Origin of the sequence: Nonomuraea sp. NPDC046570 (assembly GCF_040645915.1) — a bacterium.
Classification (GTDB): domain Bacteria; phylum Actinomycetota; class Actinomycetes; order Streptosporangiales; family Streptosporangiaceae; genus Nonomuraea.
In genome coordinates, this window is sequence record NZ_JBEYZF010000001.1 from 287,410 (window position 1) to 515,844 (window position 228,435).

Below are 228,435 nucleotides of genomic sequence, written 5' to 3' on the forward strand. Positions count from 1 at the left end.
TTCGAGGCCCGCCTCGCGCGCCGCGATCGCCTCCAGGACAGTGGACATGCCGATCATGTCCCCGCCCAGCGTGCGCAGCATGCGGATCTCGGCGGGCGTCTCGTAGGTGGGGCCGCGGAAGGCGACGTAGACGCCTTCGGCGAGCGACGGGTCGATCTCCTTCACCAGCGCGCGCAGGCGCTTGGAGTAGACCTCGGTGAGGTCGAGGAAGGTGGTGCCGGTGATCGGGTTCGCGCCGGTCTTGTTGATGTGGTCGCTGATCAGCACCGGGTCGCCGACGTTCTGCGTCTCGGGGCGCAGCCCGCCGGCCGCGTTGGTCAGCACCACGCTCCGCACGCCCGCCTTGGCGGCCGTGCGGATGCCGTGGACGACCTCGTCGGGGCTGCGGCCCTCGTACAGGTGGGTGCGGCCCAGGAAGATCAGGGCCGCCCTGCCCGAACCCGTGCGAACCACCCGTACCTTGCCGCCGTGCCCGGCGACCGCGGGCGGCGCGAAGCCGGGCAGGTCGGTCAGCGGGACCTCGGCGACGGTCTCGCCGATGGCGTCGGCCGCGGGAACCCACCCCGAGCCCATGACCAGGGCGACATCGAAGGAGTCGAGACCGGTGGCGGCCTTCAGCGCGGCGGCGGCGTCTTCGGCAAGCGTGTACGGATTGGTCACCTCAGTAGTTTAGGAGCAGTTTGTCCAGCACCCGCACCCCGAACCGCAGGGCGTCGACCGGCACCCGCTCGTCCACGCCGTGGAACATCGCGGCGAAGTCCATCCCGGCCGGCAGCCGCAGCGGCACGAACCCGAACCCGCGCACCCCCAGGTCGGCGAAGAACGTCTTGTTGTCGGTGCCCCCCGACATGCAGTACGGCACCGCCCGCGCGGTCGGATCCTCCTCCTTGAGCGCCGCGATCATCGCCTCGACCAGCGCCCCGTCGAAGGTCGTCTCCAGCGCGATGTCCCGCTGCACGAACTCGCGCCGCACGTTCGGGCCGAGCAGCTCGTCGACGGTCTTGAAGAACTCCTCCTCGTACCCGGGCAGGAACCGCCCGTCCACCACCGCGCTCGCCTGGCCGGGGATCACATTCGCCTTGTACCCGGCCTCCAGCATGGTCGGGTTCGTGGTGTGGCTGAGCGTCGCGCCGACGAACCTGACCAGCGGGCCCAGCTTCTCCAGCACGGGGGCCGGGTCGTCCGGGTCGAACGGCAGGCCGAACGCGTCGGACACCTCGGCGAGGAAGCGCCGCACGGTGGGCGTGAGCTGGAGCGGCCACTCGTGCGCGCCGAGCCGGGCCACGGCCTTGGCCACCTCGGTGACGGCGTTGTCGGAGTTCAGCATGGAGCCGTGGCCGGCCGTACCGTCGGCGATGAGGCGCATCCAGGCGAGGCCCTTCTGCGCGGTCTCGATCAGGTAGAGGCGCAGCGACGGGTCCACCTCCAGGGAGTAGCCGCCCACCTCGCTGATCGACTCGGTGACGCCGTCGAACAGCTCGCGGTGGTGGGCGGTGAGGTACTTGGCGCCGTACACGCCGCCCGCCTCCTCGTCGGCCACCCAGGCGAAGACCAGGTCGCGCCGGGGCCTGCGGCCTTCGGTGACCATCTGACGCAGGACGGCCAGCATCATGGCGTCCATGTCCTTCATGTCCACGGCGCCGCGGCCCCAGATGTAGCCGTCGCGGATCTCCCCGGCGAACGGGTCCACCGTCCAGTCGGCCGCGTTGGCCGGGACGACGTCGAGGTGGCCGTGCACGAGCAGGGCGGGCAGCGACGGGTCGGTGCCCTCGATCCTGGTCACCACATTGCCCCGGCCGGGGGCGCTCTCCACGTAGGTGGCCTCGACGCCGACCTCGGCCAGCCTGGCCATGACGACCTCGGCCGCGGCGCGCTCGCCGGGGCCGCTGCCGTCGCCGTAGTTGCTGCTGTCGACCCGGATCAGCTCGACGCAGAGCTCGGCGACTTCCTTCTCAGCGGGGGTCATTCGTGTACTCCAGGGTGAGCAGGCCCGACTTGCGCAGGTGACCACGCTTGTAGGCACGGGTGATGAGGGTGACGTTGACGTCGGTGACATCGTCCAGCGGGCCGACGACGCCGGTGAGGAAACGGTAGAGGTCGGCTTCGTGGGCCGCGGCCACCTGGACAATCATGGTGTAGGTGCCGGAGGTGGCCGCGCAATAGCGGACGCCGGGGTGGGCGGCGAGCCGTTCGCCGACCAAATCCAGCCCGTGCGGGCGGACGCGCAGCCAGAGCTGGGCCTCCACTTCCAGGCCGAGCAGCGCGGGCTCGACCTCGGCCCGCAGGAGCACCAGGCGGCGCTCCAGCAGTGAGGCCACCCGGCGGCGGGCGGTCGGCAGTGAGACGTCGAGCTTCTCGGCGATCGAGGTGAAGCCGATGCGGCCGTCGGCGGCCAGCAGCTCGGCCACCTCCACCTCCAGCGGGGACAGCCCGTCCTGGTCGGGCAGCGGCTCGGCGGGGCCGGGCGGGCGCAGCTCGGCGACCTCGGCGTCGTCGAGGAACGGCGCATGCCACTCGGCGACCGTGCGGAAGGTGTGCAGCACGACCTGCGTCTGGGTCTGCGTCACCCCGTCGATGCCGGTGATCTCGGCGGTCAGGATGTCGTGCAGCGCGTCCCTGCTGGGGGCGACCAGCTCGCAGCCGAGGTCGGCGGCGCCGGTGACGGAGTAGACCGAGCGGGTGTCCTGCCGTACGGCGAGGGCCTGGGCCACCTCGTCGGCGCTGCCGGGCCGTACCAGGACGTGCAGGTGGACCGGGTGGCCGTGGCCGGACCTGAGGTCGTCGTAGATGGCGGTGACCTGGACGGCGCCGTCCGCGATCAGCCGCTGTAGCCGTCTGGCGACCGTGCGTTCGTGCTCGCCGACGGCCCTGCCGATCTCGCCCCACGAGGCGCGGGGACTGACTTGCAGGGCAGCGACGAGGCGCCGGTCGAGATCATCCATCGAGACCAGTTTCAATGTCGGGTTCGTAAATTATTTCCGAGATATTTGACTGTTTTGGTCGCCTGCATGCACAGTAAGCCATCACTGCACCTGAAGCAAAGGAGGCCCTAGTGGCCGCCCCTCCCCTTGCGCAGTCGCCACTCGGCATCCCCCGAAGCAGGGTGCGCCAGCTCTTGGCCGCCAGCGCCGGCAACGTGGTCGAATGGTACGACTGGTATGCCTACAGTTTCCTCGCGGTCTACTTCTCCAAGCAGATCTTCGCCGAGAGCGACAACCCGCTCGTCCCGGTCCTGAGCGCCTTCGCGATCTTCGCGGTCGGCTTCTTCATGCGCCCGCTCGGCGGCCTGCTGGTGGGCTCCTTCGCCGACCGGTACGGCCGCAAGGCCGCGATGACCTTCACCATCATCCTGATGGGCGCGGGCTCCCTGCTGCTGGCCGTCACGCCGACCTATGAGACCGCGGGCGTGCTCGCCCCCGTCATCCTCACCCTCGCCCGGCTGATCCAGGGCCTGTCGGTCGGCGGCGAGTTCGCCGCCGCGACCACCTTCCTGGTCGAGTCCGCCCCGCCCGGCCGCCGCGGCCTCTACTCCAGCTTCCAGTACATCAGCACCACCATCGGCCAGCTCCTGGCCTCCGGCCTGGCCGCCCTCCTGGCGGTCTCCCTCTCCAAGGCCGACATGTCGTCCTACGGCTGGCGCATCCCGTTCGTCATCGGCGCTGTGCTCAGCCTCGTCGGCCTGTGGATCCGCAAGGGCGCCGACGAGACTTCGGCCGTGGCGGGCGAGATCCAGCAGGGCAAGGTCGAGCGGCCCAAGATGTTCGAGTTCCTGGTCCGCTACCCGACCAAGGCCGCCATGATCGTCGGCATCACCATGGCCGGCACCGTCGCCTACTACACCTGGACGACCTTCCTGCCCACCTACGCCCAGCAGAACGTCGGCTTCGACGAGGCCCAGTCGCTCACCGTGGGCACGATCTCGCTGGTCTTCTTCATGATCCTGCAGCCGCTGCTCGGCATGCTGTCGGACCGGGTCGGCCGCAGGCCCATGCTGATCACCTTCGGCGTGGCCTTCGTCGTGCTGCCCGTCCCGCTGCTCGGCTCGCTGGAGAACACCTTCGCCAGCCTGCTGGTCATCCAGTGCGTCGGCATGGTCTTCCTCGGCTGCTTCACCTCGGTCTCGGCCGCGGTCAACTCCGAGCTCTTCCCGACCCGGGTCAGGGCGTCCGGGGCCGGGTTCCCGTACTCGCTGACCGTCGCGATCTTCGGTGGCACCGCCCCGCTGATCGGCACCTCGCTGAAGGACGCCGGGAACTCCGGGCTCTTCCCGTGGTACATGTCGGCGCTGGCGCTGATCTCCACCCTGGTGTACGTCTTCGCGCTGAAGGAGACCAAGGACCAGCCGCTCACCTGAGGCCGGGCGCCCCTCAGCTCCCCAGGGAGCGGCAGGGGCGTCCGCGCAACGCCTTCACGTAGTCGTCGGGCGCGCCGGCGTGCTCGGCCGCGTCGGCCAGGATGCCCAGGTAGCGGGCGGAGGGCAGACCGCCCTCGTAGCTGTCCAGGACGTAGAACCAGGCCACGACCTCGCCGTCGAGGGTGTGCACCCGCAGCCGGACCTTGTGGTGCAGGCCGCGGACGGCGCCCTCCCACTGGTCGAGCGAGGACTCGTCCCACTCGGGCACGTCGTACAGGACCACGAAGACGTGCTCGTCGGGATCCTCGACGATGGACGCCAGCGCGCCCTCCCAGCCGATGTCCTCCCCGCCGAAGGTCAGTCGCCAGCCCTGCAGCCAGCCCACTCCCCGCATCGGGGAATGAGGGGCTCGCATGGCCATCTGCTTCGGGTCCATGTTGCTGCCGTAGGCGGCGTAAACAGGCACAGCCACCAAGACTAGCGCGAGCCCGAGCCCCACGTTCGCTCCCACGTCCCCAGATGCGGGAGAATGGGACACGTGACAAGGATCGTGATCATTGGTGGCGGACCTGGCGGCTACGAGGCGGCGCTGGTGGCCGCCCAACTGGGCGCGCAGGTCACGCTCGTCGAGCAGGACGGTCCAGGCGGCGCCTGTGTGCTGACCGACTGCGTGCCGTCCAAGACGTTGATCGCGACCTCCGTTCGCAAGCAGGCGCTGCTCGACGCGCCGTCGCTGGGCGTGCACTACTCCGGCGGGGCCGACGGCGACGCCGGATCGGCCGAGGTCGACATGCCGCTGGTCAACCAGCGGGTCAAGGAGCTGGCCCAGGCGCAGTCGGCGGACATCGGGGCCAGGGTCGCCGCCGAGGGCGTCGAGATCGTCAAGGCCACCGGGCGGCTGGTCGACCCGCAGGTGGTCCGCGCCGGCGACCGGACGATCAGGGCCGACGTGGTGATCGTCGCCACCGGCGCCACCCCGCGCATCCTGCCCGGCGCCGAGCCCGACGGCGAGCGCATCCTCACCTGGCGGCAGCTCTACGACCTCGACGAGCTGCCCGAGCACCTGATCGTGATCGGCTCGGGCGTCACCGGCGCCGAGTTCGCCGGCGCCTACCGTTCACTGGGCTCCGAGATCACGCTGGTCTCCAGCCGCGACCGGATGATGCCCAACGAGGACGCCGACGGCGCCGAAGTGCTCGAAGAGGTCTACCGTCGCCGCGGCATGAACGTCATGGGCCGCTCGCGCGCCTCCTCCGTCAAGCGCACCGAGCACGGCGTCGTGGTCACCCTGGAGGACGGCCGCACGGCCGAGGGCACGCACGCGTTGATGACGGTCGGCATGGTGCCCAACACCTCCGGCCTCGGTCTCGAAGAGGCCGGGGTCACGCTCGACAAGGGCGGATTCATCCAAGTCGACAAGGTCTCGCGCACCTCCGCGCCCGGCGTCTACGCCGCCGGCGACTGCACCGGCGTGCTGATGCTCGCCTCCGTCGCCGCCATGCAGGGCCGCATCGCCGTATGGCACGCGCTCGGCGAGGCCGTACAGCCGCTGCGGCTGGCCACCGTCGCCTCCAACATCTTCACCGACCCGGAGATCGCCGCGGTCGGCGTGGCGCAGCGGCAGATCGAGGCCGGCGAGATCGAGGCCAACGTGGTCAAGCTGCCGCTGTCCACCAACGCCCGCGCCAAGATGCAGGGCTTCAACGACGGCTTCGTCAAGCTGTTCTGCCGCCCGCACACCGGCATCGTGCTCGGCGGCGTCGTGGTCGCACCGCGCGCCTCGGAGCTGATCCTGGCCGTCTCGGTGGCCGTGCAGCAGCGGCTCACGGTCGACCAGCTCGCCCACACCTTCGCCGTCTACCCGTCACTGTCCGGCTCGATCACCGAGGCCGCCCGCCGCCTCATGCAGCCGATGGCCGGCATCGGCATCTGACCCCCTCACCTCGGGTACGGCTGCCGCCGCGCCCGCTGGTGCGCGTTCGCCCACCGGGCCAGCGTCACCGCCAGCCCCAGCACCCCGGCGACCACCAGGCTCAGCCCGAACGGGAAGGACCTGGACGGCTCGAAGACGGCGTCGGAGGTGCTGACCCTGGTGGGCGTGTCGGCGGCACGGCTCCGGGTCGGGCCGGGCGTCGTGTACCCCTTGACGCCGTCGGGCAGGTTCTTCGGCGTGCCCTTGGCGCCGGTCAGGTCCAGGTCGTCGGCGAAGGTGAAGTTCGCGTCCTGGACGTTCGCCCCCCGCAGGTCCGCCCCGTCCAGGTCGGCCGAGCCGAAGTCGACCTCGCGCAGGTCGGCGTCGCGCAGCACCGCGTTGGGCAGGTCGACCGAGCCGAGTTTGGCCTCGTGCAGCTTCGCGCCGGTGAAGTCGGCCTTGCGCGCGTCGGCCTGGATCAGGGTGGCGTCCGTGAGGTCGGCCCTCACCAGCTTGGCCAGCGTGAACTTCGCCTGGCCGAACATCCCCCGGGTCAGCTTGGCGCCGCTGAGGTTCGCCCGGGAGAACTGGGCCTGCGTGCCGTCGGCGTCGATCAGCAGTGCGCCGCGCAGGTCGGCGTAGTCGGCGTGCATCTGGCCCAGCTCGGCCTCGCGCAGGTCGGCCTCGCGGAAGTCGGCGTACTCGGCGACCACCTGGCGCAGGTTGGCGCCCTTGAGCGAGGCGTCGCGCAGGATGGCCCCGGTCAGGTCCTTCTGCAGCAGCTTCACACCGTCGAGTTTGGCGCCGGTCAGGTCGGCGCAGCGCAGGCTGTAGGGGAGCTGGCGGCCGTTGGTGAAGTCCTTGCCGCGCAGGTTGACCCGGTCGCCGGGTCGGCACGGGTCGGCCTGGGCGTGCGCCTCGGCGGCAGGTGCCAGCAGGACGAGGGGCGCGGCCAGCGCGAGGGGGAGTAAACGGCGCAACGGGGAACCTCCTTGATGCGGGCCCCGAGCCGTGGAACGTGGCCTGGCCACACCCTACAAAGCCGGAGGGCCCCGGTGTGCACCGGAGCCCTCGTGTTCAGTCTGCGGCCGTCTACCAGTCGCCGCCGCCGAAGTCGCCCCCGCCGAAGTCTCCTCCGCCGAAGTCGCCCCAGCCGCCGCCACCGGCGTCGCCGCCGCCGAAGTCGCCGCCGCCCGCGTCGCCGTAGCCGGCGCCGTAGCCGCCCATGCCGAAGCCGCCGCCGAGCATGCTGCCCATCATGGTGCCGATGAACATGCCGGTCATGACGTCGCCGAAGCCGCCGTAGTAACCGGAGGCGTAGGGCTGGTAGGCCGGGCCCGCCTCGTAGTACGGGCGGTACTGGCCGTTGACCATGACCTGGCGGGTCTGCGGGTCGAAGCCGCGCTCGAGCGCGTCGGCGTCCATCGCGCAGGTGGGCACGTCGCGCACCGCGCCGCCGGGCGGGGCCCAGCGCACGTCACGGGCCGACGGGCCGTGCTGCGGGTTGAAGAAGCAGGGCGCCCTGCGCTCGGGCACCGGCTGGTTGTTGACCTTCGCCTTCACCACGGCCAGCGCGTAGCGGCCGTCCTCCAGGGTCTCGGTCACCTCGCGCACCTGGTCGGCCCGCTGCACCGTGTTGAGCTGCGTCTTGGCCTTCTCGTAGGAGTCGAGCGCCTGCTGCCATTCGGTGATGTGCTGGCCGCCCTCGCCGGCCAGGGTGACGTCGGTGTCCAGCGCGGTGATCTCCTCGCCGAACTTGGTGACGTCCTCCTCCACGGTCTGCTTGACCGCGGCCAGGTCCTTGGCGTCCTGCTCGGCCTTCTTCTTCTTCTGGTTCTTGGAGTAGAGGAAGTAGCCGCCACCGCCGACCAGCGCGATCGCGCCGAGCCCGATGAGCACGCCGGAGCCGGAGCCGCCGCCGCTGACCGTGCCGGAGTTGAAGGCCGAGCGCTTACGGTCGACCGCCAGGTCGACGCGCTTGACGAACTCCTCCATGACCTTGGTGCCGTCGCCGCCGGCGTTGTTGATCGACAGGCCGGTGATGCGGTTCAGGTTGGCCTGGCTGACCTGGCTGGAGTTGGCGTAGAGCGAGGTGCCGTCGATGACGGCGATGGTCGCGCTGGTCCGCCCGGCGCTCTCCAGTGCCGTGCCGAGGGACTTGAAGTAGGGACCGAGGTCGGCCTCGGACGCGAAGGTCCCGTCGGGCACCGCGACCGCGTAGATCTTGTTCTTGGCGCCTTCCAGCGCGTCGCGCATCCCGGTCTGTGTGTCCGAGGAGAGCGGGGAACCCGACTGGACGAAGAGCGGGTCCTTCTTGTCCTTCCAGAAGGACACCACTTCGGTGGCGTCCGGTGGGGCCGCGGCGTTCGCCGCCGGCGCGAATGCGAGCACAACGAAAAGACCGGCGAGCAGCGCGACGAGCGCGGCCCCAGCCCGGCGCAACGAATGGATCATTGGCAGCAAGCCTCCTTCGCCCTTCAGGACGAACGGGCGATCGGCAAAGTTCCTCAATTACGAACGCTACCCGCTACGCGTCCTTGATCTCACAGATCGTCGCGCCCGAGGTCACCGTCTGTCCGACGGCCGCCACGAGGCCGGTGATCGTGCCCGACTTGTGCGCGGTAAGCGGTTGTTCCATCTTCATGGCTTCCAGCACCACGACCGTGTCCCCTTCGGCGACGACGTCGCCGTCCTGGGCCACGACCTTGACGATGGTCCCCTGCATCGGGCTGACCAGGGTGTCTCCACCGGCCGCCACGGACTTGGCGCCGCCCCCGCCGCGCTTGGGCGGCTTGTTCGCGGAGGGCGTACGGCGGGCCGCGCCCATGCCCGCGGGCAGGACCACCTCCAGCCGCTTGCCGCCGACCTCGACCGTCACCGTCTCCCGGGTCGCGGGCTCGGCCTCGGCGTGCTCGCCCGCGTACGGCTCGATGGTGTTGACGAACTCCGTCTCGATCCACCGGGTGTGCACCGTGAACGGGTCGGCGGTGAAGGCGGGGTCGCGGACGATCGCGCGGTGGAAGGGGAGCACGGTGGGCATGCCGTCGATGACGTACTCGTCCAGGGCCCTGCGGGCGCGTTCGAGGGCCTCGCGGCGGGTCCTGCCGGTGACGATCAGTTTGGCCACCAGCGAGTCGAACGTCTGCGGCACCGTCATGCCCGCCTCGTAGCCCGAGTCCAGCCGGACGCCGGGGCCCGCGGGGGCGCGCATGGCGGTCAGCGTGCCGGGGGCGGGCAGGAAGCCGCGGCCCGCGTCCTCGGCGTTGATCCGGAACTCGATCGAGTGGCCGCGCAGCACCGGGTCGTCGTAGCCGAGCGGCTCGCCGTCGGCGACGCGGAACATCTCGCGCACCAGGTCGACGCCCGCCACCTCCTCGGTGACCGGGTGCTCGACCTGCAGGCGGGTGTTGACCTCCAGGAAGGAGATCATGCCGTCCTGGCCGACGAGGAACTCGCAGGTGCCCGCGCCCACGTAGCCGGCCTCCCGCAGGATCGCCTTCGAGCTGCGGTAGAGCAGGTCGACCTGCTCCTGCGACAGGAAGGGGGCGGGGGCCTCCTCCACCAGCTTCTGGTGGCGGCGCTGCAGCGAGCAGTCGCGGGTGCTGACCACCACGACGTTGCCGTGCGTGTCGGCCAGGCACTGCGTCTCGACGTGCCGGGGGCGGTCGAGGTAGCGCTCGACGAAGCACTCGCCCCGGCCGAACGCGGTCACCGCCTCGCGCACCGCCGACTCGTACAGGTCGGGGATCTCCTCCAGGGTGCGGGCGACCTTGAGGCCGCGCCCGCCGCCGCCGTACGCGGCCTTGATGGCGATCGGCAGGCCGTGCTCGGCGGCGAAGGCGACGACCTCGTCGGCGCCGGAGACCGGGTCCTTGGTGCCGGCGACCAGCGGCGCGCCGACCTTCTGCGCGATGTGCCTGGCCTGGACCTTGTCGCCGAGCGCGGCGATCGCGGCGGGCGGCGGGCCGATCCAGGTCAGGCCCGCGTCGATGACCGCCTGGGCGAAGTCCGCGTTCTCCGCGAGGAAGCCGTAGCCGGGGTGCACCGCGTCGGCGCCGGTCTCCGCGGCGATCCGCAGCAGCTTGGCGACGTCGAGGTAGGTCTCCGCGGGTGACTGCCCGCCCAGTGCTCTGGCCTCGTCGGCGACCCTGACGTGCAGGGCGTCGAGGTCCTGTTCGGCGTAGACGGCGACGCTGATGATGCCGGCGTCCTTACATGCGCGCGCGATGCGCACGGCGATCTCACCGCGGTTCGCGATCAGAACCTTCTGCACGGACGTAGTTCCCTTCCTGGCTGGCCCACAAGGGAGTGTAAGCGGGCAGGTATCAGCCGGACCTCACCGACCCGGATACGTCCGCTGTTCAGGTGGATGATCAGGTACCCGAGGGATGAGGTGTCATGCCGCTATTGATACGGATATTCCGCTGACCAGCCATAGCCACTCGGCATAATCCGGGGCGGGAACGGCGACGCGCGCCTATGGTGAGGGCGCTTGCCGGTCGATCCAGGAGGAACGCATGAGCCAGAACCTGCTTGGTGGCAATCCCGCGGAGATGCAGCAGATGGCCACCCAGTTCATCCAGCAGTCCGAGGCCGTGCGCGCCACGATGGCGGCACTGGACCGCGAGGCGGCCAAGGTCGGCACGGCCTGGACGGGCGCGGGGGCCGACCGCTTCAACGGGGCCTGGCAGAACTACCGGGTCGCCTTCCAGCGGATGGCCGAGGAGCTCCACGAGGCCTCGCGAGTGATCAACACCTACCGGACCAACATCGAGTCGGCCACCCGGTGACCATGACCGGCTAGTCTGTTCGGCCATGATCGGTCGGGGAGTCGCGTCGGTGGTGCTGGCCCTGCTGCTCGCCGGGGTGCCGGGGGTGGGGGTCGCCCACGCCGAGCCCGAGCAGTGCGATCCGCCCAAGGGCACGATGGAGGCGGCGGAGTCCTGGGCGCAGCGGCGTTTCGATGTCAAGAACACCGTGTGGCGCTTCACCCGGGGCGAGGGGGTCACGGTCGCGGTCGTCGACAGCGGCATCGACCTGACCCACCCGCAGATCAGGGTCGCCGGGAAGGGCGACTTCACCCGTACGGGCCACCGCGACTGCGTCGGCCACGGCACCGCGGTCGCCGGGATCATCGCCGCGCTGCACTACAAGGACGTGCTCTTCCACGGTGTCGCGCCCGGGGTGAAGCTGCTGTCGCTCAAGCAGACCAACAGCGAGCGGGGCGACGTCCGGTTGCTCGCCCGCGCCATCAGGGCCGCCGCCGAGCTGGACGCCGACGTGATCAACGTGTCCGCCAAGGCGAACGACCACCCCGATCTCAGGGCCGCCGTCGAGTTCGCGCTGAGCAAGGACGTCGTGATCGTGGCCGCGGCGGGCAACAAGACCGCCGAGGACGGCACGCCGGTCCGGGCGTATCCCGCCTCCTACGAGGGTGTGCTCTCGGTGGGGTCGGCCACGTCCGACGGCCGGGTCGCCGACTCCTCGAACCCGATCACCCCGGTCTCCGTGCTCGCCCCCGGGCAGAACCTCTCCAGCACCTGGACCGGCCGGGCCTACCAGGACGGCCTGGAGGGCACCAGCTACGCGGCGCCGTACGTGACCGGGGTGGTCGCGCTCGTCCGCTCCCGCTTCCCCCGCCTGAACCAGCAGCAGGTACGGCAGCGCGTCATCGCCACGGCCGAGGGCGCGGTGGGCAAGGGGTCCGGAGCGGGCATGGTCAACCCGTTGCAGGCGGTCACCGCGATCCTGCCGTTCGAGGCCGCGAACGCCCCGGTGATCGCCCCGCCGCTGCCCGAGCCGCTGCCCGCCGGGGTGGTGAGCAGGGTTCCGCCGGTGGACCGGCACGCGATCGACGTCGCCCTCATCGTGGGCGCCGCCGCGCTGGCCGCGGCCGGACTCGCGGTCGCGGCCAAGATGCTCGTCCCCATGGGCCGCCGGAGGGGCTGGCGCCCCGGCGGCGCGGACTGAACGGGCTCCGAAGAATTAACAGTGTCTTGACGGTTAATTGTCAGTACGGGCCTGAAACCCCTGATGTTACTGGGACAAGTTTGGTTCAATGTGGCGAGATCATGTTTGCGCCTGAAAGGACCGACAATGCACCCCTTACGGCAGGGTGATCCCGAGCAGATCGGCGATTACCTCATTGTCGGGCGGCTGGACGACGGGCCGCGTGGTGACGTCTTCCTGGGGCAGACGCCCGACGACGCCGCGCCACGAGTGATCAAGCTGCTGCCCGGTGAGCCCGACGCGGTCGAGCGGCTCAGGAGCGCGCGGCGGGTGTCGAGCTCGTACGTGGCGCGCACGATGGACGCGGGAACGCATGACGGCGTGCCGTACGTCGTCCGGGAGCATGTCGAAGGGCGCAGCCTCGCCGAGACCGTGGCGGCCGACGGGCCGCTGACCGGTGACGCGCTGGAGCGGGTGGCGGTGGGCGTGCTCACCGCGCTGACCGCCGTGCACCTGGCCGGGATGGCCCATCGTGGGCTGACCCCGCACAATGTGATCCTCGGCGCCGACGGGCCCAGGGTGACCGACATCGGCATGGGCGACCCGGCCGGCGAGATCGGGTACCGCGCGCCCGAACAGGTCAACGGGCTGCAGCACGGGCCGTACGCGGATGTGTTCGCGTGGGCCTCGACGATCGTGTTCGCCGCGACGGGCGAGCCGCCGTTCGGGCACGACCCCGAGGCGGTGCTGAACGAGAAGCCGGACGTGGGCGACCTGGAGCAGCCGCTGCGCCGGGTGGTGGTCTCCGCGCTGGCCAAGGACGTGGGCAGTCGCCCGACGACGTACACCGCGCTGCTGCAGCTCCTCGGCGACAAGAGCGCCGACAAGCTGGTGGCGAGCACCGGCCCGGACGCTGTGGCCGCCGCGGGTACGGTGAGCGGCACCGACGCCGACGAGACCACCCCCGAGCAGGCCGCCGCCGCGCCGGACGAGTCCGGTGACGAGGCGGGGCCCAAGGCCGACGAGGCCACGCTGCGGGTGGCGCAGCAAACCCCGTCGGCGGAGCTGGCGCTCGCGCACGAGGCCACGGCCGTCGACGGCATGCCCGCGCTCGAAGGCGTGGCGGTGCCCCCGCAGCAGAACTGGGGACCGCAGCAGCCCTGGGGGCCCGAGAACCAGCAGCAGCCGTGGGGACCCGAGGACGCCCAGCAGCCGTGGGGCCCGCCGGTCCCGCAGCAGGGCCAGCAGACTTGGGGGCCGGAGCGCGGCCAGCAGCCGTGGGCCCCGCAGGACGGCCGGCAGGAGTGGGGCCCGCAGCAGGGGAACCCGCAGGCGGACGGGCAGCCGGGCTGGGGCCCGCCGCCCGCGCAGCCGCCGCAGCAGGTGTGGAGCGCGCCGCAGAAGGCGCCGCGCAAGCCGTTCCCCGTCGGCCTGGTCGCCGCGCTGGCCGCGGTCGTGCTGCTGTCGGGCATCGGCCTGTGGGGTGCGGGCCGCTACGCGGACTCGCCCACGTTCCAGGCGGCGGCGTCGGCCGAGCAGAAGGGCAAGAGCGGGTCGGCCAGCCAGAGCAGCGGCAACGCCGCGATCCCCAACGACCCGGCGGCCCAGGGGCAGGGGCAAGGCCAGGGGCAAGGCCAGGGAGCGGGCCAGCAGCCGCAGGCCGATCCGCACGCGACGGTGCCGTGGGCGACCTCGCCCGGCGACACGAACGATTCGGGGGTCGGGCCGCTGGTCCTGCCGTCGGAGTGGACGTCGTCCACGCCGGACGTGCCCGAGATCACCTCGCTGCCGACGCCCGCCACGGTGCCGACGGCGCAGGTCCCGGAGCCGGTCCGGACGGTCACCACGCAGCCGACCGAGAAGCCGAGCGAGAAGCCGACCGAGAAGCCCACTCGCAAGCCGTCGGAGAAGCCGACCGAGAAGCCCACGGAGAAGCCGACTCCGACCCCGACGCCGGTGCCGACGCGGACGGTGACCGTCCAGCCGACACCGTCGGAGACGCCCACCGAGAAGCCGACCGAGAAGCCCACCGAGAAGCCGACTGCGACTCCGACCCCCAAGCCGAAGCCGACCGAGAAGCCGTCGGAGGTGCCGGCCGACCCGCCGTCGGAGAAGCCGTCGGAGAAGCCGACGGAGACGCAGAAGGCCAATCCGGAGCCCGCGCCCCAGGCGCCGCAGAAGAACCCGTACACGCCCACCGGGGTGTGCGGATCCGGGTTCGCGGTGCAGCGCCAGAGCCCCTTCAACGGCGGAGTCACCTACCAGCTCTACAACAACGGCACCGGCCAGAACTGCGCGGTCACCCTGAAGACCACCGATGTCGGCAAGGAGACGGCGGTCAGCGTGACGCTCGACGTGCAGAACGGCGGCAGCAAGACCGACAGCGGCAGCTTCAAGTGGTACGCGGGCCCCGTGATCCTCCCCGCGAAGGGCAAGTGCGTGAAGGTCTCGGGCAGCGCGGGCGGTGGCAGCACCTCCACCGACTGGGCCAACTGCGGCTGACACGAGGGCTATACAAGAACGCGACGCAACTGTAACGTCCCGGCGTCACTCTGATCACAACGATCACTGGCGCCGGGACTACGGGAGTGACGCACATGGCAGAGAATCCACCGACCCAGCGCATCGATCACGACTCGTTGAAGAAGCGAGCGGCCCCCGCCTTCGACGAGGCGGCCGGCGAGGTGCGGGCCGCGGTGACGCGGGCGTCCGACGCTCTGCGGGCCCTGGGCGGCTGGTCCACGGACGAAGAGGTCGACAAGGAATTCGTGAAGTGGTTCACGCCCAAGCGTGACCAGATGATCGAGATGATCGGCGAGTTCGCCATCGTGTACGAGGATCTCGGCGACGGGTTACGGGCCGTGCAGCACAACGTGGCCTCGGTGGACTGGGGCATCGCCGACGATCTGAAGATCGAGGACATCCCCGTGTACGCCCAGCCGCCGAAGGAGAAGCCCTGATGGCGGCGGTGGATCCGCGGGCCCTGATCACGGCCATGCTGGCGGGCGGCGTCGTCTCGCTCATCGGACTGAAGATCTACGCGGGTGTGACGGCGCCGGAGATCTCCCCCGACAAGCTCCGCAAGGCGGCCGAGATCTTCAAGAAGCTCGCCGACGAGCTCGACAACCCCAAGGACGGCGTCACGCTCAAGGCTGACAACGCCGCCGTCCTGGTGAAGGAGAACAACGCGGGTCCGGCGATCGACGTCTTCTACCGCATCTACAGCGAGCGCGTCGCGCTATTCCCGCTGGCCTTCGCCCAGGACTGCCGGGTGATCGCGGCCGGCTGCGAGGCCTACGCGAAGCTGGTCGAGGACGTGCGCAAGGGCTACTACGAGCTGGAGAACATGATCCTGCAGGTCCTCTGGCTGGTCGCCTTCCAGCCGATGACCACCGCCCTGTACGCCTTCGCCCAGGCGCGGGCGACGGCGCAGATCGCCTGGATCGTGAAGATGGCCCACGCGCTCAGGGCCTCCTTCGGCGCAGGCGCAGCGCGCATCTTTGGCCTGGCCGTCCCGAAGTACCTGATGACCACGATCAACTACGCGGTTGTCGACGGTGCGGCCTACGCGACGGGCGCCATCGGCCTCAACATGTCGGCGAAGGCCGCCAACGACCAGCCGATCGGCTCGGTGGGCGACAACGCCACCGACTTCGCCAACATCACCGCGGCGAACGCCGCCTACATCGGCGCCTACGACGCGGCCAAGCTACCGCTGCGCGGCCTTCCCCCCACCCGGTCCGCCGAGCTCTACGCCAGGCTGGTGGGCTCGGGCGGTGGCTTCACGCCCGCCTACACCGCGCTCAACGGCGACGCGGCCATGCCCACCTGGGAGGAGTGGTCGGAGAAGGTCACCGGGCACGGCCTGCGCGCGGTGATCTTCCCGCCTGGCTGGCGCTTCGCCCGCTGATCAGTAACCCCGATAGCCGCTGCCGGTCTTCATGCCGACCACGCCGGGCACGGCGGACACCGACCCGTAGCGCTCCACGGCGTAGCGGACGCCCGCGATGATGTTGTCCACCGGGTTCCAGATGTCCTTGTGCCCGGCCAGCGCCCACCGGCTGAAGGTCGGGTCGATGGTCTGCATGAGCCCCTTGGAGGGCGTTCCGGCGGCGGCGTTGGAGTCCCAGTTGTTGATGGCGTGCGGGTTCCCGCCGGACTCGTGCCGAATGATCATCCAGATGTCGCTGGCGTTCATCTTGGACATGTCGTAGCCCTGGCCTCTGAGGATCTGGAGGGCCTGCTCGATCCAGTCCTTGATCTGCCCGGTGGGCGCGGGCCCGCCGCCCGCCGCGGGAGGCGGGCCGCTGGGCCCGAACCCGCCGAAGGAGCCGTTCCCGGACGGGCGATAGGAGGCCAGGTTGACGCCGTCGCCGGGCTTGTAGCCGACCGTGCGCCGCCAGTCGACGGTGTGTTTGTCCCTGGGGACGAAATCCCGCGTCGTGGCGGCCTCGATCTTGGCGAAGGTCTGGGGCTTGGAGCGGTAGTCCTCGCCCAGCTTCACCACGAGACCCTGGGCCGCGGTCATCGCCGCGTCCACCTTCTCGACCTCCAGCTTCGCCGAGGTGATGTTCTGCTCGACGAGGTTCGACACGCCGAGATCGGTGGAAGGGGGCGAGGCGCCACCGTGGGCCTTCTGGTAGGCGGCCGTGTACTCGTCGGCCTGGGTGACCGCCTGGAGGCAGAGGCGGTCGACCTCCTGCTTGGCGTCGACCAGCGCGTCGGCCACCGTGGAGAGCGCGAGGGCGCACTCGTCCAGCAGGTCGTGCAGGCCGTCGGCGGCCTTGCCGTAGCCGAGCATGTAGGTGTTGAAGGCGTCGGCCGAGCGGCCCTGCCAGGCGGCGTCCACGCCGCGTACGGAGGCGCCCAGCTTGCCGGCGTGCTCGCTGGTGAGGTCCGCGGCCTCGCGCCAGTCGGTGACGATGTTGCGGATGTCCTGGGGTCTGCCGTCGACGGCCTTCGCCAGGGCGATGAGCCGGTCGCCGCCCGGCAGCGTGCTCAGCTCGGTCACGAGTCCGCCTGGTGGGCCTTGGCGACGTTGTCCTGGATGGTCTCCAGGGCCTGCTCGACGCCCTTGAGCTTGTCCCTGGCGTCCACCAGTTCGAGGCTCAGCGTGCTCCAGGCGGCGTTGAGGGCCGCGGCGAGCGCCGTGGCGCCGGCCACCTTGCCGAAGGCGGCGGCGTCGGTCGGCTTCTTGGCCGCCTTCGGGGTGCCCTCGTTGAGCGCTCCGAATCGGCCGGACGCCTTGTTGGCCGCGACCCTGCAGGCCTCAAGCGCCTCGTAGTGGATGTCCATGTCGGCCATCAGTCCTCCTGGGGGCTCTGGAAGGCGGTCTGGATGAGGCGGGCGCCGTACCTGCGGTCCACGTGGTAGCCGCGGCCCGGCGGCAGCGGTTGCGGGCGCACGTTGCCGAACAGGAAGCCCTCGTCCTTGCTGCCGGACAGGAGGACCGCGGGGCTGGCCATGTCCTTCATGCGCTGGATGACCGGGTCGAACATGGCCCGGCCCGCGCCGCCCATCTGCCGCGACATGACCACGTGCAGGCCGATGTCGCGGGCCTGCGGCATCAGTTCCACCAACAGGTGCAGCGGGTTGCCCGAGGTGGCGACCAGGTCGTAGTCGTCGACGACGATGTACAGGTCGGCGCCGTGCCACCAGCTCCGGTTGCGGAGCTGCTCGGAGGTCAGGTCGGCGGGCGGCAGCCGGTTGGTCAGCGCGTCCCTGGCGTCCTTGATGAGCTCGGTGGCGGCGGCGCTGGAGGCGGCGTAGCCGATGCGGTGGTCGGTCACCGCCGAGTCCAGCAGCGAACGCCGGTAGTCGATCACGATCATCATCGCCTCGGCCGGCGTCTGCCTGGCCACCAGGCCCTCCGTGATGAGCTTGAGCAGGTTCGACTTGCCGCTCTCGGTGTCGCCGAACACGATGAAGTGCGGGTCGGCGTCGAAGTCCAGCAGCACGGGCGACAGGCTCGCCTCGTCGATGCCGACCGGGATCAGGCGTGGCCCCGTCTGCGCGGGATCGGGCAGCACCGCGACGGGCAGCACGGCCGGCAGCAGCCTGATCGGCGGCGCGGGCGGCCCCTGCCAGGAGTCCCTGACCGCGTGCACCAGCCCGCGCACCCCCGCCGCGAGGTCCTCGGCCCCCTGCACGCCGTCGATCCTCGGCAGCGCCGTCAGGAAGTGCAGCCCGTCCTTGGTCAGGCCACGCCCCGGCGCCCCCTCCGGTACGGCCAGCGCCTTCTTCCGGTTCACCTCGGACTCATAGGCGTCGCCCAGCTTGAGCTCGACCCTGGTGGCGAACAGGTCGCGGATGCTGGGCCGGAACTCCGACCACTTGTTGGTGGCGGCGATGACGTGGATGCCGTAGCCGAGCCCGCGCGCGGCCAGGTCGGTGATGACCGGTTCGAGGGAGTCGAACTCCTGCCTGAGCGTCAGCCAGCCGTCCACGACCAGGAACACGTCGCCCCAGCCGTCGCCGTCGATGCCCTCGGCGAGCCGCCGCCGGTAGGCGACGATGGACTCGACGCCCTGCTCGGCGAAGTCGCGCTCGCGCTGCTCCAGCATCGCGGAGATCTCCGCGACCGTGCGCCGGACCCGGTCGCCGTCCAGGCGGGTGGCCACGCCGCCGACGTGCGGCAGCGCGTCCAGCGAGGCGAGCGAGCCGCCGCCGAAGTCGAGGCAGTAGAACTGCACCTCGCGCGGGGTGTGCATGAGCGCCATGCTGCAGATCAGCGTACGCAGCACGGTGCTCTTGCCGCTCTGCGTGCCGCCCGCGACGGCGACATGGCCGCCGCCGCCCGCCAGGTCCAGCCACAGCGGGTCGCGGCGCTGCTCGAAGGGCTTGTCGATGACGCCGACGACCGCGTGCAACCGGCCCCTGCCCGGCCAGTTCGTGGTGTTCAGGCCGAACGCGGGCGTGACCGAGAGCGGCGGCAGCAGGTGCGCCAGCGTCGGCGGCTCGGCCAGCGGCGGCAGCCAGATGCGGTGCGCGGGGGGGCCGTGCCCGGCCAGCCGGGACACCACCACGTCGAGCAGGCTGTGCTGGGCGCCTCCCGCCGGGGCCTGCTCCTCCTCCTCGTCCTCGGCGGTGGGCAGCACCTTGGGCTCGGGCGGTTCGGGCAGGGGGGAGTAGGCGGTGCCGTACTCGACGACCTGGCGGATCGGTGACTGGCCGTCGCCTGTGGCGGCCTGTACGGGGTCGGCGTAGAAGGTGCCGGAGACGTAGGCGGCCTTGAACCTGGTCATGCCGGTGGTGTCGAACTTGAGGTAGCCGTTGCCCGGCGCCGAGGGCAGCTCGTAGGCGTCGGCCACGCCCAGCACCACCCTGCTCTCCATCGCGGAGAAGGTGCGCAGGCCGACGCGGTAGGACAGGTGGGTGTCCAGGCCGCGCAGCCGGCCCTCCTCCAGCCGCTGGGAGGCCAGCAGCAGGTGCACGCCGAGCGAGCGGCCGAGCCGGCCGATCATCACGAACAGGTCGATGAACTCCGGCTTGGCCGTCAGCAGCTCGCTGAACTCGTCCAGCACGACGAACAGCGTCGGCATCGGCTGAAGCTCGGCGCCCTGCTCGCGCGCCCGCTCGTAGTCGCGCAGCGAGGCGAAGTTGCCGGAGGCGCGCAGCAGTTCCTGGCGGCGCACCATCTCGCCGTGCAGGGCGTCGTGCATGCGGTCGACCAGCGGGAGCTCGTCCTCCAGGTTGGTGATGACCGCCGAGACGTGGGTCAGCGTGTCCAGGCCGAGGAAGGTCGCGCCGCCCTTGAAGTCGACCAGGACGAAGTTCAGGATCTCCGAGGAGTGGGTGATCGCCAGGCCGAGCACGAGCGTGCGCAGCAACTCGCTCTTGCCGGAGCCGGTGGCGCCGATGACCAGGCCGTGCGGGCCCATGCCGCCCTGCGCGGACTCCTTGATGTCGAGTTCGACGAGCCGCCCGTCGGCGCCCAGGCCGATCGGCACCCGCATCCGGTTGCGGCCGGCTCTGGGCAGCCAGGTCAGCGCCGGGTCGAGCCTGGTCGGGTCGCCGACGCCGAGCAGGTCGGTCAGCGAGGTGTTCACCCCGAGCACGTCCTGGGCCTCCCCGCCGACGGTGGCCGAGGCGCGCAGCGGGGCGAGCTGCCTGGCCAGCCCTTCGGCGCGCAGGTAGTCGAGGGTGTCCGGGTCGCCCAGGCGGTTGGTGGAGCGCTTGCCCGCGTGGTCCAGCTTGACCATGTGGAAGCCGTCGGGCTGGATGTCCAGCCGCAGCGTGCTGCGCTCCTCGACCGGGCCGGTCGACTCCGACAGGTCGACGACCGTCACACCCTGGATGGCGTCCATGCCGAGCTGCGAGTCGTGCGGCACATGCCCGCCGTCCACGATCACCACGTGGTACGGCAACGCCTCCGCCGCCCCGCCCGGCCGGAACCGCGCCCGCTCCTTCAGCTCGTCGCCGACCAGCTGGTCGAGCTGGCCGAGGTTCTCGGCCATGAGCCTGACCTGCCCGGCCGCGTCGTTCTGCTCGGGGTGCAGGGCGTGCGGCAGCCACTTGACCCAGTCCCAGTGCCGCATCGGCTCCTTGCCCGCGCAGACCATGACCCGCATGTCGTCGGGGGAGTGGAACACGGTGAGCTGCGCGATCATCGCCCTGACCAGGTCGCGGACCGCGGCCGGGTCGCCGGTCAGGTGGATGCGGGCGAAGGAGTTCAGCGCCACCGCGACCGGCAGGCCGGACACGGTGGAGTGCGCTCTGACGAACCTGCGCAGGGCGCCGGCCGACAGCGCGTCCAGGTCCTCGACGGGCTTGGAGTCCGGCGGGACGAGCTGGACGGCGAGCTTCTGCACGCCGGTGCCGAGCCGTACGGTGCCGAAGTCCTCGTCGCGGGGTCTGCGTTCCCACAGGCGCGGGCCCATCGCCACCCACCACAGGGTGTCGGGGGCGGGGCCGCTCCACTCCAGGGCCTCGCGCTGCTGGACGGCCGCCTTGCGGACCTTCCTGCGGATCTGCGACAGGTAGCGGAAGTAGTCGCGGCGCAGGCCGTTCAGCCGGTTCTTGCGCTCGCCCGAGTTCCGCCCGACCTGGCCGAGGGTCATGCCGAGCATCGAGACGGCGAACAGGCCGCTGGCCACGTACATGATCGGGTTGGTGTTGCCGCCCGCGGTGAACATCAGGCCCATGGCGGCGGCCCCGGCCAGCATTGGCACATAAGTGAGCATTCCGGTTAAGCCGGCGGGCTGAACTTCGGGAATCTCCGGTGGCGCCTCCAGGAGAATCTCACCGCGCGGCGCTTTGGGGCTGGGGCGGCGTTCGGGGCGCCGTACGACAACGATGCTCACGGGTGAGACAACCCTCCTGTCACATAGATCACTGTATTACCAGATGGCTTGTCCCGATATGTTTCGTTCTTGACCGGAGGAGACAGGGGGTACGGCAATGACTTCTCTCGCGCACGAGCCGATCCAGCAGGGCGCGTTGCCGCAGATTCCGGCGCCGATGACGCCGCTGTGCCACATCACGATCGTCGCCCCGCGCCGGCGCGCCGACCTGGCGCTGCCCGCCGACATCCCGCTGCCGCACGTGCTTCCCGGGCTGTTGCGCGCGGTCGGGGAGGCGGGCGGGGACGCCGCCGCCGCGCCCGGCTGGGTGCTGCAGCGGCTCGGCGGCGCGCCGCTGGACCTGGGACTCAGCCTCGGCACGCTGGGCGTGCTCGACGGCGAGATCCTGTACCTGCGGCCGAGGGAGGCCGCGCTGCCGCCCGCGCTCTTCGACGACGTCGCCGACGTGGTCGCCACCGGCGTCAAGGACGGCGGCGGCAAGTGGGAGGCCAGGCACACCAGGTTGATGGGCTCCGGCGCGGCGGCGGCGCTGCTCGTGCTCGGCGCGTTCGCGCTGGCGCTGGCCGGAGCCTCGCTGCCGGTCATGGCCATCGTGGCGGGCGTGCTGGCCGTGCTGCTGGTCGCGGCCGGGGCCGCGCTGTCCAGGGCCGTGGGCGACTCCTCGGCGGGCGCGCTGATCGGCTACGCCGCGCTGCCGTACGCCTTCCTGGCGGGCCTGTTCGCGCCCGCGGGGGAGAACAGCATGGCCGGGCTCGGCTCGCCGCACCTGCTGTCCGCGCTGGCCTGCACCGCGCTGATCGCCACGATCGGCGGCACCGCGATCGCCGGGGGCGTGCCCGGCTTCCTCGGTACGGCCATCGCCTCGGTCGCCGGCGCGGTCGCCGCGGCGGTCGTGATGGTGTTCGGCGTGCCCGCCGCCGGGACGGCCGCGGTCACCGTCACGATCCTGATGGCCCTCAGCCCGCTGGTCCCGACGCTGTCGTTCCGGATGGCCAGGGTGCCGCTGCCCTCGCTGCCGGTCAACGCCGACGAACTGCGCAGGGACACCCAGCAGGTGGACAGCGCCGCCGTACTGGAGCGGACCGGCCAGGCGCGGCGGCTGTCCACGGGCATGGTCACCGGCATCGCGCTGACCGGCCTGGGCGCGCTGCTCTTCCTGGTGGCCGAGGAGGGCTGGACCGCCGTGGCGATGACCGTCACGCTGTCGCTGACGTTCATCCTGCGCGCCAGGGTCTTTCACGGGCTCGGCCAGCGGCTCTGGCTGCTCGTCACCGGCCTGGCCGGTCTGGTCGCGCTCGCCGTGGTGCACAGCGTCGGCGCGGGGATGGTGGCCGTGGTCGCCGTGGTGATCGGGCTGCTCTGGCTGGCCATGATCCTGCTGGGTCTGGGCATGTGGCTGCCGACGGGCCAGCCCTCCCCGTTCTGGGGGAGGGCCGGTGACATTCTGGACATCATGCTGGTCGTCGCGCTCTTCCCGCTGGCGCTGGGCGTGCTCGACGTCTACTCGTGGGTGCGCGGGCTGTCGGGCTGAGCCCAGCTCATCCGGGTCAGGTCGCCGACCCGCTCCGCGCTCTCCCGGGCATAGGAGTCCTGCAGCTCCTCCAGCGTGCGCTGGAAGTCCCGCAGCGCGATCTCCTCACCCGGCGGCAGCAGCTCCTGGCCGCGCCGCTCATGGTCGGCCTGGGCGGCCCGTACGGCCTGCACGACCTCGTCCGCCAGCTCCTCGGCGTCCAGCCGCATGCCCCTGACGCTGATCGTCACGGTGTCGAGCAGCCCGCCCGCGTCCACCCGCGCCGACACCCGCCCCGAACGGCTCTCGCCCTCGCCGCTGATCTCGCCGAGCCCGTCCATGGCCGTCAGAAGGTGGCGCATGGTGCGCTCGCCGTCCCGGACGAGGCGGTCGAGGTCGGCCAGGAGGTTCTCCGCATGTTCCATGCCCGCCACGCCATCCGGATCCGGTGAACCGGCGGCGAGCGGAACCCGTCGAGCCGCTTAAGTGATCATGAACCTTCCCGGGACCAGGGGATTCGCGGCCGCTCGTCGGTGAGAATCCATGAACGTGACCCAAGAGATCTACGTGACCTCCACGACCATCGCCCACGTGCGGGCCCGCCTCGACGACGAGCTGAAGGACGCCGTCTCCTTCGTCCGCGCCCTCACCGGCTCCTGCCAGGTGGAACCGCCGGGGTTCGGCCTGCTGGGCGGGATCATCATGGGCGGCTCCTACGACGCGATGTGCGGGCGGGCCGAGGCGGTGCTCGGCGAGGCGGAGGGCGTGGTGGACGGCTGGGTCAGCACGCTCGGCGTGGCGCAGCGCAACTGGCGCGAGGCCGAGAAGCACAGCATGGTCACCTACCGGTGAAGAAGGACCCGATCGCGGGGAAGCTGAACCCGCTTCCGCCCTCGACCACGACGAAGTACGGCAACGTCGCCCCGCCGCGCCACGGCGGGCCGTGGAAGCCGGCCTCGAACCCCATCGGGCCGCGCGTCCTGGACCTGCTGAAGGGCCTGGGCAGGCTGGCGGTCGGGCTGACCCCGGCGATCGCGCTCGCGGGCACGGCGATCGCCAACGAGCCCGGCATGGCGCAGGCGGCCAGCAACTGGAAGCACGGCATCTCCGCCCGCCTCGACGACGGCGTCAAACAGCTCCTGCCGCAGATCCTCAACACCGCCCGCGACGGCTGGATCGCCCGCGACCGGGACGAACTGGAACGCGCGATCTGGCTCTACCACCGCGAGATCGGCGCCCTGCGCGGGGTGTTCTCCGATCTGGCCGGCATGATCGACGAGGTGGCCGCCGGGTATCGCGGCTACTGGCTCAAACTCGCGGGCCTCGCCATCGCCGCGATGTCACTGCTGCTCCTGGCCAAGCGCATGCAGGCGATGCCGCACCCGCACGCCAAGCTCGTCGGCGGGCTGACCGAGCGCTTCGTCACCACCTCGGTCAACAGCTCCGCCGCCATCCTCACCCTCATCCTGACCTCGGCCCTGCGGGCCGCGGGCGAGGTGATGACGACCATGCTCAAGAAGCACCACCAGTTCGGCTACATCATGCCGAGCGGCGACGCCAAGGTGGACTTCATGCACGCGACCCTGGACACCTCCGCGTACCCCTCCTTCAAGGAGCCGCCCCCCGGCGCCACCGTGCCCCCGGGAACCTTCACCTGGGTCGAGCCCAAGGTCGATCCCAAGCCTTACGGGCAGTAGGTCTGGGATTGCGGTGATCCGTCCGCGCCAATAGGTTGCTTGTGGTGCCTAGGCGACGGATGGAGCTACTGGTGAGTGATGGCGAATACGGGTCCATCGACCTGGAGAAGCTCATGAAGGGCGCGACCGCCCAGATGGCCAGCATGCAGCGGGTCCAGGAGAGCATGGCCTCGCTGATCGGCCGGGCCGAGGACCGCGACGGCCTGGTCACCGTGGAGTTCTCCGCCGCGGGACTGCACGAGCTCAAGCTGAACCCCAAGGCGATGCGGCTGAGCTCCGGCGAACTCGCCGAGAAGATCAAGACCGCGATCGGGGACGCCTCCCAGGACCTCCAGCGGCAGGCGTCCGAGCTCATGGCCGACGTGTACGGCGACGACAACCCGATGAACTACGTCAACAACCCCGAGGCCGCCATGGAGAACATCCGGATGGCGCAGTCCTCCTTCGACCGGACCTTCGACGACGTCATCGGCGAACTCGACCGGATCAGCCGCAGACTGGACCTCTGAGCCGTCAGCCGATCCGCTCGGGGCTGGTGCCGTCCGCCCTGACCGAGAACACGTCCCCCTCGGGGTCGTAGATCTCCCGGGTGTTCTCGTCGCCGCCCTCGCCGAAGGCCCCGCCGCCGGGCATGAGCGGGAACATCGACCCCGACGAGCCGCCCGCGCCGCCGCGCAGCACGCCCGGCGCCTCGCCGCCGGAGGCGGAGGCTCTGCCGTACCCGAAGCTCGTGTCCCTGCCGATCACGCCGTCCGAGTTCATCGGGAACGGGGTGGTGACGAGGGGGGTGGTCTGGCGGTAGCCGGTGGTCTGGGGGAGGGCGTCGGGGGTGGTCGTGACGCCGGTCTGCGTGGGGGTCGTCCAGGGGTTGGCGTCGGCCAGCTCGGTTGTGGTGCCGGGCTGGGGCGGGTCGGTCGCGCCGATGACGGGCGGCGTCTCCTGGGGCTTGTCCGGGGTCTCGGTGTCCTTCGGCGGTTCGGTCCCCTTGTCAGGTGGCTGTTCGGTGCCGGGGGTCTCCGGGGTGGTGGAACCGGGCTTGTCTCCCGGCGTCTCCTGCCCGGTGCCGCCGTCCGCCGAGCCGCTCCCCGAGCCGCTCCCCGTGCCACCGCCCGATACCCCGCCAGAGTTGCTGCCTGAGGAACCGCCGGAAGATCCGCCGGAAGGCCCGCCCGAGGAGCCGGGGTTCCACGTGGAGCCCGTGCCCGTCTTCGGCGCCCCGGATTCGTCCACCGTGACCTGCTTGGCCGGGCGCTCGGGGGTGAAGTCCAGCGGCTCGATGTCCGGCAGGTTCCAGGACAGGCCCTCGGGCATGCCCATGTTGATCGTGCCGATCTCCTCGTTGAGCTTGCGCAGATGCTCCCTGGCCTGCTGGTCGGCCAGCAGACCGGTCGGGCTGTCAGCCGTGGTCACGCCCGAGAAGACGGGCGCGGTGTAGGTCGCGTCGCTGTTCAGGCCGGTCTGCTCCGACTGCGGCAGAATGCCGTTGGGCACGCTGTTCCGGTACCTGCCCAGCGCTTCGGCGTACTTCTTGAGCGTCTCGCCCGTCGCCTTCATCGCGTCGTGCAACTGGGCCGCGGTGGCGTGCAGCGCGCGCAGCACCGTCTGCGCCTCGGCCGCGTCCTTGCCGTGCCAGGCCGTCGACAGGTTCGAGGAGGTACGCCACAAGGCTCCCTGCAGCCCGTCCCGCTCGCCGCCGACCAGCTTGGCCGCCGACAGGAACGACTCGCCCGCCTGCCGCAGCTTCTCGGGGTCGGTCGCCTGCAGCATCTCCTTGATCTTGGCGTGGCTGTACTTGTCCTGCTCGTTGAGCCCGAGGAAGGTGCCGTAGATCTTGATGAGATCCCAGTTGGATTCCGCCATGGCGCGCTCCTCAGGCCCCGCTGGCGGTTTCGCCCTTGTCGGTGTTCCCGACGACCTTCTCCAGCGCGGTGCTCATCTTCTCGATTCGGTCGATCAGCTGGGTGTATCGCCCGTAAAGGACTTCGTAACCCTTGGCGACGTTCCGGCCGAAGTAGTCGGCCGTCTCCCAGGTGCCGGTCTGCGCCCCGCCCACGTTCGCGACGACCTGGACGTCGTTCGCGGTGCCGGTCCCCGTCTGGGCGGCGCTCACCCCGCCCGACGGCGTGTCGCCCTTCAGGAAGGTGAGCTCCTTCCTCAGGTCCCTCGCGGCCGTGCGGACGGCGTTGTGGTCCACGTAGAACTGGGCCTCGGGGTTGAGCCCAGGCCAGTCCTCCGTGAGCTTCAGCTCGGGCGGGGGCGAGCCGAAGTCGTCGTTCCTGCTCACGCCTTGCCTTTCGATGAGTCGTCGATGAGATGCTGGGTGACCTTGGCGTCGCTGGTGAACACGTCGTCGTCCTCCAGCAGCCAGGTGGTCCGCTCGGACTCCTCGTTTCCTGACCCGGCACCGCTCTGCGGCATGATCGGCAGCATCGAGGCACCGCCCAGGCCGCCCCGCCCGGACCCCCGGCCACTACCGGGTACGGATCCCCCCGCACTCCCGCCGTAGCCGCCGCCGGTTCCGGCACCGGTGCCGCCGTCCGTGGTGCCGAACCCCGTCTGCGTGTAGGGGGACGTGCCGGTGTTCCAGGGGTTGTGACCGGCCAGGGTCGTGGTGGTGTCGCCGTTGCCCCGGCCGTCGCCGGTACCGGCGCCCGTGCCGGATCCGATCGTGCCGTCGTCGCCCAGGCCGTTCCCGTCGGTGCTCGTCGATCCGTCGATGCTGCCGGGATCGGTGTTCCCGCTCAGATCGCCGGGGTCCACCGGGGTGATCCCGCCGGGCCCTTTCGGGCCGTTGAGGTTGAAGCCGCCGGTGTCGCCGTAGCCGCCGCCGGGCAGGTCGAGGCCGTCGATGCCCGGCGTTCCGGGGAGCCCGCCGATCGTCCTGTTCGGATCGTAGGCCGCGGTGAACGTGTCCGGCAGGTCTCCGCTCGGCATCGTGCCGCCCGGGGGTTTGGGATCACCGATCTTCGGCATCGGCACGTCGAATTCGGGAATGTCGGTATCGAGTTTGGGTGGGAAGCGACGGATGACCTCGTCTGAGGTCACCTGGTTCAGATTCTTCAGGTGCTTCTTGGCCGCCTTGCGGTCCTTCTCCTCCTTGGACTCGCCGAACATGTCCAGGAAGGGGACCTCGCTGAACAGGGAGGTGATGCCGCCGGCGACCGAACCGAGGACGCCGCCGATGACCGCGCCGGGCGGTCCGCCGACGAACAGCCCGATGCCCGCGCCGCCCATGCCCCACTCGAAGGCGCCTTCGGTGACCGAGACGTCCTGGCCGGCGTTGCCGGGAACGTGGTCGCCTCTGAAGAGGCTCAGCGTGTCGGAGTAGGCGGCGAGCGCGGGGGCGATGCCGTTGGTGGAAGGCTGGCCGTGACCGTCGTTGGCGATGACCTCCATGATCGCCGCGGTGGAGTCCCTGAGGCGGCGGAACTCACCCTTCACCTGCTGGGCGTCGGCGCCCGTGGGCCACGACTTGTCGAGCTCGACCAGATGCAGGTCGAGGACCTCGACCAGCTTGCCCAGCTTGAACCGGACCGACGCGAACTCCTCGGCCGCCTGGCGGATCAGGCCGGGCTTGGTGTTCGCCAGCGCGGTCCTGAGGAGGTCAAGCGGGAGTTCCTCGTCCTTCTCCGGGGTGTACGCATCCTGGATAGGCGCCGTGTACTTCGTCATGTCAGGCCTGGATCCCGCCGAGGTGCTCGGGGCCCTTGCCCTCGGAGATGTCGAGGTTCCCCAGCGCCACCGTGAGCAGCGTGATCGTGTCGGCGACAGCCTGGCCGACCATTGTGTAGGTGAGGCTCACGGCGCGGGCCGAGTTGCCGAAGCTGTCCCTCACGCTGTGCGCGGAACTCCACATCCCGAACGCCGTGAAGTCGCTCGTCAGCGAGTACACCGGCTTGTCCGCCGGGAAGGCGACCGCCTGCACCCTGGCCGGATCCGCGCCGGGGGCCAGCAGGTCCAGGGCTTTCTGGAGGTCAGCCCTGGCCCTCTCGATCGCACTGCGACTGACCTCGATCCCACCGTCGCTGGCCATCGACTTACTTACCGTCGAACATCGAGGCGTTGATCCTCTCGACGTCGCGCATGTTCATGTTGGTGATGTTGATGTTCTGTGCGAGGAGCTGCACGATGTCGGCCAGGCCCTTGGCCTCGTTCTGCCAGAGCAGACGGGTGTTCTCGTAGGCCTCCTTGGCGCCACCCTGCCAGATGGCGGTCTTGGAGTTGAGGTTCTTCTCCAGGTCGTTCAGCTCGATGACGAGCGCGTCGAACGCCTTCTTGAAGGCGATCTCGCCCTGGTCCAGGCCCGCGAAACCGATCTTTGTGACGTCGCCGTCGTACACCATGGTGATCTCCCCCTGCCTACTGCTTGACGAACTGCGACGGGTCGGCCGCGATCAACTGGGCGATCTTGTTGATCCGCTGCTCTTCCTCCTGGTTGAACAGGTCGTAGTTCTTGTTGTTGTCCTGGATCGTCTGGGCCAGGTTGGCGAGGCTGGTGAGGATGAGGTCCATCCGCTCGTGCCACAGCTTGTGCACGCCCTCGAACGCCTGGCGCGAGGCGCCTACCCAGTGGACCTTCAGGTCCAGGTTGGCCGTGTCCAGGTTGCGCTGGATGTTCAGGATGTTGGTCTGGGAGTTCAGAATCCAGCTGACCGCCTGCTCAAGGTCGGCGCGGCTTACTTGTGCCTGATCCGCCATGGTCACCTCCAAGTGATCCGGTCATCCGCGCCCGCTTCGGGACAGTCGGGCGATGACCCACTCAAGTCACAGTAATGATCAGACGTCCCACAGCCGACCTGACTCGAGGTTAAATTTTGGTTACATTTTTGTGGAAATTTTCTATATATGCAGCTCAAATGCGATGTTTGCGGATTCAACCAAATCTCCCGATGTGATTGTCCGCAATGCTGGGATATTTGAGTCTTTTGTGCCTTTTGTCCGTAAGTGCTCTGTACGGTTCGCAAGGAATCTTGTAACCTGCGTGCTTTGACGTGATCAGCTTTCGCGGGGTGCACCCCAGTGTGGAGGCCTAGGTGAGCGACGCGCCCAGCGGCGGCCAGTTCCCGATACCCAACATGGGGGGGATCCCGGGCATGGCGACGCCCGACCCCAAGAAGCTCGACCCCCAGCTCAAGATGGAGTACGACAAGGTCCGTAGCCTCGGCGACGGCTTCGCCCAGCGGGGCCAGTCCATGACCGCGCTCAGCTCGGCCACCCGCAGCATCGACATGTACTGGGACACCTTCGGGGTCGTCGGCTACGGGCTGGCCGCCGCCCATGACGAGGTCCGCGACAAGACCGCCGACGCGCTGGGCAAGGGCAAGGACGTCCTGGACTCGTGGAAGGTCGCGGTCACCGAGGCCGCGGACTTCGTGCAGGCCGCCGACGACGCCAGCAAGGCGCCCCCCGGCGACGAGACGCCTCCTCCTCCTGGCGGTGGCGGCCCAAACCCGCCCAAGGGCATCAAGGGCCCGAAGCTGGACGGACTGCCGACGGATGTGCCCGGCCCCGAGTTGGGCGGTCTCGGAGACCAGAGCAAGCTCTCGGGCCTGGACTCCAAGCTCCCGGACCCCTCCGATATCAAGAGTCCCGGTGACCTGAAGAACCCCGACCTGACCACTCCCAAGCCCAGAGATCTCGACCCCCTCAACCCCCGCGATCTCGACCCTCTCAATCCTCGCGATCTCGATCCCCTCAACCCTCGCGACCCTCGCGACCTCGACCGGCCCGACCTCGACACCGGCGCGCTCAGCAACCCCAAGCTGGACAACCCGATCGAGAGCAAGCTCGCCGGCTACGACCCCTCGCTGTCCGGTCAGGACCTGACCACCAGAACGCCGTCCCTCGGCGACCTCGGCAAGAGCCCGATGACCACCGTCGACCCCAGAGGCGTCACCAGCGGAGGCGGCGGCGTCGGAGGGGGCGGCATCGGGGGTGCGAACGGCGCCGGCGCCCCCGGCGGGCTCGGCGCGGGAATGCGCGGCCTGGGCGGCACGGGCATGCCGATGATGCCCTTCGCCCCCATGGCCGGGGGCGGCACCGGCGAGCACGACAGGGACCAGCAGGGCAACAACGGCCTGGCTGAGGACCCCGAGGTCTGGGAGGACGACATCGACATCGCCCCGCCCGTCATCGGTAAGGAGTAGCGGTGGAAATCCTTACCTGGAGACACGCCTTCATGCTCGCCGCCTCCACCGTGTCCGGGTCGGCGTTGATCCTGCGCGCGGCGGGCCCGCTGGCCCTGCTGTTCTGGTCGATGGTGGCCGACCCTGAGCAGATGCGTGCCGCCGCGGGGAAATGGGGCAATGCGCACCCTGCCGGCCTCACCGACAAGCAGCAGCCCGGGGACGCCCTCCCGACCGGCGACGACATCGAGTTCCTGCGCGCCGAGCTGGGCAAGCTGCTGAAGGACGCGCAGACGAACAAGGTCTGGGAGGGCCAGGCGTTCGAGTCGTTCAAGACACTCGTCACCGAGTTCGACGGCCAGCTTCTCAGGCTCAAGGACCTGCGCAACGGGGTCAAGGGCAGCCTTGAGTCGGCGGCCAGCCTCTTCCAGTCCGCCGCGATGGTGTGCCTGGCCATCTCCGCTTTCGTTTACGGCCTTGCGCAGTATGTGACCCTTGCCCGGTTCAACCCGTCGACCGCGCTGACAGCCGAAGGTCAGGCCACGATCGTGGTCGGCCGCCTCTACAAGGCCGCCAAGTCGATCGTGGACGTGGTGATCAAGGTCAAATTCCGGATCATGCTGATCCTGGCCGGTATCACCTACGCCGCCGGAGCGGTGAACGACAAGTTCCCCGGCATGCAGCCGATCACCGGCAAGGCGCCCAAGTTCACCCCGGCCAACGCGGTGTTCGACCCCACCAAGCTCAGAGTCACCAAGCCGCCGGAGTCGGGAGTCCCGGACATGGACGACCTTCCCAAGCAGGGCGGCCTGGGGGGCCTCATAGAGAAGATCATTTAGCTTGGCTCGTCCAGCGGGTAGCGCAGGATCGTCCCCGGCGGGATCTTCCTGGGGTCCGGGCCGATCTGGTCGCGGTTGGTGGCGTAGATCTCCTGCCAGCGGTCGCGGTCGCCGTACACCTTCTCGGCGATGTCCTTCAGGGAGCCGTTCGCGTACGGCCAGATGCCCATCTTCGCCGACGGGTTCTGGGGAGCGGGGGTGCCCGGGGGGACGGTCGCGGCGGGGGGCTTGTAGGGGTCGAGCCGGGGCTCTTCGGTGGTGTGCAGCGGGCGCCACACCCGGAAGACGGACGTGGGCGCGAAGCCGAGGATCTGCTTGGCGGCGTCCGGCCCGATGACCTTCCCGGTGGGGGCCCACTTGGACAGGCCGATCGTCCAGTTCCGCGCGCCGACGAACTGGGCGAAGGCCAGACCGCCCTCGCCGACGGCGAGGCCCGACTTGGTCATGGAGGCCGCCCACGAGGCGGCGGCCCCGCCCTGGGCGGTGCTCTTCCAGAACAGGCCCAGCGGGGCGAAGGTACCGACGAGCGTGGCGGCGGTGGTGATCCGCATGGACTGCACGAGGGTGGCGGGACTGATGTTGAAGAAGCTGTTGCCGCGGAAGACCTGCGCGGTCATCTGGGTGCCGAGCACGCCCGCGAACACCCAGCCGGAGGTCTTGGCGTAGGCGCCGAAGGAGGCCTTGGTGAGCCCGGTGAGGAAGGTGTGGTCGAACGGCTTGAGCGCGCCCGCCCTCATCGCGGGGCCGACGCGCCCGGCCAGCGCGGTGAGCTTGGGGCTGAACTTGAGCTTGCCGATCAGGGGGAGCGCCTTGAGCATCCGGCCGAAGAAGCGGAAGAGCCCGGCCAGCTTGGACAGCAACTGCGCGGCCATGACGACGAGCTGGGTGGCCCGCGCGTAGATGCCGAAGGCCGCGACGACCTGGGCCCAGTAGAGGGCGGCGAACCTGATCGCGTAGAACGCGCCGGCCCAGATCAGAGCCGTCTTGATGATCTCTACCAGGGCGTCCTTGGTGAGCTTGACGGAGTCGGCGACCGCGGTCAGGACCTTGGCGCACTCGGTGCAGTTGGTCCGGAGCGCGTGGCGGTTCTCCTTGTTGACGATCTGGCCCCAGACGTCGCGGAACTGGCCGGCGGCGGGCCCGGTCCAGGACTTGAGCACCTGCTCCATCGGGCCGTCGATGGCGTCCTCGAGGACCTGGAGGTCTTCGGCCAGCCGGTTGTGCGCCGCCGCGGCCTGCCTGAGCCGCCCTTCGCTCCCGTCGTCGCCGAACAGCGTGGGCAGGGCCCTGGCCAGGGCGAGGATGGTCTCGATGAGGGGCGTCGGGTCCAGCGCGCTGCCCAGGTTGATGTCCCAGCCCCAGGTGGTGGGCGACCAGTTCCAGTTGAGCGGGTTGAGACTGGGCTGCCGCTCGGCGGTGGCGCTCACGGTGTCGTCCGCAGCGTGCTGGCGTCGTGGCCCGCCTGGTAGTTGCGGGTGCTCTGCGCGATGGTCACGCCGACGAAGCCCAGGGCGGCCCGCAGTTCTTCGAGGTAGCCCATGATGGCGGTGTAGCGGCCCTGGTTGCCGCTGTCCTTGGTGCCGCTGACGTAGGCCGTGGCCACCTCGTCGCTTCCGGGTGCGAGGCTGAAGTCGCCTCTGGACAGTTGTGCCGGACCGAAACGGGCCGTCATGGCGGCCACATCGTCGGCGTACTCCGCGCATTTCTCCATCGCCGCCCGCAGGTCCTGGTGAATGGCCTGCACGTCTGGCTGGTCGTTGCCCACAGTGATCCCCCTCGCGCCGTTGACCGACCGAGTCAAGATCCTAATATTTACCTGTATTTACGGTCCAGTCCATTGACGGGAGAAGTTGGGGCTTATGGACCGATTTGTATGGGCTGGAGGGCGGTGGCGGAGTTCAGCGCGGGGCCTTCGGGGATCAGGCGTACCAGGCTCGCCGGGATCGGGGTGACGTCCGTGGCCTCGTAGCCCAGCTTGGCGAGTTCGGCGGCCGGCTGGATCGCGAAGCGCCGACCCTGGTCGCTGATCAGGAAATACGTGCTGATCGCGCCGAGCTGGTTCTCACCCGGGAGCTGTCCCGCGATCGCCGCGCCACCGGCCGGGAGGATCACCTGATCGAAGCGCTCCTGACTCGGCGCGCTCGCCGGAGGGGCCAGCCGTACGGCGCCGCCGGCCGTGACCTTCGCCTTGACCGACCCTTTCAGGGTGTCGGCGTAGACGGAGCAGAGGGGGGCCGAAACCGGCGGGTTGACAACCCTCGGCATGGTCGCGGGCAGCCCGCCGCCCATCACCGACTGCTTGGAGGGCGAGGCGTTGGCCGACGCCGCGTCGATCGGGATCGGCACGGCCGCGCGCCTGCCGTACGCCCGCTTGATGGCCGGGTCCTCCAGCAGCAGGGTCGCCTGCGTGAGGGTGATCTGGGCGAGTCCGTCGTTCATCAGGACATACCAGCGGGCCGCCCCGCCGGAGACCGGCGGCACGGTGAAGACCTGCCCGACGGTCGCGGCCACCTTGCCGTCGGGCCCGCGGACCTTGTGGCCGAGGCCCGGCACCTTGGGGCCGCGGAAGTCCTTCCCCTCCGGGATCGCGTTCAGCCAGGACGACGGCACCGTGCGCGGCTGGGCGCTCAGCCCGCGGGCGGCCTTCTCGCTCACCCGCATCCGCTGGTCGGCCCAGATCACCCACTTCTGCCGCCCGTCGTCGACGACCATCGCGTCCCTATCCACCGCCGCGCCACCGACGTCGATGCCGCCGACCAGCGTGGTGTACTGCCTGCGCCCGCCGGTCCTGTCCGGCCCCTCCACGACGCAGACCGACCAGGGCGCCTTGACCAGCTTCTCCCGCACCGGCAGCGAGTCCGGCGCGCCCTGGATGCCGATCAGCGGCCCGCGGTCGTAGTCGTCGAGGGAGTTGGCCGAGACGTTGCGCACCTTGACCTCGGGGCTGTCGAGCAGCAGGCGGGCGGAGACGTAGTTGGCCACCGGCAGCAGCTTGCGCTCCCGCTGGCTGTAGATGTACTTGGCGCCGCTCTCCTCCTCGACCAGCAACTGGCCGGGCTCCTCCAGCTTGGTCGCCCCGCCGGGCTTGAGCAGGCCCCAGATGCCGAAGGCGGCCATGATCAGCACGCCGATCAGGATCCCGCAGAAGAAGGCGACGTTCTGCCTGCGCATCGGCGTCTCGGGCACGTCGGGCTCGGCCTGGAGCAGGGCCATACCGAGCCGCTGCTGCATCAACCGGTGCGCCTGATAGAGATCCTTCTTGGTCTGCACGTCACCTCGCCCGCGTCAGGGAACGGGGATCAGCATAGAACGGTGGATCACGGACGAAGCCCGACCCGCCTGTCGTAGGCCCGCGCCAGCGGCGGCGTCGGGTCATGAGGTGTTCTTGATGCCGTTCTGGCGGGTGAAGTCCGGGAGGGCCGTCTGGATGGGGGTCACGGTGCCCAGCGTCACCAGCAGGCCGCGGCCAGGCGGGCCGCCGACCGCGCCGCGCGGGAGCCGTACGGTGAAGAGGTCGCCGTCGGCCGGGCTCTGTACTGACAGCAGCAGGCCGGTGCGCGCCTTGCGGGTCTCGGCCACGAAGCCGCGGTAGGAGGTGGCCAGGTCGCCGGTCGCGCCCGCGATGATCAGGCCGTGCTCGCCGTCCCTGCCGGACTTGAGCACCTCGTCGAGCAGCAGCCCGAGCGGCGCGTCCGGGTTGATCAGCTCGGCGTCGTCGACGATCACCACATACCGCTCGTGCTCGTCCAGCAGTTCGCGCAGGCCCGCGCCGTTGCCGTCGAGCACCGCCAGCGCCCCCTCCAGCTCACGCAGCGGGCTGCGGCGCGGCACCACCGCCACCACGGGCGTGCCGGCGGCGAGCAATGACCGGGCCGCGGTGAGCAGCGCCGACGACCGTCCCGACCTGGCCGGGCCCGCGATGACCGCGCCGGGCCCCTGGGCGAGCAGGTCCACTCCCAGCGGCTCCAGGGAGTCGCCGCCCGCGCCCAGCAGCGCCCACAGCGGGGAGGGCGCGCTGAAGCCGGGCACCAGATCCAGCGCCTGGCCCGCGGTGATCCGGGTGGGCAGCGCGTCGACCCGCATCGGCGGCTCGCCCTCCGGCCGGCGGCGGCGGGCGCGCGCCTGCAGCGCCGCGACTTGGGCGGGACCGGACGGATCGGCGTCGAGCAGCGCGATCTGGCTCTCCACCAGCCCGTGCTCACCCGCCGACACGGCCCGCCCCGGCGGCATCGAGGAGGGCAGATCCTTGAGGGACAGGCCCGCGAGCCCGTAGTCGGACGGGTCGGCCAGCCGCAGGATCAGCCGCTCGTCGAACACCGTCGACACCTGGCCGATCAGCGCCGAGCGGTCGCCGGTGACGATCGCCCGCAGTCCGACCGCGGGCCCCTCGCGCAGCAACTGCAGCAGCGCCTCGGTCAGCCGCCCGTAGTCGTAGCCCTCGAACGCGGCGACGTAGCCCTCCCAGCGGTCGAGCATCAGCACCAGCCACGGCAGCGCGTGCCCCGCCTGCCGGTACTCCGCCAGCGACGCGTGACCCGCCTCGGCCAGCAACTGCTGCCTGCGGCCCACCTCCTGGCGGAGCCTGGTCAGCAGCCGCTCCACCCGGTCGAGCTGGTCGCGGGTGACGACCGCGCCGCAGTGCGGCAGCGCGACGAGCGGCAGCAGCGCGCCCGAACCGCAGTCGATGGCGTGCAGGTGCACGTCGGCGGGGGAGGCCCCGGCCGCGATGGCGCCCGCGATCGTGCGCAGCGCCGTGGACCTGCCGCTGCGCGAAGCGCCCGCGATCAGCAGGTGCCCGCCGCGCTCCAGGTCGAGGGCCAGCGGGCGCCGGTCCTGCGCCCACGGCAGGTCCGTCACGCCGTACTCCAGTGAGTCGCCCGACTCGGGCGCGACCACCCGCGCGGGCAGCGGCGGCAGCCACGGGCTGGCCTGCTCGGGCACCCCGGCCAGGCGGGCGGCCTCGACGAGCGCGTCGGCCAGCACGGTCAGATCGGTGACCGCGGCCGCGCCCTCCGGCTCCGGCGCGGCGGGCAGCGGCCTGCCCAGCTCCGGCCAGCCCACCTCGACGACCCGTACCTGCCCCGGCGCGCCGCCCGCCGCCCGCCCGCCGACCCAGGCCGTCTGTACGGCCACGGCCGCGCCCGCCCCCGACTTGACGTAGCAGCGTCCGGGAGTGGCCTTGGAGATGTGCGCCGCGTCGGGCAGGTCGATCACGTCGGCCGACTCGCCCGCCTCGGTCACCCGCAGCGCGATCCGCAGCGACGTGTTCGCCTGGATGTCGGCGGTCACCACCCCGGCCGGCCGCTGGGTGGCCAGGATCAGGTGGATGCCCAGCGAGCGGCCCCGGCGCGCGATGTCCACCAGCCCGGCGACGAAGTCGGGCAGCTCGGCGACCAGCGCCGCGAACTCGTCGATGATCAGGACGAGGCGGGGGAGCGTGCCCTGGTAGTCCTCGATGTCCTTGGCGCCCGCGTCGAGCAGCAGCCGCTCCCGGCGCCTGATCTCGGCGGCCAGCGAGGCGAGGGCGCGCTGGGTGAGGTGGCCGTCCAGGTCGCTGACCATGCCGACAGTGTGCGGGAGCCGTACACACTCCTTGAACGCGGCGCCGCCCTTGTAGTCGATGAGCACGAAGGTGAGCTCGTCGGGGCGGTTGCGGACCGCCAGCGAGCAGATGAGCGCCTGCAGCAGCTCCGACTTGCCGGCGCCGGTGGTGCCGGCGACCAGCGCGTGCGGGCCGTCCAGGCGCAGGTCGACCGGGTACGGCCCGTCGGGGCCGACGCCGATCAGGGCCTCGGTCGAGCCGTGGCCGGTCCAGTGCCCGGCCAGCAGCTCGCCGGTCGGCTGCGGCAGGTTCAGCAGGTCGAGCAGGCGTACCGCGTCGGGCAACTGGGCGGCGGGGTCGTCGCGGCTGACGTCGCGCAGCGGGGCGAGCGCCCTGGCCAGCCGCTCGCACCACGAGGGCGACACGCCGTCGGCCAGGATCACGCCCAGCGCGTCGAGCCCGCCGCCGCGCAGCCGCAGCCCACCCTTGTCGTCGCAGGTGGCGACCGTCTCGCACTCCTCGGGCAGCAGCCGCTGGTCGTCGTCCACGGCCAGCGTGTACACCCCTGCCCTCGGCCCCTGGCGCAGCACCTGCGGCATGCCGGGCAGCCCGCGCAGCACCTGGGCACCGTCGAGCACCACGAGCACGTCGTACGGCCGGGCGTCGTAGCCGGTGAAGCCCGTCTCGTCGGGCCCGCCGAGGTCGTCCCAGCCGGAGGGGACCTTGCCGAGGTCGGGGATCGAGGTGTTCAGCCGCCCGTCGATCAGCGCGGTGAGCTCGGCCACCCGGCGGGCGGCCCCCTCGGGGTCGGACCCGACCAGGACGACGCACTCCTCGCCCGCGCGCGGCGTCACATGCGGCAGCCAGCGGACCCAGCCCCAGCGCTGGTGCCCGTCGGCGTGCGCGGAGATCACCACGATGGCCAGGTCGCGCGGGCTGTGCAGGGCGGCGGCCTGCCCGACCAGCCAGCCGGTCAGCGCCGTCGCCGTCTCGCGCGCGCCGGTCACACCCGCGACGCCGAGGCGGCGCAGCGGCAGCGCGACCGGCACGTTCCGGCACAGCGGCGGCTCCAGCGGCTCCGAGCCCGCCTTCAGCTCCAGGTCGGCGGGCAGGTCGGCGAGCCCGACGCGCAGCCGCAGCGCGTCCTGGTCGTGGATCCTGCGCTCCCACAGCCGCCTGCGCGGGCCGGTCGCGGTCAGCAGCACCTCGGCCGGGTCGGGGGTGGCGGCCCTGCGGGCCAGCTCGTCCTGCCGCCTGGCCCGCTCGACGTCCGCCTCGAACGCGGCGAGCCGCTCCTTGTACTCCTTCGCGGCCAGCCGGTGCTGCTTGCGCCCGTGACGGCGGTCGCTCCACCACTGGCCGACCATGATGAGCGGGGTCATGAACGCGATCAGCAGGAAATACCAGGACCCGGTGACCAGCACCATCGTGACGCCGAGCACGGCGGGCAGGAACGCGGCCAGCGCCTGCAGCCGCATGGTCTCGGCGCGCCTGGGCTCGACCGGCGCCTCGAACGCGCGCCCCGGCTCCGGCTGCCTGAGCCTGGGCGGCCGGTTGTAGGCGACGCCGCCGTCGGGCTGCGGCGCCAGGTGCGCGTCCGGCGGCTCGATCGCGGCCAGCGTGAACAGCGAGGAGCCGCAGGCCAGCAGCGCGTGCTCGGGCCAGTCGGCGGCCTCACCGAGCGTCCGGCCGTCGAGGGTGGCGTTGCGGACCTCCTCGGCGTTGCGCGCGGCCTGCCGCTCGGCCAGCTCGGCGACCTCGTCGTCGTAGCGTCCCTTGTGCTTGCGTTTGGGCGGCCGGACGACGTCCGGCCGCCGCGTGGGCGCGGGCTCGACGGTGATCGCCTCAGGGGTGACCCTGACCACGGCCGCCTCAGGCGGCAACGCCGGATCCGGTACGGCTATCGCGCAAGCCGCCGCCGACCCGATGACGTGCGTGCCGAGCCCGAGCCGATGCACCGACCCTGCCCGGGGGCCGCCCACGACGCGTACCTCGACCACCCCTTGGGGCTCCTCGATCACGGTGGCGCGGGCGAGTTCGGCGTCGAGGGTCACCCGGTCGCCGTCCCGCAGCACCGCCCTGGCCTGGGCGCGCGGGTCCAGCGGCCTGCCGTCCCGCCAGAGGTGCGGGTGCCCCTTGGGGCCGGTCTGCTGCGCGGGTGACAGGGAGCGGACGGAGTGCGGCTCCAGGCCGTAGGGGGCGCGGGTCCGCGAGAGCCGTACCACCTTGGCGAGTGGTTCGTCGGTGTCTCTGCTCAGTGCTTCGGCGAGGCGGGTGACGGTGGTGCCGGGCTCGCCCTCGACGACGACGTCACGGTCGCCGCGCTCGTCGAGCACGGTGAGCATGATCCTCATGTGTCGTCTCCTCGGGTCGCACCCGGCGCCAAGGTAGCGTTCCGCGCCCGATCAGGCGGGCGGGATGGCGTCACTGGCATGATTCTCTGGATTCATGTGACTGGTGAGAAAGGAGTTACTTCTGGGGTCGCTATCACGACAAATCATGATCATCAAGTCTCTTGAATGAATGGGTTTCATTCCGTTCCTGTTGACAGCCTCCCGTCTGCGAAACGAGCATGGGACTTCGGATTTGGGCACCAAAGCTTTCTCATTGGTGCACATAATGGCGTGAATTCCATAATTTCGTAATGGGAGCCCCCCACCCATGAGGACCAGCGAAAAGCCCGCCGCCAACGCGTCGGGCCTACCCGGCACGCTCTCCGGCGCGGCGTCGCGCAAACTGCCCGTGCCGCCCCGCGAGCGCAAACCCGCGCTGGCGGCGCTCGCCGTACTCCTCATTCTCGGCGGTGCGCTGGCCAGTACGCTGCTCGTGCTGCGCAGTGGTGATCGTATTTCCGCGATCAGGATTACCCAGCAGGTCGGAGCGGGTCAGCCGATCAGTGAACAGGCGATGGAAGAAGTGCAGATCGCCGACACCGGCATCGGCTACGTCGCCTGGAAGCACCGGGTCGCCGTCGCCGAGACCTACGCCGCCGTCACTCTGCTGCCGGGCACCCTGCTCACCGAGCAGATGACCACCACCGCCAGCCAGGAACTCGGGCCGGGCAAGGCCAAGGTCGGCCTGGCGCTCAAACCGGGACAGGCGCCCGCCGGACTGGCGAAGGGCGACCGGGTCCAGATCGTCTACGTGCCCGGACGCACCACCCAGTCGCAGAGCCGGGTGCTCGCGCAGAGCGCGCTCGTGCACAGCGTCGGCGCACCCGGCAGGACCGGCTCCACCGGCCTGATCACCGTCATCGTCGACTCCAGCGCGTCACCGGCGATCGTCGGCTACGCCTCCAGCGGCGAGATCGCGGTGGCCGAACTCCCGGGGGCACGCTGACGTGGCGCTGATCGTGCTGGCGGCCGACAAGGGCGCGCCGGGCGTCACCACCGCCGCGACCGCCCTGGCCGCGGTCTGGCCGCGTCCCGTCCTGCTGGCCGAATGCGACCCGGCGGGCGGCGACCTCGCCTACCGGCTGCCCGCCGCCGACGGCGGCATGCTCAACCCCGGCCGGGGCCTGCTCACGCTCGGTGCGACCGCCCGGCGCGGCATCTCCCCCGAGCAGGTGCACGAGCACACCCAGAAGATCATCGGCGGGCTGGACGTGCTGGCCGGGCTCACCCACGGCGAGCAGGCGGCCGGGCTGACCTGGATGTGGGGGCCGCTCGGCCGGGCACTGGCCGCCGTGCCCCGCGCGGACGTGATCGCCGACTGCGGGCGGCTCGGCGCGCACCCCCAACTCGGCGACCTGATCGGCGAGGCCGAACTGGTCGTGCTCTTCACCAGGGCGAGCCTCGACCACGTCGCCCACCTGCGCGAACGGCTGGCCATCATGCCCAAGGGCCCGGAGCTGGGGGTGGTGGTGATCGCCGACCCCCGGCAGTACCGCTCCTCCATCGACGACGTGCGCAGGATCGTCGGCGGGGAGACCGCCTTCGTCGCCGGGCTGGCCCACGACCCCAAGGGCGCCGAGCTGCTGCGCGGCCAGTGGGGCGGGCGGCTCGACCGATCCCTGCTCATCAGGACCGCCCGCGAGCTCGCGGGGAAGCTGTCGTCCCGGGTGAGGGTGCCATGATCGACCACTCGCTGGTGAAACGCTTCCGCCAGGAGGTCGGCGACCGGCTGGCCCATCAGCGCCGCCTCGACCAGGCCAACGGGCTGGCCGCGATGACCGGCGAGGACGAGCGGCAGTTCGCCAGGGCGCTCATCTCGCAGGTGCTGGAGGAGCACGCGCGGATCGAGATCGGCTCCGGCCGTACCCCCCCGACCGTCGAGGAGGAGGAGGCGCTGGCGGCCGGGATCCACGCCGCGCTGTTCGGCGTCGGCCGCCTGCAGCCGCTGCTCGACGACACCGAGGTCGAGAACATCGACATCAACGGCTGCGACCGCGTCTTCGTCGGCTACGCCGACGGCCAGGAGCTCACCCACGACCCCGTCGCCGAGTCCGACGAGGAGCTGATCGAGCTGATCCAGATCCTCGCCGCCTACTCGGGCCTGTCCAGCAGGCCGTTCGACACCGCCAACCCCACCCTCGACCTGCGCCTGCCCGACGGCTCCCGGCTCTCGGCCGTGATGGACGTGACGGTACGGCCGGTCGTCTCCATCCGCCGCGCCCGCCTCGGCAAGGTGTTCCTCAGCGACCTGGTCGGCAATGGCACGCTCGGCCCCGAACTGGGCCGCTTCCTGTCCGCCGCCGTCGCCGCCCGCAAGAACCTGATGATCGCCGGATCGACGAACGCCGGGAAGACCACCCTGCTGCGCGCCCTGGCCAACGAGATCCCCGCGAGCGAACGCCTGATCACCGTCGAACGCGCCCTGGAACTGGGCCTCGACCAGTTCCCCGAACTGCACCCCAACGTGGTCGCCTTCGAGCAGCGCCTGCCCAACTCCGAAGGCCAGGGCGAGATCACCATGGCCGAGCTGGTCCGCCGGTCGCTCCGGATGAACCCGTCCCGGGTCATCGTCGGCGAGGTCCTCGGCGACGAGATCGTCACCATGCTCAACGCGATGACCCAGGGCAACGACGGCTCCCTGTCCACCATCCACGCCAACTCCAGCATGGAGGTCTTCAACCGCATCGCCACCTACGCGCTGCAGGCCAACGAGCGCCTGCCGATCGAGGCCACCCACATGCTCATCGCCGGCGCGATCGACTTCGTCGTCTTCATCGAGAAGCGCAACGACTACGAGCAGGGCGGCACCCTGCGCCGATACGTCTCCAGCGTCCGCGAGGTCAACGGCTGCGACGGCCGGGTCCTGTCCAGCGAGGTGTTCGCGCCGGGCCCCGAAGGCGCCGCGCTGCCCCACGCGCCGGTCTCCTGCCTGGAAGAGCTCATCGCCCACGGCTACACCCCCGGAGGCTGGTGATGATCACACTCGACCCGCTCGTGCTGCTCTCCGGCGCCGCCACCGGCGGCGGCCTCTACCTCCTCTTCCTGTCCCTGTACGGCATGCGCCCCCGCCCCAGGCGGCCCAGCGACCGCCGCCGCGAACTCGTCAAGGTCCTGTCCACCAGAACCGCGATCGCCGCCATCCTCGCCACCCTCGTCCTGGTCGTCACCCAGTGGCCCGTCATGGCGGCCGGCTGCGTCCTGCTCGTGTTCGCCTGGCGCGGCCTGTCCGGCGGCGCCGCCGAGGAACGCGCCGCCATGCGCCGCCTCGAAGGGCTGGCCGCCTGGACCGAGTCCCTGCGCGACACCATCGCCGGCGCCGCCGGACTCGAACAGGCCATCCCCTCCTCCATCAGGGCCGCCGCCCCCACGCTCCGGCCGCACCTGCGCGCCCTCGTCGACCGCATGCACACCCGCATGGCGCTGCCCGACGCGCTCAGGCTCTTCGCCGACGAACTCGACGACCCGTCCGCCGACCTGGTCGTCGCCGCGCTCATCCTGAACTCCCGGCTGCGCGGCCCCGGCCTGCGCGACGTGCTCGGCGCGCTCGCCGTCTCGGCCCGCGAGGAACTCGACATGCGCCGCCGCGTCGAAGCCGAACGCCGCTCCACCCGGCGCAGCGTGCAGATCGTCGTGCTCACCGCGCTCGGGTTCGCCGCCGCCCTCGTCGTGTTCAACCCGTCGTACGTGGCCGAGTACCGCTCCTGGCTGGGGCAGGCCGTACTCGTCGTGGTGGCCGGGCTGTTCGGGGCCGGATTCGCCTGGATGCGGCGGCTGGCCCGGTTCGACAAACCCACCCGCCTGCTCTCGCTGTCCGGAGGCGACCATGGTTGAGGCCGTACTCGCCGGCGGGGTGCTCGGACTCGGCGTCTTCCTGCTGACCCGCGCGCTCTTCCCGGCCAGGCCCGGCCTCGTCGCCCGGCTCCTCGCGCTCGACGCGGCCAGGGACTCCGAGGTCCCACTCGTCCTGCCCGAGGAGGAGGTGAGCGCGTTCCGCCGGGGCCTCGGCTCACGGCTGGCCCGCTTCTACGCCGACCGAGGCTGGGAGGCCCGTTCCACCAAAGCCGACCTGGCGCTCGTCGGCCGCTCCTTCGAGGGCTTCCTGGCGACCAAGGCGCTGCTCGCCGCCTCCGGCCTGCTCGCCTTCCCACTGCTGTTCGGCTGGCTGGCGCTGATGGGGTGGGGCACGTCCCCGACCATCCCGCTGTGGGCCGCGCTGGCCGTCTCCGTGGTCTTCTTCCTGCTGCCCGACCTGCAGATCCGCCGGGACGCCGCCGCCAAACGGCGCGACTTCCGGCACGTCGTCGGCGCGTTCCTCGACCTCGTCTCGATGAACCTGGCCGGCGGGCGCGGCGTCCCCGAAGCGCTCATGATGGCCGTCTCGGTCAGCGGCGACGACCCCAACTGGGCCATGTCCCGCATCCGCGAAGCGCTCAGCGGCGCCCGGATCGTCGGCATCACCCCCTGGCAGGCGCTCGGACGGCTCGGCGAGGAGATCAACGTCGACGAGCTGCGCGACCTGTCGGCGGCGCTCGGCCTCGTCGCCGACGACGGCGCCAAGGTACGCGCCTCGCTCACCGCCCGCGCCGCCACCCTGCGGCGCCGCGAACTCGCCGAGATCGAAGGCCGCGCGGGCGAACGCTCCCAGTCGATGCTCGTCGCCCAGCTCCTGCTCTGCGCGGGTTTCGTGATCTTTCTCAGTTTTCCGGCCGCTATGAAGATGTTGGGGTCCTGATGAACCACCCGTGGATCGTCTACCTGAGCGCGTACCTGAGCATCCGCGTCCACCGCGCCCGCACCGCGCCGTCGCGCGGCGCGTCGGCGGTGGAGTGGGTGATCATCACCGCGATCATCGCCGGGGTCGCCCTGGGCCTCGCGACCCTCATCAAAACCCTGGTCGAACAGAAGCAGGGCGACATCGAGAACAGCTTCGGCGGCGGCGGCGGAGGCGGCACCAAACCCGGCGGCGACGAGTGACCCCCACTCCTCCGCCCGCCCTCGGTTCTGTCCCGTCCATACGGCACAGCCAACAAGGGCTCTCCTCACTGCGCCCGCTTCCCGTCCTCCGGTCGACGCCACTCGTGCGCGGGCCGTCCCGCCGTCACATCGCACGCTGGGGCGTCACCCGCCTGGCGCATTCCTCCATGCCTGGGAAGCGGGTGGAGCGGGGGGCGACCGTGATCGAGTTGGCGATGATCATGCCGGTGGTGCTGGCCGTGGTGTTGCTCATCGTGCAGATGGCGCTCTGGTTCCACGGTCGGCAGGTGGCTGATGCCGCGGCCAGGGAAGGGGCGCGGGTGGCGAGGGCGGCGTCGTTCGACTCGTCGGGATGGGAGGGGGAGGCGGAGGCCCGGGCCAAGGATGTGGTGCAGGCGATCGGGCCTCGGTTGCTGTCCGACGCCTCGGCCAAGGCGACATCGGAAGGGGTTGACGAGCGATGGGTCACCGTCACCGGCAGCGCCGTGCAGGTCATTCCGCTGCTGCCGGAGCTGACGTTCACGGTCACCGCGAAGTCCGGCGGTCCCGTCGAGTGCTTCCGCCCGGACAACGGAGGCGACGACTGCTCGTGACATCTTCTCCTCCCGCATGGCGGTCAATCCCGCTTCGTCACCTGTCGCCCGTCAGGAAGGACTTCCCTTGAGGTCTCACTCCACAGGTGCTTCATCTCTCGCCCAGCCAGTCCAGGTCGGCCAGGTCGGGCGTGAGGGCGTTTCCAGTGCTGCGTCGTGTTGGTCATTGGGGCCTGCCGGGAGTGTGACTGCTCGGCTGTACCCGAGGTCGGGTTCTTCGCGTGGTGGGGGGCGGAGGGAGCGGGGGTCAATGGCGGTGGAGGCGGTGATTCTGGCGCCCGTCTTTCTGTTGTTTCTCATGTTTCTTGTGGGGGCGGGGCGGGTGGTGGAGGCGCAGGGGGAGGTCAGTGGGGCGGCCAGGGACGCGGCGCGGGCGGCTTCGGTGCAGCGGACTCTCGACACCGCCGAGTCCGCGGCCAAAACGACCACCGAGAGTGCGCTCGACGGCCAGTGCCAAGGGGCGGCCGTGTCGCTGGCGGGGACGAAGTGGGAGGAAGGCGGTCAGGTGCGCGCTGAGGTGACCTGTGAGCTCGACCTGGAATTCCTCGGATTCAGTGGCTCGAAGCAGATGTCAGGCATTTCCGTCGTGCCGTTGGAACAGTTCCGGAGGGTGGAGTGAGCCGGGAGCGGGGGAGCATGTCGGTGTTCACCGTGCTGTTCTCCGTGGTGGTGTTCCTGCTGGCCGGGCTGCTGGTGGACGGTGGGGCGGCGATCAACGCCCGGTTGCGGGCGGCCGACATCGCCGAGCAGGGGGCCAGGGCGGGGGCCGATCGCATCGACGTCGAGTACCTGCGTACCAGCGGGCAGGCGCGGCTGCTCGGGCAGGACGAGGTGTGCGCGCGGGCCGTCGAGGTGATCCAGGCGCACGGCGACGACGGGGTGAAGGCGGGCGCCTGCGTGGTGGAGCAGGGGCAGACCGCGGTGTCGGTCGAGGTGAGCGTGCACTGGGACGCGTTCTTCCTGGGGGCGATCGGCTTCTCCGGCTCGGACATGACGGGCGAGGCCACCGCAGGGCCTGATGCCCGGTGATTCATCCGGTCCGAGGAGATGTGGGCGGGTTGTACGGGGCGAGAGTCAGACCGAAATCGCTGGGTCGGTGGATGAGGCGGCGACGGCGGAACACGCTTGGCTGAGGAGGGAGAGGCGATGCCCACGCGAGACCCTGCGCGCACGCCCGAACACGGACGACCGGAGCGACCCCCGCGCGCCCCGAACCCGGCACCCGAACGCCCGGGTGCACCTCCGCGCGCCCCGAACCCGGCACCTGAACGCCCGGGTGCACCTCCGCGTGTCCCGAACCCTGGGCGGGGGAGGGGGCCTGTGCGGATCTCCGGGAAGCGGACTGTGGGGGATGTGTTCGCCGGGCTCGGGGCGCTGGTGGTGCTGGTCCTGCTGGTGGGGGGTGTGCCGTACGGGCTGCTCAGTCTGGCGGGGCCGCCGGTCTCGGCCGAGCTGCTTGATCTTGATCTGCTGACCAGTCAGGTCGGGACGAGCACGATCGTCGCGATCCTCGTGCTGCTGGTGTGGCTGGCCTGGCTGCAACTGGTCGTGTGCGTGGCCGTGGAGGTGTACGGGGGGATTCGCCGGGTGGGGATGCCGGCGCGGGTGCCGTTCTCCGGGGGGACGCAGGCGCTGGCCAACCGGCTGGTGTCGGCGGTGCTGCTGCTGTTCACGGCGGGGGCGGTGGCCGTACCGATGGCCGCGTTCGGGTCCGCCCCGCAGGCGCGGCCCGCGATGACCGCGGTCGCCTACGCGACGCCGATCGTGGCCGAGCAGGAGGTCGAGACCTACAAGGCCAAGAAGGTGTACGTGGTGCAGCCGCCGCACGGCCGGCACCACGAGAGCCTGTGGGAGATCGCGGAGAAGTGCCTGGGGGAGGGGCGGCGGTACCCGGAGATCTACGAGCTGAACCGGCACAAGGAGCAGCCCGACGGCAGCCGGTTGCACATGGCCGACCTGATCAGGCCGGGGTGGGTGCTCGACATGCCGGACGACGCGAAGAACGTCCACGTCGTGCCTGCCGGGCAGGGGCGGGTCGAGACGCTGAAGGAGCACCCGGGACTCCCGGGCACCGACGCACACGACCGCGCGGGGGCCCATCAGGAGCGGAAGGGCACGGCGGACCACAAGACGGCGGGCAAGGACACGACCCGCGAAAACCCGGGCGAACGCCCCAGCACCGAACGCGCGACACCCCCGCAGGCAGAGAGCAGCGACAAGAAAGACCCGCAGAAGGGCACCCAGAAGGACGACGCCCAGAAGGACAAGGCCGCCCCGAGAGAGATGCCGAAGACCGAACTCCCGAAGGCCGAACTCCCGAAGGCCGAACTGCCCAAGGCCGAACTCCCGAAAAAGGAATCGCCCGGACAGGACGCATCGCAGCAAGCGGCTCCTGCCCAGCCGGAGGAGTCCGGGAGCGCGGAAGAGTCCGGGCTGGATCTGGTCGACTACCTGGGCGGGCTCGCGCTGGGTGCCGCGGGGCTGCTGGTGGTTCTGGGGCGGCGCAGGCGGGAGCAGCTCTGGCAGCGGGCCTTCGGCCACCGCGTGGTGCGCCCCCGCGACGACGCCGCCAACGCCGAAGTGGCACTGCGGCTGGGCGCCGACGCCCCGGGAGCCCGCATGCTCGACATCGGCCTCCGCCTCCTGGGCTCCGCCTTGGCCGCCCAGGACCGCACCCCGCCCACCGTGTACGCCGCCCACCTCTCCCCTCGCCACCTCGATCTGTGGATCCACCCCTCGGACCCCGACGCCCCGCTCCCGTGGACGGCCGCCGACGGCGGTCAGGTGTGGCGGCTGGCCGCGCACGAGGGACGGCTGTTGGAGGAGCAGCAGGGCGGCGCGCCGTACCCGGGGCTGGTGTCGTTGGGGGCGGACGCCTCCGGCAGGGTGCTGGTGGATCTGGAGGCGGCGCAGGGGCTGATCAACATTCGCGGCCCGCAGACCACGGCGGCGCTGGCCGCGCTGGCCGTCGAGCTGGCCACGAATCTGTGGTCGGACAAGATGCGCATCACGCTGGTCGGCTTCGGCGAGGAGCTGATCGCCATCGCCCCCGACCGGGTCAGGGCGGTCGGCAGCCTCGCCGAGGTGCTCCCCGAGCTGGAACGCAGGCAGGAACCCCGCGAGGAAGTCCTCACCGGCCGGATTCGCGGCAAGCCGTACGAACCGCACTATGTGCTGTCCGCTGTGGCTCCCACCCAGGAGGAGGCCCGCAGGCTGGCGCTGCTCGCGAGGGGCAGGGCGGCGGGGTTCGTGGTGACCGGCGAGGTTCCGCACGCCACCTGGACGCTGGAGATCACCGAAGACGGCAAGGCGCGGGTGGGCGAGCTGGGCTTCGAGGTGACCGCCCAGTTGCTGCCCCGCCGCCACTACCACGCGCTGATGGACCTGTTCGGCACGACGGAGCGGCACGAGGGCGAGGCGATGCCGGAGCCGGTGCCGCTCGCCGACCTGCGCCCCCCAGCGATCGAGATCAGGCTGCTCGGGCCGATCGAGCTCGTCTGGCACGAGGGCGAGGAGCAGGCGCACAAGCTGGAGGAGGGCCGCCTGACCCTGGCCACGGAGCTGCTGGTCTACCTGGCCACGCATCCCGGCGGCGTCCACCCGGTGGTGCTCGGCGGCGTGCTGTGGCCGCGCGGCGTGCAGGCGGTGGTGCGGGACGCGACGATCGCCAGGGTCGCCGAGTGGCTCGGCGCGAGCGCGGACGGCACGCCGCACCTGTCCGTCGACGAGGCCGGGCGGCTGCGGCTGGGGCCGGAGGTGCGGACGGACTGGACGCTCTTCCGCGAGCTGGTCCGCCGCTCCCACGACGATGTGACGGCGCGGGCCGTACTGCTGGAGAAGGCTCTCGGTCTGGTGCGGGGGCCGTTGCTGAGCGGGCGGCCGCGCGGGCGGTACTCGTGGCTGGCCGCCGACGAGCTGGAGTACGACGTGATGGCGAGCGTCGCGGACGCCGCGCACCGGTTGTGCGAGATCCGGTTGGCGCACGACGACGCGGACGGCGCGGTCGCCGCGGTGCGCGCGGGGTTGCTGCTGGCCGCCGACGACGAGGGCCTCTGGCGCGACCTGCTGCGCGCGACACACGCGACCGGCGATCTGGTACGGCTGCGCGCGGTGGTCGAGGGCCTGAGCCGCAGGTCGGCCTCGCACCCGTACGGCGGCGGCATGGCACCCGAGACCGAAGCCCTCATCGATGAGTTGCTCCCATCGTGGCGCATCCACGTGGTTAGGAAGACTTCCGCATGATTCATACCGAAAAGCGGCTATCGCTGGCTTCGGTGAGAGTGCGAGCCCTAGCGTGACCCGCATGCGAGGGCTGATCGCACCGGTGGCCGCGCTCGTGCTGGTCGCGGGGTGCGCGGCCACCGGCGCCGATCGGCCCTTCACCCCGCGCCAGGGGGCGTCGGCCGGGCCGAGCGCCCCGACGGCCGCGCCCTCGCCGGTCGTGGAGACCATCCGCGTGGGCTCACGGCTGAACGTGCTGGTCGAACGGCCGGTGGGGCAGGACGCCGAACTGCTGAAGGTCTTCACCGACCTGTACATCAAGTCGTGGAAGGCGGTCGTCACCAAGGGGGATGACGACGGCTACCTGGCCGGTGTGGAGGACCCGGCGGGCAGGCAGGCGTACACCTGGGTACGCGGGTTCGTGAGCCAGGGCCGTACGGTGCGCGGCTCGGCGAGGGTCTACGCGATGACGGTGAGCGCGGTCGTGGGTGATGGAGCCCAGGTGGACGCCTGTGTCGACGAGTCGGGGCTGGTGCTGGTCTCGACGCGGACGGGCGAGGCGGTGCCGAGCCAGCCGGTGTGGACGCGGGAGCCGTACCTCCAGGCCATGGTCGTCCGTCGTGGTGACGACGGCGTGTGGCGGGTCAAGGGTCTGCGCCACGCGACCCTGACAGACGAACGCGCGAAGGGATGCGCCCGATGAACCGCCTGATCTCGGTTGTGACCGCCGGCCTGCTGCTGCTCGACCCGGGCGGCCCGCGCGGCGAGGGCTTCCAGGACGGCCGTACGGCAGGCGTGCGACTGGAGAACTCCAAGATCGTGATCACCGGCAACGGGCTCAAGGGCGGCAAGACCGACGGCTACCGCCTCAAACGCCCCTGCTGGTACGAGCCGGGGCCCGAGGCCGCCGAGATGCTCAAGACGCAGGAGGACGTCAGGGCCTACTGGTTCCGGATGAACCCGAACGGCACCGAGGAGCAGTTCCAGGCGTTCCTCAAGCAGTTCAAGGACAAGGTGGGCAAGCCGGGCCGCTGGTGGACCCCGGCGTACAACGAGGCCGACCCGAACGGCACGGCCTGCTGGAGCGACCTGGACCTGTTCGTCTGGGTACCGCCGGGCACCACCCCCCCGGCCGGGATCACCCTGACCGAACTGGCCGAGATCGCCCGCGCCGCGCTGACCGTCCCGGAGCCCAGGATCAAGCTGAACCCCGACGCCAAGAGCTACGTCAACCTGCCCACCTGGGTCTGGCTCGACGGCACCGGGCAGACCAGGCGCTCGGTCACGGCCTCCATCCCTGGGGTGATGAGCGCCACGGTGACCGCGAGGCTCGACGAGATCAAGATCGACGCGGGTACCACCGCGGACCGGGCCGAGGTGCGCGAGCAGTGCGGCGCCGGCGGCAGGCCGTACACCAAGGGCGGGCAGTTCACCTGTGGTGTGCGGTACCTGCGGGCGTCCGCGGACCAGCCGCGCGAGGTGTACGTGCTGACCGTGACCACCGTCTGGCCGGTCGAGGTGGAGGACGACGTGGTGCCGTTCGCCTACGACCCGGTGGAGGTCGGCGCCACCAGGGACGTGCCCGTGGGCGAGGTGCAGAGCAACGTCAGACCCTAGCCTCGATCGTCGCCGCCAGCGGGGCCAGCTCGGGGATCTCGGCCGCCTCGGCCAGTGCCTCCTTCAGCGCGGTGTCGTGCACCGGCTTGGCCTGGTCGAGCAGGCCGCGCCCGGCCGGGGTGACCTCGGTGTAGATGCCCCTGCGGTCGTCCTCGCACAGGTAGCGCGACAGCAGCCCGCGTGACTCCAGCCTGGTGACCAGGCGGGTCGTGGCGCTCTGGCTGAGCACCACCGCGCGGGCGAGCTGCTGCATGCGCATGTGCCAGCCGTCCTGCCGGACCAGCACGTCGAGCACCGAGTACTCGCTCACGCTCAGGTCGTATCCGGACTGCAGGGCCTTCTCCAGCCTGTCCTCGATCTTCGAGTGCAGAGCCGCGAGCGTGCGCCAGCCCTGGGCGCGCGCCTCGACGGCGTCATCGGGCAGGGGCATGTGACACCTTCCTCGACATGCATGTATGGTCACATAGTCGGCGTGCGCAATTAATGCTTACGCTGTCTATCGGCTTCCTATCCTACTCGAGGAGACTTCCCATGCCTCTAGCCCTGTTCGCACTCGCGATCAGCGCCTTCGGCATCGGCACCACCGAGTTCATCATCAACGGTCTCCTACCCGAAATGGCGGGCGACCTCGGTGTCAGCATCCCCACCGCGGGCCTGCTCGTCTCCGGGTACGCCCTCGGCGTGTTCGTCGGCGCGCCCCTGCTGACCCTGCTCGGCGGGCGGCTGGAACGCAAGACCATGCTGCTGGGCCTGATGGTCCTGTTCATCGTGGGCAACCTGATGTCCGCGCTCGCGGCCGACTACGGCCTGCTCATGGGGGGCAGGATCATCGCCGCCTTCTCGCACGGCGCCTATTTCGGCGTCGGCGCCGTCGTCGCGGCCGGGCTGGTCGCCCCGCAGAAGCGGGCCAGCGCGATCGCGCTCATGTTCACCGGGCTGACCCTGGCCAACGTGCTCGGCGTGCCGTTCGGGACCGCGCTCGGGCAGGCGTTCGGGTGGCGGTCGGCGTTCTGGGCCGTCGTGGTGATCGGGGTCGTCGGGCTCGCCGGAGTGGCCTTCCTGGTGCCGCGCCAGCCGCGCCCCTCAGGGCAGAGCATGCTGCGCGAACTGGCCACCTTCAAGCAGGGCGTCGTATGGCTCGCGCTCGGCATGACCGTGCTCGGGTTCGCGCCTGTCTTCACCGTGATCACCTTCGTAGCGCCGATGATGACGCAGGTGGGCGGTTTCTCCGCCGGGGCGGTGCCGCTGGTTATGGGTCTGTTCGGCGTGGGCCTGGTGGCCGGGAACCTGCTCGGCGGCAAACTGGCCGACCGCGCGGTGATGCCCGCCATCTACGCTTCACTCGGCCTGCTCACCGTCTCCGCCGCCGTCCTGGCGCTGGTCGCCGCGCACCAGATCGCGTTCGTCATCACGATCTTCCTGTTCGGCCTGGCAGGGTTCGCCCTGGTGCCTCCCCTGCAGACCCGCGTCCTCGACGCCGCCGCCGGCGCCCCCACCCTGGCCTCGGCCGTCAACATCGGCGCCTTCAACCTGGGCAACGCCCTCGGCTCCTACCTCGCCGGCCTCGCCATCAACGCGGGCCTCGGCTTCACCGCCCCCGCCTGGACCGCCACCCTCCTCGGCCTGACCGCCCTCGCCTTCACCACCCTGACCACCCTCCACACCAAACACCACGCCCGGGTACGACAGGTCATGGCTTAGCACCGCAAACCCGCCTCCTCTTGACGGGTTCGCGGTGGTGTGACCGCCTGGGATCAGTGGAAGAGTTCTTCGGCCTTTTCCACGCAGGCGGACAGTTCGAGCCAGCACCTGAGCCGCTCGAGATCCCTGCACTCGAAGATCTCTCTCGCGGCCTCCGGCGGGACGCGAATGAGCCGGTCACGCAGGACGAGGAAGATGGCTTTCGACATGTTCTCGGCGTGCTGGATGGCGAGGATGGCGGCAAGTGCGGCGGCGTAGCCGTGATAGTAGTCGTTGCGAGCGAAATCGCTGCGAAAGTCGCCCATTGTCAGTCGAAGAGCTCGTCGGCGTTCGATACCTTGATCACCTTGTGCAGCCAGGCGTCGAGCTGATCGAGGTCCGTGCAGGTGACGATGCGCGCTCGCGCTTCTTCCGACACAGGGACAGAGCGATCCTCCAGGATCGTGAGAACTGCCTCAGCCTTCCCTGCGGCCTTCCCCTCGGCCTCACCTTCGGCCTTCCCTTCGCCGTAATACCTGCGGGCGAAGTCGCTCTGGTATTCGTAGGTCCCGGTGGCCATCAGTTCCTCCAAGAGCGTGCGGGCGGCAACCGTGCGTAGTTTCTTGAGTACGTAATCAGCGTACATTGGCACCTGGTCCTCGGGCAGGGCGGAGAGGGCGTTGTAGAACGCCTCCACCACCTTGGTTCCGGCCGGGGAGTCTCCGTGGGCGATCGCCGAGAGCATGGCGAGGCCCGGTTCCTGCTTGGCCTGGTCGCTGTCCAGCACCAGGGGCACCATGTCCGGCCCGACGACCATCGGCTTCAGCACCCAGTCGGGGTGTCCGAGGTCGATCGGTGTCGAGCACCAGTTGGCGGTCGGTGAGTCCAGGCAGAGCACCAGGAGCACGGCCGGGCACCTCTTGCGCGCGCGCAGCGTGCTCAGGTAGACCGGCCAGCTCCAGTGCTTGCCCGGGTCCCGCCCCAGTTGCACTTCCACGACGACGGCCAGCAAAGGATGGTCCGCCGCCAGCACCACCACCGCGTCCGCCCGGTACTCCGTCGGAATGCTGTCGGTGAACTCGCCCGACTCCAGGCGCGCCTCTTTGTACGGCGGCACCGGCAGACCGAGCACATCGCCCAGCAGGGCGGCAGCGAAGGACGGGGAGTCGCGGAACGCTTGAATCAATAGTTCGTGATCAACCGAAGGCATGTTCGGAACATTACCAACAGTTGCCAAGCGATGACGGAGAGTTTCACAAGGTCCCGGCTTCGTGGGCGAGCAGCCACTCCTTGACCGGTACGCCGTAGTAGTAGCCGCCGTACCCGCCCGTGCTCGGCAGCACGCGATGGCACGGGACGAACGGTGCGATCAGGTTCTGGGCGCAGGCCGAGCCCGCGGCCCGTGCCGCCGTTCGCGGCATTCCCGCGCGCTCCGCCAGTTCGGCGTACGACACCGTGGTGCCCGCCTTGACCTCGCGCAACGTCTGGTGCAGCCGCTTCCTGGTGGCCGTGCCCGGCTGTTCCACGGGTACGGCGTCCAGGGCGTCGAGGTCTCCGGCGAAGTAGGCGTTGACGGCCTTCGACACCAGGCCGAGGTCGTCCACCACGCTCAGGCCCTCGGCCTGCAGGTGCGGCGTGAGCCGTACGAACATCTCCTTGGGGTCGGCGGTGAAGCCGGCGGCGACCAGGACGCCCTCGCGGACGAGCACGGACAGGGGGCCGATCGGGGTCGGGATGATCTGGGCGTCGATCATGATGCACTCCAGAGGTGTAGGGCGGCGTAGGCCCGCCAGGGCCGCCACCGGTCGATGTGGTCGTGCGGGATGCCGAGGCCGGCCATGCGCTTGGTGAGCACGAGGTCGCCGTCCGGCCAGGCGTCCGGGTCCCGGAGCGCGCGCAGGGCGATGTAGCTGGCGGTCCACGGGCCGATCCCGGGGACCTCCAGCAGTCCCGCAACGGCTCCGGCGGGGTCCTGGCCGCCGTCGAGGTCGATGGTGCCCGCCACGATCCGCGCCGCCACGTCCTTCAGCGTCGCGATCCTGCGGGTGGTCAGTCCGAGCCCGTCGAGGTCGGCCTCGGCGAGTTCCTCGGGGGTGGGGAACAGGTGGGTGAGCGGCCCGCCGTCCGGTTGTACGAGGCGTCCGGCCCGCGTGGTGATCCGCCCGAGCAGGGTGCGCGCGCCCGCCACCGAGATCTGCTGCCCGACGACCGCGCGCACGGCCAGCTCGAACCCGTCGAACGTGCCCGGCACCCGCAGCCCCGGCCTGGCCGCGACCAGCGGGGCCAGCGACGTCTCGCCGAGCGCCTCGGCGATCGCCGACGGGTCGGCGTCGAGGTCGAGCAGCCGCCTGCAGCGGGCGACGATCCTGGCGAGCTGCCGGGTGTCGGCCACCGAGACGTCGAGCGCGATGTGGTCGCGCTGCGGCGTCAGCGTGATCGTCCCCCCGGGCACGGCCCTGCTGTACTGCTCAGGCCCGGCCTGCTCCAGCCCCGGGATGGCCCGCGCGGCGAGGAACGCGAGAACCCCGCCGACGTCGTACGGCTCCCGCCGGTGCAGCCGCAACCTGAGCGTCGCGGGGGCGCCCGGGAGGTCCGGGCCGGAACCCGAAACGGAACTCAGGGTGGAGCTGAGCGAGGACACGGTGGCGGAGACGCGGCCGTTCTTCCGTTCGAGCCGGAGCCCGCCCGCCGTGGCGCGAAGCTCGCTCGGCGTGAAGCCGTACGTCTCCCGCATGGTCGCGTTGAACTGCCGTACGCTCCCGAACCCGGCCGCGAACGCCACGTCCGTCACCGACAGCGCCGTCTCGGTCAGCAGTTGCTTGGCCAGCAGCAGCCGCTTGGTCCTGGCCACCGCCAGCGGCCCGACGCCCAGCTCGGTGACGAACAGCCGGTGCAGGTGCCGCTCGGTGATGTGCAGCCGCCGCGCCAGCCCCGCCACGCCCGTGTCGTCCGCCGCGCCGTCGTCGATCAGCCGCAGCGCCCGCCCGATGAGGTCGCCGCGCAGGTCCCAGCCGGGATCGCCGGGCGACAGCTCGGGGCGGCACCGCTTGCACGGCCGGAACCCGGCCGCCTCGGCGGAGGCGGCGAGCCGGTAGAAGCGGACATTGCGGGAGGCCGGGGTGCGGGCGGGACAGATGGGGCGGCAGTAGACTCCGGTGGAGGTCACCGCCGTGTAGAAACGCCCGTCGAACCTGGCGTCCCTGGCGGACACCGCGCGGTAGCAGGCGTCGAAGTCGAGATCACCGGTGGTCGTCATGGTTTCGAGCCTATGCGGGTCGCCGTACCCTCGACTGGCGGGAATCGGACCTTGCCGTGAAACCATAGGTCAGCAGGTCAAAGGTATCAAGTAGCGGGAATCAGACCTTGCGGGTGAGCGGGGAGAAGTACAGCGGGACGAGGCTCGCCACCGCGCAGGCCGCGCCCGCCCACATGGCCGCCCTGACCCCCCACGCCTCACCGAGCAGCCCGGCGAGCAGCCCGCCGATCCCGACCGCGCCCATCAGCAGCAGCCGCATGGTGGCCGTCATCCGCCCGAGCATCGCGTCGGGCGTGACCTCCTGCCGGAAGCTGACCAGCAGCACGTTGTTGATCCCCGTCCGGTACGTCAGGGCGAACCAGGCGAGTGCCGACACCCAGATCCACGGTCCCTCACCGAGCACCGGCACGATCAGCGCGGCGGGAGTGGTCGCCAGGCTGACGATCCAGACGCCCCGCCCTCTGCCGAGCCAGGTCCCGACGAGGTGCGCCGTCGCCGACCCGGCCAGCACCCCGGCGCCGCCCACGGCGAGGTAGAGGCCGAGCACCCAGGGCGGGAATCCGAGCTGCCCCACGACCAGCACCGGCAGCAGCGCCGAGAACAGCGGGAAGCCCAGGTTGGCCAGCGTCCCCATGATCAGGATCGGCCGCAGCACCTCGTGTCCGAAGACGAACCGGAGCCCTTCGGCGATCTTCCGCTCGCCGGCGGCGGGCGGCGTGGAGGCCGGGCGCAGTCTTCCGATCAGTGCGGCCGACCACAGGTAGGTGAGCGCGTCCAGCGCGATGGCCACCGGCGCTCCCACCGCGCTCACCAGCACGCCGGCGAAGCTGCGGCCCGAGATGTCCATGGCCGCGTTCGTGCTCACGAACAGGGAGTTGGCGGCGGTGAGCCGGTCCCTGCCGACCACCTGGGGCACGATGCTCTGCGCGGCCACGTCGAAGAGGAGCGTGCCGATCCCGGTGAGCATGGCGACCAGGTAGAGCTGGATCATGCTGAGCCCGCCGAGCCACCACATCAGCGGCACGGAGGCGAGTACGGCGGCGCGCGCCAGATCGGCGGCGACCATGAGGGGCCGCCGCTTGACCCGGTCCACCCAGGCTCCGGCGGGCAGGCCGACCACCAGCACGGCCAGGGTGCCGAGCCCGCTGAGCAGACCGACCTCTCCCGCTCCCGCGTTCAGGACGGTGACGGCGATCAGGGGGAGCGCCACGTAGCTGATCTGGCTGCCGAACGCGCTCACCGCCGCCGAGAGGTACAGGTTGCGGAAGTCCCCGTTCCGCAGCGTCACAGTTGTCATGCAGGCCACAATCCTGAAATATCGGGATCAGCCCGTATTGATTAAGTGAGGAGTGAATCCGATCGGCCTCGAACTCACCTTCACCGCCCAGGACGTCGCCAACACCAGGTTCGCGATCTCCCCGCTCGGCGAGGTCGTCGCCAGCGTCAGGGTGGTGAAGAACCCGGCGGCGCACGCCCTGCTCAGACCGTGGGCCGAGCAGGCGCGCGAACGGCTGGCCGGCGTCCACTGGGAGCTGCTGTCCGACCTCGTGCCGGTGCCCACGGTGTCGATCGTCGGCTTCGTCTGCCCGCCGCCGTCGATCGCCGTACCCGACCTGGAGGTGGAGCTGGCCACCATGCGCTCGCTGGCCCACCTGGTCAGGACCGACCTGGACGCGTGGGGCGTGCCGCGCTCCAAGCGCCTCGACGCCCTGTACGCCGATCCCGAGCGGGGGCTGGAACGCCTGGCCGAGGAGATCAGGCGCTACTGGGCGGCGGCGATCGAGCCGTACTGGCCGAGGATCGGCGGTCTGCTCGGCGGCGACGTGCTCTACCGCGCCAGGCGGCTGGTCGAGGGCGGCCTGCGCAGCATGCTCGCCGACCTGGACCCGCAGGTGACCTGGGAGGACCAGACGCTGCGGCTGCCGAACGCGTACTTCTCCGGCGTGCGCCCGCTGCGCGGGCTCGGGCTGCTGCTGGTGCCGTCGGTGTTCGCCTGGCCGCGGATCCTCTCCGTCACCGTGCCGCCCTGGCAGCCCACGGTCCGCTATCCGCCGCGCGGCATCGCGACGCTGTGGGAGCGCTCGGGCGCCGAACCGCCCGAGGCGCTGGCGGCGGTCCTCGGCCGGACGCGGGCGATACTGCTGGCCGAACTCGACCAGCCCGCCTCCACCCGCGACCTGGCGCTGCGCACCGGCCTGTCCGCGCCGGGCGCGAACCAGCACCTCACCGCGCTCCGCCGGGCGGGCCTGTGCACCGCGCACCGCACCGGCCGCCAGGTGCTCTACGCGCGTACGGCCATCGCCGAGGCGCTACTTGGACGAGACGCCGACACCTAGGTCGAACTCGCGGTACACCCGCGCCCAGAACCCGTCCCGCAGCCACACCCTGGCCTCGGGGTAGGGCCGCAGCGAGTGCCCCAGCTCCTTCTCGGCCTCGATGAGCAACTCGGTGTCGATGACCGTCGGCAGTATCGGCCCCGGCAGCAGGTCGCGGATGTTGTCCCGGCCACGGGTGAGGATCCACTTCTGCGCCACGTGCTCGCCCACGTCCTCCACCCGCGGCCTGCTTGGCCCGAGCTTGGCCACCTGGCCGGGCTTGACGTGCGGTTTCGGGGTGACCGCGGTACGCCCGGCGAAGACCTGCGCCGGAGAGGGCGCGACACTGCTCGGCGGGGTGACCGGAACGGGCTGCGGCGCCCGGCTGAAGTAGGGGCTGAGGAACTCGGCCTTGATCACCTCAACGGTGTCGGACTCCCATACGAGGCGCTCTGCCTGGTTCGTGCCATAAGGCGGCTCGACGCCCCACAGGTGGATCCGCACACCGTAGGCCTGCGCGGCCTCCACGGCGGGCACCATGTCCTCATCGCCCGCCAGCAGGATGGTGTCGGTCACCGCGTGATGCCTGGCCAGGGCCTCCAGGTCACTTCTGATCTGGGCGTCCACGCCCTTCTGCTGGCCGCGGGCGTTCAGGTTGCCCAGCCGCACCTTGACCCAGGGCAGTTGGGCGATGACGCGCTGGTCGACGGTGGGCACACGGTCACGGGCGGCGTCATACCAATAGATCCGCAGCAGCTCTCCAGAAATGCGTTGCTCCGCGTGTTTCTGCAGACTCTGGATCAGTTCGTCGGCGGCAACCCGGTATTCCTTGCGCTCCTTCGCACCCAGCAGCACTTCACCTGCGGCTGCGTAGAGATAACCGACGTCCACCAGGACGGCGTACTTCGCTGCCACAGGATGCGGCGTGAGGTCTGGGATGGCCATGTCGTCCTCCAGGCCGCGGCGCTAGTTGATCGGCTGACTATATAGCCCTACTTTTCTAAATCCTCCCAAGTCCCGGAGAAGTTGACACCCGTTTCCCGGGATCTATCTACGGCAGAGCACTGTTACGCCATCCAAGCTTCCCGGGAGCGAGGGGCTTACGCATGCCTCTCGCCGGGTTTCGCCACGATTCGACCTTTTGTACGGCAGGGCGCTCCGCTTCGGATTCCCGCGCGGCCAGCACGGCCACCAACGCGGCGATCTCCTCTGCGGTCGCCTCTCCACGCACCACTCGCAAGTATGACTTCACAGCGGGATGTTCCCATGCTTCTTCGGCGGGAGCGAGGCCCTCTTGTTTCGCAGTGCCCGCAGGGATCGGACCACTTGAGCTCGGGTTTCGGATGGCCGGATCACCGCGTCGACGTACCCGCGCTCGGCCGCGATGTACGGGTTGGCCAGCGTGTCCTCGTACTCGGTCACCAGCCGGGCCCGCTCGGCGTCCGGGTCCCCGGCCCCGGCCAGCTCGCGCCGGTAGAGGATATTCACCGCGCCCTGCGCCCCCATGACCGCGACCTGCGCGGTCGGCCAGGCCAGATTGATGTCGGCGCCCAGGTGCTTGGACCCCATGACGTCGTAGGCGCCGCCGTACGCCTTTCGGGTGATCACCGTGATCAGCGGCACCGTCGCCTCGGCGTAGGCGTACAGCAGCTTGGCGCCGCGGCGGATGATTCCGTTCCACTCCTGATCAGTTCCGGGCAGGAATCCCGGGACATCTACAAATGTCAGGATTGGGATATTGAAAGCATCACAAGTGCGGATAAATCGAGCTGCCTTCTCAGAAGCGTCGATATCAAGACATCCTGCGAAATGCATCGGCTGGTTGGCGACGACGCCCACCGGCTGTCCGTCGACCCGACCGAAACCCACCACGATGTTCGGCGCGAACAGCGCGTGCACCTCCAGGAACTCGCCCTCGTCCAGGACGTGCTCGATCACCCGGTGCATGTCGTACGGCTGGTTGGGGGAGTCGGGGATGAGCGTGTCGAGCCCGGCGTCCGGCTCCAGGTCGGTGGCGGCGTCGAAGAGCGGCGCCTCGTCGAGGTTGTTCGACGGCAGGTAGGACAGCAGCGCCTTGACGTACTCCAGCGCGTCGTCCTCGTCGCTCGCCAGGTAGTGGGCGACGCCCGACTTGGTGTTGTGCGTGCGCGCCCCGCCCAGCTCCTCGAAGGTCACCTCCTCCCCGGTGACCGTCTTGATCACGTCTGGGCCGGTGATGAACATCTGCGAGGTCTGGTCGACCATGACCACGAAGTCGGTCAGCGCGGGGGAGTAGACGTGCCCGCCCGCCGCCGCGCCCATGATGAGCGAGATCTGCGGGATCACGCCCGAGGCGCGCACGTTCCGCTTGAAGATCTCCGCGTACAGGCCGAGCGCCACCACGCCCTCCTGGATGCGCGCGCCGCCGCCCTCGTTGATCCCGATGATCGGGCAGCCGGTCTTCACCGCCAGGTCCAGGATCTTGACGATCTTCTCGCCGTACACCTCGCCGAGCGAGCCGCCGAACACGGTGACGTCCTGTGAGAAGACGCACACCTGGCGTCCGTCGATCGTGCCGTGGCCGGTGATCACGCCGTCGCCGTACGGCCGTCGCTCCTCCAGGCCGAACATGGTCGAGCGGTGCCGGGCGAACTCGTCGAACTCCACGAACGAGCCCTCGTCGAGCAGGGCCAGAACCCTTTCCCGCGCGGTCATCTTGCCCTTGGCGTGCTGCTTCTCCACCGCGCGCGCGGAGCCCGCGTGCATCGCCTCGTCCAGGCGGCGCTCCAGGTCGGCCAGCTTGCCCGCGGTGGTGTGGATGTCGATCTCGGGTTCGGAGGGCTGCGCACTCATGCCCCACAGAGTAACCGTCTGCTGACAGCCGATTCTCGTAGGGTGGACACATGGTTGAAGCGGTACGAACAGACGCCCTATACAAGAGATTCGGTCAGCAGGTAGCGGTCGCAGGGGTGGATCTGGTCGTCCCGGCAGGGAGCTTCGCGGGGCTGGTCGGCCCGAACGGAGCGGGCAAGACCACCACCCTCAGTATGATCACCGGTCTGCTCCGCCCCGACGGGGGTCTCGCCGAGATCGGCGGCTTCAACGTCTGGCGTGACCCGGTCCAGGTCAAGGCCCGGATCGGCGTGCTGCCCGAAGGGCTGCGGCTGTTCGAGCGGCTGTCCGGCCGCGAACTGCTGCACTACAACGGCCGCCTGCGCGGTATCCCCAAGGCCGACGTCGAGCAGCGCGCCGAGGAGCTGCTGCGGGTCATGGACCTGGTCAAGTCCGCCGACAAGCTGGTCGTCGACTACTCCACCGGCATGCGCAAGAAGATCGGCCTGGCCGCCGCGCTGCTGCACAACCCCGACGTGCTCTTTCTCGACGAGCCGTTCGAGGGGGTCGACCCGGTCAGCGCCAACACGCTCACCGAGGTGCTCAGGCGCTACACCGCCTCCGGCTCCACGGTGATCTTCTCCAGCCATGTCATGGACCTGGTCGAGCGGCTGTGCGACTGGGTGTCGGTGATGAGCGGCGGCCACATCGTCGCCCAAGGTGCGCTGGACGAGGTGCGCGCCGGCCGTACCCTCAACCAGGCGTTCCTGGAGTTGGTCGGTGGGTCGCGCGGCAGCGGTGACGAGGGGCTGAGCTGGCTCGGCGCCAAGGCCGAGGACGGCCGGTGAGCCTCGGCGCGGGCCAGACGGCGCGCCTGTTCGCCCAGCTCAAGATCCAGCTCATCGCCGGAAACCTACGCGGGGACGCCACCCGCAAGCTGGGCTTCGTCTTCACCCTGCTCGCCGCGTCCGTGATCGCGGCGGGCGGCTTCCTGCTGATGACGCTGATCCGGCTCGCCCCCGCCGACGTGGCCGCCGACATCGGCGTCGTCGCCTTCACCGTCCTGCTCGTCGGCTGGGCCGTGGTGCCGCTGCTCGCCTTCGGCCTCGACGACACGCTCGACCCGTCCAGGCTGTCGCTGTTCCCGCTGTCCACCCGCGAGCTGGCGATCGGCCTGTTCACCTCCTCGGCCACCGGCGTCTGGCCGCTGGCGACGCTGGTCGTCACCGCGGGCGCGATCGTCGGGCTGGCCGGCGGGGCGGGCGGGATCCTGCTCGGCGTGCTCGCCGTGCTCCTGCAGTTCGCCCTCTGCCTGGTCGTCTCCCGGCTCGTCACCACCTCGCTGTCGGGCGCCCTGCGCAGCAGGCGGGGCCGCGACCTGATGGCCGTGGCGGTCGTCTTCGTGGTGCTGCTCGCCCAGCTCCCCAACCTGATCGTCAACCGCGGCGTCGGCGACCTGCCCGCCATGCTGGCCGCCACCGCCGACGTGCTGCGCTGGACCCCGCCCGGCCTGGCCGCGCACGCCATCGCCGACGGCGGCCTGGCCGGACTCGCCGACCTCGCCGTGGTCGCGCTAGTCGTGCTGCTGGCGGGCTGGCTGTGGATCAAGGCGCTGGCGCGGGCCCTGGTCACCTCCGACGCCTCCACCCAGGCCGCCTCGGTCCGCAGGTCCTCCGGCCTGGCCGAGCGGTTCCTGCCGGACGGGCCGCTGGCCGCCGTGGTGGCCAAGGAGTTCAAGTACATCCGGCGCGACCCCCGCTTCCGGGTCGGCTGGTTCGCCGCGATCGTGGTCACCGTCGTCCTGGGGTTCTCCCTCAGCGGCACCGGGGACAGCGGGCTCAGCGGCCCGCCGCTGGTGATCGGCCTGACCGCGATGGGCGCGCTGATGATCTCCCTGCAGTCGGGCAACTCGTTCGGCATCGACGGCCGCTCGCTGTGGATGAACGCGGTCGTCTTCGGCTCCGAGCGCGACCTGCGCACCGACCTGGCCGGACGGCACCTGGCCACGGCCTCGCTGGCCGTCCCGCTGCTCGGGCTGCTGGCGATCGCCCTCGGCCTGTTCGCCGGCGACCTCGCCGCCGGCGTGCCCGCGATGCTGGCCGCCTGGGGCCTGCTCGGCGTGGGGCTCGGGGTGGGCGCGGTGACCAGCGTGGTGGTGCCCTACACGGTGCCCGAGCGGCTCAATGCCTTCACCGGCGCGGCCCCCGGGCAGGGCGGGCTGGCCTTCGCCGGGTCGTTCGGCGCGATGATCGGCACCGGGCTGCTCGGGGTGCCGCTGGTGCTGCCGGTGCTGCTCGGCCTCACCTGGGTGAGCGCGGTGGCGGTGCCGTACGGCCTGCTGGTGGCCTGGGGTGGGCGGCGGCTGGCCGGGAGCATCGGCTACCCGCGCCTGCCCGACCTGCTGGCCGCGGTGTCGAAGTCCACCTAATGGTCTAGTCCATTAGGTGAGACCGGTCGTCGCTCGCTCAAGGTGACTCTGTAACCTTCGACACATGATTGACCAGGCCGTTGAGCGTCACAGTGCCGTCATCGAGATGCCCGACGAACTCCGCCGTGACGTGCGGTTTCTCGGCGAGCTGCTAGGTCAGGTGATCGCCGAGCAGGGAGGTTCCGACCTGCTCGACGACGTCGAGAGACTGCGCAAGGCGGTCATCGGCGCGCGCCGCCGCGAGGTGTCGGCCGACGAGGTCGCCACCATGGTCGGCGAGTGGGAGATCGAGCGCGCGGTGCTGATCGCGCGCGCGTTCACCTGTTACTTCCATCTGGCCAACCTGGCCGAGGAGCACTACCGGATCAGGACGCTGCGCCGCCGCGACGCCGAGGACAAGACGCAGCGCGAGTCGCTCGCGCACGCCGTCGAGGAGCTCGGCCACGAGCGCGTCGCCGAGCTGGTCGAGGGCTTGGAGCTGCACCCCGTGCTGACCGCGCACCCCACCGAGGCGCGCCGCCGCGCGGTGGTCACCGCGATCCAGCGGATCAGCGGCCGGCTCACCGAGTACAACATGCCCGGCAGCGGCGCCTCCGACCGCGAGGAGAGCAGGCGCCGCCTGCTGGAGGAGATCGACCTGCTCTGGCGTACGGCCCAGCTCCGCAGCACCAAGCTCGACCCGCTCGACGAGGTGCGCACCGCGATGGCCGCCTTCGACGAGACCCTCTTCCGCGTCGTGCCCCAGGTCTACCGCTCGCTCGACGCCGCACTCGGCGAGGGCACCGGAACCCGCCCGCCGCTGGCCAGGTCGTTCATCCGCTACGGAAGCTGGATCGGCGGCGACCGCGACGGCAACCCGAACGTCACCGCCAAGGTCACCCGCGGCGCCGTGCTCATCCACTCCGAGCACGTGCTGGCCGCGCTGGAGGCGGCCTGCACCCGCATCGCCCGCACGCTCACCGCGGCCGCCCAGTTCACCCCCGCGACGCCCGAGCTCAGGACCGTGCTGGCCGCCGCCGAGGACGCCCACCCCGAGCTGGTCTCCGAGCTGGACACCCGCTCGCCGCAGGAGCCGCACCGCCAGTGGCTGCTCTTCGTCGCCGCCCGCATCACCGCCACCCACCGGCGCAACGTCGACCTGGCCTACCGCTCGCCCGACGACCTGCTGGCCGACCTGCGCCTGGCCCAGGACTCCCTGGTCGCCGCGGACGCCCACCGCCAGGCGTACGGTGAGCTGCAGCACCTCATCTGGCAGGTCGAGACGTTCGGCTTCCACCTGGCCGAGCTGGAGGTGCGCCAGCACTCCGAGGTGCACGCGGCGGCGCTGAAGGAGATCCGCGGGGGCGGCGCGCTGTCCGAGCGCACCGAGGAGGTGCTCTCCACGATCAGGGTGATCGGCTGGATCCAGGAACGTTTCGGGGTGCGCGCCTGCTCCCGCTATGTCGTCTCCTTCACCCGCACCGCCGACGACATCGCCGCCGTCTACGAACTGGCCGCGCACGCCCTCGGCGAGCGCGCGCCCGTCCTGGACGTGGTGCCGCTGTTCGAGTCCGGCGCGGACCTGGACAACTCGCCCGCCGTCCTGGCCGGCATGCTCGAACTGCCCCAGGTGCGCAGGCGCCTCGACGACAACGACCGCCGCGTCGAGGTCATGCTCGGCTACTCCGACTCGGCCAAGGAACTCGGCCCCGCCGCCGCGACCCTCAAGCTGTACGAGGCGCAGGAGCGGCTCACCGCCTGGGCCGCGGCCAACGACGTCAAGCTCCGCCTCTTCCACGGCCGGGGCGGCGCGCTCGGCCGGGGCGGCGGCCCCGCCAACCGGGCCGTGCTCGCCCAGGCCCCCGGCTCGGTCGCGGGCCGCTTCAAGGTGACCGAACAGGGCGAGGTCATCTTCGCCAGGTACGGCCACGCCGCCATCGCCCGCCGCCACATGGAACAGGTCACCAACGCCGTCCTGCTCGCCTCCTCGCCCACGATCGGCGAACGCACCGCCGCGGCCGCCGAACGCTTCCGCGGCCTGGCCGAGCAGGTGGCCTCCGCCTCCGAACGCGCCTACCGCGCGCTCACCGAGGCCCCCGGCTTCCCCGAGTGGTTCGCGCTGGTCAGCCCGCTGGAGGAGATCGGCTCGCTGCGCCTCGGCTCGCGCCCCGCGCGGCGCGGCCTCGGCGCGCCCCGCTCGCTCGACGACCTGCGGGCCATCCCCTGGGTGTTCGCCTGGGCCCAGACCAGGGTCAACCTCCCCGGCTGGTACGGCCTGGGCAGCGGCCTCGCCTCCGCCGACTCCCTCGACGAGCTGAAGGCCGCCTACGCGGAATGGCCGCTGTTCAACGCCCTGCTCGACAACGCGGAGATGTCGCTGGCCAAGACCGACCGGTCGATCGCCGAACGCTATCTCGCGCTCGGCGGGCGGGCCGACTTCGCCGGGCAGGTGCTGGCGGAGTACGACCGGACGCGCAGCCTGGTGCTGCAGGTGACCGGGCACACCAGGCTGCTGGAGAACCGCAAGGTGCTCTCCCGGGCCGTCCAGCTCCGCGATCCCTACGTGGACGCGCTCTCGCACCTGCAGTTGCGGGCGCTCACCGCGCTGCGCACCCAGGAGGTGTCCGAGCACGAGGCGGAACGGTTGTCCACGCTGCTGCTGCTGTCGGTGAACGGCGTCGCGGCCGGGCTGCAGAACACCGGGTGATCAGTTCCAGTTGGTGAGGCGGCGCAGGCCGTACTCGACGGGGCCGTAGCGGTGATTCCGCAGCCACCAGGCGCTGAGCAGGAGCAGCAGCGTGTAGATGGCGGCGGCCACGGCCAGCATGCCGAGTGGGGAGACCTGCCCGGCGAGGCCGAGGCCGTACCCGGTGAAGACCAGGGCGGCGAGCAAGGACTGGCCGACGTAGTTGGAGGCGGCGACGCGCCCCGCCGGGGTCAGCGCGCCGCCGATCACCGGGTAGCGCCTGACCAGCCTGAGCAGCGTCGCGACGTACGCGGCGGCGAGCGGCAGCGAGGTCACATTGTTCACCGCCGTCGCGACCACCGACATCGCCGAGCCTTGGGTGCTGGCCCAGGTGAAGAAGACCGCGGCGGGCAGCCCGACGCCGAAGCCGATCCACTGGATGCGGGGCAGCAGGTGCGCCCACCCGTCCGGCTTCTCCAGCAGCTTCGACTTGCCCGCGGCCAGCCCGAACAGGAACAGCGCCACCGCCGTCGGCCCCTGGACGATCCAGACGAAGTTCGCCATCGGCGGGTACAGCTCCGCCTGCAGGGTCAGGACGTCGAGCGGGCTGCCGGTGGCGAGCGCCAGCACTCTGGCGACCGCGTCCGGGTCCGTGGCGGGCGCGCCGCCGCGGCCGGGGAAGCGGGAGAGCAACCCGGCGAGCGCCAGCCAGATCAGCGACGTGACACCGATGATCGCCGTGCCGGTGATGAGGGCCTTCCTGGGGCTGAAGCCGCGCATGGCCAGCAGGAGTAGCCCGAGCACCGCGTACAGCGTGAGGATGTCACCGATCCACAGCAGGTACCCGTGGAGCACCCCGATCGCGAACAGCCCCAGGCACCGCCGCAGCGTCCTGGCCCGCACGCTCACTCCCGCCCGCTCGGCGGACCGCATCTGCAGCGTAAAGGAGTAGCCGAACAGGAACGAGAAGATGACATAGAACTTCGTCAGCACCAGCGTGCTGATCAGGAAGGTGACCGGATCATCCGGGACGGGCCCGTTGCCCCCGATCGAGCTCCCCGGGTCGGCGAAGTACCCGATGTTCGCGATGAGGATCCCGGCTAATGCCAGCCCCCGGATGGCATCGACCTCATGAACGCGCCCTCCCACTGCGGGCGCCTCGATCTGCGTCATGCCCCGAAGCTAGGGCCGTCGGGCTCCGGAAACATCGCCCGTTGGCCGCCTGCACCCCCAACCAAAGTCGGCTCCGGTAGGCAGGACGCGGAGCCTACAGGGGTGGGCGCGGGATGCGTTCCTCGCCCGCGTACACGTTGCAGCGCTCGCCCCGCAGGAAGCCGATCAGGGTCATGCCGAACTCCCGCGCCAGGTCGACCGCCAGGGACGACGGGGCGCTCACCGCGCACACCGCCGGGATCCCGGCGGTCAGGGCCTTCTGCATGATCTCGTAGCTGGCCCTGCCGCTCACCATCAGCACGTGCCCGGCCAGCGGCAGGTGGCCGGTCATGGAGGCCCAGCCGACCAGCTTGTCGACGGCGTTGTGCCTGCCCACGTCCTCTCGCAGGGCCAGCAGCTCGCCTTCGGCGGTGAACAGGCCCGCCGCGTGCAGGCCGCCGGTCTTGCCGAAGACGCCCTGCGCCTTTCTGAGGGTGTCCGGCAGGCCGTACAGGACGGCGGGGCTGATCGTGATGTCGTCCGGGAGGAGGGGGGAGCAGCGGTCGCGGAGGACTTCGAGGCTGGCCGAGCCGCAGACGCCGCACGCGCTGGAGGTGAGGAAGTGGCGTTCGAGGGCGGGCAGGTCGGGGATGGGGCCTTCGAGGCGGACGGTGACGGTGTTGTAGCGGGCCTCGGGCAGGACGTCGTCGTCGGTGCAGTAGCTGATCGCGGCGATGTCGTGCGGCCCGGCGATCCCCTCGCCGTGCAGGAAGCCCGCGGCCAGCTCGAAATCGTGGCCTGGGGTGCGCATGGTGATCGCCACCGTCCTGCGTCCCGAGTCGGCGCCGGTGAGGCGGACCTCCAGGGGCTCCTCGGTGGCGAGGTCGTCCCGCCGGTCGCGGACGGCCGAGCCGGAGATCTCCCGGATGCGCACCCGAGTCGTGGGCCCCGGGCGGGGGAGTACCCCGGAGCCGGGGTCGGGCGGGCTGGTCATGGGGTGAGCCTCCGGAGGGTGACCGCGGCGTTGAAGTCGGGCATGTGCGCGTCCGGGGAGCGGCGGGACTCGTCGAGCAGGATGTTGCCCTCGGGCCAGTGGATCTGCAGGTTGCCGGGCATGAGCGGCGCCCGCAGCACCTTCCCGTTGTAGGTGCGCTCGCCGGAGCGCAGCTCCACGGGCGTCCCGTCGGGCAGGCCGAGGCGGTCGGCGTCGAAGGCGCTGATCAGCACGGCCTCGCGCGGAGCGCCGTTGAACCGGTCGATGCGCTCGTGGACCATGCTGTTGAACTGCTTGCCCCGCCGGGTGGCGACCATGAACGACCCGTCCGGCCGCACCACGTCGGGCAGGGTCACGGCGGTGAACAGGCCGCGCCCGTCGGGGGTCTGGAAGCGCCCCTGGGCGAACAGGTGGGGCCCGCCGTACTGCACGTTGTCGCCGAACTTGTGGAGTGCGGCGATGCCCTCGTAGAACGGTACGGCCCGCTCGATCTCCGCGCGGATCTGCGGGGTCCCGGTGAAGTGGACGCCGGCCGCGATCTCCGGCCGGGTGCGGGCGGCCAGCTCGGTGAAGATCTTCCACTCGGGCCAGGCCTCGCCGATGCGCGGCCCCTCGACCTCGGGGGAGAAGATGATGCGCCGCTCGGTGGAGGTCTCGGTGATCCCGCCGACCATCTCGTAGCGGGTCTGCGCGGGCAGCAAGAGCACGTCGCCGTCCGTGGGTTCGACGAGCATCTGCGACGACAGCACGATGTCGATGTGCACCCGCAGCTTCAACCGGGCCAGTGCCTCCCGGCTGTAGCGGGGGTCGGGCAGCACTTCGAGGAAGTTGCCGCCGGAGGAGATGAGCACGTCGAGGTCGCCCGCGTGCGCCGCGTCGATCATGTCGGTGACGGTGAGTCCGGGCTCACCCGGCACCTTGAATCCCCACATGTCCGTAAATTTTGCGGCATTTTGTGGGGTGACCGGCAGGCCGCCGGGCAGGCCAGTGGCGTAGGCGCCCATCTCGGCGCCGCCCTGCACGCCGCTGTGCCCGCGAATGGGCATCAGCCCGCACTTGTCCCGCCCGACGAACCCCCTGGCCAGCCCCAGGTTGACGATCGCGCGGATGTTGTCCTCGCCGAAGGCGTGCTGGGTGACCCCCATGGACCAGACCAGCACCGCCGTGCGTGCCTGCCCGAGCATCTCGGCCAGGCGCAGCATCTCCGCGCGGGTGGAGCCGGACAGCGCCTCCAACTCCTCCCAGGTCTGCCCGGCCACCGTCTGCCGTACCTTCTCGAAGTCCTTGGTGTGCGCCTCGATGAACGCCTCGTCCAGCCAGTCGTTCTCGATGAGGTGCTTGAGCAGGCCGTTGAGGAAGCCGATGTCGCCGCCGATGTTCACACCGAAGAAATCATCGGTGATCTTCGTGCCGAACAGCGCGGACTCGGCGTTCGACGGCACCCAGTACTTGTCCATGCCAGGCTCGCGGTAGGCGTTCACCATCGCGATCCGGGTCCCGGCCTTCTTGGCGTGGTAGAGGTACTTCATCGCCACCGGCTGGTTGTTCGACGGGTTCGACCCGATGAACACGATCAGGTCCGACCCGATCCAGTCGGTGTAGGAGCAGGTCGTGGCCGCCGCCCCGATGGTCTGCTTCAGCGCGACCGTGGACGGCGAGTGGCAGATGCGCGCGGCGTTGTCGATGTTGTTCGAGCCGAGCGCCCGAATCGCCTTCTGCGCGGCGTAGTAGTTCTCGTTCGGCATCCCCCTGCTGGTCAGGTACGCCCCGAACCGGCTGCCGCGCACCGCGTCCGCCGCCACGCGCAACGCCTCGTCCCAGCTCACCCGGGTGAACCCGGGCTCCCCGGCCCGCCGGATCATCGGGTACGGCAGCCGCCCCAGCTCCCGCAGCTCCGCGCTCTTCTTCCGCTCCAGCTTCGACACGTCGTCCAGCACCGAGATGTCCAGGGCGGGCATCGTGTTCAGCGGCAGCAGCCGCAGCCGGATGTTGCACAGATGGATCTCGTCCATCGTCCAGTCACGCATGCCCTGCGTGCCGAGCGCACAGCCGTCACACGTGCCCTGATTGAGGATGCGCAGCGCGTATCGTCTGTTGCCTTTGACGGATTTGAATGCCTTCCACAACTCCAGGTAGTTGTTCGGCTTGCGCAGCCCGATGCCGAACGGCCGCAGGCTGGCCCAGTTGCGAGGATCGAGACGTCGGCTCATGCACCTATTTTCCCACTTCAGCGCCCCGAAGCGACAGTCGAGTTCCGCGATACGGAAGATCAGAGGTCGCGCGCCAGGAGCAGGACCCGGAAAGCCGCGCCACGCAGGCCGTGAGGCTCACAGGGAACTCCCGGTGAGCGGCTCGCCGGACCGGGCGAGGAAGATGGAGAGGTGCCCGACTCGCCTTTCACCAACCTCGACCGCCCGCCGCTGCAGCAGGCGGCGCTGACCCGCGCGCTGGTGCGCCCCGGCAGCCTGTGGTCGTCCGTCACCGTCGTCGACAGCACCGGATCCACGAACGCCGACCTGGCGGCCGCCGCCGGGCAGGGCGCTCCGGAGGGCGCGGTGCTGGTCGCCGAGGAGCAGGTCACCGGCCGCGGCAGGCTCGGCCGTAGCTGGTCGGCGCCCGCCAGGTCGGGGCTGACGTTCTCAGTGCTGCTGCGGCCCACCGTGCCGCCCGCCCGGCACGGCTGGCTGCCGCTGCTGTTCGGGGTCGCCGCCGCCTCGGCCGTGCGCCGGGTCGCCGAGGTCGACGTCCGGCTCAAGTGGCCGAACGACCTGCTGGCCGGGGAGCTCAAGCTGGCCGGCGTGCTGGCCGAGCGGGTCGAGGACGCGGTCATCATCGGCATGGGGCTGAACGTGACGCTGCGCGAGGCCGAACTGCCGGTGCCGACCGCCACCTCGCTGGCGATCGAACTGGCCCGCGCCGGACGGCCCGCCCAGGGCCACGATCTGGAACGCGTCGCGGGCACCGACCGCGACCCGCTGCTCAGGGCGATCCTGCGGGAGCTGGAACAGCACTACCGCGACTGGACGGCGGCGGACGGCGACGCCGACGCCAGCGGGCTGCGCGCGGCCTACCAGGCGGCCAGCGCGACGATCGGCCGCGAGGTGCGCGTCGAACTGCCCGGCGACCGGACGCTGACCGGCACCGCCACGGGCGTGGACGCCTCAGGGCAGCTCCAGGTGAGCGCGCCGGACGGCGAGCACACGCTGAGCGCCGGGGACGTGGTCCACGTTCGACCAAGTTCCTAGCGGCCGCAGGGGCGCCGTGCCACGATTTGCGCATGGCTCTCCCGGATCATCATCTGACTCAGGGCGAGCGGCGCATCCGCTCGTTCCAGCCCCACTGGAAGCGGCTCATCGTCCCCTTCCTCGCGCTCGTCCTCATCGTCGCCGCCTCCGGCGCCGGGCTGTTCCTCATCCCGGGCGACTGGGAGTTCGCGCTGTACGGCAGGATCGCCGTCATCGCCGTGGCGCTGATCCTGCTGACGGTGTGGGCGTTCGTGCCGTACCTGCAGTGGAAGAACACCGGCTACGTGCTGACCACGCACCGCTTCACCATCAGCACCGGCGTGCTGAACAAGTCCACCGACGAGATCCCGATGACCAAGGTCAACACGGTCAGCTCGGATCAGACGTTCGCGGAGCGGATGCTCGGCTGCGGCACGCTGACCGTCGAGTCCGCCGGGGAGAAGGGCCAGATCGAGCTCAAGGACATCCCGCACATCCAGGATGTCCGGGCCGAGTTGTTCCGGCTGGTGGAGGACGCCTCGGACGGAGAAGTAGACGGCCGGTGACGTGGCGTACCCTCCTGGGACGGGGGGATGACGTGGACGAGGAGCGACCGGTGAGCCGGCCGACGGCCGAGCAGGTCGAGCGGCTGTTCGTCGGACCGCCGGCCCGGTACACCAGGGCGCAGGTGGCCGAGAAAGCCGGAGTGTCGCAGGCGCTGGCCGAGCGGATCTGGCGGGCGCTGGGCTTCGCCACGCTCGGCGACGACGCGGTGGCCTTCACCGACGCCGACGTGGCCGCGCTCGGCCGGGTGCGCACGATGCTGGACGGCGGGGGGCTCGACGAGGCGACGATCATCCGGATGACCCGGGCGCTCGGCCAGACCACCGCGCGGCTCGCCCAGTGGCAGACCGAGATCATGATCGGCGCGATGCTCGGCTCGGACACCCCGTCCGACGCCGACCTGGCCCGCGTCCTCGCCCTCACCGAGCACCTGCTCCCCGACTTCGAACAGGTCCTCGTGCACGTCTGGCGCAAGCAACTGGCCGCTGCGGGCACCCGACTGCTGACCATGGCCGACGTCAACGACGAGACCGGCGCGGTCCGGGTGTCGATCGCGGTGGGCTTCGCCGACCTGGTCTCCTTCACCCGCCGGGCCCGCGAGCTGGACGAGGTGGCGCTGGCCGAGCTGGTCGAGGGCTTCGAGGCCAAGGCGTCGGACGTGGTGGCCGCGCACGGCGCCAGGCTGGTCAAGACGCTCGGCGACGAGGTGCTGTTCACCGCGCCCACGGCCCGGCAGGCCGCCGCGATCGCGCTCGACCTGACCGAGGTGTTCGACGGCGAGCGCGATGGCCCCGAGGTGCGCATCGGCATGGCCTTCGGCCCGGTCCTGCCGGTGCTGGGTGACGTCTTCGGGACCACGGTCAACCTGGCGGCCAGGCTCACCGCCATGGCCAGGCCCGGCACGGTCGTCGTCGACGAGGGGCTGGCCGAGGGGCTCGGCGACGTGTCCGGCGTCGAGGTGCAGCGGATCCGCCGCAGGCCGGCGCGCGGGCTGGGGCTGGTGCAGCCGTTCGTGCTGCGCAAGCCGTCCGGTTGACAGGTGTACGTTTCACGAAAGTTCTGGAAATGAGGTTCGCATGCCGTACGAAGTGCAAGGTGTGATCGCCAGGGGCAAGGGGCTGCCCGTTTCGCTGGAGACCGTGCTCGTGCCCGACCCCGGGCCCGGTGAGGCGGTGGTGGACGTGCAGGCCTGCGGGGTCTGCCACACCGACCTGCACTACCGCGAGGGGGGCATCAACGACGAATTCCCGTTCCTGCTGGGCCATGAGGCCGCCGGCGTGGTGGAGGCCGTGGGCGAGGGGGTGACGTCCGTCGCGCCGGGCGACTACGTGATCCTCAACTGGCGGGCGGTCTGCGGCGAGTGCCGGGCCTGCCTGCGCGGCCGTCCCTGGTACTGCTTCAACACCCACAACGCCACCCAGAAGATGACGCTGGCCGACGGCACCGAGCTGTCGCCCGCGCTCGGCATCGGCGCCTTCGCCGACAAGACGCTGGTCGCCGCCGGACAGTGCACCAAGGTCGACCCGGCCGCCGCGCCGCAGGTCGCCGGGCTGCTCGGCTGCGGCGTGATGGCGGGCATCGGCGCCGCGCTGAACACCGGCAACGTCATGCGCGGCGACACCGTGGCCGTCATCGGCTGCGGCGGCGTCGGCGACGCGGCGATCCTCGGCGCCTCGCTGGCCGGCGCGGCCCGGATCATCGCCGTCGACGTCGACGAGCGCAAGCTCACCTGGGCCAAGGACTTCGGCGCCACGCACACGGTGAACTCCCGCGAGAGCGACCCGGTCGACGCGATCCGCGAGCTGACCGGCGGCTTCGGCGCCGACGTGGTGATCGAGGCGGTCGGCCGCCCCGAGACGTACAAGCAGGCGTTCTACGCCCGCGACCTGGCCGGGACCGTCGTCCTGGTCGGCGTGCCGACCCCGGAGATGACGCTGGAGCTCCCGCTGCTCGACGTGTTCGGCCGCGGCGGCTCGCTCAAGTCCTCCTGGTACGGCGACTGCCTGCCCTCCCGCGACTTCCCGATGCTCATCGACCTGTTCCTGCAGGGCCGCCTGCCCCTGGACAGGTTCGTCACCGAGACGATCGCGCTGGACGAGGTCGAGGAGGCCTTCGCCAAGATGCACACCGGCGACGTGCTGCGCTCGGTGGTGGTCTGGTAATGGTGGGAGAGCGGACGACCATGATCGACAAGGTGGTGACGTCGGGCACGTTCTCGCTCGACGGCGGCACCTGGGAGGTCGACAACAACGTCTGGCTGGTCGGCTCCGCGCGCGAGGTCGTCGTCATCGACGCCGCGCACGACGCGGCGGCGATCGCCGAGCGGGTGGGCGACCGGATCGTGCGGGCGATCGTGTGCACGCACGCGCACAACGACCACATCAACGCCGCCGCCGAACTGTCGGAGCTGACCGGCGCGCCGATCATGCTGCACCCGGCCGACCAGGTGCTCTGGGAGGCGGTGTACGGCGAGGCGGTGCCGTACACGCCGCTGGCGGACGGCGACGAGCTGCGGGTCGGGGAGATCGGGCTGCGGGTGCTGCACACGCCCGGTCACGCGCCCGGCGCGGTCTGTTTGCACGCGCCCGACCTGGGCGTGCTGTTCAGTGGCGACACCCTGTTCAACGGCGGGCCGGGCGCGACCGGCCGGTCCTACTCGTCGTTCGACACGATCATCGAGTCGATCAGGACGCGACTGCTGCCGCTGCCGCCCGAGACGGTGGTGCACACCGGGCACGGCGCCTCGACGTCCATCGGCGCGGAGGCCCCCCACCTGGAGGAATGGCTGGCCCGCGGCCACTGACCAAGTTTTCGCACAGGAGCAAGGATGTGGCCTATCACACGTAGGCAAGCCTAACCATCATGGGTTATCTTAGGTGTGCCTAACCTAATGACCTTGCTCCTGTGAGAGGCTGTCCCCCAGATGTACGTCTGTGTCTGTCGTGCCGTGACCGAACACGAGGTGCACGACTGCATCGCGGCCGGCGCCAAGAGTGCGCGTCAGATCCGCGACACCACGGGCGCCGGTGGGGACTGCGCCTCTTGCGTGCGGAAGATCTGTGCGATCCTGAAAAGGTCCGAGGACCTGATTCCGACCGCATAGCACGAGGGGCCCGTACATGCAGGGCGACAAGCAGATCATCGAACTGCTCAACGAGCAGCTCACCGCGGAGCTCACCGCCATCAATCAGTACTTCCTGCACGCCAAGATGCAGGAGCACTGGGGATATACCAAGCTTGCGAAGTACACCCGCGAAGAGTCCATCGACGAGATGCGCCACGCGGAGCGACTCACCGACCGCATCCTCTTTCTTGAGGGCCTGCCCAACTACCAGCGTCTCGGCACGCTGCACATCGGCCAGACCGTCCCGGAGCAGCTCCGGGCCGACCTGGAGGTGGAGGTGGCGGTGGTCGAGCGACTCAGGCCCGGCATCACGCTGATGCGTGAGAAGGGCGACGTCACCTCGGCCCGGCTGTTCGAGGAGATCCTGGAGGACGAGGAGAAGCACATCGACTACCTCGAAACCGAGCTCGCGCTCATCCAGAGCCTCGGCGAGCAGCTCTACCTCGCTCGCTACGCCGAGCCGCCGTCCGCGGACTAAGCGCTGACTTCATGCGACACGCCCATCGGAATCCGTTCCGGCGGGCGTGTCCTCATTTACGCTTGATCTTGTTTCACGCCGCTTGCCCGTGGGCGCAGGGAAAACGCGGTCATTAAACCCCCACTAGCCGCCATTTATCAGCGTTTGCCCAGGTCAATGGATAGGTCAACGACGAGTCAAACCGCGCGCTGTGCCCGGGAAACGATCGCCTAAGGTCCTACGATCGCTTTATGACCTGCGTACTTCTCGCCGAGGATGACACCTCGATTTCCGAGCCACTCGCGCGCGCCCTGCGCCGAGAGGGCTATCAGGTTGAGGTGAGCCCCGACGGCCCGCAGGCCCTTGAGAGGGCTCTGTCGGGGGGCATCGACCTCATCGTTCTCGACCTAGGCCTGCCGGAGATGGACGGGCTCGAAGTAGCCCGCCGGATCCGCGCGGAGGGGCACGGCACACCGGTGCTGATCCTCACCGCCCGCGTCGACGAGGTCGACACCGTCGTCGGCCTCGACGCCGGGGCCGACGACTACGTCACCAAGCCGTTCAGGCTCGCCGAGCTGCTGGCCCGCGTGCGGGCGCTACTGCGGCGCGGCACCTCAGAGACCCCTGTCGTCCAGGGCGTGCGCATCGACGCCGACTCCCGGCGCGCCTGGATGGGGGAGAAGGAGCTGCACCTGACCACCAAGGAGTTCGACCTGCTGCGCGTGCTCGTGCGCGACGCCGGAAAGGTCGTCACCCGCGAGCAGATCATGCGCGAGGTGTGGGACACCAACTGGTGGGGCTCGACCAAGACGCTCGACATGCACATCTCCTGGCTCCGCCGAAAGCTCGGCGACGACGCCGCGAAGCCGCGCTACATCACCACCGTTCGCGGAGTCGGCTTCCGGTTCGAGCGAGAGTAGGCGATGCGCCGCCGCCTGCTCTCCTCCACCCTGGTCGTCGCGGTCATCGCGGTGCTGCTGCTCGGCGTCCCGCTGGGCATCGTGGTCAGCAGACTGATCTATGACGAAGCGGCCCAGGAGCTCAGAGGGGAGGCGACGCGTCTGGTGGGTGAGGTGGAATACGCCCGCATCCAGGAGACGCCGCTCGACCCGCAACAGCTGGAGCAGAAGTACCCGGACAGGTACATCCAGATCTACGAAGGCGGCAACCCGCCGAAGGCGACCATCGTCGGCACGCCGTCGCCGACCGGCCAGCGGATGGAGGAGAAGGCGCAGTCCGACAGCGGCATCTACGTCGTGGTGAGCCGCGACCGGGCCCAGGTCGAGCAGGACGTCCGCGCGCGGTTGCTGCTCATCGTGGCCCTCGCGGTCGCGGCTCTCGCCGTGGCGGTGGGACTGGCGATCGTGCAGTCCCGCCGGTTGACGCTGCCCCTGCAAGATCTGGCCAAGATCGCGGAACGGCTGGGCTCGGGAGACGCCCGGCCCAGCAAACACCGCTACGGGATCCCCGAGCTCGACCGCGTGGCGGAGGTGCTCGACCGCAGCGCCACCCGCATCTCCGACCTGCTCACCCGCGAACGCGAATTCGCCACCGACGCCTCCCACCAGCTCCGCACGCCGCTCACCGGGCTCACCATGCGCTTGGAGGAGATCGTCGCGGCCTCCCACGAGCCCGCCATCGTCAGGGAGGAGGGCGAGGCGGCGATCGTCCAGGCCGAACGACTCACCGCGGTGATCGACGAACTGCTGGCCGCCGCCCGCCGCCAGCGCCACGCCCAGGCCGAGCCGATCGCCCTCGACGAGGTGCTCATCCAACAGGTGACCGAGTGGGACCCCGCCTTCCGCAGGGCGGGCAGGGCGCTCGTCCTGGACGGCGCCAGGGGGCTGAAGGCCCTCGCCACCACCGGCGGCCTCGGCCAGGTGATCGCCTCGCTACTGGAGAACTCCCTACGCCACGGAGGAGGCCCCGTCACGGTCACCACCAGCCGCAGCGACAACTACATCGTCGTGGAGGTCGCCGACCAGGGTCCCGGTATCTCCGACGAGATAGCGCCCAAGATCTTCGAACGCAACGTGAGCGGAGGCGGCGGCACCGGCCTGGGGCTGACGCTCGCCCGCGCACTGGCCGCCGCCGACGGCGGCCGCCTGGAGCTGGTACGGCGCCGCCCCGCGGTCTTCGCCCTCTTCCTGCGCCCCGCGGACGACGACCAGGGCAGGACCCGGGTGGTCAGCGGACCCGCGTAGAGGAGCCGGGCAGCTCCTGCGGGATGTCCTCGGTCGCCGACAGGAACACCCACTTCTTGTAGGACCAGTAGCGGAACAGCGTGCCCAGGCCCACGCCCACGATGTTGGCGATGTTGTAGCTCAACGGGTCGTGCAGCTCCAGCGTGTACGTGGTGAAGCCGATCACCAGCAGGCCGATCAGCAGCGCGATACCGTTGAGCAGGAAGAACAGGAAGTACTCCCGGGCCAGGCCGCTCTGCTCGCGGTGCCGGAAGGTCCAGAAGCGGTTGCCGAGGTAGGCGAACGTCGTGGAGATGACCGTGGCCAGCACCTTGGAGGTCAGTGGGCCCTCCCCCACGACCAGCTTGAACAGGTTGAGCAGGCCGGTGTCGATGACGAACGCGATGCCGCCGATCGTGCCGAACTTCGCCAGCTCGTGAACCAGGTGGCCGACTCGCTGGTACGCACGTCTCAGCAACTGCACGATTCCTGCACGGTCCTCTCGGTTTCGGCACCCCGACCGAGCGGCACCCTTGCCCGGCCTTTCCAGGCTACCGGCGTCACCTCGGCCGCCGTGCGCAGGTCGGAACATTCCCTCATATCGCACTCTTCACCACCCGCTCCAGGTCAAGCCGAGTCCGAAGGTATGCTCAGCTCACGTGAGCAGCCCCACTTCCTTCAGTCCCATCGGGCCCGTCGTCGGCGTGGTCGGAGCGGGCCAGCTGGCCCGCATGATGCAGCAGCCGGCCATCGCGCTCGGCGTCGAGCTCAGGGTCCTGGCCAACGACCCCGGCGAGAGCGCCGCCCGGGTGATCGTCGACACCCGCCTCGGCGACTACCGCGACCTGGAGGTCCTGCGCGAGTTCGGCCAGGGCTGCGACGCGATCACCTTCGACCACGAGCACGTGCCCACCGAGCACATCAGGGCGCTGGCCGCCGACGGCCTGGCCGTACATCCCGGGGCCGGCGCGCTCGTGCACGCCCAGGACAAGGCGGTGATGCGCGAGCGGCTCACCGGGTTCGGCGCGCCGTGCCCCGCGTGGGCCCGCGTCGACGACCTCGCCGACGTCGAGCGGTTCGCCGCCGAGCACGGCTGGCCCGTGGTGCTCAAGGCGATCAGAGGCGGCTACGACGGGCGGGGCGTGTGGGTCTGCCGCGACGCCGCCGAGGCCGCCGAGGCGCTCGCCACCGGCGTGTCGCTCATGGCCGAGGTGTTCGTCCCCTTCAGGCGCGAGCTGGCCGTGCTGGTCGCCCGCTCCCCGCACGGGCAGGGCGTCAGCTACCCCGTGGTGGAGACCGTCCAGGAGAACGGCATCTGCGTCGAGGTGCTGGCCCCCGCCCCCGGCCTCGACCCCGAGGACGCCGCCGAGGCCCAGCGCATCGCCCTGAAGATCGCCGACGAGCTGGGCGTGACCGGGCTGCTCGCCGTGGAGATGTTCGAGACCGAGTACGGCCTCGTCGTCAACGAACTGGCCATGCGCCCGCACAACAGCGGCCACTGGACCATCGAGGGCGCCGCCACCTCCCAGTTCGAGCAGCACCTGCGAGCCGTCCTCGACCTGCCGCTCGGCTCCCCGGCCCCCACCGCGCCGTACGTCGTCATGGCCAACCTGCTTGGCGGCGCCGACCCCGACCTCTTCAAGCGGTACGAGCACGTGATGGCCCACGATCCGGGCATCAAGCTGCATTTCTATGGCAAGGAGGTGCGTCCCGGTCGCAAGATCGGGCATGTCACCGCCCTCGGCACCGACCTTGACACCGTGCGCGCCCGCGCCAGGCACGCCGCCGTCTACCTCACCACCGGGGAGTACACATGAGCGTCGGCATCGTCATGGGCAGCGACTCCGACTGGCCGGTCATGCGGCTGGCCGCCGAGGCGCTCGCCGAGTTCTCGGTCCCGTTCGAGGCCGACGTGGTCTCCGCGCACCGCATGCCGGTGGAAATGATCGAGTACGGCAGGCAGGCCGCCGGCCGCGGCCTCAAGGTCATCATCGCCGGGGCCGGCGGGGCCGCGCATCTGCCCGGCATGCTGGCCTCGGTGACGCCGCTGCCGGTGATCGGGGTGCCGGTGCCGCTGAAGTACCTCGACGGGATGGACTCGCTGTTGTCCATCGTGCAGATGCCCGCAGGGGTGCCGGTGGCCACCGTCGCAGTGGGCGGCGCGCGGAACGCCGGGCTGCTGGCGGTGCGCATCCTGGCGACCGCGGACGAGACGCTGCGGGCGAGGATGGAACGCTTCCAGGAACTGCTCAAGGAGCAGGCGTACGCCAAGGGCGAGCGGCTGCGGGCGGAAGCCGGGCAACTCCTGGACGAGACGACGTAACGGCGGCCCGCCGCGCGCGCACGAGTGGCGTCGAGCGGCGGGCGCGCGTGGGGGCGGCGAGGTGAGGGAGGTTGGGCTTGCCGTACGGGCGGGCCTGCCTCTAGGGGCGGCCGAGGGCGCGGTAGTGCCAGCCCGCTGAGCGCCAGGTTTCGGCGTTCAGGGCGTTGCGGCCGTCGACGATCTTGCGGGTGGCGACGACGCCGCCGAGCTCCTCCGGGTCGAGGTCGATGAACTCCTGCCACTCGGTCAGCAGCAGCACCACGTTCGCGCCGCGGGCCGCGTCCAGGGCGGAGATCGCGTAGGACAGGTGGGGGTGCGCCTTGCGGGCGTTGTCCAGGGCGATCGGGTCGTAGACCGTGACCTGGCCGCCCTGGTGGCCGATCGTCGCGGCCACGTCGAGCGCGGGGGAGTCGCGGATGTCGTCGGAGTTGGGCTTGAAGGCCGCGCCGAGGACCCCGACCGTACAGCCGTGGAAGGAACCGCCGGCCAGCTCGCGGGCCAGGTCGACCATGCGCGCGCGGCGGCGCTTGTTGATCGCGTCGACCTCGCGCAGGAAGGTCAGCGCCTGGTCGGCGCCCAGCTCGCCCGCGCGGGCCATGAACGCCCGGATGTCCTTCGGCAGGCAGCCGCCGCCGAACCCGAGGCCCGGGTTGAGATAACGACCGCCGATGCGGTCGTCGTAGGACAGGGCCTCTGAGAGCTGTTTGACGTCCGCGTGGGACGCCTCGCACACCTCGGCCATCGCGTTGATGAAGGAGATCTTGGTGGCCAGGAACGCGTTGGCGGCCGACTTGACCAGCTCGGCGGTCGGGAAGTCGGTCACCACCATCGGCACCTCGCCGAGCGGCTCGTACACGTCACGCAGGATCTTCTCCGCGCGCTCGGAGGTCACGCCGATCACGATGCGGTCCGGGTGCATGGTGTCCTTGACCGCGAAGCCCTCGCGCAGGAACTCCGGGTTCCAGGCCAGCTCGGCCCCCAACCCCACCGGGGCCAGAAGGGTGAGCTTCTCGGCCAGGCGGGCCGCCGTGCCGACGGGGACCGTGGACTTGCCGACCACCAGGCAGTCGCGCGTCAGGTGCGGGGCCAGCGACTCGACGGCGCGGTCGAGGTAGGAGACGTCGGCGGCGTACTCGCCGGCCTTCTGGGGCGTGCCCAGGCACAGGAAGTGCACGTCGCCGAATGCCGCGGCCTCCTCGTAGGAGGTGGTGAAGCGCAACCGGCCGGATTCGAGCCCGCGCCGCAGCACCGGTTCCAGCCCAGGCTCGTGGATGGGAAGCTCACCGGCTTGCAGGCGGCGGATCTTGTCGGCGTCGATGTCGAGGCCGAGGACGTCGAATCCCAGATCCGCCATGCACGCCGCGTGGGTGATGCCCAGGTATCCGGTTCCGATCACCGTAAGGCGATATGGCACGTGTGAGCTCCTTTCTCCGCCAAGGCATGTTACCGGCCCCCCATGTCTTCCACTGTGCCACCTGGGCAAACCGGGAAATGGTACCGACTGGTAACAAGATGCTTGGACGTCCTAGTATTCAGGTATGACCTACGCCCTCAGTGAGGAGCACGAGATGCTCCGCGAGACCGTCCGCGCGCTGGCGGAGGAGAAGATCGCGCCCCGAGCCGCCGAGGCCGACGAGCGCGAGGAGTTCCCGTGGGACGTGTACAAGGCGCTCGTGGCCTCTGACCTGCACGCCATCCACGTCCCTGAGGAGTACGGCGGCGCCGGAGGTGACGCTCTCGCCGCGGTCATCGTCATCGAGGAGGTCGCGCGCGCCTGCGCGTCGTCCTCCCTCATTCCGGCTGTGAACAAGCTGGGGACCGTACCTCTGCTGCTGTCCGCCTCCGCTGAAGTCAAGCAGCGGTACCTGCCGGCGGTGGCCTCTGGGGAGGCCATGTTCTCCTATGCACTCTCCGAGCCCGAAGCCGGGTCCGACGCGGCGGCCATGAAGACCCGGGCCGTGCTCGACGGAGACCACTACGTCCTCAACGGGACCAAGATGTGGATCACCAACGCGGGCCTGTCCGAGTACTACACCGTGATGGCCGTCACCGACCCGTCCGCCGGGGCGCGGGGAATCTCCGCATTTGTGGTGGAGAAGGGGGACGAAGGGGTCAGCTTCGGAGCCAAGGAGCGGAAGCTGGGCATCCGGGCCTCGCCTACTCGCCAGGTCATCCTGGAGAACGTGCGCATTCCGGTCAGCCGCCTGGTGGGAGAGCCTGGGACCGGGTTCAAGACTGCACTGGCCACCCTCGACCACACCCGGGTGACCATCGCGGCTCAGGCACTGGGGATCGCGCAGGGGGCGTTGGACTACGCGATCGGGTATGTGAAGGAGCGCAAGCAGTTCGGCAAGGCCATCGCCGAGTTCCAGGGGCTGCAGTTCATGATCGCCGACATGGCGATGAAGCTGGAGGCGGCCCGGCAGCTGACGTACGTGGCGGCGGCCAAGTCAGAACTCGCCATGCACGGCAAGCCGCAGAAGGACCTGACCTTCCTGTCCAGCGCGGCCAAGTGCGCGGCCTCGGACGCGGCTATGGAGATCACGACGGACGCGGTGCAACTCCTCGGCGGGTACGGCTACACGCGCGACTACCCGGTAGAACGCATGATGCGCGACGCCAAGATCACCCAGATCTACGAGGGGACGAACCAGATCCAGCGCATGGTGATGGCCAGGCAACTCCTCAAGTAGAGGGCTGCTCTTCCAGGCGGGCCAAGGCCCGCCTCTTAGTCGCCCATGACGACGGCGTTCTGCAGTGCCGTGGGTCCACTCGGCGGGCCCGTGTGCCGTGAGGAGTTCGCGCCTCTTCTGTGTGCAAGGTGATACCCGCCAGCTAGCGGCCGAGTATGATCCGGGTATGAGCGACAGTAAGAAGCGGATCACCATCACCGTGGACCCTCAACTGGCGGAATACGCGGAAAAGCTCGTGGCGACAGGGAAAGCCGAGTCGGTTTCTGCCGCCTTCAACGCGGCGATGGCCGCCAGGCGCCGCCAGGAGCGGCGCGGCTTGGCGCTCCTCCGGGAAAAGGCCGCCCAAGCCGACCCTGTCCGCGTCGCCCGGATGACTAAGCACGTCGAAGACCAGGCCCGCGCTCAAGGCTTCCAGGTGGACCCTGGTGAGTGATTTCACCCCCACCCCCTACGTTCTCGACACCGGAGTACTCATCGAGATCGCCCGCGGTGACTCCGATCTGATCGGCTTCATGCAGCACTACGACCAGACCGGCCAGCCTCTGGTCGTCCCTTCCCTCGCCGTCACCGGCGCCCTGTTGGACACGCGGAGCGAGGACGCGGAGGCGCTCATGGTCGGCCTGTCAGCATTCGAGGTCGTGGAGGTGGCTCCGCTGGGAGGCGTGGAACAGGCCAGCACACTGGCCGACGTGATCACCAGGACAGGACTGTCGCCCTGGGATGCCCACGTAGCCGCCATCGCGGGGGTGGCGGTGTGCCCGATCCTCACCCTCGACCAGAGGCGCTGGGCTGAGGCTTCTGACGCCCTGGACGGGCAGCTCTTCTTCATTGAGATCGCCGAACCCGAGTAGGGATTCCCCGTGGGCGGTACAGGCTCGGCGCCCCGGGCGCAGAGGTCGACAGCGGCGACTTATACCAGCGCATCGCGGGACGGATCAACTACCACGCAGGCGCTGATCAGCCCCGCCACCCCACTTCCCTCGGGCCGGTGGGAGCAGGCGTCGGGCCGTTGCCGTCACGTCGTCGCGGGTTAGGGAAGCGCCCATGGCGACCGCCTCCGCGTAGGTCTGCTCCGCCAGGGCGGAGCGTACGGCCGACACGTTGCGGGTGCCGTCCAGTGGGTCCATGGCCTCGGGGGAGTAGCCGATTCGGCCGCCGATGGCCTCCACCGCGCCGAGTAGTACCGCGCCCTCCATCGCCTGTCCCGCCATGCCGAGTGCCCCGGCCAGCACGTGTACGCCCGCGAGCCAGCTCGTGACGTCCAGTCTCCGGTCAAGCAGGATGACGGTGTGCGCCGCCTGGCGGATCGCCCGTTCCGCGTCGCCCAGGTCCATGGACACCTTGGCGCCGATCCACCACGCCGAGACGGACGCCCAGTCGTGGCCGCACAGGTCGGCGATGTCGGCGGCCTGGATGAGTTGCGCGGACGCGAGCTGGAAGTCTCCTGTCGCCCGGGTGATCTGGCCGCGGATCATCATCATCTCCGCCTCGATCCACGGCAGGCCGACGGTCGGGACCAGCCGGGCCGCCTCCCGGATCAGTTCCTGCGAGTGTCCCGGGTCGCCGGTGAGCTGCTGGAAGTAGGCCCGGTACGGCAGGGCGCGGGCGAGGACCTCGATCTCACCCGACCGCTCCGCTTCTTCCGAGGCGAGGATGACGTCGTCGTTGCCGCCTAAGGCGTCTCCCACGAGGTAGCGCAGCATCGCCCGGCCCACCAGGGCCTGCCCGCGTTCCGGATGGTCCGGCCCGGCGGCGTCGAGTGCCCTGGTCAGCCAGCCGATGCCCTCGTGCGCGTGCCCGGTGCGGAACCAGTACCACGACAGCGCCCAGGCGAGCCGCAGCGCGGAGTCGATGTCGCCCGTGGTCATGGCGTGGCCCAGCGCCGCGCGCATGTTGGCCTGCTCGTGCTGGAGCCGTCGCATCCAGATCTCGCCGTCGAACGATCTCAGCCGCCGGTTCGCGGTGTCGGCCAGTTCGATGGCCCAGGCGAGGTGCCGGTTCGCCCAGTGGTGGCGCTCATCGGCGGTCAGCAGGCGCTGCGCGTACTGTCTGATCGTCTCCAGCAGGCGGTAGCGGCGGGGTGTGCCCGTGACCTCGGTGGTGACCAGCGACTTGGAGACCAGCGCCGCCAGGTTCGGCAGCACCTTCGGCCGGTCGGTCAGCCATTGGGCCGCTTCCAGGTCGAAGCCTCCCTCGAACAGGGCGAGGCGGCCCAGGAGTTCCCGCTCTTCGCCGGTGAGGAGGCGGACGCTCGATTCGATCACCGCCTCCAGGTCGCGGTGCCGTGCGGGGGCCGTACGGGATCCTGAGGAGAGCAGGCCGAAGCGGTCGGTGAGGCCGTCGGAGATCTGTTCCAGCGACAGGATCCGTGTCTGGGCGGCGGCCAGTTCGATCGCCAGCGGAAGCCCGTCGAGGTCGCGGCAGATCCCGGCCATGAGTTCCTGTTCCGAGCGGCGGGGCCGCCAGCCGGGTCGCAGGGCGAGGGCGCGTTCGACGAACAGTTCGACGCCGGCGCCGTCCGGGGCCAGCGGCGGGATCTCCCAGGTGACCTCTCCCGTGATCGCGAGGGGCTCCCGGCTCGTGGCCAGCAGCCGCAGGCGAGGGCAGCGCGACAGGAGTTCCTCCGCCAGGGTGGCGATGTCGCCCACCAGGTGCTCGCAGTTGTCGAGGACGAGGAGGATCTCGCGGTCGCCGATCGCGGTGGCCAGCTCCGCGGCGCCCCTGACGTACGACGCGCCCATGGCCGCGCCGACCAGCTCGGGGAGCAGGCCGGGGTCGGTCACGTCGGCGAGGAGCGCGGCCCATGGGCCCTCACCCGCGCCGTACTCCCTGGCCACCTCGAACGCGGCGCGCGTCTTCCCGGAACCGCCGGGCCCGGTGATCGTCACGAGCCGATGGGAGGCCAGCAGGCGCCTGATCGCGGCCACGTCGTCGTCGCGGCCGATCAGCCTGGTCAGCGGGGCCGGGATCGACGAGGGGTCCGCGGATCCGGCGGGGAGCGGCGAGAGGTGATCCGCGGGGGCGGGAGAGGCGGTGGGGGCGGACGGCACGCCCGGCCGTGCGGCGGCTCCGTCCAGCTCCGGGTCCTGGTTGAGGACCGCCATCTCCATGGCCCGCAGCCCGGGGCCCGGGTCGACGCCCAGTTCCTCCCGCAGGCGCTCGCGGGCCGTGCGCAGCGCCTCCAGCGCGCTCCCCTGCCGCCCGCTCCGGTAGTGGGCGAGCGCGAGGAGCTCCCAGGCGCGTTCGGCCAGCGGGTGCTCGCGGACCAGCACCTCCAGGTCGCTGAGCACCGTGGCGTCCACGCCCATGGCGAGCCGGGCCGCCGCGTGAGCCTGGCGGGCGTCGAGGCGGGTGCTCTCCAGGCGGGCGATCTCGGCCGCCGCCACCTCGCTGTCCCGCAGGTCGGCGTACGCGGGGCCGCGCCACAGAGCGAGGGCGGCCGACAGGTGCTCCGCCGCCACCGCGGGATCGTCGTTCAGCAGGCGGGCACCGAGTTCGGCGAGCGCGGTGAACCGCTCCGCGTCCACCGACTCCGGCCGCACCCGCAGTGCGTAGCCGGGCCCCTGCCGGTCCAGAAGCCCGTGCGCGGCGCGCAACGGCCGGTCCGGCTCGATGGTACGGCGCAGCTTGGTGACGTAGGAGTGCAGAGTGCCGACCGCGGATCGGGGTGACCGCCCGTCCCAGATCGCCTCGACGATCCGATCGACGGTGACGACCCTTCCTTGCGCGATGAGCAGGGTCGCGAGTAACGCCTTGACCCGTGTCCCGCCGACCTCGAGCTCCGCCCCAGCTCGCCGCACCGTCAGCGGGCCGAGTACGGAAAAGTCAAGCCCAGCCCCCGTAGCGTCCACGGATGACCTTTCCCTTCGATCCTGGCCCTTCACCTATTTCCGCATTTATACCGTGACGAAGGCGTCCCTGATCGTGCTCAGCCGATGGGCGATGACGATCCTGGTCTGAGAGCCGGCACAGGTTGGCCTCGGTGAGGCTGTCAAGGCTGCTGGTGGTCTCGTCGAGCAGCACTCCTTCGGGTGTGTCAGGCCAGCTCCTCCTGGGCCAGATGCTGTACTTGACCCCACGAAGGGACTCTCAGGGGAGTTCGTCGAAGGTGGAGCGGCTCACGCGGCGTAGGAGGCGCTTCGACGCGGGGGCGATCAGGCGCCAGAGGCCGCGGACCGCGAGGAAGACGAGAGGGCCGAAGATCACGGGCACCAGGAAATGGGCCAGGGGCGGCAGGTTGTCACCGGCGGCGAAACTGAAGAAGTCGTCGAAGATCTTGGGGTTGGCGTACCAGAACAGGCCAAGGAAGAAGAATGTCTGCCCGACGAAAATGAGCTCCAGCGGAACAGCGGGACGGTTCGTCTTCTGCTCCGGAGCCTTTCGCGCGCCGGCCCCGTTGTCGCGTGCTCGTAGTTCGATCCTGCGCCGGGCCTGGTGGCCAGGGTGCTGCTTGTTGGGCTTTTCGCCGAGGCGCCAGAACTGGGATCGACGCCCTCCTCCTGGCCCGCACCCTCCGCTCCGACCTCGACCGCATGGAAGCAGAACTGATCGAGGAGGCCAGAGCCCACGGCGTGGTCAGTTCGCGGTGACCGTCACGTTTCCGGTGAAGCTTCTCGCGATGATCTTCTTGGTCGCGCCCGGCCCCGCGTCCTTGACGGTCGAGCGCGCCCGGCCGTCCTTGCTCTCCACCCTGACGGAGTACTCTCCCGCCGGCACCGTCGCCACCACCCGGCCGTCGTCGGAGGCCGCGTCCACCTTCGTGGGCGCGGTGTCGAACCCCAGCCTGATCGCCCCGGAGTTCGTCCGCGCCCGCACGTCCGCCGACCGGGTACGCACCGCGGTGATCGAGCCGTCGTCGCTGCGCAGGCGCAGGATGCCCGACAGGCCGTCCACCTTGATCGACCCGCCGGTCGTCACCAGCGTGACGTTCTGGGCGAGCCCGGAGACGATCACCCCATCGTCGCCCCCCTCGACGAGGACCGGTACGCCGGACGGCACCGCGACGGTGTAGCGCGCGCCGCAGTCGCCGAAGTTCAGGGTGCAGCGCGCCGTCAGCGCCAGGGTGCCGTCGCGCAGCGTCCAGGCGGAGTTGCCGTCCTTGGCCGCCTTGCCGCGCAGCCACCGGTCCACCACGACCTGCGGGCCCGTCCCCTGGGTGACGCGAAGGCCACCGAGCGGCACCTTGATCGTGAGCGCGCCGCCGGTGAAGGGGAAGGTCTGGTTCGAGTGCTGGGGAGTCGCTTCGAGTTCGATGCCGCAGGCCGTCAGGCTCAACAGCACCGCCGCCGCTACCGCTGTCCGCTTCATACCGCTGATCGTCGCCCGCGGCGCCGACCCGGCCATCGGCCATGTGGCCGAGCGCGCATCGGCCATTCGGCCAAACGGTGTTCAGAGGGCGCGCAGGACCTCGCGTACCTGGGTGAGCGGGCCGTCGCCGACCGGGCGCAGCACCACGGTCTCGGCCCCCGACTCCCACAGCGTCCTGATCGTGGCCGCGGCCTCGGCGGGCGAGCCCGTGGCCAGCGTCACCTCGGCGGGCGGCACCTTCAGGAAGGCGGCCGACTCGGCCCTGACGGGGTCGGTGACGGCGGCGGACTCGCCGACGAACAGCCAGGTGAAGACGATCAGCTCGTGTGACGAGGCTTCGCCGATGTGCTCCAGCGCCGCCGCGATCTGTACCGGCCCGTAGCCTTCGGGCACGATCGTCCCCTGCGCCACCCGCCCCGACAGCGCCAGCGACTTCGGGCTCACCACGCCGGTCACCACCGGCGGCACCTCGGCGGGCGGGTGCACCAGGCGCACGCCGTCCAGGTGCACGGCCTTGCCGTGCAGGGTCACGGTCTCGCCGCGCAGCAGCGCGCGCACCGCCGTGACGGTCTCCTCCAGCAGCGCCAGCGGCGAGGGTACGGCCGCGCCGACCTGCCGCATCCAGGCCTGGACACCGTGCCCGATCCCGGCGACCAGGCGGCCGGGATGAAGCCTGGCCAGGTTGCCGAGCTCCATTGCCAGCAGCATGGGATTGCGCAGCGGCGCGGGCGTGATGCCGATGCCGACGCGCAGCCGCGAGGTCACGGCGAGCGCGGTGGCGGCCGAGGAGATCCCGCCGGTCCAGCCCAGGTCCTCGATGACCCACAGGTCGTCGACCGTGCTCTGGTCGAGCTCGCGGGCGAAGGGCACGAGCTGCTCCGGCGGCAGGTCACGGTCGAACATCACGCCAAGCCTCATGCGCCTACCTTAGATCGCGCGAGGCTGATCACCGGCCCGGCGTCAGGCCGCCGCGCCGAGCAGGGCGCGGGCCTCATTCGCCGAGGAGCAGATCTCGAAGTGGCGGTCCAGGTTCGTGATGGTCAGCAGGTGGGCGATCATCCCGGGACCGAGCACCAGGATCAGCCGACCGTGCGCGCCGCGCACCCTGTTCAGCGCCGACACCAGCACGCCGAGCCCCACGGAGTCACAGAACGGCACCGCGGTCAGATCGATCACCAGCAGTGGCCTTCCGGCGATGGCCAGCGCCCGGTCGAGTTCGTCGCGGAGCCGTGGGGCCACCGCCATGTCGAGCTCGCCCGACGCCTCGACGATTGTGGAGCGCCCCTCCTGCCAGGACCTGACGACCATGTGGCTCACCTCCGCCTTGGCTGTCTACCTGCCCTGACACCGAGGCGTTATACCTATTTCTTACAGATGTTCTGGGTGGCCGTCCGGGTCGTCGGGGTCGCGCTGGGCGACGGCGAGGGGGTGGGCTTCGTGGCGTCCTTCGCCTTGCGGATCTTCGGCTGGTCGCTGCCGATGACCACCTCGATGCCCTTGATGTCGACCTCCCGGAGATCGGCGCCGGGGATGGCGGCGGCGACCGTCCTCGCCGAGTCCTTCAGGCCGGGGCCGTACCGGACGATGGTCTTGGTGTGGTCCTTGCGTGCGGTGTTGCCCGGCTCGTCCGGCACCTTGAAGCCGGCCTCGACCAGGGCGTTCTTGGTGCGCGCGCCGAGCCCGGTGATCAGCGTGCCGTTGAGCACCGTCAGCGTCACCCGCTCCGGCGGTACGGCGGTGGCGGTCGTCGTCGGAGTGGCCTTCACCGTGGGCGTCGGCTTGGCGCTCGGCTTGGCCAGGTCCTCGTCGGCGGAGATGCGGCGGAACAGGTCCTCGGCGCCCTTCTTGTCCCACAGCACCGCCGACTCGCCCGTCGGCGTCTTGAAGTCGACGTCGGCCAGCGGCACGGTGGCGAACCTGACGTCGTTCAGCGAGACGTCCTTGAGCTGCCCGGCCAGGCCGAGGAGGTCGCTCTTCAGCTCCTTGTCGACCGTGATGGTGCGCAGCGAGCTGTCGATGAGCCCGGACAGCCGCGCGGGGCTGGCCAGCGTGCCCGAGCTGAGCGCCTTGTCCAGCAGCGCGGAGATGACCTGCTGCTGCCGGTCGATCCGGTCGAGGTCGGAGCGCGCGGTGGCCCGGGTGCGGGCGTAGCCGAGCGCCTCGGGGCCCTTGAGCTCGTGGGTGCCGGCCGCCAGGGTGAGCGCGATCTTGGAGTCGTTGATCGGTACGGGCGTGCAGACCGTGATGCCGCCGAGGGAGTCGATCACGTCGATGAAACCGAGGACGTTGACCTCGATGTAGTGGTTGATGCGCAGGCCGGTCGCCTGCTCGACGGTCTTGACGGCCAGCTTGGCCTTGCCGAACTGGTAGGCTGAGTTGATCTTGTGCATGCCCTGGCCCGGGATGGTCGTCCAGGTGTCGCGGGGCAGGCTGACCACGGTCACCTTGCGGTGGTCCTCCGACAGGTGCACCACCATCATCGTGTCGGTGCGCTCGCCGACCTCGCGGCCCAGCTTGAGCTTGTTCTGCTCCTTGCGGGACAGGTCGTCGCGCTTGTCCACGCCGACCAGCAGGATGTTCATCGCACCGCGCGACGCGGAGCCGGCCACGCCCGCGTCGACCGCGGCGATCTTGCCGGTGGCGAAGGTGGTGCCCGCCCAGACCACGCCGGAGCCGGCCAGCACCAGGCTCGACAGCGTGCCCGCGACGACCAGGTTGCGCCGCCGGGTCCGCGCCCCGCGGCCGGGCCTGCGCGTGCGCCGTCCCTGGAGCTTGACGCCGCCGTAGGCGTCCCCGCCCACGTGCACTCCCGCGTCCTGCTCGTCCGGGTCGCGCATGCCGTGGCCCCCTCTGTGCAACCGGCGGATCAGGCTTTCGATTGCCTTCCTCCCCTGGTCGTACAGTAGCGTGAGGGCCGCCATGAAGCAGTTCCCCGACTCGCCCGCGCAGCCCGCGTCCGCAGAGACGCGCGCCTGGCCGCCGATCTCCGTCGTCATGCCGGTCCTCAACGAGGAACGGCACCTCCGCGAGGCCGTCGAGCAGGTCCTCGCCCAGCGCTATCCAGGCCCCATCGAGCTCGTCCTCGCCATCGGGCCCTCCCATGACCGGACCCAGGAGGTCGCCGACGCCATAGCGGCGTCCGATCCGCGGGTCACCGTCGTGCCCAATCCGACGGGCCGTACACCCAACGCGCTCAACGCCGCCATCGGCGCGTCGCGCAACAGCATCATCGCCAGGGTGGACGGCCATGCGATGCTCCCCGACGACTACCTCAAGGTCGCGGTGGAGACGCTGGAGGAGACGGGCGCCGACAACGTCGGCGGCGTCATGGCCGCCGAAGGGATCACCCCCTTCGAGCAGGCCGTCGCCCGCGCGATGACCTCCAAGATCGGCGTCGGCGCGGCCACGTTCCACGTGGGCGGCACCGCGGGCCCGGCCGACACCGTCTACCTGGGGGTCTTCCGCCGTGAGGCGCTGATCCGGGTCGGCGGCTACGACGAGCACTTCCAGCGTGCCCAGGACTGGGAGATGAACCACCGCATCCGCCAGTCCGGCGGCCTGGTGTGGTTCCAGCCGCGGATGCGCGTCTCCTACCGGCCGCGCCCCAACGTCAAGGCCCTGGCCAAGCAGTACTTCCACTACGGCCGCTGGCGCCGGGTCGTCGCCCGCACCCACGAGGGCACGATGAACTTCCGCTACCTGGCGCCGCCGGCGGCGGTGGCGGGCATCGTGGCCGGGCTGGTCGCCGCGCCGTTCTTCCCGCTCGCGCTGATCCTGCCGGGCGGCTACGCCGCCGCCATCCTGGCCGGCTCGGTGCTGACCGGCAGCGGCCTGCCGTCGGCCGCCAAGATCAGGCTGCCGCTCGTCTACGTCACCATGCACATGAGCTGGGGGCTGGGCTTCATCACGAGCCCGAGGCGGCTTTCGCGGCCGTGAAGGAGCCCTGCACGGCCGCCTCGAAGCGCGTGAGCGCGCCGGGGCGGCCGAGCCCGAGCGGGTGCTCTTGCAAACCCCACGTCACGCATCGCCGAGGCGCACGTCGACCACCTGGCCCGTCAGGTCGGAGATCAGCACGTCGAGCGAGGTCCTGGCGACCGCGTGCGGGGACGGCAGCGTGTGCGCGGGCTCCTCGCCGAACGCCCGCTCGGGCATCGGCGTGCCGGTCGGTTCGGGATTGACGCAGTTGACCCGTACCCCGTCGGCCGCCCACTCGTCGGCCAGTGCCTGCGTCAGGTTGACCACGGCCGCCTTGGTGGAGGAGTACAGGCTGTAGTCGGCGCGGCCCCTGGCATAGGAGCCGGAGGTGTGGAGCAGCAGGCCGCCGCGGCTCTCCCGGAGGTACGGGAAGGCGGCGCGGGCGACGTTGATCGGGCCCAGGTAGTTGACGCCGACGGTGTCGGCGACGGTCTCGTCGGTCACCTCCGCGAGCTTGCCCATGTGCAGCACGCCCGCGGTGTTGACCACGTAGTCGACCCGGCCGACCTGAGCCAGGGCCTTGCCGACGGTGTCGAAGTCCTCCACCCGCACGCCGTTCTGGGTGCGGGAGAAGGAGTGGACCTCGGCGCCGTGCGCGGCGGCCAGCTCCACGATGTCGGCGCCGACGCCGTAGCCGCCGCCGAAGACGACCACGCTCCGGCCCGCCAGAGCCTTGCGGAGCGCCATCGGCGACGGCGACGGCGGCGAGGACGCGGCGAGCTGGAAGAGCTTGTCGGCGATGGCGACGTCCACCGGATGGGTGACCTTCATGTTGTGCTCGCTGCCCGGCACGATCGCGATCGGCACCTCCGGCAGGTAGCGCAGCACGACGCCGCAGTCGTCGGTGGCCGGCCGCCGGTCGAAGCCGGGATCGGCGAACGCCCGCTCGTACGCCTCGCGGACGACCGACAGGCGGAAGCACTGCGGGGTCTGGCCCCGCCTCAGCATCGAGCGGTCGGGAATGTCGCGGACGATCTCGCCGCGCGGACCCGGCATCGCCACCAGAAGCGTGTCCGAGCTCGGGATGGCCACCTCGACCGCCGAGTAGACCTTCAGCGCCTCGAAACACTCCGTGATGATCCGGGGCTCCAGCAGCGGGCGCACGGCGTCGTGCAGGAGCACGTCGCACTCCTGCTGGCCCAGCGCCTTCAGCGCCCGCCAGGTGGTCTCCGGACGGCTCGCGCCGCCCTCCAGGATCTGGCTCACCTTGCCGTAGCCGCCCCTGGCGACGATCTCCTCGACGTCGCGGGTGAAGCCGGGCGTCATCATCACGATGATCTCGTCGATCTCGGGAGCGTTGTCGAACAGGGCCAGCGTGTGCTCCAGAATCGTCCGACCGGCGATCTTGATGAGCTGCTTGGGCGTGCTGTGACCGACCCGCTGGCCCACGCCCCCGGCGAGGAGCACCCCCACCGAACGCAGTCGAGATTCCATGAGCCGAGCGTAATGGTCTCGCGCGTCGCGGCCGCGCAGCCGTGATTTGCCGTCAACGGGTCGCTACGCTGTGCTCATGGTCGCGCTCGGGATCCGAGCGGTGTCCGCACTCCCTCGCGACCCGAAGGAGGTCTGCGCCCTTGACCGAGACCACGACGATGCGCGACGGCCTCACGACCGCGGCCGTGGTGCTGGCGACCACACCGGCCGCGAAACTGGCCTGCGCCGATGGCACCCTGCTGGACCGCATCACCGACCAACTCGTCACGCTGCCCGTACGCGACACGCACGTGGTCCCGCCCGGTCGCGGCCTGGGCGACGACCTGCGGAGCGTGGCCCATATCGCCCGCATCTCGCCGGGGGCGGTCGTGGTGCTGCCCGCCGACCTCGTCGCGCACACCGAGGCGCTGGCCGTCCTGCTGGAGCATCCCTCCTACGGCACCGGCGCGCTGGTCTGCGCGGACGGGGTCCTCGGGCCGCTGCGCCCGCCGGTCCAGGTGTCCGGCGGCAAGATCGTGACCGCGGGCAGCTCGTTCCACCAGGTGCCCGAGGCCAACGCCACCTTCCGCGGCGTGCTGCAGGTCGGCGCCGCCGACCTCGCCACGCTCGCCGACATCGCCGACGAGCTGGCCGAGCTGGCCGACGCGGGGCGGCTCGGCCCGGTGACCGCGATGGAGACCGTCGACCTGCTGCTGGTCGGGCTGGTGCGCTCGGGGGTCGGCGTGCGCGCGGCCAAGCTCGGGCCGCTGCACTGCGACCGGGTGACCGGGCAGAGCGCCGCCGACGCCGCCGTCACCAGGCTGGCCGACGTGGACGAGGTCAAGGTACGGCTGGACACGGCGGTGAAGAGCAACGACGGCTTCTTCGCCACGTTCTTCGTCAGCTCCTGGTCGACCCACCTGGTCCGCCTGGCGGCCAGGCTGCGGCTCACGCCGAACACCGTGACCGGCATCTCCATCGGCATGGCCGTCCTGTCCGCGGTGTGGTACTCGGAGGGGACCAGGAGCGCGCAGATCATCGGCTCGGTGCTGCTCCTGCTGTCGTTCGTGCTCGACTGCGTCGACGGGCAGCTCGCCCGCTACACCCGCGCCTTCTCCCCGCTGGGCGCCTGGGTGGACGCGATGGCCGACCGGCTCAAGGAGTACACCGTCTACGTGGGCCTGGCCTTCGGCTACAGCGCGAGCCTGGCGACGACCGACGGCGGCCCCGACGGCATCTGGCGGCTCGCCGTGGCCGCGATGATCGTCCAGGTGCTCAAGCACACGCTCGACTTCTCCTACGGCGGCGGCCTGGCCGACGCGCGCCGCGTCGGCGCCTCCTGGGCCAGGCCCTCGCGCTCCCTGCTCGAAGCCGCCGACGGCGCCCGGTACGCCCGCCCCCAGCGGGGCGTGCTCAGACTGGCGCGGCGGCTGGAACGCGAGACGTTCACCCGCTGGCTCAAGAGGATCATCCCGCTGCCCATCGGCGAGCGGATGGCGCTGATCGCCATCACCGCGGCGGTGTTCAACGCCAGGGTCACCTTCCTGGCGCTGATCGCCTGGGGCGGCGTCGCCCTGCTGTACCAGCTCATCGGCAGGATCGCGAGGTCGACCCAGTGACATCCACGCAGATGACGCCCATCCCACGCAGCAGGGTCGTCGCCTACCGCGACGACGGCACGCTCTCCCGCGGCATGGGCAGGCTCGTGGCCGGTCAGTTGCCGCCGCTGCCGCCCGCGATCGCCGGGGCGTTCGTCACCGGCATCCTGCTGATCGTGGGCGTGGGCGGCACCGACGGGCTCGCGGTCTTCGCCCCCGCCGTGGCGCTGCTGCTGGCCGGGCCGGGCAGCTCGCACCCGCATGACGGGCGCCTGGACTGGCTGGTCCCACCGATCCTGCGACTGACCGAGTACGGCTTCGTCGCCGCGGTCTGCTTCGGCCACGACGTGCACCCGGTGCTCATCTTCGTGCTGCTCGGCGCCATGGCCTTCCACCACTACGACGTCGTCTACCGCCTGCGCCAGCGCGTCTACCCGCCGCTGTGGCTGGCCACGGCGGGGCTCGGCTGGGACGGCCGGATGCTCGCGGTGTCGCTGGGCGTCATCATCGGGTGGCCCGACCTGGTGTGCCTGCTGCTGGCGGTGTACCTGTGGGGGCTGTTCGGCTGGGAGAGCAGCACCTGCTGGCTGGCCGCGCCCCGATCCGGCACGGAGATGGCCGCTCCGGGAACACGGGACTGACTACGGATTACACGATCAGGACCCAAAGGCAACTAACCTTTGGGTTCTACATAGTCATGCTCGACCTAGGAGTGCACGTTGCTGGGAATGGTGCTGGCCGCCGGGGCCGGACGACGTCTGCGGCCCTATACCGACACGTTGCCCAAGGCACTCGTGCCGGTCGACGGAGACACGACGATCATGGACATCTCGCTGCGCAACCTCGCCGCGGTCGACCTTCGTGACGTGGTGGTCATCGTCGGGTATGCCGAGCAGGCCGTACACGAGCGCAAGGACGAGCTGGAGCGCCGGCACGGTGTGAAGCTGACCCTGGTGCACAACGACAAGGCCGAGGAGTGGAACAACGCCTACTCCCTGTGGTGCGCGCGCGACTACTTCGCGCAGGGCGCGCTGCTGGTCAACGGCGACACCGTGCACCCGGTCTCGGTCGAGGAGACGCTGCTGTCGGCGCCCGCGACCAGCGACATCCTGCTCGCCGTCGACGACGTGAAGTCGCTGGCCGACGAGGAGATGAAGGTGACCCTGAACGGCGGCGACCTCAAGCGCATCACCAAGCTGATGGACCCGGCCGACGCCTACGGCGAGTACATCGGCGCCACGCTCATCCGTCCCGGCGCCGCCGAGCGGCTGGCCGACGCGCTCCAGGCGACCTTCGAGCGTGACCCCCAGCTCTACTACGAGGACGGCTACCAGGAGATGGTCGCCCGCGGCGAGAGGATCCATGTCGCGCCGATCGGCAAGGTCGAGTGGGTCGAAGTCGACAACCACGACGACCTGGCCAAGGCCCGCGACATCGCCGCCCGCTACTGAGGAGGGCGGATGCCGCTACTTGCGAGGATGCTGCCCGCCCCCCTGACCATGGAGGTACGCCGGGGCGCCGTCGCCCAGCTCGGCGTCCTCCTGGCCGACAGCAGGGTGGCGACCTCGGGTCGCGTGGCCGTGGCGGTGGGCCCCGGCCAGGGTGACCTCATCACCGACCTCATCGCGCCGACCCTGCGCGAGGCCGAGGTGTTCCGGGTCGCCGACGGCTCGGTCGACGCGGCCGTCGCCCTCGGCGGCCAGCTGCGCAAGGGCGCCTACGAGGTGGTCGTGGGGGTGGGCGGAGGCCGCACCATCGACGCCACCAAGTACGCCGCGTCGCTGGCCGGCATACCGATGGTGGCCGTGGCCACCAACCTGTCGCACGACGGGATCTGCTCGCCGACCGCGTCCCTGGTCTACGACGGCGGCAAGGGCACCTTCGGGGTGCCGATGCCGCTGGCGATCCTGGTCGACCTGGACTTCGTGCACGCCGCGCCGGAGTCGCTGGTGCGGGCCGGGGTGGGCGACGTGGTGAGCAATCTGTCGGCGATCGACGACTGGCAGCTCGGCAACATCGAGCGGGGCGAGCCGTTCGACGGGCTGGCCTGCTCGATGTCGCGGACCGCCGCCGAGGCGCTGATCGGCAGGAACGACTCCATCGAGTCCGACGCCTTCCTCACCGTGCTGGCCGAGTCGCTGATCCTGTCCGGAATGTCGATGGTGATCGCCGGCTCGTCTCGGCCCGCGAGCGGTGGAGACCATGAGATCCTTCATGCCGTGGATCAGCTCTTTCCCGGCACCTCCAACCACGGCGAGCTCGCCGGGATCGGTGCCGCCTTCTGTTTCTTCCTGAGGGAGGACTCCTCGAAGACGACCCGGATCGTCGACTGCCTGCGGCAGCACAAGCTGCCGGTCACTCCAGGTGACATCGGGCTGAGCAACGAGCAGTTCACCGAGGCCGTCGTCCTGGCGCCCTCCACCCGGCCAGGGCGCTTCACGATCCTCGAGCACCTGCGTCTTTCGGAGAACGAGGTTCGTGGGCGGGTGGCGGACTATGTCCGGGCCTTCGGTAGCTGAGCTGAGGGCGGTCGCTCAGCCCGAGGGGCACCTTGAGCGCCGCAACGGCGAGCACTGGGCCGGCGCGCTCTACATGCGCAGGGTCTCGATCTACGTCACCTGGGCGATGACCAAGACGCGGGTCACGCCCAACCAGCTCACCTGGCTGATGACGCTGGCCGGGATCGCGGCCGGTTTCGTGCTGGCCCTGCCCGGCCTGTGGGCCGTGCTGGGCGCCGTGCTGCTCATCCAGGTCTACCTCCTGCTCGACTGCTCCGACGGTGAGCTGGCTCGGTGGACGGGCAAGACCTCGCTGGCCGGGGTCTACCTCGACCGCGTGGGCGCCTACTTCACCGAGGCCGCGCTGCTGGCCGGGCTGGGCTGGCGGGCTTCCGCCGTCCTTCCCGACTGGTACACCGTGATGGGCTTCGCCGCCGCGCTCGGCGCGATCCTCATCAAGGCCGAGACCGACCTGGTCGACGTCGCGAGGGCCAAGGGGGGCCGGTTGGCCGCCACCGAGGAGTCGGCCGTGCAGTTCCGCTCCGGTCTCCTCGGGCTGGGGCGGCGGATCCTGGGCGCGACGAGGTTCCACCGGATCGTGCAGCCGATCGAGCTGTCCCTGCTCGCCCTCGTGACGGCCGTCATCGACCTGATCACCGGTGACCTGGTCGCCACCAGGGTGCTCGTGGTCGCCTGCCTGGTGGCCGCCGGGCTCCAGATGGTGCTGCACCTGGTGAGCATCCTGGCATCGAGGCGGCTTGCGTGATCTCATGTCGGAACCGGCAGGGCTCGGCTGTCGTCGTATTGGTGGGACGTCCGCCGTTCGGTGGGGGTTCACCATCGGTTCCGATACGCTTGGCTCACCCAATATCAGGAAATATGCAATCCAGCAGACTCGGTGATCATGAAAGAATGCTCCGCCCGTGCTCTCGACGCGTCAAGGCGATGACCCGTTGAAGATCTCGTGCGTCATCCTCACCATGGGGAACCGGGTCGCGGAGCTGAACCGGGCGGTCGAGTCCGCGCTTCACCAGATCGACGGCGACGTCGAGGTGGTGATCGTGGGCAATGGGGCCGACGTGCCCGGGGTGTCGGCGACGCCACCCGCAGGCTCGGCGGCGACCGTGAAGACGATACGCCTGGAGCACAATACCGGCATTCCCGCGGGGCGTAACCGCGGCGTCGAGGAGTGCTCGGGCGACGTCGTGCTGTTCCTCGACGACGACGGCTGGTACGCCAACCAGAAGGTGGTCGCGCACGTCCGCGACCGCTTCGCCACCGAGCCGGACCTCGCGGTGATCTCCTTCCGGGTGATGGACCCGGAGGGCGGCATCGGGCAGCGGCGGCACGTCCCGCGCCTGCGCGCCGGGGACCCGCAGCGGTCCTCGCCGGTGACGACGTTCCTGGGCGGCGCCAGCGCGATCAGGCGCTCGGCGTTCCTGCAGGTCGGCGGGCTCCCTGAGCAGTTCTTCTACGCTCATGAGGAGACCGACCTGGCCTGGCGGCTGCTCGGTGAGGGCTACCGGATCGAGTACGACGCCAACACCGTCATGTACCACCCGCAGGTGCCGCCGACCCGGCACGCGCAGTTCTACCGGCTCAACGCGCGTAACCGGGTGTGGCTGGCCCGCCGCAATCTGCCGTGGCCGCTGGCCGCCCTGTATCTGGTCAACTGGGTGGTGCTGACCTTGGTCAGGGAGCGGTCCGGGGTGGCGCTGAAGGCCTGGTTCCAGGGCTTCGTCGAGGGTCTGCGCAACCCCGCCGGAGAGCGCCGTCCCATGGCCTGGCGCACCGCCTGGCGCATGGTCAAGCTGGGCCGCCCGCCGATCGTCTGACGCCTGCTCAGAGCGCCGTCGCCGGACCGAAACTCATCGCCGCCTGGCAGGTGACGGTGAGCAGCGGCCGCTTGGGCAGGCCCAGCTCGCTGAGCTCCTTCGCGATCGGATGGTTGCCCAGGCGGATCATGCTCCCGCCCGGGCGGGCCCTCAGCGAGCGCGTGGTCATCGTCCAGGGGATCCGGCGGGTCACGCCGTCCCGGTGCGTGTACGCCTCGGCGGGGATGCGCGTGGCCCCGGGCAGGGGGACACCCGGCCGGGTCAGCAGGTCGATCACCAGACGGTCGTCCTTGCGCAGCAGACACCGCTTGTACGGCGAGCCGAGCCGCAGCTCGATGTCCGCCAGCTCCTTGGGAAACCCCCAGATCGCGCGCCCCGCCTCCATGGTGAACCCCTGGTCCACGGGCAGCCAGTGCACGAACACCCCCGCCCGCCACAGCTCCGACACCGAGGCGGGGCCGGACATCTCCGGCGGGCGGACCAGGAAGGCGACGCCGAACTCGTGGTAGGCGTCCAGGTCGCTGTCGGTGTAGTCGATGAACACCAGCGCGCAGACAGCCTTGCCGGGAATCGCCTCGGCCACGTCGAGACCCGAGTAGGCGATCACCGCGCGGGCCGCGTCGGCCCTGACGGCGTACATGGCGCCGCCGACGGTGGCCTGTCTCACCCGCACGGGCAGGATGATCTCCCGCCCCTGGATCAGATGCGCTGCCATGCCCCCCAGTACATCAACCCGTGACGCGAACGTCGATGTGACCTCCGGCATCCCCGCACCGTCTGGTGGGATATGACCGTTCGATATGCACGGAGGGGACCATCGCCGGCCGGATCGAGGACCTCTACCGCGAGCACTGGCGACTGGTGTGCGGATTCCTGCTCCGCCGGACCCGCGACCCGCATCTCGCCGAGGACCTCGCCCAGGAGACCTTCGTCAAGGCGACCCGGGCGCTGCTCGGCTGGCGCGGCGAGAACGCGGCCGCCTGGCTGCTCACCATCGCCCGCAACACCCTCATCGACCACGTCCGGCGCGGCCGAGCCGAACTGCCGCTGCCCGACCCCGACGAACTGGGCGTGCCCTCGCTGGACGTCGACGCGATCGCCGTACGCGAGACGCTGGAACGGCTGCCCGCGCAGCACCGCAAGCTGCTCAGGCTCGTCTACTTCGAGGGCTTCTCGCTGGTGGAGGTGTCCGCGATGACCGGACGCTCGCCCGCGTCGATCAAGACCGCCGTATGGCGGGCGCGCGCCGCGTTCGCCGACCTCTATGGAGCGCACCGATGACCGACGACCTGCCCGACCTGCCCGACTTCGACGAGCGCAGGACCCGCTGGGCGGTACGGCGCGGCCTCCTGCGCACCGCCACCCTGGTGATCGCGATCCTCGTCGCGGTGACCGTGCTCTCCACCCTGGGCTCCCGCTGGATCCAGCAGCGCGGCGACCGTGAGGACCGGATGCTCGACGTGCTCGGCCAGGCCCTGCAGATCGCCAACCCCGGCTACGTGATCGTCCAGGACGAGTGCTGCGACACCTCGCTGACCTCGATGGGGTTCAAGGTCGCGATCAGGCCGCTGCGGGCTCACGGCGGGTTCTTCGTCGGCGGCTCGTTCGCCGACCGGACCTTCGACGTCGAGCAGAGCCTGTTCGGCCGGGTGAAGTCGCCGCCGATGGGCTACGCGACCGAGACGAGCCTCACCTACGGCCTGTACAACGTGGGGACGGGCAACCAGCCCAAGGAGCAGAGCCGCAAGGTCCTGGCCCGGTTGCCCGAGGACATGAACGCGCTGGCGGTGGTGGAGTTCGCCAAGCCGCTGACGGTGGAGGAGGCCCAGGCGTTCCGCCTGCGCCACCAGGTCTCGCCCACCCGGGTGGTCTACGAGAACCGGCCCAGGGCGACGCCGATCACGTGGGGCGTGGGCGACTTCCCGACCCCGATGCCGAAGGATGAATCGGAGGTAGCCGCGGACTTCGCTCTTGAGCTGAAGGGGCTGCGCGGCTGGGTGGCGACGCTGCGGGACTACGACGAGGCGAACCTGCGGCCGTTCGGCCTGGACCTGGCCAGGTTGCGCAAGGTTGCGGCGGACGGGCTGGCCTACGCGTACGTCGACGAGCTGGTCACCGTCAAGAAGCTGCGCGAGCTGATCGAGGACCCGCTGGTGCGCACCGTGCGGGTGGCCGACCTCAGCTACGACCTGGAGCGTCCCTGACCACGTACTCCGGCCGCCGCCCGCGCTGCCCCCGGCCCTCGGGGGCGGCGGCCCACCCCTCCAGGAGCGCCACGAACCGGGGCGCGTGGTCGGGCCAGTGGTGGCTGAGCCGAGCCTCGGCGTGCCCCCGCCCGCCGAGAGCCGCCCGCCGTACCGGATCGTTCTTCAGGTCCAGGACGGCCCGCAGGGCCGCGTCCACGTCCCCGTACGGCACGACGACCCCGCAGCCCGCCTCCTCGACCAGCCCGGCCCCGCCGGGAGTGGTGACGACGGGCAGGCCGCGCCCCATGTAGTCGAGGATCTTGGCCGGCGGTCCCAGGCCGCCCGGATGACCGAGCGACAGACCGGCGAGCGCGCCTTCGGCCATCCGCACGGCGTGCCGGTGCGGCACGTACCCGTACCAGTCGAGCAACCCCACCCGCTGGGCGTCCCGCAGCAGCGTCCTGGCCTCCGCGTCGGCCTCACCGAGCAGATCGAGCCTGACCCCGTACGGCACCAGCCGCTGCGCCAGGTCGATCAGCTCGTTGACTCCGTGCTGGGCCGTCAGCCGCCCGAGGTGCACCACCCGCCCCTGCCCCGGCGCGACCGGGGCCCCGCTCACCAGCGTCCCGTCGGGCACCACCGCATGCGTCGCCGCCCCTGTCGCGTGGCGGCGGATCACATGGTGGTGGCAGAGGGCGCGGGATTCCAGGATGCGGCCGAGAGGGTCGGTCGACGGGGCGGGGAGGTCCAGCACGACCGGCGGATGCCGGAAGGGCAGCGCGAGCAGCAGACCGAGGTCGTGCAGCAGGAGCAGGTCGGAGTCACCGGAGGCGCGGCGCAGTGCCGTACGGGCCGCTCGGAGGGAGCGGCCGAGGCCGGCGGCGCGTGGCACGTCGATCGGGGTGATCGGCGGGGCCGGGGTGACGTTGCAGTGTGTGAACGGCGCGACGTAGGTCACCTCGTGGCCCGCGTCGAGCAGCGCCCGGATCTGCCGGTGCAGAATCCGGGCGTCCTCGGGGTGGTGGACGGTGGTGGCGACGCATACCCGCATGTCCTCGATGCTGCGCGGCGTGTCCGTCGGCGGCGTGAATGCGGGCGAAACTACCGCTTAACTTCCCGAAGGCCGCCGGTAGAGCCAGGTGAGGCGCGGTTCGAGGACCCACTTGAAGATCGTGCGGGTCTCGGGCAGGCACAGGACGATCGCCAGCGCGAAGCCGCCGGACGCGATCGCCAGCGCGCCGAGCGGGCCGTGCAGCCACGGGAAGTCGAGCCATCCCTGGTCCTTGGCGATCAGGACGGGGATGCCGTGCAGCAGGTAGGCGTACAGGGTGCGGGTGCCGAGGTCGGAGTACCAGGTCTCGCCGCGCGGGATCAGCGCCATCACCGCCGCGCACATCGCCAGCGAGGCGAGCAGCAGCGCCGTGCGCAGCCCCAGGCCCATCCACCAGGACAGGTCCATGTCGGCGTAGCTGGCCTTGAAGTAGAACGGGTCCAGCGGCGCCTTGGGCGCGATGAAGATGGCGACTCCGGCGGCGCCGACCAGCGTCAGGACCGCCAGGACCTTGACCCACACCCGGTTGAGCAGCTCGAAGTGCTCGGGCTGCAGGACCAGGCCGATGACGAAGAACGGGAGCAGGCCGAAGAAGCGGTCCATGCTGAAGTCGCCGGAGATCTGCGAGAACCCGGCGAACAGGTAGGCGGCGATCGCCACCGGCACCGGATACTTCATCCGCTTCCACACCGGCGCCGACAGCCGCCAGAACAGCAGCGCCAGCAGATACCAGTTGAGCCAGGACGGGTCGATGATCGTGAGGCTCCACTTCTGCCCCAGGGCGGAGCGGAGCGCGGCGTAACCCACCTCGACGATGATGTACGGCACGACGAACGTGTCGACGAGCTTGTTGGTCTTGGCGTTGGAGTTCCAGAAGTTCCTGGACAGGTAGCCGCTGATGACCACGAACAGCGGCATGTGGAAGGTGTAGATGAAGATGTAGAGCGCCCGGTTGGAGTCGGCGTTGAGCGTCGGCACCAGCGCGTGCCCGATCGGCACGAGCGCGATCAGCACGAACTTGACGTTGTCGAGATACGGCTCGCGCTTCTTCTTCGGCGGCGACGCAGGTGCCTTCTCCGCCTGTTCCACGGGCGGGACGGCGTCGGCGGCCGGGCTTCGCAGGCTCGGCTCGGTCCCGGTGCCCGTCTCGGGGCGGAGGGTCGGACGCGTCTGAGTGTCCGTCTGGGGGCGCAGGCTGGGATAGGTCTGCGCGTCGCCGGGCGGCTGCAGCGCCGGGTAGGTCTGGGCATCGCCGGGCGACCGCAGGTTCGGGTAGGTCTGTGAGTCCGTCTGCGCCGCGGGCGGGTGCTGCCCGTCCTCGGCCCCCGTCGTCCCGGCGGCCTGTCTGTCCGCGTCGGGGCTGAGTCCATCGCTGCCCGTCGAGGCCGATGCCGGGAAAGAAGATCGGGTGTCACTCACGATGGGAGACGCTCAGCTAACTCTCGGGGCTGGGGATCGTCGGACCCCGCGCGCGTGGCCAGCCGCGTCGCCGACGCGACAACCCTAGCCCCGATTGGGACCGATGTCGCGGCGGGGACGGGGGAAAGGGCGGTTTACACAGGGAATTCAGAGTTTGTCTAGGAGCAGATGTTCTTGGTGTCGGCGGTGACGGCCGAGTCCTTGATGGCCTCGGGAATCTCGGTCGAGGCCTTCACGCCCTTGAAGTCGTCGCCCACGATGAGCTGCAGCACCGGCGGCTGGCCGTCTCCTCCCTCGGCGGGCGGGGGCGTCGCGGAGGCGCCGGTCCAGGTGTAGACCTCGGTGCTGCTCGGCTTGAGCTTCCCGGCGCCCGGGGTGACCTTGGTCAGCAGCTTGCCGTTCACCACGTCGGTGTAGTCGAGGGCGTCGGTCGCCTTCTTGGCGTACAGCAGCTTGGTCTTGGCCGCGCCGGCGGCGGGTGGGGGCGCGTTGCCCACGCCGACCACCTGGAAGCCCTGCTCGCTCAGCGCGTCGGCGACCTGCTTGGCCTTGCCCTGCGTCGTGGTGCCGTTGAGCACCTGGACCTTCACCTGGTGGGGCTTGAGCGCCACCTTGGGCTTGGTGGAGGCCGAGGCGCTGGGGGACGGCGTGGGGATGTCGACGTCGCTCTTGATCGCCTGGAAGAGCTTGGGGGCGAGCGTCGGGTTCCAGACGACCCTGGCCTCGGGCTTCTCCGGGTCCGGGATCCACGGCACGGTGATGAACTTGACGCCGCTGGCGGTCAGCGACTTGGCGCTCTGCGCGATGTCCAGGAGCTTGCTCGAGTTGCCGGCCAGGTCCTTGTCCATGGTGACGGAGGCCGCCGCGGAGTTGATGAAGTCGACCAGCTTGATGGGGTTGCCGAGCAGGTCGCCGCTGGTGGCCTTCTTCACCACCTGACTGAGGAAGATCTGCTGGCGCTTGATCCGCTGGATGTCGCTGCCGTCGCCGTAGTGGCGCAGCCGTACGTAGCCGAGGGCCTTCTCGCCGTCGAGGGTCTGGCGGCCGCGGGGGAGCTGGAGCTTGGACGCCTTGTCGTTGACGGGGTTCTTGAGGCAGATCTGGATGCCGCCGAGCGCGTCGACGATGTTCTTGAACCCGCTGAAGTCGACCTCGACGAAGTGGTCGATGCGGATGTCGGTGAGTGTCTCGATGGTGGTCATCGTGCAGGCGATGCCGCCGGCGTTGTAGGCGGCGTTGATCATGTCCCGCCGGGGCGGCATGATCTGGGTCTTGTTCGTCTCGTTCTTGCACTGCGGGATGTCGACCATCGAGTCGCGCGGGAAGCTGATGAGCGTCGCCTTGTCGCGGGTCGGCGAGATGTGCATGAGGATGATGGTGTCGGTGCGCTTGCCGGCCTTCTGGCGGGCGAGCTCCTGGCCGTACTTCGCGTTGCCCTTGCCGTCGCGGGTGTCGGAGCCGACGATCAGCACGTTGAGCGCGCCGGTCAGGTTCGCGGGGCGGGCGTTGACGATGTCCTTGTTCGGATCCTCGGTGCGGACGTTGCTGAGCGCGCTGCGGAACAGCGTGTAGCCGGTGAGCGAGACGATCACGAAGACGCCGGTGACCGCGATGCTGACCCAGGCGAGGACCCTGGACTTCTTCTGGCCGTCGCCGCCCTTGGCGGCGCGGCGGCCATGCGAGGGCACACTGCGGTGCTCGCTCATTCGATACCCCCACCATGACGGCCCTGCGCATACATCATGGTCGGGCTCATCGCGGCCTCCTCGTCCGGAGATTCGGAGCCCGCCGCAGGCCGACTCTGACGATCGCTCATCGCGCCACGAGACTAAGTCACGTCAAGTGTGCTTGGCACCATGATCGGCGTTTTCTGCCGTGACCCGGGCGTGATGATCCAGCCTCAGAGCATACTCAGAACCGGACATTTCATGGAATATTCTCGTTCAAAACTTTACGTCCGGAACTCAGAGCCGCCGCGAGGCAGGCCAGCGGCACGGCCGGCAGCACGTACCGGTAGTCGAACTCGGCCACGGCCGGCGGCACGACGAGCAGCGTGACCGCCGTGGTCCAGGGCAGCAGCCAGTCCCCCCGCCAGGTGCGCCGCCGGATCGCCACCACCGGCGGGACCAGCAGCACGACCAGCAGCACCGTGCCCGGCAACCTGACCACGTCCTGGTAGCCGCGCATCACCCCGGCGAACGGCTCGACGATCTCGGTGCCGATCGCCCCCCGCTCGTACCGCACCGCGGACGCCGCGCCCGCCTGCGCCGGATAGCGCCCGGGAGGGCCCGGCGGGACCGAGGGGAACTGGTAGTAGGCGTAGACCTCGTGGTCGGGATAGACCGGACGGCCCCAGGTGAACGAGCGCACGAACTCCGACAGCGCCGAGCCCGCGAAGTCGAGCGGCTGGCTCCTGATGGCCAGCATCGCGAACCGCCCGGCCAGCTCGTCGTTCTGCCGGGAGAAGGTGATGCCGGGCAGCAGGACCAGCGGGGAGTCGCGGCTCCAGACGTACTCCTGCGAGGGGGGCCGCCGCTCCGGCGGCGTCGGGTCGCAGAGCACGGCCAGGTCAGGTGGTGGATCCATCTCGGCGCAGTCGGCGAAGGACATCGTGCGGGCGTAGAGGAAGACGCCGTTCGCGCCGACGATGCCGACCCGCTGGTACGTCGAGTAGAACCAGGCGCCGTAGGCGATCACCGGGACCAGCGCCGCCGCCGCCAGGATTCCGGCCAGGGCGATGCGCCCGCGCAGCAGCAGCCAGGCGCCGAGGATCACCAGCAGCGGCTGGCCGACGGTCCTGGTCAGGGTGGCCGCGGCGAGCAGCAGGCCGATCGCGACCGCCGTACGCCAGGTGAGATCCTTGCGCAGGCCCAGCACCACCGCCGCGACCACCAGGAACATGAACAGCGTGTCGGAGACCAGCAGGTGCTCCAGCTCGATCTGGTACGCGTCGAGCAGCACGGGCACGGTCGCCAGCGTCGCCGCCCACCTGGGGGCGCGTTGCGCGGCCAGGTAGACCAGGACGCCGGTCGCCAGCCCGAGCAGATGCTGGACCCCCACGATCAGCGCGAAGCTGTGGAACGGCTCGAACAGCTTCATGAACATCGAGTAGCCCGCCGGCCGCACCAGGTCGGGGCGCGGGTGCAGGACCGTGACGACATAGGTGTAGGAGTCGGGGAACCACAGCGCCGGCTGGTAGCCGAGCATCGTGACCAGCCGCAGCAGCGCTCCCGCGGCCAGCACCCCCAGGAACCAGCGATGCCTCCTGGCTCCTTCGCGTACCGCCGCCTTCACCCGTGCTCCATCCCTGTTGGACATCAGCGGGTACGCTACCGGGCTCCTTGGATACGCTCACGACCGTGCCGTGGCTCGATCGGACGCGCAGGCCCTCGGCGGGCATGGTGCTCGCCGTGCTCTCACTGCTGCCCGTGCTCCTGGTGGCGGGCTGGCTGCTGGCCGGGCTGCCGCTGCTGCTGTTCGGCGTCTACGCGCCGCTGCCGGCCGTGCTGCTCGGCGGGGCGGTGATCGCGCTGCTCTGCGTGGTCGCGCTGCGCCACCTGCCGGAGAGCCTCGACGCGAGCGGGTGGCAGGTGGGCGGGGTGGTCGCGGTCGCGGCCGGCTCGGGCGTCTTCAACGTGCTCTTCCACTCCGAGCAGCTCATCGTCCGCCGCGACCCCGCCACCTACGCGCAGTACGCCATCTGGATCGCCGAGCATGGCTCGCTGCCGATCCCCCGGCAGGAGGCGGCCTTCGGCGGCGCCGAAGCGGTGCTGCGGTTCGACAGCGTGGGAACCTTCGACTGGCAGGGCGCGGTCGTGCCGCAGTTCATGCCGGGGCCGCCGCTGCTGTTCGCGGCCGGGGACTGGCTGGGTGGGCTGCTGGTGGCCCCCGCCGTGCTCGGCGCGCTGGCCGTGCTGACCGTCGGCGGCGCGACCGCCCGCCTGGCCGGGGCGCGCTGGGCGACCGTCGCCGCGCTGGCGTTCGCGGTGAGCCTGCCGATCCTCTACACCTCGCGGACCACGTTCAGCGAGATTCCGTCGCTGATCCTGCTGTTCGGCGGCATCAGCCTGATCCACGACGCGCTGGCCAGGCTGCGTGACCCGCGCGCCCGCGTCGCCGCCGCCGGGCCGCTGGTGGCCGGGCTGGCCGGGCTCGTGTTCGGGCTGGCCGTCCTGGTCAGGATCGACGGCCTGCGCGACGTCCTGCCGGTGCTGGCCTTCGCGGGGGTGCTGGTCGCGCTGCGCCGATTCGGGCGGGTGGAGGGGCGCGCTGGGGTGCCGCTGCTGGCGGGGCTGGTCGTGGGCGGCGGGCTGGGCTTCGCCGCGGCGGGGCTGCTGGCCGCGCCGTACCTGAAGTATCTGTCCGGTTCGGTGCGCCCGCTGCTGCTGATCTGCGCCGCCGTGCTCGCACTCACCCTGGCCGGTACGGCTCTCGCCCCCCGCCTGGCCACGCTGCGCCTGCCCCGGCGGCTGCCCGAGATCGGCGCCGGGCTCGTGGTGCTGGTCATGGTGGGTCTCGCCGTACGGCCGTGGGTGCAGGACGTCACGCGTCAGCCGGTGACCCCGGATGACGTGCGCACCTACGAGTTCATCCGCCAGGTCGAACGCAGCAACGGCCTGCCCCTCGACGGCACCAGCCTGTACTTCGAGGACTCCCTGTACTGGGTGATCTGGTACGTCGGCCTGCCCGTCGTGATCTTCGCCACGGTCGCGGCGGCGCTGCTGGTCAGGAGGATGCTGCGGGGCGGCGAGCTCGGCTGGCTGCTGCCGCTGGCGATGATCGGCTGGACCACCGTCACCACCCTGCTGCGCCCCGAGATCACCCCCGACCAGCCCTGGGCCTCCCGCCGCCTGGTCCCCCTGGTCATCCCCGGCCTGATCATGCTCGCCGCCTGGTTCCTCGGCTGGCTCCACGACAAGACCCGCCGCCTCAGGTACGGCCCGCGCCTCCAGACCGCCCTCGCGGCCCTCGGCACCGTCCTGATCCTCATCCCCCCGGCCGTCACCTCCATCGGCACGGCCTTCACCCCGATCGAACGCGGCGAGAGCGCGGCGGTCGAGGCGATGTGCGAGAAGATCCCGCCGAACGCGTCGGTCCTGATCGTCGAGCGGGTCACCGGCGACCGCTTCACCCAGGTCGTCCGCGGCATGTGCGCCACCCCCACCGCCCAGGTCCGCCACGGCACCGGCACCGACACCCCGGCCGAGGTGGACGTCGACCGCCTGATCAGCAAGATCCGCGAAACCGGCCGCATCCCGGTCCTCCTGGCCGCCGAGTCCTCCCAGCTCACCCCCTACGGCACCCCCGACCACATCCTGGCCCTCGTCACCCGCCAGGACGAACGCTCCCTGACCACCCCCCCGGACGGCACCTGGACCCTCAAGGCGAACGTGTGGATGACGATCCCGGACTGAGCAGGCGAGTTGACCGGGTGAAGTGGTGATCGAGATAGTTTGCCCGTGAATTTAGGCGCGGGAATGCGGCGTGTGCTGTTGGTGGCGGGGATGGCCGTGGTGACGACCGTCGCGGCGGCCGGATCGGGGTTCGCCGGCGAACGGGGCGGGCCGCTTCCGCCGCCGAAAGCTCCGTGGCCGACGGAGGGGATCTTCTCGGTATACCTGTGCAAGGGCGACGGCTCTTCGAAGGCTTGCGGGAACAAGGGGATCACTCCCGCGCAGCGACGGGCGGCGGGAGCCAGGATGCGGGCCATGCCCGAGGTGAAGTCACTCAGATTCGTGTCCAGGGACGAGGCGCTGACGCGCTTGCACATCACACTCGACGACTCGGCCGCCGAGCAGGTCGTCAAGACGGAACTGCGCAAGATGCCCGGCGCGGACAGCGTCAGCGCCGGCAGCTCGAACTGATGGAACCGTCGGCGCTCGCAGTCGAGGAGAAGCGGCTGCGAAGGCGGAGGTGGTGGGTGCCCGCCCTCGTGGGCGTGGTTCTGCTCGCCGCCGCGGGGACCGGGGGATGGATTGTCTACGACCGTTTCCGCGGGCCGTTGCCGCCGCCGCCCGAGCCTTGGCCCAATGCCGGAGGCTTCACCGCGTTTCTGTGCGCCGCCGACAGTCCCTTCGAGCACTGTGACGGCAAGGGGATCACGGACGAGCAGCGGCGGGCCGTCGAAGCCGCGATCAGGGCGATGCCTGAGGTGACCTCGTTCGAGTTCGAGTCCAGGGCCGAGGCGTACGCGACCTTCCTCGAGCAGTTCAAGTCCGACCTCACGTTGGGGACCGTCGCGGAAGAGAGCGACATGCCGGAGTCCTTCCGAGGGGAGAGCCGGGAGGTGACCAAGGGCATGATCGAGCAGATGAAGGCACTGCCGGGAGTCAGTCAGGTCTTGACCTACCGCCGCAATTTCTGGAAGGGGAAGGCGGACTTGATGATCTTGCTGTGTGCGAGGAAGACGGAGGCCGAGGAGTCGAAGTGCCGAGGGCGTGGTGTGCCGAGCGAGTCGGAGAGGACTGCCGTGTACCAGCGGCTGCGTTCCATCGACGGCGTCGGCTCGATCTACTTTCAGGATGCCGCGCACTACGCGAAACACCAGGGCATTTTCTTCTCGTTCGAGGCAAGGCGGAGCCCGTCCGGCACAGGAGCCACAGCGTTCCATGTCGTCCTGGATGATCGCGCCGCCGCGCAGGTCGTCAAGGCTGGTCTGGCGCGGATGCCGGGGGTGGAGGATGTCGTCGATGAGCGGCAGTGGTAGCGGGATGCGCCACCGGCGGATCAGACCGGCCCATGGCGATGTGGGTTCAGGGTGTGGCGGGGCAGAGTACCCTCGACCGACGTGAGCATGCCTGAGCCCCCCGAGACTGGAAGCACTGTGGAAGCTACGCCGTACGTCACGATCGTCCTGCCCTGTTACAACGAGCAGGATCATGTGATCGACGAGGTCGAACGCATCTGCAAGGCGATGGATTCGAGCGGCTACAGCTACGAGCTCGTCGCGGTGGACGACTGTTCCGGCGACGAGACCCTCGCCCGCCTGGAGGAGGCCGCGCCGCGGTTCCCGCACATGCGGATCAGGGCGTTCCACCGCAACGGCGGCTCGGGCACGGTACGCAGGATCGGTACTCAGGAGGCGCGCGGCGAGATCGTCGTGTGGACCGACGCCGACATGACGTACCCGAACGAGCGCATCCCCGAGCTGGTCCAGATCCTGGAGAAGGACGCCACGATCGACCAGGTGGTGGGCGCTCGCACCACCGAGGAGGGGTCGCACAAGCTGCTCAGGGTGCCGGCCAAGTGGTTCATCCGGAAGGTGGCCGAGCGGCTGGCGGGGCAGAAGATCCCGGACCTGAACTCGGGGCTGCGCGCGTTCCGCAAGTCGGTGGCCAGGCCGTACCTGAGGCTGCTGCCGCCCGGGTTCTCCTGTGTGACGACGATCACGCTGTCGTTCCTGTCGAACCAGCACGACGTCTACTACCTGCCGATCGACTATGCCAAGCGGGCGGGCAAGTCGAAGTTCAGCTTCGTCTCCGACGCCTACCGGTACATCCTGCAGGTGCTGCGGATGGTGATGTACTTCAACCCGCTCAAGGTGCTGATGCCGCCGGCCATCTGGCTCGTGGTGATCGGCCTGGTCAAGGGCGTGGTGGACATCGTCCGGTACGGGTTCTACCTCACCAGCAACACCATCGTGATCTTCCTGTCCGGTCTGCTGATCGGCTCGGTCGCGCTGCTCGCCGACCTCATCGTCCGGTCGAGGGACTCCTGACGTGCGGATCGCCGTCGTCGGCCCGACCTTCCCGTACAAGGGTGGCGGCGCCCAGCACACCACGGAGCTGGCGCACCGCCTGAGCGCGGCCGGGCACGAGGTGGTGATCGAGTCGTGGAAGGCGCAGTACCCCTCGTTCCTGTACCCGGGCCAGCAGACGATCTCCGCCCCGGAAGGCGTCCCGTTCCCGGGCACGCGGCGCGTACTCGACTGGCGGCGGCCGGACGGGTGGCTCGCCTGCGGCCGCCGGCTCCGCTCGGCCGACCTGGTGATCCTGGCCGTGCTCAGCCCGGTGCAGGTCCCCGCCTATCTCGGCATCCTGTACGGCCTCGGCCGCAGAACCAGGACGATCGCCCTCTGCCACAACGTGCTGCCGCACGAACGCAAGCCGTACGACCGGCCGCTCATGAAGGCTCTGCTGAAGCGGGTCGACGAGGTGCTGACGCATTCGGCGCAGCAGGCCGAGTTGGCGCGCGGGCTGGCGGACCGGCCGGTGCGGGTGGCGGCGCTGCCGCCGCACCTGCCCTCGACCAACGGCTCCACGGGGTCGGCCGAGGTGCGCCGGAGGCTGCTGTTCTTCGGGATCGTGCGCCCGTACAAGGGGCTCGACCTGCTGTTGCGCGCTCTGCCCGACGGGGTTTCGCTGACCGTGGCGGGGGAGTTCTGGGGCGGGCTTGAGGCGACCGAGGCGCTGGTCGGGGAGCTCGGCATCGGCGATCGGGTGGAGCTCAGGCCGGGGTATGTCGCGGCGGAGGACGTGCCGGAGCTGTTCGCGGCGGCCGACGCGCTGGTGCTGCCCTACCGGAACGCCACCGCCAGCCAGAACGTCTGGCTCGGCCACGAGCACGGGGTGCCGGTGATCGCCACCCGGGTGGGCGCGCTGGCCGACCATGTGACCGACGGCGTCGACGGGCTGCTGGTCGAGCCGGGTGAGGTGGAGGCGCTGCGCGAGGCGCTGGTGAGGTTCTACGCGCCCGGTGAGCCCGAGCGGCTGCGCGCGGGAGTGAAGGCCGTGGACCCGGAGCCGCACTGGGCGGCCTACGCGGAGACGTTGCTCGGCGCCTGAGCGGGCGTGCGGCCGAAGGCGAACGCGGCGCCCGCCAGCGCCAGGTCGGCGAGGGTGAACGCCAGCCGGGACACGATCGCCGCGACCAGCGCCTGCGGGACGCCGACCAGCGGGCCGAGCACCAGCACGATCGCCCCCTCGCGGACTCCCACGCCGGCCGGGACCACGAAGGTGAGCAGGCCCGACGCCCAGGCGAAGGCGTAGGCGCCGGTCGCGACCAGGTACGGCGCGGGGTCCCCGGCGACGAGCCAGAGGTGCAGGCCGTACACCAGCCAGCCGAGCACGGACCAGGCGGCGGCGACCAGCACGGTCCTGCCGGGCAGCACGCCGTCCAGCGGGTCCTTGCGGGCGATCCGCAGGGCCAGGTTGAGGCCCCAGGTGAGCACCTTCGGGTGCAGGCAGACGATGATCACGGGGATGAGCAGCAGCAGGTACCAGGCCTGCCGGAGCACCTGCTGGCCCGCGAGCGTCGCGGCGGCGACGGACAGCGCCGCGCCCAGGTTGATCACCAGGGACAACGAGATGCAGGCGAAGGTACGGCGGGGCGGGCTGCCGTGGTCGCGGCCCAGCTCCATCATCGCCGCGTACGCCCAGACCGAACCCGGGATGTACTTGCCGAGCTGGCCGACGAACATCACCCGCCCGGCGGTCCTGAGCGGCAGCGGCGAGCCGAGCCCGGCCAGCACCCGGCGCCAGGCCAGCAGCATGCAGAGCTGCCCGGCCAGCACGGCCGCCAGCGCCCCAGCGATGGACCAGGGCGACAGCCGGGCCAGCGCGGCCGTGGTCTCCGTCCAGTTGCGGGCGAGGCCGTAGCCGAGGAAGCCGAGGGCGATGAGGGCGAGGAGTACACGCAGCGACCGGCGGAGCACTCGCTCAAAGTACGCCGAACACGACCTCGTGACCACCGGGACGTGCCAGGGGTGGGTACTGTTGTGGGCCATGGGCAGGCAGCGCGTCGCACAGCTGGAGTACTCCGAATTCCAGTCGGCGATGCTGGACGAGGCGAAGCGGCGGCGCAAGGCCGCGAAGATCATCGCGGTGCTGGAGCACTTCCACGGGCCGCTCGGCGGGAAGACCGTCGGCGACGTGGGCTGCTCGGCCGGGTTCATCGCCGACGAGCTGGCAGGGGCGGGCGCGGCCCGCACGCTGGGCATCGACATCGACGTGCCGGGGCTGCGCAAGGCGGCCGACCGGTTCGGCGAGCGGGTGGCGTTCGTCTGCGGCGACGGCACCGCGCTGCCCTTCCCCGACGGCTCGATCGACGTGCTGGTGTTCAACCACATCTACGAGCACGTCGTCGACCCTGATGCGGTGGTAGCCGAGATGCACCGGGTGCTGTCCGAGGACGGCGTGCTCTACCTGGGGCTCGGCAACCGGCTGGGCATCATGGAGCCGCACTACAAGCTGCCCTTCCTGTCCTACCTGACGCCCGTGCTCGCCGACCGCTACGTGCGCGCCTTCGGCAGGGCCGACCACTACTACGAGCGCTTCCGCACCCGGGGCGGGCTGCGCAGGATGACCCGCGCCTTCGAGGTGTGGGACTACACGCTGCCCGTGCTGGCCACCCCGGCCAGGTTCGCGGGCGGCGAGCTGTTCCCCGGCGCCCTGGGCAGGATCGCCCAGTCGGTGCTCGCCCGCACGCCGCGGGCCGTGCTCAAGCTCGTGCTGCCGCTGGTGCCCACCTACCTGTGGGTCGCCACCAAGCGCCCGCGCCGCCCGGCGGGCCCGTCCTTGCCGCAGCCGCCGGAACGCGTGTGAAGCGCGCCGTCAGGATCGTCTTCCTGCTGGTCGCGCTCGGCTTCGGAGCCTGGGCGGTGGCCAGGCAGTGGGACGCGGTGACGGCCGGTTTCGCCCGGCTGACCTGGCCGATGCTGGCCGGGTCGCTGGTCGCGGTGATCGCCGCGCTGCTGGGCGCCATGCTCACCTGGCGCACCCTGCTGGCCGACCTCGGCTCGCCGCTCCCGCTCCGCCCGGCCGCCAAGGTGTTCTTCGTCGGCCAGCTCGGCAAGTACATCCCCGGCGCGGTGTGGCCGCTGCTCGCGCAGATGGAGATGGGCAAGGACCTGGGCGTGCCGCGCTCGCGCAGCGCCGCCGCGTTCTTCCTGATGATGCCGATCCAACTGGCCAGCGGTCTGCTCGTCACGCTGGTCACCCTCGGCTGGGACAGGTACGGCTGGCTGCTGCTGGTCATCCCCGTGCTGGCCGTCCTGCTCGAACCCAAGGTGATCAACGGGCTGATCGGGTTCGGGCTGCGCAAGCTCAAGCGCGAGCCGCTGGAACGCCCGCTGACCAGGCGCGGCATGCTCACCGCCCTCGGCTGGGCCCTGGTCGGCTGGCTCGCCTACGGCGTGCACCTGTACTTCATCCTCGCCGACATGGGCACGAGCGCCGATCTGATGTTCGCCGTCGGCGCGTTCGCCCTGTCGTGGTGCCTGGGCATCATGACGTTCGTCGTCCCCGCCGGGGCGGGGGTGCGCGAGGCGGCCATGGTCGTCGTGCTCGCGCCCGTCCTCGACGCCGGTCCGGCCATCGCCGTGGCCCTCTGCTCCCGCATCGTCATCATCGCCGGCGACCTGATCTGCGCCGGAACCGCGGGCGCCGCCGCCCGTCGATCGGTCGATCGCCACTCCGTGTGATTCAGCCCACGTTTTCCGGAGCGTCTGGTCGTAAGGTGGACGACGGAGGGGGCCGCAAGGTCCCACGTCGATCTTGAGGGGAGAGATCTACGTGACACCTCGAGTGCTCATCGACGCCGCGGCGGTCCCTGCGGACCGTGGCGCGCAGATGAGATACGTGGACGGGCTGATCGCCGGCCTGCAGCGGGCGGGCGCCGACCTGGTGGTGGTCTGCCAGCGGGCGGACGCCGAGCGGTACTCCGCGCTGGCGCCCTCGGCGAGGATCATGGCGGGGCCGGTGTCGATCACCAACAGGGCCGCGCGGCTGGCCTGGGAGCAGAGCAGCCTGCCGCTGCTCGCCCGGCAGGCGGGCGCCCAGGTGATCCACGCCCCGCACTACTCGATGCCGCTCGGCTCCGGGCTGCCGACCGTCGTCACCGTCCACGACGTCACCTGGTTCACCGAGCCCGAGCAGCACGACGCGGTCAGGGCCGCCTTCTTCCGCTCGGCGACCCGCACCGCCGTACGGCACGCCAGGCGGGTGATCGTGCCGTCGAAGGCGACCAGGGACGAGCTGGTCAGGGTGCTGGCGGCGGACCCGACCCGGATCGACGTCGCCTACCACGGCGTCGACCTGGCGATCTTCCACCCGCCCAGCGACGCGGAGGTGGCCAGGGTGGCGGGGCGGTGCGGGCTGCACGGCCAGCCGTACGTGGCCTTCCTCGGGGCGCTGGAGCCGCGTAAGAACGTGCCGAATCTGATCAGGGGCTTCGCCAGGGCCGTCGAGGGGCTGCCCGAGCCGCCCGCGCTGGTGCTCGGCGGCGGCATCTACGAGGACGACGTGGACGCGGCGGTCAACGAGGTGGCGGCCACCGTCCGGGTGATCAGGCCGGGCTACCTGTCCTTCGCCGACCTGCCGGGCTTCCTCGGCGGGGCGCTCGTGGTGGCCTTCCCGTCCAGGGGCGAGGGCTTCGGCATGCCGGTGCTGGAGGCGATGGCCTGCGGCGCGCCGGTGCTGACCACGCACCGCACCTCGCTGCCGGAGGTGGGCGGCGACGCGGTGGCCTACACCGAGCCGGACGCCGACAGCATCGCCGCGGCGCTGGGCCGGCTGCTGGCCTCGGGCGAGCGGCGCAAGGAACTGGCGGGCGCCGGGCTGGCCAGGGCACGCGAGTTCACCTGGGACGCCTCGGCCGAGGCGCATTCGCTGTCCTATCAACGGGCGGTCGAATAGTTGGGTAGCCTCTCGGGGTGATGGAGAGCTCTTTGCCGGACCTCGAGGCGATCCTCCTGGTGGGGGGCCAGGGCACGCGCCTGCGTCCGCTGACACTGGGCACGCCCAAGCCGCTGCTGCCGACCGCGGGTGTGCCGTTCCTGGCCCACCAGCTCGCGCGCGCCCGCTCGTTCGGGGTGCGCAGGATCGTGTTCGCCACCTCCTACAAGGCCTCGATGTTCGAGCCCGTCTTCGGTGACGGGGCGGCGCTCGGGCTGGAGCTCGTCTACATGACCGAGGAGGAGCCGCTCGGCACCGGCGGGGCGATCCGCAACGCCGCGCAGGGGCTCACCGCCGGTCCCGCCGACCCGGTGCTCGTGCTCAACGGCGACATCCTGTCCGGGCACGACATCGGCGACCAGGTTCGCCGGCATGTCGCCCGCGAGGCCGCGGTGACGCTGCACCTGACCGAGGTGGACGACCCCACCCGTTTCGGCTGCGTGCCGACCGACGACGAGGACCGCGTCACCGCCTTCCTGGAGAAGACGCCCACTCCCGTCACCAACCGGATCAACGCCGGCTGCTACGTCTTCACCCGCTCGGTGATCGACACGATCCCGGCCGGTGAGGTGGTCTCGGTGGAGCGGCAGACGTTCCCCGGGCTGATCGCCTCGGGCGAGCTGGTGCTCGGCTACCCCGACCGCACCTACTGGCTGGACGTCGGGACCCCCGCCGCCTTCGTGCGCGGCTCGCGCGACCTGGTGCTCGGGCGCCTGGCCTCGCCCGCGCTGCCCGGACCGGCGGGCGAGTTCCTCACGCTGCCGGGCGCGCGGGTGTCGGCCGAGGCCAAGGTCACCGGCGGCACCGCGGTGGGCGCGCGGGCCGTGGTCGAGGCGGGCGCCTCGGTCGCGGGCAGCGTGCTCGGCGACGACTGCGTGATCGGCGAGGGCGCCTCGGTGACCGACTCCGTGGTGGGCCGCGGCGCGCACGTGCGCTCCGGCACCGTGCTGCGGGACGCCGTGATCGGCGACCGCGCGGTGGTCGGCCCTGGCAACGAACTGCTCGCGGGCTCGCGCGTGTGGCCCGGCGTGGAACTGCCCGAGTGCGCGGTGCGGTTCTCCAGCGACGTCTGAGTGGTGATGGAGCGCGCGTGGGTTCCGCCGGGACCGCTGGACGTGCGGCTCGTTCTCGGGCCGCACCAGCACGGCGGCCACGACCCCACGTGGCGCACCGGCACCGACGGCTCGGTCTGGCGCGCCTGCCGTACTCCTGACGGGCCCGGCACCCTCAGGGTCTCGGTGCGGCCGCCGGTCGTGCTCGGCGAGGCGTGGGGGCCCGGGGCGCGGTGGCTGCTCGACACGCTGCCCGCCCTGCTGGGCGTGGATGACGACCCGTCAGGCTTCGAGGTACGGCACGACGTGCTGAAGGACGTGGCCAGGCGGCATCCCGGGCTGCGCATCGGGCGGACCGGGCGGCTGTTGGAGGCGCTGGTGCCGGCCGTACTGGAGCAGAAGGTGGTGGGGCAGGAGGCCTGGCGGGCGTGGGGGTGGCTGCTGCGCCGCTACGGTGAACCGGCTCCCGGGCCCGCTCCGGAGGGGATGAGGGTGGTTCCCGAGCCCGCGGTCTGGCGTCAGATTCCGGCCTGGGACTGGCACCGGGCGGGGGCGGAGGCGGTCCGGGCGCGGACGATCGCGATTGCCGCCTGGCATGCCGGGAAGCTGGAGGCGGCCGTCACCAGCGCGGAGGCCGATCGGCTGCTGCGCGCGCTGCCGGGGATCGGGGTGTGGACGTCGGCCGAGGTCCGCCAGCGCGTCCACGGCGATCCCGACGCGGTGAGCGTGGGCGACTTCCACCTGGCCAAGATCGTCGGGTGGGCGCTGACGGGGGAGCGGGCCGACGACGCGGGGATGATGCAGCTGCTGGAGCCGTACCGGGGGCATCGGCACCGGGCCACGGTTCTCATCGGGCTCAGTGGGCTGAGGCCGCCCGCGCGCGGACCCCGTGTGCCCGCTCGCGACTACCGCTCCTTCTAGCGTTGCGCCTGCGGGCGCTCGCGCTGCTCCAGTCACGGCCGTCTCGGGTGTCGGCGCCGTACCTCGGGCCGAGGATCGCGAGGGCGGCGAGGAAGGCGAGGACGATGAGCCAGCTCATGGTGTGTGTCTCCTTGGTTCGTTGCTGTGCCTCCATTATTTGCCTGTGCATCTATTTATGTCTATCGAGACTTTCTATCGTCAACGCTTCAGCGTTGTTAAACCATGGGAGGCGGTGATGCGTATCCAGTATCCAAAGTCGTAGGGTTTCCGGTATGAGTCTCGTCAGCGATTCCGCCCTCCGCCGCGCCCTCGCCCGCGCCCGCGACGGCAAGGCCCTCGACCTCACCGAGGCCGTGGTCCTGCTGCAGGCCCGTGGCGACCACTTGGACGCCCTCCTCGCCCACGCCGCGAGGGTTCGCGACGCCGGACTGGAGGCGGCCGGCCGGCCCGGGGTGATCACCTACAGCAGGAAGGTCTTCATCCCGCTGACCAGGCTGTGCCGGGACCGCTGCGGCTACTGTACGTTCGCCACCGCGCCGCACAAACTGCCCGCCCCCTTCCTCGGCCCCGACGAGGTCCTGGAGATCGCCCGCCAGGGCGCCGCCATGGGGTGCAAGGAGGCTCTGTTCACGCTGGGCGACCGGCCCGAGGACCGCTGGCACCAGGCCCGCGAGTGGCTCGACGCGCACGGCTACGACGACACGCTCTCCTATGTGCGGGCCATGGCGATCCGGGTGCTGGAGGAGACCGGGCTGCTGCCGCACCTGAACCCCGGCGTGCTGAGCTGGCGAGACCTGCAGCGGCTCAAGCCCGTCGCGCCGTCGATGGGCATGATGCTGGAGACCACCTCGCGGCGGCTGTTCGAGGAGAAGGGCGCCGCCCACTACGGCTCGCCCGACAAGGACCCCGCCGTACGGCTGCGCGTGCTGGAGGACGCCGGGCGCTCCAACGTGCCGTTCACCACCGGCATCCTCATCGGCATCGGCGAGACCATCGAGGACCGGGCCGAGTCGATCTTCGCGATCCGGCGGGTGGCCAGGGAGTACGGCGGTGTCCAGGAGGTCATCGTGCAGAACTTCCGCGCCAAGCCGGACACCGCCATGCGCGGCCTGCCGGACGCCGACCTGCAGGAACTGGCCGCCACCATCGCGGTCACCCGGCTCCTGCTCGGCCCCCGGATCCGCGTCCAGGCCCCGCCCAACCTGGTCGACGCCGAGTACGCGCTGATGATCCGTGCCGGAATCGACGACTGGGGCGGGGTGTCGCCGCTGACGCCCGACCACGTCAACCCCGAACGCCCGTGGCCGCAGATCGACGACCTGGCCTCGCGTACGGCGGAGGCCGGATTCGCGCTGCGCGAGCGGCTGACGATCTACCCCGAGTACGTCAGGGCCGGTGAGCCCTGGCTCGACCCCCGCCTGTTCGCGCACGTCTCCGCACTGGCGGACCCGGCCACCGGGCTGGCACGGGAGGACGCGGTGCTCCAGGGGCGTCCCTGGCAGGAGCCCGACGGCGGGTTCGCGGCGTCGGGACGGGTGGACCTGCACGTCGAGGTGGACACCACGGGCAGGACCGGGGACCGCCGCGACGACTTCGACAACGTCTACGGCGACTGGGACGCCCTGCGCGAGCGCCTGGCCGCCCCGGCGGTCGGGGTGCTGGGGGATGTGGCCGAGGCGCTGCGGCAGGCGGAACGCGATCCCGGCGGGCTGAGCGACGAGCAGGCCGCCGCGCTGATGGGCGCCGAAGGCGACGCCCTTGAGGCGCTGGCCGGGCTCGCCGACGCGTTGCGGAAGGAGGCGGCCGGGGACGACGTCACCTACGTGGTCAACCGCAACATCAACTTCACCAACGTCTGCTACACCGGCTGCCGGTTCTGCGCCTTCGCCCAGCGGCGGACCGACGCCGACGCCTACACCCTCTCCCTCGACCAGGTGGCCGACCGTGCCGCCGAAGGGTGGGAGGCGGGGGCCACCGAGGTGTGCATGCAGGGGGGCATCCACCCCGACCTGCCCGGCACCGCCTACTTCGACATCGCCAAGGCCGTCAAGGCGCGTACGCCCGGCATGCATGTGCACGCGTTCTCGCCGATGGAGGTGGTGAACGGCGCCAGCCGTACCAACCTGTCCGTCGAGGACTGGCTGACGGCGGCCAAGGAGGCCGGGGTCGACTCGCTGCCGGGGACCGCCGCGGAGATCCTCGACGACGAGGTGCGGTGGGTGCTGACCAAAGGCAAGCTGCCCGCCGATGAGTGGATCGACGTGATCACCACCGCGCACCGGGTGGGCATCCCGACCACCTCGACCATGATGTACGGGCACGTCGACACGCATCTGCACTGGGTGCGGCACATCCGGCTGATCAGGAGCCTGCAGGAGCGGACGGGCGGGTTCTCGGAGTTCGTGCTGCTGCCGTTCGTGCACCACAGCGCGCCGATCTACCTGGCGGGCGTGGCCAGGCCGGGGCCGACCGCGCAGGAGAACCGCGCGGTGCACGCCATGGCCAGGATCCTGCTGCACGGCGCGATCGCGAACATCCAGTGCTCCTGGGTCAAGCTCAGGGATGACCTGTGCCGCCAGGTGCTGCGCGGCGGGGTCAACGACCTGGGCGGCACGCTGATGGAGGAGACGATCAGCCGCATGGCCGGCTCGGAGAACGGCTCCTACAAGACGATCAGCGAGATCGCCGAGATGGTCACCCCCACCGGCCGCCCGCTCCGCCAGCGCACCACCGAGTACGGCACGCCGTCCGCCGAGCGCCTGGCGGCCGCGCAGGCCAGTGACGGCGTCTGCGGCAGCGTGCGCCGAGTGCTGCCACTGGCCTGACCTTCGTTCCCAGCCCGATCGGGCGCCGTCGCTCCGGCACCCGATCGGGCGGTCGCGTGTCGGTCACGAACTCCGTGGAGTCCGTATCCGGCGATAGGCCCGGTTCACCACCGTGTCCAGGGCCCAGGGCCCGCTCCCGAACAGCACCACCACCAGGAACGACCAGCAGAACAACGCCGCCGCCTCGCCCCCGTTGATCAGCGGGAACAGTCCCTTGGGCAGGTGGACGGTGAAGTAGGCGTAGGCCATCGTGCCGGAGCAGACCAGCGCGGCGACTCTCGTGCCCAGGCCGATCATCACCAGCCCGCCGCCGCCCAGTTCGATGACCGCCGCCCACCACTCCGGCCAGGCGCCGAGCGCCGGAGGCGTGCCGCCGCGGGGACCGCCGAGGACGCCGAACAGGGCGGCGGCCCCATGGCAGGCGAACAGCAGCCCGACCACGATGCGGAACATCGACACCACCGCGTCACGGATGCGCTGCACAGGTCAGACCCGCTGCCAGAGCGCCGGGACGTTCGGCGGCTCCCAACCGGGGATGGCGGTGTGCGGCTGGACGCAGCGGTAGGACTGCCCGCCGTAGGTGACCACCGCGCCCACCGAGTAGGCGGTACCCGCGGACCAGGTGCCGCCGGGGACCGTCGGCGTCGGGGTGGGCGTGGGAGTCGAGGTGGGAGTGGGTGTGGGGGTGGGAGTCGGGGTGGGGTTCGGGTTGCCGCCGCCGACCTGGAGGTCGATGCAGGCGTAGAAGGCGTTCTGGGTGTCCGCGACGTTCCAGATGGCCAGGACCTTCTGCCTGCCGGTGTAGCCGGACAGGTTCACCTGGTGGGAGACCGTGGCCGGGGGCTGGCGGCCGTTGTCGTTGATCACCGCGACCCTGGTGCCGCCGATGTAGTACTCCCAGGTGCTGGTGGCGTGCCTGGCGGTCAGGGTCCAGGTGAAGTTGACGCTGGTGCCGACGCTGGTGACGGGCCAGGCCTTGCTCTCGTCGCTGAGCGGCGCCCAGCGGGAGTCACCGGCGTGGCAGTTGCGCTGGCCCTTGGGGCCCTCGACGCTCTGCGGCTCCCAGACGATGGGGCCGCAGTTGGCCACCCGTCCGGCCTTGCAGTGCGCCTGCCTGCTGGGTGGTTGCGAGACGTACCCGTGGGCCAGGGCCGGAGAGGCGACGAAGATCGTAGTGCTCATCGCGACGACTGTCGCGGCGAGTAACGTGAGCACCTTTCGCATGAAACTGCTCCTCTACGTGGGGGGATAGTCCAAACATAAAGGAAAGTTTCCTAACGGTAAATGGCCATCTGACAGGAAACGCCATAGGATGTCAGATCAGCGAACGAGGATGAAGTCCCCCGGATCCCGCGGAGCGCGATCCCGTGGCGGAGCGGCGCCGTGCCCGATCGCCACGGCGCCCATCGGGTCCCAGGACTCGGGCAGGCCGAGGAGCTCGCGGACGGCCGGGCGGCAGAACATCGTGGACGACACCCACGCCGACCCCAGCCCCTCGACCGCGAGCTGGATCAGGAAGTTCTCCACTCCGGCCCCCGTCGCCACCACGAACATCTCGCGCTCGGCGGCGTTGCGCCGCTCGTCGCGGTAGGTGTGCGAGCCCTCCATCACCAGGCACGGCACGGCCAGATAGGGCGCGTTGCGCAGTACTTCGCCGCGCCTGATCCGCTTGGCGATCGACTCCTCGGAGAAGCCGTCGCCGCGCAGGTCGGCGATCCAGGCGTCGCGCATGGCGTCCAGCAGCTTCACCCGCGTGGCCGCCGACTCCACCAGGACGAAGCGCCACGGCGTCGTGTGGTGCGGCGCGGGCGCCGCGATGCCCGCGGCGACCGCCTTCCGCACCGCCTCGGGGTCGACGGGCTCGGCGGAGAACTCCCTGATGGTACGGCGGGCGAAGACGACGTCGCGGGAGCCGTACCGGAAGAGGTCCTCGTCGGCGGGGCGGAGCAGGGCGCGCACGCCGGGGCCCGCCTCGTCGGTGACCAGGTGGGACAGGCCGCGGACGACGGCCACGGGGACGCCGGACAGCTTGCCCTTGACCAGTTCGGCGGCGGCGGCGATCTCGTCGATGAGGGCGGTGACGGTGGCGCTGAGCGGGTTGCCGTGGGTGTCCACGCCGCCCCGGAAGTCTTCGAGCGGCTGGACCCCGGCGGCGCCGATCGCCAGGTCGGTCAGCCCGTGACGCCACGGGCGGCCGAACGTGTCGGAGATGATCACCCCGACCTTGGCGGGGGCCAGGGCGGCGCGGACCCTGCGGGCCGTGGCGTCGGAGTCCTCGGGCAGCAGGAGCACGGTGCCCGGCTCGGTGTTGGAGGCGTCGACTCCGGCGGCGGCCATCACGAAACCGTGCCTGGTCTGCGAGATCACCGTGTCGCCGCGGCGGGCGACCACGCGCTCGGTCTCCGCGGCGATGGCGTCGGTGCGGTCGTCGGCCTGCCGGATCCGGCCCTCGGCCTTGCTGACGATCTTCGAGGTGATCACCAGGATGTCGCCGTCGCGCAGCCCGGCGCCGGCGAGCAGGGCGGCCAGGTCGTCACCGGGGCGGACCTCGGGCAGGCCGGTGACCGGAAGGATCTCGATCCGAGCGGGCGGCTCCTCGTGCGGGGTGGAGCGCGGGTCGGCGGTCATCGGGACAGCTCCTCGGCCAGGTCGAGCGCGGCGCGGGCGATCGCGGACGCCGCTTCGGTGTCGTGCATGATCAGCGGGCGCGGCTCGACGCGGACGCCCTCCAGGGCCACGCCGGAGTCCTCGGGGGCCACCAGCCAGCCGTTGACCAGGTCGCCGCCGTAGAGCTCCAGGACGGCCTGGGCGGAGGTCTCGACGCCGATCGCGGTCAGGCAGGCGTCGGCCATGCCGCGCACCGGGGCGCCGCCGATGATCGGGGAGACGCCCACGACGGTCTTGGCGACGAGCGCGTCCCGGATGCCCGGGATCTGGAGGATCGTGCCGATGCTGACCACCGGGTTGGACGGCGGCAGGATCACCGCGTCCGCCTCGGCGATCGCCTCCAGGACGCCGGGGGCCGGGGTGGCGCTGTCGGCGCCGATCAGGGCGATCGATTCGGCGGGGACGGCGGCGCGGAGCCGAACCCACCACTCCTGGAAGTGGATCGCGCGGCGGCCCTTCTCGTCGGTGATCACGACGTGGGTCTCGCAGCGGTCGTCGCTCATCGGCAGCAGGCGCACGCCCGGCTGCCAGCGGGCGCACAAAGCCTCGGTGACCTGGGAGAGCGGGTAGCCGGCCTCCAGCATCTGGGAGCGGACGATGTGCGTGGCGAAGTCGCGGTCGCCGAGGCCGAACCACTGCGGCTCGACGCCGTAGGCGGCCAGCTCCTCCTTGACGGTGTGCGACTCCTTCTCGCGCCCCCAGCCCTGCACCTCGTCGATGCCGCCGCCCAGCGTGTACATCACGGTGTCGAGGTCGGGGCAGACGCGCAGGCCGAACAGGGTGATGTCGTCACCGGTGTTGCCGATGACGGTGATCTCTGCTTCCGGGGCGGTGGCACGGAGTCCGCGCAGGAAGCGGGCGCCGCCGATTCCGCCGGCGAGGGACACGATTCGCATGTGGCCAGTCTGTCATTCCGCTCTGACAGCCCTGTCTGGGGAGCGAGCTTTCCATGACTTCAAGTAACGATATTTCCGGGTTTCTAGCAGGATGTAGGGCTATTGGGACAGATGATGTTGCTGGGACTCGGGGCAGCAAAGTCGGCTATGTGGCAAACTCCAGTCGGGCCAGAAGGACCCACCTGGGGGTAGCAGTGAGCAAAATTGACGTCAGCAGGCTTAGAGAGCCCGCTGCCTGGATCATGCTGGCCGTCGCGGCGATCGACGTTCTCGTCGCGCTCGGCGGGCTGCTGACCGGTGGCAGCCTCGGGGTCGGCTCGTTCCCCGCCCGCGCCGCGATCGCGCTGGGCAGCCTGACGAGCCCGGTCAACACCGCGCTGGTCATCGGGGCCGTCGTGCTGATGACCAAGCTCGGCCAGCCGTCGCCCAAGGCCAAGCAGGTCACCGTCCTCGCGGGGGCCACCCTGGCGGTCGCGACGCTCTTCGGCGCGATCTGCCTGCTGCTCGGCCTCTTCTCCGGCTTCGGCTTCGGCTCGCTGCTGGAGTTCCTGCTCTCCGGCCTGCCGAGGCTGGCGCTGACCGCGATCGCGCTGGTCTACCTGCTCCCGCAGGTGCTGCCCGAGCGCCCCGCGACCCCCGCCTACGGCGCGGCCCCCGGCTTCGGCCAGCAGCAGTACGGCCAGCCGCAGTACAACCAGCAGAGCTTCGGCCACCAGGACCAGTCCCCCCAGGGGTACGGCCAGCAGCAGGAGCACCAGGGCTACGCCCAGCAGCAGCAGCAGCAGCCCGAGCCCGCCCAGCAGAGCTACGGCCAGCAGGGCTACGCGCAGCAGCCGGACTCCGCCCAGCAGCCTTACGGCCAGCAGCCGGACTCCGCCCAGCACTCCTACGGCCAGCAGCCGGAGCAGGCCCAGCAGCCCTACTCCCAGCAGGGCTTCGGCCAGCAGGAGCAGGTCCAGCAGGGCTACCCGGCCCAGGACCAGGGCTTCGGCCAGCAGGACCAGGGATACGGCCAGCAGCCGCAGAGCTACGCGGGCCAGCCCGGCTACGCCCAGCAGCCGCAGAGCCAGGCCCAGCCGCCCCAGCAGCAGGCCTACCAGCCGCCGGTGCAGCACGAGATGCCCGCCCTGCCCGCGGGCCCCAGCGCCGCCGCCCCGGCCGAGCGCCAGGACTTCGGCTACACCGAGCCGTCCTACACGGACTCGAACTACGCGCCGTCGGGCACCCTGCCGAACGCCTACGCGCCGCCGCAGCAGGCTCCCCAGCAGGACTACCAGCCCGCGCCGTACGTCCCGGCCGACAGCCTTCCGAACGCCTACAACACCCCGGCCGACAGCCTCCCCAACGCCTACGCCCCCCCGGCGGAGAGCCAGCCGAGCGTCTACAACACTCCGGCGGACCAGCCGAGCGTCTACAACACCCCGGCGGAGAGCCAGCCGAGCATGTACGGCACCCCGGCCGACCAGCCGGGCGCCTACCTCCCGCAGACCGGCCAGAACTCCTACACCCCCCAGCCGGACCCGTACGCGCCTCCGGTGGAGAGCCAGCACTCCTACGCGCCGCCGCCCGCCGACAACCAGCCGGGCTACGGCAGGCAGGGCGAGCAGCCGCACCCCGCACCGGTCTACGACCAGCAGCCCTACCCCCAGGGCGAGACCGCGCCGAGCGTGCCGTACCCGCCGGTCGAGCAGCCGTACTACGAGCAGCCCCCTGCCTTCGACCAGCGCGGCGGCGGCCAGCCGTTCAGCGGGTACTCCGGCCAGGAGTACGGCCAGCAGCCCCTGTACCAGGAGCCCGACCCGCCGGTGGATCCCCGCTCCCAGCAGATCCACCACGCCTACCAGCAGGCGGAGAGCTACCAGCAGTCCACCGCGGGCACCCAGCCGCAGATGAACTACGAGCCCGACCTGCGCGTGCCCGACTACACGGGCCAGCCGACCACGGGCCAGCCCCACCAGGGCCAGCCGAGGCCGTACGACGACCCGTTCGGCCACCCGCAGGCTCCGGCTTACCAGCCGCAGGAGCCGCAGGGGGAGTCGACCATGAGGTTCGACGCGTCGATGTACCAGGGCGACGCTCTGGGCGGCCCGGCCCCCCGAGGCGACGAGCCGATCGACCCCACGGCCATATACACACCGAACGAACCCCGCAGGTAATGCTCTCTTAAAGGGCGACCAGAGAGAAGGTGGGCCTCGGGCGGGCGTCAAGTCTTGCCCTGGTACGGTTCCGACCGCTGACAGCGTTGAACAGGACAAGCCGAAACCATGGACACCGGTTCCGGCCCGTCTCGAACATCACATGGCAAGCACACCGGGGCGAGCAGGTCTTTCCCCGGATACCGGCATGCCGCTTGACGTCACCTACGGCACGCGCGTGTAATTACAGCCATGTTGTTACGCCTCTCAGAGGGTGGGTAAGAGGGAGGCGTCCATGGGGGGCTCCATTGCGGGCGGGCGGCAGGGAGGTGTGCAGTGACCGATCTGGTCATCGCACAGGATCAGCTTGACGCTGAAGAACTCGGCTGGCAGGAACGCGCACTCTGTGCGCAGACTGACCCGGAGGCGTTCTTCCCGGAGAAGGGTGGCTCCACCAGAGAGGCCAAGAAGGTATGCCGCTCGTGTGAGGTGCGTGCCGAGTGCCTGGAATACGCGCTCGAACACGATGAGCGGTTCGGCATCTGGGGTGGACTGTCCGAACGGGAACGCCGACGGATCAAGAAGCAGGCCGTGTAGGAGATAGCAACTAGACACAGGGTCACGCGGCGGCGAAGAGCCGACCGCGTGACCCTTTTTTCCTTATATGGTGTTGGCGCTGATCGTCCCCCCAGGAGCCGACACCGATGACCCGCCCCCCTGTCACCGCGATCGTGGTCACTCATGACGGCGCTCGCTGGCTGGGGGAGTCGCTGCAGGCCGTCCTCACGCAGACGCGTCCGGCCGACCGGGTGGTGGGGGTCGACAACGGCAGCAGGGACGGCTCGGCCGACGTGCTCAGGGACGCTCTCGGCGCGGGCAACGTGCTCGCCATGCCGCGCTCGACGGGGTTCGGCGCGGCGGTCGCCGAGGCGCTCGGCAAGCTGCCCGCCGTACCCGGTGAGTGGGTGTGGCTGGTGCACGACGACTGCGCGCCCGACCGGCACGCGCTGGCCGCGCTGCTGGCCGCCGCCAAGCGCGATCCCAGGGCCGCGGTGCTCGGCCCGAAGCTGCGCGACTGGCTGGACCGGCGGCTGCTGCTCGAAGTGGGCGTGACCGTCGACGGGACCGGCCGGCGCGACACCGGCCTGGAGGCCAGGGAGTTCGACCAGGGGCAGTACGACGGCGACCGGGACGTGCTGGCGGTCTCGACCGCGGGCATGCTGGTCCGCCGCGACGTCTGGGACGAGGTGGGCGGCCTCGACCCCACCCTCGCGCTCTTCCGCGACGACCTCGACCTGTGCTGGCGGGTGCGCAACGCCGGCCACCGGGTGGTGAACGTGCGGAGCGCGGTCGCCTGGCACGCGGAGGCGGCGGCCCGCAGGAGGCGGCGCATCACCGCCAGCGGCGACCACCCGCGCCGCCTCGACCGGCGCAACGCGATGTTCGTGATCATGGCGAACCTGCCGTTCCGCGCGCTGCCGTGGGCGCTGCTGCGCAACGTGGTCGCCTCGGTGCTGAGGACGCTGCTGCTCCTGCTGGCCAAGCAGCCGGCCAACGCCTACGACGAGGTGGCCGCGCTCGGCTCGATCCTGCTGCACCCCGGACGGCTGATCAGGGCCCGCAGGCGGCGAAGACCCGGGCGCAAGAAGGGGTACGCCGCGGTCAGGAAGCTGCTCGCGCCGCGCGGGATCGCCTACCGCCGACTGGCCGACCTGGTGCAGAGCTTCCTGTCGGGCGAGGGGCCGGTGGAGTCCGCGGGCCGCCACCACGCCGTGCTGGCTGGGCCCGGCGAGGCGGACGAGGTCCTGCTGGTCGACGAGTCCGGCTTCGTCAAGCGCTTCCTCAGCCGTCCCGGCGTGCTGCTGGTGCTCGCGCTGACGGTGGTCGCGCTGGTCGCCGAGCGTTCGCTGCTGGGCGGCGAGCGGCTCGGCGGCGGCGCGCTGGTGCCGGTCGAGGGCGGGGCCGCCGACCTGTGGCGCTTCTACACCGAGCCCTTCCACGACACCGGGCTCGGCTCGGCCGCCTGGGCGCCGCCGTACGTCGCGGTGCTGGCCGGGCTGTCCACGGTGTTCCTGGGGAAGACCTGGCTGGCGGTGTCGGTGCTGCTGCTCGGCGCGGTGCCGCTGGCGGGCATGTCCGCTTATCTGGCTACTCGGGCGATCATTCCGGCTGTTCCGCCGCGGATCTGGCTGGCCGCCACCTACGCGCTGCTGCCCGTCGCGACCGGGGCCGTCGCCTCGGGGCGGCTCGGCACGGCCGTGGTCTTCGTGCTGCTGCCGGTGTACGCGGCACTGGGCATCCGGGTGCTGTCCGGCGAGCGCCGCCGCGCCCGCCGCGCGGCCTGGGGGCTCGGGCTGCTGCTGGCCGTGGGCACGGCGTTCGTGCCGCTGGTCTACCCGCTGTTCGCGCTGCTCGGCGTGCTGGCCGTGGTGGCTTTCGGCGGGGTACGGCGGGGCGTGGTGGTGTCGATGGGGATCGCGCTTGCCGTACCTCTTGTGGTGTTGTTTCCCTGGTTGCAGGGGTTCGTCGCCGATCCGGGGCAGGTGCTGCTGGAGGCCGGGCTGCACCAGCCGTCGCTGGTCGACTCCGCGCTCGCCCCTGAGGCGCTGCTCACCTTCAGTCCCGGTGGACCGGGGCTGCCGCCGTTCTGGATCACCGCGGGGCTGATCGCGGCGGCGCTGGCCGCACTGCTGATGCGCCGCCAGCGGATGATCGTGGCGATCGGCTGGGGCGTCGCCCTGTACGGCGTGCTGGCCGCGATCCTGGTCAGCCGGGTCACCGTCACCCCGCTCGCGGGCGGCCAGGCGGCCCGTGCCTGGCCGGGGGTGCCGCTCGCGTTCGCCGCCACCGGCCTGCTGGTGCTGGCGGCGCTGACCGCGCACCGGCTGCCCGAGCTGCGGGCCGCGGGAGGGCTGCGCAAGGCGGGCGCCATGGGGGTGGCGGCGGTCGCCTTCACCACGCCGCTGCTGGCGGCCGGGCACTGGATGGCGTTCGGTGTGCAGGGGCCGTTGCGCGGTTCGGCGCCCGATCCGGTGCCCGCGCTGGCCGTGGTGGAGTCGAGGGCCGGGGAACGGACGGTGTTGCTGCGCCGTACCGCCGAGGGGATCGGGTTCACCGTGTTGCGGCGCCGTACCCCGTTGCTCGGGGAGTCCGAGCTGCCCGCGGCCGGCGGCGTGCGCGAGGTGGCGACGGCGGCGGCCGGGCTGGTCGCGGGGCGCGGCGGCGCGGACGCGGCCAAGCTCGCCGGGCTGGGCGTCGCCTATGTGGCGCTGGCCGGGCCCGTCGACCCCGAGCTCAGCAAGGCCCTGGTCGCCCAGCCCGACCTGGTGCAGGTCAGCCTGTCGGAGACGTCGGGGCTGTGGCGGCTGGCCATGCCTCCGGCCAGGATCCAGGCGCCGCCGGCGGACCCGCTGCACGCGCCGCTGCTGTGGGGGCAGGCCGCGCTGGTGCTGCTGGTGGCCCTGCTGGCCGCGCCGGGCAGCCGTACGGCCGACGCCGCCGACGCGCACGCCGACGTCCCGGTGATCGCCGGGCCGCAGCCGGCCGGTGCCCGATGAAGGCGTTCGTCGAGAGCAGGTTCGGCCTGGTCCTGCTGGTCCTCATCGCCCTGGGCGCGCTGTACGGCGTTGCCCACATGACCAGGCCCGCCCCCGCCCGGCCCCCGGTCGCGCAGCCGCGCAAGGTCGCCGTCGAGTCGGTCCGCACCGTGTGCCCGGCCCCGCGCGGCGACAAGGTCAGCGTGCTGGGCACAGGCCCGACGAAGGTCGGCTCGGCCACCGTGGACGGGCGGGGCACTCTCTGGCGCAAGACCGTCAAGGACACCGGGCCGCTGGTGGTCTCCGGCGCGGGCGGCCTCGAAGCCGGGCACGGCGCGCGGGTGACGAAGGGGGACGAACGCGGCCTGAGCGGGGTGCGCTGCACCGAGCCCGCCGCGACCACCTGGCTCGTCGGCCCCGGACCCTCGGCCGCGAAGGTCGTCCTGCACCTGGCCAACGCCGACAGCGCCCCCGCCGTCGCCGAGATCCTGCTGTACTCGGGCGAGGGAACCGTCGCCACCGACGCGGCCACCGGCATCGTGATCAAACCGGGCGAGCACCGCGACATCGACCTCAAGACGCTGGCCCCGTCGGCCACCGTCCTCGCCGTCGGCGTCACCACCACCGGCGGCAGGCTGGCCGTCGCCGCCCGAGCCTCGCTCGACGGCCGGGGCGTCGACTGGCTCCCGGCCTCCACCCCGCCCGCCACCCGCGTGGTGGTGCCGGGCATCCCGGCCGGCGGCGGACGCCGGGACCTGCTGGTGGCGGCTCCGGGCGAGACCGACGCCGTGGTCCGCGTCCAGGCGGTGACCGAGGACGGCGCCTACGCGATGAAGGGCCGCGAGACCGTCGAGGTCCCGGCGGGCAGCGTCGCCGTACTGGAGTTGACGAGCGGACTCGACGGCCAGGCGGCGGCGCTCGTCCTCACCTCGGAGGTCCCGGTGGTCGCCGGAGTGATCATCGCCGGCCCGGGGGAGCGGCAGGACGTCGCCTTCACCGCCGGAACCGCCCCCCTCGACCTGGGCAGCACCGTCGCCGACAACGGCAAGGGCTCCAAGCTCGTCCTCACCGCCCTGAACGGCCCAGGCTCGGTAAGGGTGCAGATCATGCCGGACAAGGGCAAACCCCCGGCCGCGTTCACCGTCGACCTGCCCGCCTCCCGCACCAGGAACGTCAAGCTCAAGGCCAAGGGCCCGTTCGCCGTGGTGGTCACACCGGTGTCCGGCCAGGTGTACGGCGGCCGCGTCACCGCGGAACGGCTGAAGAGCGGCCTGCTCATCACGGCCAGGCCGCTGGCCCCCGCCAGAACGTGGGCGATGCTCCCCACGCTGACCGGCTCCCCGGCGGTCGTGCTGCCCTGAGGGTCAGCCGCGCTCGTCGTAGCCGGGGTCGACGGTGTCCGGGGACACCCCCAGCAGGGTGGCGACCTGCTCGACCACGGCGTCGTGCACCAGGGCGCCCAGCGTGTCGCGGTCCCGGGCGCGGGCTTCGAGCGGGCGCCGGTAGATCACCACGGCCGCGGGGTCCTGGCCGGAGGCGGCGTCGGCACGGCCGAACGGAATGGGGTCGGAGCCGAGCCTGCCGGGACCGTCCCCCAGCTCACCGGCCGGAGGCACCTCCTCCACGGCGAACTCCACCGCGGCCAGTTGCTTGCCCCACTGCGGCTTGAGCCGGTCGACGGCGTCCAGCACGAGATCGTCGAAACGCTCGCTGCGCGAGCGGGCGATGGGCACGTGCGAGGGGGCCAGTGGGCCGCGCAGCCCGCGACCATGCCGGTCGCGGCGTCGAGGACCGCGCTTCGGATTCACCTGACCGAGTGTAGTCGGCCGGACATCGGTACAGGTGGGTGGAAACACTGTGACAGGTGTCCGAATTGTGGCGACACGCTCGTTAAGAGTGCTCAGATAGTGGCGCCCCGCACTCTTACCAGATACGGTCCCTCCGTGAGCCCCGTCCGCCGCTGTTCCCGCACTGCTTGCAGTCAGCCTGCCGTCTTCACGCTCACGTACGTTTACGCCGACTCGACCGCTGTTCTCGGCCCTCTGGCGACGTACGCCGAGCCACACTGTTACGACCTGTGCGCCGAACACGCCGAGCGACTGACCGCCCCCCGCGGGTGGGAGGTCGTCCGCCTGCCGACGGACGGCGGTTCTCCCAGTTCAGACGACCTGGAGGCGCTCGCCAACGCCGTGCGCGAGGCGGCCAGGCCGACCCCGTCCAGCGGCACCGAACCAGTCGGCCAAGGGGTCGAGGTCGGCCGCCGCGGGCATCTGCGTGTTCTGCGGTCCGCCCAACCCCGTGGCGATCGCTGAGGCTCCTGGGCACAGTAGGCTCGTTTCAGACGTAAGCGACCTAGGGGCGGAGCTGGAGTGGGCGACCTCGCCAAGATCTTCAAAGCGTACGATGTGCGCGGCGTCGTACCCGATGAGTTCGACGAGCGCACCGCCGAAGCCGTGGGCGCGGCCTTCGTGGAGGTGACCGGAGCCACCTCGGCCGTGGTCGCCCGCGACATGCGGCTGTCGTCCGAGCCGCTGTCCGACGCCTTCGTCCGCGGCGCGACCAGCCGGGGCGCCGACGTGATCGACGCCGGGCTCGGCTCCACCGACCTGCTCTACTACGCCAGCGGCAGCCTGGGGCTCCCGGGCGTGATGTTCACCGCCAGTCACAACCCCGCCCGCTACAACGGCATGAAGATGTGCCACGCGGGAGCCGTCCCCGTCGGCACCGACACCGGCCTGACCGCCATCCGCGACCGGGCGGCCGAGCTGCTCGCCGCCGGGCTCGGCGAGACCGGGCGCACGGGCTCTGTGATCGAGAAGGACCTGCTCCAGGGCTATGCCGAGCACCTGCGCACGCTCGTCGACCTGTCCGCGATCCGGCCGCTGAAGGTCGTCGTCGACGCCGGTAACGCGATGGCCGGTCACACCGTGCCCGCCGTGTTCGGGGGCCTGCCGATTGAGCTGACCCCGCTCTACTTCGAGCTCGACGGGTCCTTCCCCAACCACGAGGCCAACCCGATCGAGCCGGCGAACCTGCGCGACCTGCAGCGGGCCGTCCTGGCCACGAGGGCCGACCTCGGCCTGGCCTTCGACGGCGACGCCGACCGCTGCTGGGTGATCGACGAGCGCGGCGAGTCCGTCTCGCCCTCGACGATCACCGCCCTGGTCGCGACGCGGGAGCTGGCCAAGCACCCAGGCTCGACGATCATCCACAACCTGATCACCTCGCGGGGCGTGCCGGAGATCGTCACCGAGCACGGCGGCGTCCCCGTGCGCACCCGGGTCGGCCACTCCATCATCAAGGCGGAGATGGCCCGCACCGGCGCGGTCTTCGGCGGCGAGCACTCCGCCCACTACTACTTCCGCGACTTCTGGTACGCCGACTCCGGCATGCTGGCGGCGCTGCACGTGCTGGCCGCGCTGGGGGAGCAGGCCCGGCCGCTGTCGCAGGTGCTGGCCGCCTACGCGCGCTACCACGCCTCCGGCGAGATCAACAGCACCGTCCACGACCAGGCCGAGGCCGTCCGCCAGGTCCGCGAGACGTTCGAGGGGCGCGGCGCCTTCGACGAGCTCGACGGGCTGACCGTGGCCGGGCGGGACTGGTGGTTCAATCTCCGACCGTCCAACACCGAGCCGCTGCTCAGGCTCAACGCCGAAGCAGCCGACCCCAGCCAGATGGCAGCGATCAGGGACGAGGTCCTCGCTGTCGTAAGGAGCGAGAAGTGAAGATCGACGACTGGTTGCTGGAGATCCTCGCCTGCCCCGCGTGCAAGTCACCACTGCGCGCCGAGCTCGAGGCCGACGAACTGGCCTGCACCTCCTGCGGTCTCGTCTACCCGGTGCGGGACGACATCCCGGTGCTACTCGTGGACGAGGCGCGGAAACCGTGACCTGGGAGCCCGAGCGGCTCGACGACCAGGCCCTGCTCCGCGAGGGGGACCCGGGCGGCATGCTGCCCGCGGTCGCCTCGTCCGCGGCCCAGGTGCGCACCGCGCACAGGTCTGCCGTCGAGGCGGGCATCTCCCGGCTGGCCGGGTTCGGCCGCCCGCGCGCCATCGTGGTGGCGGGGATGGGCGCCTCGTCGGTCGCCGGCGACATCCTCAACGTCGTCTGCGGGCCCGGCTCGCCGCTGCCGATCGTGACCGTCAGGGGCTACCGGCTGCCCGGCTGGGTGGGGGCGGCCGACCTGGTGATCGCGGTGTCGCACTCCGGGGAGACCGAGGAGACGCTGGAGGTGGCGGCGCAGGCCGTACGGCGGGGGAGTTCGCTGCTCGCGGTCGGGACGGCCGGGTCGCCGCTGGAGGCGATCGCCCGGCAGGCCTCGGCGCTGTTCGTGCCCGTCACCTCCGGTGGGCAGCCGAGGGCCAACCTGTGGGCGCTGGCGATTCCGCTGGTCGCCGCCGCGGCCGAACTGGGGCTCACGCAGGCGGGGCCCGACCTGTACGAGAACGTGGCCAAGTCGCTGGAGGACATCGCGCACCGCTGCCGGCCGTCCAGCGAGTCGTTCATCAACCCCGGTAAGACGCTGGCCATGGAGCTGGCCGAGAGCGTGCCGATGATCTGGGGCTCCTCCCCGCTGGCGGCTGTCGCCGCGCACCGGCTGGCCGACCAGCTTCACGAGAACGCGAAGTACCCGGCGATCTGGGGCGAGCTGCCCGAGGCCGCCCACAACCAGGTGGTCGCCCTCGACGGGCCGCTGGCCGAGCGCGACATCTTCGCCGACACCGCCTCGCGTACGCTCAGACTGGTGATGATGCGCGACACCGAGGAGCATCCGCAGGTGGCGCGGCGGCGCGAGGTCTCGGCGCGGATGGCCGCCGACCGCGGGGTACCGGTCACCGAACTGGTCGCCGAGGGCGCGCAGCCGCTGGAACGGCTGGCCTCGCTGATCGTGCTGGGCGACTACGCCAGCGTCTATCTGGCCCTTGGTTACGGCATCGACCCGACCCCTGTGTCGGCGATCACAGAACTCAAGGCAAGGATTTCCCCCTAAGATCCCAGTCGGGATTTTGATTTCTATGAGTGGAGACGGCCTGTGAGCGCGGGTGGTGGAACTAAGGCGATCGTCGCGGCTTTGGTGGCGAACCTATCGATCGCGGTGGCGAAATTCGTCGCGGCCGCAGTTACCGGGTCGTCATCGATGCTCGCCGAGGGCATCCACTCGGTGGCGGACTCGGGCAACCAGGCCCTGCTGCTGCTCGGCGGCAAGCGGGCGCTGCGCGAGCGCGACAAGAAGCACCCCTTCGGCTATGGCCGCGAGCGCTACTTCTACGCGTTCGTGGTGGCCGTGGTGCTGTTCGCGATCGGCGCGCTGTTCTCCCTGTACGAGGGCTGGCACAAGCTGAGCTCCGACGAGGGGCTGCGGGATCCCTGGTGGGCGGTCGGCGTGCTGGTCTTCGCGATCATCGCCGAGTCGTTCTCCTTCCGTACCGCGATCAAGGAGTCGAACGCGGTCCGCGGGACGCAGTCGTGGTGGGCGTTCGTGCGCCACTCCAAGTCGCCCGAGCTGCCGGTCATCCTGCTGGAGGACCTCGGCGCGCTGTTCGGCCTGGTGTTCGCGCTGTTCGGCGTGTCCATGTCGATGGTCACCGGGGACCCGGTCTGGGACGCCATCGGCACCCTGATGATCGGTGTGCTGCTCGCCATCATCTCGATCATCCTGGCGATCGAGACGAAGTCGCTGCTGCTGGGCGAGAGCGCGGCGCCCGACGTGGAGGCCCAGATCGCGGCCGCGCTGGAGAGCTCGTCCGAGGTGAACCGGATCATCCACATGCGCACGCTGCACCTCGGGCCCGAGGAACTGCTGGTCGCGGCCAAGATCGCGGTGGAGCACAACGACACGGCGGCGGAGATCGCCAGGGGCATCGACGAGGCCGAGCAGCGCATCCGCGAGGCCGTACCGATGGCCCGGGTGATCTATCTCGAACCTGACCTCGACCGCTCCAGCGCCAACGCGGGCTAGGCGTACCCGGCCTCGTCATTCCCGCCCGCCGAGGCACACCCTCCCCGAGTTGGTCTGCTCGAACAGGCAGCGCCCGTCCTTGTCCAGCGAGATGACCTTGCGGACCGACGGGAACTGCCTGAGCGTGGTCTCGATCTGGTGCAGGACCGTCGCGTCGCCGCCGACCCCCGTTCCCCAGACGGTACGGCAGAAGCGCACCTTCGCCACGCCCTTCTTGATCTTGAGCTGGAAGTCGGCGCCGCAGTCGGACCTGCCGCGGATGCGCCGGCCGAGATCCGACGTGAGCCCCTTGCGCCGCTCCGCCTTGGTCGGCCCGAGAATGAGCTGCTGGAGCGCGAACTTCGCGACCCCGCTGTCCGGCGCCTTCCTGGAGACCGGGACGACCTTGGCCGGGATGCCGTCGTTGGGCGGGGGTGCGACGAAGTACACCTTCACGTTGTGCGCGGGAGCGGCCGGCGCGAGGAACAGCGACGCGGCGAGCAGGATTTCCTTCATGACCTGTTGGACGGCCGATCGGCGGCCCTGGTTTGCAGCAGCCGCAACGCCTTCTCCTTCTCGAAGTCAAGGGCCCGCCTCGGAGCCTGAATACGACCTATCCGCAACCCCAGATCTCGTACTGCCTGCGTCACCGCGGGCTCGCTGAGCGCCCGCAGCGCGAAAGCCAGCTCGGCGGGCGAGATGTCGAACCGCTTCTCCAACTCCACCCCCTGCGCCACCGCCGCCAGCTCCTCGGCGCCGAACCGGCGATGCGCGCCGTGGTCCCGGACGGGCGGCAGCAGGCCGAGAGCCTCGCGGTATCGGAGCATTCGCGGGGACATGCCCAGCCGCCTGGCGGCCTCAGTAATGCGCATCCTGACATTCTTGCGTCAATTTCACCGTCCTGGGTGTGCGTCAGGCCGTGACAGCGGCCTAAACTCGACGGCGACAACTTCGTTTTGCGAGGGGAAACAGATGGACTTCAAGGTCGCCGACCTTTCACTTGCCGACTTCGGCCGCAAGGAGATCCGGCTCGCCGAGCACGAGATGCCCGGCCTGATGGCGGTCCGTAAGGAGTACGCGGCCACCCAGCCCCTTCGCGGCGCGAAGATCATGGGCTCGCTGCACATGACCATCCAGACCGCCGTCCTCATCGAGACGCTCGTCGCCCTCGGCGCCGAGGTCCGCTGGGTCAGCTGCAACATCTTCTCCACCCAGGACCACGCCGCCGCGGCCGTCGCCGTCGGCCCCGAGGGCACCGTCGACAACCCGCAGGGCGTGCCGGTCTTCGCCTGGAAGGGCGAGACGCTGGAGGAGTACTGGTGGTGCACCGAGCAGGCGCTCACCTGGCCGGGCGGCGAGGGCCCCAACATGATCCTCGACGACGGCGGCGACGCCACCCTCCTGGTCCACAAGGGCAAGGAGTACGAGCAGGCCGGCGCCGTGCCGTCCGCCGGTGAGGACGACCCCGAGGAGTGGGGCATCATCCTCGACCTGCTGCGCCGTACCGTCGGCCCCGAGCAGAAGTGGACCAAGGTCGCCGACCAGATCAAGGGCGTCACCGAGGAGACCACGACGGGCGTGCACCGCCTGTACGAGATGTTCAAGGCCGGCACGCTGCTCTTCCCGGCGATCAACGTCAACGACTCGGTCACCAAGTCGAAGTTCGACAACAAGTACGGCTGCCGCCACTCCGTCATCGACGGCCTCAACCGCGCCACCGACGTGCTCATCGGCGGCAAGGTCGCGGTCATCTGCGGCTACGGCGACGTCGGCAAGGGCTGCGCCGACGCGCTGCGCGGCCAGGGCGCCCGCGTCATCGTCACCGAGATCGACCCGATCTGCGCGCTGCAGGCCGCCATGGACGGCTTCCAGGTGACCACGCTGGACGAGGTCGTCGGCATCGCGGACATCTTCGTGACCACGACCGGCAACTTCGACATCATCACCGCCGACCACATGGCGAAGATGAAGCACCAGGCGATCGTGTCCAACATCGGCCACTTCGACAACGAGATCGACATGGCCGGCCTGGGCCGCATCCCCGGCATCGTCAAGAACAACATCAAGCCGCAGGTCGACGAGTGGATCTTCCCTGACGGTCACTCCATCCTGGTGCTCGCCGAGGGCCGCCTGATGAACCTGGGCTGCGCCACCGGCCACCCGTCGTTCGTGATGTCGAACTCCTTCACCAACCAGGTGATCGCGCAGATCGAACTCTTCACGAAGACGGCGGAGTACCCGATCGGCGTGTACGTGCTGCCCAAGCACCTCGACGAGAAGGTCGCCCGCCTGCACCTCGACGCCCTGGGCGTCAAGCTCACCACCCTCACGAAGGCCCAGGCCGAGTACATCGGCGTGGACATCGAGGGCCCGTACAAGCCCGACCACTACCGCTACTGAGTCACCCCTTCTGTACGGCTGGCGCCCCTGCCCTCTCCGGTGGGCGCGGGGCCGGGGCCCGTCCGCCGACGCCACTCCGGCGCGGGGGCGGGCCGCCGTCACATCGGGATCGAGTGCAGGGTGGCGGCAGCCGTACAAGAGATGAGGTCAGAGGGTGGGGGAGCGGCGGATTGCGTGGGCCGGGCGGGCGATGCCCGTGCTGGCGGCGATCGGCGCGCGGTTCGCCGAGCAGCGTCCGCTGGACGGGTTGAAGATCGCCGCGTGCCTGCATGTCACCGCCGAGACCGCCGTGCTGATGGGCGCGCTGCGGGCCGGGGGCGCCGAGATCGCGCTGGCCGCGTCCAACCCGCTGTCCACGCAGGACGACGTCGCCGCGGCTCTGGAGACCTACGGCATCGCGGTGCACGCGCGGGCGGGCGTCGACCGGGCCACCTACTACCGGCACATCCACCAGGCGCTCGATCTCGGGCCCGACCTGGTGCTCGACGACGGGTGCGACCTGGTCAACATCCTGCACACCGAGCGCGTCGACCTGCTCGACGGTGTCAGCGGCGGTTGTGAGGAGACCACCACCGGGATCATCCGGCTGCGGCAGATGGCGGCCGAGAACGCGCTGCGCTTCCCCATGGTCGCGGTCAACGACACCCGAACCAAGCGCATGTTCGACAACCGGTACGGCACGGGCCAGTCGACGTTCGACGGCATCATGCGGGCCACCAACACCATGCTGGCCGGGCGTACCATCGTGGTCGCCGGGTTCGGCTACTGCGGGCGCGGTGTGGCCGAGCGGGCCAAGGGGCTGGGCGCGCGGGTGATCGTCACCGAGATCGACCCGGTCAAGGCGCTCGACGCGATGCTGCACGGCTACGAGGTGCGCCCCATGGAGCTGGCCGCGCCGGACGGGGACGTGTTCATCACCGTCACCGGCAACCGCGACGTCATCACGGGCGAGCACCTGGCCACCATGAAGGACGGCGCGATCCTCGCCAACGCCGGACATTTCGACGTGGAGATCGATGTGCGGGCGCTGGGCGAGCTGGCCGTCGAGACGCACGCCTCCGTCCGCCCGAACACCGATGAGTACGTCCTGGCCGACGGCCGCCGCCTGCTCCTGCTCGCCGAGGGCCGCCTGGTCAACCTGACCGCGGCCGAGGGGCATCCGGCCGCGGTGATGGACATGTCGTTCTCCGCGCAGGCGCTGGCGGTGGCCTGGCTGGCGCGGGAGCGGGCGGGGCTGGCGCCCGGGGTGTACGACGTGCCGCCGGAGATCGACGTGGAGGTGGCCAGGCTCAAACTGGCCGCGGCGGGTGTCGGCATCGACGCCCTGACCCCCGAGCAGGAGGACTACCTGCACTCCTGGCGGGTGGGTTCCTAGGCGGGCATCATCGCCTGCATGCGGCGGATCTCGGCCATCTGGGTGACGCTGACGTCCGCGGCCAGTTCCTCGATCCGCATGTGCGCGCCGTCCCTCAGCACCGTCTCCGACATCTGGATCGCGCCCTGGTGGTGGGCGATCATCAGGGTCAGGAACATCCGGTCGAAGTCCTTGCCCGAGGCCGCCTTGAGCCGCTCCATCTGCTCGGGCGTCGCCATCCCCGCCATGCCCTGGTGCGCGGCGTGATGCTCGGGCGCGCTCTGGCCCTGCTCGGTGAGCCAGTCGGTCATGAACTGGATCTCCGGCCCCTGGGCGTCCTTGATCCGTGAGGCGATGCCCTTGACCTGGGCGGATTCCGCTCGGGTGGGGGCCAGGACCGCCATGTCGAGTGCCTGCCGGTGGTGGACGATCATGTCCTTGACGTAGGTCACGTCGGCGGCGTTCGCGGTCTGCGTCGGCACCGCGACGGCGGCCTCGGAGGGGCTGAGCGTCTTGGCCGCCTCACCGGGGCGGCCCGGGGCGAGCACCGGCGCGGTGGAGTCCGCCCTGGGGGCGGGCGCGGGGCTGTCCGTGCACGCGGCCACGGTAAGGGCGAGGACACCTGCGACGACGATGAGCGCGACGCGCACCCGACCTCCTGACGTTTTCGGCCCTGAAAGTCGCACTTTATGGGCATTCGAATGGGTTGCGCCAGAGGGTCGCCGCTTCGCCGGGTGCCCGTGGGCGTGCGAGAAGGGCCGAAGGCGGGAATGTTACAGCCTTGGACCGTTACAGCTCAAGGTGTCATATGGCGATATTTCTTGACAACATGACCCCTAGTTGAGGGGGTTTCCAGCGTCGAAGATTTTCTCACTTATGTCGGCTTTATGGCGACATATGTGATCAAGGAGGTTCGTCGAGTGTTATCCCCCCGCAGAGCTCTTGTTTTCGTGGGAGCCGCTGCCGCGCTCCTGCTCACATCCACGCCGGTGCTCGCCGCGGACATCCCGCCGAACGACACCATCGTCACCAGCCCGAACGTCTCGCACGTGACGACCGTGCCCAAGCCTGCCCCGATCGCCGCCACGATCAACACCGACATCGCCTTCCAGGGCCACTACGCCTATGTCGGCAACTATGGCGGGTTCTCGATCTATGACATCAGGAACCCGAAGCAGGCGAAGGTCGTCAGCTCGGTCGTCTGCCCCGGTGCCCAGATGGACGTCTCCGTCTACGGTGACCTGCTCTTCGCCGCGGTCGACTCCTCGCGCAACAACGACTCGTGCAGCAGCACCGGACAGACTGCCACGAACAAGGACTCGTGGGAGGGCGTCAGGATCTTCGACATCCGCGACAAGTCCAACCCGCAGTACATCAAGTCGGTTGAGACCAACTGTGGCTCGCACACCCTGACGGTCGTGCCGGGCAAGGGCCGGGACAGGTCCAAGAACGTCTACGTGTACGTGTCGTCGTACTCGCCGTCGGCGAACTTCCCCGACTGCGCGCCGCCGCACGACAAGATCTCCATCATCAAGGTGCCGCTGCGCAGCCCCACCGAGGCGGCCGTCGCGGCGACGCCCGTCGTCTTCCCCGACGGCGGCAACGAGACCCAGCCCGGCCTGCTGCTGCCGACGAGCGGCTGCCACGACATCACCGCCTACGCCGAGAAGGACATCGCGGCCGGCGCGTGCATGGGTGACGGCGTGCTCTTCGACATCTCCGACCGGCTCGCCCCGAAGGTCACCGCGCGGGTCACCGACCCGAACTTCGCCTTCTGGCACTCGGCGACCTTCAGCAACAACGCCAAGAAGGTCATCTTCACCGACGAGCTCGGCGGCGGCGGCGCGCCCACCTGCAACGCCGTCATCGGCCCGAACCGTGGCGCCAACGCCTACTACGACGTCAAGCGCGGCCAGCTCGTCTTCAAGAGCTACTTCAAGATCCCGAGGCACCAGGCCGACAACGAGAACTGCGTCGCGCACAACGGCTCGCTGATCCCGGTCAAGGGCAAGGACATCATGGTCCAGGCCTGGTACCAGGGCGGCGTCTCGTTCATCGACTTCACCGACTCGGCCAACCCGCGCGAGTTCGGCTACTTCGAGCGCGGCCCCGAGAGCATCCCCGGCGGCGGCGGCATCTGGTCGGCGTACTACTACAACGGGTACGTCTACGCGGCCGACTTCCACAAGGGCCTCGACGTCATCAAGATCAACGACCGCCTGACGAACAGCGCCCGCGGCGTCCGGATGGACCACCTGAACGTCCAGACCCAGGAGTCCTACCGCGACCGGGGCGGCCACCACGACCACGACGACGACTGATTCCCCATCGTCAGCAGGTCACCGAGCGGGCCCGTCCCTTAGGCCCACTCCACCCCCCGACCTGCCTTGACAACCCCGCACGGTACGGCAGAGCCCACGCTCCGCCGTACCGTGCGGCTTTTCCAGGGATGCGCGAACACCTGGCATCAAAGGGGGCGAGATGCTCGTAGACGTCCGAACCCGGCCCTCGGACCTTCTCTTGGCTCGAACTCTCGGGCGTGCTCGAATCGGATCTCCCTGGAATGGGTCTCCTGGGGCGTCGAGGATGCTCGGCTGGAGCGCCGCTCGGAATGGGCGTGTTCGGTTGGAGGGTGGCGTTTTGGGGGTTCTGGGATGGCGTGGTGTGGTTGAGGTTGGGATGGGTATCGGGTCGGTATTCGGGAGGACGGAGTGGGATATCTGCTGACATAGTGGGGTCCGCTCTGATCTTTCGCCCTCAACAGGAGGTCCTCTGTGGCGTCCCGACTTGGCCGCGTGCTTGCGCTGGCGGGAGCGGCCCTGGCCCTGGTGGCCGCCGCGATGCCGGCTCAGGCGGAGTCCGCCGACAAGATAGTCACCAGCAAGAACATCACCCATCTCGCGAACGCGCCCAAGACGGGCCCCTTCGCCAACGGTGACGCCTACAACTCCGACCTGGCCTTCGAGGGGGACTACGTCTACCAGGGCAACTACAACGGGTTCTCGATCTACAACATCAAGAACCCCGCCAAGCCCGCCCTGGTCAGCCAGGTGACCTGCGTGGGAGCGCAGAACGACGTCTCCGTCTACGGTGACCTGCTGGTGCTGTCGGTGGACGAGCAGCGTGACAGCAGCTCCTGTAAGAGCGAGCCCGGCAACCCGACGAGCAAGAAGTCGTGGGAGGGCATCCGGATCTTCGACATCAAGGACAAGGCGAAGCCGAAGTACGTCAAGGCGGTGGAGACCGCCTGCGGTTCGCACACGCACACGCTGGTGCCCGACAAGAAGGGCAAGGCCGTCTATGTCTACGTGTCGTCGTACGGCCCGGCGGCGATGTTCCCCGAGTGCAAGCCGCCGCACGACCGGATCTCGATCGTCAAGGTGCCGCTGAACAAGCCCACCGCGGCGAAGGTCGTCTCCCGGCCCGTGCTCTTCCCCGAAGGCGGCAATGAGACCCAGCCGGGTCTGCTGGTCCCGACGAGCGGCTGCCACGACATCACCGTCTTCCCGTCGAAGGACCTCGCCGCGGGCGCCTGCATGGGCGACGGCGTGCTGATGGACATCTCCGACCGCGAGCACCCCAAGGTGACCACCACGGTCACGGACGAGAACTTCGCCTTCTGGCACTCGGCGACCTTCAACAACGCCGGAACCAAGGTCGTCTTCACCGACGAGCTCGGCGGCGGTGGGGCGGCCACCTGCAACGCGAGGGTCGGGGCCCAGCGCGGCGCGGACGCCATCTTCGACATCGAGGGTAGCGAGCTGGTGCACAAGGCGTACTACAAGATCAAGCGCCACCAGGACGACTCGGAGAACTGCGTCGCGCACAACGGCTCGCTGATCCCCGTCAAGGGCAAGGACATCATGGTCCAGGGGTGGTACCAGGGCGGTGTCTCGGTCTGGGACTTCACCGACTCGGCCGCTCCCCAGGAGATCGGCTACTTCGACCGTGGCGCCCTCAAGCCGCGCAACATCGGCGGCTCCTGGTCGGCCTACTACTACAACGGCCACATCTACAGCAGTGACATCCAGAAGGGCCTGGACGTCCTGAAGATCTCCGACAAGCGCACCGACCCCGCGTCGAGCGTGCGTCTGAGCAGGCTCAACACGCAGACCCAGCTGCCGTTCTGATCGGCGGCCGCGCCGCCGGCCTGAGCGATCAGGCCGGCGGCGCGAACCCGCCGGGAGTGATCTGCGGTTCATCCGGCTGAGAGTACGGCGGGCCGGACGGCGGCGGTGGCGGGTACGGCCCACCCTGTGGATAACCGGGCACCGCGGGATCGGCTTGTGGATAACCAGGCGCGTCCGGCCGCGGATGACTCCACGGCGCGGCCTGAGGCTGCCCCCAGGGGCCGTTCCCGCCGGTGGGGGCGGGGTTCTGGTGGGCCAGGCGGGCCTCGTCGCGTCTGCGGCGTTCGGCTAGGACCGCGCTCAGGTAGGCGTGCGGGGGAACCCCGGGAGGCGGAGGCGGGGTCACGTATGCGGCGACCTGAGTGGAGATGCGTACGCCCATCTCGTACTGCGTCTGGGGGGACAGGTCGTGCCAGCGGGAGAGGTACTGCCTGGCCGTGGTGGTTACCTCGGCCGGTAGCTGGGAGAGTTCCAGGCCGGTAGCCCAGCCCGCCAGTGCGGGGGGCATCATGATGGGCTGGGAGCGGTCCCGTGGCGGTCGTTCGGAGATCACGATGGTGCCGGCGAACATGTCGCCCAGTCGCTTGCCGTGCTGTGACCCCAGTGAGGCGATCAGCGCGGGCGCGCCGAACAGCATCCAGAACTCCACCAGCCCGGCCAGACCCCGGAACAGCGCCTGCCTGAAGCGTTCGGGGCCGCCGTCGTCGCTGACCACGCGCAGGCCGAGGGCGAGCTTGCCCAGGCTGCGGCCCCTGCTGAGGGTTTCGGAGAGCACCGGATAGCCGACGATCACGAGGACGTTGGCCAGGATCGCCATCGCGGCGATCAGGGCGGGGTCCGAGACGAAGGCGACCCAGAGGACCAGCCAGGTCGTCCCCATCATGAGCAGTAGTTGGACGACGACGTCGATGAGCAGTGCCACCGCGCGGATCAGTGGCTGGGCCACCCGTACCTCGACGACGACGGCGTCGCCCGTTACCACCTCGGACATAAGTGGAGCTTAGTCAACGCCGAGACGGGGCGCGGTCCGCGAGGGGCGGGGGTGGTTTGGGCGGCTGCGAGAATGGCGGGCGTGGACATAGACGCCTTTGTCGCCGTACACCGTCACTCGTGGGATCGATTGGAGTATCTGGTCAAGCACCGGAACTCGCTGAACGGTGCCGAGATCGACGAACTGGTCGATCTCTACCAGCGGGTGGCGACCCACCTGTCCATCGTCCGTTCGGGGTCCACCGACGCGATGCTCGTGGGCAGGCTGTCGGCGCTGGTGGCGAAGGCGAGGTCCGCGGTGACGGGGGCGCACGCGCCCGCCTGGCGGGAGTTCGTCAGGTTCTTCACCGTCGCCTTCCCCGTGGTGGCCTACCGGGCGCGTTGGTGGTGGCTGGGGACGACGCTCGCCTTCCTGGCGGTGTCGTGGGTCATCGGCGCCTGGGTGGCGGGCAATCCCGACGTACAGGCGACCATCGCCTCCCCCGAGGAGATCAGGCAACTCGTCGAGCACGATTTCGCGGACTACTACTCCGAGAATCCGGCGGCGTCGTTCGCGAGCCGGGTATGGATCAACAATGCCTGGGTCGCCATGCAAGTGATCATTTATGCCATTTTCCTGGGTTTGCCGATCCCGTGGGTGCTCTTCCAGAACGCCGCCAATGTCGCCGTCTCCGCCGGGCTGATGGCCTCGCGCGACAAGCTTGACGTCTTCTTCGGCCTGATCACCCCGCACGGCCTGCTGGAGCTGACCGCGATCTTCCTGGCCGCCGCCGTCGGCATGCGGCTCGGCTGGACGGTCATCGATCCGGGTCCGCGCAGGCGGCTGGACGTGCTGGCCGAGCAGGGCAGGGCCGTGATGAGCGTGGCACTCGGGCTGGTGGTGGTGCTGTTCGTGTCCGGGCTCATCGAGGCCCTGGTCACCCCGTCCGGCCTGCCCACGTGGGCGCGGGTCGGCATCGGCGTGGTCGCCGAGGCGGCCTTCCTGGCCTATGTGATCTTCTTCGGCCGCCGTGCCCTGCGCGCCCAGGAGACCGGCGACCTCGAACGAGCCCCCGACACGGCCCCGAGCGCCTGACGCCAAGGGTTAGAGGCGGCCCGCGGCCTTCAGGGCGAGGTAGGCGTCCGCCAAGGCGGGGGCGAGGTCCTCGGGAGGCGCGTCCACCACTTCCACCCCGTGCCGTCGCAGCCTGGCGGTGATCCGCTTCCGATCGGCCCGCGTCTGCTCGGCCGACGCCGCGTCGTACACCTGCTCCGTCGTGTCCCGAGCCGCCGCCATGGCCTCCACCAGCGGATCGGTCACGCCCGCGACCAGCACCAGGTGCCGCGCCGAAAGCTGCGGCAGCACCGGCATGAGTCCTTCCTCCAGGGCGGAGGAGTTCAGGTCGGTGAGCAGCACGACCAGGCAGCGCCGTTTGGCGCGGGAGAGCACGGCGGCGACCATCCCGGACGAGTCGGCCTCGATGAGCTCGGCCTCGATCGGCGCCATGACGTTGACCAGCGCCGACAGCAGCTCGGTCCGCGAGGCGCCGGCCACCCAGGCCCGTACGGCGCGGTCGTAGGCGAGGAAGTCCACCCGGTCACCGGCCCGAGCGGCCAGGGCGGCGAGCAGCAGGGCGGCGTCCATCGACCAGTCGAGCCGCGGCCACTCGGGCATCGCGGCGGAACCGGAGGCGGCCCCCACCCGCCCGGCGGAGGTACGCCCGGTGTCGAGCACGATCAGCACCCGGCGGTCCCGCTCGGGCCGCCAGGTGCGCACCACGACGTCATGGCGCCGCGCGGTGGCCCGCCAGTCGATGGACCGCACGTCGTCCCCGACCACGTACTCCCGCAGCGAGTCGAACTCGGTGCCCTGGCCGCGCACCAGCGCCGGATGTCGCCCCTCCAGCTCCCGCAGCCGCGCCAGCCGGGACGGCAGATGCTTGCGCGACAGGAACGGCGGCAGCACCCGCAGCGTCCACGGCACGCTGTGGCCCCCCTGCCGGGCGGCCAGCCCGAGCGGACCCACGGACCGCACGGTCACCCCCACGGACTCGCGATCGCCCCTCCGGCTGGGGCTGAGCGTCATCACGAGCCTGCGCCGCTCACCGGCGGGCACGTCCACGGGCTGCTCCCGGGGAGTGGCCCCGGCCGACGGCGCCCAGGCGTCCCGCAGCACCCCGCGCACCCGCCGGGACCCGGGGTTCTCGACCACGAGCTCGATGGTGGCCGCCTGGCCGAGCCGTACCAGCCGGTCGCCGGAACGCTGGAACGTGAGCGGCCGGACGGCCCCGGCCAGGAACAGGTCGAGCGCGATCGCGGCGGCCAGCAGCAGGCACACCCCGGCCACCGCGAGTCCGGGCTGCGGGGCGAGCAGCACGACCACGACGCCGAGCGCCGCGACCAGTCCGGCGCGTCCGGTGAGGGCCATCAGCGCGGGACCTGGACCGAGGCCAGGATGCCGTCGAGCAGGCCGTCGGAGGTCGCGCCCTCCAGCTCCGCCTCGGGCCTGAGCTGGACGCGGTGCCGCAGAGCGGGCCTGGCGAGCGCCTTGACGTCGTCGGGCGTGACATAGGTGCGGCCGGACAGCCAGGCCCACGCCCGCGCGGCGGCCAGCAGCGCGGTCGCGCCTCGCGGCGAGACGCCGAGCTGCAGGGACGGGGACTGGCGGGTGGCCCGGCACACGTCGACGATGTAGCCGAGCACTTCGGGCGCCACGTGCACCTGGGCGACGGCGGCGCGGCCCGAGGCCAGGTCCTCGGCGGTGGCGACCGGCTTGATCTCCGACAGGTCGCGCGGGTCGAAGCCGCGCGCGTGCCGTTCGAGGACCGCGACCTCCTGCTCGCGCGGCGGCAGCGGCACGGTCAGCTTGAGCAGGAACCGGTCGAGCTGGGCCTCGGGGAGCTGGTAGGTGCCCTCGTACTCCACCGGGTTCTGGGTGGCGCACACGATGAACGGGTCGGGCAGCGGGCGCGCGTCGCCGTCCACGCTGACCTGCCGCTCCTCCATCGCCTCCAGCAGGGCGGCCTGCGTCTTGGGCGGCGTCCTGTTGATCTCGTCGGCGAGCATCAGGTTGGTGAAGACGGGCCCCTGCCGGAACTCGAACTCGGCGGTCCTCGCGTCGTAGATCATGGACCCGGTCACATCGCCCGGCATCAGGTCGGGCGTGAACTGCACCCGCTTGAAGTCCAGCGCCAGCGCGGCCGACAGCGTGCGGACCATCAGGGTCTTGGCGACGCCCGGCACGCCTTCGAGCAGCACGTGCCCCCGGCAGAGCAGCGCGATGACCAGCCCGGTCACCACGGCGTCCTGGCCGACCACGGCCTTGGACACCTCGGCCCGCAGCGCGCCGAGCGCCTCACGCGCCGCGTCGCCCCGCCCGGCCACGCGTGTCGTCTCGTCAGTGTTCAATGACCTGCCCTTCCAGGTATCGCAAGTATCCGGCCAGGGCCACCAGCCCGGCGTCGTCGACCGGCGGCGGGCCGTACAGCGCGGCCCACACCTGCCCGGCATCCTGTCCAGTTCGTACGGCTATCGCCGCCACCACAGCCTGCCCCGCCGCCCCCGAGCCGAGCCCGAGACGCGGTGTCAGCCGTTCGAGCGTGCCCGTTCGCAACGCCCCCGCCGCCCGGTCGCGAGCCCGCCGGGCGCGGTAGAGGCGCCCCCTGCCCTCGACGGTCTCGGCGGCCCTGACGACCACGGGCAGCCGCTCGGTCACCACCGGCCCGAGCCGCCTGGCCCGCCACAGCGCCACCACCACGAGGGCGATGAACGCCATCAGCAGCGCCCAGGGGACACCGGGCGGGACGAGCTCGCCGAGCGTCCTGCCGCCCGAGCCCGCGACCTGGCCCTGCGCGTCCGGCGGTGCGGGCACCAGCCAGGTGATCGCGCGCTTGCCGCTCATCAGGTTCAGCGCGAGCGCGGCGTTGCCGTCCTCGTCCAGGCGCAGGTTCGTCATGAACTCGCCGCTGCCCACGACGGTGATCCGCTGGGCGTCGCCGCCGTAGCTGACCAGGGTCGGCCGGCCGGCGGCGAAGTAGCAGGAGGCGGCCTCGGTCGGCGCGTTGTAGGCGGTCTGGCCCAGGTAGGCGCTGCCGGCCGCGCGGGCGGCGGGCAGGTCGCAGCCGGGTTCGCGGGAGCGGGTGCGCAGTTCGCCGGGCTCGGCGCTCACGCCGGGCGCGAGCGTGGACAGCTCGCTCTGCGGGCCGACGACGAGTCGGTCGGCCTCGGTGAGGGCCAGCCGGTCGGCCGCTTCCTCGCCCAGCGGGACCTCGGAGGTGAGCACGAGGAGCCGGTCGGCACCGGCGCTCGCGGCGGCGGCCTCGACGGAGGTCACCCGCTCCACGGTGACGCCGCGCTCGCGCAGCAGCTCGGCCAGCGCCTTCGAGCCGCGCAGGGACGCGTCGGCGGGGTCGAGGGGGCGTCCGGGGCCGCCCGCGCCGCCGAGCACGACGCCGAAGACGGCGGTGGCCACGATCAGCAGCCCCACGAGCACGGCCACGCGGTTGCGCCGCCACATGGACGCCGCGGTGGGGGAGGTGGAGACGCTCACGCCCGCCCTCCCCGCAGCAGCACGGGCCTGGCCACGCGCACGCGTTCGTCGAGCTCGCTGAGCGTCTCGTAGGCCTCGGGGGTGCCGGGCACGTCGCCGTAGGTGACGTCGTCGAACACCCGCGCCGCGTGCGCCAGCTCGCCCGCGAAGGCGGGCATCGCCACCCCCGCCTCGGCGGCGAGCTCGTCGGCGGTACGGCCGGGCAGCGCGTCGACCAGCGCCCTTTCCTCCAGGTCACGTGCGATCGCCCGGAGCCGTTCCCTGATCGCCTCGCTCCAGCGGCCCTCCCCGGCCGCCCGCCGGGCCTCCTCGCGATGTTCGGCGGCGCTCATCGCCCGGTCGCCGAACAGCGCGCCCCTGGCCTGCGCGGCCGAGCGGGAGGTCCTGCGCAACTGCCACACCACCACGAGGACGAGACCGGCCAGGAGCAGCACGATCAGGATCGCCGCCAGGATGCCGCCGACCGAGCCGTCGCCGGAGGTCTCGAAGTCGAACAGGTCGCCGAGGAACTGCTGGAAGATCCGGTAGATCCAGTCGAGCAGTGATTCGTCGGCGTACTCCGGGCTGAGCAGTTCGTCGTCGGCCTCGCGCCGGGCCTCGTCCCTGCCTATAGGGGTCACGGCCTGGAGGCGTTCGACGGGTGCCAGAGCTCGTCGGCCGAGGCGTGCACCCACCCCTGCCGCTGCTGCTCGATGGCCGCGGTCTGCAGGACCAGGTCGAACGCCTCGCTGCGCATCCTGCGGTCGGTGTAGAGCAGGCCCGCCACGCCCGACTGGATCGGGTAGGCGATCATCGCGCCGATCGTGCTGCCGATCGCCATCAGCACCGCGCTGATGACGGCGGCGGCGAGCGAGCCGCCGCCCACGATGGCCACCACGAAGCCGATGATCATGAAGGGGATCAGCAGGAGCGAGCTGATCATGTTCGCCAGGACCGAGGTGAGCAGCAGGATGCCGAGCACCCGCCAGAAGTCGCCGGTCACCAGGTCCCAGGAGCGCCGCATCGCGGCCACCGGGCCGAGTCCCTCCAGGACCGCGGCGGCCGAGGCGAAGGAGAAGCGGCTGTTGATGAACAGGACGTAGGCGATGTAGAGGACGAAGACCAGCAGGACCATGCCGATGCCGATCGCCGCGCCTCCCGCGCCCTGGCCGGCCACCACCCCGGACATCAGGAGGAAGACCGGGATGATCAACACCAGCGGCGCCAGCAGCAGGGCCAGGGTCAGCCCCGCGACGCCGAACAGCGCGCCCATCCGGCCCTTGACGAGCTGCCACGCCTCACCCGCGGTGATCTTCCCGCCGAAGACCGCGCGCCCGAGGACGCGCATGATCATTCCGGTGAGCACGGTGACCGCCACCAGCCCGATGAAGACCGAGATGATCGACCCGCCGTACTGGCCGAGGAAGCCGCCGCCCATCCGGTCGATGTCGGCCTCGGTGGTCCCCGGGTTGGCGATCAGGCTGCCCATGTCGCGCAGCAGCACCGCCTGCCCGATCGCCACCGGTACGGCCGCGCACGCCGCGACGACGGCCGACAGCCCGAGCATGACCCTCGGGTTGGACCTGATCAGCTTGATCGTGCCGTCGAAGATGTCGCCGAGACCGAGCGGGCGCAGCGGGATGATGCCCGGCCGCAGCGCGGGAGGCGGCGCGTAGCCGTACCCGGGGCCGGGATGGTGCTGCTGTTGCTGGGGCGGTGGACCGTAGGCGGGGGGTGGCGGCGGCTGTTGTCCGGGGGCCTCGGAGCCGGGGGCGGTCCACGGGGAGGGGCCCTGGGCGCCATAGGGAGGGGGTTGTTCGGCAGCCCAGCCGGGCGGCGTCTCTGGCGTCTCAGGGATGGGGCCGTGACCTTCTGACATATCCCAATCCTGGCATGGTGGGCGACTCATTGGGGTGGTGCGGTCTCAGGGATGGCCGAAAGGGCGTCACTTACCGCAGACTGACTTTGCGGTCGAGGCGACGAGTCTAAAATTCGGCTTTCGATGTTCTGATCGTTGCGCCATGTCCCACCCATGAGGGGGGCAAGGGTAACCTTCAGCGATCGTGCGGGTAATGTCCCACAATGCGTAGAACGAATGAGGGGCCATGAAAGGTCGCGTGCTGGTCGTCGACGACGACGCCGCTCTCGCCGAGATGCTGGGCATCGTGTTGCGCGGGGAAGGCTTTGAACCATCCTTTGTCTCCGACGGTGACAAGGCCCTGGACGCGTTCCGGGACACTCGCCCGGATCTGGTCCTGCTCGACCTGATGCTGCCCGGCGCCGACGGCATCGACGTCGCCCGGCGGATCAGGGCCGAGTCGGGCGTCCCCATCGTGATGCTCACCGCCAAGAGCGACACGATCGACGTCGTCCTCGGGCTCGAGTCGGGCGCCGACGACTACATCGTCAAGCCGTTCAAGCCGAAGGAGCTCGTCGCCAGGGTGCGCGCGCGGCTGCGCCGTACCGATGAGCCGACGCCCGAGATCCTGCAGATCGGCGACATCACGATCGACGTGGCCGGGCACTCGGTGAAGCGCGGCGAGGAGACCATCAACCTCACCCCGCTCGAGTTCGACCTGCTCGTCGCGCTGGCCCGTAAGCCGCGCCAGGTGTTCACCCGCGAGGTGCTCCTGGAGCAGGTCTGGGGCTACCGGCACGCCGCCGACACGCGGCTGGTCAACGTGCACGTCCAGCGGCTCCGCGCCAAGATCGAGAAGGACCCCGAGCACCCCGAGATCGTGGTGACGGTCCGCGGCGTGGGCTACAAGGCCGGCCCGGCCTAGCAGCCGCCGCCCATGCCCCCGTCCGCGCCCAAGAAGCCCCGCCGCCGGACGCTCCGCCAGCTTCTCGGCGGGCTCCGCCGACGGGCTCGGCGTGCGGCCGGGCAGGTGCGCAGGACCTGGCGCCGCTCGCTCCAGCTCCAGGTGGTCACCAGCACCCTGGTCATCTCGGTGACCGTGGTGGCGGTGCTCGGCGCCTTCCTCACCGACCAGATCAACCAGTCGGTCGTGAACGAGCGGGTACGCGCGGCGGTCAACGACGCGATCGCCGACCGGGTGCAGATCGTGGACGCCCTCCAGCGGCAGGACGGCGAGCAGGTCAAGTCCGCGGACCCGGCGAAGGACGTCCGCGAGGGCCCGCTCGACGAGGCGATGAACGCGCTCGGCGGCACCGAGGACGGCGGCGTCGAGGCGCGCTATGACGTGCTGGTGCTGAACCCCACCGAGCCGGGCGAGTCGCGGGCCACCGGCAAGGCGGGCACGGCGAGCATCCCGGCCCCGCTCCGCCGTGACGTCGAGCGGGACATGAAACGGCAGGAGTACAACACCAAGCCGGAGGCGTACCGGGAGAACGTGACCTTCATCGGTGAGACCAAACCCCAGCTCACGCTGGTCACCGGTGTCGCGGTCGAGGGTGGCTACCAGATCTACCACTTCTTCCCGCTGAGCGCCGAGGAGGAGATGCTCTCCCGGGTCAGGCAGGTGCTGCTCGTCGTGGGCCTCGGCCTCGTACTGCTCCTGGTCGCGATCGCCTTCCTGGTCACCCGCCAGGTCGTCATCCCGGTACGGCTCGCCCGCCAGGCCGCCGAACGCCTGGCCGCGGGCCGCCTCGACGAACGCCTGAAGGTACGCGGCGAGGACGACCTGGCCCGCCTGGCCACCTCCTTCAACGAGATGGCCGCCAACCTCGCACTCAAGATCCACCAGTTGGAGGAGCTGTCGCAGGTGCAGCGGCAGTTCGTCTCCGACGTCTCGCACGAGCTGCGCACCCCGCTGACCACCGTGCGGATGGCCGCCGACCTGCTGTACGACAGCCGCGAGGACTTCGACCCGATGGCCTGCCGCTCGGCCGAGCTCATGCAGGCCCAGTTGGAGCGGTTCGAGTCGATGCTGGCCGACCTGCTGGAGATCAGCCGCTACGACGCCGGCGCCGCCACCCTCGACCTGGACCCGACCGACCTTCGGGACGTGGTGCTGCGCGCGGTGGCCGACTCCGAGGCGCTCGCCGAGCGGCACGGCACCCGGCTGGAGCTGCGGCTGCCGAACGAGCCCTGCATGGCCGAGATCGACAGCCGCCGGGTGGAGCGGATCCTGCGCAACCTGCTGTTCAACGCGATCGAGCACGGTGAGGGCAGGGAGATCGTGGTCTCGGTGGGGGCCGACAGGGACGCGGTGGCGGTCGCCGTACGGGACTACGGGGTGGGGTTGAAGCCCGGCGAGGAGCACATGGTCTTCGACCGGTTCTGGCGGGCCGACCCGTCCCGGGCGCGCACGATCGGCGGTACGGGGCTGGGCCTGGCGATCTCGCGTGAGGACGCGATGCTGCACGGCGGCTGGCTGCAGGCGTGGGGCTCGCCCGGCGACGGGTCGCAGTTCAGGCTCTCGCTGCCCAGGGAGGCGGGCGCCGAGCTGCGCGGGTCGCCGCTGCCGCTGGTCCCGCCCGAGGTGGAGATGCGGCGCACCTGGCGCGGGCACATCACGCCCGTGCTCTCGCCGGCGACCGGTGAGGGGGCGCTGTATGCGGAGTAGGTGGGCGGGCGCGGCGGCGTTCGCGGCGGTCGTCACGCTGGCCTGTACGGGTTCGGGGTGCGCGGTGATCTCGACGGGCGGGTCCCCGGCCTCGCTGCTGGAGGTGGGCGAGGGTGATCCGCTGAGCGTGCCGTTCCAGCGGATGGTGGCGATCGAGCCGCAGGCGAGCTGGACGCCCGAACAGGTGGCCAAGGGGTTGCAGGCCGCGATGGCCAGCTTCGACGATCCCCGGCGGGAGATCCTGCGCCGGTACCTCACGCCGGAGGCGCAGCGGACCTGGAAGCCCGGCGGGCCGGTGACCGTGCTGGAGGACGGCGTCCGCTTCGTCTCGCCGTCCAAGGGCGACGGCAAGACCGCCACGGTCGTCCTGGAGGGCACCGAGATCGCCGTCATCGACGACGACGGCCGCTACGTCCCCGCCAGGAAGAAGACGATCAGGTCGTTCGACCTGGTCAAGGGGGCTGACGGCGGCTACCTGGTGTCGCGCCTCGACAACGGGCTGGTGCTCACCGCGGCCGACGTGCGCCGCGCCTACCGCCCGGTCAACCTGTACTTCCTCAACGGCACGGCCGACACCGACGGCGTCGGCAGCCTGGTCGTCGACCCGGTACGGCTGCGCATCGACCCGCACAGGACCTTCGCCGAGACCATCGTCGAACGGCTCCTCGGCGGCCCGTCCACCGCCCTGAAGGGCGCGGTGAACACGGCCTTCCCCACCGGTACCAGAGTGGAGTCGATCAAGCCGCTCGAAGACGTCGTGGTGATCAACCTCGCCGGCGACTTCAGCGACCGCCCCGCCGACAGCGCGCTCGCCGCCCAGCTCCAGTGGTCGCTACGGGACGTGGCCAAGGGCAGGACCATCGAGGTCAAGCTCAACGGCGAGCCGTTCTACGACTCGGGCACCCTGCAGATCTCACCCAAGGAGTTCGACAACTGGGTGCCCGCCCCCGACGAGACGGTCTACTACGTCGCCGACGGCCGGGTGCACATGATGAACAAGGCGGGCACCGGCGCCACGGTCGCCGGCACCGCCGGCCAGAAGAAGAACGACACCTACACCGACCCCGCGCTCTCGGCGGGCGGCCGGTTCCTCGCGGTGAAGGCCGGCGAGAACGGCATCTGGGGCAGTCAGGTGGGCAGCGACGCCCCCTGGAAGGAATGGATCAAGGGCACCGACCTGACCAGCCCCACCTGGAACATGGACGGCTCCCTGTGGGTCGTCGACCGCACCGCCCCCAACGCCTCCCAGGTCATCAGGTACGACAAGGACGACCCGGTCCCGCAGACCCCGATCAAGGCCGCCGACCTGGAGTCGACCTGGGTGGACCGGTTCGAGGTCGCCAGGGACGGCGTCCGGGTGGCCGCGGTCGTCCGGCACGACGACGGCATGTCGGTGCAGGTCGGCGCGATCGTCGGCACGGGCGCCACGCAGCGGCTCGACCACTTCCAGACGCTGCTGACGACCGTGGAGAAGAAGCAGGAGCGCGTCCTGGACCTGGCCTGGCGCGATGCCGCGCACCTGCTCGTCCTGGTCGGCAGCAAGGCCGGGGCGACCGTGATGGAGGTCAGCATCGGCGACGGCAAGGTGACGCCGGTGACCTCCGACAAGCGCATCACCTCCATCACCGCGCTCGGCGAGCGGATGCTGGCGGGCACCGCGGACGACGAGGAGGCCGAGGTGCTGGAGTTCGACGGCACCAAGCGGGAGTGGGAGACCAAGGCCGAGGGCGGCAGGTGGCCCGCCTTCTCGCTGGGCTAGATCGACTGTCGGTGCGGTCCTGTTCGATGGGCCGCGTGCTCGACGTGTTCCTGCCCCAGCGCTGCGCGGGCTGCCAGACCCCTGGCCCGCCCCTCTGCCCCTCCTGTACGGCGGAGCTGACCTCCCGCCCCGCTCTCCGGATGCCCGTCCCCGCTCCCGCCGGCCTGCCGGAGTGCTGGTCGGCGGGTGACTACAGCGGGGCAGCGCGCCGGGCGGTCCTGGCCTACAAGGAGCAGGGCCGTACCTCGCTGGCGGGGCCGCTGGCCTTGGCGCTGGCCTTCACCATGACGCGCGCGCTCGGCCGCGAGGGCCCGGTTCTGGTAGTGCCCGTGCCCAGCGCGCGCGGGACGCTCAGGGCTCGCGGCCATGATCCGGTCGGCAGGCTGGCCGCGCTCGCCACCCGCCACCTCAGGGCGCTCGGCCGCCCCGCCGTCCTGTGCAGGGCCCTGACCCAGGTGCGCAAGGTCGGCGATCAGGCGGGCCTGAGCTCGACGGAGCGGGCCGCCAACCTCCACGCCTCCCTTGGACTCACGCGCGCGGGCAAATCCGCTCTGAATGGCCGCACAGGGCCGCCTGTGGTCATCGTGGACGACGTCGTCACCACGGGCGCGACGCTCGCGGAGGCGGCCAGGGCGCTGCGCGCGGCGGGAGCCTCGGTACGGCTCGCGGCGACCGTCACCGCGACACGCCGAAGATCTTGAAAGTCGTTTCGTCACGGAGGGTAAAGAACGCCCCAAGAGTCCTGTCTCACCCTGTGGCCACACCTGTCTATCCAGGCTGGACGGACCGGCCAGCTCAGCGCGCTGAAGCGGCGTGCACATAAGGGGTGTAGTGCACCCAAAACGGGCATGCTATGACTGTTGTCACCCTTCGGAAAATCACCCACAGTGATCCACTGGCCGATCGCTCGGCTGACATTCACGCGGGATACGGATAGCGTTCTGACATGGCACCCGTTCGGGTCCGTGGTTGCGCAGGACCGGCGTCCCCGGTTCTGCTAGCCGATGCCAGCCGCAGGCAAAACGGTCCACGTAAGGCGACTTTTTGTCGACCGATCACGGTGCGGCTTAGAGGTAAGTCCTGCCTTCCCGAGGGTCCAGATGTCCCTCGACCAGAAGAGAAGGGCAGTAGTGGCACAGAGCCGCGAACCCCTCAGCAGGCGGATGTGGGGTCGAAGACCAGGTCGGCCGAGCGGGTGCCATTGGAGTTCCTGGTGACTAAGCGCCGCAAGAGGGTAACGGTGACAGAGAGGCAGGCAGAGACCCCGCCCGGCGGGCCCGTCGCTGGGCGCTCTTTCTCAGTCGTTAGACGAAGGGGGGCTGTTGCATGGACATCATCGTCAAGGGCCGGCACACAGGAGTGAGTGACCGGTTCCGCGACCACGTGACGACCAAGCTGGCCAGGATCGAACGTCTGGACAACAAGCTCATTCGAGTGGATGTGGAGGTGTCGAAGGAGCGCAACCCGCGCCTCGCCGACCAGCGCGAACGCGTGGAGTTGACCATCCACTCACGGGGGCCCGCCGTGCGCGCGGAAGCCTCGGCCGACGACCGGTTCGCCGCCCTCGATCTCGCCCTCGACAAACTGGAAGGCCGGCTCAGGCGCATCGCCGACCGGCGCAAGGTACACCATGGCAACCACTCCACCCCGTCCGTGGCGGAGCTGACCGCGACGCTCGCCGACGTCTACGACGTGACGCCGGAGAAGGCCACGATCGTTTCCGAAGAGACCGCGTCCGAGGAGAGCCTGCCGGACGACAAGCAGTACGACGACATCGTCCCCATCGAGATGGACGGCGAAGGGCCGCTCATCGTCAGAGAGAAGTTCCACAACGCGGAGCCGATGACCATCGACCAGGCCCTCCTCGAGATGGAACTGGTCGGTCACGACTTCTACCTGTTCCGTGACAAGGAGAGCGGCCAGCCGAGCGTCGTGTACAGCCGGCGCGGCTACAACTACGGCGTGTTGCGGCTCGTAGAGCCCTGACATACGCCGACGAAGATCCTCTCGACCACCCCAGGACCGCAAAACCCTGGCATCATGGCGGTTCAACGGCTCTGGCCCCCCACGAGGAGGAGACGTGAGCGAGCGAAGCGAACGCGTCGCGGTTCCATGCCGCGACGCCGTGAGCGAGCGCGCCAGCGGTGCGGTCGCGCGGCCGGATGAGGAGGGCGCGTGACACAGTCCGGCGAGGCCCGCGTGTCAGGACGAGGCGAGCCGATCCGCGTGTTGATCGTGGACGATCACGAGCTGATCAGGCGCAGCCTGGCGTTAACGCTGGCCGCTGAGGCGGACATCGAGGTGGTCGGAGAGGCGAGCGACGGCCAGGAGGCGGTGGAACTGGCGGACCGCCTCCTGCCGGACGTCGTCCTGATGGACGTGCGCATGCCCAGGCAGGGCGGCATCGAGGCGACCCGGGGCATCAAGGCATCCGTGCCGAGCACCCGGATCATCATGCTGACGGTGAGCGACGAGGAGGAGGACCTCTTCGAGGCCATCAAGGCCGGCGCCACCGGCTACCTGCTCAAGGACGTGCAACTCGACGAGGTGCCCGACGCCGTGCGCGGGGTGCATGAGGGCCAGTCCCTCATCAACCCCGCCATGGCGGCGAAGCTGATCACCGAGTTCGCCAACATGAGCCGCAAGGAGGCCGAACGGCCGCCGCAACTGCCCGTCCCCCGGCTGACCGAGCGGGAGATGGAGGTCCTGCGGCTGGTCGCCAAGGGCATGAACAACCGCGAGATCGCCAAGCAGCTGTTCATCTCCGAGAACACCGTGAAGAACCACGTACGCAACATCCTGGACAAGCTGCAACTGCACTCCAGGATGGAGGCCGTGGTCTACGCGGTACGCGAACGCATGCTGGAGATCACCTAGCACCTACAGCGTGGATGCCCCGTCCTTCAGGGCGGGGAGGAAGCGCGGCGCTTCGGGTCGCTGTGTTGTTCTGATTCTGTCGGTAACGTTCGGTAGTTTGCTCAGCGTGTCCCGTTACCGGCTTCAACCGAAGCCTGCTCAGGAGACGGCGCTGCTGGAGCACTGCGGGCACGCCCGATACGTGTGGAATCTCGCCGTTGAGCAGCACGCGCACTGGCGTCCGGGCCTGAAGTCCGGGCCGGGTTTCGCTGAGCAGTGCCGTCAGCTCACCGAGGCGCGGGCGGAGTTCGGGTGGCTGCGCGGTGGGTCGGTCGTCGTGCAGCAGCAGGCGTTGAAGGATTTCGCGCAGGCGATGGCGAACTTCTTCGCCGGAACGCATCGCAGGCCGACGTGGCGTCGGCGCGGGCGGGGTGAGGGTAGTCGGTGAGGACAGGCGGCGTGAACCCGCAATCGAGCACCACCGAGAGCACATCACTCCACCGCGCCCCCGCTCCCACGGTCACCCACTGGGGGACTGCGGCGCCACTGCGGGGTGGGGGCGTTTCACCAGGCCTGGATGGGGTTGTTTCGCCTATATGGGACAGGGCCGTCATGTCCACCACGGCGCCGCCGGCCACCTGCGCTTGGCCGTAGGTCGAGTGGCCGCATCCCCGAGCACGCACGTCCAGGCCCCGTGCCGCCGCGTGCCGCACCGCATCGGCCACCTCCCCGGACGAGGACGGTCGCAGGACCATCTCCGGGACCTCGTGCACGATGTGCCCAAAGTCGTCAGCCGCCGCATTCACCTCGTCCGCACGGCCAGACGGCCACCCAGGCGCGCTCACCTCGGGTGAAGGGTCGGATGGCCGTACCGGCGCGCTACCACGCCTGCTCGGTCGGGTGGCCGCTCGGGCGTGCTTTCGTCATCAGCGCGGCCGGTGGTCACGTCAGGAGGGCCGTGAGGAGTGGCCGGCTGTGGGCGGTGGGGCTGACGCGTTCCACCTTGATGTCGGTGCAGCCCACCCATTCCGCCGCCGACCAGAGAGCCTCGCGCACCGCGGCCATGTCGGACGGCCGTACCCGTTCGGACTCGAACACCACGTGCCGGGCCACCAGCGTGGTGCCCTCGCGCGCCGGGTCGACCCGTGCGACCAGGCGCCCGCCCGCCAGCACCGGCATCGTGAAGTAGCCGTGCACCCGCTTCCCCTTGGGGACATAAGCCTCAAGCCGATGGTTGAAGTCGAAGACCCGCGCTGTGCGCGAGCGGTCCCAGATGAGCGAGTCGAACGGAGACAGCAGCGTGGTGCGATGCCGCCCCCTGGGCTCTGACGCCAGCGCCTCAGGATCGGCCCACGCGTTCGGCACCTTCCCACTCCCGGACCGACCTACGCGAATCGCCTGGACACCGCCTCCGACCACATCGGCCTCGCCCTCAGAAACACGGCTCCCGGTGTCGGCGGGCAGCGCCGTACGGCCTGGGCCGTTTCCTCCGCGGGCGACGGGCCAGCCTGTGACGTGGACGGGTAGCAGGCCGGCCGCGCCGCTCAGCAGGGCCTCGTCCAGGATCGCGGCGTGCTTGCCGCGCAGCCGGAGGAAGTCGACCAGGTCCGCCCGGGTGGCCACGCCGAGCGAGCGGCCCGCGATCCGCGCCAGCCGTACGATGCCCTCTTCGTCTGATATGTCCTCGGTTAGCAGGGCGGCCGGGATGGCGCGCTCGGCCAGGTCGTAGACGCGGCGCCAGCCGATGCGGCGTGTGCAGACGAGCTCGCCGATGTCGAGCAGCCACTCCAGTGCGATCTTGGAGTCGGACCAGTCCCACCATTCGGCGCTCTTCTTGGCGCCGCCGATGTCGGCGGTGGTCACGGGGCCGCTGTCGCGCACCTGGTGCAGGAGCTTCTCGTAGTCGGGCGGCACGTCGTGCCAGCGGTACTTCCGCTCGCGGTAGGCGCGGCGGCGGAACGAGTAGAGCGGCCAGTGCTCGATCGGGACGATGCACGCCGCGTGGCACCAGTACTCGAAGCTCTGCGCGGGCTCGTGCCAGTAGGCGCTCTCGATCCGCGCCCTGCCGACCGCGCCGAGCCGCGCGTACGCCACCAGCTCGTGGGAGCGGGCGAGCACCGAGATCGTGTCGAGCTGCACGGCCCCGAGCCTGCGCAGCATCCCCTCGACCCCGCCCCGCCTGCCGTCGGCCCCGAGGAAACCCTGCGCGCGCAGGATGACGCGGCGCGCCTCGTCGGCGGTCAGGTCGGTCATCTGAGGTCATCCGTACGGCAAAGCATGTCGCGCATGCTAGCGGCGGCCCCCGACAGAAACGCCGACGGCGGGCACCGGGATGGATCCGGTGCCCGCCGTCGGAGAGCTGCTAGCGATGGTCCTCTGCGGTCATGCCCGCGCGTGGAGCGTCGATGACGACGTCGGAGAAGATGTCGAACACGAGGGCGAGGATCCCGCCCACGACGAAGATCCCCACGCCCACCCAGACGAGCATCCAGTTGGCGAGTGTGATGGCGACGCCGCCCACGGTGAATCCCAGCAGCATGACGGTGACCGCGAGCCACGATGAAGCGCGTCCGGCGTGGCTGCCCAGGTGCTGCCCGTCTGCCATGGCCTGTCCCTCCTGAAGTCTTACTCGACCCATCAACGTCAATGGTGCGAGATCGGTGCTGATCGGCATACCCTTTGCCTTATACACATACTCTCAGAGTGGGGCGGTGGCCTCCTCACCGCAGTGGCTGTGTCAGGTGGCGGAACCGCCTACGATGGCAGCGGGGAAGTTTGTCTCGGCCTCTCCTCCTGGCGGCGCCGCCGGGGTAGACCTGCGAGGAGCTTTACATACAGTGGCAGCCATTCTCGACAAGATTCTGCGCGCCGGTGAAGGCAAGATCCTGCGCAAGCTTAAGCGGATTGCCGACCAGGTCAACTCCATCGAGGACGACTTCAAGAGCCTGTCCGACGCGGAGTTGCGCGCCCTGACGGACGAATTCAAGCAGCGGCACATCGACGGCGAATCGCTCGACGATCTGCTTCCCGAGGCGTTCGCCACAGTGCGTGAGGCCGCGCGCCGCGTGCTGGGCCAGCGGCCCTTCGACGTGCAGATCATGGGCGGGGCCAACCTGCACATGGGCAACATCTCGGAGATGAAGACCGGTGAGGGCAAGACCCTGACCTGTACGCTGCCGAGCTACCTCAACGCGCTGTCCGGCAAGGGCGTGCACGTCATCACGGTCAACGACTACCTGGTCAAGGTCGGCGCGGAGAACATGGGCCGCGTGCACCGCTTCCTCGGCCTCGAGGTCGGCATGATCCTGGCGGGGCAGTCGCCGGAAGAGCGCCGCAAGCAGTACAACGCGGACATCACGTACGGCACGAACAACGAGTTCGGCTTCGACTACCTGCGCGACAACATGGCCTGGTCGCTGGAGGAGTGCGTCCAGCGCGGCCACAACTTCGCGATCGTCGACGAGGTCGACTCGATCCTCATCGACGAGGCCCGCACGCCACTGATCATCTCCGGTCCCGGCGAGCAGTCCGGCAAGTGGTACCAGGAGTTCGCCAAGATCGTGCCGCGCCTGCGCAAGGGCGTCGAGGCCAAGGACCCGAGCGAGCAGAGCACCGGCGACTACGTCGTCGACGAGAAGAAGCGCACGGTCGGCATCCTGGAGGCCGGTGTCGAGAAGGTCGAGGACTGGCTCGGCGTCGACAACCTCTACAAGCCCGAGCACACCCACCTGGTCGGCTTCCTCAACAACGCGCTGAAGGCCAAGGAACTGTACAAGCGCGACAAGGACTACATCGTCTCCGACGGCGAGGTCCTGATCGTCGACGAGTTCACCGGCCGTATCCTGCACGGCCGTCGCTACAACGAGGGCATGCACCAGGCCATCGAGGCCAAGGAAGGCGTGAAGATCAAGGACGAGAACCAGACTCTCGCCACGATCACCCTGCAGAACTACTTCCGCCTCTACGAGCGGCTCTCCGGCATGACCGGCACCGCGACCACCGAGGCGAACGAGTTCCACCAGACCTACAAGCTCGGCGTCGTGCCGATCCCGACGAACCGGCCGATGGTCCGCAAGGACCAGGCCGACGTGGTCTACAAGACCGAGGACGCCAAGTTCAACGCGGTGGTCGAGGACATCAAGGAGCGCTTCGACACCGGCCAGCCGGTCCTGGTCGGCACCACCTCGGTCGAGAAGTCGGAGAAGCTGTCCAAGGCGCTCAAGCGCCGCGGCGTCCAGCACGAGGTCCTCAACGCGAAGAACCACGCGCGTGAGGCCGCGATCATCGCCGAGGCGGGCCGTAAGCACGCCGTCACCGTCGCCACCAACATGGCCGGTCGAGGCACCGACATCATGCTCGGCGGCAACTCCGAGTTCCGCGCCGACGTGGAGCTGCGCCAGCGCGGCCTCGACCCGGTCGAGACGCCGGAGGAGTACGAGAAGGCCTACCCCGAGGCGCTGGAGAAGGCCCGCCAGGCCGTCAAGACCGAGCACGACGAGGTCACCGAGCTCGGCGGCCTCTACGTGCTCGGCACCGAGCGCCACGAGTCGCGCCGTATCGACAACCAGCTCCGCGGTCGTTCCGGCCGTCAGGGCGACCCCGGCGAGTCGCGCTTCTACCTCTCCCTCGGCGACGACCTCATGCGCCTGTTCAACTCGGCCCGCGTCGAGATGATCATGACCCGCCTGAGCATCCCCGAGGACCAGCCGATCGAGTCGGGCATCGTCTCCAAGGCGATCGCCAGCGCCCAGCACCAGGTCGAGCAGCAGAACTTCGAGATCCGCAAGAACGTTCTGAAGTACGACGAGGTCATGAACCGCCAGCGCAAGGTGATCTACGCCGAGCGCCACCGCGTCCTCGAAGGCGCCGACCTGCACGAGCAGGTGCGCGGCTTCGTCAAGGACGTCATCGACGAGTACGTCACGGCCGCCACCGCCGAGGGCTTCGCCGAGGAGTGGGACCTCGACAAGCTGTGGAAGGCGTTCGGCGAGCTCTACCCGATCCGGCTCAAGCTGGACGACCTCATCGAGGAGGTCGGCAGCCGCGAGGAGCTCAGCGCCGACCTGCTGCGCGAGAAGATCACCGCCGACGCGCTGGACGCCTACGCCCGTCGCGAGGAGGAGCTCGGCTCCGAAGCCACCCGCGAGCTGGAGCGCCGGGTCATCCTGTCGGTCCTCGACCGCAAGTGGCGCGAGCACCTCTACGAGATGGACTACCTCCAGGAGGGCATCGGCCTGCGCGCCATGGCCCAGCGCGACCCGCTGATCGAGTACCAGCGCGAGGGCTTCGAGATGTTCACCGCGATGCTCGAGGGCATCAAGGAGGAGTCGGTCGGCTACCTGTTCAACCTTGAGGTCGAGGTGCAGGAGAACCCGATCGTCGAGGAGGAGGACGCGGCCCTCGCGGAGACCCGCTCCATCATCGCCCGCGGCCTGCGCGGCCCCGACCGTCCGTCCGAGCTGGAGTACACGGCTCCCGGCGAGGCGGGCGAGGTCGAGCACACCCGCGTCCGCACCACCTCCGCCGAACGCGCCGCGTACGGCAACGTGGAGCGCAACGCACCATGCCCGTGCGGCTCAGGCAAGAAGTACAAGCGCTGCCACGGCGACCCGAAGCACGTCGAAGCCTAAAAACCTTCACCGAAGCCCCCAGCCGCTCCCCAAGGAGCGGCTGGGGGCTTCACCTTTGATCCTGTACGGCCTGCGCCCTCACCCGCCGTCGCGCCCTCGGGTCGGCTTGCGCTCTCACCCGCTTCGGATCTGCTTGGCGCAGGCCTGGTTGCACGCACGCGCCCCTCGGGGCCCGGTTGCGTGCCGTAGGCTTCGCGGCCGGGCCTGAGGGCCGGTGTCTGGTCAGGCGGTCTCGAAGTCCGTGCAGAGCCATTGGACGCCGCGGCGTTCCAGGCGGAGGGCCAGGACGTGGCTGCGTTCGCCGCAGTGGACGAGGAGGCACATCTCGACCACGGCGTCGTTCGGCTGTGTGACGTGCGGTACTCCGACGAACGGTGGCCGGCGGGTGTCGATCATGCGTCCGGCTCGGACGAGTTCCTGGTAGGCGCGCTCGGTGAGCCGGTCCGAGACCGACTTCGGAGGCCGCCGCCCGGCGAGGACCTCGGCCATCGCCTGCCCGAGGTGCCGCAGCCGCCGCTCATCCGGAATCGCCCCAGGCGGCCCCCAGACCAGCGCCCGCCGCACCGCCCTGTCCGAGACCAGGGCCAGCGAGCCGTAGGTCCGCGCGGCGAGACCGACGGGAGGTAGGGCGTCGTCCGTGCACTCGGCCGAGGACTCCTGAGGCAGCGGGTCCCCTGCTTTCTCGGCCGAGGGGACCGCGGACAGCGCAGTCCCGTGCCGTACGGCCGAGAGGGCCTTGGCCATGGTCTTCTGGGGCGACGAGTCGTCTGTGTGCACGGACTGCGAGGGTGGCTCGTGGATCCAGGTCGGGGCCTGGGGGAGAGCGGTTCGGGAGGGCAGGGGCAGCAGGCTGCCTGGCACGCATGTGGGGAGAGCGGATGGCTCACTGGTCGGGTGAGTGGATGGCTCGGGCATTGTGGCTGGGGGCGGAGTGGTGTTGGTCAGGGGAAGCGCGCACAGGGCGGGGCGTGAGCAGTGGGCGGGCAGTTGGCCGATTTCGGGGGTGTGCTCGTCGTCGTAGGGCGGGTCGGGGATGGGGGCTGTGGCGAGGCGGGGGAGGGGGACGGAGCGCAGGGGGGATGACACGGAGCCTCCACGTTGATCAGGTGAACAACATCGCTATAAGGAGTTTCCGGTCCCCCTTCTAGATACATCGGCCGCCAACTTTCTCGAAAGTGCCGCCTGTATGAGGGGTTAAGCGAAGAAGATCGTTGGCGGTTGGATTGGTTGGTGCCCAACTTTTGGCGAGTTCCGGGCAGAGGGTGATGTCAGTCGACTCACCCGAATACGTTCCGGCTCTCCCGCCCTCACCCTTCGCTCCATACCGAAACCGCAGCTACGGAAAGGCGGAAACTGGCAGAAGGGGCTAATGCCCGCTGGCCAGATGTATGGCGTGAGTGGCCGGAAGGCGGAGGGATTTCGCATACGGCGAGGCCACGTGGCCGGCGCTGGATGAGGTGGTGAGACGTCTGAGGAGCACGAGAGGCAAGACCGAGAGTCGGTGAAGACGTGCTGGGTGAGGCGCGCGACACGCCGAGCGTGGCGGGTGAGGTATCCGCCGGTGGGGCCCGCGATGGATGGGGCGGCGATGGGTGGGTCGATGGGTGAGGTCAGGTGGGTGAGGTCAGGTGGGTGGGGGGTCGGGTTCGCGGCCGGGGGTGAGGATGTTGAGTTTGTGGATGAGGAAGGTGAAGAGGAAGTAATAGACGGCGAAATAGGCGATTCCTATGAGGATGAGGAGGAATAGGTCGTGGGTGTTGGATTTGGTGGCGTTGAGGAGCATGTCTATGCCGCCGGCTGAGAAGCTGAAGCCCAGGCGGGTGCCCAGTGCCGCCGTCAGTGCCATGGCGATCCCGGTCAGCAGGGCGTGCACCACGAACAGCATCGGCGCCACGAAGATGAACGCGAATTCCACCGGTTCGGTGATTCCGGTGACGAACGCGGTCAAAGCACCTCCGACCATGATGCTCCCCACCGCCGCCCGCCGAGGGCTGGGCGCGGCCCGCCAGATGGCCAGCGCCGCCGCCGGGATCCCGAACATCAGGGCGGGAAAGAACCCGGTCATGAAGATCCCGGCCCCTTGCTGGCCGATGGCGTAGCACTTGAGGTCGCCCGCCGCGTGCACTCCGTTCACCGTGCACTCGGGGATGACGGTCCACACGATCGAGTTGATGAAGTGGTGCAGCCCGAGCGGGATGAGCAGCCGGTTGGCCACGCCGTACACGCCGGCTCCGATGGTCGAGTGGGTGGCCAGCCAGTCGCCGAAGCTGGTCAGCGCCTGCCCGATGGGCGGCCAGATGATCCCGATGAGTACTCCGAGCGCCAGTGCCGCCACCGCCGTGACGATGGGGACGAACCGCCGACCGCCGAAGAACGCCAGCCAGGTGGGCAACTTGATCCGGTAGTACCGCTGCCACAGCGTCGCCGCCAGCAACCCGATCAGGATGCCGCCGAGCACGCCCGTCGGCTGGGCGGAGGCCGCCTGGTTGATCACCTCCCTGCCGTCCGCGAGCGTCTGGGTGACCTTGGTGTGGACGGCCTCGCTGGACGACTCGAAGAACATCCGCCGGGTGACCTGGTCGAACACGAGGTACCCGACCACGGCGGCGAGCGCGGTGGAGCCGTCGGCCTTGCGCGCGAAGCCGATGGCGACGCCGACCGCGAACAGCAGCGGCAGGTTGTCGAACAGCGCCCCTCCGGCGGCGGCGAAGATCGCGGCCACCCGGTCGAGGAAGGCGTTGTCGGTACGCCCGAGCAGGTCGTCCTGGCCGAAGCGGAGCAGCAGACCGGCGGCGGGCAGCACGGCGATCGGCATCATCAGCGACCGGCCGACGCGCTGGAGCACGGCCAGCGTCGATGACCAGACGGACGGCCCGCCGCCGACCGTGGCGTCGCTCATGCCGGACCCCCGAACCGTGATCAGTTCACGGGGGATGCTCGGTATCTACCACGGCCTCCTCCACCGAAACCGCTCAGGGCACGGCCTCGCCGGAGTCCGGGTCGGGCTCGGGCTCGCGTCCCGGCGTCATGATGTTCAGCCGTTTGATCAGGAAACTGAAGACGACGTAGTAGATCGCCCCGTAGACGACGCCGATGAGCAGGATGCCCAGCAGGTTGTGCGTGTTGGACTTGCTGGCGTTGAGCACGAGGTCGAGCAGCCCGGCCGAGAACCCGAACCCGAGCTGCCCCCCGACCAGCATGGTGACCGCCATCGCCAGCCCGGTGAGTACGGCGTGCACCACGAACAGCACCGGCGCCACGAAGATGAACGCGAACTCGATCGGCTCGGTGATCCCGGTGACGAACGAGGCCAGCGCCGCCGACAGCATGATGCCGCCCACGGTGGGCCGCCGGTGCTCGGGCGCGGCCCGCCACATGGCCAGCGCGGCGGCGGGCAGCGCGAACATCATCACCGGGAAGAACCCGGCCATGAACTCGCCCGCGTTGGGGTCGCCGCCGAAGTAGCAGTTCCAGTCGCCGCCGAGGGTGCGCCCGCCGACGGAGCATTCGGGCACCACGTACCAGACGATGGAGTTGACGAAGTGGTGCAGCCCGAACGGCACGAGCAGCCGGTTGAACAGGCCGTAGAGGCCGGTGCCGAGCGGACCGGCGCCGGCCAGGGCCTCCCCGGCGTGCCCGATCCACTCGCCGAGGACGGGCCAGATCCACCCGATGAGCACGCCGAGGACCAGCGCCACGATGGAGGTGACGATGGGCACGAACCGGCGTCCGCCGAAGAACGCCAGCCAGGTGGGCAGCTTGATGCGGTGGTAGCGCTGCCAGAGCAGGGCGGTGACCAGGCCGATGAGGATGCCGCCGAGCACCCGCGTGGGGTTCTGCAGGCCGTAGTTGATGATCTCCTTGAATCCGCCGTCGGGGTCGACCTCCCGCAGCAGCACGGTGTCGCGGATGGCCGAGCCGAAGAACATCACCTTGGTCACCCGGTCGAACACGAGGTACCCGACCACGGCGGCGAGCGCGGTGGAGCCGTCGGCCTTGCGGGCGAAGCCGATGGCGACGCCGACGGCGAACAGCAGCGGCAGGTTCTGGAACAGGGCGTCGCCGGCGGCGGCGAGCACGTCGGCGACCTGTGCCATCCAGGCGAACCCGGCGACGTCGGCGAGGCCGCCGTGCTCGGCGCCGTTGGAGCCGAGCATGTCGGGCTGGCCGATGCGCACCAGCAGGGCGGCGGCGGGCAGGGCCGCGATGGGCAGCATGAGCGAGCGGCCCAGACGCTGGAGCACGCTCATCACGCGCGTGGGCAGCGAGGTGGTCTCGTTCACCGGGGCTGTCCTCCGGGGGGCTGGGGGGCGGGAGCGATCAGCCGCGCCTGGCCGGCATCTCCAGGATGGTGCGCAACTGGTAGCGGTCGGCGCGGTAGGTGGAGACGCCGAGTTCGGCGCAGACGCCGCCGGAGAAGGAGCGCCGCTGCAGGAGCAGGACCGCGCCGCCGCGGGGGAGCTTGAGCAGGTCGGCGTCGCTGGGGTCGGCGATGCCGCCGTCGATAGTCAGCTCGCCGGCGTCCATGACCAGCCCGTAGCGGGCTTCGAGGAGCTGGTACAGGGAGCGGCCGGACAGGTCGTGGTCGGCCAGGTCCGGTGCGAGGGACACGGGGATGTGCGCCCGCTCGATGGACAGCGGCTCACCGTCGGCGGTGCGCAGCCGTTCGATGAAGTGCACTTCCTCGCCTGGCTGGATGCCCAGCTCCTTGGCCAGGTGGGCGCTGGCGCGCACGATCCTGCGGTCGAGGTCGCGCGAGCCGGGCGTCATGCCGCGCGCCCGCATGTCGTCGGTGAAGGAGGTGAGCTGGAGCGCGAGCTCGATCTTGGGCCGGGCCACGAACGTGCCCTTGCCCGGTACGCGGTGCAGCCGTCCTTCGGAGACGAGGTGGTCGACGGCCTGGCGGACGGTCATCCTGGACAGGCCGAAACGCTGGCAGAGCTCGCGCTCGGACGGGATCGCCGCGCCGATGCTGAGCTCGTCGCTGTCGATGAGGTCCAGCAGGATCTCGCGGAGCTGGAAGTACTTGGGCACCGGGCTGTCCGGATCGATGTGCGCCACAGATCCTCCCCTCGATCTGACCTGGGCAATGAGCTATGGTTCGTACTGGTCTAGTCCGGACTAGACCACACGCCGGAAAACGGGGTCAAGTCCAGATGGTAACGATTTGAAGGATGAGCGCGAGATGACGACCAAGATGCGCAGCGAGATCGCCGAGCAGCCGGCCGCACTGCGAGCCACCCTCGACGCCCTGCTTCCCAGGATCGGCGAGGTGAAGGCGCTGGGCGAGCAGACCAGGCAACTCCTGTTCATCGCGCGCGGTACCTCCGACAACGCCGCAGTCTACGGCCGCTACCTGATCGAGGCGCACGCGGGACGGCTCGCCGCGCTGGCCGCCCCCTCGATCGCCACCACCTACAAGCGCAAGCTCGACCTCGACGGAGTCCTCGCGGTCGCGATCTCCCAGTCGGGCCGGACCGAGGAGATCGTCGAGACCCTCGCCTGGGCGAAGGACTGCGGCGCCAGGACGGTGGGCATCACCAACGGCGGCGAGGACAGCCCGCTGGCCCAGGCCGCCGACGTGGCGCTGGTCACGCTGGCCGGTGAGGAGAAGGCGGTCCCCGCGACCAAGACGTACACCACGCAGCTCGCCGCGCTCGCCGTACTCGCGCTGGGGCTCGGCGCCGACGTGGACGCCGCGGACCTGGACCGGGTGCCGGACGCGGTGGAGAAGCTGATCGCCGAGCCCGGTGACCTGGACGCGGTCGTCGAGGGACTGGCCGACAAGCCGGGCGTCGTGGTCTCCGGTCGCGGCCTGGCCTTCTCCACCGCGCTGGAGACCGCGCTCAAGCTCAAGGAGGCCTGCTACCTGCACGCCATGGGCCTGTCGTACGCGGACCTGCTGCACGGCCCGATCGCCGTCGTCGACGCCGACACCCCGGCGCTGCTGGTCGCTGCCGGCGAGGGGCCGACGCTGCAGGGCACGGTCGCGCTGGCCGAGCGGGTCACCGGCGCGGGCGCCGCGGCCTACACCGTGGGCGGCGGCGCGGCTCTGGCCAGGGCGGGTACGGCCGCGCTGAACGGTCCCGACCTGCCCGAGTGGGTCGCCCCCATGGGCCTGATCGTGCCCGGCCAGCTCCTCACCGAGGCCCTCGCCCGACGCCTGGGCATCGACCCGGACGCCCCGCGCGGTCTCAACAAGGTCACCCAGACGGACTGATCGGACCAGGTCGTTTAGCCTGGTCAGAGGACGACAAGGGAGGACGACATGGCGGCTGACGCCAACGCGCTCATTGCGGGGCTGGGCGGTGCGGACAACATCATCGAGATCGAGCCCTGCATCACCCGGTTGCGTACCGAGGTGCACGACGCGGCGAAGGTCGACCAGGCGGCGTTGAAGGCCGCGGGCGCGCACGGGGTGATGGCCACGGGCAATGTCGTCCAGGTCGTCGTGGGTCCGGAAGCCGACACGATCGCCAGCGACATCGAGGACATCATCGGCTGAGGCGCCGGTGGCGAGGGTGCTCGCCGCCGGCGCCTTGTCGCGGTATGGGGGGATCATGACCGAGCGCAGCGACCGAGGCAGGACACGGTGACCAGCGTTCTCGCCCCGGTCGAGGGGGCCGCGGTCGGGTTGTCGGCGGTCCCCGATCCGGTGTTCTCGGCGGGGATGGTCGGTCCGGGCACGGCGATCGACCCGTCGCGGGGACCCGGCCAGGCAGTGGCCCCGATAGCCGGAAAAATCATGAAGCTACATCCGCACGCCTATGTCATCGTGGGGGACGACGGCAAGGGGGTGCTGGTCCATTTGGGCATCGACACGGTCCAGCTCAAAGGGGAGGGGTTCCGGCTCCTGGCGGCCGAGGGGGACCGGGTCAGCGCCGGTCAGCCGGTCGTGGCCTGGGATCCCGCGGCGATCGAGGCGGGTGGACGCTCGCCGGTCTGTCCCGTCGTCGCGCTCGACGCCTCCGCCGGTTCGGTGACCGAGGTGGTCATGGGCGCGGTGCACGTGGGGGACGAGCTGTTCCAATGGGAGTAGACACCGCGCTGTTCGACCTCGACGGGACATTGATCAACAGTGAGCACCGCAGTCTGGCCATGTGGCAGATGCTGCTCGACAAGTACGGGATCGACTGCGACGTGCGGGTCTTCATGGGCCGCCGGAGCCGGGACGTACTGCCGGGCCTCATGCCGGGCCGGGACGTCGAGCAGCTGATCGCCGAGGTGTTCGGCTACGACGACCACCCGGACCTGCCCGAGATCGTGCCCGTCCCCGGCGCGGCCGAGCTGGTGCGCAAGGTCGCCGCGTACGGCTCGCCGATCGCCGTGGTCACCTCGTCCTGGCGCGACTGGGCCGAGGAGCGCCTGGTCCAGGTCGGCGTCCGCCACCTGGTGCGGACCATCGTCGCCGCCGAGGACGTCGACGAGGGCAAACCGCACCCCGCGGGCTTCCTGCTGGCCGCGAGCAGGTTGCGCGCCGACCCCGGCGACTGCGTCGTCTTCGAAGACTCACTGCCGGGGATTGTGGCGGCCAAGGCCGCGGGTATGAGGTGCGTGGGCGTGGCGACGGCCCACGCAGACGAGGAACTGGCGGGCGCCGATCTCGTGGTCGCAGATCTGACCGGGGTCGACTGGCCGCCCTTCACCTAGGTCCGGCTGGTCCGGACCGGTCATCCAAGGAGGAGCCCATATGGCCGAGCGCAAGGTCACCATCGTGGCGGAGGTCGGGCTGCACGCCCGCCCGGCGGCCACGTTCGTGCAGGCCGCGACCAAGGCGCCGATCGACGTCACGGTGGCCAAGCCGGGCGGCACGCCGGTGAACGCCAAGAGCATCCTGCAGGTGATGGCGCTCGACGTCCGCAAAGGCGAGATGATCGTGATCGCCGCCGAGGGCGAGAACACCGAGGAGCTCCTGGACCAGCTCGCCGCGATCGCGTCGGCGCCATGAGCCTGCGGGGGGTGGGAGCCAGCCAGGGAGTCGGCCACGGCCCCGTGTTCGTCCTGACCGCCGAGGTGCCCGAACCCCCCGAGGGCGCCACGTACACCGGCGACGCGGATCAGGAGAAGGCCCGCGCGCGGGCGGCGCTCGACGAGGTCGCGGGCGTGCTGGAGGGCCGCGGGCGTCAGGCGGGCGGCGCCGCCGAGGACGTGCTGAACGCCCAGGCGATGATGGCCCGCGACCCCGGCCTGCTGGTGGGCGTCGAGGCGCTGATCGACCACGGCACGGCCGCCGAGCGGGCCGTGTACGAGGCGTTCGGCAGGTATCGCAGCATGCTGGTCGGAACCGGCGGGTACATGGGCGAGCGCGCCGCGGACCTCGACGACGTCAGGGACCGCACGGTGGCGCTGCTGACCGGTCACCCGATGCACGGCGTGCCGCTGGACGCGCCGGAGCCGTTCGTGCTGGTGGCCAGGGATCTCGCGCCGGCCGACACCGCGCTGCTGTCGAAGGAGGTCGTGACCGCGTTCGTCACCGAGCGGGGCGGGCCGACCAGCCACACGGCGATCCTGGCCAGGGCCATGGGCGTGCCCGCCGTGGTGGCCTGCGCGGGGGCGACCTCGCTCGCGCCGGGCACGCTCGTCCTGGTCGACGGCTCCACCGGCGAGGTGCGGGTCGGGCCGACGGACGCGGAGGTGGCCGGCGCGACGGGCGCCGAGGCGGCCAGGCAGGAGAAGCTCGCCGCGGTGCGAGGCCCGGGGCGGACCGCCGACGGGCACTCGGTGCCGCTGCTGGCCAACGTCGGCGGCCCCGGCGACCTGGACGCGGCGCTGGCGCACGGGGCCGAGGGCGTCGGGCTCTTCCGCACCGAGTTCCTCTTCCTCGGCAGGAAGGCCGCGCCCACGCAGGACGAGCAGGTCGCGGCCTACCGCCCGGTCCTGGAGGCCTTCCCCGGCGCGACGGTCGTGGTGCGCACGCTCGACGCGGGCGCGGACAAGCCGCTGGCCTTCCTGCCCGCGCGGGAGCGGGAGCCGAACCCGGCGCTGGGCGAGCGCGGGCTGCGGATGTCCCGGCGCTTCCCCGAGGTGCTGGCGGACCAGCTCGCGGCGCTGGAACGGGCGGTGGCGGGCACGGCCGCGCGGCTGCACGTGATGGCGCCGATGGTGGCGACCGCCGAGGAAGCCGCGTGGTTCACGGAGGCGTGCCGTACGGCGGGGCTGGCGGCGGCCGGGGTGATGATCGAGATCCCCGCGGCGGCGATCCGGGCCCGGGATCTGGCCGAGCACGTCGACTTCTTCTCCATCGGGACCAACGACCTGGCCCAGTACCTCTTCGCCGCCGACCGCGAGATGGCGGAGCTGAGCGCGCTGCACGACGCCTGGCAGCCCGCGCTGCTCGACCTGGTCGCCGCGGCGGCTGGGGCGGGGCGGCCGTGCGGGGTGTGCGGGGAGGCGGCGGCCGATCCGGCGCTGGCGTGCGTGCTGGTGGGGCTGGGGGCGACGGCGCTGTCGATGAGCGCTTCGGCGCTGCCTGCCGTACGGGCGGCGCTGGCCGGGCACACCACTGAGCAGTGCCGGCTCGCCGCGGCGGCGGCCAGGTCGGCGAAGGACGCGGCGACGGCCAGGCAAGCGGCCCGCGCCCACCTGCCGGGGCTCGCGGACCTCGCGCTGTGACGCGAGATCGCAGCGTTTGGTCGTGAGCACGGATAACTTGGGTGTCATGGCGCGTGGCATTCGTACGGCAGGGCTTCTGGCGGTGGCGACCGCTCTGGTGGCATGCGGCGGCGGGGCGGGAGGAGCGGCGGCGCCGTCCGGCGTCGCGGCCCCGCCACCTCCGGCGAGCACCCCGGCGAGCAAGCCGCCCTCCGCCGTCCCGGGCGGCGGCGTCCGCCAGGTCCTGGCGAAGCTGACCGTCAAGGAGAAGGTCGGCCAGCTCTTCATGCCCGTCGTGTACGGCACGACCGCCGCCACCGTCTCCGGCGAGAACCAGGCCAGGTTCGGCGTGAACACCCCGGCCAAGGTCGTCGAGAAGTACCACCTGGGCGGGGTGATCCTCTTCCCGCAGAACATCAAGACCGCTGCCCAGGTCGTCGGCCTCACCAACGGCCTGCAGAAGGCGTCCCCCAAGGTGCCGCTGATCATCGCCACCGACCAGGAGAACGGCCTGGTGTCGCGGATGTCGGCGCTGGTCACCCCGCTGCCGGGCGCCTCGGTCGTCGGCGCCACCCGCGACCCGGCGCTGGCCCGCGCGGCGGCGAGGGCCACCGGCGCCGAGCTGAAGGCGCTGGGCGTCAACCTCGACTTCGCGCCCGTCGCGGACGTCAACATCAACCCGAGGAACCCGGTCATCGGCAAGCGCGCCTTCGGCGACGACCCGGCCAAGGTGTCGAAGATGGTCGCCGCGTCGGTGAAGGGCTTCCACGACGCGGGCGTGGCCAGCACCGCCAAGCACTTCCCCGGCCACGGCGACACCAGCGTGGACAGCCACACCGGGCTGCCGGTGATCAAGCACACCCGGCAGCAGTGGAACACGCTGGACGCGCCGCCGTTCAAGGCGGCCATCGGCGCGGGCGTCGACGCGGTGATGAGCGCGCACATCGTGATGCCGAAGCTCGACTCCTCGGGCGACCCCGCCACGCTGTCCAGGACCGTCCTGACCGGGCTGCTGCGCGAGCGGCTCGGCTTCGACGGGGTGATCTCGACGGACGCGCTGAACATGGGCGGGGCGCGGACGAAGTACAGCGACGGCGAGGTCGCGGTGCGGGCCGTACTGGCGGGGGCGGATCTGCTGCTGATGCCGCAGGACTTCCCCAAGGCCTACGACGCGGTGCTGGCGGCGGTGAAGTCGGGCCGGATCTCCGAGGCCAGGCTCGACCAGTCGGTGACCCGCCTGCTGAAGCTGAGGGACAGGCGGGGCTTCCTGCGCGAGGCGCCGGTGGCCTCGGCGGCCGAGGCGGCCCGCGTGCTGCGCTCGGCGGAGCACCGCAGGCTGGCCGCCCGGATCCTGCGGGAGAGCCGTTAGTGGCCCGGCTCCGTGAACACGGAAAGGCGCTCTATCGACCGCTATTTCAGAGCCAATAATGAGATTCTGGGACAACCGCCCTCTCCTCTAATCTGGAACCTGTTCCTAGTGAGGAGTGTCTGGATGGTCAAGGGTCTGCTGATCGACTGGGGTGGCGTGCTCACCACCAACCTGTCGGACTCGATCGCCGCGTGGATCGCGGCCGACCGCATCGACGACGCCCACTACCGCGAGGTGATGCGCGAGCTGGTGCGGGCCGCCTACGGCGGGGAGACGGAGAACGTCGTCCACGCCTTGGAGCGCGGCGAGATCAGCGCCGCCGCGTTCGAGCGCGACCTGGCCGCCAGGCTGCGCACGGTCGACGGCGCGCCGCCGGTCGCCGACGGGCTGCTGGTGCGGATGTTCGCCGGGTTCGAGCGCGTCGACGCGATGTACGACATGCTCAGGGACGTCCGTACGGCCGGCCTCAGGACCTGCCTGCTCTCCAACTCCTGGGCCAACGAGTACCCGCGCGAAGACTGGGACGAGGTCTTCGACGGCGTCGTCATCTCCGGCGAGATCGGCATGCGCAAGCCGGAGCCTCGCATCTTCGCCCACGCCCTCGGGGTGATCGGCCTGCCGGGCGAGCAGTGCGTGTTCGTCGACGACATCGAGGCCAACCTCACCGCCGCCGGCGAGTTCGGCATCACCGGAATCCTGCACCAGGACCCCGACACGACCATCACAGAGCTGGAGTCTCTGCTCCGGCTGCCGCTGCGGCGGGCATGATGGTGCTCTTGTTTGCCGTGAAAGGTGCCTGATGCGCGTCTATCTGCCGACCACGCTTCCCCTGCTGGCCCGGGCGGTCTCCGCGGGAAAGCTGGGCCCGGCCCCGCTGACCGGCTTCGCGGTGACCCCCGCGCTGGTCGAGTGGTACGCCTCGGGTGACACCGAGGAACTGGAGTACGTCGCGCTGACCGAGGCGGCCCGCGCCTCGCTGCGGATGCTGGCCGCCGACCGCGCCGACGGCGTCGAGGCCGCCCCCCGCCGGGTGGTGGTCGCCGCCGAGGTGCCCGACGACGCGCTGATCATGAGCGCCGACCTGGACGAGCGGGCCAGGGTACGGCTGACGGACTCGGTCCCGCTGGCCAAGGTCGCCTCCGTGCACGTCGACGACGAGTACGCCGCGGCCGACATCGAGGCGGCGCTGGCCGCGCTGCCGCAGGCCGACGCGGGTGACGACGACGCCAGGTTCACCGTGGACGGCGCCGAGGCGCACGAGCTGATGTGGTTCGCCACCCAGGAGATTCCTGACATTCTCGGCCAACGCTGATGTTAACAGCGGGTTAAGTCGCTAGCGGGGACATGGAGACCGTTCCTAAGATCGTCGGGACCTGATCAAGACCCGAAGGAGTCGGTTCCAGTGAAGATCCGAGTAGTCGCGACCGCGGTCGCGTCCATCGGACTGGCCCTGTTCACGGCGACCCCCGCGAACGCGCACGCCTACGACCACAAGGACCCCTACTCCAAAGGCTGCGGCAACTCCGCCCGCGCGGTGCGCAGTGCCCCGATCAAGAGCGTCGCGAACGGCCAGGTGGGCACCGTCAAGCTCATGTGGTCGAGCAAGTGCAAGACCAACTGGACCGAGATCACCACGGCCAGCTCGGTGCGCGGCACCGTCACGGTCTACACCGACCGCGGTTACGACCGCTTCTCCTTCAAGCCGGGCAACGGCGGGCGGCACTGGGGCAACATGATGTACGCCCCCGGCATCTGCGCGCACGCCGTGACCCATGTGTCGTGGGGTGGCGGCAACGGCGGCCAGAACGGCAGCGGCGCGACCCGCAAGGCCTGCGGCTGACCCCAGCCGTCCAGGGCAGGGGGGCGTGGCGCGCCGGATGACCGGCCGGCTCGCTACGCTTTCCCTGATATGACAAAGCACATCGTGTGGGACTGGAACGGCACCCTCTTCCACGACATCGACGCGGTCGTCGGCGCGACCAACGAGGTGTTCAAGCCGTACGAGCTGCCCCTGCTGACCGCCGACGACTTCCGTGCCGTCTACACCAGGCCCATCTGGCTGGCCTACGAGCGGCTGCTCGGCCGCGCCCTGCACGAGGGCGAGTGGGAGCGGCTCGACGAGGGCTTCCACGACAGCTACTACCGCCTGATGGCCGCCTGCGCGCTGGCCGCCGACGCGGGCACGGTGCTGGCGACCTGGCCGGGCACCCAGTCCCTGTGCTCCATGGCGCCGCACGACCAGTTGCTGCCGGTGGTCGCCCGCTTCGGCATCGACGGTCACTTCGCGCGGGTCGACGGGCTGGTCGGCCTGCCCGGCGGGGAGAAGGCCGAGCACCTGGCGGCGCATGTGGCCGCGCTCGGCGTCGATCCGGCCTCCGTGCTGGTGGTCGGCGACAGCGTCGACGACGGCTTCGCGGCCAGGCACGTCGGGGCCAGGGCGGTGCTCTACGCCGGTGGCATGACTCCCAGAGCCGAGCTGGAGACGGTCGGGGTGCCCGTGGTGGACACCCTGACCGAAGCGCTCAATTATGCCTAAATCACCCGGGTTTTCGGTGATCGGGGCGCGGTAGCCGTACCCTGGCCCAGAAGCTGTCGGGAGGCCGCCATCAAACGCCTTGTGCTCTGGAACATCGACCTCACCCTCGTCGATGTCGCGATCGTCACCAGGGACGCCTACGCCGAGGCGTTCCGCCTGGTCACCGGGCGTCCGCTGGTCAAGCTGGCGCCCGCCATGGGGCGGCCGGACTCGGAGATCGTCTTCGAGACGCTCGCCGTCAACGGCATCCCGGCCGAGGACGACCATCTGCCCCGGTTCCTTTCCGCGCTGGCCGTCGCGTTCGCCGACCGGCGCAGGCGGCTGACCGGCGAGGGCCGGATGATGGCCGGGGCCAAGGACGCGCTCAAGGCGGTCGCCAGGCTCGACGGCGTCGTGCAGTCCGTGCTCACCGGGACGATCAAGGGCAACGCCGTGCACAAGCTCAAGGCGTTCGGGCTCGACAAGCACATCGACTTCGACCTCGGCGGCTACGGCGAGGAGGTCTACCCGAAGGCGACGCTGCTGCAGGTGGCGCAGGGCCGGGCCAGGCAGCGGCACGGCATCCCGTTCACCGCCGCCAACACCGTGCTGATCGGCGACTCCGCGCGCGACGTGCAGGCGGCCAGGATCGGCGGGGCAGGCATGATCGCGGTGGCCTCGGGGCGCTCGACGGTGGCCGAGCTGCGCGAGGCGGGCGCCGACATCGTGCTGCCTGACCTGTCCAACGCCTCCGAGGTGGTCGCGGCGGTCGCCGGTCTCACCTCACCGGTCGGCCGCAAGGCCGGCTAGGAAGCGCGCGGCCACCGGAGCCGCCACGGCCGAGCCCGCGCCGCCGCCCTCCACGATCACGGCGAAGGCCAGGTCGCCCCGGTAGCCGATGAACCAGGAGTGCGCCGGGGGTTCCTTGCCCGAGCCGTACTCCGCGGTTCCGGTCTTGCCCGCCGTACCCTGCGGGAAGCTGACCGCGTGGGCCGTGCCGTCGGTGACGACGGCCGGCATGAGTGTGCGCAGCGCGCGGACCACGTTCGCCTCCAGCTCGCGCGGCTTGGAGCCGCCCGCGGGCACCAGGTCGGCGGCGACCAGCCGGGGCGGGCGCCAGGTGCCGTCGGAGATCGCCGCCGCCACCGCCGCCATGTTCAGCGGGCTGGCCAGCACCCGGCCCTGCCCGATCGAGGCCGAGGCCAGGTCGGTGTCGTCCTTCGGATCGGGATACTGCGCCCGTACGGCGGGCACGCCCGGCATGATCGGCGCCCCGAACCCGAAGCTCGCGGCCACCTCACCGAGCCTGCCGCCGCTCAGCTCCGCCACGCCCATCGCGCCGAACGTGGTGTTGCACGAGTGCGCGAAGGCGTCGCGGAAGGGCAGCGTGCCGTAGTCGTGGAACCCGGCGTTGTGGAAGGGGAAGCCGCCGATGTTCTGCTCGGCCGGGCAGGTGACCGTCTGGCCCGGCTTCACCCCGTCGGCCACCAGCGCCGAGGCGGTCACCACCTTGAAGGTGGAGCCCGGCGGGTAGCTGCCGAGCAGCGCCCGGTTGAACCCGCCCGGCTTGTTGACGGCGGCCAGGATCTCGCCGGTCGACGGCCGCAGCGCGACCAGCGAGGCGGGCTTGCTCACCTGGTCGAGCGCGGCGGCCCCCGCCTGGTGCACCCGCAGGTCGATGGTGGTCTCCAGCGGCTTGCCCTCGGTGGCGCCCTCGCGGGCCATCGTCTTGATCAGCAGATCGCCTTCGAGCAGGTTGACCCTGGAGGACGCGCCGCCGGTCAGGCGGGCCGCGTAGGTCTCCTTCAGTCCCTCCACGAGCTGCTGCACCGAGCCCGGAGTGGCCGGGGTGTCGATGCGGGTGCCGTCGGCGGCCGTGATCGCGGCCGTCGTCGGCTTCTCCGTGACCAGCTTCAGTGTGCGGTTCGCGCGCAGGTCGGGGTGGATGCTCTCGGGCGTCCACCGGACCCGCCAGGTGCGCTCGTGCTCGACCAGCCGTAGCGAGCCCTCGTACGACCACTCGACGGGTCCGGTGAGCTTGGCCTCGAACCTGACCACGGTCGCGTCGTCGCCACTGGCCGACGCGCCCGTCTCGAAGGAGGCGCCGCTCAGCTTGAGCCCGGTGCGCACGCGTTCGTGGACACTGTCGAAGTCCTTCGGCGGTTCGACGGTCAGCGCCCGCATGGCCGCGTAGTCCCGCCGCCCCCACGCGGCGAGGTAGTCGGCCGCGGTCTCCTCGGCCGACCCCGGGGTACGCAGCAGGTAGACCACCCCGGCCGCGGCGAGCACCGGAACCAGTACGCCCGCCCCGATGAGCAGGCCCTTCTTCCGTCCTCGGCGGCGAACCGGCCGTTCCGAGCGCAGATGTGAGAACTCGTCATGCATTCGTGCCCCCTTGAGATGCCCCAAGAGCAGACCAGAGGCTACCAACCCATGTCCAATACGGATATCACCAGATCATCCATATAAATCTGGATATAGTTACTGGTCGTGGACCTGATCCGACACCTGCGCTACTTCGCCGTCGTCGCCGAGGAGCTCCACTTCGGCAACGCCGCGATCCGCCTCGGCATGGCCCAGCCGCCCCTCAGCCAGCGGATCAAGCGACTGGAGGAGGAGCTCGGCGTGCGGCTGTTCGACCGCTCGGCCCGCCAGGTCAGGCTCACCGAGGCGGGCCGCCTGCTGCTCGGCGAGGCCCGCGAACTCGTCGCCCGATCCGACCGGCTCCGCGACCTGGTACGGCAGCGCGCCACCCGCGTCCTGAAGGTCGGCGTACCACCCGACCTGGGCCCGTCCGTCATCGCCGCCCTGCTCTCCGGCTTCCGCGAACGCGAGCCCGACGTCCGGCTGCTCCCGGTCGAGATCTGGACCGCCGACCAGATCGGCGCGCTCACCGACGGCACCATCGACGCCGGCGTCGTACGCCACCCGGCCACCGCCCCCGGGCTGCACTTCGGGCAGAGTCTCGTGCACACGCCCGGCGTGCTGCTGGCCGAGGACGACCCCTTGGCCGCCGGCCCCTCCGTCCATCTCGCCGACCTGATCGGCCGCGAGCTGCTGCTCTTCCCCAAGGAGGGCGAGCCGGGCGCGCACGCCGAGACGCTGGCACAGTGCCGCGCCGGCGGGTTCGTCCCGGCGGCGGTGCATCATGGGATCGGCCTCGGGCTGGTGCTCGCCGGGTCGGCGGTCGCCTTCGGCAGTGAGCCGTCGCTGCCGGGCGTACGCCTGCGACCGCTGCTCGGGACCCCGATCGAGTGGCGGGTGTCCACGGCGTGGCGGACGCCGACGCCCGAGGTGGAGACCTTCTGCGCGGTCGCCGCGCACGAACTGAAGGAGAGGGCAGGGATGAGGGACGAGGGCGCCGCGCCCGCGCGGCGGGTCAGCCGGCGCCCCGCGATGGGATTCCTGGCATGAGCACGCTCGACCTCGGGCCGGTGTTCAGGTGGGCGGGCGTCACCGGCCGGCTGCACGCCGTCGACCTCGACTCCGGCCGGCAGGTCGGCCACGGCGCCGACGAGCCGGTGCCGACCGCGTCGGTGTTCAAGGTGCCGCTGCTGGTGGAGCTGGCCAGGCAGGCCGACGCGGGGCTGGTCGACCTGGCCGAACGGGTCACCGTCACCGCCGAGGACCGGGTCTTCGGCCCCACCGGCGTGTCGGCGATGACCGACGACGCGACGCTGTCCCTGCGCGACCTGGCCTACCTGATGATCTCGGTGAGCGACAACACCGCCGCCGACGTGCTGCTGGCTCGGGTCGGGATGGCCGCGGTCAACGCGATGCTCGCGGACTTCGGGCTGGAGGGCAGCCGCGTGACGCAGAACTGCCGGGACCTGTACACCAGCATGTCCGAGGACGCCGGGGGCGAGTGGCCGTTCACCGAGCCCGAGCAGCTCGCCCGGCTGCGCGTGCTCGACCCCGCCCGCACCAACCGCAGCACGCCCGGGGAGATGACCCGGCTGCTCGGCCTGATCTGGCGCGACGAGGCCGCCCGTCCCGAGTCCTGCGCGTGGATGCGCGGCCTGCTCGGGCTGCAGGTGTGGCCACACCGGCTGGCCTCCGGGTTCCCGTACGACGACGTCGAGGTCAGCGGCAAGACCGGCACGCTGCCGACGCTGCGCAACGAGGTGGGCGTGGTGGAGTACCCCGACGGCGGCCGGTACGCGGTCGCGGTCTTCACCCGCGCCTTCAGCACCGTCATGAACCAGCCACGCGCCGACGCGGTCATCGGCACCAGCGCCCGTATGGCGGTGGAGCACCTGCGCGGGTAGCGGGTTGTGTGGGCGGCGATGATGACTTTCCACCTGGTCGGCGCAAGGATGGGGCACATGGTTGCTGAGGGTGCGCTGCTGTGGGAACCGTCCGCCGAGGACGTCGCGAACGCGAAGATCAGTCGATACTTCGAGTGGCTCGGCCGGGCCGGAGCGAGCTACCAGGAGGTGTGGCAGTGGTCGGTCGACGACCCCGCCGCGTTCTGGGCCTCGATCTGGGACTACTTCGGCGTGGTGGGCGAGCGCGGCGACGGGCCCGTCATGACGGGGACGATGCCCGGCGTCGAATGGTTCGCCGGGGCGCGGCTCAACTACGCGGAGAACGCGCTGCGGCGTACCGAGGGCACCGCGCTGGTCTTCAGGTCCGAGGACGGCACCCGGACCACGATGTCCCGCGCCGAGCTGCGCGAGGAGGTCGCCAGGGTCAGGGCGGGGCTGGTCAGGCTCGGCGTCGGCAAGGGCGACCGGGTGGCCGGCTACCTGCCCAACATCCCGCAGGCGCTGGTCGCCTTCCTCGCCACCGCCTCGCTCGGCGCGATCTGGTCGGCGGGCTCGCCCGACTTCGGGGTGCCCAGCATCGTCGACCGCTTCAAGCAGATCGAGCCCAAGGTCCTGATCGCGGTCGAGGAGTACGTCTACAACGGCAGGACCTACGACAGGTCGGCCGCCGTGCAAGAGATCGCCGCCGAGCTGCCCACGCTGCGGGCCACCGTGGTGGTCGGCGCGGACTCCTGGGCGGAGCTGCGGGCCGAGGCGGCGCCGCTGGAGTTCGAGCGGGTGCCGTTCGGCCATCCGCTGTGGATCCTGTACTCCAGCGGCACCACCGGCCTGCCCAAGCCGATCGTGCACGGGCACGGCGGCGTCGTGCTCGAACACCTCAAGTCGCTCTCCTTCCACCAGGACCTCGGCGAAGGGGACGTGTTCCTCTGGTACACCACCACGGGCTGGATGATGTGGAACTACCTCATCGGCGCGCTGCTGGTGGGGGCCACGCCCGTGCTGTACGACGGCGCGGCGACGCATCCGACGACCGACGCGCTGTGGCGGATGGCGGCCGAGGAGGGGGTCACCTATTTCGGTACGGGCGCGCCGTATATCATCGCCTCGATGAAGGCCAAGGTGCGGACGGAAGGGCTGGGCGCGCTCAGAGGGGTCGGGTCCACCGGGTCGCCGCTGCCGCCCGAGGGGTTCGCATGGGTGGCGGAGGTGCTGCCGGGGGTGCCGCTGGGGTCGTTCTCCGGCGGGACCGACGTGTGCACCGGGTTCGTCGGGGCGGCGCCGCTGCTGCCGATCCGCGCCGGGGTCATCCCGTGCCGGTCGCTGGGCGCCCGGGTGGAGTCCTTCGACCCGGCGGGCGCGCCGGTCGTGGGCGAGGTGGGCGAGCTGGTGCTGACCCAGCCGATGCCGTCCATGCCGGTCATGTTCTGGAACGACCCCGGCGGTTCCCGCTACCAGGACAGCTACTTCGCCGAGTACCCGGGAGTGTGGCGGCACGGCGACTGGATCAAGATCAACGAGGACGGCAGCTGTGTCATCTACGGCCGCTCCGACTCCACGCTGAACCGCGGCGGCGTCCGCATGGGCACCAGCGAGTTCTACCGGGTCGTCGAACGCTTCGAGGAGATCGCCGACAGCCTGGTGATCGACACCGGACGACTCGGCCAGGAGGGTCGGCTGCTCCTCTACATCAGCATGACCGACGACGCGGAACTCAACGACGACCTGGTGCGCAGACTCCGCACCGCACTGCGCGAGGAACTCTCCCCCCGCCACGTCCCGAACGAGATCATCCAGGTCCCCGGCATCCCCCGCACCCTGTCCGGCAAGAAACTGGAGGTCCCGGTCCGCAAGATCCTCCTCGGCACCCCCGTCGACCAGGCCGCCAACCCGGACGCCATGTCGAACCCAGAGGTCCTGCAGCACTTCAAGCCGTAGAAGTATGGTTATAAGAAGTCCACTTCTTATAACCATACTTCCATGGGGCGTTCTGTGATCAAGAAGCCGGAGCGGGTCTTCGCACGCGACGAGGAGTGGGCCGCGCTGGTGGAGTTCGCCACCAGCCCGGCGAACGAACTGCGACTGGGCATCGTCAGCGGGCGCCGCCGGCAGGGCAAGACGTTCCTGCTCCAGGATCTCGCCGAGGCCGTCGGGGGCTTTCACTTCGTCGCGGTGGAGGCGACCGAGCGGGACGCGCTGCGACAGTACGGCATCGCGCTGGCGGCCCATCTCGAGGTGGGCGGCCAGCTCACCTTCGCCAACTGGGACGAGGCGATCGGGTACACCCTGGACCGATGCGCGGACCGGGTGGTCATCATCGACGAGTTCCCCTACCTGATCAGGAGTTCGCCGTCCCTTCCCTCGATCCTGCAGCGAGAGGTCGACGCGAGGGGGGAGGGCAGGGGCCGGGGGAGGCTGCTGCTCTGCGGGTCGGCGATGTCGGTGATGGGCGGACTGCTGGGCGGGCAGGCCCCGTTGCGGGGACGGGCGTCGCTCGAACTCGTGGTCCAGCCCTTCGACTACCGGACCGCCGCGCGTTTCTGGAACCTCGGCGATCCACGGCTCGCCGTCCTCGTCCACGCGATCGTGGGCGGCACGCCCGCGTACCGGAAGCGTTTCGTCGACGATGACTCGCCTTCCTCGCTGGAGGCGTTCGACGACTGGGTGGTTCGACGGGTGCTGAGCGGGCGCGCACCCCTCCTGCGGGAGGCGCGCTACCTGCTCTCGAACGAGAGTGACGTCCGGGACGAGGCCCTGTACCACGCGGTCCTCGGAGCGATCGCGGCCGGGAACAACCGCAGGGGCAACATCGCGTCGTACATGGAGCGCAAATCCACGGATATCGCCCACCCACTGGCCGTCCTGGAGGACTGCCGGCTGATCCAGCGGCAGGACGACGCCCTGAACAAGGGAAAGCCGCACTTCCGCATCGTGGAGCCGCTGATCACGTTCTACGAGTCGGTGATCCGGCCCTCCTGGACGCGGCTGGAACTCGGGCACGCGGCCGAGACCTGGCGCGACTCCCGCTCGCGTTTCCTCTCACAGGTCGTGGGCCCGCACTTCGAGAGCCTGTGCCGGGAGTTCGCGATGCGGGCGGAGGCGAGCACCTTCGGCGGTTTCGCCGGTGAGGTCTCCGCCGGAACGGTCGCGAGATCCATCGAGATCGACGTCGTCGTCCTGTCCCCCTCCTACGCGAACGAGAAGCGCCGCCTGCTCTCCCTCGGCGAGTGCAAGTGGGGTGAGGTCATGGATCCGGGCCACCTCGCCCGGCTGCGCGACGCCCGCGACCTCATCCATATGAAGGGCTACGACACCCGCGACACCGTACTGGCCTGCTACAGCGGGGCGGGCTTCGACGAGCGTCTGCGGCAGGAGGCTCGGCGGGATCCTCGCGTGCTGCTCGTCGACCTTGACCGCCTCTACGGCTGAGCGCCTCAGAATCCCTGGGGGAGGCGGAACAGGCGGTCGGGATCGTAGGCGGACTTGATCGCGGCGAGGCGGGGGGCGTTGCGGCCGTAGTACGCCTCGCGCCAGCCGGTCAGATCCGGGTCGATGTAGTTGACGTAGGCGTGGTCGCCCAGGTGGGGGGCCATGTCGCCGTGGATGCGGCGCAGCCAGGAGCGGTCGGCGCCCTGGGCGTAGTACTGCACGCTGAACAGGGCCTCGCGGTGCGGGAAGGCGGTCGCGTCCGGGGCCACCCGGCCCACCGCGCCGCCGAGCGCGTCGAGCAGTACGGCATGCCGCCCCGCCCGCCCCACCCCGGCGACCAGCGCCCGCACCGCTTCGCCCGACAGCTTGCCGTACCCGAGGTGGGACTTGGCGCTGAAGGTGGTGCGGGGGATCTGGCGGCACTGGGCGACCGTCGAGCAGCCCGCCATGGTCAGCATGGCCGACCGGTAGGACATGGTCCGCACGGAGCGGGAGGAGGCCGGGCCGATCCTGCTCACCAGCGGCGCGAGCAGCCGTTCGCACGCCTGCCTGCCGCCCAGGTAGAGGCCGCTGACCACCACGTTCAGGGTGTCGCGTTCGCGGCCCAGACGCAGGGTGGACCAGAGGGCGTCCGGCGCCGACGGTCCCCACGACTGCCAGGCGCGGACGGCCGCGCCCGCCTTCGCCCACGGCCAGCGCAGGAGGAAGACGGTCACGTCCTGGACGGGATGGGTGCGGAAGGTGAAGGAGACGGCCACGCCGACATTGCCGCCGCCCCCGCCCCGGCACGCCCAGAACAGCCCGGCGTGGTGGTCGGCGTCGCAGGTGAGCACCCGCCCGTCGGCGGTGACGACGCGGACCGACTCCAGGGTGTCGCAGGTCAGGCCGTACTTCCTGGACACCACCCCGATCCCGCCGCCCAGTGTCAGGCCGCTCACGCCGACGGTCGGGCACGAACCCGCCGGGATGCTCACCCCGTGCGCCGCCAGCTTGTCGTAGACGTCGATCAGCTTGGCCCCGGCGCCCACGGTGGCCCGGCCCGCGCGGTAGGCCACGGTGTTCATCCTGGACACGTCCACCACCAGGCCCTTGCCGGTGGACCAGCCCGCGTAGGAGTGGCCGCCGGAGCGCGCGGTGACCGCCACGTTCGACCGCCGGGCGAAGGCCAGGCACTCGGACACGTCCGCGGGCGTCGCGCAGTAGGCCACCCCCGACGGCCTGATCCCGTCGAAGGCCGGGTTGTACAGGCGCCTGGCCGCGTCGTAGCCGCTGTCGCCGGGACGGACCAGCCGCCCGCGCAGCCCTCGGCCGAGCTCTGCCCAGTCGGGTGGCGGCGCGCCGAACGTGGTCGTCAGCGGCGCGAGCGCGGAGGCGCGGAGAAAGTCACGGCGGTCCATGGTCAGTGAGACGGACGATCATTCGACCGGGTTGGTCACATTCGCGTCACTCATCTCGCCACCTCGGGCGTCATCGCATGAGACGAGATAGTCAGAGATGACTGGAGTTATCGGAGTGGCCACCGGAGTGATAACGAAGGTGCAAAGATGTGCTCCGTGCCAGGTCATCTCCATGACGGGTTCGAGTGTGGGCGTGGCTCCTCACCGTGTCCCGCCGCATAGTCCTCGACGGCCGCCGCCGCAGCCATCGAACAGACTCATCCGCGAAACCGTACGATCAGTGAGGCGGGGATCCCGCCGGGAGCCGCAGGAGGTCCCCGAACTGCTGGATGACCTGAAACGGCACCCTTCCGCCTCCGAAGACCACCCCCCATGACGATGCCACGTTGACGTGCGTCTGCTTTTCGGGTGGTATCGGGTACGGCGAAGCATGCGCCCGCCCGTGACGAGCGGGCGATTGGGGGAGGTGCCAGGTGGGGGTGACAACCGCGCCTGAGGGCGACGGTCGGCACAAGCGCGCTACAAGCGACCCCCTGAAGCGCGACCGGCACAAGCCGCGGACGCGGGACGCCGGACTCGCCGGGCCGACCTGGCGACTCGCCGAACCGGCGCTGTGGGATGCTTGTCTCACCGCCCTCTCCCAGCGCGCCCTGCCGGTCTCCGAAGAGGAGACCACGGGTTCGCTGCCGGACGTGGCGAGGGACCGCGGGCCGTACGACGGCCGGTGGCAACTGGCCGGAGACCTGCTGACGCACGACGAGACCCGCGCGCCGCGGCGGACGCGGCACGCGCAGACGGCCGCGCGGCAGGTCGGCACCAAGTCGGGCACAGGTGGCCCGACCGGCGCGCCCTCCCTCAGGGGCAGGACGCGCCCACAACGCTTCCCCAAGCTGTGGGAACTCAGAGGCTGGCGATGACCAGCCGCGAATATGGCAAACCCTCACAAAGGAGTGAGAGCGAAATGCCGCTCGACGAGGCCAAGGACGAGCTGCTCCAGAGCGCAGCACAGACATGCGCCGTGAGCAGTGATCATGTGAGCCCCGAGGAGGCGCTGGACTTCCTGCGGGTCTACTACCGGCACGTCGCGCCAGAGGACCTCCTCGACCGCAACCCGGTCGACGTGTACGGCCCCGCCATGTCGCACCGCCAGCTCGCGGAGGTGCGCCCCCAGGGCCGGGCGATGATCCGGGCCTTCAGCCCCACGGTGGAGGAGCACGGCTGGGACTCCGGCCACTCCGTGCTCGAGATCGTCACCGACGACATGCCGTTCCTTGTCGACTCGGTGTCGATGGAGCTCGACCGGCACGGCCTCGGCACCCACCTGATCGTCCATCCGCAGATGCGGGTGCGCCGCGACATGACCGGCAAGCTCCTCGGCAAGGGCCAGGAGGACATCACCGGGCAGACGATCGTCGAGTCGTGGATGCACATCGAGATCGACCGGCAGTCCGACCCGGCCATGCTCAAGCAGCTCGAAGCCGATCTGCAGCGGGTGCTGCAGGACGTGCGGTACGCGGTCGAGGACTTCGCGAAGATGCGGGCGCTCGCCGTACAGACCGCCGAGGATCTGTCGGTCAACCCGCCGCCGCTGGAGCCCGCGGAGGTCGAGGACAGTCTCGACCTGCTGCGCTGGCTCGCCGACGGGCACTTCACCTTCCTCGGCTACCGGGAGTACCGCCTGGAGCACACCGACGACGGCGACACGCTGCGGGCCGTGGCCGGCGCCGCCTTCGGCATCCTGCGCGACGACCGGGTGGGATCGGACAGTTTCTCCTCGCTGCCCCCGGAGCTGCGGGCCAAGGCGCGCGAGAAGCAGATGCTGATCATCACCAAGGCCAACTCGCGCGCCACCGTGCACCGGCCCGCCTACCTGGACTACGTGGGCGTGAAGCTGTTCTCGCCCGACGGCGAGGTGGTCGGTGAGCGGCGCTTCCTCGGGCTGTTCACGCACGTCGCCTACAACGAGTCGATCGCCAGGATCCCGGTGCTGCGCCGCAAGCTGGCCGAGGTGCTGGACAAGGCGGGCCTGACCGCCGACAGCCACGACGGCAAGGACCTCATCGAGATCCTGGAGACCTTCCCGCGCGGCGAGCTGTTCCAGACCCCGGTCGAGGAGCTGCTGCCGATCGCGCTCGGCGTGCTGCGGCTGCGCGAGCGCAAGCAGGTCAAGCTGTTCCTGCGCCGCGACGACTACGGCCGCTACATCTCCTGCCTGATCTACCTGCCGCGCGACCGCTACACCACCAAGGTCCGGCTGCGCATGCAGGAGGTCCTGCTCAGGGCGCTCGGCGGCACCGCCCTCGACTACAGCGCCATGATCGGCGAGTCCGCGCTGGCCCGGCTGCACGTGGTCGTGCGCGGCGAGCGCGGCACCCCGCTGCCGCAGCCGGGTGTCGACGTGGAGGAACTGGAGTCGCGGCTGGCCGCGATCACCAGGTCCTGGGAGGACGACCTGGCCGTGGCGGTCGGCGAGATGACCTCGGAGGAGGAGGCGCCCGCGCTCATCAAGCGCTACCACTCCGCCTTCCCCGAGGGCTACAAGGCCGACTTCCCGCCCAAGATTGCCGTCGCCGACGTGCGCCGCCTGGAGCAGCTCGCCGGCGCCGGTGACGAGCAGATCGGCATCAACCTCTACGAGCCGTACGGCGCCGGCGAGGGCGAGCGGCGGCTCAAGATCTACAAGCTCGGCTCGCCGATCTCGCTCTCCCACGTGCTGCCGCTGATCCAGCGCCTCGGCGTCGAGGTCGTCGACGAGCGGCCGTACGAGATCGACCGCGACAGCGACCCGGCCACCAAGAACGCCTGGATCTACGACTTCGGGCTGCGCTACACGCCGTCCGCCGAGGTTGGCCGGGACGAGTTCAAGAACCTGTTCCAGGACGGTCTGGCCGCGCTGTGGAGCGGCGAGGTCCAGTCCGACAACTTCAACGCGCTGATCCTGCAGGCCGGGCTGACCTGGGAGCAGGTGGAGATCCTGCGGGTCTACGCCAAGTACCTGCGCCAGGCCGGGACCACCTTCAGCCAGCGCTACATGGAGCGGGTGCTGACCGGCAACGTCCGGCTCTCCCGGCTGCTGGTCAGGCTCTTCGAGGCGCGGCACGACCCGCGCCGGCCCGCCGAGGCCAGAACCGACCTGTCCGACGCGGTCACCGAGGAGATCCTCGGCGCGCTGGACGAGGTCGCCTCGCTCGACGAGGACCGGATCCTGCGGGCCTACCTGGAGATGATCCAGGCCACGCTGCGGACCAACTACTTCCAGACGGTCGACGGGAGGCGCAAGCCGTACATCGCGGTGAAGGTCGATCCGCAGGCGATCAGCGTGCTGCCGCTGCCCCGGCCGAAGTACGAGATCTTCGTGTACTCGCCGCGGGTCGAGGGTGTGCACCTGCGCTTCGGCAAGGTCGCGCGCGGCGGCCTGCGCTGGTCGGACCGCATGGAGGACTTCCGCACCGAGGTCCTCGGCCTGGTCAAGGCGCAGATGGTGAAGAACACCGTCATCGTGCCCACCGGGTCGAAGGGCGGCTTCGTGGTCAAGCGCCCGCCGGTCGGCGGCGGCCGCGAGGAGCTCATGGCCGAGGGCATCGCCTGCTACCGGATGTTCATCTCCGGCCTGCTGGACGTCACCGACAACCTGGTCAACGGCGAGGTCGTGCCGCCCGAGGACGTGGTCAGGCTCGACGGCGACGACACCTACCTGGTGGTGGCCGCCGACAAGGGCACCGCGACCTTCTCCGACATCGCCAACAGCGTCAGCAAGGAGTACGGCTTCTGGCTGGGCGACGCCTTCGCCTCCGGCGGCTCGATCGGCTACGACCACAAGGCGATGGGCATCACCGCCCGCGGCGCGTGGGAGTCGGTGAAGTACCACTTCCGCACGATGGGGGTGGACGTCCAGACCACCGACTTCACCGTGGCCGGCATCGGCGACATGTCCGGTGACGTCTTCGGCAACGGCATGCTGCTGTCCCAGCACATCCGCCTGGTCGCGGCCTTCGACCACCGGCACATCTTCATCGACCCGACGCCCGACGCCGGGCGGTCCTTCGCCGAGCGGCAGCGCCTGTTCGCCCTGCCGCGCAGCTCGTGGGCCGACTACGACGCCGATCTGATCTCCGCGGGCGGCGGCGTCTTCCCGCGTACCGCCAAGTCCATCCAGATCACCCCGCAGATGCGCGACGCGCTGCAGATCCCCGCCGGCGTCACCTCGATGGCGCCCAGCGACCTGATCAGCGCGATCCTGAAGGCCCCGGTCGACCTGCTGTGGAACGGCGGCATCGGCACCTACGTCAAGGCGTCGTCGGAGTCGAACGCGGACGTCGGCGACAAGGCCAACGACTCGCTCCGGGTGAACGGCGCGGACCTGCGCTGCAAGGTGGTCGGCGAGGGCGGCAACCTGGGCCTCACCCAGCTCGCCCGCATCGAGTTCGGGCTGGCCGGCGGGCTGGTGAACACCGACTTCATCGACAACAGCGCCGGGGTGGACACCTCCGACCACGAGGTCAACATCAAGATCCTGCTCGACCAGGTCGTCCGCGACGGCGAGCTGACCGACAAGCAGCGCAACCAGGTCTTCATGGAGATGACCGACGAGGTCGCCCAGCTCGTGCTGCGCGACAACTACGCGCAGAACGCGCTGCTGGCCGCGGCCACCGCGCAGGCGCCGGCCATGCTGCACATCCACGCCCGCTACCTGCGGCGCCTGGAGCGCGACGGGCTGGTCAACCGGGAGCTGGAGTTCCTGCCCCCGGACAAGACGCTGGCCGAGCGCCGCCAGAGCGGGCTCGGGCTGACCGCGCCGGAGTTCTCGGTGGTGCTGGCCTACACCAAGCTGGTGGCCGACGCCGAGCTGCTCGGCTCGGACCTGCCCGACGACCCCTACCTGGCCTCGTGGCTGGTGTCGTACTTCCCCTCGGCGCTGCGCGAGCGCTTCAGGTCGTACATGGACGCGCACCCGCTGCGCCGGGAGATCATCACCACCGGTGTGGTGAACGAGCTGGTCAACTCCACCGGCACCACGTTCATGTACCGCTTCGGCGAGGAGGTCGGCGCCTCCACGCCCGACATCGTGCGCGCCTGGTTGGTCACCCGCGAGGTGTTCGACCTGCCCAGCTTCCAGCGGGCGGTCGAGGAGCTGGACAACAAGGTCGACACCGCCACGCAGATCGCCATGGTGCTGGAGAGCCGGAAGCTGGCCGAGCGCGGCACCCGCTGGCTGCTGGGCAACCGCCGGCCGCCGCTCGAGCTGGCCGGTGCGGTGAGCTTCTTCGACAAGGGCGTCAACGGGCTGCTCGCCCACCTGCCCAAGCTGCTCACCGGCCCGGACCTGACCGCCTACGAGGAGCGCCGCGACTCCTTCGTGGCCAGGGGCGTGCCGCAGGAGCTGGCCGAGCGGGTGGCGGCCATGGTGCCCGCCTACTCGACCTTCGACCTGGTGGAGATCTCGTCGCTGACGGGTCGCCCGGTCAACGAGGTGGCCGAGGTCTACTTCGACCTGGCCGACCGGCTGCAGCTCGCCCGGCTGCGCGAGCGGGTGATCAGGCTGCCGCGCGACAACCGGTGGAACGCGATGGCCAGGGCGGCGCTGCGCGACGACCTGTACGCCGCGCACGCCTCGCTCACCCGGGACGTGCTCGCCCACACCACCCCCGGCACCTCGCCCGAGGAGCGGCTGGCCCGCTGGTCGGAGGCGAACTCGGCGGCGGTCGCCCGGTCCCGCCAGACGCTGCTGGAGATCTGGGAGAGCGACAACTTCGACCTGGCGACGCTGTCGGTGGCGCTGCGCGCGATCAGGACGCTGGTGTCCACCAGCAACCTGCCCTACACCGAAGGCTAGAAGCCGGACGCCCTGGTGATCGCCCCTTCCTGGGCGATCACCGTGGCGGCGCGGCCGGCGATCGCCGAGGCGGGCACCGCGGTGGCGTACTGCCGCAGCTCGGTGATCTTGAAGGAGCGGGGGACCGTCGGCTTCTTGATCAGCCAGCGCACGTTGTCCGGCACCGGCAGCGGGTCCTTGGTGACCGCGTTGGTCACCGTGGTCGTCCTGGTCAGCGAATACTGGATCAGGGCGCCGTTGCCGGTGGTGCGCAGCGCGTAGACGGGGAACTCGCCCGCGCTGAGGATCGAGTCGTAGCTGAAGCCCGCGAGTGTCCAGCGGGCCCGGTCATCGGCGATCTGGCCGGCGATCTCGGTGGTGTAGGGGCCGGGAGTGATCAGGCCCGCCGCGATGCCGCTGGAGCCGCGCTCGGCGACCGTGGCGTGCAGCGGGGCCATGAACTTCGGGCTGATCAGGACGTTGCGGTCGTCGGTCGGCACGGTCGCCGCGTAGCCGTCGGCGTCGAGCTGGACCTCCGGCAGCTCCTGGCCGGGCTCCAGCAGCGACAGCGCGCTCAGCCGCCAGTCAGCGGCCTTGACGAAGGTGGTGATCGCGGTCCGGTCGTCGCGCCGGACGATCGCGGAGAACCACAGCGGCTCGCCCGGCTTGAGCCTGGGCACCAGCAGCGTCGGCTCGCCCCAGGTGTAGCGGGGCGGGCGGCTGCGGGTGGACAGGTAGGCGACCGAGGTCAGCTCCGTCTGCCCGTCGCGGACGAGTTGCGTGGACAGGAAGTGGGACAACTCGCCGCCGGCGCGCAGCATGTCGTCGGTGGCGATGTACTCCGCGAAGGCGGCGGCGGCCTCCTCCTTCGTCACCGCGGGCGCCGGGGCCGAAGAGGACGGCGAGGCGGGGGCGGTCGCGGCCACGTGGGAGGGCACGGAGGCCGAGCCGGAACAGGCGGTCACCGCGGCCAGCAGACCGGCGGCGACAGCCAGCGTCCCCCGCCACCCGTATGCACGCACCTGGCCATGTTATGGGGTGCCCGCTGGTCGCGTACCCTTTGTAGACGTGGCAGTCATCGATCCGGCAGAAGAGATCAACGAGCTCGCGGGCACCCTGCGCAGCATCCAGGACGTTCTCGACCTCGACGCGATGCGCAAGCAGATCGAGGAGCTGGGCGAGCAGGTCGCTGCCCCTGATCTGTGGGACGACCCCGACCAGGCGCAGAAGGTGACCAGCAAGCTCTCCCACCTGCAGAGCGAGCTCAACAGGGTCGAGGCGCTGGCCAGCCGGGTCGACGACCTCAAGGTCCTCTACGAGCTGGCCGCCGAGGAGGACGACGAGGACACCAGGGTCGAGGCCGACAAGGAGCTGGGCTCGCTCAGGTCCGACATCGGCGCCCTGGAGGTGCGCACCCTGCTGTCGGGGCCCTACGACGCGCGCGAGGCCCTCGTCACGATCAACTCCCAGGCCGGCGGCGTCGACGCGGCCGACTGGGCCGAGATGCTGCTGCGCATGTACCTGCGCTGGGCCGAGCGCAAGGGCTACGGCACCGAGGTCTACGACACCTCCTACGCCGAGGAGGCCGGCATCAAGTCCGCCACCTTCGCCATCAAGACCCCCTACGCGTACGGCACGCTCCGCGGCGAGCACGGCACCCACCGGCTGGTCCGCATCAGCCCCTTCGACAACCAGGGCCGCCGCCAGACCTCCTTCGCCGGCGTGGACATCGTCCCCGTGGTCGAGCAGACCGACCACATCGACATCGTCGAGGACGACCTGCGCATCGACGTCTACCGTTCCTCGGGCCCCGGCGGCCAGGGCGTCAACACCACCGACTCGGCGGTGCGCATCACCCACCTGCCGACCGGCATCGTGGTCTCCTGCCAGAACGAGCGCTCCCAGCTCCAGAACCGCGCCTCCGCGATGAACGTGCTGCAGGCCAAGCTGCTGGAGCGCAAGCGGCAGGAGGAGGCGGAGAAGATGTCGGAGCTGCGCGGCGCCTCCACGACCTCGTGGGGCACCCAGATCCGCAACTACGTGCTGCACCCGTACCAGATCGTCAAGGACCTGCGTACGGGCACGGAGGCCGGCAATCCGACGGCGGTGCTCGACGGGGACCTCGACGAGTTCATCGAGAGCGAGATCCGCTGGATGCGCCGGCAGGAGTCAGAAACCGCCTAGGTGCTTCAGCGCCACCGTCAGGAAGAGCAGGGCGAGCAGGATCAGCACCACGAGCGCGGGCGAGAGCCCGGCGAATCCGTGCTGGTGCATGCGCTCTCGATTGGCGCGGCACAGGGCGCAACGCCCCTCGATGACCGGGTGGGCGCACTGGGCGCAGACGAGGTGTTCGCAACTCATGTCACCCTCACTCTAGCCGCTCAGATACATGGAATCGTTTTGTTTCCGTTATGGACGTTCCATGCCAGTCTTCCCCCTAGACTGTGCTCTGGCCAATCGGAACGTCGATCATTGGTAAAGATTGACGCCCCCGGTAGGTGCGCGGCGGGAAGTGGGCATGTGCCACCCTCGCTTCCGTCCTGACCCCTAGACTGGCATGCCGTGATGCGCTCGTGATCCATTTCGATAATGTCACCAAGGTCTACGCGAACCAGAACAGGCCCGCTCTCGACCACGTGTCTGTGGACGTGGACAAGGGCGAGTTCGTGTTCCTCGTCGGTCCCTCGGGATCCGGGAAGTCCACCTTCCTGCGGCTGGTCCTCAAGGAGGAGAAGCCCAACTCCGGCGCGATCCACGTCGCCGGGAAGGATCTCGCTAAGCTGTCCAACTTCAAGGTGCCCCACCTGCGCCGCCGTATCGGCTGCGTCTTCCAGGACTTCCGGCTGCTCCCGAACAAGAATGTCTACGAGAATGTGGCGTTCGCACTCGAGGTCATCGGCAAGCCCCGGCGGTTCATCCGTAAGGTGGTGCCCGAGGTCATCGAGCTGGTCGGCCTGGAGGGCAAGGCCCACCGGATGCCCGACGAACTCTCGGGTGGCGAGCAGCAGCGGGTGGCGATGGCCCGCGCGTTCGTCAACCGGCCGATGATCCTGCTGGCCGACGAGCCCACGGGAAACATCGACCCCGCGACGAGCATCGGCATCATGAAGGTGCTCGACCGGATCAACAGGACCGGCACCACGGTCGTCATGGCCACGCACGACGCGGCCATCGTCGACTCCATGCGCAAACGCGTCGTGGAGCTGGAGGACGGCAAGATCGTCCGCGACCAGTCGCGTGGCGTCTACGGCCAGGCGTACTGACAGGGAGCTATAGGCAGAACATGCGGGCGAACTTCATCTTCTCCGAGGTCTGGATCGGCCTCCGCCGCAACCTGACCATGACGATCGCGGTGATCGTCACCGTGGCCGTCGCCATGGCCCTGCTCGGCGTCGGTCTGCTGATCAACTACCAGGTCTCGCTGATGAAGGACTACTGGTCCGACAGGGTCGAGGTGTCGGTCTTCCTGTGCAAGAAGGAGTCGCCGTTCCCGACCTGTAAGAGCAGTCCGGGCGGCGTCAGGGAGGCCGAGCGCGTTCAGCTGAAGGCCATGATCGAGGCGATGCCTCAGGTCGAGAGGGTCGACTTCGAGGACCAGGCGGCGGCCTACAAGCTGTTCAAGGAGCAGTTCGCGGGTGACGCCGTGCTGGGCCAGGTGGCCGAGGAGTCCGACATGCCGGAGTCCTTGAGGGTCAAGCTGAAGAACCCCGACGAGTACCCGGCTGTGATCAACCCGCTCAAGGGATACAAGGGCGTCGCCCAGGTGGTCAACCAGCAGGACATCCTGGAGAAGTTCTTCGGGCTGCTGGAGAAGCTGAGATACGCCGCGCTCACCATCGCGGGAATCCTGGTCCTGTCGGCCATCCTGCTGATCGGCAACACCGTGCGCCTGTCCGCCTTCAACCGGCGCAGGGAGACGGGCATCATGCGGCTGGTGGGCGCCTCCAACCTGTACATCCAGCTCCCGTTCGTGATGGAAGGCGTGATCGCCGGCCTGATCGGCGGCGTCATGGCGGCGGTCTTGCTGATCGTGGCCAAGGTCTTCCTGTTCGAGGGCGTACAGAACTTCCTGGCGGCCAACAGTCAGCTCGGCTGGGACTCGGTGGCCTCGGTGATCACGCTGACCATGGTGATCGGTGTGCTTATCTGTGTGCTCGCCTCGTTCTTCACACTCCGCCGGTACCTGCGGGTGTAGGCGGCTTTATCCCCGTGCTTCGTCGCTCAGCAGGCCGGTAAGGTCGAGGCATGCCACGTGAGACCGGGCGGAAGGTCATCGCCCAGAACAAACGTGCTCGCCACGAATACCACGTCGAGGACACCTTCGAGGCGGGGATCGTGCTGCAGGGCACCGAGGTCAAGTCCCTCAGGGAGGGCCGGGCCTCCCTCGCCGACGGCTATGCCAGCATCGACGACGGCGAAGCGTGGCTGCTCAACGTGCACATCCCCGAGTACGCCCAGGGGACGTGGACGAACCACACAGCGAGGCGCAAGCGCAAGCTCCTGCTCAACCGTAAGGAGATCGACAAGCTCGCCGCCAAGACGAAGGAGGGCGGGCTGACGATCGTGCCGCTGGCCCTCTACTTCAAGGACGGCAGGGCCAAGGTCGAGATCGCGCTCGCCCGGGGCAAGAAGGACTGGGACAAGCGTCAGACGCTGGCCGAGCAGCAAGCCAAGCGAGAGATGGCCCGCGCGCTGCGCCACCGCAACCGATGAAGAGAGCTCGCAGAACCCTGGCCGCGACCGTCACCCTGGCGGTCGCGAGCATGACGCTGACCGGCTGCTTCGAGGAGCCATCCGCGCACGAGGCCGTGCGCGACTTCCTGGTGGGCTGGCAGTCGGCCGACTACGACCTGGCCGCGACCAGGACCGACGGCGATCCCGCGGTGGTGGCCAAGGCACTGGACGACGTCCGGCGCGACCTGGACGCGGCCTCGTTCCGCTTCAGGATCACCGGCGTGAGCCGTACCGGTGAGGAGTCGGTGGCCTCCTTCAGGGCCGAGGTGGACCTGGGGGAGAACAGCCCGCTGTGGGCCTACGACAGCAAGCTGCCGCTGCGTCTGGTCGACGGCCTGTGGAAGGTGCGCTGGTCGCCGAGCGTGCTGCACCCGCAGTTGCGCGAGGGGCAGCGGTTCGCGGTCGACACCGACCCGGCGGGCCGCCAGCCGGTGGAGGACCGCAGCGGTGACGCCCTGCAGGAGGACGCCCTGCTCTATGTCGCGGGCGTGACGCCCGCCCAGGTCGGGGCGGACGCGGAGAAGTTCTGCGAGCAGCTCGCGGCCGTCACCGGCTTCGCGCAGGACCGGCTGCTGAGCCGGGTCAGGTCGGCCCCGCCGACCTCCTGGGTGCCGCTGGTCACCTTCGGCCGTACCAAGTACCTGCAGCTCAAATCCAAGCTGGACGCCATCCCCGGCATCAAGGTGGACACCCAGAAGCATCCCGTGGCCCCCGCCGCGCCCAAGGGGATCGTGGGCCGGGTCAGCGCGCTGACCCCGGAGACCACGCAGAAGCTCGGCGGCCCGCAGCGAGCCGGCGACTCCGTCGGCCAGAGCGGGCTGCAGAAGGCCTACCAGGACCACCTGACCGGGTCGACCAGGACGTCCGTCGTCACGCTCGACGTGAAGACCGGCGAGCAGGTGGCCGAGCTGAAGCGCTGGCCCGGACGCAGCAACGGCTCCGTGCGCACCACGCTCGACGCCGGAATCCAGGCCGCCGCCGAGACGGCCCTGAGCGGCACCAAGGGCGCGGCGATGGTCGCCGTCGACGCGCCGACGGGCGAGATCAGGGCGGTCGGCTCCTCCGCCGACATGGACCAGGTGGGGGACGCCCTGGCCGGGCGCTTCCCGGCGGGCACGGCCTTCTCGATCGTGGCCGCCGACGCGCTGATCAAGAGCGGTGTCAGTCCCCGGCAGCGGCTGGCCTGCCCCGCCCAGCGGTCGGTGGGCGGCGCCGTGTTCGAGCAGCCCGGCCTCGCCTCGGGGGCCGCGACGTTCACCACCAACTTCGCGCGCGGTTGCGTGACCGCGCTGGCCTCGCTCGCCCGCCGCGTCTCCGGCGACGAACTGGCCAAGAGCGCGGCGGCGTTCGGTGTCGGCTCGCCGTGGAAGCTGCCGCTGAAGTCCTTCAGCGGCAAGATGCCCAAGCTGGACGGCGACGCCGCCAAGGCCAAGACGATCGCGGGGCAGAACGTCGAGATGAGCCCGCTGTCCATGGCGCTGGTGGCCGCGGCCGTGGCCGACGGCACCTGGCGACCGCCCACGCTGGTGACCAAGCCGCAGTCGCCGGACCCCGCCGCCGAGACCCTGCCCACGACGCCGCCCCTGGCCCGCCAGCTCGACCCCGCGGTGCGCGCCACCCTGCAGGCCATGATGAAGGCAGGCGTGCGCTCGGGTACGGCGGGAGCCGCCCAGGCCCCCGGCGGCCAGGTGTACGGCGTGACCGCCCGCGTCGCCGGCGAGAAGAACCTGAGCTGGTTCGTCGGCTGGCAGGGCGATGTGGCGATCGCCGTACTCGCCGAGGACGCCGACCCCGCGGTCTACGCGGGCCGCTTCTTCGGAGCCATTCGTAACTCGCGGTGATTTTTTCGTGACTGCGAGCAACCATTGTGGGGTTCTGTGGCGTCTTACTGAGTGACCGGGTCCGCTCGGGGGGTTGCGGGCCTTGGTCGCCGTGATGAGATCAGGACTTCTTCTCGGGGGAAGTCCTGCCGTCCGGACCGGCTAGACCCTGCCGGTCGGCCCCCGGGGACGCGAGCCACCGCGCCGCGTCCCCGGGGGTTTCGCCATGTTCGGGAAGTTTGGGAATTGAGTTGGCATCCCCTGTGTTGTCAGGAGTATCGTCGTCTTGCTCGGCTCCTCGGAGTCGTGTTGACAACTTCACAGGGGGTGACTGGTTTCGACTTCGACTTTGCAAGTCAGGAGAAGCGGGCCGAGGACTGCGGACATAACCTCGTTAATCCTGTGACCGCAAACCAATAAGTGCCGAATCTAAGAGCACTGTGGGCCAGGGTTCCCTGGCTCTCGCCGCCTAAGCAGCGAGAAACCACTGTCAGCCCGAGCACGCCTTCGGCTCGGGATCTGGCATCGCTAGAAGGCTCAACCGCTAGACCCGGCCACGGGGACTGGCGGGAAATCTCACAGTGGCTGAGCCTGTCGGCATCTTGCCTGTGTGATTGCCGGGGCTGAGAAAAGCACAACAGGCTGCGCCCGGAGAAGCCCTGTCTTGGGGTTGAAGGACGCGGGTTCGATTCCCGCCACCTCCACCAACGATCGTCCAAGGGCGGTCGGTCGGCGACTTCGCCGACCGACCGCCCTTGATCTTTGCCCGGGCCGAGGACGGCCTTGCCGAGCCGACCCTCGTGATCGCCACCTCCGAGTACGCGGCCGGCCGCGCCACCGCGATGCCCCCCGCAGAGGTCGAGGCCCTTGTCGTGGCAGCGGATTTCCGACCCGTAAGGTGACTGCGATGAACCAGGTTATCGGCGGATACGTGCTCCGGCGCGAGCTCGGCCGGGGCGGCATGGGCGTGGTGCACCTCGCGGCCACCCCGACCGGCGGTCTGGCCGCCGTCAAGGTGATCCACGAGCATCTGGCCCGCGATCCGGCGTTCAGGCGGCGCTTCGACCGGGAGGTGGCGGCGGCCCGCCGGGTGGCCAGGTTCTGTACGGCGCCCGTGCTCGACTCGGGGCTCGACGGCGGCGTGGCGTACCTGGTCACGGAGTACGTGAAAGGGCCCGACCTGGCGCAGGCCGTCAAGGAACAGGGGCCGCTGTCCGGCGCGAACCTGGAGGCGCTCGCGGTCGGGATCGCGACCGCGCTGACCGCCATCCACGGGGCCGGGGTGGTCCACCGCGACCTCAAGCCGTCGAACGTGCTGCTGTCCCCGCTCGGCCCGCGCGTGATCGACTTCGGCATCGCGCAGCTCGCCGACACCAACAGCGTGGCCAGCCAGGCGATCGTGGGCACGCCCGCGTTCATGGCGCCCGAGCAGGTGCGCGGGGCAGCGGTGACGCCCGCCGCCGATGTGTACGCGTGGGGCGGTGTGATCGCGTACGCCGGGACGGGGCGGCTGCCGTTCGGGGGCGGGGCGCCGCACGAGGTGCTGTACCGGATCGTCAACGAAGGACCCCGCCTCGACGGGCTCGACGAGCGCATGCGGGCGATCGTCGAGCGCGCGATGGCCAAGGACCCCGCGCGCCGGCCGACCGCCCAGGAGCTGCTGGGCGAGCTGGTCGGCGGCCCGGCGACCTCGGCCGCGGCCAGCCAGATCGTCGAACGCACCTGGGTGGTCACCGACCCCGCACTCCACCAGGCGCGGGGACACCACACCCCGCCGCCGGTCACGGGGCACCGAGACTCCGGACCGTCGCGAGCCGGAGTCGACCAGCCAGGCCCGTGGACATTGCGGGCTGAAACCGGGCAAGCGGTGCCTCAGCCGTCGGCTTTGGGGACCGAGCGGGAGAAGCGCGGGAAGAGGGGCGCGGGCAGGCGGTGGGCGTGGGTTGCCGGGGGGATTGCGCTGGTGGTGGGTGTGTCGGTCGGTGGGTGGGCCGTGTTCGGTACGGCGGGGGAGTCGGCGTTGCCGTATCAGGCGGACTTCGGCCAGGGGTGGGCGATCGGGGCGTCCCAGGGCGGCAGCACCGAGCAGGCGGAGGACGCCTATCTGGTGACCGCGAAGCCGGGATGGCGTCTGTGGAAGTCGGCTCCGGCGGCGGAACCCGCCGAAGGGGTGGTGGTCAGTGCCTCGGCGCGGATCGAGCGCGGCTCGGGGGAGTTCGGCGTGTGGTGCCGGGGTGACGAGAGCTCCGGCGACCGGTACGAGTTCGCGGTCACCGGCTCGGGCAAGGTCTCGATCATCAAGCGCCACGGCGGCGGCGACAAGGTCCTGTCCGCTCCCAAGGCCGTGAAGAAGGCCACCGAGCACCGCGTCGTCGCCCAGTGCCGCCAGGAGGGCACGAAGGTGACGCTGAGCATGTGGCTCGACGGCGGCCTGGTGAGCGAGGCCGTCGACGCCGAGGGCGCGTACCCGGCCGGGGCTACGGGCCTGTACGCGGCGCCGGACTCGGACGAGCCGGTCGCGGTCAGGTTCGGCTCGTTCGACGTGACCGCGCCGAAGGGCTGAGCGGTGCGGTTCGGGATTCTGGGCCCGCTGGAGGTCCACGATGGCGAGCGCGATCTGACGCCGGGCCCCGCCAAGCACCGCACGCTGCTGGCCGCCCTGCTGCTGCGCCCCGGCCGCCTGCTGACCGTGGACCGGCTGATCGCCGAGGTGTGGGGGGAGGAGCCGCCCGCGTCGGCCGAGCCGGTGCTGCGGGTGTACGTGAGCGCGCTGCGCAAGCTGGTCGGGGGGATCCGCACCGCGCCGGGTGGTTATGTGCTGGACGTCGATCCCGAGCAGGTGGACGCGCACCGGTTCGAGCGGCTGGTGGGCGCAGGGCTGCGGGCCAGGGACGCGGGCCGGACGGCGGAGGCGGCCGGTGAGCTGCGGGCCGCCCTGGCGCTCTGGCGGGGCCCGGCGCTGGCCGGGATCGAGTCGGCCGAGCTGCGGCGGGCGCATGCCGTACCGCTGGAGGAGTTGCGGTTGGGGGCGCTTGAAGAGCGGGTGGAGCTGGATCTGGCGTTGGGCCGGGGTGCGGAGGTGGTCGGGGAGTTGCGGGCGCTGGTGGCGGCGCATCCGTTGCGGGAGCGGGCATGGGGGCAGCTCATTCAGGCGCTGGATCGGGCGGGGCGCAGGTCGGAGGCGCTGGGGGCGTACCAGGAGGCGCGGCGGCTGCTGGTGGAGGAACTCGGTCTGGAGCCGGGGGCCGAGCTGCGGGAGGCGCACGAGCGGGTACTCGCCGGGCGGTCGCCGAAACCGGCCGTCCCCCGCGAGACTCCGCCCGACATTTCGGATTTTGTGGGTCGGGGGGAGGTGCTCGGGTGGATCGCGCGGGCCGTTCCCGAGGCCGCTTCCGCGCCCGTCCACCTGGTGCTGCACGGTCCGGCGGGGGCGGGCAAGTCCGCGCTGGCCGTGCACGCGGCCACCGCGCTCGACTTCCCCGACGGGCACCTGTACGCCTCGCTCAGGGACAGGACCCCTGGCTCGGTGCTGGAGGACCTGCTGGGCTCGCTCGGCTGCCCCGAGGGCGCGGTGCCCGCCGACCTGGCCGAACGGGTACGCCTCTACCGCAGCACGGTGAGCGGGCGGCGGCTGCTCGTGGTCCTCGACGACGCCGCCGACGAGTCCCAGGTACGCCCCCTGCTGCCCACCGGCCCCGGCTGCATGACACTCGTGACCAGCCGCTCCCCGCTGTCCGGCCTGGAGGCGGCCCGCGCCCGCGAGCTCGACGTGTTCGACCCCGCGGAGTCGGTCGCGATGCTGGCCAGAGTGGTCGGCGAGGACCGGGTCCGGGCCGAGCCGCGGGCGGCGGCCAGAATCGCGGCGCTGTGCGGCGGGCTGCCGCTGGCGCTCAGGATCGCCGGTTCCCGGCTCGCCCGGCGGCCGGGCTGGACGCTGGAACACCTCGCGGGCCGGTTGGGCGACGAACGCGGCCGGTTGGACGAGCTGAGCGCGGGCGACCTGGCCGTCCGCGGCAGCCTCGCGCTCGGCTACCGCGACCTGAGCGCCGACGAGCGCCTGCTGCTGCGCCGCCTGGGCGCCCTGTCGGCCCCCGACTTCGCGCCGTGGGCCGCCACCGCCGTGCTCGGCGCCCGCGCCGACCGGCTGCTCGACGAGCTGGCCGAGACGGGCTTCCTACAGGCGCGCGGACTCGACGCCACCGGCCGGGAGCGGTACGGCAGGCACGACCTGACCAGGCTGTACGCGGCCGAACGCCTCGCCGAGGAGGAAGGGCCACCGGGTCAGGTCCTGGCCGCCGCCGCCCGCGAGATCCTCGACCGCACCCGCCGGGCCCGGGCGCTGCTCCTGCCCGCCGAGCCGGGCTCGGGCCAGACCGTGGTCCGTACGGCTGAGGAGAGTCTGGTCCTGGAGACCGCGCACCTGCGCGAGTCGGCCCGCTGGCTGGCCGCCGAGCGCAGGTTCCTGGTCGCGACCGTGTCCGACCTGTACCGGGCGGGTCTCGGCGAGGCGGCCTGGCGGCTGGCCTTCTACCTCACGCCGTTCTTCGAGCTCGGCGCGCACCACGAGGACTGGCGGGCGACCGCCGAGCTCGGGCTGGCGGCGGCTCGCCGTACCGGGCATCGGCACGGGCAGGCGCTGCTGCTGCGCTCGCTGGCCGACCTGCACCGCGCGGAGGGCCGTCTGGAGGAGGCGGCCGACGCCCTGCGGGCGGCGCTGCCGCTGGCGGAGACGGGCGAGGTGGCCCGTACCCGGCACCGGCTCGGCCTGGTGCACCTGGCCCAGGGGCGCAGGCAGGAGGCGGAGGCCTGCTTCGTGGCCTGCCTGGCCGCCTTCGCCGCCGCCGGAGACCTGCGGGGCCGGGCCGACTCGCTGCGCGCCCTCGGCGGCCTGCGCCGCGCGGAGGACCTGCTCGACCGGAGCCTCGCCGCCTACCGCGACCTGGGCGACCCGCGCGGCGAGGCGGCGGTCTCGCTCGACCTGGCCGCGCTGTACCTGGAACTCCGCCGCCTGCCCGAGGCGCGGGACCGCGCCGAACGCGGCCTCGCCCTGGTCAGGCGCCTGGGCGACCGGCTGCCCGAGGCCGCGGCCCTGCTGGTGCAGGCCAGGCTCGCGGCAGCCGACGGCCGCCCGGACGCCGCCCGCGCGGCCGCGGAGCAGGCGCTGACGACCTTCACCGAACACGCCGACCGCAGGGGTACGGCCGCCGCCCTGCTCACCCTGGCCGAGGCCTGTCTCGACCTAGATGAGGTAGATGAGGCAGTTGATGCCGTTACACGTGCTGTGGGAGAGTTTGACGCTCTCGGTGACAGACAGGGCCTGACCCGGGCGGAAGAGGTGGCCAACGAGGTACGGCGACGCCGTGGCCTGCACCTATAGCGCACTATGCGAATCCTGAATCTCCCCCGCCTAAGGTCCTGCCCAACAGATGCGCAACAGGTAGAAGGTGGACGGGATGCGAAGAGGGATCGCGGTGGGCGCCGTGCTGGCGGCCCTGCTGACCGGATGCGGAATGCTTCCCGGGCAGGCCGGAGGCGGCGGCGGGGAGGAACGGCAACCCGCCAAAGCCGTCGAGAGCGAGGCCGCCGAAAGTCCGGCCCCCGAGCCCGCGGAGCAGTCGAGCGCGCCCGCCGAGCAGGAGAAGGTGATCGCCACCCGCGCGGTCAAGGCAGGCGGCGCCGACCTCAAGGTGGAGATCACCGGGCTGAAGCGGCAGGGCCGGCTGTCCACGCTCACCCTGAACGTCACCAACACGGGTGACACGAAATGGGGCATGGGCAGCGACATGGGCGACACCCCCGCCAACCTCGGCCTGACCGTGGCTGGGGTCACCCTGGTCGACCCGGTCAACGGCAAGCGGTACACCACCGCGCGCACCGGCACGTACCCCAAGACCAAGTGCCTGTGCTCGGAGTACGACCCCACCACCGAGCCCGGCGAGGTGGTGCCGCTGCACGCCACGTTCGCCGCCCCGCCGCCGGACGTGACGAAGATCAACGTGGATCTCATGGCGCTGGGCGTGTTCACCGATGTCCCGATCTCCTGAGCGGCTGACGGCCGCGGCGCTCGCGGCGGTCCTGTTCACGGGCGCCTGGGCCGACCCGCAGCCGGCCGACACGACCGCCGGGGTGGAGGACGTCGTGGCCGCGGTCGAGGACGTGATCGCCGAGGTGCAGTCGCTGGACGGCTCGGAGAGCGAGTCGAAGCAAGGGCGGCAGGTCACGGTCGCGCTGACCAGTGATGTGCTGTTCGCGGTGGACAAGTGGGTGCTGACCCCGAAGGCGCGGCAGCGGCTGGGACGGCTGGCCGCGCGGGTCAAGGCGGACAGCGGAGGCGGCGTGGTCCGGATCGAGGGGCACACGGACGACCAGGGCACCGACTCCTACAACGACGCCCTGTCGCTGAAGCGGGCCCAGGCCGTACAGGAGGCGCTGCGGGCGCGGCTTTCGGGTGTCACCTTCGAGGCCAGGGGGTTCGGGGAGGGGCGGCCCAAGGTCCCCAATGTCGTGGCTGGCAGCCCGGTCGAGGAGAACCGTGCCAGGAACCGGCGGGTGGAGATCGTGTTCACCGTCAAGTCGTGATCCCTCACTCCGCGCCCAGCTCGCTCAGTGTCACGGTGACCGTGTCCGTGCCGCCGCCCGGGTGGCTCACCTCGACCTTGACCTGGTCGCCGGGGTTGAGCGTGGCCAGTACCTCCGACAGCGCGGCCGTCGTGGGCGTCTCGGTGCCGTTCACCGAGACGATCACGTCGCCCGGCTGGATGCCCGCCTGAGCCGCGCCGCCGCCCGGGATGACCCGGACGACTCCGACCCCCGCGGGCCGGCCGTTCGCGCCGACCACCGTCTGCACGTTGACGCCCAGCGCCGCCCGGTGGGTGTTGGTGACCTTGCCGTTTTTCACGATCTGGCCGGCGATGTCGGTGGCGGCGCTGCTGGGGATCGCGAAGCCGATGCCGGGCGCGGGGGCGCCGCCGAGTTCGGGATCGGCGGCGGCGAGCGTCGGGATGCCGATCACTTCGCCCGCCAGGTTGACCAGCGCGCCGCCGCTGTTGCCCGGGTTGATCGCCGCCGAGGTCTGGATCGCGTTGGCGATCGTCGCACCCGGCGACCCCTGGCCCTGCGGCTCGGTGACCGTACGGCCGAGTGCCGAGACGATGCCGTCGGTGACGCTGCCCGACAGGCCGAGCGGGTTGCCCATGGCCAGCACGATCTGGCCGACCCGCAGCTTGGTCGAGTCGCCGAACTTCGCCGGGGTCAGGCCGCTGGGGTCGTCGACCTTGATGACCGCCAGGTCGCCCGCGGGGAACGAGTCGACCAGCTTGGCGCTGCGCGGCTTGCCGCCCGAGGCCAGGGTGACCAGCAGTTCGGTCGCCTGGCCGACCACGTGCGCGTTGGTCACGATGTGCCCGGCCGTGTCGAAGACCACCCCCGAGCCGAGCCCCGTCCTGGTGGTGATCTGCACGATCGAGGGCAGCACCTGGGTGATGGTCTTCTCGTAGGCCGCCTCCAGCTCGCTCGTCCCCCCGGGAGACGCGGCCGAGGTCGTCCCGGGCGCCGAGGCGGTCTCCGTGGCGATCGTGGGAGCGCTCTGCGTGCAACCGGTGACGAGCAGCCCGGCAAGGCCAAGACCTGCGACAATGGTCCTCATATGGGGTGCTTCCCCAATCAGTGTGGAGGATACTCCTCGCGCATGTTCCATCGGCTGAGCCGGCCCGTGGGCGCGCATACTCCCGCGAGACCTATAGAACGATGTTCTATTCGTGGAAGTGGGGAAATAACGGCATTCAGAGTGTCGTAACCTCATCACCATGGCGGACCTCGGCGACCACAATCATGGGCCGGAGCCCTACAAGCCCACCCAGGATGCCCCCACGACCCCGTTCCAGCGCGTGGAGGTGCCTCCTGGCGAACAGACGATCAGGGTGCCCCGGCCTCAGTCCGCTGGACCGTTCCGCCCGCCGCCGGCACCGCCCAGACGCGGCCTGATCGCCCGGCTGGTCACCGGTATCGGCGATGTGCCGATCAAGCTCGCCTATCTCGTCGGGGCGGTGGTGGTGACCGTGCTGGCGGTCGTGCTGGTCTTCGTGATGTTCTCCGGCGACCAGCCGGACGGCCCGGCCGGCGAGGTGGAGCCGGGCCGCAAGCTGGTGCCGGTGCCGAGCGTCACCCCGTCCGCGGGGCCGACGCCCACGCCCGCCCCCACGCCCACCCCGACCCCGATCGCGCTGCCGCCCGTGCCGGAGCGGATGGCCTTCAAGACGCTGCCGGGCAAGGCCAGCAAGGTCTCCGGCCGGATCCTCGACAAGCGCACGACGATCAGCTATCCGCGCCTCGGCAAGCCGTGGAAGGCCAAGTCGTTCCCGCCGTTCTCCATCGCCCAGCGGATCGGCAAGGTGGCGATCCCGCACACCATGGTGGTCTCGGCGATGCTGCCCGGCGACGCGCCCGCGGAGAAGCCGAAGACGTCGGACGGCTACCGCGACATCGCGGTCTCCGCGGTCCGCTGGTCGCTGCGCACCCAGCACCCGGCGGGCAGCACGATCACCTGGACCGGCTCGCAGAAGATGCCGGTCGGCAAGGGCTGGATGCTCGGCTACCAGGTCCGGTACACGGTGGGAGGCAAGCCGCAGACCTCGCAGGCGCTCGCCGTGGTGATCGAGATCGGCCGGACCAAGCCCGCGATGCTGCTGGCCAGCATCCCGGAGAGCGGCAAGTCCCATTGGCGCGACATCAACACATTGGTCAAGGGCGTGCGTCCCGTATAGCCTCGCGCTGGAACCATCTTCTAGAATATGGTTCTGTACCCCTGAGCCGCTGGAGGATGGACTATGGCGATCGGTTTGAGCGAGGAGCACGAGGCGCTGCGCGAGTCGGTGTCGGGATGGGCCGAGCGCAACATCCCCGCCGAGGTGGTCCGGGCGGCCCTCGCCGCCGAGACCGAGCAGCGCCCGGCCTTCTGGGCCGGTCTCGCCGAGCAGGGACTGCTCGGCCTGCACGTGCCCGAGGAGTTCGGCGGCTCGGGCTACGGCCTGCTGGAGACCGCGGTGGCCGTCGAGGCGCTGGCCGAGCGGGTCGCGCCGGGGCCGTTCGTGCCGACCGTGCTGGCCTCCGCGGTCATCCTCGCCTCCGGCGGCAAGGCGCGCACCGAGCTGCTGCCCGGCCTCGCCGACGGCGGCCTGACCGGCGCCGTCGCCCTGACCGCGGCCCTCACCGGCGTTCGCGGCGACGACGGCGTGCTGGTCGTCTCGGGTACGGCCGAGCCGGTGCTGGGCGCCGCCCTCGCCGACGTGCTCGTGCTGCCGGTGAGCACCTCCGAGGGCGAGGAGTGGGTCGCGCTCGACGCCTCCTCGGCCGGCGTGACCTCGCTGCCGTCGCTCGACCTGACGCGCGGGGTGGGGAAGGTGACGCTGGAGGCCGTGGCCGTACCGGCGGAGCGGGGGCTGGACGGGGTCGAGAGGACCGGCGTCCGCAACCTGGCGGCCATCCTGCTCGGCGCCGAGGCCGCCGGCCTCGCGGCGTGGTGCGTGCGCGCCGCCGCCGACTACGCGAAGGTGCGCGTGCAGTTCGGCCGCCCGATCGGGCAGTTCCAGGGCATCAAGCACAAGCTGTCGCGCATGCTGGTCGCGCTGGACCAGGCGCGCGCCACCGTGTGGGACGCGACCCGGGCCACGGGCGCGGAGCTGGAGTACGCCGCGGCCATCGCCGGGGTGATGGCGCCCGACGCGGCCGTCCAGTGCGCCAAGGACGCCATCCAGACCTTCGGCGGCATCGGCTACACCTTCGAGCACGACGCCCACCTGTACTTCCGCCGCGCGCTCACCCTGCGCGCGCTCCTCGGGCCGAGCGCCGAGTGGTCCGCCTCCGTAGCCGAGCTGGCGCTGAAGGGCGTCAGCCGGGTGATGGAGATCGACCTGCCCGCCGACGCCGAGGACCTGCGCGCCTCGCTGCGCGCCGAGATCGCCGCGATCGCCGAGCTGGAGGGCCAGGAGCAGAAGCGCGCGCTGGCCGACGGCGGTTTCGTGATGGCCCACCTGCCCCGGCCGTGGGGCCGCGACGCCTCGCCGCTGGAGCAGGTGCTCATCCAGCAGGAGCTCAAGGCCGCCAAGGTCAAGCTGCCGCAGATGATCATCGGTGCCTGGGTGGTGCCGTCCGTCGCCACGTACGGCACGCGGGAGCAGCAGGACCGCTTCCTGCCCAGGACGCTCAGCGGCGAGATGATGTGGTGCCAGCTCTTCTCCGAGCCCGGCGCCGGATCCGACCTGGCCAACGTGCAGATGAAGGCGGAGAAGGCCGAGGGCGGCTGGCGGCTCAACGGCCAGAAGATCTGGACCTCCGTCGCGCACGTCGCCGAGTGGGGCATCTGCATCGCGCGCAACTCCTCCGAGGGCTCCAAGCACGACGGCATCACCTACTTCCTCGTCGACATGAAGAGCCAGGGCGTCACCGTCAGGCCGCTGACCGAGATGACCGGCGAGAACCTGTTCAACGAGGTCTTCCTGGACGACGTGTTCATCCCGGACGAGTTGGTGGTCGGCGAGGTGGGCCAGGGCTGGAAGGTGGCCCGCAACACGCTGTCCAACGAGCGCGTCTCGCTGTCGTCGGGCTCGGGCGGGACCGGTTCGTCGGTGCCCGACCTGCTGGGCCTGGCCGGGCGGCTCGGCCGGGAGCTCACCCCGGCCGAGCGGCAGGAGCTGGCCGGGGTGGTCTGCGAGGGCCACTCGATCAACGCGCTGTCGCTGCGGGTGACGCTCAAGCAGCTCGCGGGCACCGAGCCGGGCGGCGACGCGTCGGTGCGGAAACTGCTGTCGACCTCGCACGCCCAGCACGTCTCCGAGGCCGCGGTGAACCTGCTGGGCGCCTCGGCGGTGGCCGCCGCCGACATGAAGCTCGGCGACCCCGGCTACTGGAACAGGGCGGTGCTGGCGACCAGGGCGATGACCATCTACGGCGGCACCACCGAGGTCCAGCTCAACATCATCGCCGAGCGCATGCTGGGCCTGCCCAGGGACCCGGAGCCCGGAAAGTAGCACCCACTAGAACGCGTTGCAGTTTGGTCGTAGGGTCGGGGCCATGCGGACACGTGTGACGGATCTGTTCGGCATCGAGTTCCCGATCTTCGCCTTCTCCCACTGCCGGGACGTCGTCGCCGCGGTCAGCCGCGCCGGCGGCATGGGAGTGCTCGGCGCGCTCTACTTCACCCCCGAAGAGCTCGAAGTGGAGCTCGCGTGGATCGACGACCACGTCGACGGCCGCCCCTACGGCGTCGACGTGGTCATGCCCGCCTCCTACGAAGGGGCGGACTTCCCCGCCGAGGAGCTCGTCGGCCGCCTCCAGGGGATGATCCCCGACGGCCACCGGCGGTTCGTCGAGGACCTGCTCGCCCGGCACGGCGTACCCCCGCTGTCCGACGAGTCCGACCCGGGCCGGGTCCTGCTCGGCTGGACCGACGCCACCGCCCGGCCGCAGGTCGAGGTGGCGCTGCGGCACCCGATCGCGCTGCTGGCCAACGCGCTCGGGCCGCCGCCCGCCGACGTGGTGGAGCTCGCGCACGCCCACGGCGTCCAGGTCGCCGCGCTGGCCTCCACGCCCCGCCACGCGGTCAAGCAGGTCGAGGTGGGCGTCGACGTCGTGGTCGCGCAGGGCACCGAGGCGGGCGGGCACACCGGCGAGATCTCCACGATGGTGCTGATCCCGCAGGTGGCCGACGCCGTGGACGTGCCCGTCCTGGCCGCGGGCGGCATCGGCGGCGGCAGGCAGATGGCGGCCGGGATGGCGCTCGGCGCGGAGGGCGTGTGGACCGGATCGATCTGGCTCACCGTCGAGGAGGCCGACACGCCGGCGATGGCCAGGAAACGCATCCTGGAGGCGACCTCCCGGGACACGGTCAGGTCGAGAAGCTGGACGGGCAAGCCCGCCAGGCTGCTGAAGAACGAGTGGACCGACGCCTGGGAGGCGATGGAGTCGCCGGGCACGCTGCCGATGCCGCTGCAGTTCATGCTCGTCTCCGACGCGCTGCGCCGGATCGGCCGCTCGGACGCCGCCGAACTGGCCACCTTCCCCGCCGGGCAGATCATCGGCACCATGAACCAGGTGAAACCGGCCAGAGACGTGGTCTTCGAGATGGTGGAGGAGTACATCGAGGCCATCGAACGCCTCGGCCACATCACCTCCGCCTAGCGCCCTTCGTAGACCGCCGGGCGCTTCTCCTTGAACGCCCGCGCGCCCTCGCGGGCGTCCTGCGAGCCGATCACCGGCCACCCCAGCTCGTCGGAGACCTTCAACGCCTCCGCCTCACCCAGCCCGACCGTGTCCCGATAGACCCGCAGAATCGCCTGTACGGCCAGAGGCCCCGACGCCGCCACGTCATCGGCGATCTCCCTGGCCACGGCCAGCGCCCGCCCGTCCGGCACGACCCGGTTCACCAGCCCCATCGACAACGCCTCCGCCGCGCTCACCGCCCGCCCGGTGAGCAGCAGATCCATCGCGTGGCAGTACGGGATCTGGCGCGGCAGCCGCACCGCGCTGCCGCCCATCGGGAACAGCGCCCGCTTCGCCTCGAACAGGCCGAGGGTGGCCGACTCGGCGACCACCCGCAGGTCGGTGCCGACCAGCAGCTCGGTACCCCCGGCCACCGCGTACCCCTCCACCGCGCAGACGATCGGCTTGGCGGGCAGGGCGGCGGTGTCGCGCAGCAGTCCCTTCCAGTGGAAGTCCGGGATGGCGGCGGCGCGGGCCTGGACCTCGGGGTCGGCCGAGGGGGCGCCCATGGCCTTGAGGTCGGCCCCCGCGCAGAACGTGCCGTTCGCCCCGGTGAGGATGGCCACCCGGACTCCGGGCTCCGCCGAGACGTAGGCCCACGCGGAGGCCAGACCGACCAGCATGTCCGAGGAGAGCGCGTTGCGCGCCTCCGGACGGTCCATGGTGACGATCACCACCTGCCCGTCACGCTCGATCCGGCAGTGCGGGGTGCTGATCGGCAACAGTTCCATGGAACGCCCTCCAACCTAGAACCAAGCGCTTGTTGGCGCGATCTTAACTCCCGCCGCCCGATACCCGCTTCCTGCCCTTGCCATGTACCTGCCTGAAGGCCAAGCGCTTGCTAGGCGGAAGACTCCGGGTTAGTCTGCGGCCACGAACGAGAACATGTTCTCGTTCGGGAGCGGATGAGGAGTTCCGATGGGCGCGCTCGGCTTCTGGCGGCTGGCACAGGCGGACCCCGGCTGGATCGCCGCAGTGGATCCCGACGGCACCGAGCACCGCGCGGGCGACCTGCTCGCCCGCGCCAACCGGCTCGTGCACGGCCTGCGCGACCTCGGCCTCCAGCCGGGGGACGGGTTCTGCGGCCTGGTGCCCAACGGCGCCGACGGCCTCGTCCTCTACCTGGCCGCGCTGCAGGCCGGGTGGTACTACACGCCGATCAACTGGCACCTGACCGGCCCCGAGATCGAGTACATCGTGGCCGACAGCGAGGCCGGGGCCTTCTTCGTGCACGAGCGCTACGCCGCCGAAGGAGCGCGCGGCGCCGAGGCGATCGCGCCGGAGCGCCGTTTCGCCCTCGGCGACGTCCCGGGCTTCCGCCCGGCCGCCGACCTCACCGAAGGCCGCCCCACCGAAACCCCGCCAGGCCGTACGGCCGGAGCCACCATGCACTACACCTCCGGCACCACCGGCCGGCCCAAGGGTGTACGGCGTCCGCTCAGCGGGCTCGACCCCGACGACGCCGCCGAGCTGATGACGTTCCTGCTCGGCCTGTTCGGCATCACCCCCGGCCAGCCCAACGCCCACCTGGTCACCTCGCCCAGCTACCACACCGCCGTCAGCCAGTTCGGCGGCACCGCCCTGCACATGGGCCACACGCTGGTCTACATGGACCGGTGGGAGGCCGAGGAGACGCTGCGCCTGTGCGAGCGGTACCGGATCACCAGCTCGCACCTGGTGCCGACGCACTTCAAGCGGCTGCTCGCGCTGCCGGAGGAGACCCGCGCGGCCTACGACCTGTCCTCGCTGAGATGGATGATCCACGCCGCCGCGCCCTGCCCGGTCCCGGTGAAGCAGGCGATGCTGGAGTGGTGGGGCGACTGCGTCTACGAGTACTACGCCGCCACCGAGGGCGGCGGCACGCTGGCCACGCCCGAGGGCTGGAAGAAGCATCCCGGCACGGTCGGCTCGGCCTGGCCGATCAGCGAGCTGCTGATCGTCGACGACGCGGGCGAGCCGGTGCCGACCGGCACCCCGGGCACGATCTACATGAAGATGATGGGCGTCTCCTTCGAGTACAAGGGCGACCCGGCGAAGACCCAGGCGGGCCGGTTGAAGGACCACTTCACCGTGGGCGACATCGGCTACCTCGACGAGGACGGCTTCCTGTTCCTCTGCGACCGCAAGGCCGACCTGATCATCTCGGGCGGGGCGAACATCTACCCGGCCGAGATCGAGAACGAGATCACCGTCCACCCGAAGGTCGCCGACGTGGCCGTCTTCGGCATCCCCGACGAGGAGTGGGGCGAGCAGATCAAGGCCGTCGTCGAGCCCGCCGAAGGCGTCGAGCCGGGTCCTGAGCTGGCCGCCGAGATCCTCGCCTCGCTGGAAGGGCGGCTGTCGCGGATGAAATGGCCCAAGTCCATCGACTTCATCGCCGAGATGCCCAGGGAGCCCAACGGCAAGCTGCTCAAACGCAAGCTGCGGGCGCCGTACTGGGAGGGGCGCGACCGTGCCATCTGACCCGCTGACCGCCGCGCACGTCCTGGAGTTCCCCGGCGGGTACACCCGCACCACCGGCCCGGTGATCGGCAGATTTCTCACCGAGTTGCGCGACGGCCGGATCGTCGGCGTGCGCACCGCCGAGGGGCGGGTGCTGGTGCCGCCGCTGGAGTACGACCCGGGCGACGGCGAACCTGTCACCGGGGAGTACGTCGAGGTCGGCCCGGCCGGTACGGTGACCGCCGCGGCCTGGGTGGCCGAGCCCCGCCCCGACCATCCCCTGGACCGGCCCTTCGCCTGGGCGCTGATCGAGCTCGACGGCGCCGACACCGCCCTCGTGCACGCTGTGGACTCGGGCCACCCCAAGGCGCTTCCACCTGGCACCCGGGTCAGGCCGGTCTGGCGGCACGAACGCGTCGGTCACATCACCGACCTGGCGTATTTCGCCCCCGAGGTGACGAGGATCGTCTCACCGATCCGGACCGTCTACCGGCTGCGGGCGAGCCCGTCGCTGACCCGCTTCCTCGAAGGCGTCCGCGACGGCCGCTTCCTCGGCTGCCGCTGCGCCACCTGCGACCAGGTGTACGTGCCGTACCGCACCTCCTGCCCCGGCTGCGGGGAGGTGATCACCGAGGAGGTCGAGCTGCCGGACACCGGCACGGTCACCACCTTCGCGATCAACAACCTGCCCGACCCGCGCGCCCCCGAGGTCCCGTTCGTGTCGGCGTACATCCTGCTCGACGGCGCCGACCTCCCGATGATCGCCCTGGTCGGCGGCATCCCCGCGGACGAGGTACGGCAGGGCATGCGAGTCCGCGCCGTATGGGTCCCCGACGCCGAACGCACCCTGTCGATGGCCAGCGTGCGGTGGTTCGCCCCCACCGGCGAGCCGGACGTGGAGCTGTGATGCGCGAGGTGGCGGTCGTCGCGTTCGCCCAGACCAGGCACACCGGCCACGACACCGGCCTGGACGAGACCGAGCTGATCCACCCGGTCATCGCCGAGGTACGCGAGCGGACCGGCCTGCGGGACTTCGGCTTCACCTGCTCGGGCTCCTGCGACTACCTGGCCGGCGCGCCGTTCTCGTTCGTCTCCGCCCTCGACGCGCTCGGCGCCTGGCCGCCCATCTCCGAGAGCCACGTCGAGATGGACGCCGCCTGGGCCCTCTACGAGGCCTGGGTACGGCTCCAGCACGGCGACATCGACTCCGCCCTCGTCTACGGCTTCGGCAAGTCCTCCCTCGGCGACCTGCGCACGATCATGACCCTCCAGCTCGACCCCTACTACCTGGCCCCCTTGGGGCTCGACCAGCTCTCCTACGCGGCCCTCCAGGCCGCCGCGCTGGGCGCCTCCCGCGAGGAGCTCGACGGCATCGTGCGGCGCAGCCGTACCGACGGGCGGGCCAATCCCTATGCGCTCGACCTGCCGTTGGAGGGGGACGAACCGCCGATCACCGACGGGGCGGCGGCGGTCGTGCTGGCCGCCGGGGACCTGGCCGGGCGGGTGTGCTCCCGTCCCGCCTACATCAGGGGCATCGCCCACCGCATAGATTCTCATTACCTGGGTATGCGTAATCTTGCCCGGTCGGCCTCCGCCGCCGACGCCGCACGCGCGGCGGGGGTCGGCAGGGGTCATGTCGACGTGGCCGAGCTGCACGCGCAGTTCAGCCACGAGGAGCTCATCCTGCGCGAGGCGCTGGAGCTGCCGGACGACACGGTGATCAATCCTTCGGGCGGGCCGCTGGCCGCCAATCCCGTCATGGCGACGGGGCTCATCCGGATCGGCGAGGCCGCGCGGCACGTCATGGGCGGGGGCGCGAGCCGTACCGTCGGGCACGCCGCGAGCGGGCCGTGCCTGCAGCACAACCTCGTGACCGTTCTGGAGGCGTGATGGGCAGGCGGTGCGCGGTCGTCGGGGTCGGGCAGACGCGGTACACGACCAAGCGCGGGGACGTCTCGCTGGCGGGGCTGGTGCGCGAGGCGGCGGTGCGCGCCCTGGAGGACGCGGGGCTGACGTTCAAGGACATCGACGCCGTGGTCATCGGGAAGGCGCCCGACCTGTTCGAGGGCGTGATGATGCCGGAGGCGTATCTCGCGGACGCGCTGGGCGCGGCGGGCAAGCCGATGACGCGCGTGCACACCGCGGGCAGTGTGGGCGGCTCGACCGCGCTGGTCGGGGCGTCGCTCATCCAGGGCGGCGTGCACGAGCGGGTGTTGGTGGCGGCCTTCGAGAAGCAGTCGGAGTCCAACGCCACCTGGGCGCTCTCCACGCATCTGCCGTTCAGCGCGTCGCTGGTGGTGGGCGCGGGCGGCTACTTCGCGCCGCACATCCGCGAGTACATGCGCCGCTCCGGCGCGCCGGACCACATCGGCACCCTCGTCGCGGTCAAGGACCGCCGCAACGCGCTCCGCAACCCGTACGCGCACCTGCGGATCCCCGGCATCAGCCGGGAGATGGTCGAGTCCACGCCCATGCTCTGGGAGCCGATCCGCTACCTGGAGACCTGCCCGTCCTCCGACGGCGCGTGCGCGATCGTGCTGTCGTCGGAGGAGGCGGCCACCGGGACGCCCGCCTGGGTGCACGGCGCCGCGATGCGCTCCGAGCCGATCTTCCGGGCCGGGCGCGACACCGTGAACCCGCAGGGCGGCAAGGACTGCGCGGCCGACGTCTACCGCCAGGCGGGCGTCGCCGACCCACGCCGCGACCTCGACGTGGCCGAGGTGTACGTGCCCTTCTCCTGGTACGAGCCCATGTGGCTGGAGAACCTCGGCTTCGCCGCCGAGGGCGAGGGCTGGAAGCTGACCGAGTCGGGGGCGACCGCGCTGGACGGCGACATCCCGTGGAACGCCTCCGGCGGGGTGCTGTCCAGCAACCCGATCGGCGCCTCCGGGCTGATCAGGTTCGCCGAGGCGGCGCTGCAGGTCCGGGGGATGGCGGGGGAGCACCAGGTGGACGGGGCGCGGCTGGCACTCGGCCACGCGTACGGCGGAGGCGCCCAGTTCTTCGCCATGTGGATCGTCGGAAGCGACAAGCCATAAGGGGGAGCCCCCGATGGAGTTCAACCACGCCGACCTCTTCGAAGCCCTGGCGGACACGATCGGCGACCGGATCGCCGTCGTCTGCGGCGACGAGCGCCTCACCTACGCCGAACTCGACGCCCACGCCAACCGCCTCGCCCACCACCTCCAGTCCCAGGGCGTACGGCAGGGCGACCACGTCGGGATCCACCTCTACAACGGCGTCGAGTACATCGCCGGGCTGCTGGCCGCGCTCAAGATCCGGGCGGTGCCGGTCAACGTCAACTACCGCTATGTCGAGGCCGAGCTGCTTCACCTCTACACCGACTCCGACATCGTGGCGCTGATCTACGACGTGGAGTTCGACGCCCGGGTGGCCGCCGTCGCCCCGCGGGCGCCCGGTCTGCGGCATCTCGTCGCCGTCGGCGGGCCCACGGCGGTGGCGGGGGCGGTGCCGTACCGGGAGGCCCTCGCCCGCCAACCGGCGACGCGCGGCTTCGCTGAGCGGTCGGGGCAGGACGTCTACATCATCTACACCGGCGGCACCACCGGCCTGCCCAAGGGCGTGATGTGGCACACCGAGGACCTGTTCATGGCCTTCGGGGGCGGCAACCCGTACGGCGAGCCGCGCGCCACCCCGCAGGAGGTCGTCGACGAGGCGGCCAAGGCCAGTCCGCTGATCATGATGGCGGTGGCGCCGCTGATGCACGGCGCCGCGCAGATGGCCACGTTCATCACCTGGTGGATGGGCGCGGCCATGGTCTACGTGCGCAAGTTCGACGCCGCCGAGGTGTGGCGGACCGTCGAGCGCGAGAAGGTCCTCACGATCAACATCACCGGCGACGCCATGGCCCGCCCGCTGGCCGACGAGCTGGCCGCCGGGACCTACGACCTGTCGTCGCTGTTCGTGATCTCCTCGACCGGCGCGATCCTGACCGGCGCGGTCCGCGACCGCCTGCAGGAACTGCTGCCCAGCGTGATGATCCTGGACAACTTCGGCTCCACCGAGTCCGGGTACACCGCCTCCGGAGTGGCCGGGTCCTCGCCCGAGACGGGACTGCGCTACCAGCCGAACGCCACCGCGCGGCTCGTCGTGCTCGACGAGCGGCTGCGGCCCGTCGCGCCCGGGTCGGGGCAGATGGGCACCGTGGCCAAGGCCGGGCGGATCGCCTTCGGCTACTACAAGGACCAGGCCAAGACCGACGCCACGTTCGTCACCGACGAGGCCGGCACCCGCTGGCTGCTCACCGGCGACCTGGCCACCGTGGACACCGACGGCACGATCAACGTGTTCGGGCGCGGCTCGCAGTGCATCAACACGGGCGGGGAGAAGGTCTTCCCCGAGGAGGTGGAGGCGGTGCTGAAGGGGCATCCGGCCGTGTTCGACGCGGTGGTCACCGGGGTGCCCGACGAGCGGTGGGGGTACCGGGTGGCGGCGGTCGTGGAGGCGCGGCAGGGGGTGAGCGTGACGACGCGGGAGCTCGACGCGCACTGCCGGGAGGTGCTGTCCAGCTACAAGGTGCCCCGGACGTACGCGTTCGTGGCGGAGGTGGTCCGCTCACCCGCGGGCAAGGCCGACTACCGGTGGGCGCGGGAGCAGGTCACCTGAGGGCCTCAGGTCTTGGCGGGCTCGCCGTTCAGCGCGACGAAGGCGCCCAACCCGAGGTAGACGAGGCCGCTGCCGACGTCGAGCCGGCGCCGGGCGCGGGCCGAGTTGCGCAGCCGACCGGCGAGCACCGAGGCGAGCAACGCGTAGGCGCCGTCGGAGGCGATGCCCAGCATGATCCACAGCACGCCGAGCACCGCGATCTGCGCGGCCACCGGCCCCGCCGCCGGGTCCACGAACTGCGGCAGGAAGGCCAGGAAGAAGATCGCGGTCTTCGGGTTGAGCACGCTGACCACGAACCCCTCCCAGAACAGCCTGGTCCGCGAGTGCTCCTCGGCCTTGGCGGGCTCCCCGTCGTCGCCGCCGCGGGTGAGCAGCTTCCGCAGGCCGAGATAGACCAGATAGGCCACCCCGAGGTACTTGACCACCGTGAACGCCGTGGCCGACGCCGCCAGCAGCGCGCTGATCCCCAGCGCGGCGGCCAGCACGTGCACGATCGACCCCGCGTGGATGCCGAGCACCGACACGAACCCGGCCGACCGGCCCTGCGCCACGCTCCTGGTCACGATGTAGACCACGGCGGGTCCCGGCACCAGGAGCAGCGCCATGGTGGCCACACAGAACAGGGCGATGGTCGTCAAGTCAGGCATGCCGTCATCGTAGGGATTCGCCGCTCGCTACCCAAGGGGTTTTCGGAGGGCGTGCAGGAGGGCGGTGGTCGCGGGCTGGTCGGGGGGATCGCCGTAGACGGCGGCGTAGACGTGTCGGGTGGAGCCGGGGATCTCGGCGACCTCGACCGACGGGTGGCGGTGGGCGCGCAGCGCCAGGCCCGGCAGGACCGTCAGCCCCATCCCGGCCGCCACCAGCGCCTGGACGGCCACGATGTCGTCGCTGGTGAACGAGATGCGGGGCTCGTATCCGGCCCTGGCGCACATGTCGAGCAGGTGGCTGCGGCAGCGGTCGCATCCGGCGATCCACACCGCGTCGGCGTACCCCCCGAGGTCCACCACCGGTGCCGCGTCCGAGCCGGGTGGGGCGACCAGGTAGCTGGGGTCCTCGAGGAGGGGAATCATGCGGATGCCGGTGTCCTCGGGGGCCGTGTCGTCGTAGCGGAAGATCACCGCGACGTCCACCCGCCCGGCGCGCAGCAGGCGCAGCGCCTCGGGCGGCTCGGTCTCGGTGAGGTTCAGTTGGAGGCCGGGGTGGGCGCGGGCGAGTTCGGCCGCGGCCTGGGGCACGAAGGTGCCGAGCGCGGAGGGGAAGGCGGCCAGCCGTACCCGGCCCGCGTGCAGGCCGACGTGGGCGGCGAGTTCCTCGGAGGCCGCGTCCAGGCGGGCGATGATCTCCGAGGCGCGTTCGGCGAGCAGGCGGCCCGCCTCGGTGAGCCGGATGCCCCGGCCCGCCCGCTGGATGAGCTTGGCGCCGGTCTCCGCCTCCAGCCGGGCCAGGTGGTGGCTGACGGAGGGCTGGGAGTAGTGCAGCGCCTTGGCGGCGGCGGTGAGCGAGCCGGTGCGGGAGACGGCCAGCAGGACGCGGAGCCGTACGACATCGAGCATTCATTAACCATATCTATTGATATGGAAGGAAAGCTCAGTTGGACCTATTGGTCGGTATGGGGGACCGTGGAAGGTATGAGACCAGGACTTGAGGGCATCGTGGCGGGTGTGCGCGAGGTCGTGGGGCGCGGGCTCGGAGCGCGGGAGACCGCCTTCGCCGCCGCCGACTTCCTGCGCGGCAACCTGCCGGACATCGGCATCCTCACCCCGGAGGAGCTCCAGGGCGCGCCGGGGCAGTACGTGTCGAAGCCGCTGCACGCCCAGGAGGAGTTCTCCGTGGTCGCGGTCGTGTGGCAGCCGGGCAGCGAGACCGTCGTCCACGACCACGTGGCCTGGTGCGTGTTCGGGGTGCTCAGCGGCAACGAGCACGAGACCCTCTACCGCGACATGGGCACCCACCTGGTCGAGATCGGGCGCGCCGACAACCGGCCGGGCGAGGTCAGCGGGTTCGCCCCGCCCGGCGACATCCACAAGGTGCGCAACACCAGCGGCGAGGTCGGCGTCTCGATCCACGTCTACGGCGCCGACGTGGTGAGCCGCGGCGGCAGCAGCGTCCGCCGCGTCTACGACCTGCCCGTGCGGGAGCTCACCGGCTCCCGCTGACCTACATGCCGGTCGCGCCGTCGAGGCGCTCGCGCAGCAGGTCGGCGTGGCCGTTGTGCCGCGCGTACTCGGCGATCAGCTTCACCAGCACGTTGCGCAGCGAGATCGGCTCACCCGTCGAGCGGACCGTCCCCGTCTCCTCCAGGGACGCCGCCGCGGCCACGATCCGCCTGGCGCGCTCGACCTCGTCCCGCCATACCGCGAACGCCTCGCCCACGTCACCGTCGAGCGAGTCGAAGTCCTGGTCGGGGTCGTCGTCGGTGTAGTAGAGCATGGGCACGTCCTCGCCGGCGAACTGGATGCGGAACCACCACCGCTCCACCCCCGACAGATGCCGTAGCAGCCCGTGCAGCGACATCGTGGAGGGCGGCACCGCCCGCTCGGACAGCCGCTCCGGCGCGAGCCCGGCGCACTTCAGCTCGAAGGTGTCCCGGTGCCAGTCGAGGAAGGCGAGCAGCGTCTCGCGCTCTCCGGCGACGTTGGGCGGCTCGACGCGGGAGCCGCCCGCGCCCCATCTCGGCGAATAGGTGACCATGCGAGCGCACTCTGCCAGCCGCCACCGACAGAAAACCGCTACCGGCTGATCCGGCCGTGCAGCAGATCGGCCAGCGTCGCGTGCACCTCCGAGACGGGACGGTCGGGGTAGAGGGCCTGCCGCTCGATCGCCACCGTCAGCACCATGCCGAACACCGCCGTCGCCGCCGTGTCGATGTCCAGGTCCTCCCGGATCTGCCCCTCGGCGACGGCCCGGCGCAGCACATCCGCGTAGACGCCGAGCGCCTGCTCGCGAAGCTGGACGATCGCCTCCTGCCAGGCGGTCCGCCACATCTCGGCCAGCAGAACCCGGGCGAGCGCGCCGTACTCCTCGAAGAAGCGCAGCTGGCCGAGCACCACCGCGTCCAGCGCGTCGAGCGCGGTCGCGCCGACCGCGCTGTCTCGCAGGGCCTGGGCCAGGTAGCCGATCCGGTGCTCCAGCAGCGCCGAGAACAGCGCCTCCTTGCTGCCGAAGTTGTAGAACACGGTGCCCTTGGCCACCCCGGCCCGCTCGGCGATCGCGTCCACGGTCGTCGCTGAGTAGCCCTGCTCGGCGATCAGGTCGATCGCCGCGGCGAACACCTTCTGCCGCGTCTCGGCCCGGCTCACAGGGACAGCTCCGGGTGCAGGCGGCTGATCGACCAGGTACGGCCCCTGCCGACCGCGAGCACGGTCAGGGCGAGGCCGAGCAGCAGGAACACGGTGAGCACCCCGCAAGCCTGCCACACCACGGTCAGGTCGCCGCCACTGATCAGCCTGCGCAGCGCCGAGACCACCCAGCTCATCGGCAGCCACGGCGAGATCGTCTGGAAGAAGCCGGGCGAGGTCTCGATCGGGTAGGTCCCCGCCGCCGAGGTGAGCTGCAGCATCAGCAGCGCCAGCGCCGCCACCCTGCCCGGCGGCCCGAGCAGGGCGTTGATCGCCTGCACCAGGGCCAGGAACGCCGCCGCCGTCAGCAGCAGGAAGGCGGCCATGCCCGCCGGATGGGCGACCTCCAGGCCGAGGGCGTACCGCAGCACGGCGAGCAGCACGCCGACCTGGGCCGCGCCGAGCGCGAAGGCGGGCAGCCAGCCGGACAGGGCCACCCGTACGGCGCTCGCAGTTCCGGCCAGCAGGCGCGGGTTGAGGGGGCGCAGCACCATGTACGCGATCATGGCGCCCACCCAGAGGGCCAGCGGGACGAAGAACGGCGCGAAGCCGGTGCCGTAGTTGGGCACCTCGTTGTCGACCGTGGTGGCCAGGCGTACCGGGTCGCTCATCATGTCGGCGCGGCCCTCGCGTTCGGCCGTGCCGTACGAGGGGATCTCCGCGGCGCCGTCGGCGAGTCCGTCGGCGAGTGCCTTCGAGCCGTCGTCGAGCTTGCCGAGGCCGGTGGACAGCTCGCCCGCGCCGTCCTGCAACCTGCCGACGCCGCTGTCGAGCCGCGCGGCCCCGTCGCCCAGCCGGACCAGGCCGCCGCCCAGTTTCCCGAGTCCGTCGCTGAGCTCGGCGGACCCCTTGCTGATCTTCGCGACGCCCGAGGAGAGCGTCCCGGTAGAGGTCGCGGCCTTGCCGATGCCGCCGTCGAGCGTCGCCGCGCCCTCGGCCAGCTTCGCCAGGCCCTCGTCGAGCTGGACGTACTGCTCGCGCAGCGCGTCCACCTTCGTCCCCAGGCCGGGCGCGACCTCGGCGACCTTGCGAGCTCCGCGCGCCAGCTCCTGGGCGTCCCGCCGCAGGTCGGCGATGGCCTGCTCGCGCCCGGACACCCGCTCCTCCAGCCTGTCGGCATCCCCGGCGACCCCCTGCGCGGCCGTGACGGTCCCACGCAGCAACCCGCGCAACTCGGGGTCGGCGTCCGGGTGCCCGTCCAGATAGGCCTGTACGGCTCGCGCCTCCTCCTGAGTCCGCTCGGCCCCCTGGCTGATCTCCCCGGACAGCCCGCCGAGCCCGTCGCCGAGCCGGTCGGCCGCGTTCGCCACCACGTCGGCGGCGTCGGCCACCTTGGGCCCCCACTCGTTCAGCACCGGAACGTACTCGTCGGCCGCCGTGTTCACCTTGCCGGTGTTGGCGTGCACCTTGTCGTAGGCCTGCCGGGTGCCGTCGGCGAGCGTCCCCGCCCCCTCGTGCAGCTTGTCCAGCCCCTTGCGCAGCTCACCCACTCCGGCCTCGGCCTTGCGCAACGCCGAGTTGAGCCGCTCAGCGCCCGAGGCCAGCTTGCCGGTGGCGCTGTTGGCGCTGTTCAGCCCCACGGTGAGTTCGCGGGCCCCGTCCTGCGCGCTGCCGAGCCCGCCGGCCAGCCGGTCGGCGCCCTTGCCCGCCTTGTTCGCGCCCTCGTGCAGCTCGCCCGCGCCCTCGGCGGCCTCGCCGGTCTTGTCGTGGATGTCGCCGATGGACAGGAAGACGTTGTCGAAGTAGTCGTGCGTCGCGGTCCGCGCGGCCGCCGTCCGCACCTCCTCGAAGACGGCGTCGGAGATCGTGCCCATGATGTACGACCGCCCGGTGTCGACCCGCACGCCCAGCTCGGCGGGTGACGGCGTGCCGTCCTTGGACGGGGAGGACAGCCGGGCGCTGAAGTCGGCCGGGATGGTCAGCGACAGGTAGTAGCCGCCGTCGCGCACCCCGTCGGCCGCCTCCCGCGCCGTCGCCTCCCGCCAGTCGAAGATCTTCCGCTCCCGGAGCTCCTCGGCCAGGTCCCGGCCCGCGTGCAGGGTCCTGCCGTCGGCGGTGGCGGGCTCGTCCTGCATGACCAGGGCGACCGGGATGCGGTCGAGGTGCCCCTGCGGGTCCCAGAACGACCACAGGTACAGCCCCGCGTACAGCAACGGCAGCACCACCACGGCGGCGACCGCCGCCCTGGTCAGCCGGGACCGCGAGAACCGGCGCAGCTCGAACATGGTCTTCACGGGGTCTCCTCCGCGGTGAGGTCGATCAGCTGGTCGAACCGGTCCGGCGGGCGCACGCACGAGGCGACCACCGTGAGCCCCCGCGCCGACAGCTCCCGCAGCAGCCCCCACACCGCCTCCTGCCGCTCACCGGGCAGCCCGGCGTCGACGTTGTCCACGACGATCACCGAAGGAGCGTCGAGCAACGCCAGCGCCACCCCCAGCCGCACCTGCCCCTCCCGGCCCAGCACCCGCACCTGCTCCCGCTCCGCGACGTCGAGGCCCGCCCCCGCGAGAACCTCGGCATGAACGACCTCCCGCCTGCGCGGCCTCCGCCACAGGCCGCGCCGCTCCCGCAGGTGCTCCCCGACGGTCAGCGCCTTGTCGAAGTCGGTCACCCCGTCCACCAGCCCGAGCGCCGCCACCTTGCGAATGGCCCTGGGCGAGGTGTGCCCGCCGACCGACAGCGATCCCGCCGTGGCCTTCATCCGCCCGGCAAGAGTGAGCAGCACACTGGTCCGCCCACTCCTCGCCGCCCCCGCGACCACGGTCAGCGTGCCGGCGCCGGCCTCGACCCCCACCCCGCGGAACACGCCCTCGACCGCCAACCCGCTAGCGACGATCACCACAACTCCTCTTTAGAACTGACCAGTCAGTACAAAAGTTAGCGCATGGCTTTCCGGCACAGACGAAGAGGGGGGCCGGATCGGCCCCCCTCTTCGGTGTTACGCGATCAGATGCCCAGCGCCGACGGGGCGCCGAACTCGTGCAGGAACAGCGCCTCCGCGGTGGCGACGCGGCGCAGCTCCTCCAGGTCCACCCGCTCGTTCGGGGCGTGGATCGCCGCGTCCTCGTCCTCCGCGCCGAACAGCAGGATCTCCGCCGCGGGGAACAACTTGACCAGCTTGCTCACCAGCGGGATCGACCCGCCCGCGCCGACGTCGCGCGGCGGGCGGCCGAAGGCGCGCTCCATCGCCCGGTTGAGCGAGGACCGGGCCCGCCCGCCCGAGTCGGCCTGGAAGCCCGACCCGACCGTGAGGTCGCCGAAGGCGATCCGCACGTTCCACGGCGCGACCTGCTGGAGGAACTCCATCACCGCGTCGACCGTCGTCTTCGGGTCCCCCGACGGAGGCACCCTGATGGTCACCCGCGCCCGCGCGAACGGCTGCACCGCGTTGATGGCGCCGGAGACGCTCGGCACGTCGAGCCCGGTCACGGTGATCGCGTAGGAGGCCCAGAGGCGGTCGGCCAGCGAGCCGGAGCCGACCAGCGACACCCCGTCGAGCACCCCGGCGGTGGCCCGGAAGTCCTCCTCGGAGGGGCCGCTGCCGAGGAAGCTGCCGCGCGGCAGGCCGGGCACCCGGATGTCGCCGTTGTCGTCGTGCAGCGCGGTCAGCATGCGCATCAGCGCGGCCAGCGCGTCGGGGGCGGCGCCGCCGAACGAGCCGCTGTGCACGGCGTCCTTCAGCGTGCGCACCTCGACGGTGAAGGCGGCCATGCCGCGCAGCGAGGTGGTGACGGCCGGGTCGCCGACCCGCGGGTTGCCGGTGTCCATCACCACGATGGCGTCGGCGCGGACCAGTTCGGGGTTGCGCTCGACGAACGCCTCAAGGCGCTCGCCCGCGTACTCCTCCTGGCCCTCCACGATCACCTTCACGCCCACGGGGAAGCGGCCCTGGAAGGTGCGCAGGGCGGCGACGTGGGCGATGATGCCGGACTTGTCGTCGGCGGTGCCCCTGCCGTAGAGGCGGCCGTCGATCAGGGTGGGCTCGAACGGCGGCGTGCGCCAGGCGGCCGGGTCGCCGGCGGGCTGCACGTCGTAGTGGGCGTAGAGCAGCACGGTCGGCGCGCCGGGAGGCGCGGGCGCCTCGCCGTACACCGCGGGGAAGCTGCCCTCGACCGGGATCTGCTGGGCGCGCGGCAGGCCCGCGCTGCGCAGCAGCTCCTCGGTGGCGGCGGCTGCGGCGTAGACCGGCTCCTCCGGGTGGCCGGGAAAGGCCACGGAGGGGATGGCGGCGAGCCGCTTCAGTTCGTCGATCGCCTGGGGCATCCCCGCCGCTACAGCGCTCTCGATCTGGTCAGGAGTCACGGGTGGTCCCCCGGGTGGTTTCTCAACATATGGTCAGGTCCCCTCATTGGATCACAGAAGGTTCCTTGGGGGGGAAATGAGGGAACGGCACCAGGCTAGCGCTTCGGATTTCGTTGTTGTTACACAAGTGTTCTACGGATCTCGAAATTCTTGCATATTGCTGCCACGCTTTCCCTTGGCAAGTCCCCAGGTCTACGTGCACACTGTGGGAAGCTCAGACACAAGGGAAGATAGCGATGACGCACCCGGAAAACACCGACGCGGCCGAGGTCCTCAAGGCCGCTCAGGACAACCTGTGGTTGCACTTCACCAGGCACAGCTCGTATCAGAACGCCGAGATCCCGACGATCGTGCGGGGTGAGGGTGCCTACATCTACGACATCCACGGCAAGCGCTACCTGGACGGACTGGCCGGCCTCTTCGTCGTCCAGGCGGGCCACGGCCGCAGCGAGCTCGCCGAGGCGGCCGCCAAGCAGGCCCAGGAACTGGCCTTCTTCCCGCTGTGGTCCTACGCCCACCCGAAGGCCGCCGAGCTGGCCCAGCGACTGGCCGCCGAGACGCCCGGTGAGCTGAACCGGGTGTTCTTCACCACCGGAGGCGGCGAGGCGGTCGAGTCCGCCTGGAAGCTGGCCAAGCAGTACTTCAAGATCACCGGCAAGCCGCTCAAGCACAAGGTGATCAGCCGCCAGATCGCCTACCACGGCACCCCGCAGGGCGCGCTGTCGATCACCGGCATCCCCGCGTTCAAGCAGATGTTCGAGCCCCTCGTGCCCGGCTCCGTGCGCGTACCGAACACCAACCACTACCGCGCCGACGAGATCACCGGCGTGCCCGGCATGACGCCCGAGCAGTACGGCTACTGGGCCGCCGAGCGCGTGGCCAGGGCGATCGAGATGGAGGGCCCCGACACGGTGGCCGCCGTCTTCGTCGAGCCGGTGCAGAACGCCGGCGGCTGCTTCCCGCCGCCGCCCGGATACTTCCAGCGCCTGCGCGAGATCTGCGACGAGTACGACGTGCTGCTCGTCTCCGACGAGGTCATCTGCGCCTTCGGCCGCCTCGGCACCATGTTCGGCGGGCAGAAGTTCGACTACGTGCCCGACATCATCACCTGCGCCAAGGGCCTGACCAGCGGATATTCGCCGATCGGCGCGATGATCGCGCACGAGCGGCTGTTCGAGCCGTTCAAGAACGGCGAGGAGATGTTCGCCCACGGCTACACCTTCGGCGGCCACCCGGTCTCGGCCGCGGTCGCGCTGGCCAACCTGGACATCTTCGAGCGCGAGGACCTGCTCGGCCACGTCACCCGCAACGAGCCGGTCTTCCGGAGCACCCTGGAGCGGCTCACGGACCTGCCGATCGTCGGCGACGTGCGCGGCTCCGGCTACTTCTGGGGCATCGAACTGGTCAAGGACAAGACCACCAAGGAGACCTTCAGCGCCGAGGAGTCCGAGCGCCTGCTGCGCGGCTTCCTGTCCAAGGCGCTGTACGACGCGGGCCTGTACTGCCGCGCCGACGACCGGGGCGACCCGGTGATCCAGCTCGCCCCGCCGTTGATCGCGGGCC

203 protein-coding genes, 1 other RNA gene and 1 pseudogene (2 of these 205 cut by a window edge) are annotated in these 228,435 nt (G+C 70.7%); 124 read left to right on the forward strand and 81 right to left on the reverse strand.

Annotation, left to right across the window (positions count from 1 at the left end; translation table 11 throughout):
* The 3 genes in view from ABZ911_RS01370 to ABZ911_RS01380 are tightly spaced (at most 1 nt apart) and all read right to left on the reverse strand, a layout consistent with a single transcriptional unit that may run on beyond the window.
* Window positions 1–660, reverse strand: partial view of a purine-nucleoside phosphorylase gene (locus ABZ911_RS01370; RefSeq protein WP_358050193.1) — the 5' portion only. 141 nt of this gene lie to the left of the window's left edge; 660 of the gene's 801 nt are visible here — the first part of the coding sequence; its start codon is at window positions 658–660; the stop codon falls past the left edge of the window.
* 1 nt (window position 661) lies between these two features.
* Window positions 662–1,966, reverse strand: a complete 1,305-nt coding sequence (locus tag ABZ911_RS01375) for a M20/M25/M40 family metallo-hydrolase (protein ID WP_358050195.1) — start codon at window positions 1,964–1,966, stop codon at window positions 662–664.
* A complete protein-coding gene (locus ABZ911_RS01380) occupies window positions 1,953–2,942 on the reverse strand; it encodes an Lrp/AsnC family transcriptional regulator (protein ID WP_358050198.1) in 990 nt (329 codons plus the stop codon). Before ABZ911_RS01380 ends, ABZ911_RS01375 begins: the two co-directional genes overlap by 14 nt.
* 110 nt (window positions 2,943–3,052) lie before the next feature.
* Between ABZ911_RS01380 and ABZ911_RS01385 the strand changes: the two genes are divergently transcribed.
* Window positions 3,053–4,354, forward strand: coding sequence for an MFS transporter (locus ABZ911_RS01385; protein ID WP_358050201.1), 1,302 nt, complete (start codon window positions 3,053–3,055; stop codon window positions 4,352–4,354).
* Window positions 4,355–4,367: 13 nt separating this feature from the next.
* Here ABZ911_RS01385 and ABZ911_RS01390 read toward each other — a convergent pair whose 3' ends face one another.
* Window positions 4,368–4,820 (reverse strand): gamma-glutamylcyclotransferase, encoded by a 453-nt coding sequence (locus tag ABZ911_RS01390; protein ID WP_358050204.1) that lies wholly within the window; start codon window positions 4,818–4,820, stop codon window positions 4,368–4,370.
* Between the two features lie 72 nt (window positions 4,821–4,892).
* On the opposite strand from ABZ911_RS01390, the gene ABZ911_RS01395 reads away from it, so the two are divergent.
* Window positions 4,893–6,287, forward strand: a complete 1,395-nt coding sequence (locus ABZ911_RS01395) for an NAD(P)H-quinone dehydrogenase (RefSeq protein ID WP_358050207.1) — start codon at window positions 4,893–4,895, stop codon at window positions 6,285–6,287.
* 5 nt (window positions 6,288–6,292) lie between these two features.
* On the opposite strand, the gene ABZ911_RS01400 is transcribed toward ABZ911_RS01395, so the two are convergent.
* The 3 genes from ABZ911_RS01400 to ABZ911_RS01410 form a co-directional block, all read right to left on the reverse strand.
* Complete coding sequence (locus tag ABZ911_RS01400; RefSeq protein ID WP_358050210.1) at window positions 6,293–7,246, reverse strand: pentapeptide repeat-containing protein; 954 nt, start codon at window positions 7,244–7,246, stop codon at window positions 6,293–6,295.
* 112 nt (window positions 7,247–7,358) lie between these two features.
* Window positions 7,359–8,720 (reverse strand): hypothetical protein, encoded by a 1,362-nt coding sequence (locus ABZ911_RS01405; protein WP_358050213.1) that lies wholly within the window; start codon window positions 8,718–8,720, stop codon window positions 7,359–7,361.
* Window positions 8,721–8,793: 73 nt separating this feature from the next.
* Window positions 8,794–10,539, reverse strand: coding sequence for a biotin carboxylase N-terminal domain-containing protein (locus tag ABZ911_RS01410; RefSeq protein WP_358050216.1), 1,746 nt, complete (start codon window positions 10,537–10,539; stop codon window positions 8,794–8,796).
* 244 nt (window positions 10,540–10,783) lie between these two features.
* Here ABZ911_RS01410 and ABZ911_RS01415 point away from each other — a divergent pair, with 244 nt between their 5' ends.
* From ABZ911_RS01415 to ABZ911_RS01435, 5 genes are all read left to right on the forward strand, one after another.
* Window positions 10,784–11,056, forward strand: coding sequence for a WXG100 family type VII secretion target (locus ABZ911_RS01415; RefSeq protein WP_358050219.1), 273 nt, complete (start codon window positions 10,784–10,786; stop codon window positions 11,054–11,056).
* Between the two features lie 25 nt (window positions 11,057–11,081).
* Window positions 11,082–12,236: a S8 family serine peptidase gene (locus tag ABZ911_RS01420; protein ID WP_358050221.1), complete on the forward strand. Its 1,155-nt coding sequence runs from the start codon at window positions 11,082–11,084 to the stop codon at window positions 12,234–12,236.
* Window positions 12,237–12,362: 126 nt separating this feature from the next.
* Window positions 12,363–14,717 (forward strand): hypothetical protein, encoded by a 2,355-nt coding sequence (locus tag ABZ911_RS01425; RefSeq protein ID WP_358050224.1) that lies wholly within the window; start codon window positions 12,363–12,365, stop codon window positions 14,715–14,717.
* Between the two features lie 95 nt (window positions 14,718–14,812).
* Window positions 14,813–15,175: a hypothetical protein gene (locus tag ABZ911_RS01430; protein WP_358050227.1), complete on the forward strand. Its 363-nt coding sequence runs from the start codon at window positions 14,813–14,815 to the stop codon at window positions 15,173–15,175.
* Window positions 15,175–16,125 carry a hypothetical protein gene (locus tag ABZ911_RS01435; protein WP_358050229.1) on the forward strand — a complete coding sequence of 317 codons (951 nt, stop codon included), beginning with the start codon at window positions 15,175–15,177 and terminating at the stop codon, window positions 16,123–16,125. The genes ABZ911_RS01430 and ABZ911_RS01435 overlap by 1 nt, the downstream gene beginning before the upstream one ends.
* On the opposite strand, the gene ABZ911_RS01440 is transcribed toward ABZ911_RS01435, so the two are convergent.
* The 3 genes from ABZ911_RS01440 to eccCa are packed head-to-tail and all read right to left on the reverse strand — an operon-like array spanning window position 16,126 to window position 21,517.
* Window positions 16,126–17,226: a transglycosylase SLT domain-containing protein gene (locus ABZ911_RS01440; protein ID WP_358050232.1), complete on the reverse strand. Its 1,101-nt coding sequence runs from the start codon at window positions 17,224–17,226 to the stop codon at window positions 16,126–16,128.
* On the reverse strand, window positions 17,223–17,519 hold the full coding sequence (locus ABZ911_RS01445; protein WP_358050234.1) for a hypothetical protein: 297 nt from the start codon (window positions 17,517–17,519) through the stop codon (window positions 17,223–17,225). The genes ABZ911_RS01440 and ABZ911_RS01445 overlap by 4 nt, the downstream gene beginning before the upstream one ends.
* Window positions 17,519–21,517, reverse strand: coding sequence for a type VII secretion protein EccCa (gene eccCa / locus ABZ911_RS01450; RefSeq protein ID WP_358050237.1), 3,999 nt, complete (start codon window positions 21,515–21,517; stop codon window positions 17,519–17,521). Before eccCa ends, ABZ911_RS01445 begins: the two co-directional genes overlap by 1 nt.
* Window positions 21,518–21,614: 97 nt before the next feature.
* Here eccCa and eccD point away from each other — a divergent pair, with 97 nt between their 5' ends.
* Window positions 21,615–23,048 carry a type VII secretion integral membrane protein EccD gene (gene eccD / locus ABZ911_RS01455; RefSeq protein ID WP_358050240.1) on the forward strand — a complete coding sequence of 478 codons (1,434 nt, stop codon included), beginning with the start codon at window positions 21,615–21,617 and terminating at the stop codon, window positions 23,046–23,048.
* Here eccD and ABZ911_RS01460 read toward each other — a convergent pair.
* The gene (locus ABZ911_RS01460; protein ID WP_358050243.1) at window positions 23,018–23,452 is read right to left on the reverse strand and encodes a YbaB/EbfC family nucleoid-associated protein; all 435 of its coding nucleotides are present in this window, start codon (window positions 23,450–23,452) and stop codon (window positions 23,018–23,020) included. The genes eccD and ABZ911_RS01460 overlap by 31 nt on opposite strands.
* Before the next feature lie 118 nt (window positions 23,453–23,570).
* Between ABZ911_RS01460 and ABZ911_RS01465 the strand changes: the two genes are divergently transcribed.
* From ABZ911_RS01465 to ABZ911_RS01475, 3 genes are all read left to right on the forward strand, one after another.
* A complete protein-coding gene (locus ABZ911_RS01465) occupies window positions 23,571–23,879 on the forward strand; it encodes a hypothetical protein (protein ID WP_358050246.1) in 309 nt (102 codons plus the stop codon).
* Window positions 23,876–24,724, forward strand: a complete 849-nt coding sequence (locus ABZ911_RS01470; protein ID WP_358050250.1) for a hypothetical protein — start codon at window positions 23,876–23,878, stop codon at window positions 24,722–24,724. Before ABZ911_RS01465 ends, ABZ911_RS01470 begins: the two co-directional genes overlap by 4 nt.
* A 71-nt stretch (window positions 24,725–24,795) precedes the next feature.
* Window positions 24,796–25,233 (forward strand): YbaB/EbfC family nucleoid-associated protein, encoded by a 438-nt coding sequence (locus ABZ911_RS01475; RefSeq protein ID WP_358050253.1) that lies wholly within the window; start codon window positions 24,796–24,798, stop codon window positions 25,231–25,233.
* 4 nt (window positions 25,234–25,237) lie between these two features.
* On the opposite strand, the gene ABZ911_RS01480 is transcribed toward ABZ911_RS01475, so the two are convergent.
* The 6 genes from ABZ911_RS01480 to ABZ911_RS01505 are packed head-to-tail and all read right to left on the reverse strand — an operon-like array spanning window position 25,238 to window position 29,422.
* Window positions 25,238–26,584, reverse strand: a complete 1,347-nt coding sequence (locus ABZ911_RS01480) for a hypothetical protein (RefSeq protein WP_358050256.1) — start codon at window positions 26,582–26,584, stop codon at window positions 25,238–25,240.
* 10 nt (window positions 26,585–26,594) lie between these two features.
* The gene (locus ABZ911_RS01485) at window positions 26,595–27,008 is read right to left on the reverse strand and encodes a hypothetical protein (protein WP_358050258.1); all 414 of its coding nucleotides are present in this window, start codon (window positions 27,006–27,008) and stop codon (window positions 26,595–26,597) included.
* Window positions 27,005–28,396: a DUF456 domain-containing protein gene (locus ABZ911_RS01490; protein WP_358050261.1), complete on the reverse strand. Its 1,392-nt coding sequence runs from the start codon at window positions 28,394–28,396 to the stop codon at window positions 27,005–27,007. Before ABZ911_RS01490 ends, ABZ911_RS01485 begins: the two co-directional genes overlap by 4 nt.
* 1 nt (window position 28,397) lies before the next feature.
* On the reverse strand, window positions 28,398–28,757 hold the full coding sequence (locus tag ABZ911_RS01495; RefSeq protein ID WP_358050263.1) for a hypothetical protein: 360 nt from the start codon (window positions 28,755–28,757) through the stop codon (window positions 28,398–28,400).
* 4 nt (window positions 28,758–28,761) lie between these two features.
* The gene (locus ABZ911_RS01500; RefSeq protein ID WP_358050266.1) at window positions 28,762–29,067 is read right to left on the reverse strand and encodes a WXG100 family type VII secretion target; all 306 of its coding nucleotides are present in this window, start codon (window positions 29,065–29,067) and stop codon (window positions 28,762–28,764) included.
* A 16-nt stretch (window positions 29,068–29,083) separates the two neighbouring features.
* Window positions 29,084–29,422 carry a WXG100 family type VII secretion target gene (locus ABZ911_RS01505; RefSeq protein WP_358050269.1) on the reverse strand — a complete coding sequence of 113 codons (339 nt, stop codon included), beginning with the start codon at window positions 29,420–29,422 and terminating at the stop codon, window positions 29,084–29,086.
* Window positions 29,423–29,757: 335 nt separating this feature from the next.
* Between ABZ911_RS01505 and ABZ911_RS01510 the strand changes: the two genes are divergently transcribed.
* Window positions 29,758–30,870, forward strand: a complete 1,113-nt coding sequence (locus ABZ911_RS01510) for a hypothetical protein (RefSeq protein ID WP_358050272.1) — start codon at window positions 29,758–29,760, stop codon at window positions 30,868–30,870.
* A 2-nt stretch (window positions 30,871–30,872) separates the two neighbouring features.
* Window positions 30,873–31,688, forward strand: coding sequence for a hypothetical protein (locus ABZ911_RS01515; protein ID WP_358050275.1), 816 nt, complete (start codon window positions 30,873–30,875; stop codon window positions 31,686–31,688).
* On the opposite strand, the gene ABZ911_RS01520 is transcribed toward ABZ911_RS01515, so the two are convergent.
* The 4 genes from ABZ911_RS01520 to ABZ911_RS01535 all read right to left on the reverse strand — a co-directional run bounded on the left by ABZ911_RS01520 (window position 31,685) and on the right by ABZ911_RS01535 (window position 39,584).
* Window positions 31,685–33,115 (reverse strand): hypothetical protein, encoded by a 1,431-nt coding sequence (locus ABZ911_RS01520; protein ID WP_358050277.1) that lies wholly within the window; start codon window positions 33,113–33,115, stop codon window positions 31,685–31,687. The two genes, ABZ911_RS01515 and ABZ911_RS01520, sit on opposite strands and share 4 nt — an antisense overlap.
* Complete coding sequence (locus tag ABZ911_RS01525; protein WP_358050280.1) at window positions 33,112–33,453, reverse strand: hypothetical protein; 342 nt, start codon at window positions 33,451–33,453, stop codon at window positions 33,112–33,114. The genes ABZ911_RS01520 and ABZ911_RS01525 overlap by 4 nt, the downstream gene beginning before the upstream one ends.
* 92 nt (window positions 33,454–33,545) lie before the next feature.
* Window positions 33,546–34,958 (reverse strand): type VII secretion protein EccB, encoded by a 1,413-nt coding sequence (gene eccB, locus ABZ911_RS01530; RefSeq protein WP_358050283.1) that lies wholly within the window; start codon window positions 34,956–34,958, stop codon window positions 33,546–33,548.
* A 102-nt stretch (window positions 34,959–35,060) separates the two neighbouring features.
* A complete protein-coding gene (locus ABZ911_RS01535; protein ID WP_358050286.1) occupies window positions 35,061–39,584 on the reverse strand; it encodes an FtsK/SpoIIIE domain-containing protein in 4,524 nt (1,507 codons plus the stop codon).
* 307 nt (window positions 39,585–39,891) lie between these two features.
* On the opposite strand from ABZ911_RS01535, the gene ABZ911_RS01540 reads away from it, so the two are divergent.
* The 12 genes from ABZ911_RS01540 (at window position 39,892) to ABZ911_RS01595 (ending at window position 51,028) form a co-directional block, all read left to right on the forward strand.
* Window positions 39,892–40,569 (forward strand): hypothetical protein, encoded by a 678-nt coding sequence (locus tag ABZ911_RS01540; RefSeq protein WP_358050289.1) that lies wholly within the window; start codon window positions 39,892–39,894, stop codon window positions 40,567–40,569.
* Between the two features lies 1 nt (window position 40,570).
* Window positions 40,571–41,305 carry a hypothetical protein gene (locus ABZ911_RS01545; RefSeq protein ID WP_358050292.1) on the forward strand — a complete coding sequence of 245 codons (735 nt, stop codon included), beginning with the start codon at window positions 40,571–40,573 and terminating at the stop codon, window positions 41,303–41,305.
* Window positions 41,302–42,597 (forward strand): ATPase, T2SS/T4P/T4SS family, encoded by a 1,296-nt coding sequence (locus ABZ911_RS01550; protein WP_358050294.1) that lies wholly within the window; start codon window positions 41,302–41,304, stop codon window positions 42,595–42,597. Before ABZ911_RS01545 ends, ABZ911_RS01550 begins: the two co-directional genes overlap by 4 nt.
* Entirely contained in the window at window positions 42,597–43,454 is an 858-nt protein-coding gene (locus ABZ911_RS01555; protein WP_358050297.1) for a type II secretion system F family protein, read from the forward strand. Before ABZ911_RS01550 ends, ABZ911_RS01555 begins: the two co-directional genes overlap by 1 nt.
* Window positions 43,447–44,355, forward strand: coding sequence for a type II secretion system F family protein (locus ABZ911_RS01560; protein WP_358050300.1), 909 nt, complete (start codon window positions 43,447–43,449; stop codon window positions 44,353–44,355). Before ABZ911_RS01555 ends, ABZ911_RS01560 begins: the two co-directional genes overlap by 8 nt.
* Complete coding sequence (locus ABZ911_RS01565) at window positions 44,355–44,597, forward strand: hypothetical protein (RefSeq protein ID WP_358050303.1); 243 nt, start codon at window positions 44,355–44,357, stop codon at window positions 44,595–44,597. Before ABZ911_RS01560 ends, ABZ911_RS01565 begins: the two co-directional genes overlap by 1 nt.
* Before the next feature lie 167 nt (window positions 44,598–44,764).
* A complete protein-coding gene (locus tag ABZ911_RS01570) occupies window positions 44,765–45,190 on the forward strand; it encodes a TadE family protein (protein WP_358050306.1) in 426 nt (141 codons plus the stop codon).
* A gap of 250 nt (window positions 45,191–45,440) precedes the next feature.
* Window positions 45,441–45,809, forward strand: coding sequence for a TadE family protein (locus ABZ911_RS01575; protein ID WP_358050308.1), 369 nt, complete (start codon window positions 45,441–45,443; stop codon window positions 45,807–45,809).
* A 17-nt stretch (window positions 45,810–45,826) separates the two neighbouring features.
* Complete coding sequence (locus ABZ911_RS01580) at window positions 45,827–46,219, forward strand: pilus assembly protein TadG-related protein (RefSeq protein ID WP_358050311.1); 393 nt, start codon at window positions 45,827–45,829, stop codon at window positions 46,217–46,219.
* Between the two features lie 291 nt (window positions 46,220–46,510).
* Entirely contained in the window at window positions 46,511–49,432 is a 2,922-nt protein-coding gene (locus ABZ911_RS01585; protein WP_358050314.1) for a BTAD domain-containing putative transcriptional regulator, read from the forward strand.
* A gap of 61 nt (window positions 49,433–49,493) precedes the next feature.
* Window positions 49,494–50,114, forward strand: a complete 621-nt coding sequence (locus ABZ911_RS01590; protein ID WP_358050317.1) for a hypothetical protein — start codon at window positions 49,494–49,496, stop codon at window positions 50,112–50,114.
* A complete protein-coding gene (locus tag ABZ911_RS01595; RefSeq protein WP_358050320.1) occupies window positions 50,111–51,028 on the forward strand; it encodes a hypothetical protein in 918 nt (305 codons plus the stop codon). The genes ABZ911_RS01590 and ABZ911_RS01595 overlap by 4 nt, the downstream gene beginning before the upstream one ends.
* On the opposite strand, the gene ABZ911_RS01600 is transcribed toward ABZ911_RS01595, so the two are convergent.
* The gene (locus ABZ911_RS01600) at window positions 51,018–51,458 is read right to left on the reverse strand and encodes a MarR family transcriptional regulator (RefSeq protein ID WP_358050323.1); all 441 of its coding nucleotides are present in this window, start codon (window positions 51,456–51,458) and stop codon (window positions 51,018–51,020) included. The two genes, ABZ911_RS01595 and ABZ911_RS01600, sit on opposite strands and share 11 nt — an antisense overlap.
* Before the next feature lie 101 nt (window positions 51,459–51,559).
* Between ABZ911_RS01600 and ABZ911_RS01605 the strand changes: the two genes are divergently transcribed.
* Window positions 51,560–52,729, forward strand: a complete 1,170-nt coding sequence (locus ABZ911_RS01605; RefSeq protein ID WP_358050326.1) for an MFS transporter — start codon at window positions 51,560–51,562, stop codon at window positions 52,727–52,729.
* A gap of 53 nt (window positions 52,730–52,782) precedes the next feature.
* On the opposite strand, the gene ABZ911_RS01610 is transcribed toward ABZ911_RS01605, so the two are convergent.
* The 5 genes from ABZ911_RS01610 to ABZ911_RS01630 form a co-directional block, all read right to left on the reverse strand.
* Window positions 52,783–53,034, reverse strand: a complete 252-nt coding sequence (locus tag ABZ911_RS01610) for a hypothetical protein (RefSeq protein ID WP_358050329.1) — start codon at window positions 53,032–53,034, stop codon at window positions 52,783–52,785.
* 2 nt (window positions 53,035–53,036) lie between these two features.
* Window positions 53,037–53,918: a hypothetical protein gene (locus tag ABZ911_RS01615; RefSeq protein ID WP_358050331.1), complete on the reverse strand. Its 882-nt coding sequence runs from the start codon at window positions 53,916–53,918 to the stop codon at window positions 53,037–53,039.
* 43 nt (window positions 53,919–53,961) lie between these two features.
* A complete protein-coding gene (locus ABZ911_RS01620; RefSeq protein ID WP_358050334.1) occupies window positions 53,962–54,462 on the reverse strand; it encodes a methylated-DNA--[protein]-cysteine S-methyltransferase in 501 nt (166 codons plus the stop codon).
* Entirely contained in the window at window positions 54,459–55,964 is a 1,506-nt protein-coding gene (locus tag ABZ911_RS01625; RefSeq protein WP_358050337.1) for a DNA-3-methyladenine glycosylase 2 family protein, read from the reverse strand. The genes ABZ911_RS01620 and ABZ911_RS01625 overlap by 4 nt, the downstream gene beginning before the upstream one ends.
* 100 nt (window positions 55,965–56,064) lie before the next feature.
* A complete protein-coding gene (locus ABZ911_RS01630; protein WP_358050340.1) occupies window positions 56,065–57,261 on the reverse strand; it encodes an MFS transporter in 1,197 nt (398 codons plus the stop codon).
* 52 nt (window positions 57,262–57,313) lie between these two features.
* Here ABZ911_RS01630 and ABZ911_RS01635 point away from each other — a divergent pair, with 52 nt between their 5' ends.
* Window positions 57,314–58,300 (forward strand): winged helix-turn-helix domain-containing protein, encoded by a 987-nt coding sequence (locus ABZ911_RS01635; protein ID WP_358050343.1) that lies wholly within the window; start codon window positions 57,314–57,316, stop codon window positions 58,298–58,300.
* Here ABZ911_RS01635 and ABZ911_RS01640 read toward each other — a convergent pair.
* The 3 genes from ABZ911_RS01640 to ABZ911_RS01650 all read right to left on the reverse strand — a co-directional run bounded on the left by ABZ911_RS01640 (window position 58,274) and on the right by ABZ911_RS01650 (window position 61,111).
* Window positions 58,274–59,224 carry an NYN domain-containing protein gene (locus ABZ911_RS01640; protein ID WP_358050346.1) on the reverse strand — a complete coding sequence of 317 codons (951 nt, stop codon included), beginning with the start codon at window positions 59,222–59,224 and terminating at the stop codon, window positions 58,274–58,276. The two genes, ABZ911_RS01635 and ABZ911_RS01640, sit on opposite strands and share 27 nt — an antisense overlap.
* A gap of 106 nt (window positions 59,225–59,330) precedes the next feature.
* On the reverse strand, window positions 59,331–59,531 hold the full coding sequence (locus ABZ911_RS01645; protein ID WP_358050349.1) for an acyl-CoA carboxylase epsilon subunit: 201 nt from the start codon (window positions 59,529–59,531) through the stop codon (window positions 59,331–59,333).
* Complete coding sequence (locus ABZ911_RS01650) at window positions 59,528–61,111, reverse strand: acyl-CoA carboxylase subunit beta (RefSeq protein WP_358050352.1); 1,584 nt, start codon at window positions 61,109–61,111, stop codon at window positions 59,528–59,530. Before ABZ911_RS01650 ends, ABZ911_RS01645 begins: the two co-directional genes overlap by 4 nt.
* Before the next feature lie 50 nt (window positions 61,112–61,161).
* Between ABZ911_RS01650 and ABZ911_RS01655 the strand changes: the two genes are divergently transcribed.
* From ABZ911_RS01655 to ABZ911_RS01665, 3 genes are all read left to right on the forward strand, one after another.
* On the forward strand, window positions 61,162–61,938 hold the full coding sequence (locus tag ABZ911_RS01655) for an ABC transporter ATP-binding protein (protein ID WP_358050355.1): 777 nt from the start codon (window positions 61,162–61,164) through the stop codon (window positions 61,936–61,938).
* Window positions 61,935–63,518, forward strand: a complete 1,584-nt coding sequence (locus ABZ911_RS01660; protein ID WP_358050358.1) for a hypothetical protein — start codon at window positions 61,935–61,937, stop codon at window positions 63,516–63,518. The genes ABZ911_RS01655 and ABZ911_RS01660 overlap by 4 nt, the downstream gene beginning before the upstream one ends.
* A gap of 64 nt (window positions 63,519–63,582) precedes the next feature.
* A complete protein-coding gene (locus ABZ911_RS01665; protein ID WP_358050361.1) occupies window positions 63,583–66,204 on the forward strand; it encodes a phosphoenolpyruvate carboxylase in 2,622 nt (873 codons plus the stop codon).
* Here the strand turns inward: ABZ911_RS01665 and ABZ911_RS01670 are convergent, their stop codons facing one another.
* From ABZ911_RS01670 to ABZ911_RS01680, 3 genes are all read right to left on the reverse strand, one after another.
* Window positions 66,205–67,356 (reverse strand): DUF418 domain-containing protein, encoded by a 1,152-nt coding sequence (locus tag ABZ911_RS01670; protein WP_358050364.1) that lies wholly within the window; start codon window positions 67,354–67,356, stop codon window positions 66,205–66,207.
* A gap of 94 nt (window positions 67,357–67,450) precedes the next feature.
* On the reverse strand, window positions 67,451–68,329 hold the full coding sequence (fdhD, locus tag ABZ911_RS01675) for a formate dehydrogenase accessory sulfurtransferase FdhD (protein WP_358050367.1): 879 nt from the start codon (window positions 68,327–68,329) through the stop codon (window positions 67,451–67,453).
* On the reverse strand, window positions 68,326–70,539 hold the full coding sequence (locus tag ABZ911_RS01680; RefSeq protein WP_358050370.1) for an FdhF/YdeP family oxidoreductase: 2,214 nt from the start codon (window positions 70,537–70,539) through the stop codon (window positions 68,326–68,328). Before ABZ911_RS01680 ends, fdhD begins: the two co-directional genes overlap by 4 nt.
* 171 nt (window positions 70,540–70,710) lie before the next feature.
* On the opposite strand from ABZ911_RS01680, the gene ABZ911_RS01685 reads away from it, so the two are divergent.
* The 9 genes from ABZ911_RS01685 to ABZ911_RS01725 all read left to right on the forward strand — a co-directional run bounded on the left by ABZ911_RS01685 (window position 70,711) and on the right by ABZ911_RS01725 (window position 77,902).
* Window positions 70,711–71,574, forward strand: a complete 864-nt coding sequence (locus tag ABZ911_RS01685; protein ID WP_358050373.1) for a biotin--[acetyl-CoA-carboxylase] ligase — start codon at window positions 70,711–70,713, stop codon at window positions 71,572–71,574.
* Window positions 71,575–71,606: 32 nt separating this feature from the next.
* The gene (locus ABZ911_RS01690; RefSeq protein WP_358050376.1) at window positions 71,607–72,119 is read left to right on the forward strand and encodes a PH domain-containing protein; all 513 of its coding nucleotides are present in this window, start codon (window positions 71,607–71,609) and stop codon (window positions 72,117–72,119) included.
* Window positions 72,120–72,151: 32 nt separating this feature from the next.
* Complete coding sequence (locus ABZ911_RS01695; RefSeq protein WP_358050379.1) at window positions 72,152–73,153, forward strand: adenylate/guanylate cyclase domain-containing protein; 1,002 nt, start codon at window positions 72,152–72,154, stop codon at window positions 73,151–73,153.
* A gap of 40 nt (window positions 73,154–73,193) precedes the next feature.
* On the forward strand, window positions 73,194–74,279 hold the full coding sequence (locus ABZ911_RS01700) for an S-(hydroxymethyl)mycothiol dehydrogenase (RefSeq protein WP_358050382.1): 1,086 nt from the start codon (window positions 73,194–73,196) through the stop codon (window positions 74,277–74,279).
* A 20-nt stretch (window positions 74,280–74,299) separates the two neighbouring features.
* The gene (locus ABZ911_RS01705) at window positions 74,300–74,920 is read left to right on the forward strand and encodes an MBL fold metallo-hydrolase (protein ID WP_358050385.1); all 621 of its coding nucleotides are present in this window, start codon (window positions 74,300–74,302) and stop codon (window positions 74,918–74,920) included.
* Window positions 74,921–75,040: 120 nt separating this feature from the next.
* Window positions 75,041–75,220 (forward strand): (2Fe-2S)-binding protein, encoded by a 180-nt coding sequence (locus ABZ911_RS01710; protein ID WP_358050388.1) that lies wholly within the window; start codon window positions 75,041–75,043, stop codon window positions 75,218–75,220.
* Window positions 75,221–75,236: 16 nt separating this feature from the next.
* The gene (bfr, locus tag ABZ911_RS01715) at window positions 75,237–75,719 is read left to right on the forward strand and encodes a bacterioferritin (RefSeq protein ID WP_358050390.1); all 483 of its coding nucleotides are present in this window, start codon (window positions 75,237–75,239) and stop codon (window positions 75,717–75,719) included.
* Window positions 75,720–75,949: 230 nt separating this feature from the next.
* Window positions 75,950–76,618, forward strand: coding sequence for a response regulator transcription factor (locus ABZ911_RS01720; protein ID WP_043620820.1), 669 nt, complete (start codon window positions 75,950–75,952; stop codon window positions 76,616–76,618).
* Between the two features lie 3 nt (window positions 76,619–76,621).
* Complete coding sequence (locus ABZ911_RS01725) at window positions 76,622–77,902, forward strand: ATP-binding protein (RefSeq protein ID WP_358050393.1); 1,281 nt, start codon at window positions 76,622–76,624, stop codon at window positions 77,900–77,902.
* On the opposite strand, the gene ABZ911_RS01730 is transcribed toward ABZ911_RS01725, so the two are convergent.
* A complete protein-coding gene (locus ABZ911_RS01730; RefSeq protein WP_358050396.1) occupies window positions 77,886–78,365 on the reverse strand; it encodes a GtrA family protein in 480 nt (159 codons plus the stop codon). The two genes, ABZ911_RS01725 and ABZ911_RS01730, sit on opposite strands and share 17 nt — an antisense overlap.
* Before the next feature lie 175 nt (window positions 78,366–78,540).
* Here ABZ911_RS01730 and ABZ911_RS01735 point away from each other — a divergent pair, with 175 nt between their 5' ends.
* Window positions 78,541–79,698 carry a 5-(carboxyamino)imidazole ribonucleotide synthase gene (locus tag ABZ911_RS01735; RefSeq protein ID WP_358050399.1) on the forward strand — a complete coding sequence of 386 codons (1,158 nt, stop codon included), beginning with the start codon at window positions 78,541–78,543 and terminating at the stop codon, window positions 79,696–79,698.
* Window positions 79,695–80,204, forward strand: a complete 510-nt coding sequence (gene purE, locus ABZ911_RS01740) for a 5-(carboxyamino)imidazole ribonucleotide mutase (protein WP_358050402.1) — start codon at window positions 79,695–79,697, stop codon at window positions 80,202–80,204. The genes ABZ911_RS01735 and purE overlap by 4 nt, the downstream gene beginning before the upstream one ends.
* Before the next feature lie 100 nt (window positions 80,205–80,304).
* Here purE and ABZ911_RS01745 read toward each other — a convergent pair whose 3' ends face one another.
* Window positions 80,305–81,618, reverse strand: coding sequence for a UDP-glucose/GDP-mannose dehydrogenase family protein (locus tag ABZ911_RS01745; protein WP_358050405.1), 1,314 nt, complete (start codon window positions 81,616–81,618; stop codon window positions 80,305–80,307).
* A 124-nt stretch (window positions 81,619–81,742) separates the two neighbouring features.
* Here ABZ911_RS01745 and ABZ911_RS01750 point away from each other — a divergent pair, with 124 nt between their 5' ends.
* From ABZ911_RS01750 to ABZ911_RS01760, 3 genes are all read left to right on the forward strand, one after another.
* Window positions 81,743–82,897 carry an acyl-CoA dehydrogenase family protein gene (locus ABZ911_RS01750; RefSeq protein ID WP_358050408.1) on the forward strand — a complete coding sequence of 385 codons (1,155 nt, stop codon included), beginning with the start codon at window positions 81,743–81,745 and terminating at the stop codon, window positions 82,895–82,897.
* Between the two features lie 166 nt (window positions 82,898–83,063).
* Window positions 83,064–83,330 carry a hypothetical protein gene (locus tag ABZ911_RS01755; RefSeq protein ID WP_358050411.1) on the forward strand — a complete coding sequence of 89 codons (267 nt, stop codon included), beginning with the start codon at window positions 83,064–83,066 and terminating at the stop codon, window positions 83,328–83,330.
* Window positions 83,323–83,748, forward strand: coding sequence for a PIN domain-containing protein (locus ABZ911_RS01760; protein WP_358050414.1), 426 nt, complete (start codon window positions 83,323–83,325; stop codon window positions 83,746–83,748). The genes ABZ911_RS01755 and ABZ911_RS01760 overlap by 8 nt, the downstream gene beginning before the upstream one ends.
* A gap of 84 nt (window positions 83,749–83,832) precedes the next feature.
* On the opposite strand, the gene ABZ911_RS01765 is transcribed toward ABZ911_RS01760, so the two are convergent.
* From ABZ911_RS01765 to ABZ911_RS01785, 5 genes are all read right to left on the reverse strand, one after another.
* Entirely contained in the window at window positions 83,833–86,748 is a 2,916-nt protein-coding gene (locus tag ABZ911_RS01765) for a BTAD domain-containing putative transcriptional regulator (RefSeq protein ID WP_358050417.1), read from the reverse strand.
* A gap of 724 nt (window positions 86,749–87,472) precedes the next feature.
* Entirely contained in the window at window positions 87,473–88,204 is a 732-nt protein-coding gene (locus ABZ911_RS01770; RefSeq protein ID WP_358050420.1) for a DUF4097 family beta strand repeat-containing protein, read from the reverse strand.
* Window positions 88,205–88,285: 81 nt separating this feature from the next.
* Window positions 88,286–89,122, reverse strand: a complete 837-nt coding sequence (locus ABZ911_RS01775) for an LLM class flavin-dependent oxidoreductase (RefSeq protein WP_358050423.1) — start codon at window positions 89,120–89,122, stop codon at window positions 88,286–88,288.
* Between the two features lie 42 nt (window positions 89,123–89,164).
* Window positions 89,165–89,512 (reverse strand): STAS domain-containing protein, encoded by a 348-nt coding sequence (locus ABZ911_RS01780; RefSeq protein ID WP_358050426.1) that lies wholly within the window; start codon window positions 89,510–89,512, stop codon window positions 89,165–89,167.
* A 53-nt stretch (window positions 89,513–89,565) separates the two neighbouring features.
* Entirely contained in the window at window positions 89,566–91,041 is a 1,476-nt protein-coding gene (locus ABZ911_RS01785; RefSeq protein WP_358050429.1) for an LCP family protein, read from the reverse strand.
* A gap of 82 nt (window positions 91,042–91,123) precedes the next feature.
* On the opposite strand from ABZ911_RS01785, the gene ABZ911_RS01790 reads away from it, so the two are divergent.
* Window positions 91,124–92,140, forward strand: coding sequence for a glycosyltransferase family 2 protein (locus tag ABZ911_RS01790; protein WP_358050432.1), 1,017 nt, complete (start codon window positions 91,124–91,126; stop codon window positions 92,138–92,140).
* Between the two features lie 81 nt (window positions 92,141–92,221).
* Here the strand turns inward: ABZ911_RS01790 and ABZ911_RS01795 are convergent, their stop codons facing one another.
* Window positions 92,222–93,613, reverse strand: coding sequence for a bifunctional cytidylyltransferase/SDR family oxidoreductase (locus tag ABZ911_RS01795; protein ID WP_358050435.1), 1,392 nt, complete (start codon window positions 93,611–93,613; stop codon window positions 92,222–92,224).
* A 140-nt stretch (window positions 93,614–93,753) separates the two neighbouring features.
* Between ABZ911_RS01795 and ABZ911_RS01800 the strand changes: the two genes are divergently transcribed.
* From ABZ911_RS01800 to ABZ911_RS01825, 6 genes are all read left to right on the forward strand, one after another.
* Window positions 93,754–95,211: a CDP-alcohol phosphatidyltransferase family protein gene (locus ABZ911_RS01800; RefSeq protein WP_358050438.1), complete on the forward strand. Its 1,458-nt coding sequence runs from the start codon at window positions 93,754–93,756 to the stop codon at window positions 95,209–95,211.
* A gap of 11 nt (window positions 95,212–95,222) precedes the next feature.
* Entirely contained in the window at window positions 95,223–95,831 is a 609-nt protein-coding gene (locus ABZ911_RS01805; RefSeq protein ID WP_358050440.1) for a DUF5941 domain-containing protein, read from the forward strand.
* 78 nt (window positions 95,832–95,909) lie between these two features.
* Window positions 95,910–96,641, forward strand: a complete 732-nt coding sequence (locus tag ABZ911_RS01810; RefSeq protein WP_358050443.1) for a phosphocholine cytidylyltransferase family protein — start codon at window positions 95,910–95,912, stop codon at window positions 96,639–96,641.
* A gap of 27 nt (window positions 96,642–96,668) precedes the next feature.
* Complete coding sequence (locus ABZ911_RS01815; RefSeq protein ID WP_358051427.1) at window positions 96,669–97,709, forward strand: iron-containing alcohol dehydrogenase family protein; 1,041 nt, start codon at window positions 96,669–96,671, stop codon at window positions 97,707–97,709.
* Window positions 97,687–98,454, forward strand: coding sequence for a CDP-alcohol phosphatidyltransferase family protein (locus ABZ911_RS01820; protein ID WP_358050446.1), 768 nt, complete (start codon window positions 97,687–97,689; stop codon window positions 98,452–98,454). Before ABZ911_RS01815 ends, ABZ911_RS01820 begins: the two co-directional genes overlap by 23 nt.
* Window positions 98,455–98,641: 187 nt before the next feature.
* Window positions 98,642–99,523 (forward strand): glycosyltransferase, encoded by an 882-nt coding sequence (locus ABZ911_RS01825; RefSeq protein ID WP_358051429.1) that lies wholly within the window; start codon window positions 98,642–98,644, stop codon window positions 99,521–99,523.
* Window positions 99,524–99,530: 7 nt separating this feature from the next.
* On the opposite strand, the gene ABZ911_RS01830 is transcribed toward ABZ911_RS01825, so the two are convergent.
* Window positions 99,531–100,238: an acetoacetate decarboxylase family protein gene (locus tag ABZ911_RS01830; protein WP_358050449.1), complete on the reverse strand. Its 708-nt coding sequence runs from the start codon at window positions 100,236–100,238 to the stop codon at window positions 99,531–99,533.
* 65 nt (window positions 100,239–100,303) lie between these two features.
* Between ABZ911_RS01830 and ABZ911_RS01835 the strand changes: the two genes are divergently transcribed.
* Both ABZ911_RS01835 and ABZ911_RS01840 read left to right on the forward strand, forming a co-directional pair.
* Window positions 100,304–100,804: an RNA polymerase sigma factor gene (locus ABZ911_RS01835; protein ID WP_358050452.1), complete on the forward strand. Its 501-nt coding sequence runs from the start codon at window positions 100,304–100,306 to the stop codon at window positions 100,802–100,804.
* Window positions 100,801–101,727: a hypothetical protein gene (locus ABZ911_RS01840; RefSeq protein ID WP_358050455.1), complete on the forward strand. Its 927-nt coding sequence runs from the start codon at window positions 100,801–100,803 to the stop codon at window positions 101,725–101,727. Before ABZ911_RS01835 ends, ABZ911_RS01840 begins: the two co-directional genes overlap by 4 nt.
* On the opposite strand, the gene ABZ911_RS01845 is transcribed toward ABZ911_RS01840, so the two are convergent.
* From ABZ911_RS01845 to ABZ911_RS01860, 4 genes are all read right to left on the reverse strand, one after another.
* A complete protein-coding gene (locus ABZ911_RS01845; RefSeq protein WP_358050458.1) occupies window positions 101,702–102,760 on the reverse strand; it encodes a glycosyltransferase in 1,059 nt (352 codons plus the stop codon). The two genes, ABZ911_RS01840 and ABZ911_RS01845, sit on opposite strands and share 26 nt — an antisense overlap.
* Window positions 102,761–102,817: 57 nt before the next feature.
* On the reverse strand, window positions 102,818–104,179 hold the full coding sequence (locus tag ABZ911_RS01850) for an acyltransferase family protein (RefSeq protein ID WP_358050461.1): 1,362 nt from the start codon (window positions 104,177–104,179) through the stop codon (window positions 102,818–102,820).
* 158 nt (window positions 104,180–104,337) lie between these two features.
* On the reverse strand, window positions 104,338–105,885 hold the full coding sequence (locus ABZ911_RS01855) for an LCP family protein (protein ID WP_358050464.1): 1,548 nt from the start codon (window positions 105,883–105,885) through the stop codon (window positions 104,338–104,340).
* A 220-nt stretch (window positions 105,886–106,105) separates the two neighbouring features.
* Entirely contained in the window at window positions 106,106–107,497 is a 1,392-nt protein-coding gene (locus tag ABZ911_RS01860; protein ID WP_358050467.1) for a hypothetical protein, read from the reverse strand.
* Window positions 107,498–107,538: 41 nt separating this feature from the next.
* Between ABZ911_RS01860 and ABZ911_RS01865 the strand changes: the two genes are divergently transcribed.
* The 5 genes from ABZ911_RS01865 to ABZ911_RS01885 all read left to right on the forward strand — a co-directional run bounded on the left by ABZ911_RS01865 (window position 107,539) and on the right by ABZ911_RS01885 (window position 112,962).
* On the forward strand, window positions 107,539–109,593 hold the full coding sequence (locus ABZ911_RS01865; RefSeq protein ID WP_358050470.1) for a hypothetical protein: 2,055 nt from the start codon (window positions 107,539–107,541) through the stop codon (window positions 109,591–109,593).
* A 63-nt stretch (window positions 109,594–109,656) separates the two neighbouring features.
* Window positions 109,657–110,043: a permease-like cell division protein FtsX gene (locus ABZ911_RS01870; protein ID WP_358050473.1), complete on the forward strand. Its 387-nt coding sequence runs from the start codon at window positions 109,657–109,659 to the stop codon at window positions 110,041–110,043.
* A 56-nt stretch (window positions 110,044–110,099) separates the two neighbouring features.
* On the forward strand, window positions 110,100–110,885 hold the full coding sequence (locus ABZ911_RS01875; protein WP_358050476.1) for a permease-like cell division protein FtsX: 786 nt from the start codon (window positions 110,100–110,102) through the stop codon (window positions 110,883–110,885).
* Window positions 110,886–110,972: 87 nt separating this feature from the next.
* Window positions 110,973–111,896, forward strand: coding sequence for a glycosyltransferase family 2 protein (locus ABZ911_RS01880; RefSeq protein WP_358051430.1), 924 nt, complete (start codon window positions 110,973–110,975; stop codon window positions 111,894–111,896).
* Window position 111,897: 1 nt separating this feature from the next.
* Complete coding sequence (locus tag ABZ911_RS01885; protein WP_358050479.1) at window positions 111,898–112,962, forward strand: glycosyltransferase family 4 protein; 1,065 nt, start codon at window positions 111,898–111,900, stop codon at window positions 112,960–112,962.
* On the opposite strand, the gene ABZ911_RS01890 is transcribed toward ABZ911_RS01885, so the two are convergent.
* Complete coding sequence (locus tag ABZ911_RS01890; protein ID WP_358050482.1) at window positions 112,935–113,831, reverse strand: lysylphosphatidylglycerol synthase transmembrane domain-containing protein; 897 nt, start codon at window positions 113,829–113,831, stop codon at window positions 112,935–112,937. The two genes, ABZ911_RS01885 and ABZ911_RS01890, sit on opposite strands and share 28 nt — an antisense overlap.
* A gap of 70 nt (window positions 113,832–113,901) precedes the next feature.
* On the opposite strand from ABZ911_RS01890, the gene ABZ911_RS01895 reads away from it, so the two are divergent.
* From ABZ911_RS01895 to ABZ911_RS01920, 6 genes are all read left to right on the forward strand, one after another.
* Window positions 113,902–114,720 (forward strand): class I SAM-dependent methyltransferase, encoded by an 819-nt coding sequence (locus ABZ911_RS01895; RefSeq protein WP_358050485.1) that lies wholly within the window; start codon window positions 113,902–113,904, stop codon window positions 114,718–114,720.
* The gene (locus ABZ911_RS01900) at window positions 114,717–115,598 is read left to right on the forward strand and encodes a lysylphosphatidylglycerol synthase transmembrane domain-containing protein (protein ID WP_358050488.1); all 882 of its coding nucleotides are present in this window, start codon (window positions 114,717–114,719) and stop codon (window positions 115,596–115,598) included. Before ABZ911_RS01895 ends, ABZ911_RS01900 begins: the two co-directional genes overlap by 4 nt.
* 91 nt (window positions 115,599–115,689) lie before the next feature.
* Window positions 115,690–116,811, forward strand: coding sequence for a glycosyltransferase family 1 protein (locus ABZ911_RS01905; protein WP_358050491.1), 1,122 nt, complete (start codon window positions 115,690–115,692; stop codon window positions 116,809–116,811).
* A gap of 20 nt (window positions 116,812–116,831) precedes the next feature.
* A complete protein-coding gene (locus ABZ911_RS01910) occupies window positions 116,832–117,923 on the forward strand; it encodes an NDP-sugar synthase (protein ID WP_358050494.1) in 1,092 nt (363 codons plus the stop codon).
* 42 nt (window positions 117,924–117,965) lie between these two features.
* A complete protein-coding gene (locus ABZ911_RS01915) occupies window positions 117,966–118,823 on the forward strand; it encodes a DNA-3-methyladenine glycosylase 2 family protein (protein WP_358050497.1) in 858 nt (285 codons plus the stop codon).
* 272 nt (window positions 118,824–119,095) lie between these two features.
* Window positions 119,096–121,648: a bifunctional FO biosynthesis protein CofGH gene (locus ABZ911_RS01920; RefSeq protein ID WP_358050500.1), complete on the forward strand. Its 2,553-nt coding sequence runs from the start codon at window positions 119,096–119,098 to the stop codon at window positions 121,646–121,648.
* 63 nt (window positions 121,649–121,711) lie between these two features.
* Here ABZ911_RS01920 and ABZ911_RS01925 read toward each other — a convergent pair whose 3' ends face one another.
* From ABZ911_RS01925 to cofD, 4 genes are all read right to left on the reverse strand, one after another.
* Entirely contained in the window at window positions 121,712–122,131 is a 420-nt protein-coding gene (locus ABZ911_RS01925; protein ID WP_358050503.1) for a DoxX family protein, read from the reverse strand.
* Between the two features lie 3 nt (window positions 122,132–122,134).
* On the reverse strand, window positions 122,135–122,830 hold the full coding sequence (locus ABZ911_RS01930) for a lytic polysaccharide monooxygenase (protein ID WP_358050506.1): 696 nt from the start codon (window positions 122,828–122,830) through the stop codon (window positions 122,135–122,137).
* A gap of 138 nt (window positions 122,831–122,968) precedes the next feature.
* On the reverse strand, window positions 122,969–124,276 hold the full coding sequence (locus ABZ911_RS01935) for a coenzyme F420-0:L-glutamate ligase (protein WP_358050509.1): 1,308 nt from the start codon (window positions 124,274–124,276) through the stop codon (window positions 122,969–122,971).
* Window positions 124,273–125,211 carry a 2-phospho-L-lactate transferase gene (gene cofD / locus ABZ911_RS01940; RefSeq protein WP_358050512.1) on the reverse strand — a complete coding sequence of 313 codons (939 nt, stop codon included), beginning with the start codon at window positions 125,209–125,211 and terminating at the stop codon, window positions 124,273–124,275. The genes ABZ911_RS01935 and cofD overlap by 4 nt, the downstream gene beginning before the upstream one ends.
* Window positions 125,212–125,405: 194 nt before the next feature.
* Between cofD and ABZ911_RS01945 the strand changes: the two genes are divergently transcribed.
* The 4 genes from ABZ911_RS01945 to ABZ911_RS01960 all read left to right on the forward strand — a co-directional run bounded on the left by ABZ911_RS01945 (window position 125,406) and on the right by ABZ911_RS01960 (window position 132,243).
* On the forward strand, window positions 125,406–127,367 hold the full coding sequence (locus tag ABZ911_RS01945; protein WP_358050516.1) for a hypothetical protein: 1,962 nt from the start codon (window positions 125,406–125,408) through the stop codon (window positions 127,365–127,367).
* 315 nt (window positions 127,368–127,682) lie between these two features.
* Complete coding sequence (locus ABZ911_RS01950; protein ID WP_358050519.1) at window positions 127,683–127,943, forward strand: WhiB family transcriptional regulator; 261 nt, start codon at window positions 127,683–127,685, stop codon at window positions 127,941–127,943.
* Between the two features lie 107 nt (window positions 127,944–128,050).
* Window positions 128,051–130,903, forward strand: coding sequence for a glycosyltransferase family 2 protein (locus tag ABZ911_RS01955; protein WP_358050522.1), 2,853 nt, complete (start codon window positions 128,051–128,053; stop codon window positions 130,901–130,903).
* Window positions 130,900–132,243: a DUF5719 family protein gene (locus tag ABZ911_RS01960; RefSeq protein WP_358050525.1), complete on the forward strand. Its 1,344-nt coding sequence runs from the start codon at window positions 130,900–130,902 to the stop codon at window positions 132,241–132,243. The genes ABZ911_RS01955 and ABZ911_RS01960 overlap by 4 nt, the downstream gene beginning before the upstream one ends.
* 3 nt (window positions 132,244–132,246) lie before the next feature.
* Here ABZ911_RS01960 and ABZ911_RS01965 read toward each other — a convergent pair whose 3' ends face one another.
* The gene (locus tag ABZ911_RS01965; protein ID WP_358050528.1) at window positions 132,247–132,690 is read right to left on the reverse strand and encodes a metallopeptidase family protein; all 444 of its coding nucleotides are present in this window, start codon (window positions 132,688–132,690) and stop codon (window positions 132,247–132,249) included.
* Between the two features lie 135 nt (window positions 132,691–132,825).
* Here ABZ911_RS01965 and ABZ911_RS01970 point away from each other — a divergent pair, with 135 nt between their 5' ends.
* From ABZ911_RS01970 to ABZ911_RS01990, 5 genes are read left to right on the forward strand one after another with little or no spacing between them, the layout of a single operon-like run.
* Window positions 132,826–133,194 (forward strand): DUF3499 domain-containing protein, encoded by a 369-nt coding sequence (locus ABZ911_RS01970; RefSeq protein WP_358050531.1) that lies wholly within the window; start codon window positions 132,826–132,828, stop codon window positions 133,192–133,194.
* Window positions 133,195–133,251: 57 nt separating this feature from the next.
* Window positions 133,252–134,607, forward strand: coding sequence for a phosphomannomutase/phosphoglucomutase (locus tag ABZ911_RS01975; protein ID WP_358050534.1), 1,356 nt, complete (start codon window positions 133,252–133,254; stop codon window positions 134,605–134,607).
* Complete coding sequence (locus ABZ911_RS01980; RefSeq protein ID WP_358050537.1) at window positions 134,604–134,771, forward strand: Trm112 family protein; 168 nt, start codon at window positions 134,604–134,606, stop codon at window positions 134,769–134,771. Before ABZ911_RS01975 ends, ABZ911_RS01980 begins: the two co-directional genes overlap by 4 nt.
* Window positions 134,768–135,874: an SIS domain-containing protein gene (locus ABZ911_RS01985; RefSeq protein ID WP_358050540.1), complete on the forward strand. Its 1,107-nt coding sequence runs from the start codon at window positions 134,768–134,770 to the stop codon at window positions 135,872–135,874. The genes ABZ911_RS01980 and ABZ911_RS01985 overlap by 4 nt, the downstream gene beginning before the upstream one ends.
* Before the next feature lie 42 nt (window positions 135,875–135,916).
* Window positions 135,917–136,843, forward strand: a complete 927-nt coding sequence (locus ABZ911_RS01990; protein ID WP_358050543.1) for a cation diffusion facilitator family transporter — start codon at window positions 135,917–135,919, stop codon at window positions 136,841–136,843.
* A gap of 15 nt (window positions 136,844–136,858) precedes the next feature.
* On the opposite strand, the gene ABZ911_RS01995 is transcribed toward ABZ911_RS01990, so the two are convergent.
* Complete coding sequence (locus ABZ911_RS01995) at window positions 136,859–137,338, reverse strand: GerMN domain-containing protein (protein ID WP_358050548.1); 480 nt, start codon at window positions 137,336–137,338, stop codon at window positions 136,859–136,861.
* Complete coding sequence (locus tag ABZ911_RS02000) at window positions 137,335–137,694, reverse strand: MerR family transcriptional regulator (protein WP_358050553.1); 360 nt, start codon at window positions 137,692–137,694, stop codon at window positions 137,335–137,337. The genes ABZ911_RS01995 and ABZ911_RS02000 overlap by 4 nt, the downstream gene beginning before the upstream one ends.
* Window positions 137,695–137,794: 100 nt before the next feature.
* Here ABZ911_RS02000 and ahcY point away from each other — a divergent pair, with 100 nt between their 5' ends.
* The gene (gene ahcY, locus ABZ911_RS02005) at window positions 137,795–139,222 is read left to right on the forward strand and encodes an adenosylhomocysteinase (RefSeq protein WP_358050556.1); all 1,428 of its coding nucleotides are present in this window, start codon (window positions 137,795–137,797) and stop codon (window positions 139,220–139,222) included.
* 154 nt (window positions 139,223–139,376) lie between these two features.
* The gene (locus ABZ911_RS02010; RefSeq protein WP_358050559.1) at window positions 139,377–140,597 is read left to right on the forward strand and encodes an adenosylhomocysteinase; all 1,221 of its coding nucleotides are present in this window, start codon (window positions 139,377–139,379) and stop codon (window positions 140,595–140,597) included.
* Here ABZ911_RS02010 and ABZ911_RS02015 read toward each other — a convergent pair.
* Window positions 140,594–141,226: a DUF305 domain-containing protein gene (locus ABZ911_RS02015; RefSeq protein ID WP_358050562.1), complete on the reverse strand. Its 633-nt coding sequence runs from the start codon at window positions 141,224–141,226 to the stop codon at window positions 140,594–140,596. The two genes, ABZ911_RS02010 and ABZ911_RS02015, sit on opposite strands and share 4 nt — an antisense overlap.
* A gap of 270 nt (window positions 141,227–141,496) precedes the next feature.
* On the opposite strand from ABZ911_RS02015, the gene ABZ911_RS02020 reads away from it, so the two are divergent.
* Window positions 141,497–142,897, forward strand: coding sequence for a hypothetical protein (locus tag ABZ911_RS02020; RefSeq protein ID WP_358050565.1), 1,401 nt, complete (start codon window positions 141,497–141,499; stop codon window positions 142,895–142,897).
* Between the two features lie 519 nt (window positions 142,898–143,416).
* Window positions 143,417–144,706, forward strand: a complete 1,290-nt coding sequence (locus tag ABZ911_RS02025; RefSeq protein WP_358051432.1) for a hypothetical protein — start codon at window positions 143,417–143,419, stop codon at window positions 144,704–144,706.
* Window positions 144,707–144,734: 28 nt separating this feature from the next.
* Here ABZ911_RS02025 and ABZ911_RS02030 read toward each other — a convergent pair whose 3' ends face one another.
* Window positions 144,735–145,697, reverse strand: a complete 963-nt coding sequence (locus ABZ911_RS02030; RefSeq protein WP_358050568.1) for an RDD family protein — start codon at window positions 145,695–145,697, stop codon at window positions 144,735–144,737.
* An 81-nt stretch (window positions 145,698–145,778) separates the two neighbouring features.
* Between ABZ911_RS02030 and ABZ911_RS02035 the strand changes: the two genes are divergently transcribed.
* Window positions 145,779–146,771: a stage II sporulation protein M gene (locus tag ABZ911_RS02035; RefSeq protein WP_358050571.1), complete on the forward strand. Its 993-nt coding sequence runs from the start codon at window positions 145,779–145,781 to the stop codon at window positions 146,769–146,771.
* Window positions 146,772–146,780: 9 nt separating this feature from the next.
* Here the strand turns inward: ABZ911_RS02035 and ABZ911_RS02040 are convergent, their stop codons facing one another.
* From ABZ911_RS02040 to ABZ911_RS02060, 5 genes are read right to left on the reverse strand one after another with little or no spacing between them, the layout of a single operon-like run.
* Window positions 146,781–148,103 carry a DUF58 domain-containing protein gene (locus tag ABZ911_RS02040; protein WP_358050574.1) on the reverse strand — a complete coding sequence of 441 codons (1,323 nt, stop codon included), beginning with the start codon at window positions 148,101–148,103 and terminating at the stop codon, window positions 146,781–146,783.
* Window positions 148,103–149,083 (reverse strand): MoxR family ATPase, encoded by a 981-nt coding sequence (locus ABZ911_RS02045; protein WP_358050577.1) that lies wholly within the window; start codon window positions 149,081–149,083, stop codon window positions 148,103–148,105. Before ABZ911_RS02045 ends, ABZ911_RS02040 begins: the two co-directional genes overlap by 1 nt.
* The gene (locus tag ABZ911_RS02050) at window positions 149,073–150,224 is read right to left on the reverse strand and encodes a DUF4350 domain-containing protein (protein WP_358050579.1); all 1,152 of its coding nucleotides are present in this window, start codon (window positions 150,222–150,224) and stop codon (window positions 149,073–149,075) included. The genes ABZ911_RS02045 and ABZ911_RS02050 overlap by 11 nt, the downstream gene beginning before the upstream one ends.
* A complete protein-coding gene (locus ABZ911_RS02055; RefSeq protein ID WP_358050581.1) occupies window positions 150,221–150,844 on the reverse strand; it encodes a DUF4129 domain-containing protein in 624 nt (207 codons plus the stop codon). The genes ABZ911_RS02050 and ABZ911_RS02055 overlap by 4 nt, the downstream gene beginning before the upstream one ends.
* Complete coding sequence (locus ABZ911_RS02060) at window positions 150,841–152,082, reverse strand: hypothetical protein (RefSeq protein ID WP_358050583.1); 1,242 nt, start codon at window positions 152,080–152,082, stop codon at window positions 150,841–150,843. Before ABZ911_RS02060 ends, ABZ911_RS02055 begins: the two co-directional genes overlap by 4 nt.
* Window positions 152,083–152,308: 226 nt before the next feature.
* Between ABZ911_RS02060 and mtrA the strand changes: the two genes are divergently transcribed.
* The 7 genes from mtrA (at window position 152,309) to ABZ911_RS02095 (ending at window position 159,795) form a co-directional block, all read left to right on the forward strand.
* Window positions 152,309–152,986 carry an MtrAB system response regulator MtrA gene (gene mtrA / locus ABZ911_RS02065; RefSeq protein ID WP_043620615.1) on the forward strand — a complete coding sequence of 226 codons (678 nt, stop codon included), beginning with the start codon at window positions 152,309–152,311 and terminating at the stop codon, window positions 152,984–152,986.
* 12 nt (window positions 152,987–152,998) lie between these two features.
* Entirely contained in the window at window positions 152,999–154,732 is a 1,734-nt protein-coding gene (gene mtrB / locus ABZ911_RS02070) for an MtrAB system histidine kinase MtrB (protein ID WP_358050585.1), read from the forward strand.
* The gene (locus ABZ911_RS02075) at window positions 154,722–156,491 is read left to right on the forward strand and encodes an LpqB family beta-propeller domain-containing protein (protein WP_358050587.1); all 1,770 of its coding nucleotides are present in this window, start codon (window positions 154,722–154,724) and stop codon (window positions 156,489–156,491) included. Before mtrB ends, ABZ911_RS02075 begins: the two co-directional genes overlap by 11 nt.
* Window positions 156,492–156,526: 35 nt before the next feature.
* The gene (locus ABZ911_RS02080) at window positions 156,527–157,192 is read left to right on the forward strand and encodes a phosphoribosyltransferase family protein (protein WP_358050589.1); all 666 of its coding nucleotides are present in this window, start codon (window positions 156,527–156,529) and stop codon (window positions 157,190–157,192) included.
* 625 nt (window positions 157,193–157,817) lie between these two features.
* Window positions 157,818–158,477 carry a ribosome-associated translation inhibitor RaiA gene (gene raiA / locus ABZ911_RS02085; RefSeq protein WP_358050592.1) on the forward strand — a complete coding sequence of 220 codons (660 nt, stop codon included), beginning with the start codon at window positions 157,818–157,820 and terminating at the stop codon, window positions 158,475–158,477.
* Between the two features lie 189 nt (window positions 158,478–158,666).
* Entirely contained in the window at window positions 158,667–159,368 is a 702-nt protein-coding gene (locus ABZ911_RS02090; RefSeq protein ID WP_358050595.1) for a response regulator transcription factor, read from the forward strand.
* Between the two features lie 106 nt (window positions 159,369–159,474).
* The gene (locus tag ABZ911_RS02095) at window positions 159,475–159,795 is read left to right on the forward strand and encodes a transposase (protein ID WP_358050598.1); all 321 of its coding nucleotides are present in this window, start codon (window positions 159,475–159,477) and stop codon (window positions 159,793–159,795) included.
* Window positions 159,796–159,814: 19 nt separating this feature from the next.
* Here the strand turns inward: ABZ911_RS02095 and ABZ911_RS02100 are convergent.
* From ABZ911_RS02100 to ABZ911_RS02110, 3 genes and pseudogenes are all read right to left on the reverse strand, one after another.
* Window positions 159,815–160,102: pseudogene (locus ABZ911_RS02100) on the reverse strand (FAD-binding protein); the annotation flags it as partial.
* A gap of 187 nt (window positions 160,103–160,289) precedes the next feature.
* Window positions 160,290–161,600, reverse strand: a complete 1,311-nt coding sequence (locus ABZ911_RS02105) for a crosslink repair DNA glycosylase YcaQ family protein (protein WP_358050601.1) — start codon at window positions 161,598–161,600, stop codon at window positions 160,290–160,292.
* Window positions 161,601–161,709: 109 nt separating this feature from the next.
* Complete coding sequence (locus ABZ911_RS02110) at window positions 161,710–161,952, reverse strand: HGxxPAAW family protein (protein ID WP_358050604.1); 243 nt, start codon at window positions 161,950–161,952, stop codon at window positions 161,710–161,712.
* Window positions 161,953–162,184: 232 nt separating this feature from the next.
* Between ABZ911_RS02110 and secA the strand changes: the two genes are divergently transcribed.
* On the forward strand, window positions 162,185–164,977 hold the full coding sequence (secA, locus tag ABZ911_RS02115; RefSeq protein ID WP_358050607.1) for a preprotein translocase subunit SecA: 2,793 nt from the start codon (window positions 162,185–162,187) through the stop codon (window positions 164,975–164,977).
* 222 nt (window positions 164,978–165,199) lie between these two features.
* Here secA and ABZ911_RS02120 read toward each other — a convergent pair whose 3' ends face one another.
* The 4 genes from ABZ911_RS02120 to ABZ911_RS02135 form a co-directional block, all read right to left on the reverse strand.
* Complete coding sequence (locus ABZ911_RS02120) at window positions 165,200–165,754, reverse strand: Rv3235 family protein (RefSeq protein WP_358050610.1); 555 nt, start codon at window positions 165,752–165,754, stop codon at window positions 165,200–165,202.
* 847 nt (window positions 165,755–166,601) lie between these two features.
* Complete coding sequence (locus ABZ911_RS02125; RefSeq protein ID WP_358050613.1) at window positions 166,602–167,876, reverse strand: PTS transporter subunit EIIC; 1,275 nt, start codon at window positions 167,874–167,876, stop codon at window positions 166,602–166,604.
* A 73-nt stretch (window positions 167,877–167,949) separates the two neighbouring features.
* Window positions 167,950–169,227: a PTS transporter subunit EIIC gene (locus tag ABZ911_RS02130; RefSeq protein WP_358051434.1), complete on the reverse strand. Its 1,278-nt coding sequence runs from the start codon at window positions 169,225–169,227 to the stop codon at window positions 167,950–167,952.
* A gap of 70 nt (window positions 169,228–169,297) precedes the next feature.
* Window positions 169,298–170,038, reverse strand: a complete 741-nt coding sequence (locus tag ABZ911_RS02135) for a GntR family transcriptional regulator (RefSeq protein WP_358050616.1) — start codon at window positions 170,036–170,038, stop codon at window positions 169,298–169,300.
* Between the two features lie 124 nt (window positions 170,039–170,162).
* Here ABZ911_RS02135 and ABZ911_RS02140 point away from each other — a divergent pair, with 124 nt between their 5' ends.
* From ABZ911_RS02140 to ABZ911_RS02195, 12 genes are all read left to right on the forward strand, one after another.
* Entirely contained in the window at window positions 170,163–171,197 is a 1,035-nt protein-coding gene (locus ABZ911_RS02140) for an SIS domain-containing protein (RefSeq protein WP_358050619.1), read from the forward strand.
* Window positions 171,198–171,245: 48 nt separating this feature from the next.
* Complete coding sequence (locus ABZ911_RS02145; protein ID WP_358050622.1) at window positions 171,246–171,482, forward strand: PTS glucose/sucrose transporter subunit IIB; 237 nt, start codon at window positions 171,246–171,248, stop codon at window positions 171,480–171,482.
* 87 nt (window positions 171,483–171,569) lie between these two features.
* The gene (locus ABZ911_RS02150; protein ID WP_358050625.1) at window positions 171,570–172,016 is read left to right on the forward strand and encodes a PTS glucose transporter subunit IIA; all 447 of its coding nucleotides are present in this window, start codon (window positions 171,570–171,572) and stop codon (window positions 172,014–172,016) included.
* Window positions 172,007–172,627 carry an HAD family phosphatase gene (locus tag ABZ911_RS02155; protein ID WP_358050627.1) on the forward strand — a complete coding sequence of 207 codons (621 nt, stop codon included), beginning with the start codon at window positions 172,007–172,009 and terminating at the stop codon, window positions 172,625–172,627. Before ABZ911_RS02150 ends, ABZ911_RS02155 begins: the two co-directional genes overlap by 10 nt.
* A 40-nt stretch (window positions 172,628–172,667) precedes the next feature.
* Window positions 172,668–172,925 carry an HPr family phosphocarrier protein gene (locus tag ABZ911_RS02160; protein ID WP_358050630.1) on the forward strand — a complete coding sequence of 86 codons (258 nt, stop codon included), beginning with the start codon at window positions 172,668–172,670 and terminating at the stop codon, window positions 172,923–172,925.
* Window positions 172,922–174,589, forward strand: a complete 1,668-nt coding sequence (gene ptsP / locus ABZ911_RS02165) for a phosphoenolpyruvate--protein phosphotransferase (protein WP_358050633.1) — start codon at window positions 172,922–172,924, stop codon at window positions 174,587–174,589. The genes ABZ911_RS02160 and ptsP overlap by 4 nt, the downstream gene beginning before the upstream one ends.
* A gap of 46 nt (window positions 174,590–174,635) precedes the next feature.
* Window positions 174,636–175,937 carry a beta-N-acetylhexosaminidase gene (gene nagZ, locus ABZ911_RS02170; RefSeq protein ID WP_358050635.1) on the forward strand — a complete coding sequence of 434 codons (1,302 nt, stop codon included), beginning with the start codon at window positions 174,636–174,638 and terminating at the stop codon, window positions 175,935–175,937.
* Between the two features lie 123 nt (window positions 175,938–176,060).
* Window positions 176,061–176,705 (forward strand): HAD family phosphatase, encoded by a 645-nt coding sequence (locus ABZ911_RS02175; protein WP_358050638.1) that lies wholly within the window; start codon window positions 176,061–176,063, stop codon window positions 176,703–176,705.
* 31 nt (window positions 176,706–176,736) lie between these two features.
* Window positions 176,737–177,249, forward strand: coding sequence for a hypothetical protein (locus ABZ911_RS02180; RefSeq protein ID WP_358050641.1), 513 nt, complete (start codon window positions 176,737–176,739; stop codon window positions 177,247–177,249).
* 90 nt (window positions 177,250–177,339) lie between these two features.
* On the forward strand, window positions 177,340–177,777 hold the full coding sequence (locus ABZ911_RS02185; protein ID WP_358050644.1) for a DUF2690 domain-containing protein: 438 nt from the start codon (window positions 177,340–177,342) through the stop codon (window positions 177,775–177,777).
* Window positions 177,778–177,846: 69 nt separating this feature from the next.
* Window positions 177,847–178,473, forward strand: a complete 627-nt coding sequence (locus ABZ911_RS02190) for an HAD hydrolase-like protein (RefSeq protein WP_358050647.1) — start codon at window positions 177,847–177,849, stop codon at window positions 178,471–178,473.
* 81 nt (window positions 178,474–178,554) lie between these two features.
* A complete protein-coding gene (locus ABZ911_RS02195) occupies window positions 178,555–179,262 on the forward strand; it encodes a haloacid dehalogenase-like hydrolase (RefSeq protein ID WP_358050650.1) in 708 nt (235 codons plus the stop codon).
* On the opposite strand, the gene ABZ911_RS02200 is transcribed toward ABZ911_RS02195, so the two are convergent.
* Window positions 179,236–180,837, reverse strand: a complete 1,602-nt coding sequence (locus tag ABZ911_RS02200) for a penicillin-binding transpeptidase domain-containing protein (RefSeq protein ID WP_358050653.1) — start codon at window positions 180,835–180,837, stop codon at window positions 179,236–179,238. The two genes, ABZ911_RS02195 and ABZ911_RS02200, sit on opposite strands and share 27 nt — an antisense overlap.
* Before the next feature lie 105 nt (window positions 180,838–180,942).
* Here ABZ911_RS02200 and ABZ911_RS02205 point away from each other — a divergent pair, with 105 nt between their 5' ends.
* From ABZ911_RS02205 to ABZ911_RS02220, 4 genes are read left to right on the forward strand one after another with little or no spacing between them, the layout of a single operon-like run.
* Window positions 180,943–181,866: a LysR family transcriptional regulator gene (locus ABZ911_RS02205; protein ID WP_358050656.1), complete on the forward strand. Its 924-nt coding sequence runs from the start codon at window positions 180,943–180,945 to the stop codon at window positions 181,864–181,866.
* Window positions 181,863–182,720, forward strand: coding sequence for a serine hydrolase (locus ABZ911_RS02210; RefSeq protein WP_358050659.1), 858 nt, complete (start codon window positions 181,863–181,865; stop codon window positions 182,718–182,720). Before ABZ911_RS02205 ends, ABZ911_RS02210 begins: the two co-directional genes overlap by 4 nt.
* Before the next feature lie 57 nt (window positions 182,721–182,777).
* On the forward strand, window positions 182,778–184,655 hold the full coding sequence (locus ABZ911_RS02215) for an acetoacetate--CoA ligase (RefSeq protein ID WP_358050662.1): 1,878 nt from the start codon (window positions 182,778–182,780) through the stop codon (window positions 184,653–184,655).
* A gap of 42 nt (window positions 184,656–184,697) precedes the next feature.
* Complete coding sequence (locus ABZ911_RS02220) at window positions 184,698–186,146, forward strand: DUF234 domain-containing protein (protein ID WP_358050665.1); 1,449 nt, start codon at window positions 184,698–184,700, stop codon at window positions 186,144–186,146.
* Between the two features lie 5 nt (window positions 186,147–186,151).
* Here ABZ911_RS02220 and ABZ911_RS02225 read toward each other — a convergent pair whose 3' ends face one another.
* Window positions 186,152–187,543 (reverse strand): FAD-binding oxidoreductase, encoded by a 1,392-nt coding sequence (locus ABZ911_RS02225; RefSeq protein ID WP_358050668.1) that lies wholly within the window; start codon window positions 187,541–187,543, stop codon window positions 186,152–186,154.
* 479 nt (window positions 187,544–188,022) lie between these two features.
* On the opposite strand from ABZ911_RS02225, the gene ABZ911_RS02230 reads away from it, so the two are divergent.
* Window positions 188,023–188,460 carry a hypothetical protein gene (locus ABZ911_RS02230; RefSeq protein ID WP_358050671.1) on the forward strand — a complete coding sequence of 146 codons (438 nt, stop codon included), beginning with the start codon at window positions 188,023–188,025 and terminating at the stop codon, window positions 188,458–188,460.
* A gap of 44 nt (window positions 188,461–188,504) precedes the next feature.
* Window positions 188,505–193,376, forward strand: coding sequence for an NAD-glutamate dehydrogenase (locus tag ABZ911_RS02235; RefSeq protein ID WP_358050674.1), 4,872 nt, complete (start codon window positions 188,505–188,507; stop codon window positions 193,374–193,376).
* On the opposite strand, the gene ABZ911_RS02240 is transcribed toward ABZ911_RS02235, so the two are convergent.
* Entirely contained in the window at window positions 193,373–194,377 is a 1,005-nt protein-coding gene (locus ABZ911_RS02240) for a hypothetical protein (RefSeq protein ID WP_358050676.1), read from the reverse strand. The two genes, ABZ911_RS02235 and ABZ911_RS02240, sit on opposite strands and share 4 nt — an antisense overlap.
* Before the next feature lie 46 nt (window positions 194,378–194,423).
* Here ABZ911_RS02240 and prfB point away from each other — a divergent pair, with 46 nt between their 5' ends.
* Entirely contained in the window at window positions 194,424–195,539 is a 1,116-nt protein-coding gene (gene prfB / locus ABZ911_RS02245; protein ID WP_358050678.1) for a peptide chain release factor 2, read from the forward strand.
* Here the strand turns inward: prfB and ABZ911_RS02250 are convergent.
* Window positions 195,525–195,716: a hypothetical protein gene (locus tag ABZ911_RS02250; protein ID WP_358050680.1), complete on the reverse strand. Its 192-nt coding sequence runs from the start codon at window positions 195,714–195,716 to the stop codon at window positions 195,525–195,527. The two genes, prfB and ABZ911_RS02250, sit on opposite strands and share 15 nt — an antisense overlap.
* A 212-nt stretch (window positions 195,717–195,928) precedes the next feature.
* On the opposite strand from ABZ911_RS02250, the gene ftsE reads away from it, so the two are divergent.
* From ftsE to ABZ911_RS02295, 9 genes are all read left to right on the forward strand, one after another.
* Complete coding sequence (ftsE, locus tag ABZ911_RS02255; RefSeq protein WP_358050683.1) at window positions 195,929–196,618, forward strand: cell division ATP-binding protein FtsE; 690 nt, start codon at window positions 195,929–195,931, stop codon at window positions 196,616–196,618.
* Between the two features lie 20 nt (window positions 196,619–196,638).
* Entirely contained in the window at window positions 196,639–197,550 is a 912-nt protein-coding gene (gene ftsX / locus ABZ911_RS02260) for a permease-like cell division protein FtsX (protein WP_358050686.1), read from the forward strand.
* A gap of 50 nt (window positions 197,551–197,600) precedes the next feature.
* Window positions 197,601–198,068: an SsrA-binding protein SmpB gene (gene smpB / locus ABZ911_RS02265; protein WP_358050689.1), complete on the forward strand. Its 468-nt coding sequence runs from the start codon at window positions 197,601–197,603 to the stop codon at window positions 198,066–198,068.
* Complete coding sequence (locus tag ABZ911_RS02270) at window positions 198,065–199,930, forward strand: penicillin-binding transpeptidase domain-containing protein (protein ID WP_358050692.1); 1,866 nt, start codon at window positions 198,065–198,067, stop codon at window positions 199,928–199,930. Before smpB ends, ABZ911_RS02270 begins: the two co-directional genes overlap by 4 nt.
* Window positions 199,931–200,232: 302 nt before the next feature.
* Window positions 200,233–200,616: a transfer-messenger RNA gene (gene ssrA, locus ABZ911_RS02275) on the forward strand.
* Between the two features lie 200 nt (window positions 200,617–200,816).
* On the forward strand, window positions 200,817–202,472 hold the full coding sequence (locus ABZ911_RS02280; RefSeq protein ID WP_358050695.1) for a serine/threonine-protein kinase: 1,656 nt from the start codon (window positions 200,817–200,819) through the stop codon (window positions 202,470–202,472).
* A 3-nt stretch (window positions 202,473–202,475) separates the two neighbouring features.
* Window positions 202,476–205,286 carry a BTAD domain-containing putative transcriptional regulator gene (locus ABZ911_RS02285; RefSeq protein WP_358050698.1) on the forward strand — a complete coding sequence of 937 codons (2,811 nt, stop codon included), beginning with the start codon at window positions 202,476–202,478 and terminating at the stop codon, window positions 205,284–205,286.
* Window positions 205,287–205,362: 76 nt separating this feature from the next.
* The gene (locus tag ABZ911_RS02290) at window positions 205,363–205,953 is read left to right on the forward strand and encodes a hypothetical protein (RefSeq protein ID WP_358050700.1); all 591 of its coding nucleotides are present in this window, start codon (window positions 205,363–205,365) and stop codon (window positions 205,951–205,953) included.
* Complete coding sequence (locus tag ABZ911_RS02295; protein ID WP_358050703.1) at window positions 205,937–206,488, forward strand: OmpA family protein; 552 nt, start codon at window positions 205,937–205,939, stop codon at window positions 206,486–206,488. The genes ABZ911_RS02290 and ABZ911_RS02295 overlap by 17 nt, the downstream gene beginning before the upstream one ends.
* A gap of 4 nt (window positions 206,489–206,492) precedes the next feature.
* Here ABZ911_RS02295 and ABZ911_RS02300 read toward each other — a convergent pair whose 3' ends face one another.
* Window positions 206,493–207,554 (reverse strand): trypsin-like peptidase domain-containing protein, encoded by a 1,062-nt coding sequence (locus ABZ911_RS02300; RefSeq protein ID WP_358050706.1) that lies wholly within the window; start codon window positions 207,552–207,554, stop codon window positions 206,493–206,495.
* A 160-nt stretch (window positions 207,555–207,714) separates the two neighbouring features.
* Between ABZ911_RS02300 and ABZ911_RS02305 the strand changes: the two genes are divergently transcribed.
* From ABZ911_RS02305 to ABZ911_RS02315, 3 genes are all read left to right on the forward strand, one after another.
* Complete coding sequence (locus ABZ911_RS02305) at window positions 207,715–208,671, forward strand: hypothetical protein (RefSeq protein WP_358050710.1); 957 nt, start codon at window positions 207,715–207,717, stop codon at window positions 208,669–208,671.
* Window positions 208,672–208,734: 63 nt separating this feature from the next.
* Window positions 208,735–210,933 carry an acyl-CoA dehydrogenase gene (locus ABZ911_RS02310; RefSeq protein WP_358050713.1) on the forward strand — a complete coding sequence of 733 codons (2,199 nt, stop codon included), beginning with the start codon at window positions 208,735–208,737 and terminating at the stop codon, window positions 210,931–210,933.
* Window positions 210,934–210,976: 43 nt separating this feature from the next.
* Window positions 210,977–212,083: a nitronate monooxygenase family protein gene (locus tag ABZ911_RS02315; protein WP_358050716.1), complete on the forward strand. Its 1,107-nt coding sequence runs from the start codon at window positions 210,977–210,979 to the stop codon at window positions 212,081–212,083.
* On the opposite strand, the gene ABZ911_RS02320 is transcribed toward ABZ911_RS02315, so the two are convergent.
* Window positions 212,080–212,895 carry a crotonase/enoyl-CoA hydratase family protein gene (locus ABZ911_RS02320; RefSeq protein ID WP_358050719.1) on the reverse strand — a complete coding sequence of 272 codons (816 nt, stop codon included), beginning with the start codon at window positions 212,893–212,895 and terminating at the stop codon, window positions 212,080–212,082. The two genes, ABZ911_RS02315 and ABZ911_RS02320, sit on opposite strands and share 4 nt — an antisense overlap.
* 187 nt (window positions 212,896–213,082) lie before the next feature.
* Between ABZ911_RS02320 and ABZ911_RS02325 the strand changes: the two genes are divergently transcribed.
* Genes ABZ911_RS02325 through ABZ911_RS02345 form a run of 5 tightly spaced genes read left to right on the forward strand, consistent with a single transcriptional unit; the run spans window position 213,083 to window position 219,232 of the window.
* A complete protein-coding gene (locus tag ABZ911_RS02325) occupies window positions 213,083–214,627 on the forward strand; it encodes an acyl-CoA synthetase (RefSeq protein ID WP_358050722.1) in 1,545 nt (514 codons plus the stop codon).
* Window positions 214,617–215,513 (forward strand): OB-fold domain-containing protein, encoded by an 897-nt coding sequence (locus ABZ911_RS02330; protein WP_358050725.1) that lies wholly within the window; start codon window positions 214,617–214,619, stop codon window positions 215,511–215,513. The genes ABZ911_RS02325 and ABZ911_RS02330 overlap by 11 nt, the downstream gene beginning before the upstream one ends.
* Complete coding sequence (locus ABZ911_RS02335; protein WP_358050728.1) at window positions 215,513–216,496, forward strand: lipid-transfer protein; 984 nt, start codon at window positions 215,513–215,515, stop codon at window positions 216,494–216,496. Before ABZ911_RS02330 ends, ABZ911_RS02335 begins: the two co-directional genes overlap by 1 nt.
* The gene (locus ABZ911_RS02340) at window positions 216,496–217,644 is read left to right on the forward strand and encodes a thiolase domain-containing protein (protein WP_358050731.1); all 1,149 of its coding nucleotides are present in this window, start codon (window positions 216,496–216,498) and stop codon (window positions 217,642–217,644) included. The genes ABZ911_RS02335 and ABZ911_RS02340 overlap by 1 nt, the downstream gene beginning before the upstream one ends.
* 13 nt (window positions 217,645–217,657) lie before the next feature.
* Window positions 217,658–219,232 carry an acyl-CoA synthetase gene (locus tag ABZ911_RS02345; RefSeq protein ID WP_358050733.1) on the forward strand — a complete coding sequence of 525 codons (1,575 nt, stop codon included), beginning with the start codon at window positions 217,658–217,660 and terminating at the stop codon, window positions 219,230–219,232.
* A gap of 5 nt (window positions 219,233–219,237) precedes the next feature.
* Here ABZ911_RS02345 and ABZ911_RS02350 read toward each other — a convergent pair whose 3' ends face one another.
* Both ABZ911_RS02350 and ABZ911_RS02355 read right to left on the reverse strand, forming a co-directional pair.
* On the reverse strand, window positions 219,238–219,879 hold the full coding sequence (locus ABZ911_RS02350; RefSeq protein ID WP_358050736.1) for a LysE family translocator: 642 nt from the start codon (window positions 219,877–219,879) through the stop codon (window positions 219,238–219,240).
* Window positions 219,880–219,906: 27 nt separating this feature from the next.
* Complete coding sequence (locus ABZ911_RS02355; protein ID WP_358050739.1) at window positions 219,907–220,785, reverse strand: LysR family transcriptional regulator; 879 nt, start codon at window positions 220,783–220,785, stop codon at window positions 219,907–219,909.
* A gap of 75 nt (window positions 220,786–220,860) precedes the next feature.
* Between ABZ911_RS02355 and ABZ911_RS02360 the strand changes: the two genes are divergently transcribed.
* On the forward strand, window positions 220,861–221,388 hold the full coding sequence (locus tag ABZ911_RS02360; RefSeq protein ID WP_358050741.1) for a cysteine dioxygenase family protein: 528 nt from the start codon (window positions 220,861–220,863) through the stop codon (window positions 221,386–221,388).
* Between the two features lies 1 nt (window position 221,389).
* Here the strand turns inward: ABZ911_RS02360 and ABZ911_RS02365 are convergent, their stop codons facing one another.
* From ABZ911_RS02365 to ABZ911_RS02385, 5 genes are all read right to left on the reverse strand, one after another.
* On the reverse strand, window positions 221,390–221,923 hold the full coding sequence (locus ABZ911_RS02365; protein ID WP_358050744.1) for a DinB family protein: 534 nt from the start codon (window positions 221,921–221,923) through the stop codon (window positions 221,390–221,392).
* A gap of 38 nt (window positions 221,924–221,961) precedes the next feature.
* Window positions 221,962–222,531: a TetR/AcrR family transcriptional regulator gene (locus ABZ911_RS02370; RefSeq protein ID WP_358050746.1), complete on the reverse strand. Its 570-nt coding sequence runs from the start codon at window positions 222,529–222,531 to the stop codon at window positions 221,962–221,964.
* Complete coding sequence (locus ABZ911_RS02375; protein ID WP_358051436.1) at window positions 222,528–224,795, reverse strand: YhgE/Pip domain-containing protein; 2,268 nt, start codon at window positions 224,793–224,795, stop codon at window positions 222,528–222,530. The genes ABZ911_RS02370 and ABZ911_RS02375 overlap by 4 nt, the downstream gene beginning before the upstream one ends.
* A 5-nt stretch (window positions 224,796–224,800) precedes the next feature.
* On the reverse strand, window positions 224,801–225,409 hold the full coding sequence (locus ABZ911_RS02380; RefSeq protein WP_358050749.1) for an ATP-binding cassette domain-containing protein: 609 nt from the start codon (window positions 225,407–225,409) through the stop codon (window positions 224,801–224,803).
* 107 nt (window positions 225,410–225,516) lie between these two features.
* Complete coding sequence (locus tag ABZ911_RS02385; RefSeq protein ID WP_358050752.1) at window positions 225,517–226,872, reverse strand: M20/M25/M40 family metallo-hydrolase; 1,356 nt, start codon at window positions 226,870–226,872, stop codon at window positions 225,517–225,519.
* Window positions 226,873–227,108: 236 nt separating this feature from the next.
* Here ABZ911_RS02385 and ABZ911_RS02390 point away from each other — a divergent pair, with 236 nt between their 5' ends.
* Window positions 227,109–228,435: the 5' portion of an aspartate aminotransferase family protein gene (locus ABZ911_RS02390; protein WP_358050755.1), read on the forward strand. 68 nt of this gene lie beyond the right edge of the window; only the first 1,327 of its 1,395 coding nucleotides appear in the window; its start codon is at window positions 227,109–227,111; its stop codon lies beyond the right edge, outside the window.

Bases quoted from the DNA above. Each gene is read 5' to 3' on its own strand.
- ABZ911_RS01895 (WP_358050485.1), top strand. From the start codon at position 113,902: ATGGGCAGGCAGCGCGTCGCACAGCTGGAGTACTCCGAATTCCAGTCG.
- ABZ911_RS02365 (WP_358050744.1), bottom strand. From the start codon at position 221,923: ATGGTCACCTATTCGCCGAGATGGGGCGCGGGCGGCTCCCGCGTCGAG.
- ABZ911_RS01830 (WP_358050449.1), bottom strand. From the start codon at position 100,238: ATGGCAGCGCATCTGATCCAGGGGCGGGAGATCATCCTGCCCGTGCGG.
- ABZ911_RS01860 (WP_358050467.1), bottom strand. From the start codon at position 107,497: ATGTCCAACAGGGATGGAGCACGGGTGAAGGCGGCGGTACGCGAAGGA.
- ABZ911_RS02160 (WP_358050630.1), top strand. From the start codon at position 172,668: ATGGCCGAGCGCAAGGTCACCATCGTGGCGGAGGTCGGGCTGCACGCC.
- ABZ911_RS01955 (WP_358050522.1), top strand. From the start codon at position 128,051: ATGACCCGCCCCCCTGTCACCGCGATCGTGGTCACTCATGACGGCGCT.
- ABZ911_RS02325 (WP_358050722.1), top strand. From the start codon at position 213,083: ATGGGCGCGCTCGGCTTCTGGCGGCTGGCACAGGCGGACCCCGGCTGG.
- ABZ911_RS02215 (WP_358050662.1), top strand. From the start codon at position 182,778: ATGGTTGCTGAGGGTGCGCTGCTGTGGGAACCGTCCGCCGAGGACGTC.
- ABZ911_RS02300 (WP_358050706.1), bottom strand. From the start codon at position 207,554: ATGAGGACCATTGTCGCAGGTCTTGGCCTTGCCGGGCTGCTCGTCACC.
- ABZ911_RS01790 (WP_358050432.1), top strand. From the start codon at position 91,124: ATGAAGCAGTTCCCCGACTCGCCCGCGCAGCCCGCGTCCGCAGAGACG.
- ABZ911_RS02130 (WP_358051434.1), bottom strand. From the start codon at position 169,227: ATGAGCGTGCTCCAGCGTCTGGGCCGCTCGCTCATGCTGCCCATCGCG.
- ptsP (WP_358050633.1), top strand. From the start codon at position 172,922: ATGAGCCTGCGGGGGGTGGGAGCCAGCCAGGGAGTCGGCCACGGCCCC.
- ABZ911_RS01795 (WP_358050435.1), bottom strand. From the start codon at position 93,613: ATGGAATCTCGACTGCGTTCGGTGGGGGTGCTCCTCGCCGGGGGCGTG.
- ABZ911_RS01415 (WP_358050219.1), top strand. From the start codon at position 10,784: ATGAGCCAGAACCTGCTTGGTGGCAATCCCGCGGAGATGCAGCAGATG.
- ABZ911_RS01710 (WP_358050388.1), top strand. From the start codon at position 75,041: ATGTACGTCTGTGTCTGTCGTGCCGTGACCGAACACGAGGTGCACGAC.
- ABZ911_RS01580 (WP_358050311.1), top strand. From the start codon at position 45,827: ATGTCGGTGTTCACCGTGCTGTTCTCCGTGGTGGTGTTCCTGCTGGCC.
- ABZ911_RS01755 (WP_358050411.1), top strand. From the start codon at position 83,064: ATGAGCGACAGTAAGAAGCGGATCACCATCACCGTGGACCCTCAACTG.
- ABZ911_RS01840 (WP_358050455.1), top strand. From the start codon at position 100,801: ATGACCGACGACCTGCCCGACCTGCCCGACTTCGACGAGCGCAGGACC.
- ABZ911_RS01570 (WP_358050306.1), top strand. From the start codon at position 44,765: ATGCCTGGGAAGCGGGTGGAGCGGGGGGCGACCGTGATCGAGTTGGCG.
- ABZ911_RS02235 (WP_358050674.1), top strand. From the start codon at position 188,505: ATGCCGCTCGACGAGGCCAAGGACGAGCTGCTCCAGAGCGCAGCACAG.
- ABZ911_RS02000 (WP_358050553.1), bottom strand. From the start codon at position 137,694: ATGCGCATTACTGAGGCCGCCAGGCGGCTGGGCATGTCCCCGCGAATG.
- ABZ911_RS02270 (WP_358050692.1), top strand. From the start codon at position 198,065: ATGAAGAGAGCTCGCAGAACCCTGGCCGCGACCGTCACCCTGGCGGTC.
- ABZ911_RS01600 (WP_358050323.1), bottom strand. From the start codon at position 51,458: ATGCCCCTGCCCGATGACGCCGTCGAGGCGCGCGCCCAGGGCTGGCGC.
- ABZ911_RS02110 (WP_358050604.1), bottom strand. From the start codon at position 161,952: ATGGCAGACGGGCAGCACCTGGGCAGCCACGCCGGACGCGCTTCATCG.
- mtrA (WP_043620615.1), top strand. From the start codon at position 152,309: ATGAAAGGTCGCGTGCTGGTCGTCGACGACGACGCCGCTCTCGCCGAG.
- nagZ (WP_358050635.1), top strand. From the start codon at position 174,636: ATGGCGCGTGGCATTCGTACGGCAGGGCTTCTGGCGGTGGCGACCGCT.
- ABZ911_RS02030 (WP_358050568.1), bottom strand. From the start codon at position 145,697: ATGTCCGAGGTGGTAACGGGCGACGCCGTCGTCGTCGAGGTACGGGTG.
- ABZ911_RS01650 (WP_358050352.1), bottom strand. From the start codon at position 61,111: ATGAGTGCGCAGCCCTCCGAACCCGAGATCGACATCCACACCACCGCG.
- ABZ911_RS01815 (WP_358051427.1), top strand. From the start codon at position 96,669: ATGCTGCCCGCCCCCCTGACCATGGAGGTACGCCGGGGCGCCGTCGCC.
- fdhD (WP_358050367.1), bottom strand. From the start codon at position 68,329: ATGACCAGCCCGCCCGACCCCGGCTCCGGGGTACTCCCCCGCCCGGGG.
- ABZ911_RS01855 (WP_358050464.1), bottom strand. From the start codon at position 105,885: ATGAGCGAGCACCGCAGTGTGCCCTCGCATGGCCGCCGCGCCGCCAAG.
- ABZ911_RS01995 (WP_358050548.1), bottom strand. From the start codon at position 137,338: ATGAAGGAAATCCTGCTCGCCGCGTCGCTGTTCCTCGCGCCGGCCGCT.
- ABZ911_RS01460 (WP_358050243.1), bottom strand. From the start codon at position 23,452: ATGGAACATGCGGAGAACCTCCTGGCCGACCTCGACCGCCTCGTCCGG.
- ABZ911_RS01930 (WP_358050506.1), bottom strand. From the start codon at position 122,830: ATGAGCACTACGATCTTCGTCGCCTCTCCGGCCCTGGCCCACGGGTAC.
- ABZ911_RS01960 (WP_358050525.1), top strand. From the start codon at position 130,900: ATGAAGGCGTTCGTCGAGAGCAGGTTCGGCCTGGTCCTGCTGGTCCTC.
- ABZ911_RS01665 (WP_358050361.1), top strand. From the start codon at position 63,583: ATGATTGACCAGGCCGTTGAGCGTCACAGTGCCGTCATCGAGATGCCC.
- ABZ911_RS01505 (WP_358050269.1), bottom strand. From the start codon at position 29,422: ATGGCGGATCAGGCACAAGTAAGCCGCGCCGACCTTGAGCAGGCGGTC.
- ABZ911_RS01700 (WP_358050382.1), top strand. From the start codon at position 73,194: ATGCCGTACGAAGTGCAAGGTGTGATCGCCAGGGGCAAGGGGCTGCCC.
- ABZ911_RS01655 (WP_358050355.1), top strand. From the start codon at position 61,162: ATGGTTGAAGCGGTACGAACAGACGCCCTATACAAGAGATTCGGTCAG.
- ABZ911_RS02290 (WP_358050700.1), top strand. From the start codon at position 205,363: ATGCGAAGAGGGATCGCGGTGGGCGCCGTGCTGGCGGCCCTGCTGACC.
- ABZ911_RS01920 (WP_358050500.1), top strand. From the start codon at position 119,096: ATGAGTCTCGTCAGCGATTCCGCCCTCCGCCGCGCCCTCGCCCGCGCC.
- ABZ911_RS02225 (WP_358050668.1), bottom strand. From the start codon at position 187,543: ATGGACCGCCGTGACTTTCTCCGCGCCTCCGCGCTCGCGCCGCTGACG.
- raiA (WP_358050592.1), top strand. From the start codon at position 157,818: ATGGACATCATCGTCAAGGGCCGGCACACAGGAGTGAGTGACCGGTTC.
- ABZ911_RS01550 (WP_358050294.1), top strand. From the start codon at position 41,302: ATGATCGACCACTCGCTGGTGAAACGCTTCCGCCAGGAGGTCGGCGAC.
- ABZ911_RS01425 (WP_358050224.1), top strand. From the start codon at position 12,363: ATGCACCCCTTACGGCAGGGTGATCCCGAGCAGATCGGCGATTACCTC.
- ABZ911_RS01495 (WP_358050263.1), bottom strand. From the start codon at position 28,757: ATGGCCAGCGACGGTGGGATCGAGGTCAGTCGCAGTGCGATCGAGAGG.
- ABZ911_RS01880 (WP_358051430.1), top strand. From the start codon at position 110,973: ATGCCTGAGCCCCCCGAGACTGGAAGCACTGTGGAAGCTACGCCGTAC.
- mtrB (WP_358050585.1), top strand. From the start codon at position 152,999: ATGCCCCCGTCCGCGCCCAAGAAGCCCCGCCGCCGGACGCTCCGCCAG.
- ABZ911_RS01595 (WP_358050320.1), top strand. From the start codon at position 50,111: ATGAACCGCCTGATCTCGGTTGTGACCGCCGGCCTGCTGCTGCTCGAC.
- ABZ911_RS02125 (WP_358050613.1), bottom strand. From the start codon at position 167,876: ATGAGCGACGCCACGGTCGGCGGCGGGCCGTCCGTCTGGTCATCGACG.
- ABZ911_RS01705 (WP_358050385.1), top strand. From the start codon at position 74,300: ATGATCGACAAGGTGGTGACGTCGGGCACGTTCTCGCTCGACGGCGGC.
- ABZ911_RS02310 (WP_358050713.1), top strand. From the start codon at position 208,735: ATGGCGATCGGTTTGAGCGAGGAGCACGAGGCGCTGCGCGAGTCGGTG.
- ABZ911_RS02190 (WP_358050647.1), top strand. From the start codon at position 177,847: ATGACAAAGCACATCGTGTGGGACTGGAACGGCACCCTCTTCCACGAC.
- ABZ911_RS01610 (WP_358050329.1), bottom strand. From the start codon at position 53,034: ATGGGCGACTTTCGCAGCGATTTCGCTCGCAACGACTACTATCACGGC.
- ABZ911_RS01435 (WP_358050229.1), top strand. From the start codon at position 15,175: ATGGCGGCGGTGGATCCGCGGGCCCTGATCACGGCCATGCTGGCGGGC.
- ABZ911_RS02315 (WP_358050716.1), top strand. From the start codon at position 210,977: ATGCGGACACGTGTGACGGATCTGTTCGGCATCGAGTTCCCGATCTTC.
- ABZ911_RS01445 (WP_358050234.1), bottom strand. From the start codon at position 17,519: ATGGCCGACATGGACATCCACTACGAGGCGCTTGAGGCCTGCAGGGTC.
- ABZ911_RS01420 (WP_358050221.1), top strand. From the start codon at position 11,082: ATGATCGGTCGGGGAGTCGCGTCGGTGGTGCTGGCCCTGCTGCTCGCC.
- ABZ911_RS01480 (WP_358050256.1), bottom strand. From the start codon at position 26,584: ATGGCGGAATCCAACTGGGATCTCATCAAGATCTACGGCACCTTCCTC.
- ABZ911_RS01590 (WP_358050317.1), top strand. From the start codon at position 49,494: ATGCGAGGGCTGATCGCACCGGTGGCCGCGCTCGTGCTGGTCGCGGGG.
- ABZ911_RS02060 (WP_358050583.1), bottom strand. From the start codon at position 152,082: ATGTCAGAAGGTCACGGCCCCATCCCTGAGACGCCAGAGACGCCGCCC.
- ABZ911_RS02155 (WP_358050627.1), top strand. From the start codon at position 172,007: ATGGGAGTAGACACCGCGCTGTTCGACCTCGACGGGACATTGATCAAC.
- ABZ911_RS02340 (WP_358050731.1), top strand. From the start codon at position 216,496: ATGGGCAGGCGGTGCGCGGTCGTCGGGGTCGGGCAGACGCGGTACACG.
- ABZ911_RS02175 (WP_358050638.1), top strand. From the start codon at position 176,061: ATGGTCAAGGGTCTGCTGATCGACTGGGGTGGCGTGCTCACCACCAAC.
- ABZ911_RS01820 (WP_358050446.1), top strand. From the start codon at position 97,687: ATGTCCGGGCCTTCGGTAGCTGAGCTGAGGGCGGTCGCTCAGCCCGAG.
- ABZ911_RS01725 (WP_358050393.1), top strand. From the start codon at position 76,622: ATGCGCCGCCGCCTGCTCTCCTCCACCCTGGTCGTCGCGGTCATCGCG.
- ABZ911_RS01640 (WP_358050346.1), bottom strand. From the start codon at position 59,224: ATGGCCATCCCAGACCTCACGCCGCATCCTGTGGCAGCGAAGTACGCC.
- cofD (WP_358050512.1), bottom strand. From the start codon at position 125,211: ATGCGAATCGTGTCCCTCGCCGGCGGAATCGGCGGCGCCCGCTTCCTG.
- ABZ911_RS01785 (WP_358050429.1), bottom strand. From the start codon at position 91,041: ATGCGCGACCCGGACGAGCAGGACGCGGGAGTGCACGTGGGCGGGGAC.
- ABZ911_RS01935 (WP_358050509.1), bottom strand. From the start codon at position 124,276: ATGACCGCCGACCCGCGCTCCACCCCGCACGAGGAGCCGCCCGCTCGG.
- ABZ911_RS01565 (WP_358050303.1), top strand. From the start codon at position 44,355: ATGAACCACCCGTGGATCGTCTACCTGAGCGCGTACCTGAGCATCCGC.
- ABZ911_RS01720 (WP_043620820.1), top strand. From the start codon at position 75,950: ATGACCTGCGTACTTCTCGCCGAGGATGACACCTCGATTTCCGAGCCA.
- ABZ911_RS02375 (WP_358051436.1), bottom strand. From the start codon at position 224,795: ATGTTCGAGCTGCGCCGGTTCTCGCGGTCCCGGCTGACCAGGGCGGCG.
- ABZ911_RS01670 (WP_358050364.1), bottom strand. From the start codon at position 67,356: ATGACGCAGATCGAGGCGCCCGCAGTGGGAGGGCGCGTTCATGAGGTC.
- ABZ911_RS02305 (WP_358050710.1), top strand. From the start codon at position 207,715: ATGGCGGACCTCGGCGACCACAATCATGGGCCGGAGCCCTACAAGCCC.
- ABZ911_RS01620 (WP_358050334.1), bottom strand. From the start codon at position 54,462: ATGATCGACGCCCAGATCATCCCGACCCCGATCGGCCCCCTGTCCGTG.
- ABZ911_RS01775 (WP_358050423.1), bottom strand. From the start codon at position 89,122: ATGAGGCTTGGCGTGATGTTCGACCGTGACCTGCCGCCGGAGCAGCTC.
- ABZ911_RS01465 (WP_358050246.1), top strand. From the start codon at position 23,571: ATGAACGTGACCCAAGAGATCTACGTGACCTCCACGACCATCGCCCAC.
- ABZ911_RS01780 (WP_358050426.1), bottom strand. From the start codon at position 89,512: ATGGTCGTCAGGTCCTGGCAGGAGGGGCGCTCCACAATCGTCGAGGCG.
- ABZ911_RS01375 (WP_358050195.1), bottom strand. From the start codon at position 1,966: ATGACCCCCGCTGAGAAGGAAGTCGCCGAGCTCTGCGTCGAGCTGATC.
- ABZ911_RS02355 (WP_358050739.1), bottom strand. From the start codon at position 220,785: ATGCTCGATGTCGTACGGCTCCGCGTCCTGCTGGCCGTCTCCCGCACC.
- ABZ911_RS01615 (WP_358050331.1), bottom strand. From the start codon at position 53,918: ATGCCTTCGGTTGATCACGAACTATTGATTCAAGCGTTCCGCGACTCC.
- ABZ911_RS01605 (WP_358050326.1), top strand. From the start codon at position 51,560: ATGCCTCTAGCCCTGTTCGCACTCGCGATCAGCGCCTTCGGCATCGGC.
- ABZ911_RS01625 (WP_358050337.1), bottom strand. From the start codon at position 55,964: ATGACGACCACCGGTGATCTCGACTTCGACGCCTGCTACCGCGCGGTG.
- ABZ911_RS02180 (WP_358050641.1), top strand. From the start codon at position 176,737: ATGCGCGTCTATCTGCCGACCACGCTTCCCCTGCTGGCCCGGGCGGTC.
- ABZ911_RS02145 (WP_358050622.1), top strand. From the start codon at position 171,246: ATGGCGGCTGACGCCAACGCGCTCATTGCGGGGCTGGGCGGTGCGGAC.
- ABZ911_RS01870 (WP_358050473.1), top strand. From the start codon at position 109,657: ATGCGGCGTGTGCTGTTGGTGGCGGGGATGGCCGTGGTGACGACCGTC.
- bfr (WP_358050390.1), top strand. From the start codon at position 75,237: ATGCAGGGCGACAAGCAGATCATCGAACTGCTCAACGAGCAGCTCACC.
- ABZ911_RS01845 (WP_358050458.1), bottom strand. From the start codon at position 102,760: ATGCGGGTATGCGTCGCCACCACCGTCCACCACCCCGAGGACGCCCGG.
- ftsX (WP_358050686.1), top strand. From the start codon at position 196,639: ATGCGGGCGAACTTCATCTTCTCCGAGGTCTGGATCGGCCTCCGCCGC.
- ABZ911_RS02025 (WP_358051432.1), top strand. From the start codon at position 143,417: ATGCCGGCTCAGGCGGAGTCCGCCGACAAGATAGTCACCAGCAAGAAC.
- ABZ911_RS02210 (WP_358050659.1), top strand. From the start codon at position 181,863: ATGAGCACGCTCGACCTCGGGCCGGTGTTCAGGTGGGCGGGCGTCACC.
- ABZ911_RS01490 (WP_358050261.1), bottom strand. From the start codon at position 28,396: ATGACGAAGTACACGGCGCCTATCCAGGATGCGTACACCCCGGAGAAG.
- ABZ911_RS02040 (WP_358050574.1), bottom strand. From the start codon at position 148,103: ATGGCCCTCACCGGACGCGCCGGACTGGTCGCGGCGCTCGGCGTCGTG.
- ABZ911_RS02280 (WP_358050695.1), top strand. From the start codon at position 200,817: ATGAACCAGGTTATCGGCGGATACGTGCTCCGGCGCGAGCTCGGCCGG.
- ABZ911_RS02140 (WP_358050619.1), top strand. From the start codon at position 170,163: ATGACGACCAAGATGCGCAGCGAGATCGCCGAGCAGCCGGCCGCACTG.
- ABZ911_RS02220 (WP_358050665.1), top strand. From the start codon at position 184,698: ATGGGGCGTTCTGTGATCAAGAAGCCGGAGCGGGTCTTCGCACGCGAC.
- ABZ911_RS01805 (WP_358050440.1), top strand. From the start codon at position 95,223: ATGACGCCCATCCCACGCAGCAGGGTCGTCGCCTACCGCGACGACGGC.
- ABZ911_RS02250 (WP_358050680.1), bottom strand. From the start codon at position 195,716: ATGAGTTGCGAACACCTCGTCTGCGCCCAGTGCGCCCACCCGGTCATC.
- ABZ911_RS02350 (WP_358050736.1), bottom strand. From the start codon at position 219,879: ATGCCTGACTTGACGACCATCGCCCTGTTCTGTGTGGCCACCATGGCG.
- ABZ911_RS02345 (WP_358050733.1), top strand. From the start codon at position 217,658: ATGGAGTTCAACCACGCCGACCTCTTCGAAGCCCTGGCGGACACGATC.
- ABZ911_RS01750 (WP_358050408.1), top strand. From the start codon at position 81,743: ATGACCTACGCCCTCAGTGAGGAGCACGAGATGCTCCGCGAGACCGTC.
- ABZ911_RS01540 (WP_358050289.1), top strand. From the start codon at position 39,892: ATGAGGACCAGCGAAAAGCCCGCCGCCAACGCGTCGGGCCTACCCGGC.
- ABZ911_RS02105 (WP_358050601.1), bottom strand. From the start codon at position 161,600: ATGACCGACCTGACCGCCGACGAGGCGCGCCGCGTCATCCTGCGCGCG.
- ABZ911_RS01405 (WP_358050213.1), bottom strand. From the start codon at position 8,720: ATGATCCATTCGTTGCGCCGGGCTGGGGCCGCGCTCGTCGCGCTGCTC.
- ABZ911_RS01500 (WP_358050266.1), bottom strand. From the start codon at position 29,067: ATGGTGTACGACGGCGACGTCACAAAGATCGGTTTCGCGGGCCTGGAC.
- ABZ911_RS01560 (WP_358050300.1), top strand. From the start codon at position 43,447: ATGGTTGAGGCCGTACTCGCCGGCGGGGTGCTCGGACTCGGCGTCTTC.
- ABZ911_RS02335 (WP_358050728.1), top strand. From the start codon at position 215,513: ATGCGCGAGGTGGCGGTCGTCGCGTTCGCCCAGACCAGGCACACCGGC.
- ABZ911_RS01630 (WP_358050340.1), bottom strand. From the start codon at position 57,261: ATGACAACTGTGACGCTGCGGAACGGGGACTTCCGCAACCTGTACCTC.
- eccD (WP_358050240.1), top strand. From the start codon at position 21,615: ATGACTTCTCTCGCGCACGAGCCGATCCAGCAGGGCGCGTTGCCGCAG.
- ABZ911_RS01690 (WP_358050376.1), top strand. From the start codon at position 71,607: ATGGCTCTCCCGGATCATCATCTGACTCAGGGCGAGCGGCGCATCCGC.
- ABZ911_RS01680 (WP_358050370.1), bottom strand. From the start codon at position 70,539: ATGAGCCGACGTCTCGATCCTCGCAACTGGGCCAGCCTGCGGCCGTTC.
- ABZ911_RS02295 (WP_358050703.1), top strand. From the start codon at position 205,937: ATGTCCCGATCTCCTGAGCGGCTGACGGCCGCGGCGCTCGCGGCGGTC.
- ABZ911_RS01535 (WP_358050286.1), bottom strand. From the start codon at position 39,584: ATGAGGATCATGCTCACCGTGCTCGACGAGCGCGGCGACCGTGACGTC.
- ahcY (WP_358050556.1), top strand. From the start codon at position 137,795: ATGGACTTCAAGGTCGCCGACCTTTCACTTGCCGACTTCGGCCGCAAG.
- ABZ911_RS02320 (WP_358050719.1), bottom strand. From the start codon at position 212,895: ATGGAACTGTTGCCGATCAGCACCCCGCACTGCCGGATCGAGCGTGAC.
- ABZ911_RS02075 (WP_358050587.1), top strand. From the start codon at position 154,722: ATGCGGAGTAGGTGGGCGGGCGCGGCGGCGTTCGCGGCGGTCGTCACG.
- ABZ911_RS01575 (WP_358050308.1), top strand. From the start codon at position 45,441: ATGGCGGTGGAGGCGGTGATTCTGGCGCCCGTCTTTCTGTTGTTTCTC.
- ABZ911_RS02200 (WP_358050653.1), bottom strand. From the start codon at position 180,837: ATGCATGACGAGTTCTCACATCTGCGCTCGGAACGGCCGGTTCGCCGC.
- purE (WP_358050402.1), top strand. From the start codon at position 79,695: ATGAGCGTCGGCATCGTCATGGGCAGCGACTCCGACTGGCCGGTCATG.
- smpB (WP_358050689.1), top strand. From the start codon at position 197,601: ATGCCACGTGAGACCGGGCGGAAGGTCATCGCCCAGAACAAACGTGCT.
- ABZ911_RS01380 (WP_358050198.1), bottom strand. From the start codon at position 2,942: ATGGATGATCTCGACCGGCGCCTCGTCGCTGCCCTGCAAGTCAGTCCC.
- ABZ911_RS01910 (WP_358050494.1), top strand. From the start codon at position 116,832: ATGGAGAGCTCTTTGCCGGACCTCGAGGCGATCCTCCTGGTGGGGGGC.
- ABZ911_RS02360 (WP_358050741.1), top strand. From the start codon at position 220,861: ATGAGACCAGGACTTGAGGGCATCGTGGCGGGTGTGCGCGAGGTCGTG.
- ABZ911_RS01770 (WP_358050420.1), bottom strand. From the start codon at position 88,204: ATGAAGCGGACAGCGGTAGCGGCGGCGGTGCTGTTGAGCCTGACGGCC.
- ABZ911_RS01555 (WP_358050297.1), top strand. From the start codon at position 42,597: ATGATCACACTCGACCCGCTCGTGCTGCTCTCCGGCGCCGCCACCGGC.
- ABZ911_RS01430 (WP_358050227.1), top strand. From the start codon at position 14,813: ATGGCAGAGAATCCACCGACCCAGCGCATCGATCACGACTCGTTGAAG.